Genomic DNA, 165,085 nt, shown 5'->3' with positions numbered 1-165,085 from the left:
CATTGAGTCGGTCAATATGTCGCTGCGAAAGGTGACGAAGAATCGGGGCTCGTTTCCAAACGACGAGTCGATGATTAAACTGATGTATTTGGCTCTGCAGAATATATCCAAGAAATGGACAATGCCGATCCGCAACTGGCGATCGGCACTGAATCAGTTTTCGATTATGTTTGAAGGGCGGATGCCGCTACTTTAACCGGCGGGCTATTTACACAATTTACTTTACAGGCCCCTACTTCCAGGGTATTAAAGGTGAAACAGTTTAGGGTTACAAATTCTCGTCTTTATAGACTAATGTGGAACGACACTTAGGGTAATTCACACATCCCCAAAATTTGTTTCCAGAATTACTCCCTTTTTTAGCCGACCTTAGCTTCATCTTAATTCCACACCTCGGGCAGGTTGGTGTTGTGTAGTCACCTTCCAAAGCAATATCTAAAAGTTGGGATTGTTTGTCTGCAGATAGTTTTTTAATTCCATTCAAAAGTTTATCACCATCAATCAAACGAAGTCGTTTGCCTTGGGCAAAATCAATGGCTTCAGAGGTAAAATCACCAGAGGTAATAAACATGCCGGTCGTCACACGCTCTGCGGCCATAAGTCCAAACAATTCCCGCACAGGTTTGACACCAACTTTATAAGTATTCCACGCTTTACATTGCACTATCGCAACGGGCTTTTCCTGTCCGTCTTTGTGAATGACAATATCAACACCCCCATCAGGGCCAATTTTTGTTTCAGTTGCATTATGTCCAAGCAGTTTTAGATATTCAGAACAAACTGTTTCGAAACGTTTCCACTCTAAACGGCTCAATACGACCAAACTCCATTCTGTGGGCCTGCTTTCCTCAACGCCAGCAAAAGTCCATTCTTCTGAAGGAACTCCCACATTTGGGCTGAAAAGAAAATCCTTAGATTGTTTCCTGGAAGAATTGTGAAAGGATTTATTTTTGTTCCCTTGATCAACAACCTGTGTTGCCCTGTTTTCTCTTAAGAAAGCCAAAAAACCAATGAAGCAGAAAAAAAGAAATGCAAGTGGTGCGATCCCTACTGAAAGTTGAGCCAAAGCAGAAAAAATAGGAGCCCCACTCATAATACCGGGCAAAATTGCAGCCAAAAAAAGATATGCTATCCCGCCAACAATAAGCGACATCCACCAGGGAGCATCTAATAAAGATTCAGTTATTTTTTCAAATTCAGACTTACGTGCCACGCTATCCCCTCCTGATATAATATTCGAACCAATATCTAAAATTTACTGGAATCTTGTGTTGTATAACCATGCTTCCGATTTTTTGCTGCATAACCTGATTGTTTGAGAGCATGTGCTTTCAGCTTGATATCGGTGTATGACAGGACGGGAGAAGGGAACATAGTCAGTAAAATTTCATCTCCCGTAGCTAGTTCCCATCGATATTTTTTTTCAAACTCAACAAAACACGGCCAGGTTGGCCATATTTCTCAGTCAGCATATTTAGCAATGCTGACTTGAATTCTCTACTACTGCTTTTCCCGGTAAACTGGATTCTTATTTCATAGACCCGACGGGGACGTTCAGGGTGAATTTTTAAAAGAACCTTGGCCCCTACCCCCAACAACTTTGTTACATATCCAACTTCTTTGGTTGACCAGAACTTTTCATCAATAAATCGCTTGTCGAAATTTTTGTTTGAGTTAATTATTCCCGAACGTCGGATTGGAACATTATACTGTCTGGCTGTTTCAACAACTTCACTTAAGGTCATTCCCGTATTCCACATATCGAACTGAGCTGAAAATGAAATACTCGGAATGAGCAGGATCAATAAAAAGACATATCTTTGAATCATTTTTTATTCCCCGTTGGTTCATTGTGAGGGTTTTAGCTATTCCAGTGTAAATGTCGGAACAATCTAACAACTCACACCTAATTGGCTGTCACTTCATCCTCTTCAAAATATGAATCATCGACTTGAATTAGCGTTTCTTTGTGCTCTTTGATACCGATCTTATTCTCAATCAATAGTTCAATCAGCTTTTCTCCGTCTATCAGGCTAATTGGAGCAGCACCTTGGTGGACGGCAACATCTTTACAGCCTTTACTGAACTTCCCCAAGGTGATCAGGGTGCCTCGAATCGCTCCATGAAGTGGCAAAACGCCCCGCAATTGATCAAGTACGGGCCGGCCAATACTTCCCCTTGATGCCGTTTGACTTGGACAACTTCTCTGACTGTCTTTGACAATTGTTTCTTTCTCTTCTGGTCAACTTTCGGCGATAAGCAAGGCGGCGGTGACACGTTTATTGCCACCATGATTTTTTTACCACAAAAGAGAGCAAGCTAGCAGACTTCTCTGCGAATCTGATGGCTACCTTCATTCTGAACGACCGAGGATTCCTCGGCATTTGCCTCCTGAGTCAACTAACCTTCTTTGTACAGATTACTAATATACAAACCAATGGTGTCGGTATCTTTATCAAACAACTCAGCCATCTGGCGCTGATTTAACCAGACGGCCTATTGATCGAGCTCGTTTATGAATGAAGCCGGATAAATTTAAGCACCGCTTTTCTTTTGCGACTACCCCAAAAAACTTTAGGCATTTCAGTCGTCACCATCTCCTAAATTGGATTTTGTAGCCAACCAACGATTTCATCTCTCCCAATCAGGCGCACGCCATGGGCTCGACTTAATGCAATAGCTCTATTAGTAAACCCGCGAGCATTTGTCACCACAAGGGGAATCAACTGCTCACTTATGTGACGATAAGCCGGAAGGCTGTTAAGAATTTCCTGAACTGCAGATTCAGAACAATAATTCTGAGTCTGCGTATGTTTGCATTGAATTACAAAAGAAGGCTCTCCTGCTTCCAGTAGCCCCTTCACCACAACATCCGCACCACAGTCGCCGCTGAGTGGCGTTCTCTGAGCCTGATAACCATTAAGATGAAGTTGATTAATAACAAGGTCTTCAAAAGCCAGAGGTTCCAAAAGATCAATTTCAGGTAAGCCAAACTTTAGACCGCCTGAGCTCACTGACTCTTCATTGATGGTCTCGTTAAAGAGATCTACAACGTCAGCACTTGAACCACCTGGCGGAGCAAGTACCTCACGGCTCAAAGACCTTTTTCTTTCGAGTAGACGGTTTAGGTTAGAGTCAAAGCTAACGTCCGAGATATCTGGATGAATGGCCATTGGATAATAAACCGAAACTTCCTTTTTTTGTCCAATTCTGAAAGCACGGTCCGTACATTGATCTTCGACAGCCGGGTTCCACCAGCGACTTAGATGGATAACATGATTAGCAGCAGTGAGAGTTAAGCCAACACCACCAGCCTTTGGCGAAAGAATCATGACATCAAAATTGTTTTGGTCTGAAGCCTGAAAAATTTTTACACGTTCCTGTCTTTTCGGTCCGCTGACGGTGCCATTGATGACCATTGGTGCATATTCCAACTCGTACCTCTGCTGGATATACGGTACGAGCCATTGCTGCATCTGCTTGGACTCTACAAAAATCAGCGCCTTTTCCTTTTTTCTCGCAATCTGGTCAAGAATTTCAAAAGCTCCTTCAAGCCTGGCCGAATCTTTTACATATTCATTGCCATCCATACTGACATCGTATGCATAGGGATGCAGGGAGATACTTCTGAACTTCTGTATCGCACTCAGCATTTTCCCTTTTTTCTTTCCTGCACTACGCGCTTCAAAAACTGCCTTCTGATAAGCCGCGGCCTGAACTTCAGGCATGGGTTTCTGAATTACTTGAGAATTTTTGGCGGGTAACCCTTCGAGGTGATCTTCTTTTAAGCGGCGCAACATGACTCTAGGCGGAGCATCCACTAACTTTTTTTTCAATTTAGCAGAGCTTTCAGGCAGAATAGCTCCATCTTCTGACTCATAGGTCCGACTAAAACTCTTAAGATCTTTCAAGAGGCCAGGTTGAACGGTATCAACAATACACCAAAGATCAGCAAGTCGATTTTCGACAGGGGTACCGGTCAGGGCGACCGTAAATTCGGATTGAAGTGATTTCGCCATATCCGTCATCATAGCGGAAGGGTTCTTTATTTTCTGAACCTCGTCGAAAAAGGTCACACCCCAATCAATCTTGATAAAGATTCTGATGTAATCACGTAGTGTCTCATAAGTCGTCAAGACCCAGTCATACTTACTTATTTCTTGAGCAGCTCGACCTACTAGCATTGCCTTGTAGGGTCTAAATTCAGCACCGTATGCCCTCAGCAAATTACCAAGGCCTGGTGAGACCAAATGCTTACTCTCTTCCTCTTCCCAGTTTTTTAAAAGCCCAGTAGGAGCAACAATGAGAAATGGTTGGCGCGACCACTTGCCGGTTTCCATCAATGCTTTAGTCCAGTTTAAAAAGGCCAAGGCCTGAAACGTCTTACCCAAGCCCATATCATCTGCAAGTAAAACCCCAGAATAGCCCTCTATCCAGTTTGTTTGAAGCCAAAACAGTCCTTGCCGCTGATGAGGCAACAATTCAGATCTTAACCCTTGAGGAAGTTCTTGGTTCGAACCATTCCTACGCCTTACTTGACGTGTAAACTCATCATCAACAATGTTGTCTTTGATAATGGGAACGATTTTAAGAGGTACAGTCTCCTTTTCTGGTTTATATTGCCCGTCCCCCTCTTCTGGCTTAACTGCAGGCTGACTTGCTGAAAGTGCTCTAATCGTTTCATCATTAGCTGGAATCTTTTGCCCTCGGTAGTCAACTTCCAGCTTGTTGGCCTCTTTTGCCTTCTGGATTGCTTCAATCAATTCTAGAATTTCATCAACAGGCACCCTAACAATACAATTGTTCCCAATTGGCAGCCCAAGCTCCTCAGGCCCTCCAAGCCAGTCTTGCTTGGTTGAGAACAAAAATGCCCCGACCTTGGGCTCCCAAACCCCAAGATATTTAATTCGATCACTAAGGAATTCAGGTGATTCATAGAACAGATTTTCAAGTAAGCTATCTTCTACTTCCCCCATGGCTTGCTTAAGAGCATGTCGAGGATTCGCAATAAAAGCTCTGCGTTCTTCTACTGGCCGAGACTGCATTTCTTTGACAACCGACAGTGCTTTTTTTAGAGCTGGCGGGATCGCAACATACCAACCACCGTCAAGGGCATACCTCCCCATCACTCTCCGTGCATCGGTAAATCGGCTAGTGAAACTTTCTTGGGTTACCTCAGGAAGGAGAGTCTCAAATGCTCGTGCCTTGCCTTCTGCAAATTCAGTGAGGTTGTCTTCCTCCCGCCCCTTCACAAGAATGGGATTGAAATTCGCTTCACCTTCATCGCTAATTTCCAATGTAAAAGCATCGGCAGGGGCCACATTTATTCCTCGAAGATAGTCATCAACAACAACATCTTCCGGAAGGAGTTCCTTCATCTTCCCCCAGAGCAGAAGCCGCTGTTCCATGTCTTCCGGCGAAAGGGCATTGAAAGATTCCATCATTTCCACGAGAGTGAAAATTGGATCAAGTAAACAGAAACGATTTCCACCGACCGTCAGAAAGGAACCGTTTCTTGTAGAGCCCATAACAGGCTGGCCATTCGGATGCAAGAATTGGAAATTAAAAACGAATCCCGGTCGGAGCAAAACGCCTGATCCTGTAATGTTGAGCCGAAACAGACTGGGTTGAGGAAAACCTAACTGCTTCAACTCATATGGTTCAAAAAGCGCCAGGCACTTCCACGGGACCAGAACACTGCAAGCATCCGGCTGAGTACCTTCCTCATTATCTAACGAAACAAGCAAAGAACCGACGCTCAAGGATTCCCCAGTCTCGCTCACTACGGGGGTTTTTCCCCACTTCTCGACAACAAGAGGCTTACCTTCCTCATGACAGGCAAACAAAATACCTTCATCAGTCGTAGTCCACTTTAAAACGGTCATATCAATCCCTCGGCATAAACTCACTGGACATCAAAGTGATATTGGTGTGTCGACGAATAAAACTACTAATCTTATTTTGCCAAGTTCCTCTTTCAGACCCATGATGGAAAAACGGTGGAGCATCCATATCAGACCAACTATAACTACAAGTCAAATCATCGCGGCCATACTCTTTAGAGTAAAAAATAGGGCGTGGTTTTTCGCTAGGATGCCAGACATGACACTTGCCACTATGGCTCCACTCTGCAACAAGTAATCCACCGATTTCCATCAAAAGAACTGAATGCAAACTTGAAACACTCGAACCTGAACTACCAACAAGTGAGCCATACTTATCTATTTTCCCTTTAAAATATTGGCGAGCAAACCTCCTTGCATCCCTACCCAAAACAACCCAAGCATTTGAGATGACATTTTTGTTCAAATATGCCGACCAAAATGCTTTTCGATAACGCCACATCCGGCTAGCTCCATCATCTTGATCTGCCACTTTCTCAAGTAAAACAAAAAAGTCTTCAAGGGTGCCTTTGACAAGCCATCGGTGGATCACGGCTAGCGCGTTTTGAGAAACATGCGACCATTTTCCATGATTTATTCTCGGGTCACCAAACTGCTCAATCAAGAAAGGTAATATTTGCTTCTTTGCCCCCATTGGATCATCCTTCGCACCAAAAGGTTCCAAGAGGCTGTTTATTAAAGCTGCTCTATGTTTTTCAAAGCGCAAACTCCCAGACTGACATATAGCAAATTCGAGGAATGAAGAAACAATCCCTTTCCTGATTGGCTTTGAATCGCTAAGACGAACCTTTACCGCCTCTAAAAACCACAGAAACACATGTTCAACAAAACCGCCATTTTCTCTACGACCAGACAGACCCGCAATCGTCAAAAAACCTGTAACATCATGTCGTTCTTGAAATATCTTTATTCCAAACTTCTTGGGTGCATCATCTTCAAGAAAATGATATTCCTTGCAGCGCGATGCCATCCTGCGAATTCTCGGAGAATCATCATGAACAGAGAGAATAACTGAAAGGCATTTCTGGATAGACTTAAACCATGGAGCAGCAGGATCGTATTGAAACAAAAACTCATCAAGCATTGCCGCAACTGCCTGTCGGATTACCGATCTTTTCAACCAGCCCAAATACGCATTCAGTAATTCTTGATTTTCAACTAATACAATCTTTGAATTATCATTCCAGAAAAGAGCATAGGGCAGCTTTAGTAAAGAGCGTTTCGGCAGGCCATCTAGACTCTTGTGTTTCTGCCAAGCCGTTAACACTTCAGTATATAATTGTTCTCTATCTTCTAGAGTAGGAGACATCGAATTAACATCCCCGAGCAGAGCCGACAATTTCTGATTTTCAAAATGCAAACGGGTATTTGCCCTATCAATTGTTGGACAATAAAACTGAAACTGATTTAATGCCGACCGAGTATAAGACATATTCCTACCGAGCTTGAAATTGTTGTTCGATTTCAGAAGACAGCTTGTCGGGAGGGCTCATAACGAGACGAAAATCTATACGACGATCCAACGCCCTTTCTTTAGGACTATCGCCGCTCGAAAGACTTCTTGTCCCAGCATAGCCGGCAACACTAAAGATCTTTTGACCTGACTGATTTGTCAGGTCTTCAAGAATCGAGTTTTTCTTCGTTAAAATTTGATACGTTTTGATCGCACGGTTTGCTGAAAGATCCCAGTTGTCCTCATATTTACACGCAGGGCCAACAGGGACAATATCCGTATGCCCTTCGATATAGACACTTTCCAGAGTACGTTCTTCCAAAGGAGGTAACATCTCCAATTGGCAAAGGTCAGCCTGAGAGGTATAACAAGGCAGTATTCCAGCAAAAATATCCGATAGAGATTCAATTGCCATGATTCCATTTTCCTCGGGCTGAGCCATCCCCGAACGAAAAAACATTTTATCCTTTTTATCCCTTAAGGTAATGATCCCATTTTTTGTATCGACATACACATCAAGATTTTTTTCAATGTTCATGTCCTGGATTTTTTCATCTACGGTATGAAGAATTTCTGTACGGATTTGATCCCTGCTTGCCAGTGACTTATTAATCGATTTATATTTAATGACGAAAAAAACCAGAGTGATGATAAAAATGAACAACAGCCCGGACATTAAGTCACTAACGGAAAGAATGTAGTTGCCTTCCTCGGATTCGTAAGTATAGGAAGATCTGCGACGCATATTCCCTCCCGTTACTCGTGGTTATAGACAGGCTCTTCAGCCTTAGCATTGGCAAACACCTTGGCAATATCATCCAACTGCTCAGATAGCCCCTCTACGGTGTCACGTATCTCACTGGTCGCACCACCAAGTTTGTCAATCGAATCAGCCATAAGTCTGTCAATATCCTGTAAAAACGAATTGACCTGCTCAGAATAGGCTTGTACGCCTTGCTGTAGATCTGTAAAAAACTTACTGAGGCTTTCATCGATATCGCCAAACCGATTAGAGTAAGACTCCCAAGACTTTGCAACTTGATTGTGGGTATCATAAAGGTTGTCGATACTCTCCTTTATAGAAACAACTGCTTCTGTTTGAGCACGGTTTGATTCTTTTAGTGCTTCACCGGTTTCTTCCAGTGTAAGAGACACATTTTCAAGTCTTCTAGAAATGGTTTCAAACTGCTCAAAGCTGCCAATTAGCTGTTTTGTAATCTCCATAAATTGTGTAGCAGTTTTCCCCATAGCAGTAGCCGCGCTATCTACGTTTATCAAAGTTTCTTTTAGGCCATCTACGGAGCTTTTGATAACATCACCAACCTGTTCTAATAGATCTTTGGTTCCTGCTGCCATCTTTTCGTGAGCTTCAGTCATTCCAGAGGTTTGCAAAAAAAGTTTATCGTTCAGATCCCCTAGAGTTTCTCCCAACTGAGCCATTTCCTTGCCAGCCGCACCCTGAATTGCCTCCTTGAATTCATCGACAACTCCTTTAAGCATCTCCTCGTTGGTTGCATCTCTGTTATCACGCATCTGCCTAGTCACTCCCAAGAGATCGGTCAAAATAGGCTGCAACTTGCCACCAATATTATCTTCAAGTGACTGAGTAATAGACCAAATGAGATCAGTATTAAATGCTTTGAGTTCTTGAGTTTGCTGCTGAACCTCGCGGTATGTATCAACAGCGAGACGCTCAGGTGTTAAACGCTCAAGACGCTCATCAAGTGAGAGATTCCAGGAACGAATGTAGCCATGTGCTTTATTGAGGAAGTGCTTTTCATACCAGGAAAAAACCATAGACATAAATAAGCCACTTATAGAGGTTGTAAAGGCAAGAGACGCTCCATGCAACAGAGCTTTCATAGCAACCTCAGGGGGAAGATGAGCATTTGCTTGCCCGGCAATATTCCGGGCAGCGTCCTCGACACCAAATACTAAGCCGATGAAGGTACCAAGAATACCTGCCCCAGTGATGATATTGGGTACGCTGTTATAAAATCGTATATTTACAGTTGGGCTTATGATGCTGGATTCGTTGAAATAAGTGACTGCATCATCAGTGTTTTTTATTTTTTGATCAGGTTCAAGAATGAGTGTTTCGGTGAACTCCTCCCATGGGAATTTCAGAAGAGGAGTGTTTTTGACCCAGCCGTTAAACTCTTCGTAATTCTCAGAAAATTGTCTTTCATCCTCATATTCAGCAATTTTTTGATTTGCTTCTTTAAGGACATTAATTATGGGGAAGATACGGTGAGAAAAACGTATTATCGCCCAGAAAGCAGATAAAATAATTATCGAACAGGCTAAAAAAACCCCCTTGCCTGAAAGAATAAATTCACCAACATAAGCCATCATAAAAGGCCCCACCTTTATACTGAGAATTCACAACGAACTCGGGTCTATTTCAACTCAAGATCTTCCAGCAATAGTAACGAACTTCTGACTAATTTTTCACGAAAATATACACCACCTGTTATCCAAAATTACATTAATGGCATTCTTCTCCTCCTCGTTTATGACAACTCTTCTTTTTCACTCAAATCAGCCGCAATTTCTCGGAACTGCTCCATCGCTGTCTGTAGATCTTCAACGATCTCAGCAGCCAATACTCCCGGTTCTGGCAAATTGTCGGAATCCTCCAGTGAATCGTCCTTGAGCCAGAAGATATCGAGGCTGGCTTTGTCGCGGGCGATCAGGTCTTCGTAGTCATAACAGCGCCAACGACCGCTTGGATTTTCTTCATTCCAGGTGGCGGTGCGCTGTTGACGGTTGCCTGGATTGTAAAGCTGGACAAATTCATCCAGGTCACTGCGCTTGAGTGGATTAGTTTTCAGAGTGAAATGGACATTGGTGCGCAGGTCGTAGATCCACAGTTTTTTCGTCCAAGGCGTTTCGCTGGCGGGTTTGCGGTCGAAGAAGATGACGTTCGCTTTTACCCCTTGTGCGTAGAAGAGTCCGGTCGGCAACCGCAGGATGGTGTGGACGTCACATTCGTGCAGCAGTTTGCGACGGATGGTCTCCCCTGCTCCGCCTTCGAACAGCACGTTGTCCGGCACAACCACGGCAGCGCGGCCATGTTGCTTGAGCAGGGTTTTGACGTGTTGGATAAAGTTAAGTTGCTTATTTGAGGTGGTCGCCCAGAAGTCGTCACGTTCAATGATTTCCTTCTCTTTGCCTACCTTGCCATCTTCGGCAACGATGGTGGTGCTGCTCTTTTTACCGAAGGGAGGATTGGTGAGGATGATGTCGAAGCGGTCGCCCGGATCGGCGGCGAGGGAATCGCTTACGGCCAAGGGCAAATTACTGTCTGGACCTACTTGCCCGTTGGGCGCAGGTGAACTCCCGATACCATGCAGTATCAGGTTCATAGCGCAGAGTCGTGCAGTTGACTGCACCAGTTCCCACCCCTTGAAGGTCCCATCCTTGAGCTTTTTCCGCTCATTTTTAGTCATGTGCGGATGGTTGTCGACGAGGCTGTCGTGAGCAGCAAGTAGGAAGCCACCTGTTCCGCAAGCAGGGTCACTGATGGTCTCACCCGGTTTGGGGGCGATGACGTCGACGATAGCCTGAATCAACGGGCGCGGAGTGAAATACTGCCCGGCACCGCTCTTGGTGTCCTGTGCATTTTTCTCCAACAACCCTTCGTAGGCATCGCCTTTGACATCGGCACTCATGACCGACCAATTTTCACTGCCGATCAAGTCGACAATCAGCCGACGCAGCTTGGCAGGATCTTGAAACTTGTTCTGCGACTTGTTGAAGATCAGCCCAAGCAGGCCTTTTTCATTGCCGAGATTTTCCAGAGTGTGGCGGTAATGGTCGAACAGTTCATCACCGTCCTGCTTCAGCAGCATCGGCCATGAGTAATCGGCGGGGACGTTGCTTGTCTGGTTGTAAGGCGGCTTGGTTCGCTCGTCTGCCATTTTTAAGAAGAGCAGATAGGTGAGCTGTTCAACATAGTCGCCGTAGCTCATGCCGTCGTCACGGAGAACATTACAGTAGTTCCATAGTTTGGATACGATTGCTGCTGGGGTCATTTAAAAGTCCGTTTATTCAGCTTAATTTGTAAGGTCACTGAGTATACTCTGTTTACTGAGTAAACATTTTTTGTTGCACGAAAACCCAACGTTGGGTAATATCTATTTAAGCCGTAAGGCTGTTGGCCCTTTGCTTAAGGCTCAGGACCGTGGCAGCGCCTCAGTCGCCGTTAAGACTGGGGCTTTTTTGTTTCTAGTAGAGTACTGTTTTTGCGAATCCTTCGGAGATAGTTCTCGTCTGCGGGAAATGCGGAGACAAAATCATATTCATCTCGCCCGTTCCGCTCCTCCAAAACCACCACATACCGCTCTTCTAACACAACCAAAGTCCGTCTTTTTTTCATCCTCCCGCGACCGTCTTTGCGGAACTCTTGTCGACGCTCTATTGTTCCAACCTCCCCCTTGAGGGTTTCCTTTATCCAAAGAAGTCGTCTCGCACGATTTTTACATATTTTTTTTGAATGTACACCATGGCTATGCCGGTAGTTTTTGTTCTCAGTAAAGGCATGGTCAAATGAATTAAAATGCGCATTGAAAAAAATCCGATTCCCCTGCCAATCAACAATTTCGATTTCCTGTCCATCAGAAGAACGCACATAAGTCTCAAGATATTTCTTGAAATAGACCTCTTTGGTTTCAGTATCTGATTCAGCCTTTAGCCTCAATAAGGGCCAGAGATGTTCAGACATTTCACTGACCGACAAAATGGAAGATATTGAATTTTTGCTCGCTTTTGCAGGTGCTCACCTTCAAAGAAGACATCTGCATGCTTGTCGCCAATGCACTGCAAAATTCAACCTTGGCTTTACTCCCCACCCGAGCATTCCAGGCATATCCCACTGCGCCGATAAACAGATCACACAACTGAACAAGAGGTTGTTCCTTGGAACTTACGGGCTCAAGACATTCAATTTTGGCCCGCCCCGAAAGTTTATGGCCGAGGATATGCCCCAAGTCCTTAAAACGCCCTTGCTCGCGATTCTGCTGCCAATCAAGATAAAGATGGTAAGCACACCGCGGCTGCAACCAGTGGATCAGCATCTGGTAGTAAAGTTTATAAAAACCCAACTCTGAATCACCGTCGCTGTATTGCTCATGATCCAGAATATTTCTATCGACAACAAGGCAGCGAAAACTCAAATCAGCAGACGTACGGAACAGCTCTAGCAGTTCCCAATAAAAATCCTTCCGGCTTGGGGACAAAGTTTTCCAGCCGAATTCTTTCCATACATTGTGCTTTTTTCTCAACAGGTTAACTGCATGATAAATCTCTTGTTTTTTTTGACGCGTACAAGCGATAGCACCGATAACCATATAGGGATCGTCACCGTTAGACGTGTGCCTGCTCTCGTCGCAATAGATATTGATATGGCACAGTTTTTCAGACTTCATAACAAAATCCTTTATTTCACAGCTTCAGTACATTGGACGAGTTGACTGGAGAAGGCCTTCTTGAGAATCGACTGGCGCAATCGGTCAGATCGTCTAAGGTTGGCCTCAACTTGCGCTTCTGCTGCAACGACAACAGAAAGAAGCCGCTCAACTTCAATTTCAATTTGTGCCTGCTCCTCAAAGGGCGGAAGAGGCACAGGAAATTCACTCAGCTTCGTCATGTTTATAGATGCCAAATTTGTTGTTTGTTTCCCAACACGCAGGAAGTAGTACTGGCCAAATGAATTTCCCCACCACGAAATCAGTTTAATATTCACCTCATTTAAGTATGGCCTTGCTCGAAAAACGTGATTCTGGTGGATGCAGTCTTCTATTTGCCCTTCCCAGACCCAACCACGACCCAACTTGTCGCGATCACCGCCTTCGTTAAACAAAATATCTCCAGGCAATAGCCTTAAATCTTCAATTGAAGTTAACGGAGCCTCAATTTCCTTCATTTCGGTCAGATCGAGATATCCCCTCTGAACGTTGGCAACACGCAAGTAAGGCACGAGTCGAGCAGTCGGATCTTTCCGCTTTTTATCAACGGTGATTCCGCCTTTGATTGCAGTAATTGCATCAAGGCGTACCCACACCCACCCCTCAGGCAACTCCGGAAGATCAGTGGTATCAGGCGCAGCAGGTTCTTTGTACTTTCCTCTCCCCTGCCACTTCTCACGCCGTTCGGCAAGAATCCGCTCCAGCAGCTTGTCGGCAGGTTCAACATTGGGATGTTGCTTGCGCCATTCTTCGGTGAGTTTGCCTTCGACGGCTGCTTTGAGAACGGCGGCTTTGTAGCGTTTGAGGTTGGCCTTGACGCGCTTGAGATTGGCGACGGCTTCGTCGAGGCGGGAGAATTGCTTTTCGATTTCCGCGACGATGCGTTTTTGTTGCTCCGGAGGAGCAATAGGCAAATAAAACTTCTTCAGAAACTGAAAATGGCGACTATAACCACGGCTAGGGATCTGTAGGGATCTCAGAAGATAGTAAAAAAACTTTGGATCAAAACATTCTGAGGGTTTCAGTAGCTTTACGCCGTCTGCCCCAACTGCAAACGGCTGCTTAACATACTTTACCGATCTTGTGTGGTCACCAAACACAATAATTGGCAGCTCACCATCAAAAGCCATATCCTCATTATCTATATAGCCACCGATAAAATCCTGCCCTTGATCAATGACCGGGATTCGACCTTCTGCTAAATAATCTCTCTGCTTTGTCCGTTTACCTTTATCGGAAACAACCTTAACAACATCCAGAAAAGGTGCCACAGACCAATCGTCTGGAACATTCGGCTTTTCTGGTTCAAATACCGATTTAGCTTCTTCAACACTCACGCCGCCAACGCCTCATTCAACTCATCAAGAATTTTGCTCAAATCATCCCCGAACAACTGCCACACCTTCCCAATCCCACCTTCTTGCGTAAAGGGCGCATAATCAAAATCATCGGTCTCAATCAGCAGATTGGCCGCGATGTGGTCACGAATCATCTCCAGCCACTTGCGCTGCTCAGCAGTAAAACTCTTGCCACTGGCCTGCTGTTGATCAACCCACGCTCGAAAGTTCACCTGCACCTTCTCGGGGAACGGCACCAGCTCATTCTCCTGCTGCATAGCAAAGCGCACCAGCGACACTAGATCGGTCAAAATATGATTGGCTGCCGCACCGCGCACCTTGCCTGCCTGTAACTTCTGATAGGCCGCCCACAGCTCATCCGGCACCCGCTTCTCCCACCCGAGTGGATGGGTCTGATAGATGTGCAACTCCTCAACCTGAGCCACCAGCTTTTCGGCCAGTTCACGCACATCCTCAAACCGCAACCGCTGCTTGTACGGCTTGCTGTAAAGCACCTGCAACGCGGTGATCTCATCCTTATTGTCAATAATAAACTGCTCAAACGACTCGACCACGCCCTTGGCCTTCTCTTCGGTAAATCCGGCAAAGATAACCGTATCGGGGCTGACCGTATCGATAATCTGTTCGTTCTTCTTTTTGATTGCCATCAGCAATTCACGCAAATCTGGATTACAGAGTGGCTTGACCGCCTCACCGACCAGCTTGACGGCTGACTGCTTAATCTGTTTGGCATCCGGCTCACTGGTGGCGAAATCCTTCTTCGCTTTGGTTATGTGATTGTCTGGATTGAGTGAGTCAACCAGATCACCGGTAAGCTGCTTGAGACTTTTTCCGTCGAGCAGCTTTTCCACCTGTTTGTGCTCCTCGGCGGTCAGCTTCTTTTCCATGCGCGCTAAACGCGCAGCGACAGAGGATATCACATCGGGCTCGGCATTACCGAAAGCAACGGCTTGCAATAGTTTTTCGAAGCCGACATTCTTCTTGCGCTCCATGGGGCGTGAATCGGTCTGATCCATCTCACAGACACCGACAGCATCGACAATAACAAAATGATCCTTGGTGACGGCATCTGGGGTAACCGATTGCAGGTCGTTATCGTTGATGATTCGCACCCCGCGCCCTTTCATCTGTTCAAAATAGGCGCGCGACTTAACACTGCGCATGAAGAAGACCACCTCGACCGCTTTGATATCGGTGCCGGTGGCGATCATGTCAACAGTAACCGCAATACGGGGCATCGGGCTTGTGCGGAACTCTGAGATCAAATCCTCAGGTTTTTTCCCTGTGGTTCGATAAGTTATCTTTTGGGCAAAGTCGTTGCCTTTGGCAAATTCCTCGCGAACGATCTTGACGATATCCTCCGCGTGGGAATCATCCTTGGCAAAGATCAACGTCTTCGGAACCCAATCACGACCGGGAAAAATATCGGTAAAGAGCTTGTCACGATAAGTTTGAATCACCTTGCGAATCTGATCGACGGCAACCACATCCCGATCAAGCTGTTTAGCATCGTAGGTGAAATCATCGTCCAATTGCTCCCAGCGCACTTCGCGGGTTTCCCGGTCGCGCTTATCGACGTAGTAACCGGCCTCGACTTCCCCACCTTGTTCGGTAATGGCGGTCTTGATGCGATAGACATCGTAATTGACGTTGACCCCGTCGGCAACAGCATGTTCATGGCCATACTCCATTACCAGGTTCTGATTGAAGAAACCAAAAGTCTGCTTGCTGGGGGTCGCAGTGAGACCGATGAGATGAGCATCGAAATATTCCAGAACCTGTCTCCACAGATTGTAGATGGAGCGGTGGCACTCGTCGGTGACGATGACATCGAAAGTGCCGATGGGAATATCAGGATTATACTCAATGGGATCAGGTTCTTTAAACAAAGTTCCAAACTCGACGGAATCTTCCAGTTCCTCTGGTAAATCTCGCCCCTTGAGCATTGAATAGAGTCTCTGGATGGTGCAGATGGTCACGCGAGCAGTGGTGTCGAGAACGTTCGAGTTGAGATGCTGGACGATGTACTCTTCGCTGAACTTGAAGTTGTTATAGGGCGAAACGTATTGCTGAAACTCCTTAAGGGTTTGCCGTCCTAGGTTGCCACGATCGACTAGGAACAGAACCCGCCGCGCACCGGCAAACTTGATCAGCCTGTAAATGAAGTTGATGGCAGTGAAGGTCTTACCGCTGCCGGTTGCCATCTGAATCAGCGAACGTGGATGGTTGTCACGCAAAGAGGCTTCAAGGTTGTTAATCGCTGTGATCTGCGCTGGCCATAAACCCTCTGTTACCAATGGCGGCATATGCAGCAAGCGAGACAGGAACGTTTGCGGCTGACCGTACCCTTGTTGATCTTCTGCTACTTGATCAGAAACAATTCCAGGGTCTGAATCGAGCCATTCAGCAAAAAGCTCAGGGCGATGAAAGGCAAATACATTACGTGAACGTGGAGAAGGATCAAAACCGTTGGTGAAGCGAGTCTCAACGCCAGTCGATTGGAAAGAAAATGGTAACGGATTGTGCCAGCAAGGTAAACCTTCAGGAAGTCCTTTGGTGTATTTGTCGGACTGAATTTCAACTCCGGTCAGAGTGGAGCCAACCTTCTTGGCTTCGATAACGCCAGCACCCTTGCCATCAACATAGAGGAGGTAATCAGCAAAGCCGTGCCCCGAAGCCAGAGGAAATTCACGAATAGCAACACCACGAGCCGCATGGATATTGACAGCTTTGGCATCTTGAACCTGCCAACCCGCGGCCTCCAGCAGTTCGTCTATCCTAATGCGCGCTTCCGCTTCCGGTGTTGGTGTCACGACATTCCCCCCAAACAAAAAGTCACATTAACGGAAAGATACCGCTTTTACAGCAAAACGGTATGAATACTCCTTCAATTTATATTGGCAACTAAAACAAAAATCTCTTTATAAGCTTCATCTTTATTCCTCGCTGATTAAAGATTAAAAACACATAATTGTCAATCATCCTGTAGTTTCATACAATATTCTGGCAATTGGTATTCAACTGCTCAATGGCTGACTTCAGATTTAATTTTGCTTTAAATATGGAGTCCCAATACAATATTCCTCCGTTTCATGACATGTGTCCTGTGGAAGAAATCAACGAAATACCCCTACTAAGATGGAGACTATTTAAACTAGTCAAAGAATAAACCCATCGACCATTTGAAGATCAAAACTTGCTGTGAAACAGTGGCTCAAAAGGGTGTCTTAAACAAAGCTTACCGATCTCAAAGGTGAATGATTCTTGCGACATGTCTTTATTTATAAGTGTTAAAGTTCAACAAGTTGCAACAGCAAATCTTATCAAAACAAAGAGATGTTGAGATTTTTTATTTTGTCAGACAATAGGAAGACTTCACCAGCAATTCATCCAGTTGGGTGATAAATTACTGTTCGATTGTCATAAATGAAACGAATTTAGTGGTAGACCCAAATCATCTTCAAAAACCTGTCAGTATTATACATTCAGACTATCTGACATGTTTTTTAAACCAATCAGAACAAAAGAACTTTCCCCTTGGAATTGACTATGAATTGTAAAATCTGCCCCACTTTGATTTTTTTCAAAAATCCAAAAGATAGGACTCCAAAATGTGTTAAAAACATAATTTGGAAAGGTGAAAAGAAGGCGATGTTAAAGCTGCAAATCACATCATCTTCTCGTAACCAATAACGGTCTAAAACCCACATAACTAGAAAATCTAAAACGGTCTAAAACCCAAATGAGTTTGGTCTAAAACCCAAATAGTAAAAAAAGGATTACCGTTTGGTCTACAGATTTTAAGAACACGGTCTAACAACTTTCCCTTCTTTTCGGTTCATATTGTGACTAAGGTTAAATGATAATATTGCCTTTCCAAGAAGCCATTCAGATAAATTCAGTTCAAACGAACTCATTTTGGACTCATAAACTTTATCGTCAACATAAATCATTTTTTATAGGGACTTTCACCCGAAATTCACAAATTTTTGTGCTCATCATCGTCTCTTTTTTGATAAAAAACTAAATGAGCTTGAAATTTTAGATTTAAGAGGCCCCAAATCATTAAACCATACCAATGTATAGGTTGGGGTCTAATTGTTTATTTAACAGGAAATTTACCCCACTGCTGAACGTTTTGGAATTAAACAGATAGCCTTATTTTTAATCACTCAATAACCTTGCAACAAACAACCGCAACAATTTTTCCGATCAAAGTTCCATCCCTAAAGGCTTTAGCGGGATATTCTGAGCTTTCATACACTGCGTAGGAATTCGAATCTTTTCGGCGTAACCAAAAACAGAAGAGATGATTAAAGTCATCTACTGCACAGACAAGACTCCCCTCTTCCAGACTCTCTGCCTTTTTAACCACAACAAGGTCACCATTATTGACCATCGGAACCATTGCCATGCCCTGCTGCCTGAAGCAAAAGTCTGCATCAGGTAAATCAGGATGGACAAGTTTCTCACATTCTGCATGATTCTCGACGTCATTATCGTTCCAGAACTTCAAAACAGGAAGCCCCTGCCCAGATACATTGGGGCTCTCTCTTGTCCCCTGGATCAACCACGCAAGGCTACATCCAAGCACATCGGCGATGCGAGCTACAACGTGAGCATCTGGGGTTCTATGTCCCCCTTCAAATCGATTGACCGTATTTTGCGAGACGCCAATTCTCTGTCCCAGTTCAGCTTGTGATAAACCATTTTTTTTGCGCTTTAAGCGGATTCGATCACCTAAATTCTCTTCATCCATCTCATTTCCTATTTTGTGTATCACCTGTTTGTGGTATTATTTACCCATTCGGCTAACTTAATTTATTTCAGGAGGTGTGTCATGCACAAAATGCATTTTAGAGCAAACAGAAGAAAAAACAGCAAAAAAATCCGCAGTCAAAGACGAATTCAACGTCTTATCAACAATGACCCAAATAACCTTACAAGAGGATCAAACGTCAAAATATCAGAAAACTTCTGGTACCAACGCAAAAAGCGAGCAGCTCAACGTGTTGACCAGATATCTAAAGGTCGACTGATTCTGTTGTCAAACAACTACCTGCACGACAAAGTTCGTTACTGGATGAGAGATAGTCACTGTCAACATGTCTTCAAAGTCAGCTTGGCTGAAATTATGATCCACGGGCCAGAATATATCTGTCCTTACTGTTCTACCCCCATTGATATGCTTAGCTTCGGTTCGGTAGAGGCAATACAGGAGCACGTATGGAATCTCTCCAACAACAATATTGAATTCGCAAAAACAAATACGCTTGGTTCTATCCATGATGCCTATATCTTCTACAACCACTTACACGAAAATCACCTAATTATGAGTTATGAGCACTTTGATGAGCTTGCAAGAAAAAGCATTCAAATACATCAAGACGATAAAATAAAAAAAGCAATATAAAAACCTCATCCCATTGAAACTGGCATAAACTTAGCAACAGATTGAGAAAGTTTTTTTCAAATAAACAAATAATAAAAAAATGAAAAGACCCTTTTTTTTGATATTTTTTTTTGTCATATTTATTTCAATATTAACTATGGAGATAAATATGAGAACTTCTAGAACCAATGATTATCAAAAACAAAACGCTTATTCAAATGGTATTTATAGTGAAGATTCAATAGGTCTACGACCGGAATGGATAACTATAAAGCAAGCAGCTAATTATGCATCTGTAAGCGAAAGAACTATAAGATCATGGTTAAAGGATGGACTTAGCTATAGCAAAGCAAGCAAAAAACTTATTCTTATAAGAATTGTCAATATAGATAATTATTTATTAAGTAAAGAAGTTAATAGTAGCCATTGTGAAGTTTTCAAAAAAGTAGATGATTTACTTTGCTTTTCATAATAATAAAAAAGGATATATAAATGGGAATTAAAGTAAGAGAAAAAACCCCTAATTCAAATATTTACTATCTATTTATCAACTACAAGAAGAAAAGAGTAGCACTACGAATTGGGTCAAAAGAAGACGCAGAAAAAGCAGCTATTTATTTACAGGAAAAAATTAATAGTGGGCGTTTAGACTTAAATAAACTCAAGTCATCTCGGAGGGCAATGCCTAAATTAGGTCCATATTCGGAATACGTCATCGACTCATTATATGATCCAGAAACGCAATCATCGACTAATGAGAGATATAAACTCGTAAGATCAAAAGACATTGTTAACACAGACCTGCATTCTCTTGATAAAAAATTCTTAGATGAAATTACTCCACACGAGATATGGACATTCCTTAACAAACTTGTAGACCTAGGAAGAGCCCCAAAATCTATAGAACTTACTAGGACGGTCCTGAGTTGCTGCTTTAAGCATGCAAAAATGGAAAAGTTTATCAGTGAAAATCCATTAAAAGAGATCCCAAGGCTTAAAAAAAGAAAGGCCATGACGGATGATGAAATAGCAACTGATAAAATCAACCCATTCTCCCGGGAACAAAGAGATAAGTTCATAGAGTTATCGATGAAAGAATCACCCGATATGTACGGTCCACTCATTATGACGTTATTCAAAACGGGTCTGAGGCTAGGAGAAATTCTAGCCTTACGCTGGGAAGACATCAATTGGGAAAAAGGAACAATTTATATAAATAAAACCTATAAGAGAGGTGAACAAAAACCGACTAAAATGAAGCGCTCTCGGCACGTTGATCTATCTTACCAACTTTTTTCTGAATTAAAAAAATTGTACGAAAAGCGTAAAGATGAATGCTCTTCTGTACCAATTATGGCACAGATAATCTTCGGTTACAAAGGACATTTCAGAGCCCAAAATACCGTAAGAAAAGCCTATAAAAAGCTACTGAAAAAAGCTGCATTACCGGACAAACGGATACATGACACTCGCCATACTTATGCAACCCTACTTTTATCCAATAATGCCTCAATAGCATATATTAAAGACCAACTCGGTCATAAAAAAATCCAAACAACATTGGATTATTATGGAAAATATATTCCGGGTGCAAATCGAGATATGGTCAGTAAGCTCGATTCTCCTGAAACTTGAAATACTTCAATAACACACCCGCTAGAACACAATCATGATTTTTTTTACATGTATACAAATGTAATTCTGTACATCTGTATACATGTAAAACAACTAAGGAGATTAGATGCACAAGAACAAAGAAGAAATAACATTGAGCAAAATCAGAAAACACATGGAAACAATTGCAGTAATGAAAAATACACCAATTCCATTAATTGATATAAATGCTGTTCGTGATTTATTAGGATACGGAAGTAACGGAACGATCGGAGCCTATGTAAAACAAGTTAAATTTGAACACCACAATAGTAACCTGTACGATCTTTACAACTTCTCAAACCAATTTAAATCTGCAATAGCAGATGAAATCAAACGTTTTGTTGAAAATGCAAAAGAGGTAGACTCTCAAAAACAAACAGTTCTTGAAGGGCTGAATACTGAGCTTACGAATGTAAATGAACAGCTAGAAGTAGAAAATCAGTCCTTAAAAAAAGAAATCAACGCAAATCTTCAGAAAGCAGATATATATAAAGACGAAACTAAAAAAGTAATTTATACAATTAAACAGGAATTAGTTTCAGCTAAAGAAATGATTAAAAAATTAGAAAACGAGAACAACGCAATCAAAATAGAGTCGAGAAAAGATAAAGATACGATAATTGAGCTTAAATTTGACACAAACTCAAAAGAAGTGAAACTTCAATCGGTCATTCAAGAATATAATGAATATAAATTGAAGGTAGAAGAACTCAACGACTGCTTAAAAGAAAAACAACATCAAATTGCTCTAAATAAACAAGAAATAGATCATCTAAAATCTTTTAATAATTCTATCCAAGTTCAAAACCAGAAATATCAGCAAGAAAACCAACGCCTAAGTGATACATTAAATAATCTGCTATTATCAAAAAATATTCTAAATGATGAACAGATAATTAACGTAAAGAAAAATTCTACTCAAAAAAAATCAAAAAAGACTTCTACAGTTGAAAATAATGAAAATCAGCAGAATGAAAACATGAAAAAATAATGGTCAAATTGGAAAATTGGACAATATGAACAAAGCAGAATCGAAACTATTTGCAACCAAACCGCAACCAAGAAATAGAAAAGGTCAATAACCCATTAAAGTTATTGACCTTTATATGTTTTTGGTGCCGAAGGGGAGACTCGAACTCCCACGTCCCTACGGACACTAGACCCTGAACCTAGCGTGTCTACCAATTCCACCACTTCGGCTTAAAGCGAGAGTTTTTATAGCAAATGGGATTTTCCTTTGCAACTAAAAACGTCGTGCCCCCAATAAAAGCTTCAATCAATGCGATAAGGCTTAACCACAAGAGTCTTAAACTGTAAAACATTCACAAGCCCTGGTTTACTCCCTTTCGGTTTATAAACAGACTTCGCCTCAGCCATCATCACTGTGACCTTGTCATCATCCCTTGACTTTGAATAACCGGCAGCAAGAGAAGCTGCAAACTCAAGATCTTCATCTTTTAATTCCAAGTGTCGTTGGCTCGACTTCAATACAACATGGGTTCCAGGAGAGATATGGACATGGAACCACAGGTCACCTTTTTTTAGAATTTTGCAAGAGATTTCTTCATTCTGGCGATTATTACGCCCCCAAAGAACCTTAAACCCTGATGGGCTTGTAGCGTCATGCGGTTTTGAGGGTTGTAAGGTCTTTTTACTATGCAGGTTATTTCTCTCTTTCAGCAGACCTGCCTGACGCAATTCCGACGCAATTTCTTCAATATCGGAATTCTTAGCATTATCCTTCAGTTGATACTCAAGCTGTTGCAACCATTCCAACTCTGACCGGGATTCTTCTAAACGTCTCTGACTATGCTCTTGCCCCCTCTTCCCTTTTTTATAACGCCAAAAGTATTTTTCGGCATTTTCATGGGGACTCAAAAGTGGGTCAAGGGCAACGATCTGGGCCTCTGGTGGTTGTAAATAATAATTCTGTAAAACAACTTCAGACATTCCACGTTGCAGATTGTGCAAGTTCGCCAGCAGTAATTCCCCTGTCAGTCTGTTAGCGTCAAAGTTTTTTTGCTTCGCGGATTCTCTTTTTATACTCAACAATCTTTTTTGTATTTTTATGATCTGCCGATGGACGGTTTGTTGTAACTGGCGTACGAAATCATTCTTATTTTCAGACTGCTGCACGCTACTGTAAAGTTTTTCGACAGCTTGGTTCCAACTTTGATTTTCATCAGCAAGGAGGGTTTGATTTTCAGTTTTTGTGACAGTAAAGTTAACCTTCTCAGGAAACAAGTATTCCTCACCAGCCAATAAGGTCCTGAAACCCGAGCCATCAGGAATCCGCTTAAGGACATCAATGATCACCTCTTGTTCATCAACAAGAATAAGATTACTGTGATTTCCAGTCAGTTCAATCAGCAAGGCACAATGTCCCTGCGCCCCCTGACACTGCAACTTGACAATACGATCATCATTGACGACGGCAATAGACTCTATTCGTGAAACCCTTGCCCTGAGAAGTTGACAGAAACGTGGCGGAATATGAGGATTGGGCCAGGTCTGTTCCGTGAGATGAAGACGACTCTTCTGCCCTTCTGCCGAGATAAGAAGGCGAAGCGTCTCCCTTCCTGTCCAGAGTTTAAAAAGCAAAATCTCGGGGCTGGGTTGATAAATCTTTGAAACTCTAGCTCCAGCCAAAGGTGCCGCTAATTCACCAACAACATGTTCTATGTGTGCAAATTTCATATGCTCTGGATTTAATCATTATGAACATATATTCTGCAAGATAAAAGCTCTGCGAGAAAAGCAGACACAATGAGTAAATATTTTGTTAGAATAATTTTCTTCTTAAAATTATTCATGAAAATAGAAACGAACTTATTGGAAAAGTGGAGAGAACATCATGCAAAATCAATGGAAAATTGAAACTCAAGCTGTTCAGGGAAACTATCATCCTGGCGCCGCAGAACCCCGCACGGCACCAATACATCAAAGTACGACTTTTAAATATGATAGTGCCGAACATATGGCTAAGCTTTTTGATCTGGATTGCGCTGATCCTATGTATACGCGCCTAGGAAATCCAACGTCAGGGGTATTTGAAGAGAAAATTGCCATGATGGAGGGTGGAATCGCGGCACTTGCGACATCATCCGGTCAAGCAGCAACGACCCTCTCAATTTTAAATATCTGCCAGACAGGACAACATGTCGTTTCTGCTGGAACCCTTTATGGGGGAACTTTTTCTCTGTTCTCAAATACGTTTCCAAAATTCGGGATTGAAGTCACCTTCGTTGATCCAGAAGCGTCTATCGATGAAATCAAAAAAGCATTTCGGCCAGAAACCCGCTGCCTGTTTGCAGAGACCATTGGCAATCCCGGCCTCAATATTCTCGATTTCGACAAATTCAGAGCAGTCAGTAAGGAAATGAACGTCCCCTTGATTGTCGATAATACCCTTGCCTCACCATACCTTTGCCGACCGATTGAACACGGAGCCGATATTGTTGTCCATTCTGCAACCAAATATATTGATGGCCATGGGACGAGTGTCGGTGGTGTTATTATCGATAGCGGAAATTTTGATTGGCCCGCAAATAAATACCCGGAAATGTGTACTCCAGATGATTCTTATCATGGACTTATCTATACCGAAAAGTTCGGTAAGTTAGCTTATATCGTCAAAGCTCGGGCTCAATTTATGCGTGATCTAGGGGCGACTCCTGCGCCACAAAACACCTTTCTGTTCAATCATGGACTGACAACTCTCCATTTGCGCATGGAACGTCACAGTGATAATGCTTTGGCTCTGGCAGAACATCTTGAGAACCATCCTGCCGTGTCATGGGTTAACTATCCGGGCTTAAAGAGTCATCAAAGTCACGCTCTTGCCCAAAAATACCTCCATTATGGTGCCAGCGGCGTTTTAACCTTTGGCATCAAAGGGGGTCGTGAAGCCGGAATAAAGTTCATGGAAGCCTGTCAACTGATTGCTATGGTTGTCCATGTCGGTGACGCACGATCATGCGTTCTGCACCCAGCCAGTACAACCCATCGCCAACTGACTGAAGAACAGCAAAAAGCATCGGGTGTCACCGCAGATTTAATCCGGTTATCTGTAGGAATTGAGAATGTTGCTGACCTGATTGCTGATGTGGATCAAGCTTTGGCTGCCAGTCAATTGGCATAATTCACCTGCAAGCAGAAACAAAGCATTTTTTACAACTTTTTACTTATCGGGGCAGAAGATCTGCCCCCATACCCCCTCTTCTCACCTCAAATAATGTGTAAAAAATTTCGACAAAAGCACAACCAGACGAATATAACCACACAATATCAGCTACTTAAGATACAGGCAGAGTTTTTGCATATATTTTGTTAGAATATTGGGGAGTAGATATCTTACCTTCGATTATTGTTATAACGAGGAGCAACTCATGCTTATACCGGTGGTATATCCAAATGGCAAACACGACCTAGTCAAAGATTTCCTCCTCTCTCGTTTGATTGATGACATGAGTATTATTAAGTTCAAGCGCAACTCTGGGTGGGTGAGCACCACAGCAAATGATATCCGCAGGAGTAACAAAGTCGCCTATGATGGCCCAAAGAGACGCCTACAGGACTCTGAATCAGCAGAAATGATTGATTTTTTTTAGAACAGGCAGGCTTCCTTCTTCAGTTTCTTTGTGCTATACCTTCGCCCCATGAAAATAAAAGATCCATTTCACATTGTTCTGATAGAGCCAGAGATCCCGCCAAACACCGGAAACATTGGTCGACTTTGTGCCGCAACAGGAGCACATCTTCATCTTGTTGGTAAACTGGGCTTTTCACTTGATGATAAACACATGAAGCGTGCGGGGTTAGATTACTGGCCAGCAGTTAAACTGCACCTATGGAATTCACTCCAGCATCTCCAGCAAGAATATCCTCAAGGTCGTTTCTGGTACACCTCAAAAAAAGCGCAGAAAACCTACATCGATGCTGATTTTAACTGTGGTGATTTTTTAGTCTTCGGAAAAGAGACTTTAGGTCTGCCAGAAGAATTACTCCAATCTGAAGTCGATCACGCTATATTGATCCCCATCCTTAAACCTGCTGTCCGCAGTTTAAATCTGGCAAATTCAGCCTCAATCATTCTCTACGAAGCATTACGGCAAACCGGTCAACTGGATATTTAAAAAAAGCCGGGAACATTGTCCCGGCTTTTTAAGTCGATCGCTAAATATTTCTTTAACTCTATATCATTCCAAGGAGTTTACCGCTGCGTTCTAAAAATGCAGGCATCCGTTCTTTGCTGATGGCCTGATGTGAAAGCATAGCTAAATCATAGATTTGCTCAATGAGCAGTGCCGCTGTCTCAGTGTCACCGTCGTCCTGAAGTTTAAGGACTTTATTCACCGCTGGACTTGCGGTGTTCACCATCAAAGTATGATCAGAGAACATATCCGGCATCTCAGCGCCTTGCCCCATCATCCGGGTCATCTCTTTAAAGCGGCGAGATTGTTCATTCAAAAGAATCATACCAGGAACGCTGTCGTCTTTGAGAGTTTCAATTCTGATCGTCAACCCTTTGATATCCAAGCTATCCTTAAACATCTGCTCAATCCGTTGGCCCTTGGTTTTATTGTCAGCACCTTCAACAATCTCCTGACTCGGGTCAGCTTCCAACAAATTTTCAGTAATATCTGAATCAACCCGCTCAAACTTAATATCGGTATTCTTTGATTCAAGAAATTGAATAAAATGGTTGTCAATCATCGCGTCAAGAATCAACGCTTCCATCCCTTGCGACTTAAAGAGTTTCAAGTAAGTCGCTTGAGCACCCTCATCGTTGGCATAATAAACCTTGTTTTCGTGCTTTTCTTTGGCACGTTCTAAATATTCCGGTAGTGTCGTATACGCATCATCACCGGTTGCACGATAAATCACATGATCCTTTACTTTTTCATAAAATTTATCTTCTCGCATCATTCCGTACTTAACAAAGGAATGAATATCTTCCCAGATCGGCTCGAATATCTCTCGATCTTTTTTCGCCAAATCAACAATCTTGGCAGCAACTCGACCGCTGATGACTTCGCGGATCTTCCGCACCTGAGGATCGTTCTGGAGGTAACTCCGGGAAACATTCAATGGCAGATCAGGGGCATCCAGACAACCTTGTAATGGGGTCAAGAATTCGGGGATCAATTCCGGAGTATTATCGGAGACAAACACTTGATTACAGAACAGGTTGATGTGGCTCTTAGTGACATCAAATTCATTGGTCAAGTGAGGAAAGTAAACGATCCCCTTAAGATTAAACGGAAAGTCGATATTCAGATGAATCCAGAACAACGGCTCGGCTGACATAGGATAAAGTTTCCGATAGAACTCTTTGTATTCTTCATCACTGACTTCAGAAGCACTCTTTGTCCAGAGAGGATTTTTATCGTTAATCTCCTCCCCTTCAAGATGGATTGATACCGGCAAAAAGTTACAAAATTTCTTTAAGATTTCACTGACAGATGCTGGATCTAGAAACTCTTTTTCATCTTCGTTTAGATGCAGTACGATCTCGGTACCGCGCTCTTTCTTGTCTGTTGGCTCCAAGCTATAAGTCGTTGTTCCTTCGCACTGCCAGTGGACAGCTTCAGCATCTTTTTGATACGAGAGTGAACGGATCTCAACATGATCAGCCACCATAAAACTGGAATAAAACCCCAGACCAAAGTGACCAATAATCTGGTTTTTATCTTCGAGATCTTTAAACTTTTCAATAAAATCTTCGGCAGATGAAAATGCAACTTGATTGATATACTTGCGCACCTCTTCTGCTGTCATCCCGATGCCATTGTCAGCAACAGTCAGAGTCCCGGCCTCTTTATCCAAATGGATGTCGACTTTATATTCATCAGCTATCTGCAAACCTTCCATCAAATTAACATTCTGCATTTTATGGATAGCATCAACTGCGTTAGATACTAACTCACGCAGAAAAATATCTTTGTCGCTGTACAACCACTTCTTGATAATTGGAAATATATTTTCCGTGTGAATGGAGATACTACCTTCTTCTTTTTCAATTTCTTCTGACATTCTTTCTGACTCCTTATATTTTGTGTTGATAGTGTTTCTATGAAAAAGATAAAAATCTCAAAAAATTTTGTCAAGCGCTACAAAAGAACATAACAGCTACGTGATAAACAACAAAAAAGCTCAAACCAAATTTTTATGGTATGAGCTCCCGGAATCCAAACCATCAAAAAAACTAAAGCGTGGACATCGTCACAAACCCACGGCAATAGAAAACCAACGCAAAGAGCATCGGTATTGCAATATTTGTCAAGAAATGAAGCATCAGTCCGTAACTTCGACCCCATATTTTCTTCATGGCTGTCAACCGAAGTGATTCTCTGTCGTCCAACAGCCGGATCAGCGCGACACCGACGACGTATGTTGCGAACACTGCTTTCACTAAATCAGCATTCATAAAGACTCCAAAGGAAACAAACTCAGCTTTAGAGCAATTATAGCAAGACATGGTGATAGTTCAACAAATCGGCCTGAAGGTTATAAAATTGCAGAAGAAAAAAATGACCCGAGCAATCGACCGGGCCAAAATCAAAACAAAGGAAAATTTAAAATAATTAATTTTCTGTTAAAAAATACTTTTCATAAAGATCTTCAAGGCTTCCGAGGTGTCGGGTTTCATCAGCTAACAAACGCTTGAACAACCCCCCCATAGGAGCACCTTCGCAACCACTCATCAACCTCTTATAGAAATCCACCGCACATTTCTCCAGATAGATGGCATGCGCCAGAGCTGTCCGTGCATCAGCATCAGCCGCTATTTCTTTTTGATCAAATACATAATTCAGATTCATAGAGGGCATCTCTTCTTGTAATCCTGCCGCATTTTTATCATGACCATCAAGCAGAGCCATCTCCAGCCGCTGCTTGTGATTTAATTCTTCAATAGCTGCTTCACGCAAAATTGCTTTTGCCTGGCGATCTTCAACAACATCAATGGCATAAAGATAATTTCTGAATCCTTGCTCTTCCATTTCGATCGCTTTTTCAAGGGCTGCTTCATAAGTATAACAAACACCATCTTCTAAGCTCATAGTCCTCTCCTTTTGGCAAAATATATAACAGTCATCGATAAAGATCTTAATAATAAAGGAAGACTTTCATCTCCCCGACTGCAAGACACTAAGATTATTCGCTAAATATTAGCATATAAAATTAGCAAGAGTCACTCTCCAATGATTTTAACCAGCACCTTTTTTTTGCGTCTGCCATCAAATTCGCCATAAAAAATCTGCTCCCAAGGACCAAAATCAAGTTGTCCATTCGTCACCGCAACCACAACTTCTCTGCCCATAATCATCCGTTTCAAGTGAGCATCGCCATTGTCTTCACCGGTATTATTATGTCGATATAGGCTTAATGGTTCGTGTGGAGCGAGAACCTCTAGCCAACGTTCATAATCTTGATGGAGGCCCGATTCATCATCATTAATGAAAACTGACGCGGTAATATGCATTGCATTGCATAACAAAAGCCCTTCTGCAATTCCGCTCTCACGCAGACAGTTTTCGACCTGAGAGGTAATATTAATAAATCCTCGTCGGGTTGAAAGATTAAAGAACAACTCTTGCCGATATGTTTTCAATATAACCTCCTCAGTATGATTAACTATTTCTATAATCTAAGTCACTAATAAACAAGGGATTTTAACCTGAAAGACGGTTGACTTTATATATAAACATAGATATAAAGGCCGCTGCTTTTCTGAAAATGAACTAAATAACCTATTCACAAGTGAGTTTATGCAGAAAATTAACGTAAAGAAAACTGGACTTTACCTATTGCTGGGCCTGTGCCTGCTGCTAGCAACAACAACTGTCAGCATTGCCCCTCTCTACCAAGGGCCTGACATCAAAATTATAGGTCAGCAATTTTACAAGGACCTGGAATCTGAATTCCAACTCTATCGTTATCAAATCGATGCTCTAGATACAGGCGTTCCACCATTAATCCTGCAAACCCTGCCGAAGGATTTACATACCATCACATCCAGCAAGCAAAAAAAGAGAATCTTTTTCAAATCGCTCCTCCCGATGGTGCTTCTTGCCAACGATGAGATACGTGCTGAAAGAGGGCAATTGCAGATGATAGATGATCATTTATCGGCATCTAAATCTCTTGACGCATCGCAACGAGAAACTCTTTCTATCCTGGCTAAACGCTATAAAGTCCAATTCAATCCACTCCACCCCAAGCAGGCCGTTCAGGCGCTATTGAATCGCGTTGACATTATCCCTGCAGATCTTGCCTTGGCTCAAGCCGCCAACGAATCGGCTTGGGGAACTTCACGGTTTTCTCAAGTTGCCAACAATCTCTTTGGAGAATGGACATTTGTTCAAGGTCAAGGAATTATCCCTGAAAGACGCCCTGAGGGAGAAACCTATGAGGTACAAAAGTTTTCTACGGTTTATGACTCCGTCCGTTCTTACCTCCATAATTTGAATACTCATCCGGCATATCAACAACTCAGAGAATTACGTTCTGTCAGCAGAAATTCAGGAACAGACCTTAAAGGGTCCCAGTTAGCAGAAGGGTTACTCCGCTATTCAACCCGTGGCGCAGATTATGTTAAAGAACTGCAAGTCATGATCAGGACAAACCATCTGAACCGATTTGCCAGCGCGAAACTGCGTACCAGCAGTTAATCCTGGGATCATCCTCTGGCAAAGCCGACTATTCTTTTTTTTGCGTATTCACCCAGAGGTGACTATACCAAAGCCATTCGCCTTGATTATTTTGCAAAGTCAGTGTGAATTTGTTTCTTCTCCCAGCCAGAGGGTGGTCAGCAACGACTTTATAGCCATTATCACCACGGCTATCATCTCTCTCGACCCAACAGTGATTCTCCCCTTGAACAAAGCAATTAAACTGTTGTGGATGAACCTTTCCCCCTGGCAACTGCAGGGATAAAACAGGGGGGTTTTCCTGCATAACGGGATCAAAGGGATCCTCTTCGGTCACCTGCAATGGCTTCATGGCAAGCTTGCTTTGAAAACCGGCAACGGTTGCATAAGGTCCTCCCATCGGAAAACGGGGCAGGATAAAGCGGTTGTGTTGCGAATAAATCACCCCCGACTGTTGGGCGTATGCGGCCTTAAATCCTAATGAATGGATAATCTCTACAACCGCTGACGAATACTCACCATACGGATAAGCAAAAAGGTCAGGCCGAAAACCAAGATGTTTTTCAAACTGTTGTTGGGCTCGCTCAATATCGCTTTTAATCCGTTCTTGCCACTGATTGAAGGTTTCACCTTGTTGCCTATCGACAAGATAGGCATGACTTGCCGTATGATTACCAATTTCAACTCCTTCAACAGAAAGTTCCTTAAGTTCACTCCAGCTCAAATATCCTGAGGTGCCAACAGCATCAGTATTGACAAATAATGTGACGGGAAATCCATAACGGCGAATAATTGGCATTCCAACATCATAAAAAGAGCGATAAGCATCATCAATAGAAAGGGAAACGGCATGTTCTGGCAGGGCTGTTTTTTGGATCAAATGGTTAGCAACATCACCAAGAGTAATAACCTCAATTTTGCTCTGGGTTAAAAAATCAAGCTGTTGACTAAAAATATCAGCAGAAATATTGGTGGAAGGATAGCGAGTTTCACCAAAGCGGTGATAAATAAAGGCATTCACCTGACCTGCAAAACTTTGGGATGAAACCAGAATCAGAACCGTTAAGCTGAATAAAAACAGTCGTTTCACAAAGAATCCTTCATTGGGTTGATTTGGAAGAGCGAACCTTATTACGCAAATAGCGACGAATACTATTCCGTGCCCGCGGGGTCACCGCCCATTCAAGCCACTTGGGTAGAACTTCAGGGGTCTCTGAAGTCTCGACAACGACTTGGTCGCCATCAAGCAACTTAGTTTTTAGCTGCCGGGTACGACCATTGATTTGCCCACGTCTGGCATGTAATCCGAGGGAATCATGGATCTCAAAAGCAAAATCAAGGACACTGCTTCCTTCCGGAAGCGTTTGAACATCTCCCTGTGGCGTGTAAACCTGAATTGTTGCCGAAGCCAAACGTAATGATTCGGTATCAAAAGCAGATTCACCATCCATGAGTGAACGGATGAGATGGCTGAAATTTTTATGCCGGAATTTGAACCCTGGAGCGAGCACTCCGGACTCGTTAAAACGGGTGAGTTTACGCGTTGTAATTTCGACCCGCATCCGGTGTTCGTCAGCTTGGACTGTGGTTTTTAATGCTTGGTAACCATGCTGCGAGGTTAAATTGAGATGATCACGTATTTTCCCAGGAATCGGGGGAAACAAGCCATGCAATATCCCCAGGAACAGATATGCATCCATAATACGATCAACCTGAACCTCAAGAGTGTACAACGATGAGAAACCTCGTTGCTGAGAGCGCCCGGAGACCACGGAAAAAGAGCGCCAGCGATCTTTCATACCGACATCTAATTTCTGCTGTTCACAAGCGTTCATGATACGGGCACGAACCTTGCGCAAGAAATCAATGTTGTCATGTTTTTGCGTGGCAATTGTTTCGTTATAATGGATGGCACGACGAGGATAAAGGAGAGAGTAGGAAAGAGATTCCAATTCAGTTGCAACATATCCCATCCCCAAGTGTTGAGCCAGTGGGACATAGACCATGCGCGTTTCTTCAGCAATCAATTTTTGCTTCTGTCGAGGCAACGCGTCTATGGTTCTGAGATTATCAATTCGATCCCAAAACTTGAGACACAAGACCCGAATATCATCGATAGCGACAAGCAAGGTCTTTTTATAGGTCTCTTTCTTTAAGTCCTCGCGCGTCATTATATTTGATGTGACTTTAGTTAAACCATCAACAAGCTGAGCAACCTCCTCCCCGTATTTGCCCCGCACATCCTCCAAAGTAACAGGTGTATCTTCGACAACATCATGAAGTAACGCGGCGATGACCGACGGAAAATCCATCCAGTGCCGTGCGGCTAAGTGGGTGACCCGTAACGGATGAAAAATATAGGGTTCCCCCGACTTTCGCATCTGCCCCCGATGTGAAAATCGAGCATCACTCAGGGCCTGTTCAACCCTGTCAATTTCGTGATCCAAATCATCCTCAGACAGCTCTGCACCATAATGAGTTACCAATAACTCCATGATATCATTCATCAATCGCTGTTCAGTATGAACGTCAAATTCCTGCATAAAACCTTCTTACATTGTGATTAACCTGGAGGCCAAGTCATGTTTCGGCCACCGAGGAGGTGAAAATGAATATGCCCAACGGTTTGTCCGCCGGCATCGTTACAATTATTGACAACCCGGAAACCATCTGCGGCAAAACCTGAATCGCGGGCAATCTTTCCGGCAATTTGATAAACATGACCAACCAACTCATTGTCTTCGGCGGTTAAATCAAGTGTCGTGGCAATATGTTTTTTAGGAACAATCAAAAAATGATGCGGGGCTTGAGGATTGATATCTCTGAATACCAACAATAGAGTATCTTCATAAATGACAGTTGCCGGGATCTCCCCGGCAATAATTTTACAAAACAGACAATCAGTACTCATCACGATCTCCTTTGATTGTTATGGATAATAATAACAAAAATTTAAACCGATATCTAATTGAAAAGCAGCGTATAAACTGCTCTTCGAATTATATTAGCTGTTTTTTTTCAGGTAGATAAGAAATTCACGATTTCCTTTAGGACCTAAAATTGGGCTTTCAGTGACTCCCAAGACAGTGCAGTTCAGGTCTTGAGTAAAGCGACAGATCTGCTCAACAACTTCTGTATGCTGCTGCTGGTCTTTTACCACACCACCTTTACCAACCCGCCCCCTACCAACTTCAAATTGAGGTTTAATCAGGGCCACAACTTCAGCATCCAGGGCAAGTAAGTTCAAAGTGTTAGGCAAAATTTTCTCAAGTGATATAAAAGATGCATCTATCACTGCCAGAGCAGGAACATCTTCCAATTGATCAGGCTGCAAATATCTGATATTACATCGTTCCAAATTGATAATACGGGGGTCTTCCCGTAGTTTCCACGCCAGCTGTCCATAGCCAACATCAACAGCATAAACCTTCTTGACTCCATGTTGAAGTAAACAATCGCTAAAACCACCTGTCGAGGCACCGACATCGAGCGCTATTTTAGCGGTCACATCAATGGAAAATTCACTAAGAGCTCTCGACAGCTTTAACCCACCACGAGAAACATAGGGGATATCGTCCCCCTTGATACGAACATCAGCGTCATTCTGTACCTGCGTACCAGCCTTATCAATCCGGTGGTCATCAACAATGACTTTACCTGCAAGAATTAAGGCACGGGCCCGTTCGCGTGAGATAGTCAATCCACGTTGCACCAATAATTTATCGAGACGTTCTTTCATAGCGCAGATCATAGCAGTGGTTTAAATAAAAAGGGAGGCAAAAAGCCTCCCCATAGTGCAAACAAACGGATTATATAAAGCTGATGAACAGGATCAGCCACAATTGAGTCAGCCAATAAAGTAATCGCGATTTTCTTTAAACACCTGTTCAACGTCAACCAGTGCCAGTTCAACCTCATCTGTGTTCAAACCCAGTGCTTTTGCGCCATGACAATTGGCCAAATTAAGTTCTTCATCAGGTTGTCGCTGACCGATTCCCAGCTTACGACAAATATGTCCAGCAAGATTGACCGTTGCTGTCAGACGTAAAAGCTCCTCACCCCGTTCTTCATCATCCAGAGAGATTTGTAAGTCTTCATGATGCAATGTTGACATCACCAGAAAGCGGGAAAAGTTCCACTTATCCAAAACCGCTGCACCAACAACGGCATGTGCATAAGGGAAGAATCGTCCTTCTAATTCGGTGGTACTGATATTCTCAGAATAGGCCGCTTCAGCCAGTGAACGGTAAGCATTCGGATCACTATAATTCATCACGGTTTTCCCGAGGTGGCGAAACAAACCAGCCAGAAAGGCCTCTTCTGGATCAGCTGACGCAAATTTACGAGCCAGAATACGGCAGCCAATAGCGCAACCGATAGAGTCTTCCCAAAGTAATTTTTCCAACAAACCATACGACTTATTCATACCTTCGAGGCTTGCGGCTAATACCAGACTCCGTAGGGTCCGCTCACCAACAATAGCAATGGCATGCTCCAACGTTTTTATCTGTCGCTTCATACTGTAGAAGGCTGAGTTCGCGACTTTTAACATCCGCGCTGAAACAGCGGGATCACTGGAAATAACAGCACCTAGTTTTTCATAGTTAACATTGGGGTCATTCAATAGTTCGATAACTTTAACTGCAACCGCGGGCATCGGTGGCAGATCTTTAATGGACTCAACTACGGTTTTAAAGTTAGTCGTCATGCAAAGCTCCTTGGAGATTAATTTTAAATAATTATTTTAGCACAACAAACATAGACAAAGGAAGTGCCTAAATAATTAGTCAAGAAACAAATCAGGGTAAAGTTGATTCCCATCAGCAACAGCATAAGGGCTAAAATCCGTCACCCCTTGTCCCCGCAGAACATCCTCGTCGATAAAAAAGTTACCAGAACAAGTACGGCTATCACGACACAGGATCGCACAAGCAGCATCTGCCATAATCTCAGGGGTGCGACATTTTTGTGGATCAACCAAACCACCGAGCATTGCCAAAGCTGCCGTATTGATGACAGTTTTTGGCCATAAGGCATTGACGGCAACCCCCTGTTCAGAAAATTCTGCTGACAGCCCCAAAACTGTCATACTCATCCCATATTTCGCCATCGTGTAGGCGGTGTGATTTTTAAACCAACGGGGATTTAAATTTAACGGTGGCGAGAATGTGAGGATATGCGGGTTATCTGACTTTAGAAGGTGGGGCAGACACACCTGACTCGCAAGAAAAGTCCCACGGACATTGACCTGATTCATCAGATCAAAACGCTTCATCGGAGTATTGAGAGTCCCTGACAGGAAAATGGCGCTGGCGTTATTGATCAAAATGTCTATACCACCAAAGGTTTCTGCTGCAGTGGTAGCTGCGGCAGACAATTGAGATTCTTCACGGATATCGACAACCAGCGGTAAAGCTTTCCCTCCTGCTTTTTCAACCTCCTCTGCTGCGGTAAATATAGTCCCTGGAAGCTTAGGGTGCGGAGACGATGTTTTCGCAGCGATAACAATATTAGCTCCTTGGGATGCGGCCTTCAAAGCAACGGCCAAACCAATCCCGCGACTTGCTCCAGTGATAAAGAGCGTTTTTCCAGCTAAATCATTCATCAGAGCCCCTCTTTCTTAGTTAATCACCATCCAGCATGCGGCCAATTCCACCTAACAAAGATCCTTCACCTTTTTGTGAACCACCAGCTTTGGGTGCATGGGCGATAATACGATCAGCCAAACGGCTAAATGGTAGACTTTGCAGCCAAACACGCCCGGTCCCTCGCAAAGTTGCCAAAAATAATCCTTCACCACCAAAAAACATACTCTTCAGATTTCCAGCCCGCTCAATACTGTATTCGACACTGGGCTCAAAAGCGACCAGACAACCGGTATCGACACGTAAAGTTTCATTATTCAATTGGCGCTCAATAATGGTCCCACAGGCATGCATAAAGGTCATTCCGTCGCCGTTCAACCGTTGCAGGATAAATCCTTCACCACCGAAAAAACCGGTTCCTAGACGACGTTGAAAAGCAATACCAACCTGAGTACCATATGCAGCACAGAGAAAGGAGTCTTTTTGACAGAGGATTTCACCACCGGGGATCAAGGCAAGGTCCAGAGGGATGATTTTTCCGGGATAAGGAGCTGCAAAGGCAACATGTTGCTTCCCTCTGCCCTGGTTAGTAAAATGAGTCATGAAGATGGATTCCCCCGTGAGGACACGCTTTCCTGCTCCAAGCAATTTTCCAAACAAACCTTGATCTGGTTCAGAGCCATCACCCATTCTGGCTTCAAAAGCAATACCCTCTTCCATATAGGTCATAGCTCCAGCCTCAGCAACTACGGTTTCGGCTGGATCAAGTTCTATTTGAACCATCTGCATATCATCACCATAGATTTCATAATCGACTTCATGACAGCGCATAGCAATCTCCTTCTAATATTCTTAAAACCAAGGATTATTTTTCTTCATAAGCGAAGGCTTGACAAAAATGCTTACTGAAGCGTTTCTTTGCTTCAGCCATATCAACGGGTCGTCCCAACTCGCGAGCTAAGGACGTGACCACTTCATCAGGACGGCCACATGGGACTATCATGGTAAATGTATCCAGAGAATTATTAATATTCAGAGCAATTCCATGGGAAGAAATCCATTTCTTCAGAGCAATCCCAAAGCTACAGATTTTACAACCATTAACCCAAACACCAGGTTCCCCATCTTTGAGATATCCGACAACACCATAATCAGCAAGGAGGCTGATAACAACCTGCAAAAAACGGTTCGCATACCAACGCAGGTCATGCTTTTTTAAAACGATGAGCGGATAGACCACCAGTTGACCGGGTTCATGAGCAGTGACTAAGCCCCCTCGATTAATTCTTTGCAACGTCACTCCACGCTCTGAAAATCCTTTTTCACTAAGATGCAGGTCATCTTCAGTTGCGCGCCGCCCGAGGGTGACAGTTGCTGGATGCTCAACAAACACTAGGGTGTCAGCCCCTCGACCAGACAACCTTGCAGTCACCATCTCTGTCTGTCTATCGAAAGCAAGCCGATAATCAGTCAAACCCCAATCATCAATCGTTAATGGTGTTATTTCTTTCTCAGGATCGTTCATCTATTATTTCCCGTCCAAACACAAAGAGGCTAACCACCGCTGGTTAACCTCTTATTTTCTATTGGTGGGCAGTGTCGGGATTGAACCGACGACCCTTCGCGTGTGAGGCGAATGCTCTCCCGCTGAGCTAACCGCCCGGATACCGATTTTTATAGCAATATCAGACCAGAGTGTCAATCAGAGTGTTCAGCAAAAACAGCCAGAGCAACAAATCAACAACCCTGAGACTGAATTCTCAGATAATCTTTAAATCCTTTTCTTATTAAAAAAACTGTTGATCGTTTCACGGACCTCTGGCGTTTCCATCCGTTCGTTGAACAGATCAAGTTCACGCGCAAGAGCTGTTGTGACGGCATCGTCCATCCCACGCTTAAGCAACGCTTTAGCAGCAAGAACGGCCTGCAAATTCTTACTCGCAAGTTTTTCTACAACATCAAGAGCGCGCCCCATTAAACCGTCGCTAGCAACAATTTCATTCACCAGCCCGATTCGCTCTGCCAATTCGGCTCCGAAAGGTTCACCAAGCAAGATGATTTCTGCTGCCTTCTGGTAACCGATCAAATGCGGCAAAATGTAGCTGGTTCCCCCCTCAGGAGAGAGGCCCAGATTAACAAAGGGCAAGGAGAAACGTGTTTGCGGACTCACGTAAACAAAATCACAGTGGAACAGCATGATCGTGCCAATCCCCAAACAAATCCCATCGACAACAGCAATGACAGGTTTTCGCGCATGGCGTAAAGCATCAATGTAAATATTATGGGGATAAATCCGATTCGCTGCGGGGCCATTTCGGAATCCTGACAGATCATTACCACTGGTAAAACACCCCTCAACGCCGTACAAAATAGTCGCACTGATACTGTCATCAGCATCTGCATGCTGAATTCCTTCAGCAATCGCTGTGTACATTTCAGCAGTTAGGGCATTTTTCTTCTCTGACCGATTTAATTGAATACAATAAGCAGAATTTATCTTTGATGTAATAATATGCCCAGTCATTTATTGGATTACTTTCCTTCTTTATCTACTGTTTTATTTGAAACTGGAGAGTGGTATGAAGATAGCGCATCCCTAAACATGAAGGGACAAATAAAATATCATAAATTGAGACGAAATGTCATAGGACAAATTATGACTTAGCAATAAAATTGGCGACCCCGGGAGGATTTGAACCTCCGACAATCACCTTAGGAGGGTGCCGCTCTATCCAGCTGAGCTACGGGGCCGTGCGGATGCTTATAGCGTAGAGAACTTATTTTGACAAGTTCTTTGCGCTCATAATTGGATAAATTAAAACTTTAACAGACTATAAACGATCCCCTCTGGCAACTTTCTTCGGCCTTGCAGAAACTCAAGCTCAGCCATAAAAGCACATTCGTGGATGACGCCCCCATTATTCCTGACCAACTCAACGACAGCAGCCATCGTCCCCCCCGTTGCCAGCAAATCGTCAGCAATGATGACCCGGTCTCCGGGGTTAAAGGCATCCTTATGGATCTCCAGGGTGTCACGACCGTATTCCAAATCATAGCTGACACTGCTAGTTTGGAAAGGGAGTTTACCGGGCTTACGGACCAAGGTGATACCAGTCCCCAACTTATAGGCCAGAGCAGAACCTAACAGAAAACCACGGGCTTCAATCCCGACGATCTGATCTATCTTTGCACCGATATAGCGATGAGCCATGAGATCGACCATCCGGTGAAAGCTCTTTGCATCCGCAAGTAGGGTAGTAATATCTTTAAAAATAATCCCTTTTTTAGGAAAATCAGGAATATCCCGGATAATTTGCTTTAGTTGATCCATTTTTACACTCCAAAAAAACGTTATTGTTAACTGTCATCTGGAAGATGACCTTCCATGAATTTTCTTAACTTTGCAATACTCTTAGCTTCGATCTGACGAATACGCTCACGCGTCACCCCAAATTTTTTACCGATAAAATCCAATGTCTGTGGATCGCGATCTCCAAGCCCGAAACGGAGGGACAATATTTCACGCTCATTTTCATTGAGATCATTCATCCACTCCTGAACATGACTATAACGGTCCAGGTCCTCAATTTTATTTTCAGGGTCGACCGCTTTTAAATCTTCAATGGTGTCGATCAGGCTATACCCTTCACCTTCTCCCATGGGATGCTCAATAGAATAAGTTTTTTTGACCAGAAGCCGCATTCTCCGCACATAACTGACTTCGACCCCCATGACAGCAGCAATTTCGTCAACCTCCGGTTCACGTTTCAGCTTTTGTACCAACTCTCTGCTGACCTTCACCAATTTGTTGATGTCGTCTGCAACATGAACTGGCAAACGGATCGTTCGACTCTGATTAACAATAGAACGCTCAATCGATTGACGAATCCACCAGGTCGCATAGGTTGAAAACCGGCACCCCTTGCTCACTTTGAATTTTTCAACCGCTTTGATCAGCCCCATGTTCCCCTCTTCAATCAAATCAAGAAAAGGGAGCCCACGATTCATATAACGTTTCGCAATTTTAACGACTAAGCGCAGATTAGATTCAATCATCCGCTCACGGGCGGCGTTATCCCCCTTAGCAATGCGTCCTGCAAGCTCTCTTTCATCTTCAGCGGTCAAGAGCTTGCTTTTTTGAATGTCCTTCAGATAAAGCTTGATGGCATCTGTTGCTCCCTGGTCCGTAGCAGAAGCGTAGGTTTTTTCAGAGTTTTTCTGCGGACTGGTTTGAGCAATCGGCTGTTCTTCAAGAAATTCATCAAATTCGTCATCACAACTCGTGCTCCCCTCTTTTACACTAAACTTATCCATGACCACCTCCATAACGAGCAAACCTGATATTGAATACTCATCCAATGTTGAAGAAACATCAAGGCAAATATTGAAGCGGATCTACAGCTATCTTCCCTTTGCGCACTTCAAAGTGGAGCCTCGCCTTCCCTCCCGAAGGCGGAGCACCACTTAAGGCAATACGTTCGCCCTTACTGACAAAATCACCCTGGTGTACAAGATTTTTTTGGTTGAATCCATAGACGGTAAACAAATCATTTTCGTGTTGTAAAATCACCAGAAATCCGTAACCATTTACGCCATCGCCACTATAAATGACCTTCCCTGCTTCACTGGCGCTGACATCACTACCACTGCGGACAGCTATCTCTATCCCTTTGCCACCGCCAGCTGTGGCTTGCTTGCTAAAAGTGCGGACAATTTTGCCTCGCAAAGGCCATTGGAGTCTCTTCAGTGAAGTCGCTTTTGATTTAGAAGATTTAGTTTGAGTGATCGAAGAAGTTGGTTTTTTCTTGATAGTCGTTTTTTTCTGCGTGACCACCACAGGCTTTTTATTTGTTTGAGCAGGTTTTTTAGTGACTTTTGTGGTTGTCTTTTGCTTGGGTTGACTGATGGTTTTGGTTTTCACAACCTGAACCGGCAATACCCGTTGCGCTCCGGGGACAAAGATCCGGGTGCCGATGGCAATTTGTGATGGGTCACCAATGCCATTAACCCGGGCAAGGTAGCCTTCATCAACATTGTAGGTACGACTGATACGATAAAGGGTTTGTCCTGGTCTTACAGTATGATATATCCCAGCTTCACATCCACTCAGGAGGAGAATAAGAGTCATGAACAAGGGCAAAGACATCACACCAACTTTCCTCACACAATTCACGGTCTGCAGCAAGACTGTCGAAGAAAATTTATGCATCCTTAACCACCAATGTTGACGCTAATAATAAAATTTAAACAGAAGAATGACCGCAATCATAACAAGGAGCGCTAAGATAGACAAAAGATTAAAGTATTTTTCAATGAATTCACGTGCAGGCTTGCCCAAATAATAGAACATCCCAGCCACCAGAAAAAATCGCAAACTTCGCCCCACCAAAGAGGCCAGCATAAAAACTGGGAAATTGACACTAAACACCCCAGCGCCAATCGTAAATATTTTATATGGAATAGGGGTAAATCCAGCTGCAAAAATAATCCAGAAGCCATAGAGGTTAAACAGGCTACCAATATGATCAAAACCCTCAACTGTTACACCGGGGACATAGCGATAAAAATAGGGACCGACGCTGTCCCATAATCCCCATCCAATAAGATAGCCAAGGGCTCCACCGACGATAGAGCCAATCGTAGCAATCAAAGCAAAGCGATAAGCTTTTTTCGGCATGGACAGAGCAAGGGCCATCAACAGCACATCTGGGGGTACGGGGAAAAAGCTGGCTTCAGCAAAGGCAAGGATAGCAAGTGCGAAAACGCCATAGGGAGTCTGCGCCCATGAAAGGACCCAATCATATAGTCGCCGCAGGATTGTCATGTTATTTATCCATTAAGTCACTGCATCAGACAGCCATCCCTGCTCACCAATGAGAGGGACAAAACGGCAATCCATCAATTGTTCCCGTTTGAAAGTACCGTCTTCCTGACGGATGATGCGGGTTAAAACCTGGTGTTGCTGATCACCAACAGGCAACACTAATTTACCACCGACATCCAACTGTTGAAGATAGTTTTTAGGAACATCAGGAGAACCAGCGGCCACGAGAATTCCTGCAAAAGGGGCCTGATCCTGCCAACCAACGGTGCCATCACTCACTTTGATATTAATATTACTCATCTGTAACTGATCAAGAACTTTACGAGCACGACTAGCAAGGATGGGAATCCTCTCAACAGAATAAACCCGCTTCACCAATCGGGACAAAACTGCGGTCTGATATCCTGAGCCCGTACCGACCTCAAGTATCCGTTCCTCCCCTTTTAATTCAAGAGCTGCGGTCATTACGGCGACCATATAGGGTTGAGAGATTGTCTGTTTTTCACCGATTGGCAGAGAGGCATCACTATAAGCATGACTCTGTAATCCCGTCCCAACAAACAGATGTCTGGGGACTGTTAACATTGCGGAAAGAACCCGTGGGTCAGTAATCCCGCGGGCAGCGATCTGTTGTTCAACCATGCGCCGCCGTGCAACTGTAAAATCCATCAAGCATTATCCTTCAGACAATCGAACAACTTTTGTTGCATAACAATATAAGATTTTTCATGGGTCATATTCGTCCGGACAGGGGTCACAGAAATGAAACCACGCTGAACAGCATTGCAATCGCTACCGGAAAGATCTACGAAACCGGCTTCGGTTCCACCAATCCAGTAATATTTACGTCCACGAGGATCTTCCTTAACGATCACTGTTTCGCTATATTTGCGTTTCCCTTGAGTAGTCAATTCGACCCCGGAACATCCACCACGAGGGATATTCACATTAAGAAAGGTCTCTTCTGGCAAGCCGTGGTTGATAATATCTAGCGCCAGTTTTTTCGCAAACTGTGCTGCGACACTGAGATCGGTCTTATTCCACCCTGAGGTATCAAGAGAAATTGCAAAGGCTGGCAAACCCATTAACGTTGCCTCTAATGCTGCACAAACGGTCCCAGAATAAGAAATATCATCCCCAACATTAAGCCCACCGTTAATACCAGAAACAACCAGATCGGGCCGTTGCGACAAGAGGCCATGAATGCCTAAATTAACGCAATCAGTGGGTGTCCCGTCGACAGCAAATACATCAGTCTTAATCTCTTCTGCACGTAAGGGTTGGTCCAAAGTTAGGGCATGACCAACCGCGCTTCGATTTCGATCTGGGGCAACAACGACAACATCACCAATTTCCCCAAGAGCCAAGGCAAGAGCACGCAGTCCCGGAGAGCGAACGCCATCATCGTTAGTGACTAGAATTAACACTGATACTCATAATTAAGGGGGAGGAGGATCTAATAAATAGTTACGTAACTGAACCAGATCGGCTTTGATTTCAGCTAAAATATCTTCATTTGATTGCCGTACGGTTAGCGGTAAGCCCAACTGTTTGTCAGCATTTAACTTCTTACGAGCGCCGGCAATAGTAAAACCCTGTTGATAAAGTAACTCTTTAATCAACAGGGCTGTTTCAACATCCTTACGCCTGTAGAGGCGTTGATTTGATCGACTTTTGACAGGCTGCAACAGAGTAAATTCTGTCTCCCAATAACGTAATACATGGGTTTTAAGTTGCAAAAGGGCCGCAACTTCGCCGATCTTAAAATAGAGCTTATCAGGTATCTGTGGCACCAGTTCCGCTCAGTAGGTCATTAAGAGTTTTCGTTAATAGCAACTTTAAGCACTTGGCTCGGCTTAAAAGTTAAAATTTTACGGGCTGAGATTTCGATTTCACTCCCTGTCTGAGGGTTTCGGCCTCGACGGGATGCTTTTTCTTTGACAACGAAATTACCAAATCCAGCAATTTTAATTTTTTCACCATTCTCCAAGGTCGACTTCATCAAGTCAAAAACCATCTCAACAATGGCAGCTGATTCTTTCTTCGAAAAACCGGTTGTCAGGTAAACACTTTCAATAAGATCTGCTTTGGTCATGATCCCTCCTACTTATGATTTTCATGGGCTTTATGGAGCCAACTATCTATCTGATTTTTCAGGATTTATACCATACTGCCCAAACTGCTGCAAGTTCATTTAGCGAATTTCTGCTTCTAACCGATGGCACAAGGAACGAATCAGCTTGTCATGAGACTTGGTGACTTCTGATTCCGTTAAGGTTTTTTCCAAATCACGATAACAAACGCGGATGGCTAGACTCTTCTTCCCGGCAGGAACCCCTTTCCCCGTGTAGAGATCAAAAATGGAGGCACTTTCTACAAATCGCACCTTACTCTGATTGATAACATCCATAACCTGTTCTGCTGATATGGATTCATCCAGAAGAAGTGCGCTGTCACGTTTGACGTCAGGAAACTTAGACAGGGGCTTGAACTGGGCGTGTTGGCCAGCCACCGAAATAGCTGTCTCAACATCAAGTTCAAATAAATAGACAGGCTGTTCAATCCCGAATTTATGTAATATTTCCGGATGAACTTCACCAACAAAACCAAGGGATTGATCCCCCAACCGTAACTGACACGATTTGCCCGGATGCAGATAAGGTTGCGAAACGAGCGGATCAAAAGCGACATTTTCGATATGAGCGTTAGACAGAACAGCTTCAACGACCCCTTTGATGTCATAAAAATCAACAGCCTGTGAATTTTGTGACCAACCTTCCGGTTCACGTTGACCAGACATCACAGCGGTTAATGACAGCTTTTCAACACTCTGATCAGAAGATTGAGTCAAAAAGACTGGTCTCAGCTCAAACAACCGTAAATCAGAACTACGGTAATTCAAATTTTTTGCGACTGTTTCCAGAAGACTCGGCACCAAACTGGTGCGCATAACCGCCTGATCTTCTGATAGAGGATTGAGTATTTTAACCTGGGTAGAACGACTATCCTGATCGCTGATACCAATCTTACTGATACTATCAGTCGCAACAAAAGAATAATTTATCGCTTCAGAAAAACCGGCAGCAACCATGGATTGGCGGAGGGTTTTCTGCAGCAGCTGACGTAATGACGGTAATTTAGCATCAACTGCCCCCACAGGCATCGTGACTGGGATCTGATCATAACCATAGAGTCTGGCGATTTCTTCAATGAGATCGACTTCACGTTCAATATCGGGTCGAAAACTTGGGACTTTGACCTGCAGGCAATCGGAACAACTGCCAGCCCCAGCCTTCAGGCCGATAGATTCTAACAATCTTTGAATCTCGTTGCGGTCAATGTCAATATCAAGAAGATTGCGGGTTTTATCTGCGCTTAATTCAATCTCAATGGGTTTAAGCGGTTGTGGATAGCAATCGATAACGCCTGAGACAACCTGACCGTCTGCCAATTCAGCAATTAAACTTGCGGCACGATCAAGGACAACAGGGATCATGTCAATATCAGCACCGCGCTCAAAGCGATGTGATGATTCAGTGTGCAAACCATTACGTTTACTGGAGCGTCTTATCATCGTCGGCTTGAAATAAGCCGCCTCAAGCAGAACGGTGTTGGTATCATCTTTGACTTCAGAATTGAGTCCACCCATAATTCCGGCCATAGCGACTGGACGCTGACCATCACAAATCATCAGGTCTTCAGCACTCAGGGTATGCTCATTTTCATCAAGGGTAATAAATTTATCACCCTGCTGGGCATTTTTGACAATAATTTTTCCACCATCCAGGTAGCGAAAGTCAAAAGCATGCAGAGGATGACCAAGCTCCATCATCACATAATTAGTCACATCAACGACATTATTGATTGACCGCATTCCCACCGCTTGCAGACGACGCACCATCCAGTCAGGAGATGGACCAATCTTGATATCCTTAATCATGCGCGCAGCGTAACGGGGACAACCCTCAGAATTCTCAACAATGACAGTAGCCTGGTCTTGAATCTGACCGTTACCTTCTTCAATTTCGGACGATGGCAACTTCAGTTTTTGTTGACTCAGAGCGGCAACTTCGCGGGCAATGCCAACAACACTCAGACAGTCTGGACGGTTGGGGGTAAGGCCGATTTCAATCTGATAATCTTTCAGCCCCAAGGCTGAAAAAACAGGTTCCCCCAAGGTTAGTTCAGGAGCAAGAATCATAATACCAGGAGATTCAGCTGCCATACCGAGCTCTTTTTCAGAGCAAAGCATCCCCTGCGAAACCTGACCGCGGATTTTCGATTTTTTAATTTTAAAATCACCCGGTAAAACTGAACCTGGCTGAGCCAGAGCAATAAGATCACCGGTTTTATGGTTTGTCGCACCACAGACAACCTGAACCACCTCTTGACCTGTATTCACCTGACAGACAGTGAGTCGATCTGCGTCTGGATGCGGCTCAACCGATTCTAACTTGGCAACGATGACTGAATCCAGGTTACCACCGATCTCTTCTAAGGCCTCAACTTCAAGGCCGACCATAGTGAGGCGGTCACAAAGTTGCTGCGGAGAATCTTGAAAATCTACAAACTCTTTTAACCAATTATAGGTGACTATCATCGATTGAGATCCTTACCCAATATCAAAACTGCTTTAGAAAACGCAGATCATTCTCAAAGAACAAGCGTAAATCATTGACACCATATTTTAGCATCGCCATACGTTCCAAACCCATACCAAAGGCAAAACCACTGAATTTATCAGGATCATAGTGGACAGACTCAAACACTGCTGGATCGATCATGCCACAGCCAAGAATTTCCAGCCATCCGGTCTTGCCGCAAACACGACATCCCTTACCACCACAGATGACACACTCAATATCGACTTCGGCACTCGGTTCGGTAAAAGGGAAAAAAGAAGGTCGAAAACGGACACTGCGTCCCTCACCAAAAAATTCATTGAGGAAGTGAGTGAGAACACCCTTTAAATCGCCGAATGTGACCTTTTCATCGACCAGAAACCCCTCGACCTGATGAAACATGGGACTATGGGTTAAATCTGAGTCTCGACGATAGACCGTTCCTGGTGCGATAATCCGGATCGGAGGCTCATTTTTCAACATGGTACGAATCTGTACCGGTGAAGTATGGGTGCGCAGAACGCGCTCATCACTGATATAGAAAGTATCTTGCATGTCTCTGGCGGGGTGATCTTTAGGGATGTTGAGGGCTTCAAAATTATAAAAATCCTCTTCAATCTCAGGCCCTTCAGCAACAGTGAACCCCAAACGGGAGAAGATTTCTCTAACCTCAGCAGTCACCATAGTTACCGGATGCAGGCTACCTGAAACGGTTCTCCGGCCAGGGAGTGTGACGTCAAGTTTTTCAGACGTCAGTTTTGCAGCAATATTCTCTTGCTGCAACTCTTGTTGCCGAAGATTAAATGCATTTTCAAAATCTGTTTTTAAGCGATTGACCAGATTGCCAATGACAGGACGCTCTTCAGCAGAAAGATTGCGCATCCCCTTCATGATCTCTGTCAATGACCCTTTTTTACCTAAAACTTGCACCCGTACATCTTGCAGAGATTTGAGATCACCTGCCTGATGCAAGTCTGATAAAGCCACTTTTTGTAATTTTTCTAAAGATTCTTGCATATGACAAATCCGTAGTCAGAGCTATCCTAAAAAACTGGATATATGAAAATCTTTCATAATTTCTTGTACAAAATCAGAAACAAAAAAGGGAGATGAAGTCGTTAACTCCACCTCCCTGGAACGGCTAAAAACTGTTTATTGCAATTTTGCCTTAGCAGCTTCAACAACAGCAGTAAAACCTGCTGGATCATTGACTGCAAGTTCAGCCATGATTTTACGATCCAAACCAACTTCAGCAAGCTTAAGACCATGGATCAGACGACTGTATGAAAGACCATTATCGCGTGCAGCAGCATTAATACGTGCAATCCAGAGAGCCCTGAAATCACGTTTTTTAACCCGGCGATCGCGATAGGCATAGTTCAGGGCCCGGTCAACAGCCTCTGTCGCTGAGCGGAACAGCTTGCTCCTGGCTCCACGGTAACCTTTAGCGAGTTTCAGTACTTTATTACGACGACGTCTAGCCTTAAATCCTCTTTTTACTCTTGCCATCTCACTTGCTCCTTCGAATTAGATTGTTTTTTCGGCATCTGCCGTGGCCGGATCTGCAGGGGGAGATTGTCCCCACAGTTCACAACCGCTCTGCCAGATGGCAGAAATGTACTCTACAAATAGGGTACGAGTTGAGCGATATTTCGTGCATCAGCCTTTGCAACAATAACTGACTGACGAAGATCACGTTTTCTTTTGGTCGTTTTTTTGGTCAAAATGTGGCTCGTATAAGCCTTATTCCGACGGATCTTTCCTGTGCCTGTCTTACGAAAACGCTTAGCGGCACCACGATTTGTTTTAATTTTAGGCATCTGTCTCTCCTGTAACTTTACGACTTGTTGTTTATTTAAGACTTATTTACTTATTTCTTTAGCGGCCCAACCATCATGGTCATAAAACGCCCCATTTTGCTGGGGTGTGATTCAACTTGTCCAATATCTTTAAGAGCGTCAACCGCTTTTGTTAATTGTTTCATCCCCTGATCCGGATGAGCATTTTCCCGACCACGGAACATAATTGTTAGCTTAACCTTGTTTCCCTCTTCAAGAAAGCGGCGGGCATGTTTGATTTTAAATTGGAAGTCATGGTCATCCGTCTTCGGACGCATTTTGACTTCCTTAATCTCAACCTTTACCTGCTTTTTCCTAGCGTCAGAAGCCCGTTTGGCCTGCTGGTACTTATATTTACCGTAGTCCATAATGCGGCAAACAGGTGGATCAGCCTGTGGTGAAACCTCGACCAGATCAAGACCCTTCTCGCCTGCAAGCGTTAATGCCTGCTCAGTGCCAAGAACTCCCAACTGACCGCCTTCATCATCAATAACCCGTACCTGACGAGCACTAATGGCCTCATTGATATTCGCTTCTTTAGCTATGACTACACTCCTCTACTCTGGTTAAAAAGGGATAAATCCTAACAACGAAAAGACCCACTTTGGGCCTTTCTTTTAAAGTTATTATTTATATTCCTTGCTTTCTATTTGAATCCGCTCAATAAACGCTGAGATACTCATAGGATCGAGATTTTCACCATCTCTAAACCTTGGAGCAACCGTCTGTGTTTCCATCTCACGATCACCAATAACCAGCATGTATGGAGTCTTGGCCATCTGCGCTTCACGAATTTTAAAACCAAGCTTTTCATTACGCAAGTCAAGCTCTACACGGACACCAGCATTTCGCAGTTGTTCGAAAACTTGTTGCGCATAAGCAGCTTGATTATCAGTCACATTCAAGACAATCGCCTGAACCGGCGAAAGCCAGAGCGGGAAACTTCCTGCATAGTGCTCAATCAATACTCCGATAAAACGCTCAATGGATCCAAGAATCACCCGGTGTAACATGACTGGACGGTGCTTCTCACCATCAGACCCGACGTAAGTCAGATCAAAGCGTTCAGGCAGAGTAAAATCGCACTGGATTGTAGCACACTGCCACTCTCTGTCAAGCGCGTCCTTTATTTTGACATCAATCTTAGGACCGTAAAAAGCCCCATCCCCCTCGTTAAGCTCAAAGTCCTGACCACTATCCTTGAGAGCACTGTGCAAGGCACTGGTGGCCTGCTCCCAATCCTCATCGCTCCCGATTGACTTCTCTGGCCGCGTCGATAACTCCATGACATATTCAAAACCAAAAATAGCGGTAACGTCCTGAACAAATTGCATAACCCCTTTGACTTCGGCATCAATCTGATCTGGTCGACAGATAATATGGGCATCATCTTGGGTAAAGCCGCGAACACGCAACAACCCATGCAGGACACCAGACTTCTCATGCCGATGAACAGTTCCAAGCTCAAAGTAGCGAACCGGAAGGTTACGGTAAGAACGTGGTCTTGATTTATAAATCAGCATATGTGCCAAACAGTTCATCGGCTTGATGCCATAACCCTGTTCGTCAACTTCAGTGAAATACATATTTTCGCGATAATTATCAAAATGGCCCGACATCTTCCAAAGCTCGGTTTTTAAAATTTGTGGGCCGACCACGAGCTCATAACCACGCTTCAAATGCTCTTTACGCTCAAAATCCTCAATAATGGACCTGAGCATAGCACCTTTAGGATGCCAAAGAACCAATCCGGCCCCTGACTCTTCACTAAAGGAAAAAAGATCCATTTCTTTGCCGAGTTTACGATGATCACGCTTTTTAGCCTCTTCCAAGCGATGTAGATGGGCTTTTAGCTCTTTCTTATTCTGAAAGGCGGTCGCATAAATCCGTTGTAACATGGCATTATGCTCATCGCCGCGCCAATAGGCACCAGCCAAGCTGGTCAATTTGAACACCTTGAGCATTCCGGTACGAGGGACATGCGGGCCTCGACACAGATCAACAAAATCACCCTGCCGGTAGAGCGAAACCGTCTCGGCATCAAGATCTTCAATCAACTCAACCTTATAATGTTCACCAATGCCTCGAAACAGAGAAATAGCATCGTCCCGCTTCATAACCTCACGGGTAACCTGCAGGTCAGCTTTTGCAAGTTCAGCCATCTTAGCTTCAATTATCGAGAAATCTTCAGGGACAAATTTCTTGGTTTCACTATAAAAATCGTAATAAAACCCATCCTTGATCGCCGGACCGATAGTCACTTGGATCTCATCACCATAAAGCTCCTTGACCGCCTGAGCCATCAAATGGGCAGAAGAATGACGGATGATCTCTAGTGCTTCGGGGGAATTTTGGGTTATTAAAGCTAACTTACCCGATGTTTGCAGCGGACTACTTATATCAATCAGATCACCATTAAAACGTGCTGCGAGTGATTGTCGGGCCAAGTTTTCCCCGATACTGGAAGCGATGTCATAGGGAGTTGAGCCAGATTCAATCTCTTTGATTGATCCATCAGGAAGTTCAATTTGCAATACAGCCATATGAGTTCTCCCTTAATCTCGTGGTTTGCAGAGATAATGATTGTAAACAAAAAGAGGCATCCTAAGATGCCCCAGAATACTACGTCATATTCAGTCGCGCTAGTTCATGGTAGGCACGGGCGGGATTGAACCGCCGACCCCTTCCGTGTCAGGGAAGTGCTCTCCCACTGAGCTACGTGCCTACATCGAACTGCGGCGTTTTATTTAGCAGACCAGCTTCAATACTGTCAAGCTATTTTATCAATTTCACTTTGTTTTTTCCAATCCACCATCTCCACCGCTGGAAGCTATTTTCACGCTTGCCTGAATCATTAAACAAAGGCTAGAGTAAACCTAATGCTAGGCGATGTAAACAGCTGTAAAGATAATACCAAGCAAGGAGAATCTTCAAGTGCAGACGATCGATCAATTAATCCAGTTAAGTTGTCAGAAAAATACAGATAAGATTGCATTACGTTATAAATATAAAGGCCAGTGGCAACCCCTGACTTACAACAAGTTATGGAGTACCGTTGAAAAACTTGCAGCAGGGCTACAGCAGCTTGGAATTGAAGAAAAAGCTCACGTTGCTCTCCTTGGGGTCTCCTCACCACGCTGGGTCATGTCTTACTTATCCGTATTGCGCAGAGGCTGCGTTGCCATTCCAATAGATAAAGAACTTAAAGCAACAGAACTCCGCCACATCCTCAATGATTCCGATGCCCAAGCAATTTTTGTAGGACAGCCACAGTTTGAAACCCTCCTGGATGTCATTGATGATCTACCACAACTCAAAAAAATTATCCTCATCGATGCGTCACTATCAGAAGTTATCGATCATAGTGATGTTTCTGATGTTATGGACAACCTCTCCAAACAATGGAAAGACCTGGTTCAAACGCTGAATATTGCTCCTGAACTCTGCAAACCGGTGGAAGAGGCTGCAATTGAAGCTCATTTAGTATTGACTGGTCAGAAAGAGCAACACGGCAAGCAACATAAATCCACCAATTTTCTGGCTGAAACAGAGATATCACGCAATCGGCTACTTAAAGAAGAGAGGCTCTACTCCTATAAAGATATCTTTCATGATGTCCCCCTTCCTCCAGCGACTCACATTCCAAAAGATCGCGCGGTAGTGCTCTACACATCAGGAACGACTGGTCGCTCCAAAGGGGCAATGCTCAGCCATCAAAATCTGGTCAGTAACATTCAGGCCGCTTGTCAGAGGTTCAACCTCGATAGTTCCATAAAAACCCTCTCCTTCCTACCGATCAACCATGTATTTGAACAGGTCTGTGGTGTCCTCGTCCCCCTTTCGCTCGGAGGTGAAGTCAACTTTGCCGAATCGATTAAGAAACTAGGTGATAATCTTAACGAGATTAAACCGACTTTTCTTCTTGGCGTTCCGGCGGTATATCGTTTGCTGTACGGAAGGATTATGAAAAACATTGAATCTAAATCAAGCTCCAGACTTCTGTACAAATTCCCCTTAACGCGCAAAATTGTCACCGCAAAAATCAAGCAGGCTGTGGGAATCAACACCACATTTGTGAGTGGCGGTGCAGCTCTTGACCCCGCCATTGCTGAAGGATTTCACAATCTAGGCCTCAACCTGCTCCAGGGTTATGGCATCACTGAGACCTCTCCGGTCATCAGCGCTGAAAGTCCAACAAAGAATAAGCCAGGGACTGTCGGCGAACCGCTTGAAGACATTGAGGTCAAAATTGACAACCCCAATGCAGAGGGGGAAGGAGAAATTCTGGTCAAGGGTCCAAACGTGATGCTAGGTTATTATAAAAATGCCAAAGCAACCGCTGAGATCCTCTCCAATGGTTGGTATCACACTGGAGATTTAGGGAAAATTGACGAAGACAACATGCTCTCGATTTGTGGCCGAGTGAAAAATCTTATCGTCACCCCTAATGGCAAAAATGTTTACCCTGAAGAAGTCGAAAATCACCTATTAAAAAGTCCATACATCGCTGAGATCATGGTTTACGGACACAAAATCAGTGCTACCGCAGAAGAGGTCTATGCCATTATCTTTCCCGAAGAGGAAGCTCTCTTTGCCTTGAATAAAGAATTGGAAAGCGGACCTATGGGTGCGGCTGAAATCGAAGCCTTAATTCGGAAAGAAGTATTGACGTATGGTAAGGATCTCGCCGACTACAAAAGAGTCAAAAAGTTTACCTTAAGAGAGGATGAGTTCCCAAAAACTACGACGCGGAAGATTAAACGCTATATTGTGGAACCGGAAATTTCTACAGGTGGGGGCATAAAACCAACAAGCCGCCCTTAATAGAGCGGCTTGTTAACCACAAATTCAAACCTCATAACCGTTATAGATCGGGTTCAACTCGAATCAAACAGGTTGGTTGTGAAATAATATTCAAGGTTTCAATTTCTGCCAAAGCAGAGGAGATATCGGCTTCTTTCGCCGCATGGGTCATCAGCACAATTGGCACCGTATCAACATTACGCGATTCGGGCTGAATCATCGATTGGATACTGATATTATACTTACCTAAGCTTCCAGCAATTTTTGCAAGCACGCCAGGCTGATCAACGGTTGTGAAACGCAAATAATAATGACTGATAATTTCACTCATCGCTTTAATCGGTAAAGCCTTAATCTGGTCTGCACAGTACCCCATAATCGGCACACGAGACTGAGCACCAGAGATCTTATCTCTTGTGATCGCCATGACATCCCCCATCACCGCGCTCGCAGTCGCATCCATTCCGGCACCACTACCATAAAGGAGTGTTGGTCCAACAAAATCACCAGTCAGGCGAACGGCATTAAAAACGCCATTGACCTCTGCGAGTTGATAAGAGTTAGGGATCATGGTTGGGTGCACACGCACTTCAATCTGATCACCATAGTTCTTGCCAATAGCCAATAACTTAATTTTGTACCCCATTTGCTCAGCAAAATTGATATCCATAGAGGTAATCTTGCTGATACCTTCAGTATAAACCTGGTCAAAATCTACGGTTGTGCCAAAACAAAGAGCCGACAACAGTGCAATTTTATGGGCGGTATCAACCCCTTCTACATCAAAGGTGGGATCGGCTTCGGCGTAACCCAACTTTTGAGCTTCATCAAGAACAGGAGCGAAATCACTGCCGTCTTCAGTCATCTTGGTGAGAATAAAATTGCATGTGCCATTGAGAATTCCGAGAATTGAGCTGAATTCATTGCTGCAGAGATTTTCCTTTATCGCCGATATAATGGGAATACCACCTGCGACAGCAGCCTCAAACATAACAGAAACACCTTGCTGGTTTGCTGCAGCAATAATTTCCTGACCATGAACGGCCATCAGCGCCTTATTGGCAGTAACAATGTGTTTGCCGTTAGCAATTGCTTTAAGGATAAAACTTTTAGCTGGCTCGTAACCGCCGAAAAGTTCAATCACAATATCTATCTCAGGATTACTGATGACCTCTTCCACATCGGTGGTGACCACACCGGGTTCAAGGGTGACACCCCGGTCAGCGGTGGCATCACGATCGACAATCTTAGCTAATTCAATTTTATGACCAAGACGTTTTTCAATCGTGACAGCATTACGTTGAAAGTTTCTGACAACTCCGGTACCAACTGTTCCAAATCCTAACAGACCAATTTTTATAGTGCTCATAAACATCCTCAATTCGGCCGCTGCTTACGACCTGTTTATTGTCCTTGCGTTCTTTGCAATTTTATCCAGCAAACCATTAATAAACGAAGGTGAATCCTTGGTGCCATAGCGCTTGGAAATTTCAATTGCCTCATCAATCACAACGGCAGCAGGGGTATCGGGCTGATAAAGAATTTCAAATGTCGCAATTCTTAAAATTGACAGATCGACAGGCGCCATTCGTTCCAACGACCAATTTTTAGCAACTTCAGCAATGTTTTTATCGATGACAGAGCGATACTCAACAACGCCATTGACAATCTGCTCTGTAAATAAACGCGCTGCCGTAGTTAACGAAACATCCCCTGCATCTAAAGGCTCCCCTAAAACGTCATCCGCAAAATGGAAATTATTCAAGAACGTGGCGAGCAATTGATCTGCTTGCACTTGTCCTTTATCAAGCTGTAACGCAAATAGGACCTTCAACGCATATTCACGGCCGACACGACGATTATTAGACATGCGGTTATACAGCTCCCAATAAATTGACCATTTCGATGGCACTCATCGCAGCTTCAACCCCCTTGTTTCCTGCTTTAGTCCCTGCGCGCTCAATCGCCTGCTCAATCGAGTCTGTAGTTAACACCCCAAAGGCAATGGGTAATCCAGACTGAAGCGATACAGATGCAATCCCTTTGGTCATTTCAGCACTGACATATTCAAAGTGCGGTGTTCCACCGCGGATAACAGCGCCAAGACAAATTAACGCGTCATATTGATCTGATTCCGCCATCTTCTTAGCAACCAAAGGGAGTTCGAAAGCTCCTGGCACTTTAACAACGGTCATCTGTTTCTCATCAGCGCCATGGCGTGTCAAAGTATCAATGGTCCCTTCTAACAAACGATCAGAAATAAAGCTGTTAAATCGACTCACAATGATACCAAAACGATGCTTCTTCGCATCCAGCGTTCCTTCAATTATTTTCGACATATTGACCTCCTGAACACCCTAGAGATTTTCTAGCAGATGCCCCATTCTTTTTTGTTTCGTGCGCAGATATCTGAGATTTTCCTTATGCGCAGCCATCTCAATTGAGACTCGCTCAACAACTTCAAGTCCATAGCCTTGAAGACCGATCATCTTTTTAGGGTTATTGGTCATTAAACGCAATTTTTTGATCCCTAGATCAGATAAAATTTGTGCACCAATGCCATAATCCCGCAAATCAGCGGCAAACCCCAAAGAGTGGTTAGCCTCGACAGTATCTTGTCCTTGATCTTGTAATGCATAAGCTTTGATTTTATTCACCAGCCCAATGCCGCGCCCTTCTTGCCGCATATATAGAACAACGCCACTCCCCTCTTTTTGAATCTGCGCCATGGCTGCATGAAGCTGTTCACCACAATCACAACGTTGAGAACCAAAGACATCACCTGTCAAGCATTCTGAATGGACGCGAACCAAAACCGGCGCATCGGTATCAACGTCGCCCTTAATCAAAGCGACGTGCTGGGCATTGTCGATATCGTTCTCATAGACAATCGTTCTGAATTCACCGCCAAACTCGGTTGGAATCATGGTTTCTGCAGCCCGACGTACCAGTGACTCTTTTCGCATCCGATAGGCAACAATTTCAGCGACCGAAATAATTTTAATGTCATGTGCCTGGGCAAACACTTCAAGCTGTGGCATGCGCGCCATGGTCCCATCATCATTCATTATTTCACAGATGACCCCGGCAGGTTTAAGCCCTGCTAAGCGCGCAAGATCAACAGAACCCTCTGTCTGTCCCGTACGCACCATAACTCCACCTTTTTTAGCCCGCAACGGAAAGACATGTCCAGGGTGGGCTAAATCTTGTGGCGTGGTCTCATCAGCAACAGCAACTTGAATGGTCCGGGCGCGATCAGCAACTGAAATCCCTGTCGTGACCCCCTGACGTGCCTCAATAGAAACGGTAAAAGCGGTGCCGAAAGAGGAGTTATTCTCCGTCACCATTAACGGTAATTCAAGTTCATCAGCACGCTCTTCTGTCAATGAAAGGCAGATCAATCCGCGCCCATGGGTTGCCATAAAATTGATAATTTCAGGTGTCACCAACTCAGCAGCAACGACCAGATCACCTTCGTTTTCACGATCCTCATCATCGACAAGAATCACCATCTTTCCAGCGCGAATATCGTCAAGCGCTGCGTCTATTTTTTCAATTTGCATAATTTAAATCCCTTTGTGTTATCTGCAAGCAGATTTTATCTCACAGAAAACCATTTTTAGCAAGAAAGTCAAAATCAACATTTGTCTCTTTAGGTTGATTCTTGTCACGATGGAGTAGCCGTTCGACATAGCGCCCGAGCAAATCAGTTTCGATATTCACTTGCGACCCTTCTCGACAATCTTTTAATGTTGTCATTTCCAGGGAATGGGGTATAACCGCGACAGAAAACATATCTGTACCGACTTTATTGACGGTCAGGCTGACGCCATCAATGGCAACTGACCCTTTTTCGACTAGATATCTGATCGCTTCCTGAGGGACTGAAAATTCAAATCTAATTGCATTCTGATCCTCATAACGGCGCTTTACGGTAGCAATACAATCTATATGCCCGCTGACCAGGTGCCCCCCCAAACGATCCGACAACCGCAAAGCCCGTTCAAGATTTACGAGCTGATCCCCTTTTAAATGACCCAACGTTGTACAATTTAAGGTTTCTGGTGAAACATCAACAGTGAAGCTACTATTATCCCAGGAGACGACAGTTAAGCACGCACCATTCACAGCGATACTCTCACCGAGCTGCAAATCCTCGTTGACCAAGCTACTGGAAATCTGCAATTGCGCGGAACGTGGTTGTTGCTTCAGGGCACGTACCTGACCGATAGACTGAATTAATCCGGTAAACATGACGCAATATCTCCTGTAATCAGCAGGTCTTCGCCAACCTGTTGATAATCTAAATTTTCCAGTTGGATCGCATCTCCCATTTTGTCGCAACCGGTCCCGGAAAATAGTCTAAACAAAGAGGAGCCACCAAGCAACTTAGGGGCAATAAACACCATCAGTTGATCAATTAACTCATGATGAAGAGCCTCAGTAGCCAAAGTTGCTCCCCCCTCTAAAAGCAATCGTTGGATATTTTGTTGTCCTAAGTAAGTCCATAAGGCAGGCAACGAGACACGTCCAGACACTGAAGGGAGGACAACAACATCTACCCCCATATCTCGCAATATCGAAATTTTTTTAGTATCAGTTGAAATGGTCGCAATCATCGATTGCGCTGTTGATTCCTGTGTCAACAACCGGCAACGGGGATCAATACGCAGCTGACTATCAACAACGATTCGCATCGGGTCACGACCATCGCCATCAGGTAGACGCGTATTTAGCAACGGGTCGTCGTTAAGCACGGTACCAATACCAACCATGATAGCATCAACTCGATCACGCAGTTGATGCACAGTCAAAAGGCTTGCTTCACCAGAGACCCAACGAGAATCTCCCGATTTTGTCGCTGTATTGCCATCCAGAGTCACGGCAGCTTTATAAATAGTAAACGGAAGACCCGTCACAATGTGTTTACGAAAAGGCTTGATCAATTGCAGGCATTCGGATTCGAGAACTCCTGTCTGCACCACGACACCAGCATTCTGAAGTTTCTTAACTCCCCTACCAGCAACCTGAGGATTGGGATCAACAACCCCGATATAAACAGCCTTGATCCCAGCAGCAATCAAAGCATCAGCACAAGGTGGTGTCTTCCCATAATGTGAGCAGGGCTCCAGAGTCACATAGATATCCGCCCCCCGGGCATTATCTCCGGCCTGCTCCAGAGCAAATATTTCAGCATGAGGTTGGCCCGCCTGAGGATGGAAGCCAACACCGACAATTTGATCTGATTTGACGATAACGGCACCGACTGGAGGGTTAGGAGCCGTCCGACCGACCCCTTTTAGAGCGGCATTCAATGCGACCTGCATATAATGTTGATGCTTTAACTCGGTCATTATTGATAAATCCCTGCGGATTAAATGCAAACGCCGGAATATCACCAATGGATATTCCGGCACTTACAGTTAACACAAAATCAGAACTGTCAGTGTGAATTTTTCAATAGATCGTTGAGTTCTGACATAAACTCGTTAATATCCTTAAACTGACGGTACACGGATGCAAAGCGAACGTAGGCGACCTCATCAACATCATGGAGGATGTCCATCACCGCTTCACCGATCCAACTTGCGGCAATTTCTTTATCACCACACTCCTGAAAGCGTCGTTCTAATTGATCTACTAAGGCTTCTATCTCTTCGACCGAAACCGGACGTTTTTCACAAGCTCGCTGCATTCCGGAAATAATCTTCGTGCGATCAAACGGTTCGCGACGACCATCTTTTTTTATCACCCATGGCAGAATTTCTTCAACTCGTTCGTAGGTCGTAAAACGACGCTCGCAAGATGGACACTCCCGTCTACGACGGACATTATTACCCTCTTTCCCAAGCCGGGAATCAACCACCTTGGTATCGGCATAACGGCAAAAAGGACAATTCATTCCTGAGCTTCTCCCACATGTTGATGAAAGCTGATTCCGGCCTCAGCTAACATCTCTAAAGATAACTTGTCTGGATAGCCCCGACCAAATACCACCTTGGTCACTCCGGCATTGATCAGCATCTTGCTACAAATAATACAGGGTGAATCTGTACAATAGAGGATTGAACCTGATATCCCAGCGCCATGCTTTGCGGCCTGAATGATGGCATTCTGCTCAGCGTGCAGGCCGCGACACAGTTCGTGCCGCTCCCCCGAAGGGACGTTTAATTGGTCGCGCAAACATCCGGTAACATCACAATGGGTGATACCACTCGGCACACCATTATAGCCCGTTGCCAGAATATTCTTATCTTTAACCAACAGCGCCCCAACTTTTCTCCGCATACAAGTTGAACGCGTAGCGACCAGTTGCGTTATCTGCATAAAATATTCATCCCAGCCTGGCCGCTTCATCAATATCTCCTACTGCAATCGATGCGCGTAGAGAGGAAACCGCAGACAAAGCTCTTTCACCTCAGCGCGAATCGTCGCTAACGCCGCAGCGTTATCAATATTTTGCAAAGCACGATCGATCCATTCGGCCACTTGCCGCATGTCAGCTTCTTTTAAGCCCCGTGTTGTTGTCGCTGGCGTTCCAACCCGTATTCCACTGGTAATAAATGGCGATCGGGAATCAAAAGGAACAGCATTTTTGTTGACTGTAATCCCCGCATCTTCCAGAGTTTTTTCGGCAACCTTACCGGTAATATCGGTACCAGTGAAATCAACCAACATCAAATGGTTATCAGTACCACCAGACACCAGATTATACCCTTTATCAACCAATGCGCCAGCCAAAGCTTGGGCATTTTTGACCACCTGTGCCGCATAATCCTTAAATTCAGGCCGCAGTGCTTCTTTAAAAGCGACTGCCTTTGCGGCAATAACATGCATCAGTGGTCCACCCTGAATGCCAGGGAAGATACTGCTATTGATTTTCTTACCCCATTCCTCCGTACACAGGATCATCCCACCACGAGGCCCGCGCAAGGTTTTATGGGTCGTCGTCGTGACAAATTCTGCATAGGGGACTGGATTGGAATGGATGCCCGCAGCAACCAACCCAGCAATGTGAGCCATATCCACCATTACGGCAGCACCGACTGAATCAGCAATCCGACGAAATGCAGGAAAATCAATCTCACGCGGATAAGCGCTGGCACCGACAACAATCAGCTTCGGTTGGTGCTCTTTGGCAAGGCGCTCAACCTCTTCATAGTCGATCGTTCCTGTTTCGGCACTTAGTCCATAAGGGACAATGTTGTAGAGTTTCCCGGAAAAATTGACCGAAGAGCCATGGGTCAAATGCCCTCCATGGGCCAGATTCATACCAAGGATCGTGTCGCCAGGCTTACAAACAGCCATATAGACAGCCATATTTGCCTGAGAACCTGAGTGCGGTTGCACGTTGACATGTTCAGCCCCAAATAACTCTTTGGCACGATCTATAGCTAATTGTTCCGCGACGTCGACAAACTCACAGCCGCCATAATAGCGCTTAGAGGGATAACCTTCTGCATATTTGTTGGTCAGAACCGAACCCTGAGCCTCCATAACCGCTTCACTGACAAAGTTTTCTGAAGCGATAAACTCAAGATTGTATTCTTGGCGTTGCGTTTCCTTGTTAATCACCTGAAAAATCTCTGGATCAAAATCTTTAAGATTGCTCATACCTGTTTGTATCCTCTCACATCGAATCAAAGAGCTTTAAATAAAAAACGAGGCATTCACTCAGCCCCGTCTAATTTATATCGAGTTAACCCGCTTTTCAATAGCGGTAATTTTGTCAAGCCGGTTCTGGTGTCGGCCCCCTTCAAATTGAGTATCTAACCAGATTTCAACAAATTTTTTTCCTTGCTCAAGAGACAGAACTCGCCCCCCCATGACGAGGATATTGGCATTGTTATGCTCCCGAGCCATCTGCGCCGTAAATTCATCATGAACCAGAGCGGCACGAACCCCAGCAAATTTATTGGCAGAGATCGACATACCAATACCTGTGCCGCAGATTAAAATACCTAAGTCGGCCTCACCTGTAGAAACGGCACCTGCAACTTTTTCAGCAAAGTCTGGATAGTCAACAGAGTCGCCACCATCCGTCCCTAAATCGGCAAACTCGACACCTCGCTCTTTTAACAATTCGATAATCGCAGTTTTTAATTCATATCCACCATGATCACTACCAATGACTAACATTGAACACCTCAGATTTTACGAAAGGCCAGGGTTGCATTCGTACCACCAAAGCCAAATGAGTTAGATATTACCGCCTGGCAATCGACTTGTCGGGCTTGATTAGGGACATAATCCAGATCACACTCAGGATCAGGTTCGTCATAGTTGATCGTTGGCGGAATCACGCCATGCTTCAGCACTAAAGCAGAAAAGGCAGCTTCGATACCTCCCGCAGATCCGAGTCCATGCCCCGTCATACTCTTGGTAGAACTGACCATAATTTTTTTAGAATGATCGCCAAAAACATTTTTTATCGCCATCGTCTCATAGAGATCATTGAAATATGTAGATGTTCCATGGGCATTGACATAGTCAATTTGCTCAGGATTTAAACCCGCATTATGGAGAGCCATCTTAATACACCGAGAGGCACCTTCACCGCCCGGAGCTGGTTGCGTCAAATGGTGAGCGTCACTGCTTAACCCGTATCCTGCCACCTCACAGTAGATATCCGCACCACGCTTCTTCGCACTTTCATACTCTTCAAGCATGAGAATGCCGGCACCTTCAGCCATAATAAAACCATCACGATTTTTTTCAAAAGGTCGGCTTGCGGTCTGCGGGCTGTCATTGCGGGTTGACAGCGCTTTCATAACATTAAAACCGCCAATCCCTAAGGGAGTAATTGTTGATTCCGTACCCCCGGCAAACATCGCATCGGCATCGCCTCTGGCGATCATATGATACGCATCACCAATGGAATGAGTTCCCGTTGCGCACGCAGAGACAGAAGAGAGATTTGGACCTTTAGCACCAAACTTTATCGAGATCTGTCCAGGAGCGAGGTTGATGATCAGCATAGGAATAAAGAAGGGGGTGATTTTTTTATAACCCCGCTCAAGCAACACCTGATGGTATTTCTCGATTGCAGGAAGGCCTCCCAACCCTGAACCCACTAACACCCCAACACGTTCAGCGTTAACATCATTGATTTCAAGACCAGAATCTTGCAGTGCCATTTCCGCAGCAGCAAGCCCATACTGAATGAAGAGATCCATCTTCTTGATCTCCTTCTTCGCAATATAGTCTTCAGCATTAAAATCTTTGACTTCACCGGCGATTTGGGTCGGTAGCTCAGAAGCATCAAAGCGGGTAATCGCACTGATGCCACTTTGACCACTGGTTACCGCTGCCCAGTTTTTTTCAACACCAGTTCCTAAGGGAGATACGACACCAAGTCCGGTTACTACGACTCTACGCATAAAAAATCTCTCTTTAAAAATGAGGAATATTTAGTCATCAAACAGAAACAAATAAAACGGTGGCGTCAGATTAGGACTCCGACACCACCGCAGTTAATCAGGAAGCTTTGTTGATATAGTCAATAGCATTTTTCACGGTTTGAATTTTTTCTGCATCTTCATCAGAAATCTCAACATCAAACTCTTCTTCCAAAGCCATGACCAATTCAACAGTGTCCAAAGAATCTGCGCCTAAATCATCCATAAAAGCGGCTGAATCAACAACCTGTTCTTCATCCACACCAAGTTGCTCAGCAACAATCTGTTTTACTCTTTCCTCAATAGAAGCCATCTACTTTCTCCTTTTTTTTAAGTTATGTAGGCTTTTCAATAAGCCTGTTACTTACATGTACATTCCGCCATTAACACCGATTACCTGCCCTGTTATATACCCTGCATGATCAGATGCAAGAAAAAGCACAGCATGAGAGATATCCTCAACCGACCCTAATCTTGCTAATGGTATCCTTGCTGCCAAATCCTGACGTTGCTCTTCAGGGAGAGAATCGGTCATATCGGTGGCAATAAATCCTGGAGCGACCGCATTGACTGTAATATTTCGCTTCGCCAACTCCTGAGCATTAGAACGGGTCAACCCCATCAGTCCCGCTTTGCTGGCACAGTAGTTTGCTTGTCCTGGATTTCCGGTCTGACCTACAACTGAAACGATATTAATAATCCGGCCACAGCGTTGTTTCGTCATGAGCTTAGACACTGCTCGAGTGCATAAAAAAGCACCCTTTAGGTTAATGTCAAGAACTGCATCCCAGTCCTCTTCTTTCATCCGCAACAGTAATCCGTCACGGGTAATTCCGGCATTATTGACCAGAATGTCTATCCGGCCAAAAGTCTCCTTGGCCGTCTTAACTAGTTGTTCAACTTCAGCAGCGACCGAGACGTCACATCGCACTGCTATAGCCTCCGTACCAGCTGCTTTAAGTTCGGCGACAAAATCTTCAGTCGCTTGCAAATTTGTTCCGGCAGCAACAATCTTTGCTCCGTTGGCAGCTAATGCCGTTGCGATACCACGACCGATACCACGAGACGTCCCTGTGATCAAAGCAACTTTATCCTGAACCATACGATTATCCTTCAGTAGCAGATATTAAAGCCATTATATATCAGATGACCCCTGAATTTTTTCTAAACTGGGAACGTCACCAATATTTTTCAATGTCGCTGCTCGATCAATCCTCTTTATCAAACCTGAAAGAACTTTTCCAGGGCCAATTTCAATATACCGGGTCACCCCTAGATCTTTCATCTTCAGAATTGACTCATCCCAACGAACCGGGGCACAAACCTGCTTCACTAGCAGCTCAATAACTTTCGATTCATCGTCATTAGGAAGCGCTTCCACATTTGTTATAACCGGGCAAGTCAATGGCGAAACGGTAATCAGGTTAAGCTCAGGCAATAATCGTTGTGCCGCCGGAGCCATTAAAATTGAATGAAACGGGGCACTCACGGGCAAGAGCATTGCTCGTTTGGCACCACGCTCTTTTGCCAGCTCAATGGCCCGCTTGACAGCGGCTGTATGTCCAGCAATTACAATCTGCCCAGGACTGTTAAAGTTAGCAGGGGCAACAACCTCATCAGCTGCGGCTTGCTCACAAAGCTCGACAATTGCATCCCCTTCAACCCCTAAAATCGCAGCCATTGCACCGACACCGAAAGGAACGGCTTCTTGCATGTAGGTGCCCCGCTTACGCACAATTCTTAGGGCATCAGCGAAGGTGAGCGCCCCAGCAGCAACCAGAGCTGAGTACTCACCAAGAGAATGACCGGCCACAAAAGATGGGGACAGGTTTGTCTCCGCCTGAAGAACTCGAAGAGCCGCAATACTGGTAGCCAAGATTGCTGGCTGGGTATTTGCTGTCAGCTTGAGGGCATCCTCAGGACCAGAAAAGCAGAGAGCCTTGATATCAAACCCCAAGGAATCATTGGCCTCTTCATAGACGAGTTGAGCAATTTTAAAGTTTTCCGAAAGATCCTTGCCCATCCCCTGATACTGGGAACCTTGACCTGGAAAAACAAATGCATCCATTTTATTTACGTTCCTGATGTATTAAGTTTACCAATTTCAACCAGTCTACAAAAAATCCGATTGGCCAAAAACAAAAGATGGTATCACTCAAAATACCATCTTTCAATTCTTTCAACATGAGAAAGCTACCAACGGATCAACGTAGAAGCCCAGGTAAATCCACCGCCAAAAGCAGCTGAAAGGATAAGATCGCCCTCTTTCAACAAACCTTGATGGTAAGCTTCGTCAATCGCTATCGGAATGGTGGCACCGGAAGTATTTCCATATTTATTAACATTGACAAAGCTTTGTTCTTTGGTCAAACCCAAACGCTTCGTTGTCGCTTCGAGAATCCTGAGATTCGCTTGATGTGGAATAAACTGAGCCACATCAGCACTGGTGTAATTATTGGCAGCCAGAGCTTCTTTTGAGACCTCAGTCAGAGATCGTACAGCCACCTTAAAGACTTCGTTCCCTTGCATTTTCAAGAAGCCAAGTTTTTGATTAAAACCCTCGATTGATGCGGGGTTTTTAGCGCCAAAGCCCGGTTGATACAGAAGTTCCAGATAATGGCCATCGGAATGGAGATGACAGGACAATATCCCCGAATCTCCCTCCTGCGCTTCAAGAAGAACTGCGCCTGCACCATCACCGAACAGGACACAGGTATTTCTATCCGTCCAATCAATTGAGCGACTTAAAGTTTCAGCGCCAATAACCAATGCTCTCTTGCCGCGTCCGGACATGAGGAAATCGTTTGCACTCGACAGTCCATAAAGAAAACCACTGCAAGCAGCTGAGACATCATAGGCATAAGCGTTTTTAGCCCCCAAGTTAGCCTGGACAATACAAGCGGTCGCGGGCCAGGGATAATCACCGGTGATTGTCCCCATAACGATCAAATCGACATCTTCAGCAGCGACCCCGGCCATATCCAAGGCCCGTTGTGCAGCGATAGTTGCCATGCTGGAGGTACATTCATCATCAGCGGCAATACGCCGCTCCTCAATGCCGGTTCTAGCTACGATCCAGTCGTGAGTAGTATCAACCATTTGTTCAAGGTCATAATTCGTGCGGATTTGCTCAGGAAGATAAGAACCGGTACCAATTATTTTCGATTTCATCAATGAAAGCTCCCTTGCCTCAAAAGACTAGATATCCTGAATTCATTATACTCAGAGTAAAGTTGCAAGTTTTTCTTCAAACCGAACTTTTGCATATTCGCCAGCTTGGCGGATCGCAATGCTTATAGCGACCGGATCTGAGCTGCCATGGCAAACAATCCCGACACCAGATATCCCTAACAAGGGGGCGCCACCATATTCCGCAGGATTAATTCTTTTTTTAAAAGCAGAAAAAGCTTGTCGACTAAAAAGGAAGCCAAGCTTTGCCAGGAAACGGCTTTCGATCTCCTGTTTTAACATTGTGCCGATAGCAACGGCCAAACCTTCTGACACCTTTAACAGAACATTGCCGACAAAACCGTCACAGACAACGACATCGACTGCACCATTATAAACGTCACCGCCCTCAACATAGCCGAGATAATTGAGTTGCGAAGCCTTCAACAGCTGGTGAGTTTCTCTGGTTAAATCGTTACCTTTTTTTTCTTCCTCACCATTAGAGAGAAGACCAACCCGTGGATGAGGTTTACCAAGAAGATTCTCAACATAGAGGCTGCCCATAATAGCAAATTGATAGAGGTGTGACGCCTTGCAGTCAACATTTGCCCCCATGTCAAGGACCATGGTTTGATCATTGAGATTAGGGAGAAATGTGCCAATAGCAGGACGCTCGATCCCCTTGACACGACCGAGAACAAACATCCCGCTCGCCATAATGGCACCAGAATTACCCGCACTGACAACCGCCGAGGCGACACCTTGTTGAACAAGATTAAACGCGACGCGAATCGACGAATCTTTTTTCTTGCGCAGCGCATCAGAGGGAGAATCATGCATACCAACAACTTCACTGGCATGATGGATTTCAATCTTCAGATCGCGGGTTTGATATTTTTCAAGCTCAGCCTGAATTTTCGCCGTATCGCCGACAAGAACAACTTCACACCCCCACTCTTTACAGGCGGCAACAGCTCCAGCGACCTCGACAGCAGGTGAGTTATCCCCACCCATAGCATCTACAGCGATTTTAACAATCATAGTCTAAATATAAGCCAGATCAGACTTCGTCACTGCTAATAATTTCTTTACCCTTATAGGTTCCACAATGTGGACACACGCGATGTGGCAATTTAGGTTCTTGACACTGAGAACACACTGAAAACCCTGGAGTACTGATTGCATCATGAGAGCGACGCATATTTTTTTTAGATTTAGAGGTCTTTTTCTTTGGAACTGCCATTTACTTTCTCCTTGCAAGTCAACAAATAATTTTGTTCACGTTATAATTAATTGCAAATCAATGCCTGATTCGCTAATGATCAGGTCTTCTTAAAATCTATTCCAGCTAATGCCGTAAATTTATTGTTAAAAGGCTTCTTGGTACAACTGCACTTTTCAATATTCAGGTTTTTACCACATTCCGGGCAAAGTCCCTGACATGTTTTTGCGCATAGAGGCTTAATAGGAACGGCCATCAACAGCTGCTCCTGTAAAGTGTCACGAAAGTCTAATGTCTCTTCAGCATAGACGACCAAGCCGAGATCATCAGCTTCAAGTTCAACCTCGTCATCGACCTCTTCGTCTTCAACCTGTGGAACAAAAGTAACGCTAAACGATTCCGACACTGTTTTTTCAAAGTCTTGCAAGCATCGCCCACAATTTAAACGGACAACAGCATCCAGATGACCGTCAACTTCAACAAATTTCCCTGTCCGCTGTAGACGCAACTTAAAGACCTGCGGATCCAGATATTTTGGACCATCAACCTGTGCAAGCATATTCAGATCAGGAAAATCAGTTAATGAACAGGAGTACTCTTGCTCAAGAACACCCCCTTTGATATCTTTCAGTTCAACTTGCACGAATCACCACCAAGGCAAAAGATACAGTATAGAGAGAGACAAAATCATGTCAAGTCAAAAGGATTGCAATTCAACCGCCAAGAATGGCGCATTTTCTAGCCCATCCACCATAGATTTGCAAGTTTTTTTTATATTCTCGCACAACTGTTAATGAATACCATCTGAAGGATAAATGGAAACACATCTCTAATGAGCAAAAGATCAATTACTTCAAAGCACACTTATCATCATAAGGAATGAACCGTGAAAACCAAATCGATCACCGATGAGATGACAAAACTCAGTGAAATAATGACGGCACTCCGTGCACCAGATGGTTGCCCATGGGACCGAAAACAGACGGCAGCAACATTAAAACCTTACATCCTTGAAGAAGCATACGAACTTATTGATGCAATAAGCAAAAATGACACCGCTGAGATTCGTGATGAACTTGGCGATCTCCTCTTTCAAGTGGTCTTTATAGCGCAAATCTATAACGAAAAACAGCAATTTGACCTGGCTGATGTTGCACTTTCAATCAGCAATAAAATGATCCGTAGACACCCACATGTGTTTGCTGGTGAAAATGTTAACGATCATGCAAAACGCTGGGATGAAATAAAACAACAAGAACGTGTTACAAAGGGTGGAAAAAACAAATTAATGGATCGTATTCCAGAGAACCTTCCGGCCCTAAAAGTTGCGACAAAAGTGGCCAGCAAAATTGAAAAACAAGATTTAAATGCCCAAATTGATAAAATCCAAAAGAAACTACTCAGGCTTAAAATTCCGACAGAGGAATTGACCATAAATCAAGATAAAATCAACCATATCCTCGCCGACATATTATTTGCTACAGTCCAGATCGCGAAGTCTTTAAATTGCGATGCTGAAGATATTTTACGCATGAAAACCATTCAAGTGATGACACAATCTGACACTTAATAGTGGTCATTTCTAGTCAACAATTGCAAAGTTCGTGAAAAACAATAGGTTTTAGGTTTCATCCACACAAACAGTGGAAAAGTTGTCAACAAGTCTGTTGAAAACATCAGTGGCGCTACAATACCAGCCCAAGACGACACCTTGCCTATTTTTTAACCAGTTTTATTTTGTAATATTTTCGGGTAGTTACAGACGATAAGAGGTTGTTGCTAGAAAATACCACATAACTCCTAAAAAAATATAATTTTTTCTTATGAAAGGATCAAGAGATGTTTATAAAACTCTTAATTGTCTTCACATTAGTGCCGGTCATTGAGTTATATGTACTGATAGAAGCGGGTCGTCAGATTGGCTTTGGACCCACAGTTGGAATGGTTTTTGTTACTGGCATTGCTGGTGCTTATCTCGCCCGAAGTCAAGGATTCGAATTAATTAATCGTATCCAGGTGAATTTAAATCAGCACCATCTTCCTGCCACTGAAATGATTGACGGAGCTATGATTTTAGCGGGAGGTTTGTTACTTTTAACCCCGGGTTTCTGCACCGATCTTTTTGGTTTCTGCCTGTTGACTCCGGCAACACGGAAATACTTTAAGGTTTGGATACAACGTTGGCTCGAATTGAAAATTCAACAAGGAAAGATTAACGTTCGCCATTTCTAAAAGCTTCAAACTATATACCTATCTAAAAGGTCAATATTCACCATGATGAATCAATATCCGTTTCGAAAAATACTTCCTCAAATCGGGTCTATGGGGCGCCCTTTTCTTAAGATGCACGGATTGCGTAACCACTTCATCATTGTCGATGGGCGTGAGCAGCCTTTCAAACCAACAATCGCTGCGATCAGTCGGATCTGTGACCCACATGAAGGAGTTGGAGCTGAACAACTCCTGATCATCGAAAATCCGACAACAGCGGGCAGGAACAAAGGCGCCGAAGCCTTGATGCGAATTATTAATATTGATGGTCGTGAGGCAGAAGCCTGTGGTAATGCTACGCGTTGTGTCGCATATCTCATTCTGGAGGAGAAAAACGCTGAGAAGATTATCCTTGAAACGATCACCGGAACTCTTGAATGTTGGCGGGCAGGAGAACAACGTGTCAGTGTTAACATGGGTCACATCAGCAAAGATTGGTGGAAAATCCCCCTCTCCGAAGCACAGGACACCTGTCATCTCGATATTAGCAATGGCCCCCTTAAAAACCCTGTCGCTTTAAATATTGGCAACCCTCACGTAGTTTTTTTTGTTAACGACCTGAAAACCATTGTCATGGAGGATCTCTGCCCGGCAATTCAGACCGATCCGCTTTTCCCGAATCAGATCAATGTAGGTGTCGCTCAAATGGTCACTGACTCACATATGTTATTAGCGGTCTATGAGCGTCCGGGGATATTGACTGAAGCCTGCGGAAGTGGCGCTTGTGTCGCATTTTACGCCGCTCGACTGCGTGGACTAACCGACCGGGACAAGATGACTGTAGAGCTTCCTGCAGGACCGATTGAAGTTGCGATTCAACCAGATGATTCAGTTGTCATGACGGGCCCCGTAGCCTTTTGCTTTGGAGGCTTTTTGTTGGAGAAATAAAAGAAGGTTAGATCTCGCTATGACTCTTGATCCTGAACACTCCCAATTGAACCAAATGCCCCTTCCGCCCACTTGGCAAAACGCAAAACCGGATAACAATAGATAAAATACATCGTCGCGATTAAACCATAAACAAACATGATATCCCCGGGCATCCGTAAGATCGCAACCTCCCCCTGACGGGTCAATTCTGAAATACCAATAATCGAGAGGATCGCAGTACTTTTAATGATGACAACATAAATACTGGCCATCGGTGGAATCATCATCTTTAAAGATTGTGGGAGAACCACGTAAATGAGGGCCTCCGCCTTTGACATGCCACATGAACGTGCCGCCTCTTCCTGTCCTCTTGGAATCGCATAAATAGCTGCTGTGGTAATTTCAGTGACATAACTTGATGTGTACAGCGACAAAGAAACGATCGCCGCAGTAAAACTGTCGAAATTCAGAAATCCGACCCCAAAAGAGGGAAACACAAAATAGATAATATAAAGCTGCACTAGATAAGGCGTACCTCGAAAAATATGCAAATAAATACCAATGATGGCTGTCAGAGGTCGATACCCCAGGGTCCGCACCACCCCGAGAACAAAACCTAACAAGGAACCAAAGAGAATGGCCAATATTGACACTTTGAAAGTCATCAGCAGACCCTGCATCAAAAAGGGCATCAGATTGATGGTTATCTGTATTTTTGCAAGGACAATATCCGCCATTTCCAACATCCCGCCCATCAATTTGACCGCCATGCTGTGCCGCCAAGCCGGTTTTGGGCATAACCAGACAAAATGAGAGTTAAGAGATAGATCAAGAGATAACAGATGCCAGTCGTCACATAACTTTCTGTCGCCACAACAGTTTCAGAAAACATTGTCAATCCTGCCCCCATCAGTTCCGGCACAGCGATAATACTGAAGAGGGCGGTGTCCTTAATCAAGATTGCTGTTTGACCGATCAGCGGCGGAGTGATATTGGCAATGGCCTGAGGTAAAATGATGTAATACATACTTTGGAATGAGTTTAGACCGACTGCCTGAGCACCTTCTTTTTGCCCCTTATCAACAGACTGTATTCCAGTCCGGATAATCTCCCCCATATAGGGGGTCGTATGAATTGTTAAAGCGATAATCGCTGTTTGTGTTTCATCAAAAATATTACCGAATGGCAACAAGGCTGGAAGCCCGTAATAGATCAAGTAGATTTGAATAAGTAGCGGGGTTGAACGAATGAGTTGAATGTAAGCTGCTGCAATGCGCCAGACAAAACCAAGTGTTGACATCCGCATCAACGCAATAAAAATACCAAAGAAAAAAGACATCACGAGACAGAGCAATGAAAGCCATATGGTCGTTAGCATCCCATCAATGAAAACATTGAGATACTGTCCCACTATACGAAAATTATAAAAACCATTGAGCCAAAGCATGCACTGACATCCTCATCATATAAGTCTGGACAAGAAAAGCCTGCGGTCAAAGCAGGCCTTTCTTGTCATAAATCATAATCAACCTTAAGGGTTATTTATGATCAGCTTCCCAAACGGTAGAATTCCACCAGTAATCAAGCAATCTGTCCAAACGGCCGTCATGACGGATCAGGCGCATGTAGTTGTTCAGCGCATGTAGCAGGTGGATTGAGTCTGGACGGACAGCAAAACCAAGAGGTTCTTTATTCACGGTTCCTTCCAGAACCTTGACATTCGGATTTTGACTGATGAGCCCGGAAACACTTGCTCTATCCGAAACCCCAGCATCCACACGGCCAGAGACTAAGGCTTGAAATGTTTGTGGATTACCACCCGAATATTCCTTTAATTTTGCTGCAGGTAAAAACTTTTTAGCAACTTCAGCGTATGAAGAAGCTTGTGTCGCACCAACGGTAAACTCTGGCTTATTAACATCTTTCCAAGAGACAAAGTCTCTATCCTTCAGCGAGTAGACAATGTTTTCAGCAAAGAAAACAGGCTCAGTAAAAATGACCTGCATGTGCCGTTTGGCCGTTGGAGTCATATCTGCAGCAATAACATCGGCCTTACCGGATGTCAAAGCGGGGATCAACCCTTTCCAATCATAATCTTGTAGAATCAGTTTAACCCCCATATCAGCAGCCATCATCTCCATAATATCGATAACCAGACCGGTTCTTTGTCCGGTCTTATCAATAAAACTGACTGGTGGTCCTTGCGTCTGGACAGCAACAATCAGCTCTCCCGACTTTACAATTTTTTCCATTGTTGATGCAGCAAAAGATGTCGATGCAAGGCTGAACATAGCAAGCATCATTAACACTAGCGTCCGTTTTAATGTGGTCATGTTATTTTCCTTTCAGGTGTGATTAAATTACAGAATTTGACTCAAAAAGGTAATCGTCCTGCTATTTTTAGGCCGATCGAAGAATTCATCAGGGGTCGCCTCTTCCAGGATTTGTCCGCCATCCATGAAGATAACTCGATCTGCGACTTCGCGCGCAAATCCCATTTCATGGGTAACGACAACCATCGTCATCCCTTCCGTGGCCAGATCTTTCATCAATTGCAACACCCCACCAACAGTTTCGGGGTCTAATGCAGATGTCGCTTCATCAAACAGCATAATCTTGGGGTGCATTGCCAGAGACCTGGCAATAGCTACACGTTGCTGCTGACCACCTGAGAGTTGGTCAGGATAATTCCCGGCTTTTTCGGGGATGCCAACTTTTTCTAACAACTTACGGGCGACATCTTCAGCTTCTTTCCGCTTGCGGTTAAGAACCACCGTTTGTGGCATGATGATATTATCGAGTGCGGTTTTATGTCGAAACAGGTTAAAATGTTGAAACACCATGCCAACCTTGGAGCGCAATTTATTGATATTGACACGAGTATCAACAATATTGACACCATCAATATAGACATTCCCCTCACTGACAGTTTCAAGACCGTTCAAGGTTCTCAGCAGGGTACTCTTACCAGAGCCACTGGGACCGATAATAACAACAACTTCACCACGCTGAATCTGGTTTGTCACGCCATCAAGGGCCTTGAGTGTTCCAAATTGCTTTGAAACATTCTCGATACGGATTATAGGGTCTTTCATTGATGATATTTTCCAGAGATGTAAAAAATGATTGTCTATCTTGAAGATCGACCTCTGAAAAATAGTACACTATCATCATACTTACAAGACAATATTCAATCTATTGAAGGGGTTGCGTTAAAATGATGAGTTCAAAGGTTCAATTTGATTCCCTGTGCCAACGGCAAACTGATGACAACATTCAGCCATCTGAACCCGATTCAGGTCCCCTTTTGCACCACCAAAGACTCACCAATCGCAGTAGCAGATGAACCAATATTAACGTTGGCAATACCGCAATCGGAACCAGTTAGGAATAAAAGAATCGCCATCTATTGGGTCATTATAAAATTTATAAATTTATTTTTCGGTATTGGTTGTTTCCTTTATATCGTGTTATTTATTCAAAACTGCTTATCAATTCACTTGCAAGTGGTCACAATATTTGCCGATAAAAGGCAATAGGCCGCTGAATGAATTTCAGAATTTTGACTGGGGTAACATGTCAACACGCTCTTCACACACCGACCACTGGCTATCCATCGCGGATAATGTTACAGCTCGTCTCGTAGGTATCAGTTAATATGCGCATCATCAGTGGAATTGCCCGTGGAAGGCAACTAGCGACGTTCTCAGGTTTGGATATTCGCCCCACGCCAGACCGTGTTCGTGAGGCCATCTTCAGCATCCTCACCAGCAAACTGGAGACATTTCATGGTACCAACGTCCTGGAACTTTTTGCTGGAAGTGGTGCTCAATCGCTCGAAGCATTAAGTCGCGGGGCAAAGTGTGCGACCCTGGTTGACTCGGGTAAAACGGCAGCCAAGGTCATGATTGAGAATATTAAACGCTGCCGCTTTGAAGCAGAGACAAGGGTAATTAATCAGGACGTTTTTGCAACACTGCCGCAACTCATCACCATGGCACCTTTTGACCTGATCCTACTTGACCCGCCCTATCATCAGAACCTTCTTGCAAACGCAATCGAACAAATAGAACACTTGAAGCTCCTCGGTAAAAAGGGAATAATCTGCGCCGAATCTTGCAAAGATGAATCATTATGTGACTTTAAAACTCTCAGATTAATGGATGAGAGAACCTACGGCTCCTCCAAAATCCATTTTCTTTGTTTAACTTAAGGACTCCTATGAACCGTCATATTGCCATCTATCCTGGATCATTTGATCCATTTACCAATGGTCATCTGGATATTGCTCAACGTGGGCTGGAAATTTTTGACACGGTCGTGATTGCCGTAGCAAGTAATTCCGACAAAAACAGTTTGTTCTCTGTCTCTGAAAGAATCGACATGTTGATGAGCCTGACTGCAGACAATCCACGTCTGAAGGTAGAAACATTTGACGGGCTATTGGTCAATTATGTCGTTGAAAAGAAGGCAAGGGTTATTCTGCGGGGATTGAGAGCAGTGACCGACTTTGAATTTGAATTTCAATTGGCACAAATGAACCACACAGTCTGTCAACAAGTAGAGACTCTGTTCATGATGACTTCGCCCAATTTTGCCTATCTGAGTTCGTCAATCGTCAAAGAAGTTGGTCGACTTGGTGGTGATATCAGTAAATTTGTTCCCCCACTGGTCAGGGAAAAACTAGTTAATAAGTTTGCAGATAATAAATAAGCAAGCAGCTTACTGATAGCTATAACAGTCCCATGAACCTATGTGTTTGCGGAATCACTCGCACACTTGGGATCTCTTCAGCAATAATTGCCTGCATCTGTAACAGCCGCCTGGTAGATACTTGAATCCTTCCATCCATGGTCACCGGTTGCAAAACAATTGGAATATATTTTGAGACAGTAGCGACTAGATCAGCGGCAAGTTGCATCTCCAGATCAGGAGTATTCTCACCAACTACCAGCTTTACATAGCAGTCAGTTTGATTGGCAATCTCCAGAAACTGACGATGAAGATCCCATTCGGTCCTTTCACCTGTCTGTGAGTGCAGCTTAATATCCATCGAGACCCAATCAAGATGTTGGATGACTTTTCCAAGTTGAGCAGGCAACGTACCATTGGTTTCAAGATGTATGGGTAAGGCTTTCCTTAATGTCGGCAACCAGGACAATAAAAGATCAGCCTGAAGCAATGGCTCTCCTCCGGTAATACTGATGGAGTGGTGAGCTGAAGGCAACTCCGAATTCCACGAATCCAGCAATGTTTCGACCTGAGCTAAACTTAAAGGATTGTTCAGGGTATCCAACTCGCCCGAACCAGGTATCGATTCGATCAGACATTTATCAGTTTTCTCAAAATTGGTATCACAATAGCGACAACTTAAATTACAACCACAAAAACGTAAGAAAATTTGTCGACAACCAACCAGGATCCCCTCCCCCTGAATGGAGGAAAAGATCTCGATGAGATCAGCTTTGGGTGTAAGTGGCATATGCATTATCCGATTCCCAGACCGTGATTTTTTCTAAATGAACAGCATAAGGGGACAAACTCTCAAGCAGTCGATCATAAATAAATTTCGCAATGTGCTCTGATGAGGGACTAATCCCTTTAAATGCCTCTAAATCATTAAGATATTTATGATCAAGATAGTTCATGACTTCTTTGGTATGTTTTTTCAGTATTTTAAAGTCAATGCCCAACCCTGCGTCATTCAGCTCTTCCGTATTGACAGTGACCTCAATTTTCCAGTTATGTCCATGTAAATTTTCACAGTCACCCTGATAATTCAACAGGTTATGTGCCGCAGCAAAATGGGTTAAAATCGTCAAGTGGTACATATTATCTCCTGATATTTAAGAATCTTGATCCACTTCTGGAGCCTTGTCACCGACGACCCGATACTCTTCAGTCGCCCAGCATCCAAGATCAATGATACGACATTGCTCAGAACAGAAGGGTCGCGCCGGATTTTCACTCCAAATGGTTTTCTTGCCACAACGGGGACATTTAACTTCTAAATTGTTCATAAACTCACTATAACGGCTACCGGAATAAAAAGAAACCGCCAGCACAGAGTAAAAAGCCCCGGATCTTAGATCCAGGGCATTTTTTAAATTGGAGCGGAAGACGAGGTTCGAACTCGCGACATTCAGCTTGGGAAGCTGACACTCTACCAACTGAGTTACTCCCGCATGGGTGCTGCGCAGTATAGTGATTAGGCCTCTTTTTTGTCAAATATTAATTTGCTTTTCAACCACTTTTCAGCCTCTAAAACACTTGATATTTCCCCTTTAATTTCAGCTAGTTTAATCTTGCCCAGCCACTCCCCTATTTTAACGCCTCGCTGAGGCGCCAAAAAAGCGGCAATCTGTCGACCATTCAACAAGGCTGGGACCACTCCTGAGACCTGTTCATGGTCGAAAGATCTCTGTATCTCAATCAAGCGATCAAGGGATATAAGCGCAGGATAGACTCCCCACAAAAGGACCCGTTCAAAATAAAAAGGACCGAGGCTTTCAGCCAGCAACGCTTCTCGTCTCTTTCCGGTGATTGTTTCCAGCAGAGATAGCGTCTCTAAATCCAGTGCTGCTTGAAGGGCAATGATCAAAGCCTTATCGCGCCGACTCAGGCGTAACCGTCCATGCAACAACTCCGGCAGATTTTCTGGTTGATAGAGCTTTATCAAGAGAGAAAATATTAACAGTCCGCGAAGAGAAAATGAGCCCTGTTTTGTTGTTACAGATAAAGATTCCACTTGCGCTGATCTACCAGCATCAATTTTATCACGCAGTTCATCGATCTTACTCAGCGCCGAATGAAAGTCCCAATCCTCACCTGCGGGTCCAAACAAGACAGCAAGTAAACCACTGGTAAAAAGGAGTTGCACTCCGCCAACGACATTTTCTGAGTTAAATATTTTGGCGAACTCATCCCTAATCCTTTCACCCGCGGAACATTTAAGAAGTTCCTGCGATGCAGCAATCAGACGCAGCGTCTCCACTGCAAGTTCAAAATTAAGGGTCACCGCATGCCGAACACCTTTTAACATCCGCAGCGGATCATCGATGAAACTTTGTTCCGAACAACAAAATAGTTGTCGATCATTAAGGTGATTTATCCCGTTCAGTGGGTCTAAGAGGGGGGAGTTCGGGTACAATTCATCGACAGGCAGGGCTAATGCATTGACGGTGAAATCGCGTAAACGTAAATCGTTACTGATTGAAGTTGACCGCAATGGGGCAAAGTCCAAAGCTAAACCGGATGTCAAAATGACACGACTCTGTCTCCGTTCAGAATCCAACCAGAACCAGTGTCCAGAAACTTGTGAACTCCAGTCACGTACAAGAGGAGTTGGATCGTAAGAGCAGGCAATATCAATATCAACTTGGGGCAAATTTAAAAGTGAATTACGCAGACATCCACCAACGAGCCAATAACTCGCTTCACTTTTCTGCATACTGTGAACAAGGATATTTAACTCAGCATGACCATGAATAAAATTGATCAGCGGGCGTAAACTTGGAGACACGTTGACAGACTCCGCAATTAAAATCTGTGGAACAGTTGCCTTGGATGGTGAATTTATTCGATCCAGGAGGTGTCACCGCTGCCTTGGCGGATAATCTCAATTTGATCATCAACCAGACTGATTACCGTTGAAGCCTCTTGCATAGATATTCCACCGTCAATGACAAAATCGACCAAATGACCCATGGTCTCTTCGATCTCAACTGGATCTTGAGGAGTGTTTTCTCCAGAGGTATTGGCACTGGTCGTCACCAAAGGATGGCCAAGTTCTTTGACAATCGCGCGACAGATTTCATTCTCAGGGATACGTACACCTACGGTTTTTTGTTTAGTGCTGAGGGAATCAGGAACAATTTTTGTCGCGTCAAGGACAAAAGTAAAAGCTCCGGGAAGATATCTCTTCATAATTTTAAAGGCAAAATTACTCACTTGAGCATAATTAGAGATTTCGGCAAGATCATTACAGATAAAAGAGAAAGGCTTACGTTGATCGCGCTGCTTGATCTGGAATATCTTTTTGACGCCCTTGCGATTAAAAATATCACAACCAAGTCCATAGGTCGTATCCGTCGGATAGATAATGACCCCCCCTTGTTGCAGACAGGCAACAACCTGTTTGATTAACCGTGGTTGAGGATTATCAGGATTAATTGATAAAAACATCGTCGTTTTCTCCTCTAAACAAATATTTTAACGATCGATAATAATCCTAAAATGGGATTAAAGCAACATCTTCAACCCGTTGACAAGACGCATATCCGCATAGATAGCGGTGAGTTGCTCATAGCTATGCAGGGTCACCAGGAGTGAAACCGATTGGTAGGTTCCTTGACCGCTGGGGCGACAGAGGACGGCATCGGTTGCGACAGGAACATGCTCAGCAACAGCAGCAACAATAGCTTCTCGAAAATCATCACCCGCAAGTCCCATGGCTTTAAACTGGTACTGACAGGGAAATTCGAATAAATCCGCAGGATTAGACTTTTTCATTGTGACTCCCCGTATGGCCAAAGCCACCTGCACCACGCAACGTCTCTGAGAGTTCGGAAACTTCAATGAGATCAGCTTGGCAGATAGGAGCGACGACAAGTTGGGCAATACGATCTCCTGAATTGACCGTAAAGGGCTCTTGACCATGATTAATCAAAATAATAGCAACTTCTCCGCGATAATCAGCATCGATCGTCCCCGGTGAATTGACCAAGGCGATTCCATGTTTAATGGCGAGTCCGGAGCGAGGTCGCACCTGAATTTCAAATCCCGCAGGGAGTGCAAATGATAACCCTGTGGGGATCAGTGCCCGTTGCCCCGGTTGAAGCTGAAGAGGTTCTTGCATGAAGGCACACACATCCATCCCAGCCGCTAATTCGGTCATATACTTGGGAATAACAGCCTGTGGATGAAGTTTTTTTATCATAACCTGAGGCTTCAACATAATACCGTCCAATCAAAAAGGGCCGATGAAGAAATAAGCACTCTTCACCGGCCATGATAATAATATTTTACTGAAAATTAAAAAGGGGATTAACCCTCTTCGGGTAATTCCAGTCCTAAAGCGGCCTTACGGGAAAGTTTTATTTTCCCTTGACGATCGACGCCGATACACTTCACCAATACTTCGTCCCCTTCATTAAGAACATCAGTGACATTGCGTACCCGCTCTTTTGCCAGTTCAGAGACGTGAACCAGACCGTCTGTCCCTGGGAAAATTTCTACAAAAGCACCAAATTCCATGATTTTTTTAACTTTTCCCATGTAAAGCTTGTCAACTTCAGCTTCCTGGGTCAAATCACGGATCATCTTAATCGCCTCTTTCGCTGCCAGGCCATCAGATGACGCAATCTTGATAGTACCATCATCCTCAATATCAATGGCACAACCTGTCGCATCAATAATGCCACGGATATTTTTACCACCAGAACCAATAACTGTTCTGACCTGATCAGATTTCACCTTAATACTGGTGATCTGTGGTGCATGTTCAGAAAGTTCAGCACGTGGAGCATCAATAGCTTTAGCCATTTCGCCAAGGATATGAATCCGCCCTTCGCGCGCCTGCTCCAGCGCTTGTTGCATAATTTCTCTGGTCACACCGGTAATTTTGATATCCATCTGCAAAGCAGTAATTCCCCTCGCAGAACCTGTGACTTTGAAGTCCATATCACCAAGATGATCTTCATCACCAAGGATATCCGACAAGACAGCAACATCATCCCCTTCTTTAATCAGCCCCATAGCAATCCCGGAGATCGCTTCAGAAACTGGCACCCCAGCGTCCATCAAAGATAGAGAGGCACCACAAACTGAGGCCATTGATGACGATCCATTTGATTCAAGAATGTCTGACACCACCCGGATAGTGTAAGGGAAATCCTCATGCTTGGGCAAAATTTGCGCGGCGCTGCGCTCTGCAAGCATGCCATGACCAATTTCCCGACGACCCGGAAAAAGACGCATACTGGTTTCACCAACACAAAATGGAGGGAAATTGTAATGCAGCATAAACTTCTTGAATTCCATCCCTTGGATATTATCCATCCGTTGCTCATCAGTACCGGTCCCTAAAGTAGCGGCAACCAGAGCTTGGGTTTCTCCACGGGTAAACAGGGCACTCCCATGAGAACGGGGCAGAACACCCACTTCACAACTGATAGGACGGATCGTTGTCATGTCACGACCATCAATACGGATCCGCTCTTTCGTCACCATCTGCCGGACGACTCTTTTTTCTACAGCACCAAGGGCAGCAGAAATTTCACCTTCACGGCCAGCAAACTCGTCTGCCAGCTGCTCTTGAACCTGAGCACGATTTTCAGCGAGAGCTGCATAACGATCCTGTTTACTGTGAATGCGAACTGCCTCGATGACTTTGGCCTCAGCTAATTCAGTGACCTTAGAAACAAGAGCTTCATCAGCAACAGCAACCTCAAAAGCCCGCTTATCTTTACCGACTAAGTTGGCCAACTCCTCTTGCAACTCAATCAGCGGTTGCAGCGCAGCATGACCAAAGAAAATAGCTTCAAGCATCTCAGCTTCAGTAAAAAACGCCGACTCACCTTCCACCATCATTACCGCATCTTTAGAGCCTGAAATAACAATCTCTAAATCACTTTCGGCAATCTGTTCATTGGTTGGGTTCGCCACGAGTTGACCATCAACGCGACCAACACGAACCGCAGCAATAGGTCCTTCAAAAGGGATATCTGAAACGGCAACAGAAGCTGAAGCAGCAACCATTGCTAATGTATCAGGATCATTAACCAGATCAGCAGAAATAACAGATGGCATAATCTGGGTTTCAAACATGTAACCCTTTGGAAAGAGAGGACGCATGGGGCGATCAATCAGCCGACAGATCAGGGTTTCACGCTCAGTGGAACCACGTTCACGACGGAAGAATGAACCAGGAATCTTCCCAGCGGCATAAAACTTTTCAGCGTAGTTGACGGTTAAAGGAAAGAAGTCCTGACCTTCACGCATTTTTTTGGCTGAAACCACAGTACAAAGCACCTTAGTTTCACCATAAGTTACAATAACTGCTCCGTCTGCCTGACGGGCAACTTTGCCTGTTTCAATCGTCAAGGGTTGTCCATTAAATTCTACTTCAACCTTATGATAGGCCATGTAGTTCTCCTTTTAAAATTGATTCCATCCATATGGAACCGTTGCTTGTGTAAAAGCTATAAGAGGATGGCCTGAGACAACCCCCGCCACAATTGCCAGGGGTTCTCTCCGGACAGCCTCTACAGCCGACATAAAAAAATAAAAGCAGCATGCCCAATCAGGCATGCTGCTCTTTTTAACGGCGAAGACCGAGAGCTTGAATAATCGTCTTGTATCGTTCGACGTCTTGCTTAAAGAGATAATCAAGCAATCGACGACGTTGGCCGACCATTTTCAGAAGACCTCGACGGGAATGATGATCTTTCTTATGGGTTTTAAAATGCTCTGTCAGGTAGGTAATTCGTTCACTTAGAAGGGCGATCTGCACTTCTGGTGAACCGGTGTCACCTTCATGACGCTTATAGGTATTGATAATTTCCTGTTTACAGTCTGTGCCAAGCACGATAGTTCTCCTTTTCAAGTCCAATAAAAGCCAGTGGCGTGGCTGTTTTTGACAAATGTCTATAGGTTGCGATTTCTACCACAATTCAAGATCGTCTGTAAAGATTAAACACACCACAACGATGCTCCTATAGGGCCATACTGACTCTATAAGACTAAGATCTCCACACAACCAACCAATAACCATTCAGTGACTACCAAAGACTCTGATCAGTTCAAAATCGCCGCGTTTTTCCTTATTGCGCAAAGGGGCATAGCGCGCGACGGCAGCTAATTTCGAGTCAACTTGTAAACGCAACAGATCGCCATCGACAATCTCGGCATCCACTTGGGTCTGACTTAACTGTGGAGGGATACCAAACTTTAACGCGGCGGCAGCGGGTTCATTTAATTGCACCGCTGGGCAACAAGCCAAAGCATCGTCAAGTGACAGGAGTGACGTCGAAAGGTCATCCAACTGTTGCAAACTTTCCAAAGTGTGACATTGATCGATAGCAAATTCACCGCTGCGGATACGGCGTAATCCTGTCAAACAGGCACCACACCCGAGTCGCTCACCGATATCGCTAACAAGAGAACGAATATAGGTCCCCTTCGAACAATCAACTTCAATAGTGACTTCATGGGCTTTGCAGTTGATAATTTCGAGCCGCTTGATCGTGACTTGTCGATGTTGACGTTCAACAGTCTTTCCTTGGCGTGCAAGCTTATAAAGCGGAACGCCATCTTTTTTAAGGGCAGAAAACATCGGTGGGAGCTGTTCAATATTGCCACGAAATTCGGCACAAATTTGTTCCAAATCAGTGAGGTCAAATTCAGGGACAAGCCGTTGTAAAAGAATTTGTCCATCAATATCAAGAGTGTCCGTAGTGAACCCAAATTTAAATGTCGCCCGGTAGGACTTATCTTCTGCAAGCAAGAATTGGAGAATCTTGGTTCCATCCCCAATCGCAACCGGTAAAACACCCGTTGCCAAGGGGTCAAGAGTTCCAGCATGCCCAACTTTACGGGTTTTGAAAATACGCCTGACTTTTCTGACGACATCGTGAGAGGTCATCCCCGCGCTTTTATCAATAAGAAGGAGTCCGTGCAAGATATTAACTGAGAAGTTGGTCAAGCAAGGTGAATACTGATGTTTTCACTTCATCCAGTGATCCACTGAGTTTGGCACCAGCAGCGTTATGATGTCCCCCACCACCCAACTTGTGGGCAAGACTGCCAACATCAATGTTACCACGAGACCGGAAGCTAATCTTATAGAGGTCACTGGAAATTTGGTTAAAAAATAGAGCGACTTCAACACCTGAGATTGAACGTGGATAGTTCACAAACCCGTCAGCATGTTCCTCCAAGGCACCAGATTTTTTAAGAGCGTCCAGAGTCAAGACAACGGAAGCATAACGCCCGGAAGCGGCAATATGTAAAGTGGGGAGGACCATGCCAAGCAATTTCATCCGCTCAGGAGCATGGCTTTCATAGAGGTTGCTAGAAACTTCCCAAGGATCTACTCCCAGCCCAACCAACTCTCCTGCAACCAGAAAGGCCTCCTGGTTGGCACTGGAGTAACGGAAAGAGCCGGTATCAGATAGGATTCCCAAATAGAGAGCTTTAGCAACAGGCAAACTCATGGGGTACTGACAAGCTGACAACAAGCGGTAAATTAAGACCGCTGTCGCACAGGCAGTGGTATCAAGATAACATGGATCACCAAATGTAGAATCAGGATGATGATCAATATTAATCAGGGTTTGACATAGATCCTTAACAGGTAATGTGGTCCTTTCCAGATCACCAGCATCCAAAACAAAAGCGACATCGAAACCAGCGTTTTCAGGCAGGCTGTTTGATATAAAGTCAGACTCGGGTAAAAAACGCATAACAGCTGGGACACTATTAACATTATAGGCAACGACCTCTTTACCCATGTCACGTAAAGCCAGTGCGAGACCAAGGGTTGAACCTATCGCGTCACCATCTGGATTTTCATGTGCGACAACCAAAAATGTCTGATTCGTATTTATAATTTCAATTATCTGTTGAATGATCATCTAAGTCTTCTCGTACCTGATACAACAAGGCATCAATCTTTTGTCCATAATTGACAGATTCGTCAAATTTAAAATAGAGATTAGGGACAAATCTGAGATTCATAATTTTCCCTAATTCTCTACGGATATATGGAGATGCGCTTTTAAGCCCTTTTTCTGCCTCTTTACGTTCAGCAGAATCACCTTGAACCGTATAATATATCTTAGCAGAACCAATATCACGTGACATCTGCACCCCAGTCAACGTTACTGGAGACACACGGGGATCTTTGATGTTGTACATCAACAATCGGGTCACCTCTTTGTGGATCTGCTCACCAACTCGTTCTGGACGATAACTACTCAACTTACTTCGGCTCCATAGGGTAAAGATTCATTGTCGGGGCTACAGTGAAGTCTTAACTTCTTCGATTTCAAAGACTTCAAGAACATCACCAATTTTTATATCGTTGTATTTTTCCAAACCAATACCGCACTCATAACCATTGCCGACTTCTTTAACATCATCCTTGAAGCGCTTCAATGAACTGAGTTTACCCTGCCAGACAACGACATTATCGCGGACCAGTCGAGTTTGAGCATTACGAATGATTTTCCCTTCAACAACAAAACAGCCAGCAATCGTACCAACACGCGACACGTGGAAAGTATCGCGAATCTCAACACGACCCAACTCTTTTTCCTTCAAGGTCGGTGCTAACAGACCTTCCATTGCGTCACGAATATCATTAACAGCGTCGTAAATCACTGAATACAACCTGATATCGACTTTTTCTACCTCAGCTAACACTTTGGCCTTGGTCTCAGGTCGAACATTAAAACCAAGGACGATTGCATTTGATGCCGTCGCCAAAGTAATGTCACTTTCAGAAATACCACCCACGCCAGTATGGATTATATTCAACCGACAAGCGTCCGTGGATAGTTTTTCCAGAGCATCGCGTACGGCTTCCAACGAACCTTGTACATCAGCTTTAACAATAACTGAAAGCTCCTCAACAACACCTTGTTGCATTTTTTCAAACAGTTGATCTAAAGAGACCTTACTGTTTCGAGACAGATCAATTTCACGTTGTTTGGACTGACGATGATGCGAAACATCTTTTGCGGCTTTTTCGTTTTCAACGGCATGGAAAGTATCACCGGCATTGGGGACACCACCCAGTCCAGTCACTTCAACCGGGAAGGATGGTCCAGCCTCTTTGACTTGAGAACCTGTCGCTGTGGTCATTGAACGAACCCGACCGTAATGCAGTCCAGCAACAATAGCGTCGCCAATTTTTAAGGTTCCATCCTGAACCAACACCGTCGCTATCGGCCCGCGCCCTTTATCAAGGCGTGCCTCAACAATTGATCCTTTGGCACGTTTATTCGGGTTAGCCTTTAACTCCAGAACTTCTGCTTGCAACAAAATCATTTCCAGCAAGGTATCAAGATTCGTCTGTTGCTTGGCAGAAACCTCAACAAAGATCGTATCGCCGCCCCACTCTTCTGGAACAAGTTCAAACTCTGTGAGTTCTTGTTTTACCTTCTCAGGGTTTGCGTCCGGTTTGTCGATTTTATTGACAGCAACAATCATCGGCACACCAGCAGCTTTCGAATGACTGATAGCCTCTTTTGTCTGAGGCATCACCCCATCATCAGCAGCGACAACCAAGATAACAATGTCGGTTACTCCAGCACCACGAGCCCGCATCGCGGTAAATGCCTCATGTCCCGGAGTATCAAGGAAAGTCACCTTTTTGCCATCCAGTTCAACATCATAAGCACCAATATGCTGGGTTATACCTCCAGCTTCACCTTCAGTGACGTTCGCTTCACGAATCGCATCCAGAAGGCTGGTTTTACCATGATCGACATGCCCCATAATGGTAACAACTGGAGGGCGAACTTCAAGATCTTCAACATTATCTTCGGCCTCTTTGGAAGGCTCAACTTCAAGAATTGTCTCTTCATCAAAAGCGACATTTTCAACTTCATGGTTGAATTCAGCCGCTAAGATTGCCGCAGATTCATAGTCTAGTGGATGATTGATCGTCACCATTGACCCCTGACGCATCAATTCAGCGATCAATTCATTCGCTTTGACCCCCATCCGCTTTGCCAGTTCACCAACAGTAATTGAATCACTGATTCTGACAATCCGCTTAATCGCTTTACTGACAGTTACCTCAGTATGTTTCGCCTGTTTGGAGTTCTTACCGCCACGCTTCTTTTTTTGACCCGCACGGCCTGGTTCGAAAACTTCGACCCGCCGTCCGCGACGCGATACCCGACCGTCCTGATTGTCGTTATTATCACCACGACGTCCTTTGTTACGCTTTTTATTACGCCCTTCCTTTTCAGGAAGCGGCTGTTCCAAAGGCGCCAAAGGGGCTGGATCAACCCTCTTATTTCCACGGCTTGGAGTCGATCCAGGACGCGCAGGAGTTCTTCCTGTTGGTGCAGTTCCAGGCCGAGCAGCCGGGCGACCACCAGGTCGTTCACCCGCTCTTGCTGGTCGTGCATCCTGCCGCGCAGGGCGTGCTGAATTTCTGGTTTTTCGCTGTCCGTGGGGTGGCGTTTGTGGCAATTCAACCCGTCCAAGAATTTTGGCACGATCACCGGTAGCTCTCTCAACAACGGGTGGCTTTTCTTTTTTACCTTTATCCGTTGCTACAGCTTCCGTCTCTGCAACTTTTTTCTCGGAGACTTTTGGTTTATCAGCATCAACCTTAACTTCAGTTTTCACTTCTTTCTTTGACGTTGTGACGGCTTCTGCTTTAATTTCAGGCTCAGATTCGGCTTGAGCTTCATTAGTAGTCGCTACAGGAGAAGCAACCTCTTCAACAGATTCAACCACAGGTGGTTCTATTGCAGGCGGTGTGACCTTCTGTTCCTCTGGTTGGGGAATCTCTTCAGGTTCAGGGGTGTCAACCTCGGCAGTAACTGAGGGTTCGGCCTTTTCATTCGCAGCCACTGTAACAGTGTCTTCAGCAGCGACAGGCGTCTGCTCAACAGGTTCACGTACAACAGTCCGTCGTCGCCGTATTATCCCTGGTTTTATGCGAGCTTCTTCAATTTTCTGTACCGGGGGATTGACGAAATCTTCAAATTTACGTAGATCTTCCTCAGCCAGAGAACTTGAATGTGACGCCACATCAATGCCTGCTTCTTCCAGTTTAGCCAGCAAATCTTTGTTTTCCAGACCCATGTTCTTCGCGAGTTCGTATACCCTTACCTTGCCCATCAATTCTCCCTTACCAGTCGCCTGTACACATGTAATTCAGTCAACAGCGAATCAGCTAACAAACCCGGCTGAACAGCCATAACACTCCGCTCTTCTTTACCTAACATCTGCCCTATTTTCTGTTTATCAGATAAATGCGCAGTATATATTTTTTTCTTTATTGCCAATGTTTCAATTTTCGTTTTTATCGAAGTCGATATATCTGTCGCCATAACAATAAGTGCCAATGATGTCCCTTTTTTAAGCGCATCAACTACGGCATTACTGCCAGCTATAAATTGTTTCGACTTGCGTGACATGCCAATCAGATTAAATATCTTTTGCTCCACAGCAGCGTTCAATTGCTCCAACAATGATGTTGCGTCAACGTCATGACACTGCCCCTTAAAACTACGCTGAAAACTATTCCTGGCAACCGCAGTCTGCAAACAGTCCCATGAGATACAAGTGTAAGCCCCACGGCCAGGTAATCGCTGCCGATAATCAACCAAAACTTCACCATCAGGAGCCACAACATAACGAACAAATTGTTTTTTGTCACCGGCCTTACGGCAAGCGATACAAGTGCGTTGCGGCCCTTTTTCAGCAGCAGTCATAAGTCAGCGAATCAATCCTTCTCTGTGTCTGCAGCAGCACCATCATCATCAACATCATCTTGTTGATCTATAGCCGTTGTTGCAGCATCATCGGCAACCGATACTTCAGAAGGAGTTTCTGTTTCTGCAGTTTCTGCACCTTCAGAAGCACTCTCTTCCTGTTCTTCTTCTTGAGCACGGGATTCGCTCTTGATATCGATTTTCCAACCAATCAGTTTCGCTGCAAGACGGACATTCTGCCCCTTCTTGCCAATAGCCAAAGATAATTGGTCATCAGGAACGATTATCTCCATGGACTTGCCGTCCTCATCAATATACACCCGCGATACATCTGCAGGTGCAAGGGCCGCACAAGCAAACCTTGCAGGGTCTGGAGTCCAAGGAATAATGTCGATTCTTTCACCACGCAACTCGGTTACGACATTTTGCACCCGCGACCCGCGCATACCGACACACGCGCCGACAGGATCAACATCAATATCATGCGAGGTCACAGCGATTTTAGCTCGACTTCCCGGCTCACGGACAGCATTTTTAATCTCAACGATACCTTCAGAAACTTCAGGCACTTCCGATTTAAATAAAGCGATCAACAACCCTGGATGCGTGCGCGAAAGGATAATTTGCGGTCCTTTGGCAGACATCTTAACTTCAGAGATATAAGCACGAACGCGATCTGATTGACGGTAATTTTCACGCGGGGCCTGCTCCCGATTGGGCAACAAAGCTTCTGCGCGACCAAGATCAATAATCAAATCACCACGTTCATAGCGACGCACGATCCCATTGACGATCTCACCAACACGGTCCTTAAATTCATTATAGACGCCTTCACGTTCAGCTTCACGGACCTTCTGAATAATAACCTGCTTTGCCGTTTGTGCGGCAATGCGGCTGAAGCTACCCGCCTCGAGCATCATCCCCAAAGAATCGTTGACTTCAACATCGGGATCAACTTCCCGTGCCTCTTCCAAATCAATCTCTCTGTATGAATCAACAACTTCATCAACGACAGTAACAAATTCAAAAACCTCAACCTCTCCAAGTTCTTCATTGAAGTGAGCTTCCAGATCACGCGTATTTCTGAATTTTTTATTGGCTGCAGACAGGACCGCAGACTCAAGTGCATCTACCAGCACGTCACGATCGATCCCTTTATCCTTAACCACCTGATCGATGATGTGATTGAGGTTACCCACCATCTTGCATACCCCTTATTAAAAGTTTTGGCTGACAGACCATGTCAACGAGTGATAATCAATGAACCCATGGCAGGATTCAAAACTCAAATTTTAAGTTTGCTTTATCTATCTGTGGTAGCGCAATACGCACTGCCACTGGTTTTTTTTTCAATAACAACAGGACTTCATCACCCTCAAAACCCGACAGGGTGCCAACAAAGGTCTTTCTGTTTCGACCTGAACCATCGGGATCAATGGCTTCGTGGGTTTTAATTTTAGCAAGTTGTCCAGTAAAGCGGATAAAATCCTCAGGTTTCTTTAAAGGCCGCTCAATCCCCGGGGACGAAACTTCCAGACTATACGCTGTGCTGATCACATTTTCAACGTCAAGCATTGAGCTAATCTCACGACTGGCAGTGGCACAGTCATCAAGATTGATTCCACCATCTTTGTCCAGAAAAAACCGCAAAACCCATCCACGATCCTCGCGTTGATACTCAATATCAACCAATTCGCAACCAAGGTCTTCTATGATGGGGAGAACCAGTTCTTCAATTTTTTCTAAAAGTTGTGCCACGGTCGCCTCTGGATAATAAAAAAAGTGAGCCGGGGCTCACTTCCAATAAACAACATCAAAACCGTTATTATTTAACACTCTGACGGGATTAAATCAAGAAGAATTTTAATTATTACCGGCTGAAACGGTTTCGATGTGCGCGCGTGGTCAATGTTTTTCGAAGTAAATGTTCCGCAAAACTCTTGTTTGCGAGATAACAACCAACCGTTTGCATGAAACCATCAATCATTGATTGTGTTGCGATATCGAGTTGATTGCTAGCAACTCCCATGCGTTCCAGGGTTTTTTCATATTTAATAGATCCTGAATACTTTTCTGCCACCTCGATTAAATCAGCAGGTAATGAACCTGAGTCTAGAGGGATCTTGGCAATGACATCTATCTGCAGCCGATGGTAATCGCCAAAATAGCGGTTCTCCTGAGGAACAAATTCAACGCTCACACCATTTTCAAGCTGAAAACTTTTACTTGTTTTACTCATGATCGCCATCTGTTGAACGTCGTGACAGCTTGCGTCCCGAATAAATATCGATCTGATTGAAAAGACCACGAAGAATTCGAACTTCACGGTCATTCAACCCGGAACGACTCAAGATACGGCGAAAGCTGCGCAATATATGGTCGGGATTTTGTGGATCGAGGTAACCAATATCAAGTAATGTCTGACGCATATGTTGATACATTGATTCTAAGGCGGCATTATTTGCCAATCCTTTGCGACCATAACTCAGACCTGCAGAGCGCCCTTTGGCTCTGCTCACTTCATACAGACAAATGGAGACAGCTTGCGCCAGATTCATCGACGGTAAATTCTCATTGGTCGGAATCGTGATAAAATGCTGACAGAGATCCAACTCTGAGGTAAACAACCCTCTGTCTTCACGACCAAAGACCAAGGCGACGGAATCTTTTTGTGCTACCGACAGTAAACGGTCTGCCGCCTCATCAGGATGCAGTAATCCTTCTCGATAACGTCCGAAACGACGCGTTGTTCCAAAACTCAAAACAGTATCAGACAGCGCATCTTCTAAGCTTTCAAAGACACGGGCGCTTTCGAGGACAGACGCAGCCTTGACCGCCATCAGTCGTGCATCACGGGAGAGATGATCCACTTGAGGGTTGACCAGGCGCAGGCTGGAACAACCAAAATTAAGCATCGCCCGACAAGCAGAACCGATATTTAGCGCACCTTGAGGCTCGACCAAGACAACACTCAGTTGTAACGGCGTCATATCTTTAGCTTCTAAAGCCTCATGCTGATTCACGGTCAGCCATCAACAGTGAGAGAAGTTGATGGCCGGGGATAATCCCACCACAACGCTTAGCTTCAGATTCCGAATATGCGGTTGCCTGCGAAGCCAACGACTGACGGGAGTCAAACAGGATATAAGGAACCGGGTCAGAAGTGTGCGTCCTTTTTTCTACGGGAGTCGGATGGTCAGGGGCAATCAGGATACGGCAATCACCAATGGCGTCGATGTTGTCAAGAACCGTCCCGACAACATCACGGTCAAAACTCTCTATCGCCTTGATTTTCTCCTGCAATAATCCACCGTGACCCGCTTCGTCAGGGGCCTCGACATGGACGTAAACAAAATCTTTGTCTTTAAGAGCCGCAACCGCGTATTCGCCTTTACCACGGTAGTTAGTATCGAGGTAACCTGTCGCGCCCGGAACCTCAATGATCTCCAACCCGGCATTGATACCAATCCCCTTGATCAGATCGACGGCCGAAATCACCGATCCAGTCAAACCGTAACGTTGCTGGTAAGTCTCCATCACCGGCTTACGTCCATGCCCCCAGAACCACACCGAATTTGCCGGGAGTTTATTTTCAGCAATCCGCTGGTTGTTCACCGGATGGATATTCAACAACATTTGCGCTGAATTGGTCAAATCCTGGAGAACATCAGCACCATCGCCCTGTGGCAGGTGATCTTCAATGCTGTACGTTGAAATATCATGGGGCGGGGTAAAACTAAGGGCGTCCTTGCCATTCTTCCAGACCATGAGGTGACGATAGGAAACCCCTGGATAAAAGTTGAACTGATCCCCGCCTAACTCATCCTGAAGCGTGGCTATCAACACGCTGGCTTCATCTGTAGAGATATGACCAGCAGAAAAATCCCCCATATAGAGCTTACCGTAATGGGCTTCCAGCCAGACAAAATTCAGACGAAAAGCAACGTCGTCAGGACCCAGATCAACTCCCATACTTGCGGCTTCCAGAGGTGATCGCCCAGTGTAACAATCAGCGGGGTCGTAACCAAAAACCGAAAGATTTGCGACATCACTTCCCGGGGGATAACCTTCCGGTACCGTTGCCGCCAAGCCGATTATTCCGGTTTGTGCCAAACGATCCATATTGGGTGTATGTGCAACTTCCAGCGGGGTTTTTCCTCCCAGTTCCGCAATGGGTTCATCCGCCATTCCGTCACCAAGCAAAATAATATATTTCATCTTTTCCTCTACCTTAGCAGTTAGCCACGCGGATGATATTGTTGATGAATTTTCTTTAACCGCGATTGAATAACGTGGGTGTAAATCTGGGTTGTAGAAATATCAACATGTCCCAGCATCGTTTGTACCGAACGCAGATCCGCACCATTTTCCAACAAATGGGTTGCAAATGAATGCCGTAACATATGCGGATAAACTTTCTGTTTGATTCCAGCTTTTATTGCATAAGCATGCAGGTTCTTCCAAACCCCCTGCCGACTGAGTTTTTTGCCACGCACATTGAGAAAAACCTCATCACTTAATCCTTTTTTTAACAACTTCTGGCGTCCATTCTGCAAGTATTCTTGAAGAACATCAAGGGCATCCTCTCCCAGGGGGATTAATCTCTGCTTGGAGCCTTTGCCAAACGCATTGAGACAGCCAATATCAAGTTTCAGATCGCCAAGACGCAATCCGATCAACTCCGAAACGCGCATCCCGGTGGCATACAACACTTCAAGCATTGCCCGGTCACGAACCGCAATCGGACTGTCACCAGTCGGTGCCAGCAACAGGCGTTCGACCTCTTTTTGCGAAAGCAGTCTTGGTAGCGATGACAAGGTACGCGGCGACTCGATCAGGATGGAAGGGTCGTGGTTTGCGTATTGTTCCCGGAGTAAAAACCGATGAAACCCGCGTAAAGAGCTGAGAACACGAGCCCGACTCCGCGGTGAATGACCATTACTTTTTAACGCCGTTAAATAACCAAGTAACATCGATTGCGTGATATTGTCAGGATCGGTCACCTGCTCCTTTTGACTCAGATACGCAGAGTAGGAGGTCAAATCCCGACTATAAGCACTTAAAGTATTATCCGAGAGGCCTTTTTCTACAGCTAAAAAGTTAAAATAATAATCAAGGTATTGATCCATTTTCCCCAACGTCTACTCAAGGCCGGCTAACATTGTCGAACGAATCTCTGCCAATTTTATCGGATCAGTGACCTTCTGCCCAAAAATATCACAGACATAAAAAACGTCAGCCGCTTGATCAACCTTGGTTGATATCTTGGAGACCGCGATATACAGCCCTAACTCATTTAGGGTCCGGGTAATGTCATAAAGAAGGCCAACCTTGTCATGAGCAAAGATGTCGACGACAGTATAGCGGTCAGAAACTTCATTATCAATTTCAACCTTGTTTGCACGCTGAGAGCGCCCAGTAGTTGAATTGAGATAAGCAGGTTGCTGACTTGTATCAAACAATTCTTCAACAAAAATTTGTCCGGAGATCACTTTACTTAAATCAGTCTCCACGCGAGCCCATTTTTGGGGCTTATCTACAACATCACCAATCGCACTATTGACTTGCAAAATATCTAACACGGTCCCGGTTTTTCTGGTGTGAATTTGTGCGCCAAGAATATTGATCGAATGGGCGGCCAAAACCCCGGCGATTTGTGAAAAAAGCCCTGGGCTGTCAATCGTAGCTAGAGTCAATTCGGTATAATTTAGCTCACGTTTATGATCAACCTGCATGACCAGCGTTTTTTTGCCACGGCTGAGGGCCAAACGCAAGTGAGGAATAATCTCTTCAGAACGATAACTCATCAAATAACGAGTGTTGAGACTTTTTAAGATTCTATTGACTTTGCTTTCCGTATAATCTTCCAATAACGCCTGGCGGATGTGGCGTTTTCTGTTGCGTACTTTTTGAGACCGTTTCTCTTGATAAAATTCATTTTTCTCTAAGGTATCATAAGCCTTTTCATAGAGTTCACGGAGCAGACTTCCCTTCCATTCAGTCCAGACATCGGGGCCAACAGCCTTAATATCGGCAAAAGTCAGAAGGTATAGCATGCGCAAGGTTTCGCTCATCCCCATGAGCTGAGAGAATTGAGCTATCATCTTGAAATCTTGCAAATCTCGTCGTTGTGAGATATGAGCCATCTTCAGGTGATGCAACACAAGGAACTGCAATCGTTGACTATCTTCACGGTTTAAACGCAGTCGGCGAGCTATCGTTGGAATCATTTCAGCACCGCGAATACTGTGATCTTTACCGCTCCCCTTACCGATATCATGGAATAAAATGGCCAGCAGTAATAACTCGCGCTTTTCAATATTATTGGCAACCTCGGTCAACAAAGGCTGCTCGTTGGCATAATCCCCGGCCCAGAGCTTTTCTATCTGTTCAATAGCAAACAAGGTGTGGGTATCAACCGTATAGATATGATACAGGTCGAACTGAACACGACAATAAATTTTTTTATATTCAGGGATAAATGCATTCAGAAATTGTAAATGATGCATTTTTCGCAAGATATGACTAATCCCTTTAGGGTGACGTAAAATATTCATAAAGGAACGGTTGATCCGGCTGGAACGACGAATTTTATCATGAATCAGATGAGCGTTATCTCTGATCAACTGTTTCAGCTCAAAACATATCGACACTTCATGCTTTTGTGCCAGTTCAAAAGCAACCATCATCAGCGCCGGATCATCAAGTAACTGTTGATCGACTTTGGCACGCAGTTCACCGCGGATAATATAAAAACCATCTTCGAGATTCCGCTTGGCAAGAAACTTAAATACCCCGCGCCGTGGAGTCGCTGGAGCTTGAGTCGCGTTGAGGATTAGCTGGGTCGACAGATGTTCTACTTTAATCGCATGAGCGTAATAGGCCTGCATAAACTGTTCGACTGCTGAAGCGCGGCGGTTATCTTTAAAGCCAAACGCTACTGCCAACTGTGGTTGTAAATCAAAGGTCAACTGATCACTTTTGCGCTGCCCCTTAAAGTGGAGAAAATTGCGGATTTTCCATAGATAATCAAGCGCCTGAGAGTACTCCTCAAGCTCTTTTTCGGTAATCACCCCTTTGGTAAGCAACTCTTTGATCCCGCTGGATTTAAACTTGACCCGCGCAATCCACAGTGCCTCCTGTAACTCTCTGAGACCGCCCTCCCCCTCTTTCAGGTTAGGTTCAAGCACATAGACCGATGAACCATATTTCTTCTTCCGCTCAATGCGTTCATCCAACTTCAGTTTAATATACTTTTGTGGTTCCCGACTCAACATCTGTCGACTCACTGTCGACCGAAAGGCCGCATATACTTTCGCGTTTCCAGAAATTAACCGCGCATCCAACAAAGCGGACCGGACGGTACTGTCATGCGACTCCTCTAAGCAGGATTCGCTCGAGCGAACACTGTATCCGACGTCCAAACGTAAATCCCAGAGCAGATAGAGCATCCGGTCAGAAATAATCCTCGCGGCTTCCTGCCCGGATGGTTCATAAAAAAACATCAGATCAAGGTCTGAACGGGGGTTCATTTCTGCCCGGCCATAACCGCCCAAGGCGATCAGGGCACAGCCCGCCAGGGCTTCCGCACTCAAATCAACAGTGACGGCCTTATATAGGCTGCTATTGAATTGATCAAAGACGAAGGTTAATTCACGGACAACGTCACGTCCTGAAGCGCCCTGATCATTTAGTTGGTGAATGCGTTGCAGATGCGCATCCAAAAACAGGCGCGCTGCATCCAGAAGAGACTCCCGGCAAGCGTCATAATCACGAGCGCCGTCAAGGATATGTGGCGGGAACACTTCTTGGATGGCCCCTTCTTTTGCAGTAATCATCGTTTTGCAACCTGATCTATCGTCGAGGAATAATTCTTGACACCTGCCGTTATTGCCGCAGCTACATGCTTCTGATAATTGCTAGAAATTAAACGCTTTTCATCACGTGAATTACTGATAAATCCCGCTTCAATTAGGACTGATGGCATGGTCGCTCCAAGCAAAACATGAAACGGGCCCTGCTTAACACCATGATCATTAACGCGGCTATAACGTGATCGTAGTCCGCTAATGAGGGATTGTTGCACCTCAGCAGCGAGCCGGCTTGATTCATTAATTTTTGCATTGGCCATCAAGTCAAACAGAATGGCTTCCAAATTTCCCACCTCTTGCAATGTGGTGCCGTTCTCGCGGGCGGCGACTTCTGCAGCCTGATTGTTTTTTGACAGGTTTAAAAAATAGGTTTCGACGCCTGAAGCCTTACCATTGGCTGTCGCGTTAGCATGCAAAGAGATAAACAAATCTGCCCCAACCTGATTTGCATATTCAGTTCTTTCACGTAACTTTAGATAGCGATCATCTGAACGGGTCAAAAGAACCTTAACCCCCAGTTCCTGTCGCAGTTTTTTGGCCAAAGCCTTCGCCATCGCCAGAGTGACATTTTTTTCATAAGTCTTATTGGGCCCAATAGCGCCCGGATCCCGGCCACCATGTCCGGCATCAATCACAACCAAACGGATCCCTTCATCATGCTCTTTATGCGGGATATGAACGGCAACCTGGCGGTCAGAGGAGCTATTTAGGATTGAGGCAATTGAATCGTCCGCCGCAGCAGATGCAACCTGCGCCCCCGGAGGCTGACGGCTCAATGCAACCCCAGTTGGTTGTCCCTTGATATCAATAACGAGACGATGTGGATTTTCAAGAGTCGTCAACTCATAATCAGCGACCCGGTTCAAATCCAGAACCACTCGGGTCCGCTGTCCATCAAACTGACTGGCACGAACCTGTCTGATCAGACCATTACCAATAGCGATAGTTGATGGTAAGCCACTGACAACCTTGGTATAAAGAAGGTCAAAATAGAGGCGCGGGTTCTCACCTTTGAGATAGTTTGGTTTTGCGACAACGGGAGCGCTGAGGTCAAGAACAATCCGGGTATATTGGGGGCCGCTCCAATAGCGGATTTTAACCAGTCTGGGAGCATCCCCGACCGACCGGTCATCAGCATAATCTTGCTCAGCGACGACGGGGCGTGGGACTTTTGGTGCTGGCAACACAGCAATCCGTTTTTTCGCCTCAGCGACCATATCACCTGCGGGCATCTGCGCAACCAGTTGTTGATAAAGGCCATAAGCAAAGGCTTGATCGTTCAGTTTATTCTCAGCAATCTGCCCGGCTAAGAACAAAGCATCATCGGCGAGGCGACTGCGGGGAAAACGCTTGGCCATGACCTGATATTGATCGATTGCTTCCCGCGCATCCCGACCGCTGCCTGATGCACTGGAAAGGCCATCCCAGAGCCTTGCCTTGAGAAACAGGGCTCTTTCAAGATCTTTATTCTGCGGCTGCTGAACCACGAAGCGATCGAATCTGGCAATAAGTTTATCCCAATTAGCCCGCTGCCGTTGCAACTGAGAAGACTTCATTAACTGCTGATACTCTTGTCGCAAGCCAGAGTAGCTTTCGGCAAAAGTATTACAGGGCAAGGTTGCCAACACCGAGAACAAGAGGATTAAAAGAAAACAGGTTTTAAATTTCATTATTTAAAGCATCTTTTTAAGTTCATCAAGCAAGGTCAACGCCTCAATCGGGGTGGTGCTACTCACATCGAGTGCTTCCAGACGCATGCGGATTTTGTCTTCTTGTTGTCCCTGAAACAGAGACATTTGTCTATTATCTTGTCTTTTAAGTTTATTTTTACCCTCGCCCAACCGCGGTTCGCCAGAACGGACGAACTCCCCAGCTTCAAGATTATGCAAAATCTCTTTGGCCCGGGTGATAACAGCGTCCGGCAAGCCAGCCAATCGACCTACCTGAATGCCATAAGAGCGGCTGGCGCTGCCAGGAATGATCTTCCGCAGAAAAATAATCTGGTCATTCCATTCCTTGACGGCAACATTGTAATTCTTGACCCGTTCCCGCGTCAGGGGCAAGTCAGTCAATTCATGATAGTGGGTTGCAAATAAAGTCTTTGCCGCAATTTTTGGATTATCATGGAGATACTCTGCAACCGCCCAGGCAATACTGACGCCATCAAAGGTCGAAGTTCCACGCCCGATCTCATCAAGGATGATCAGGCTCTTCTGCGTCGCATGGCGCAGGATATTTGCCGTCTCATTCATCTCCACCATGAATGTTGACTCACCCTTTGCAAGGTTATCATTTGCGCCAACTCGAGTAAAGATCCGGTCAACAACTCCAATGCGTGCCTTTTCAGCGGGGACAAAACTCCCTAATTGCGCCATCAGCGTTATCAATGCAACTTGACGCATAAAAGTTGATTTACCGGCCATATTGGGGCCAGTGACAATCAACAATTGATTGGTTTCGGTATCCAGTTCAACATCATTGGGGACGAAAGCCTCTTTAAGGGGCATCCCTTCGACAACTGGATGACGTCCCCCTTCAATGTAGATCGCCCCAGATTCATCGATCTGTGGACACACATAATTGCGCTCATGGGCAAGATCTGCCAGTGAAAGGAGCGCATCAAGAGTAGCCAAGATATCAGCACTCTGTTGAATTCTCCGCCCTTCTGCGGACGCCTTGAGACGGATTTGCTGAAACAAATTATATTCCAGCTCGACGATCCGATCTTCAGCGCCAAGAATCTTATCTTCATACTCTTTTAACTGAGGGGTGATAAAGCGTTCAGCATTGGTCAAGGTCTGCTTGCGATGATATTCGTCCGGGACTCGATCCAAATTTCTATGAGTCACTTCAATGAAATATCCAAACACCTTATTATATTTAACTTTTAAGGTTGGAATCCCAGTTCGCTCCCGCTCCTGTTGTTCCAGTGCAGCAATCCAGCTTTTACCATCACGACTAATGACCCTTAGCTCGTCAAGTTCTTCATTAAAGCCGTCTTTGATAATTCCACCATCACGCAGGACAAATGGCGGGTCATCAGTAATAGCCTGATCGAGCAGCGTGACCAATTCTGGGAGCAGATCAATATTTTCACGCAATTGGGTAAGGTATTCGCTCTGCAGCGGACTGAGAAGGTCTTCAAAGCGGGGCAGTTTTCCAAGCGAAGAGCGTAAAGCGACAAGATCTTTTGCATTTGCGCTCGCCATAGCGATCTTGCTGTTCAACCTCTCTAAGTCATACACCCCGTCAAGAGCTTCTATGAGATCCAGTCGTTGCAAACTATCATCAACCAACTCAGCAATGGCCCGTTGCCGTTGCAGAATCTGATACTGGTCTATCAACGGATAATGAATCCAGTGCCTCAGGGTCCGGCCTCCCATAGCCGTCATGGTGCGATCCAGAACTCCCAGCAGAGAACCACGCTTTTTACCATCCTGGAGCGTTGCTGTCAGCTCCAGATTTCTCCGCGTAGAATCATCCAACACCATATAGTTTTGGGGGTGATAAGTCTGTAACGCCTGAATATGGTGAAGTTCTTCTTTTTGGGTCTGGTGCAGATAATAAAGGACAACTGAAGCAGCCTGTTGTGCAGCCAACAACTCATGACAACCAAAAGCCTGGAGACCGGTGACACCAAAAAACGTACAGAGCTGTTCCTGGGCATAATCCTCTTCACAGACCCACTCGGGCAAAAAACTGCACATAACCCCGTCAAGAGGGGTACCTATCTGCTGTTTTAACTCGCGACTGGGTTGTGAATCACTGAAAAGAACCTCCCGTGGTCGCAAGGAACCCAACTCACTCTCGATTTGCTGCAGAGTCTCAACTTCGGTCACCCGAAACTCTCCAGTCGTAATATCGATATGGGCTAGCCCGTATGAATCTTTATTTTTAACAATAGCGAGGAGATAATTGTTCTCCTTGGGCTCTAAGGTTTCAGTATCGGTCACCAAGCCAGGAGTCACGACTCTGACGACTTCACGCTTGACGATCCCCTTGGCAGTTTTCGGGTTTTCCACCTGCTCGCAGATAGCAACCTTGTGACCCGCAGCAATCAACTTGGAGATATACCCCTGACTGCTATGGTAAGGGACTCCACATAATGGCACTGCGTCTGCCACCCCCTTGTTTCTGGAAGTCAACGTAATGCCTAAAACCCGGGAAGCCAGAACGGCGTCCTCCATAAACATTTCATAGAAATCTCCCAAGCGGAAAAACAGGATGGCATCCTGATAATCTGCTTTTATTTCTAAATACTGGCGCATTACTGGGGTTGTTGTTGACATGCTAACATCCTGATTTTACGTCTGGATAAATAAGATAATTACGAGTGATCACACAAGGCGCAGTATCCTAACAAAGGCACCCCGGTAAGTAAATAGAGCGTTGACTATAGCATATTGTACTGCTTGACCATGTCGCTAGTCTGATGTTAGAAAACTTTACCGATTATAGTCATAATAAGCAGGTGAATCTCTTCTTTCAGGAAAACCATGAATCACTCAAAGACAGCAGCAAGCCAGAAAGATCCGTTCAATCGGCAGAATTATGAGATCAGAACCCTTGAAGATGAAATAAGGGCCGACAACCATTGTAAAGCGCTGCTTCAACACTTCCATGCTTACTTACTGAATGATATGGCAATGCCCCCGTTAGAAGCAGGGAGTATGGCGAGTGGCGCAGATTATTATTTACGTGATTATATGATCGATCATCGGCGCTGCAATATTTTTGAAATATCCGCAGAACTGGTGCACAGTTTTGCGGGGAACTGGTATATCATCAACACAATCGAACCCAATATGGGAGAACTTGAGAGTGTCTTGATCGGCATCCGTCATTTCTACCGTTTTTGTGTTGAAAAAGAACTCGTTACCAAAACGGTCGCCGCAGAAATTTCTCAGTCTTGTGGCCAGACCGAGTACTATCAGCAACGAATTGAGAGTTTTAACGCGATCTCCGGCGACGGTTATATCGCTTGGAATAAAGCCTGTCCGTTACGCAACAGAGGTTGACCGTGACTAAAAAGTCGAACCCTAAAGTCAAGGCAGCGGCATTTTCAATCTGTGGAGCCTTTACCCTTGCTGCCATTAAATTGGTGGTGGCATTTTTCAGTGGCTCTATGGCCGTCATGGCATCAGCAATCGATTCATTACTGGATATCCTCATGTCCGGGGTGAACTTTATGGCTATCCGCCATGCGGAACAACCTCCTGACCAGTCCCACCCTTTTGGGCACGGAAAGTATGAAACTCTGGCGACGCTGTTTCAAGCATTGGTCATCAGTGGTTCTGGTGGCTGGATTATTTATGAGTCTATCGTCCGCTTATCCCAGAATAACGCCCTTGAAAATATTGATCAGGGTATTGGAGTTTTGGCGTTCAGTGCCATCGTCTCCTGGTTTATCGCCAGCTACTTAAGTAAAGTTGCCAAAGAGACAGACTCTTCAGCCCTGGAAGCGGATTCACTCCATTTCCGTATGGATATCTACAGCAATCTTGGCCTGATGGCCGGACTGCTGATGGTCCGCTGGTTTAATATCTCCTGGCTTGACCCTGCGTTATCAATTCTCGTGGCTTCTTACATTCTCCATGAAGCATTACAACTGATTAAACGGAGCTTGACAGATATCCTCGACCATGAACTCCCCGATGAAATCCAGCAACAGGTCCATCAGCTCATCAGTAACCACAGCGGCCCATTAGCAGGCTACCACGGCTTACGCACCAGACGCGCAGGATCTTTGAAAATCATGGATTTCCATTTGGAAGTTTGCAAAGACATGAGCGTCGCTGAAGCGCATGCACTCGCCGATAGTCTGGAGAAAAAGATAGAAAAAGAGATTCCCGGTGCCAATGTGATTATCCACATCGAGCCCTGCCCAGTTGAAGATTGTCCTGGTGTAGAGAATTGTGAAATTGGTAAAAGCAGAGTGCCCAGAAGGTTTCAGGAACACTGATTAAATGGAGACAACCACCGCACAGCTGAACTTCAGGTTCAAACAGAAAACCCCGCAGAATGAGTCTGCAGGGCGCTGTTAAAACCAACAAGTAGGGACGGAAATCTAAAGCAATTCCATACCGTTAAAGAAATATCCTAATTCAAAAGCTGCGGTCTCTGGAGCATCAGAGCCGTGAGTTGCATTCTCACCGATATTGCTACCAAACTCTTTCCGCAGAGTCCCTTCAGCCGCTTCAGCAGGATTTGTAGCACCCATCAAATCACGCCACTTGGAGATTGCATTCTCAGCCTCAAGAGCCATAACAATACAGGGACCACTACTCATAAAATCTGTCAATTCACCAAAGAATGGGCGCTCGCTGTGAACGGCATAAAAACCTTCAGCTTCAACTTTACTTAAATAGAGTTTTTTTAAGCCGACAACTTTAAACCCTTCAGCATAAATCCGTGCCAAAATTTTTCCGGCTGATCCTGCCGCAAAAGCATCCGGTTTTATGATTGCAAATGTTCTCTCCATAATATTTTCTCCTTATAGTGTTATATAAATCGAGGCGGTTTTTAACATCAGACTACCCAGCTGTCAAGATATTAACCATTAAGCCAGAGTTACTCGGTTGCCAACTGCTTTAGTGATGGGATGACTTTCCGCAATGCCATCCCCCGGTGACTGATTCGATTTTTTATGCTAGCAGGTAGCTCTGCCATAGTTTTCCCATATTCTGGAACCATAAACAGCGGATCATAGCCGAAACCACCTGATCCACGTTCGCCACGCATAATCAAACCTGAAACTTGCCCGCTGTATGTCTGACAACGACCATCTGGCCAAGCCAGAGCTATGACACAGTGAAACGCTGCTTGCCTTTGCTCATCTAAGATGGCATCCATTTCCCGCAGCAATTTCCGATTATTTTCTTTGTCATCACATTGTTCACCGGCATAGCGCGCAGAAAATACCCCTGGTTCTCCAGCCAGAGCATTGACGCTAAGACCGCTATCATCTGCCAGAGTGAGTAAGCCGCTGAATTGAGCCATTTCCACAGCTTTTTTACGGGCATTCTCCAAAAAAGTTGCGCCGTCCTCAATAACGTCTGGAGCCTCTTCATATTGATCAAGACCCACAATTTCAATGCCCGAATCGTCCAAAAGGGTGCGGATCTCCCTCAATTTTCCTTGATTTCCAGTTGCAATCAACAACTTCATGATTCCAAATCCAGTGATTGTCGTTGCAATGAGGTCAGCTCTCGACACCCTTGCAGCGCCAGATTGCGTAACTCATCCAGTTGTTCGAGGGAGAACGGCTCTTCTTCTGCTGTTCCCTGCACTTCAACAAATTTACCAGTTCCAGTGATGACAAAGTTCATATCGACATCAGCATTTGAATCTTCCTGATAATCAAGATCCAACAATGGGTTGGCAGCGACAATGCCGACACTGATAGCAGAGACACTATCTTTGAGCGGCAATTCATTCAAGACCCCCTTTGTCACCAAATGATTGAGAGCATCATAAAGAGCAATATAAGCACCCGTTATAGACGCTGTGCGAGTGCCACCATCGGCCTGCAGAACGTCACAATCAATCTGGACGGTTATTTCACCCATCGCTTCCAGATCGGTCACTGCCCGCAGTGATCGTCCAATCAGACGTTGAATTTCCTGTGTTCTGCCAGAAATCTTCCCCTTGGCCGCTTCACGCATGGAACGGGTATGGGTTGCACGCGGCAGCATACTGTACTCTGCCGTGACCCATCCACGTCCCTGCCCGCGCATAAACGGGGGAACACGTTCCTCAACTGAAGCGTTACAAAGAACTTTGGTTTCTCCACAGCAAACCAAAACCGAACCTTCTGCATATTTGGTAAATTGGCGCTGAAAACTGAACGGTCGCAACTGGTTCTCCAAGCGCCCATCACAGCGTTTCACATTAGTTGATGTCATTAGTTTTCTCCTTGGATTTCTTGGCATAACGGTGAATTCCAGTATATAGAGCTTGTATTATTTGATTTTGATAATCGGGATTTTGCAGTTGTTGCAGCTCTTCCGGATTGCTCAAATATCCAAGTTCAATCAGTACGGTCGGTAGATCCCCTCTGCCGAGAGATAAACGTGATGATGGATAGATACCGCGAACCTTGATCGAATTCTCACGCAAACTCAAGGCAAGATCATTGGCGAGAAGCATACTGTCACTTGTGACTGTTGCGGTCACAGCACCTTCGGTAACATCGGGGGCTTTTTCTTCTGGTCGGATAAACAAGTTCACACCACTTAATTCAGCAGAAAAAGAGGCTTGGGCATGCAACAACAACCAGATATCGACATCCTCTTTCGAAGCCGCCTGTAATCGCTGCTCCATTGTCACTTCATAATCGCCGTCACGACTGAGATAAATGGGGATGCCAAGCTTCATTTTCAACTGCTTGGCCAGCTTGTTTGCGACATCCATATTCAACTGCTTTTCTTTAAATCCTGAAGGAGCAATAATACCGGTATCCAAACCACCATGTCCGGGATCGATCGCTACAGACCGAAGTATTGAGGCGCTTTTACTGGCTTTTTTATTCAAAAAAAAGGCAAAGAGCTTTTCTATTCCTCTGGCTTGTTTTGCAGGAGTGTTATCAATATCGGGGTCAAGGTTGCGAAAATAGACTGATTGACCACTTAGTTGTGCCAGTTGGTTTAAGACAAAGCTATCAGTTACACGAAGGCGACCATCAATAAAACGGGGCTTATCCTTCAAGGGATAAAATTCATCGCCAAGTTTTAGATAGCCACTCGCCGGAGAAATTTCTCCCCACCCATACTTCGAACGGATTAAAAAACTATGTGAGATTGCGTTCCAATGCCCCGTCAAATTAACAGCGTCCAGAGCATCTTCAATCGCGACATAAGGAACACCATCCTGCTGATAGACATCTGCGAGGCGGACAGGATCTTTACCACGCAAACCGATATCAACGGCGGCAAACGCTGAGCTCAGGGGCAGAAAAAAACAAAGAAGCAGAACAAGGTAACGCATGAAAACTCCCTACAAATCCAGCTGGACCTCGTTTATCCAGCAAGACACTATCAATTTAATGTTTATCCAAAAAGGGTTCAAATAAGAGATTCACCGACCGAGGGTTCCACGTTGAAGACCTCAAACAAGCGCGCGATTAGCAGTTTCTCCAGTTGCAATTGCGAGTGCTGATCCTCACCAATGTCACGGACTTGTCCACCGGCGATCATCCCATGCCCGCCAGCAGTACCAATCCCGGCAATGACTTGCTGGATGACGAGTCCAAGCTTCGCTTCTGGATTTAAAGATCGCATCGATAAAATTTGTGTGCCGTTAAACCAGCCCATGCCAAAAACGTAGCGAATACCCTGTTCTCGCAAAAGAAAATCTGCAAGTTCTGCAACCAGATCAGGGTTATCAATCGTATGTAAATTAAACACCAGCATTTCACCAAAAACGCGTGAATTTTCAATCGCAGTGTGAAACGCTGAAAAATAATTTCGCGGCACAGGGGGATGGATAATATCATAAAGTATCTGATTATTGGAAATGGGTAACAGCTTTAAATACGCTTCACGGTCAGCCTTTGACCACTCGCGACCAAGGTCCTGAGTTTCTGACTTAATGGCATAAAAAAGGCTGGTTGCAAGTTTCGTATTAATCGAGACCTTTTGACTATTCAGATATTCGTAAAGGATAGTGGCTGAAGCGCCATAATTTTCACGCACATCAACCCAAAAAATATCCGTTGGATCTTTTTTTGAAGGGTGATGATCAATAACCAGATGGACTTGGTGTCCGGAGGGTAGAGAGTTATTCCCGGCATCAGGCTGAGTATCAACCATACAGATAACTGCAAACTGGCTAAGGTTAAGTTCACAGATTGGCACCAGAGAGATCTCCAGTAACTCCACCATTTTACGATTTTCACTGCGACCAATAACGCCACCGTAAGATAAAACTGCATCCTGTCCGGTTTTAATCAGGATCAGATGGCGCAGAGCAACAGCAGATGCAATTGAGTCTGGATCAGGATTATCGTGACAGATAATAAGAATTTTTCCTCGCCCCCGAATCCATTCAATCATGTTACCGACAGAGTTATCGTCAATCTGGGCGTTGATACAATTAGAATCTTCCGTCGAAGACTGCAGCTTATCCATTGATGAGTTCACCTTTCTGAAGCTCAGCAAAAACCATCTCTATCGCCTGTTCAGGTGTTTGTGCTTGAGGTGTTGTGGTCGAAATTTGGGGCCAGCTATTGAGTTGGACAACGGTTCTTCCAATTTTTAAAGCAATGGCAATTTCTGATAAGGTTCCATGTCCCCCTTCAATAGCAATCAAAGCTTGAGCTGTTTGCGCAATGATAACATTACGCGCGTGCCCCATCCCGGTAACGATGGGTAATGAAACATAGCGGTTCGCGGCACTGGAACTATCGCCAGGTAAAATACCAATGACGTCTCCTCCCGCTTCAGCACAACCGCGAGATGCCGCCTCCATCACTCCACCAAGGCCACCGCAAACCAGGACTCCACCGTTTCGTGCAATGAGTCGGCCAATCTGATACGCAGATTTAAGACCACAAGGTGACGCCTCAGACGCTCCGATTACACCTATGATTGTTTTCTTTTGCATGACATCAAACCAGAATATTACACATGGATAATTTCAATCGGACCATCTGCCAAGGCTTCCATTCCATCAAAGATCCCCCAGGGAGAATTTTCGACAGCCAACACTGGAACGGGCAAAGCGCTTCTGATATCTTCAATAGTTAAATCATCAAGCAGCAATTCACCACCATCTTTAAAGATGACATCTGGAAGCAGCAACCCCGCCCCCAAGTCCACACCTTTTAATTGATCTAACAAATCAGCACCAGTAATAAGGCCAGTTACGGTGACATCAAGGCCAAAAAAATTATTTCTGATCGCAATCACATCGACAATGACATCTGCTTTAGAACCAATTTGCTCAGCAAAATGAAGCAATTCGTCGTAAAAAAGACACCCGGTGACCAAGGTAATTCTGGACAATTCGAGGGGTTCAACTTCCAACAAGACCTCTTCTACCTGTTGTCGAAATTGGGCAATCATACCAACACCATCTTCAATCTGCGGGAATTCTTCATAATCTGCTGCCAAGGGAAGTTCTGCTTTGGCTAACAGATAAAATTCGTCTGCAGCAAACACAAAGCGATGCCCATGGCGCTGGAGAAAAAGCTGTTGCTGCTGATGGATTATTTGCAAACAGGACAGGGCATCAGGCTGCGTCATCTTCGTTAATTGCGGCAATTTTTCACGATGTTGCGTCAACCCGACGGGAACGACAGCCAAAGAAATAATCCGCGGATAAAGTTGTGAGAGCTCGGTTATTGTTTGTTGTAATGCTGCCCCGTCATTGATACCCGGACATAAGACAATTTGACAATGGAGCTCAATCCCTTCCTGGGTTAACCGTTGTAACAACGGTAAGATTTCTGGAACCTGAGCCCCAAGCAATCTTTGTCGCAAAGCATGTTCTGTCGCATGAACAGAAATATATAGAGGGGAAAGTTGATCACGAATAATTCTCTGCAGATCAGTTTCAGTCAGATTTGTCAGCGTGATATAAGAACCGTAGAGATAAGAAAAACGGTAATCTTCATCTTTGACGTACAGGGTCTGCCGCATCCCCTTAGGTAACTGATGGACAAAACAAAACATACACTGATTGCCACATTGGCGCGGTTGCGGATGCTCTAACTCTAACCCTAGGTCTTCATGGGAATCTTTTTCCAGTTCAAATTCCCACAGCTCATCGTCGTCTCGCAGAATCGCCAGCAGAAGATGATCCTGCTCTAGGCATTGATGATAGTCGACGATATCACTAATCTCATGTCCGTTAATACTAAGCAATCTATCACCAGCAAGCAACCCAAGTTCTGCAGCATAACTCCCTGATTCAACCGAATCTACCCTGACCATGCGATGTTCTCTTTCTTACACTGAACGACTTCTGTTACAAACAAAGCCAACCTAAAATAGCAAATTTATATGGAATATGAAAAACTGCGAAGAAAAGCATTGAGGGCGGCACCACCGGCACCGCCCTCAATGAAAACCCTCGTAGAAAATATAAATTTAATCACGCCCCCCATGAAGACGAAAATTTCCGTCAACAGACGTTATTGAACTTACAGCGTGTTTATAGACTAAAACATCTCCGCTGCTTTCGACTAAAATACAAAAGCTGTCGAAGGATTTTATATAACCTTCAAGTTTATTCCCGGTCATCATGACAAGAGAAACCTTTACCCGCTCTTTTCGAGCCTGATTCAAGTACTGATCCTGGATATTAAATGGTGACTTAGGCATGTCCTCTCCTTTACTCAAGTAAAAAATTTTCAATAGATTGTACTACAATATCAGACTTCGTTGAGGAATCAACCCAAATAATATCCTCTTCTTTCCTAAACCAGGTCAGCTGTCTTTTTGCATATTGGCGGGTGTATTTCTGAATATCAGCCAACATCTGCTCGGCACCGATTTCAGCTTTTAAAAATCGGACCACTTCTCTGTAACCGAGAGTTTGCAAGGCTTTCAGATCTAATGAATAACGTTCAACCAGCGCTCTGACTTCATCAACTAAACCATCTGATAGCATCTGTTCGGTGCGGTCGTTAATGCGTGCATAAAGTTGCGACCGAGTAAAGTCCGGAGCCAGTTTCAAAACACGATATGGTTGCTCTGCAAAACCGTGCTCGGCTTTTAGCGCAGACATTTTTTGACCACTCAGGTAAAAGACTTCGAGTGCTCTGACGATCCTGACAATGTTATTGGAGTGTATCAGAGTTGCCGACTCAGGGTCGACCGCCTTTAACTGAGAGAAAAGGGTCCCCCTCCCCCCCTTTTCCTCGGTTTCAAGCAACTGCTTGCGTAACTCACCGTTCGCGGAAGGCAGATCGGCCAACCCATTGAGCAATGCACGGATATAGAGCCCGGTACCGCCGACAACACAGGGAATTTTCTTGCGGGCCGAGATATCTGCCAACAAGGGTCGTGATTGATCAATAAACTCGGCAACTGAAAACTCCTGATCAGGATCAATCAGGTCGATCATGTGATGCGGGGCTACAGCCTGTTCCTGAAGGGTTGCTTTTGCCGTGCCGATATCCATAGACCGATAAACTTGCCGCGAATCTGCTGAAATAATTTCTAAAGGAAACCTGTCAACAAGAGAAAGAGCCAAACTCGTTTTACCTGTGCCAGTTGGACCACAAATAACCACGATGGATATTTTTTCAGATTCTGCTTCAACCATATTCAAACTCTCGCATCAGATGAAATATACCGTATTTTTGTTACCAGGAAATGCCCCAGAAATTACTTCTGAGCAGCATGACACAGGGGAAGTTGCCCAGACAAACCAACGGCCACTATTTTCTTCGGAAAAGACGCTCCACTTCAGACAATGTCATCCGCTGGACGACCGGCCTGCCATGAGGACAGTTCGCCTTAAAATCAATCTGATCGAGGGCGCGAAACAAGGCCTTTATTTCTACAGTTTCAAGGGCCTGGTTAGCGCGAATAACACTATGGCAAGCCATCATGATGAGGATATCATCGATAGATTCACGCAGTTGACCGGTACGCCCGATGCGGGCTAACTCTAAGGCTACATCGACAACCAGTCCGGCGACATTACTGTCCGCTAATAACAATGGGACAGCTTTAAGAGCAAAAGATTTACCACCAAAAGGTTCAACCTCAAAGCCGAGTTTCTCAAGTTCAGATTGATTATCGTTCAGCGCCGTCGCACTGTTAAAGTCGAGCTCTAAGACTTCGGGAAACAGAAGCGTCTGGCTTGGGATTTCGCCAGCGGCATACGCGTGGCGTAACTTTTCGAAACCAACGCGCTCGTGAGCGGCATGTTGATCGATTAAAACCAGATCAGCCCGGTCCTGACAGAGGATGTAACTCTGATGATATTGACCAAGGATCTGCAAACCGCTAAAGAAGCCCTGAGCCTCACTTCCCGGCAGTGAATATTGACCGGCTGCAGTGTCCATAGTTGACCGCACTGGTTCATCAAATGGAGAGTTAACCGCTGGGATGTCCGCTTCTGGTAACGGGTCGCCCATATTGGCGATGGGTGGTGCATAGTGACCATGCGTTTCTCTGACAGAATCATTTTTTACTGCTTCATCATCCCGGTGTACGGGTGCTTCAGTTTGCAATCCCATCCGTGGCACTTGATCCGGGGTCTCAGGGAGTTGCGTTAACCATGTTGCCGGGCTGAGCGCTTGTTGCAAACTCTTAGCGATAAAATCGTGAACCAAGGACTGCTCACGGAAACGAACCTCATGCTTCGTTGGGTGGACATTGACATCGACCTGTGCTGGATCGATTTTCAAGAACAGGATAACGACAGGATAACGCCCTTTCATTAGCAAGTGACGATAGCCGTCCATAACCGCATGCTGAACAATCCGATCACGTATATAACGACCATTAATAAAGGTGTAGATATGTGACGCAGCTGAGCGCGTCAACTGGGGTTGAGAAATTAACGCCGAGAGTTGCAGGTCATCTCCAGCCTGCTGTTCCACCGCAAGAAGATCATTCAACACCGACCGACCCAGCAAAGCCGCAACCCGTTCTCGAACCCCCTTTTCTCGACGCAAATCAAGCAGCGTACGATCATTGTGTTTTAAGCGAATACTGACCGTCGGATTTGCCATCGCTTGTTTGGTCACGACATCTGCGGCATGGCCCAGTTCAGTTTGCTCTTTACGCAGAAATTTTTTACGCGCGGGTAAATTAAAGAACAGGTTTCGAACCTCAACAACAGTGCCCTGGGGTAATCCAACCTCAGTCACACTTTTAATCTTCCCCCCTTCGACATAGATCTGCTGCCCCAGACCATCTTGGCTCGCACATGTTTTTAAACGGAGACGCGACACCGAGGCGATTGAAGCCATCGCTTCCCCGCGAAACCCCAGCGTATGTAGAGCAAATAAATCTGCATCGGTGCGGATTTTACTGGTTGCATGGCGTTCAAATGAAAGGAACGCATCCTGACGGCTCATCCCACAGCCATCATCTGTCACTCGGATGAGACGTTTCCCCCCTGCTTCGAGCTCAATCAGGATATTTGATGCACCTGAATCCAGGGAGTTTTCGAGCAATTCTTTCACTACAGAGGAGGGTCGCTCAACCACCTCACCCGCAGCGATTTTATTACATAAGTCTTCAGGGAGAACATGTATTTTTGTTTCCATAGCAGCTATTATGACTTTCCAACGGATAAAAAGATAGCGCTCGAGATAATTCCCGACCGCTATCGAAACAAAACAACCCTCTTGATCCTTGAATTATTTTTCTTCCAAACCTTCAAAGAACACTTCAATATCCTCAAACTCATCTTCTGGCTCTGGTTCAGATGATGACACCTCTTCTGGTGCCAAAGTTAAGCCAACGCTCACAAACCCGAGATCTTCAGCAACATTATTAACGATTTCAGCCGACACTTCTGAAGCGTGACGGAGATAGGTTTCAAACAGAGCATTATCACAAATCGTATTGATCAACCTGGGAACCCCTCCTGAAAATTGATGGATCAGAGCCAAAGCATCTTCATGAAAAGGAGAGACCTCGCACTTAGCAACCTGGAGTCGGTGATTGATGTACGCCAAAGTGGCCTGGGTAGAAAGGGGAGTCAACGTATATTTAAACGCAACACGTTGAGCCAGAGGAGCATCCAGCTTCATGACATTGTCGAGTTCGGGTAAACCAAAAAAGATAATGTTAAGTAATTTCTTATCAGGAATCTCAAGATTCAATAACCCCCGGAACTCCTCCATCAGCTCACGGGTTTGTAGCATCTGTGCTTCATCAATCAAGACAACAGCTTTACGCCCCTCTTTTTCAATTTCCAGCAGGCGCTCAAAGAGTTGTTTCAACATCTTCAGCGGGCTAATGTCAGGATTTTTGACCCCTAACTGTGTACAGATACGGGACATAATCCATTCTGGAGTGATTGCTGAATGAATCATCACAAGAAGCGACGACTCATATTTATCGTAAGGGAGGTTATCCAACATACGCCGAGCTAGTGTGGTCTTTCCTGTTCCCACTCCACCAACGAGGACAGCGAGTCCTTTATCTGTATCGACAGAATATTTCAGCCGCAACAAGGCCTGGTTATGTTGATCACTGTCGAAATAAAATTTTTCATTAGGTGCGTTTGAAAATGGTTCCCGGTCAAACTTAAAATGATCTGTATACCCCATAATCTCTCCAACTAAAAAATAAACGTGTTATTAAAGGAAAGAGATTCGCTCATTACCCCCGCTCGGCCCATCACTGGAATCATCATCGGTAATGCCAAGAGTTTTTTTCAAAATAGAAATTTTATCCCGGACATCACGATAGTTACTATCCTGTGAAAAAACATTCTTATAGCTGATTAAAGCATCATTCGACCGCTCTGCCCGCTCATAAAGCAAACCGAGCTCATATCCAAGGTTGAGCTTCTGAATCGCCTCAAGATGGGCGAAATCAAGCGCCTGTTGAAACATGAGTTCTGCGTTTTCATAGTCACCCTTATCCGAATAACTCAACCCCTTCAAGGTTTGACAGTCGACATAACGGGAAGGTTCGATCCCTGCCTTTTCAAACTCACTGATAGCATCATCAAGCAAACCCATTTCCCGATAAGCAATGCCAAGGTTATAATGGGATTCGAGATCGTCGGCAGCAATTTGCTCATCAACATCGGTCTTAAAGATCTTTTTCTCAGTCGCTTCATCCGGGATCAGACTATCCAACCCCGCGTTAAAGTCAATATCAGAAAAACTCTCCGCCCCGAGATCTGTCGCCGCTGCGACCGGCTCCCCACTTGACGGCTCTTGCTCACGGTGGAGCAATCCTTCAATCTCTTCAAGTTTCTGCCGACATTCAGCTGATTCAGGCTCATACTTGAGAATAGCCTGGCACAGTTTTTCTGCCTCAACATACAACCCCTGTTGGAGATAGAATTCTGCCTCCTCCAGGTCCGCTTGCAGATTATGCTCAACGACTGGTGTCGATGTTTCTGATTCTTCTTCGGCCATATCAAAAGAAAAGTCAACATCGTCATTCTGCGGTTGGTTGAGATCGATGTTGTCATCAATATTCAGCTCGATGACCGCATCAGAGTCAGCAACTTCTCCGGTGAAACTACTGTCCAGAGCAGATTCCAACTGCAGATCGACAGCTTCATCTTCGACAATATCAAAGGTTAGATCATCCGTCTCCGCAGAGAGCTCGAAGACATCATCAGTAAGGGAGATATCTTCCTCTGCTGATCCCAGCAAGGAATCAGAAAGGGTCTCTTCAATGATCATCTCTTCAGGCTCATCCGGTTGTTCAGATATAATATCTAAGAGCTTATCTCCCTCTCCGGTCAATTCGTAGATTGAATCCAAAGTCTGCAAGACAACTCTATTGTCAGCCAGTTCTCCTTTTAAAATTTCATAGAAGTCTTTGAGACGATCTAAGCGGTCAGCTTTGAAGAAGGTGTCCTTCCAATCTTCAAGTTCAGTCAGGGCAATATCAAAATGTTTGCGATCAATTTCACATTGAATCAGCGATTCTCTGGTGTCGAGATCGGTGGGATCCATACTCAAGAGTTGTTGATAAATCTCACAGGATTTAGCCCACTTTTTAAGGTCAGAATAACCACGCCCCAGCAAACGAAGTAAATCAGGATCGCTGGGTTTCTCCTTTAACAAATTCTCGAGAATCTGCACCCCGCGGCCATAATCGCCCTTTTCATAAAAAGCCAGGGCAAGCCCCATCTGGAGTTTGTTATTTTTTGGATAAAGGGGGAGGAACATCTTATAGAGTTTGAGGATCTTGTCGAAGTCACCTCTTTCACTCAAAATCTCCAGAACGGAGTCAAGCTCGGAATAACCTTCATCCTTGCGATCGTTATTGGCATAAACTTCTGCAAGCTTAACCCGAACGTTGAGGTTGTTCAGATCGAGATCACGCATCTTCTCCAGAGTTTTTATCTCATCCGCAATCATCCCATTGCGACCGTAATGGTCGACCAGGTTGCGATACTCGGTCATGGCATTACCAAGTAAACCCTGTTTTTCATTTAGCTCTGCAAGACGATTAAATAAAGCCACCTGACTTGGATCAAGCCGTTGCATCTGTTTATAGATTGCAATCGCTTTCAGATAAAAGCCATTACTGGAAAAATATTTAGCGATCGACTCATATTGTTCATAAGCTTCCGTATTTTTGTTCGTTCGTACGTACAATTCAGCAAGTTTTTGCCTTGAACGGACATCGGCAGGATCCAGCTCAACAATCTTGGCGTAATCCTTGATCGCCTTTGCTACCTGCTTTTTTTTCAAATTTTTCTGCGCCGACTCAAGCAGTTTGTCTTTGTTCGTTGCCAAAAAAGCCCCCTAAAGCTGACTAATTTACATAGATTTCGTATTGAAAGATACGCGAAATATCAATTAAGTGTCAAGTAATGACACTGACTTATGAATAAACAATAAGTTTATTAGAATTGTCTCAAGACAGAGTAACACACATTAAAAACAAAGAACAATAATGAATAATAGTTTATTTAAGTTTTCTCCAACTTTCGGACTTCATCAGCAGACAAGACCCTGTAACGTCCGGTCGAAACACCCACTAAATCAAGCGAATCCAAACGAATCCTCTTGAGCCTGACAACGGTTAATCCCAGCACTTCGCACATCCGTCTGACTTGTCGATTGCGACCCTCATGAATGGTCAGTTCAAACCAGCAACCAGAACCAACCGAGCGGATATTATCAACCTTTGCCGGCGCCGTCACCCCTTCATCAAGGTGAATCCCCTGCTCTAACCGCTGCACCATTTTTGCCGACAAGAGTCCACGAACTTTCACTAAATATGTCTTATCAACATTGTGACTGGGATGACTGATCCGGTAAGCAAGATCCCCATCGTTGGTCAATAACAATAAACCTTCCGTGTTGTAATCAAGCCGACCAACAGGAAAAAGACGGGTCGGGACATCAGTGAGAAGATCTGTGACCAACCGGCGCCCTTCAGGATCTTTAAGGGTAGAGACATAGCCACGGGGCTTATTAAGCAAGATCGTCAATTTCGCCTCCGCCTTGGCTAAATCTTTGCCATCAACTTGAACTTGATCATGACTCAAGTCTGCACGGTCACCTAATTTAGCCGGATGGCCATTGACGCTAACTCTGCCTTCCTCAATCCACTTCTCTGCCTGTCTGCGCGATGCCAGACCTGCCTTAGCTATTAATTTTTGTAATCTTTCAGCCATAAAATCAATCTACCGGGTCAGGGTTTAAAGGATATGCCTCAGCCAATTCTGGAGCTAAGGCAGAAAACTCTTTTAATGTCGGCAGATCATTTAAATCACGCAGACCAAAAAGTTCAAGGAATTGTCGACTGGTCCCGTAGATCAGTGGTCGTCCGGGGATATCTTTCTTACCGAGAATACGCAGCAGATTTTTATCCAGGAGGGTCTTCATCACACCGCCAGAATCAACCCCGCGCAGATATTCAATTTCAGCACGGGTTGCAGGTTGCCGATAAGCAACAATCGCCAATGTTTCAAGTGCCGCCCGGGAAAAACGGGAAGCACGCGATCGGTTCAATTTGCGCAGCGATGGCGCAAATTCAGCACAGGTTCGAAACTGATAGCCCCCTGCAACCTCGGCAAGATAAAAGCCATGAGCAGCAGAGGTGTAGTGTTGTTGCAGTTCGACGATAATCGGTCGTAAAACCGATTTTGGTTGTTCCAAAATGACGCTCAACCGGTCAACAGATAAGGGAGCATCAGCAGCAAAAATAAGGGCTTCAACCAGTCTTCGCAAATTATCCATAACTGAGCAAATCCTTTTGCGGGGTCAGTTTTGATAATTGTTCAGGTGAAACCACTAACACCAACCATATTTCGCTAAAATCTTCCACTTGCTCAATGTTCAAAACATGCATTTTCACCATCTCCAAGGTGGCAATGAAGGTGACGATCAATTCGCTCCGAGTGTGTTTTTTAGAAAAAATCTCCCTGAAGCTAAGCCGTTTATACTCCAACAATTTTTCAGCGATGCGCTCGATGTAATCAGCAACAGAAAGAGATTCACGAATAACTTCATGAAAGACTTCAGGTGGTTTCTCTTTTAACAACTGGTAAAAAGCTTCTGCCAGCTGATAAAGACCCACCACAACGTCATCTTCTTCACTTTCGTCAATGAGCACATCAGAAGAATGAAACTGTCCGGTAAAGATATCCCGATTTAACTGCGGGAGTTCTTGAAATACCTCTGCTGCATCTTTGTAGCGTTGATACTCTAAAAGCCGTTTAACCAATTCAGCACGGGGATCTTCTTCCTCTTCACCAACTTCATCGCTAACAGGCAACAACATTCTTGATTTTATATGAATCAGTGACGCCGCCATAAGGAGGAACTCCCCGGCGACGTCAAGATCGAGATATTGCATTTGTTCTATAACGGACAAATATTGTTCGGTGATTTCAACAATACGGATATCGTAAATATCCATCTCATGACTTTTAATCAAATGCAGTAAGAGATCAAGTGGACCAGAAAAATTTTCTAGCTGGATTTCTATCGCCATGATGATATCAACGACTAAACAGAAAATGCATGGCCTTCTCTACCATGCGGAATTCATCACCAGCCATAAACAAAACTAATGTGTTAATAACGGGACCGAGAATAAGCGACCAGATATCAGTAAAGAAAACCACGAGTAAAATCAACACAAACCCAAACGGCTCTAGCTTACCGATCAAGCTCGCATAGCGTTCCGGGAGGATTCCGGTAAGGATCCTTCCGCCGTCCAAAGGGGGTATAGGAATCAGATTAAACAACCCCAGAAGGACATTAATATAGAGACTGAACCCTGCCATCATTTTGACCGGGGCAACAAAGTGGGTGTAACTTGACCAGCCACCAAATGAGGTCTGGTCAATCAGACTGAGTCCACGCAGCAATAACGCAGAAAAAACGGCTAAGGACAGGTTTGTTGCCGGTCCCGCCAACGCAACCCAAATCATATCACGACGCGGTCGGCGGAAATTCCCCGGGTTGACGGGGACAGGTCGCGCCCAGCCAAATCCGAAGATAAAGATGGCAATGGAACCGATAGGATCAAGATGCTTAAACGGATTTAAGGTCAAACGTCCCAACAACCGGGCGGTTGGGTCACCAAACCGTTCGGCCATGTAACCATGCGCAACCTCATGCAGAATAATGGCTAACAGAGCAGGGACAAGCATGATTGCGATTTTGGAAATGATTACTTCCATTATGTGTGAGCTTCCAACATAGTAGCTGAACCGATTGAGATCCAAAACAACAGGATTCTCTCAACAAGTCCAGACACAAAAGAGAAAAACTAAAACAAACAAGACATCCTATTCGACATGTCTATAGGGGTCAACCAAAGGCACTATAATTATACTTGAAAGTTTGCTTTTACAAATCCAATCTCGTCGTCCCGCGTCTGTATTTCTTGATTTAAACGGGCCTTCAGCAAAGCAATGAAAATCTCCTGAAAAGAGCGTCCGGGCTTAAAACCCAGAGTGATAAGATCATCCCCATTCAATATTATTTTTTCTTTACGTAATTCGGTCGTATACAATGATAGCCAGCGGCGTAAATTTTCCTGATCACTACAGGCCATCAAATAAAGAATGATCTCGATTGCCAGGCCATCAAACCAAAAATAGATTTCACTGTTTTGCGGATGAGGCAACTTGCTCGACCGATGTCTGAGCCGCTTGAGTAACATTTTTGCTTTCGGTAACTGTTCCAGGACTAAAGTATGATCTGCTGGTGACATGCCAAGCCATCGACTGACCTTAGCCGCCCCCTTGTTAGACAGGTTATCAAAAAGACAAAAAAGATATAACAACCAGCGCCGATAGGCTTCACCAGTATATAACAGATCAAACCAACTGCTAGCGCGTTCGGCCGCAACAAACAAGCTGGCGGTACTCTGGTCGAAGTGCAATTTAGCATCGATAAACGTTAACAGATCAAACTGATCCAGACGCCCCAAGGCAGCAACAACCCGCGACTCATCAAGGATTTGTTTAAGCTCATGTAAAATTCTCAACCCGGAAATTTGCTTGACTGACCTTAGCTGCACCGCACTGCGCATCAGACGTTCGGTCTGCTTACCGATTTTAAAACCTAGCCGTTGTTCAAAACGGACAGCTCTGAATAAACGGGTCGGATCCTCAATAAAGCTGAGGTTGTGCAATACCCGGATAGCCTTATCCTTCAGATCACGTTGGCCACCAAAGAAATCAAGCATCTGTCCGAAATGGTCTGGGTTTAAAGAAATCGTCAACGTGTTAATGGTAAAATCTCGACGATAGAGATCGTGGCGAATTGATGCATGCTCGACCTGCGGCAAAGCTGCAGGCTTGTCATAATACTCAAGGCGGGCAGAAGCGATATCAATCTTGAATCCATCGGGGAAGACGATAACAGCGGTGCCAAATTTTTCGTGTGTCCGCACCCGGCACGTAGTGGTTTTTGCAAATGCCTCCGCAAAAGCAATCCCATCACCTTCAACCACAATATCAACATCAAGATTTTGCTGACGCAGCAATAGATCGCGGACAAATCCACCGACGAGGTAAGCCTGCATTCCAAGTTGATCGGCAACCGCTCCGAATTCGGCGAGAATTTCCTTAACCGACCCAGGCAGATGGGTGGAGATTAACTGTCGCAGATTTTTCCGTTTCAATTGCATCCCACTGCGCCCGGGTAAATCTTTAGTTGCTGCTGTAGAAAGCTGCCGATCTCCCAACATATAACGGAGCAAGTCGGTGCGAGTGATGACCCCGACGAGAGTTCCTGAATCAACAACAGGGACACAGCGTTGATTGTGTTCCATAATCCCCTGCTGTAACTCAAGCAACGAAGCAGTTGATGGTACCACCTGAAAATCGGTATTCATCATTTCACTGACGTTCATCTTCAAGAGTTTGTGGTGGGCTGCTTTTTCTACCACCTGACGGGTTATAATGCCGACCACATGTTGCAGGTCATCTACAATGGGAATCGCGTTAAAGCTGAACCGCGTCATCAACTCCCGAGCGGCCCCTACCGTAGAGTTGCTAGTGAGAACTTTGACCGGTGACGACATCAGATCGCTGGCCTGAAAATGGGAGCGCACATGTTGCCGGATCAATCGCTCCATCCGATCAAGTAACTGCGCCAGCGGCATATCGCGGACGGTGGCCGATGCGGCAAAAGCATGCCCCCCGCCGCCAAATTCCTGAAACAACTCGCCAACATGCATTTCAGGCACACGAGAACGTCCCACCATGAAAATCTGATCTTCCATACGCACGGCAACAATCAAGACGTTAAGGTTTTCAATATCTTGAAGCTTATGTACCAGACTGGAGATATCACCGACATAGTCATTGACCGTCGCCGTAGCTAGCGTAATTTCGACACCATTGACAACGATTTTTTCGCAGGACTTCAACAATTCACTGAGCAGATCGACCTGTTCAGACGTCATCTCCCGGACCAGAAAGTCAGCTACGGTATTCAGATTAGCACCATTGCGGAGCAAAAATGCGGCGGATTGAAAATCCTCGGGAGTGGTTCCAGAAAAAAGTAGATGACCGGTATCCTCATATAATCCAAGCATCATCATCGTTGCTTCATCGGCTGTTGGGACGATCCCCCGTTTTATGAAAAGCTGGGTTATGATCGTTGTTGTCGCGCCAACCTCCTGGATAAATTCCAACTGACCGCGGATGGTATGTTCATCAAGCGGATGGTGGTCGTAAATATGGATTTCAAGATTAGGATTATGGACAATATCCGCAAATTTGCCAATCCGCGCCGCGCTGCGCACATCAACCAGGATCAACCTGGTGACCTCCGAGAGTTCAATATCACTGATCTTTTTCATCCCGTAGGCATAGAGAGTACTGTGCAGCAAGAAATCGCGCAGCCCACGCTCCTGCCCTCCAGGAAAAACCAGAACGGCGTCCGGATAAAGTCTCTTGGCCGCGATCATGGATCCCAAGGCATCAAAATCAGCATTTACGTGGGTAGCAATTACATCCATATAAACAGAAACTCACAGAAAACAGGGTAAGGCGATTAAAGCCACAAAACTAGAGTTCCAGCGACCCAATCAAATCATTAATGTCGGCGACTCCCTCATCCCGGCAAAACTCTTCCAGCCCGCGAATTATCGTAGCCATGGCATTGGGATCAACAAAATTAGCCGTGCCAACCTGAACAGCTTTCGCCCCGACGATCAAAAATTCCAAGGCGTCCATTGCGCGAGAGATCCCGCCAATGCCGATCACCGGGATCTGAACGGCTTGAACCACCTGGTGCACCAAACGGACAGCAATCGGCCGGATAGCCGGACCGGATAGACCACCGATCACATTTGCCAGTCGTGGCTTGCGGGTTTTAACATCGACGGCCATCCCCGTGAGGGTATTAATCAGACTTAAGGCATCCGCCCCAGCATCTTCAGCCGCTCTTGCGGTCACTTGAATATCGGTCACGTTAGGGGTGAGTTTGACAATCAGTGGCTTTGACGTTCGTTTACGAACCAAAGAGATAGCAGCAAATGCGGCTTTGGGATCTGTTCCGAAGATAATCCCTCCATGTTTAACATTGGGGCAAGAGATATTCATCTCCAAGGCGGCGACACCCGGAACATCATCCAAGCGGGCCGCAACCTCACCATATTCATCTTGCGTATTACCAAAAAAATTAACAATAACCGGGCAATCATAGCGTTGCAAAAACGGCATCTTTTCTTCCAGAAAAGCGTCAACACCAACATTCTGCAAACCAATAGCATTGAGCATACCACTGACCGTCTCGCAGATACGGGGGACATTATTCCCCGCTTTCGGATGCAGCGACATCCCCTTGGTCACAACCGCCCCAAGCTGGTTCAAATCAAGATAACGGGAATACTCTTCACCATAGCCAAAAGTTCCAGATGCTGGCATCACCGGGTTTTTTAATTTCAGCCCTGCAATCTCTACCGCCAAACTCGGCTGTATAATTTTATCATCTGACATCATCGACAGCCTCCACTCGTTCTCACCGTCATCTCATCCTTGTCCCAATCAAGCTCTTCAGCCTTAAAAACAGGTCCGCGAGTACAAGTACACAAATAATGCGGATCCACATCGGTATGCCCGGCCCCCTTAACAACACATCCAAGGCACGCACCAACACCACAAGCCATCAGAGCTTCAAGAGAGACCTGCAATGGGGTGTCGTATTGCAGACAAATTTTTTGCACCGCTGCAATCATCGGCATGGGGCCACAAGCAAAAACAGTCGCATGTGGTGATTTTTCAAGCTTCCGCTCTAACACCCGCGTAACCAATCCCTCTTCACCCAGACTCCCATCCTCAGTTGAGACATAGGTTCCAACGCCCAAACGTTCAAATTCAGTCACGGTAATAATATCATCCCGGGTACGCCCTCCCATCAAGAGTGAGACATTGGAGTTATCGACCATTTTTTCTGCCAACATGTAAAGCGGAACAAGACCAATACCACCGCCAACAAGAATTTTTTCTTCGTCCGGTTCGCCGAGATCAAACCCCTGACCTAGAGGTCCCAGTAGTTCAACGGGATCACCCTGATGCAGTCCCTGCATAATTTCGGTACCGCTGCCCACAACTTTATAGATAAGCTCAATAAATTCTTTCGGGGGCATATTATCACAATCTGCAGGCATAAAACCCATCCTGAAAATCCCGAAAGGACGTCGCAACAATGGCGGTAACGACCTTTGAACCCGAAACATCACAAATTGCCCCGGAGAGGCCAGTTTATTGTATCCCGGAGCTAAAATTTTCATGCGGAAGTAACCGGGAGAGATCTCCTGATTCGATAAGACGATTGTCTTGATGTTGTTCATTGGCCCATCTCCTGATTTTTAAATTTAAAAAGTTTTAACCATAACGAGAGCATCTTCGCCGTCACGATAGTAGGATTTCCGCATGCTATTGAGCTCAAACCCACACCGCTGATAGAGCGCGATAGCGCTATCATTTCCGGACCTGACTTCCAACCAAGCAGAAGCCAATCCAACTTTCGCACAGCGGGCCAAGGCCTCTTGCAGTAACAGCAAAGCAAATCCCTGACGGCGATAATTTGAAGCAGTTGCCAGATTGAGTATCTGCATTTCATCAACCACGAGCCAGTAACAGATAAAACCGGCAATCTCCCCAGCAACCTCATAGACGAGGATCGAGGCAACGGGGTTTTCCAACTCCTGCTCAAACTGTCGCTGCGACCAGGGGTGTGAATAACAGTCCTTCTCTACCAGCAAAACCGCATCAAGGTCCGCCGCTGATATTAACCTGATAACATGACTTTTAATTGCCATTTTTTGTTCAGCCAGCCTAGAATTGTGATAAAATTAAGCACTTTGGTTGTTTGCTGCTGAAATTAGCATATTCAAGCCAACCAATACAGTGAAAGATCAGATATTGAGTCGAATCGAGGGAACAATCCCCTCCGACATTGACAAGCCATGACCTGAGTGCTTTAATGCCGCTCTTTTACCAACCAAGGAGTCTATAATTGGACGAGAACAAACCCATCACCTATAAAGAAGCTGGTGTTGATATTGACGCTGGAAACCATTTTGTTAACCTGATCAAACCCTTGGTAAAGCAGACATCGCGTCCCGAAGTCCTTGCTGACATTGGTGGCTTTGGCGGACTGTTTTCCCTCAATAGCAACAAATATAAGCGTCCAACCTTAGTTGCTGCGACTGATGGCGTGGGGACCAAGTTAAAATTAGCTTTCATGCTGGATCAACATGATTCCATCGGGATTGATCTGGTTGCCATGTGCGTCAATGATATTATTGTGCAGGGCGCTGAGCCATTGTTCTTCCTTGACTACCTGGCGACAGCAAAATTATCACCAGAAAAAGCCGTTGAAGTTGTCAAAGGGATTGTCGAGGGTTGCAAACAGGCAAACTGTGCGCTTCTCGGTGGGGAGACCGCCGAAATGCCAGGGATGTACTCAGGTGGTGAATATGACTTGGCGGGTTTTTCGGTTGGTATTGTTGACAACGACAAGATCATTGATGGGTCGTCCATCACCAAGGGTGATCTCATCATCGGCATTTCATCGAGTGGACTCCATTCCAACGGATTTTCTCTGGCTCGCAGAATTCTCATCGAAAAAATGCAACTGGATATGGCCTCTCAACCAGACGGACTGGATCAAACTCTGGGACAAGCGTTGCTAACGCCAACCAAAATTTATGTAAAAAGCATCCTCAACCTGATTCGTGATTTTAACATTAAAGGGATCGCTCATATTACTGGTGGTGGACTGCTCGAAAACATCCCTCGGGTTCTACCTCAACAGTGCAAGGCCATCATCAAAAGAGACAGCTGGGAAAAACCGGCCGTTTTCGAACTCATACGTGAAGGTGGTCATATCCCCGAAGAGGAGATGTACCGAACCTTCAACTATGGGATTGGCATGGCATTGATTGTCTCTCCTGCTGAAGCTGATGATGTTATTGGTCGACTTGCTGGCTTGGGTGAGGAAGCTTGCCTAATTGGAGAAATTGCCCCAGCAGACGCTCCGGTTGTTGAGCTTGTTTAGTTAACCCCGTACAAGTGTAGAAACCAATGACATTAAAGAAAAAACTCCGTATAGCTATTCTTGCATCAGGCGGTGGAACGAACCTGCAATCCATCATTGACCTGAGCCAAAAAGGGCTTTTGGACGCGCATATTTGTCTGGTTCTCAGCAACAATCCAGAGGCAGGAGCACTTCAACGTGCCCAACGGGCCGGTATCAACACGGCTTGTATCGATCACAGAGTCTTTGCCAGCCGGGAAGAGTTTGACCAGACGGTCGTGACCACGTTAAAAGATGCCGGAGCTGAATTGATTGTCTTGGCCGGTTTTATGCGGATCATCTCAGAAATATTTCTGGATGCATTTCCACAAAGAATTATCAATATTCATCCAGCTTTGCTCCCTTCATTTCCAGGGCTTCATGTGCAGCGCAAGGCAATTGAATATGGGGCTAAATTTACCGGGTGCACGGTTCACTTTGTTGATTCCGGAGTTGACACAGGCCCGATCATTGCTCAAGCCGTCGTGCCTATCTGTCCTGATGATAGTGAAGAGACGCTTGCCGCCAGAATTCTGCAACAGGAGCATCAAATCTATCCGCAAGCCATTCAATGGATTGCGGAAGGTCGTGTCAGGATCGAAGGGAGACGAGTCTACATTGACAAGAGTCGCTGTGCCACCTCCGCTCTCATCAACCCTGCGCTAAACAAGTGACAGGAGCTATATTCATGCGCCCAATCCTCGTCAGCAGTTGTCTGCTGGGGTTAAACACACGCTACGATGCGACTGACAACTATTGCCAAGCCGTGGTTGATTTTATCGAGAGCCATCACTACACCCCGATCCCGATTTGCCCGGAACAATTGGCGGGTCTTCCAACGCCACGGCCCAAATGCTGGTTCAGTTGCGGTGATGGTGCCTCTGTCCTGGCTGGTAACGGTAAGCTCATTAATGAACATAACGATGATCTCACAGCCACCTTTCTGCATGGTGCCCGTGAATCTCTGAAGATTGCGGAGATGACAAATTGCAAACTTGCAATTTTACAACAGCGTAGTCCTTCTTGCGGGTCTGAGAGCATTTATTTACATGAAAAACAGGTCGAGGGGATCGGTATCACGACAGCGATACTCAAAAAAAACGGGATAAAGGTTTTTAGCAACGACAATTTACCTGCTAAATAACCTGAAAAGATTTGCATCTATAAATAATATGTGCTAGTAATGCGCGTTCGAAACTTTCAGGAGGAATGACGAAATGTCTAAACAATGTGAAATCTGCGGCAAAAAGCCCGTGACTGGAAACAACGTCAGTCATGCACACAATAAAACCCGTACTGTGTGGAATCCAAACCTGCAAAAAGTACGTGCCATGCAAAATGGCTCGGTAAAAACGATCAAGGTTTGTACTCGCTGTATCCGTTCAGGGAAAGTACAGAAAGTCGTTTGAGTTAAGGGTTAACCCAAAATTTAAAACAAAAAGGGATGGTCACAAAGACCATCCCTTTTTGTCGTTTCAATTGTACCCAATTGCAAAGGTGTTAAGCACAGGCGATAGCATCTATTTCAATCAAAGCTCCTTTGGGAAGGGCCGCGACCTGAACAGTGACTCTTGCCGGTGCAACCTCACCACAATAATCAGCATAGATTTCATTGACTGTAGCAAAATCGCTGAGGTCTGTTAAATAAATCGTCGTCTTTACGACGGCATTAAAGTCAACTCCAGCCTCTATCAAAACATTCTGTAAGTTATTCAGTGACTGCTTTGTCTGCTCCTCAATGCCTCCAGAGATCAAATCACCTGTTGACGGGATAAGAGGAATCTGCCCCGAACAATACAGAAACCCTCCAGCCTTGATTGCTTGAGAATAAGGCCCGATTGCTGCTGGAGCTTTTGCTGTATCAATTTTCACTAAGTTCATAATGCTCTCCACAATTAAATTATTTGCTATTGTTTAAAGGGTTAATTCCTGACTCTCTCAACTCGAAGAACCCCCTTTACTTTCTTTATTTCACGAATGACGCGGTTTAGATGCTCAAGATTTTCAACATCAATTTCAAACAAATTGGACCCTTTTTTATCACCACGCGAATGGACGCTGGCGCTAATAATATTTGCATCGGCATCGGCGATAGCACCGGAAATCCCAACAAGCATCCCTTTTTGATCGGAGCAAATGATTCGGATTTTGACCGGTCGTGTAGTTTTGCGATGCATATCCCATTCAACATCAATCCTACGCTCTGGATCACTTGCGAGAACCTGAGGACAATTCTTTGCATGCACAGCCAACCCTCGTCCCCGAGTGATGAAGCCAATAACAGGTTCTCCCGGAAGGGGGTTACAACAATTTGCAAACCTGACCATCACATTATCAATTCCACCAATTAAAATGGCACTTTGCGATTTGTGACGTCCAAACTTTTCTAAAACCTTCCCGAGAGCACCAGCTTTTACAGGTTGTTTGATCTGCTCTTCTTTCGGCAGGACATGAGAGACAATCTGACCAGGGGACAGCTTACCGTAGCCAATTGAGGCAAAAATATCCTCAGCTGCCTTAAAGCCTAATTCGTTCACCGCTTGAGCAAAGCCATCCAGCGACAAAGCTCTCTTCAAGCTGTACTTATGCTTACGCAGCTCTTTTTCAAGTAGCTCACGCCCGATCTCAATACTCTTCTCCCGTTGTTCTGCTTTAATCCAATGACGGATTTTATTACGTGCTTTCGAGGTTTTAACAAAAGCCAACCAATCTTTACTTGGTGTCTGGTGTGCCGATGTCAGGACATCAACGATATCGCCATTCTGGAGCTGAGTTTTCAGCGGACACAGCTTACCATTGATGCGGGCACCAACACATTGCATCCCGACATCTGTATGCACAGCATAGGCGAAATCGATCGGACAGGAGCCTTGGGGCAATTCCTTAACTTCACCGTTCGGCGTAAAAACATAAACCTCTTCGGGGAAAAGATCGATAAAAGTGGTATCTGAGGCATTCCACTCGGTACTCACGTCTCGCTGCCATTCAAGGACTTGACGGAGCCAATTAAACCGTTGGTCATCTCGTCCGGTAACCGGGATAGCGCCACCTTCCTTATACTTCCAGTGCGCGGCGACACCCTCCTCAGCAATTCGATGCATTTCGCGAGTACGGATCTGCACCTCCATCCGCTCAGCATAAGGGCCAATAACGGTTGTGTGCAATGATTGATACATATTCGCTTTAGGCATAGCGATATAGTCTTTGAAGCGTCCTGGTATCGGTTTCCATGTCGCGTGAATCATCCCTAAAACTTCATAACACTCCCGGACGGAATCAACCAACACCCGAAACGCAGTCAGGTCATAGATCTGATCCAAGCCAACACCAGTCCGTTGCATCTTGCGATAGACGGAATAAAAATGTTTGAATCTGCCAGTCACCTCACCCTGTAAATCATTTTGATGTAACAGATCACAAATTTGCTCCCGAACCTTGGCGACATATTCGCCCCGTTCCTTCCTGTGGGCAGTGATCCGCCGAGAAAGAGCGTCATATTCTTCGGGTTCAAGGATCTGCAACGATAAATCCTCAAGTTCACTTTTAATCCAACTGATCCCCAATCGATTAGCCAAAGGGGCATAGATTTCCAGAGTTTCCCGAGAACGGCTCAACTGTTCCGACCCCTTGAAGTGCCTGATATTACGCATATCATTCAAGCGAACAGCCAAATAAACAAGAATAACGCGCAGATCACGAGCCATGGAAACAAACATTTTACGAAAGTTCTCAACGTGCTGTTGATTACTTTGACGATATGGAATACTGCTGATTTTAGTGCCGGTTTCAATCAAAGAAACAACCGCTTGTCCAAAGGTGGACAACAATTCCTCTTTCGTCACCAGGCCAGAAGACAGAGAATCGTATAAAATCCCAACAATGATGGTGGTTTCATCGACTTTTAAGCGGATAAGGATAGAAGCAATTTCAAGGGAGTGTTGTAGGGAGTCACGACCATCATCAGAGACCTGACCATGGTGAGCACGTTGACAAAATTCACAAGCGCTGACCAGGAGCCCCTGATCCGCTTGCGGATAATAGCTTTTTAGTTGTTCATAGATATCATTAATTGTGATCATAAAGGAGTCCGTAAGAAACAGGATGTTTGATCCTACACTCTGACGGGCAGATCAAGCAAACGCCCTTCCGCCACCGAATCAGCAGCGGAGAGGGCCTGTTAGTTAACGTCTTTTTGTGGGAATTTTAAACTCAATCTTATGCGCAGCAATTTCACGTAGAGCGACAACGATCTTTTTATTACCAGACTTATTTTCGATCAAAGGTTCGGCCCCCTTATAGAGTTGCTTTGCCCTCTTTGCGGCCACCATTGCCAGAAGAAACCGGTTTGGAATCACATCAAGACAATCTTCTACAGTTACACGTGCCATCTATTTATCTCCTTTTACGGTAAAATTATTCAAGAGGTATGTTGTTCGACTCATACGGCATCGCTCAGCGGTAATAATAGCCATCAACTTCTTTTTAGCTGACTGGAAATCATCATTTATCACCAGGTAGTCGTACCATGGGGCCTGCAATAGTTCTTGTTCAGCATTTTCTAAACGGCGCTGAATAACATCCTCATGATCTGTTCCACGATTATACAGCCGTTTCTTCAGTTCAGCAAAGTCAGGTGGTAATATAAATATAAAAACCCCTCTGCGATAGTTTTTCTTAAGCTGGGCTGCTCCCTGACAATCAATATCTAGCAGGAGGTCAACGCCTTCTGCTTCAGCAGTATTCAGAGTTTCCAACGATGTCCCATAATAATTACCGTGGACTTCAGCATATTCTGCCAGAAGTTGCTCTGCAATCATTCGCTGAAAAGAGTCGGTTTGGGTGAAGAAGTAATCCACACCATCCTGCTCGCCATCGCGGATGTTCCGAGTTGTAAACGATATAGATTGACGTAAATCAGGGATACTGTCAATCAATTCCCGACATAAAGAGGTTTTTCCTGCTCCAGAAGGGGCTGACACGACAAACAACACCCCTTCCTTGCTATTTTTATTATTCAATGTTCTGCACCTGTTCACGTATTTTTTCCAGCTCAGCCTTGACTGCGACAACATGGCGGGTCAGGTTAGCATCATTAGACTTTGAACCCATGGTGTTGGTTTCACGGTTTAATTCCTGAACCAGAAAATCCAGCTGTCTTCCGACAGGGTCCTGCTGCTTCAACAGATCATGAAACTGACTCAGATGACTATTGAAACGGGTAATTTCTTCGCTGATATCACAACGATCCGCAAAAATCGCAATTTCTTGAGCAACGCGTTGCGGGTCACCGCTATTTTCCTCAAGCCGAGCAAGCCGTTCCTGTAGTTTCTTCTGCCATTCAACGGGAACCAGTGCCGCTATCTTCTCGATCGCAACAATTGATTCTGCCAAAAGAGATAATCGCTCCTCCATATCAACCTGCGTGGCAAGACCCTCTTTTTGGCGCGTTTCCTGAATCGCGGTTAAAGCACTCTGGAGTGCCTGCGACAGACAGCTCCACAGAGTATCCTGATCAAACTCCAAATCTTTTAAAACCAAAACATCCTTTTGAGCCGCCAAAAATTCAAGGCTGATATCACCAGCCAAACCGCTATATTCCTTCAGGCTCTTAAAAGCTTCCATATATGCGCTTGCAACCTGCTTATCAACGACAGGATTGATAGCAAGCTGGTCGGCATGCTCTTGGCTGATAAAAACATCAATCTTGCCCCGTTTCAAAACCGCCAGAACCTGTTTTTTAATTTCAGTTTCCAAGGGTGAAAGCAAACGGGGAGATTTAATATTAACGTCACCATAACGGTGATTAACTGCTTTAATTTCTACAGAAAATGATAAACCATCAATTTGAGCGTGGCCACGGCCATAACCGGTCATGCTTTTAATCATAGACAATATGCTCCTGTTTTTAACTGTCAGCGCTCTGATTACAGATGCAATCCAGAGCGGTTAGTCAAGAAAGTTTAGTTCCGGTTGTCCTTCTAAAAGTTGATATTTTTCACATAATTGAAAGAAAAGCTGCAGCCCACGCAAATGCTCTTTTTCAAGACGATAATCAATTGTATTCCAATAATCAACGATAGTCTCTGTATTCAGGCCAACTTTTTTTGCAATAACAGTGGCATGTAAGTAGGGATTGCCGATGAGTTGCTGACGTGACTGAAGTAGTTGCTCGCCGAGTTCAGCCAATGCTGATGAATGCAGATCAAGTGCGTTTCGATCGATCATCCAGAGAGCAAAAACAAATGGCAAACCCGTGTGCCGATACCAGATGTCACCGAGATCAAAAACCTGGACCCCTGGAGGTAGGTTACAGGCTAAATGCAGCGCTCTATCGCCAATAAGCAATGCGGGTTGACCTGCTTCGATTAATAACTCTATCGACTCTTCGGGAACCCTGTCATCGACATCATGAAGTTGGTAGAACTCACGCAGAATAACCCTCAAAAGATTGATTGATGTGGCAGATTCACCGGTGATTGCAATCGTATGACCCGACAATTGCCTCAAACCAACAGAGGAAAAGAGGAGGACGCTTTCGACTTTCCCCACAGAAGAAATGGAATGACCGGGGAGAAGCAGATATTTCTCCCAGTTTCTTGCATACTCAAATGAAGATGAAGGACTGACATCGAGTTGCCCCTGTTGCAACATCTGATTCAAAGCCGAGGGCACCCCAGTTATAAAGCGCCCATGAAAACCATTATCTTTAAGGTGGTGAAAGAAAGGGACACAATTCAAGTAAGCAATATAGCCCAATGTAAGCTCAGGAGCTTGGTCCATAAATAGAGTCTCTTAAAAAAACAACAGACGAGAAATATCTCGTCTGTTGTGAATGAGTCATGTTGCGGAATGCTAGGCTAAACCTTGACCCGCTCTAAGAAGTTTGTGTCAAAATTGCCATCATTAAACTGTTTATTGGCCATCATCTTCTGGTGGAATGGGATCGTTGTCTTGATTCCTTGAATAATATATTCATCCAGAGCGCACGCCATTTTCTGTATTGCTTGTTCGCGGGTTTCCGCATGGACAATCAGTTTGCCGATCATGGAATCATAATTGGGCAATACGGTGTATTGATCATACATTGCACTTTCAATACGGATCCCCATCCCTCCGGGAGTATGATAGCCCGTAATTTTACCAGGAAACGGGGTAAATTTTTCAGGATCTTCGGCATTAATCCGACACTCAATCGCATGTCCAGTGATCTTGATATCTTCCTGTTTGTAACGCAGTGGTAATCCAGCCGCAGAATTGATCTGCTCTTTAACAATATCAACTCCAGTGACCATTTCAGTCACAGGATGTTCAACTTGAATTCTGGTATTCATCTCCATGAAATAAAAACTGCCATCACTATCCAGTAAATATTCAACGGTTCCTGCGCTCGCATAATTAACCGCCTTGGCGGCAGCAACAGCACAGGCTCCCATTTTTTCCCGCAGTTCAGGTGTTAGAACCGGACAAGGAGCCTCTTCAATCAATTTTTGATGACGCCTTTGAATAGAACAGTCACGCTCACCTAAATGGATAACGTTGCCATGTTTGTCGCCAAGAATCTGAATTTCAACGTGGCGAGGATGTTGACAGAATTTCTCAATATAAACATCGGCCTTACCAAAACCAGCCTGTGCTTCGGTGCGAGCAGTTGCAAGGGAATTGGCCAAAGAAGCGGGTGAATGGACAATCTTCATTCCACGCCCACCACCACCGGCAGAAGCTTTAATAATGATGGGATAACCTATATCATTTGCAATCTTCTGCGCTTCTTCAATCGTCTCAATACTCTGATTTGTTCCAGGTAAAATTGGCACACCAGCAGCAGTCACTGTTTGCCGGGCGCTGATTTTATCGCCCATGCGCCGCATATTATCAGCAGTAGGACCAATAAAAGTGATGCCGCATTGCTCACATATTTCTGCAAATTCTGCGTTTTCCGAAAGAAAACCATAACCGGGATGAATAGCATCCGCATCAGCAATTTCAGCAGCGCTAATGATCGCTTTCATGTTGAGATAGCTATCAGCACTAGCTGCGGGACCGATACAGATACTCTCATCTGCAAGGCTTACATGCAGGGCATCATGATCAACATCTGAATGGACTGCGACTGACTTTATACCCATCTCTTTGCAAGCACGGATAATCCGCAAGGCAATTTCACCGCGGTTAGCTATGAGGATTTTATGAAACATTTTTAACTCCTGAAAAGAGCAATTCTAAATTGTGGAACAATCTCTGTCATCACGCACATCGATCTATGTCCCAGCTTAAAAAATACCTACAACCGCTCAACAAGGAAAAGAGTTTCACCAAATTCAACCGGGGTCGCATCATCCTTAACGATTTCGATAATCTTACATTTAAACTCAGCTTCGATTTCATTAAAGAGTTTCATTGCTTCAACGAGGCACAAGGTTTGTCCAGCGTCGACGATATCTCCAACTTCTACAAAAGGAGCTGCATCGGGTGAAGGTTTGCGATAAACGGTCCCGACCATTGGAGAAGAAACAGAATCATACCGATCATCAACGGCAGGAGAATCAGTACTTGTAGCAGCAGCAACGGTTTGCACTGCTGGAGTTGCGGCAGTAACAGGGGCAACCGGAGCGGTGACCTGAATATACTCCTTATCAGCACCCCGTTTTATATGAATTTTATCTTCCTGATTCTCCATATTGAATTCAGTAATATCGGTATCAGTCACTAATTTGATTAAACTCTTTAGATCCTTCAGTTCCATGATTGTCCTCCAGAAAAACTTTTATACATTTATTTGTTTAAATTGCTTAGGAATTAAGGTCAATTTTTCAAAACCACAGTCAGTGACGACAACAGTATCCTCAATTCTAACACCACCAGTCCCTGAAATATAGATACCTGGTTCAATTGTAATCACCATTCCAGCAAGCAGACGTTGGTCCGAACGGGATGAAACTGCAGGAAACTCATGAATTTCCAACCCCACCCCGTGTCCCAAAGCGTGCCCAAAATAATCACCATATCCTTGACTTGCAATATAATTTCGAGCGACAGCATCTAATTCACTGATTAGCATGCCTGGGCGGATCGCTTCGAGAGCTGAATCATGTGCTTCTAACACAATATCAAAAATTTGTCGAAGATTTCTATCGACCTCGCCAATGGCAAGAGTCACCGTCTCATCAGAGTGATAGCCATTAACTCTGGTTCCAAAGTCAATAGTAACAAGTTCCCCGGCCTGCAGCCTTTTGTCGCTCGCAACACCGTGAGGCAATGCACCTCGAATCCCCGAAGCAACAATAAAATCAAAAGCGTTAGCCTCGCCTCCAAGGCGTTTTAAGGAAAATTCAAGCTCTTGTGAAATCTCCAGTTCTGTAACCCCGGGCCGAAACAGAGGGAGAACTGATGCAAAAGCCTGAGAGTTTAAATATGCAGCCTTTTTAAGGGAAACAATCTCAGCATCGGTTTTAACTCCACGCAGTGGTTGTAGCTGGGATCCAAGTAGACACCATTGGACAGAATCCCCCACATACCTCTTTAGCTCCTCGAACAGAGCAACACTGACGACTTCAGCATCAATCCCTACCCTCTTACAACCACTTGAGAGAAGCTGATCGGCAACAGTTTTGAGTTTATTCCGATAACACTTAATTTGGTCAGCTTTGACCTGTTTTTCAGCCTGAGAGATGTAGCGAGAATCGGTAAAAAAAACGGACCTGTTGGCGGCAAGAAAAAAAACGCCATCGGTCCCGGTAAATCCAGAGAGATAGCGAATATTAGGTAAACCAAAAATTATGATGGCATCGAGCTTTTCTAAAGCAAAAATATCTCGAATACAGCGATTATCAAAACCAGACACATTAGATCCTGTTATCGAGATATGCAGTTAACGCGCGTAACGCAAGGCTATAGCCCATAGCACCAAAACCAGTAATCTGACCCAGAGCTACAGGGGCAATATAGGAAAAATGACGAAATTCTTCCCGCGCATGGATGTTTGACAGATGAACCTCAACAGTTGGGAGATCTACTGCGCTGATAGCGTCCCGTAAAGCGACGCTTGTATGAGTATACCCCCCGGGGTTGATGATAATACCAGAGTATTTTTCATGTTTGGCTAATTGAACCTTATCAACCAAATCACCTTCGTGATTGGATTGATAAGGGACGATAGTGTAACCAAGCGGAGCAGCCTCATCAATTAAAGCCTGCATGATTTGCGCAAGGGTTGTATGTCCATATACTTGGGGCTCACGGCTCCCCAATAAGTTCAAATTGGGTCCATTCAGCACCATAAGCTGCATATCGCTACTCCAACCCAGCTCGCAAAGCGTGAGATTCCCGCATAAGAAGATAGCGTCCTTGACCATAATTTCCACAACGGTCGACCAGCAAAGCGACAAAATAATCATCGGTTAACGCATGAATAATCACATAATAATGATCTGTCTTGATCGAAAGTTCCTGTAAGTCGCCAATGTTCAAAATTTCAGCTGCACTCGCTACCTCTTTGATAACATTAGAATATTCTATGCCCACCAGATTCAAATCGAGGGGATTCTCTGCAATAACATATTGATCAATGCTGATCCCGTCATATCCCATCAAAACGGCACCAACCCCGCCAGAACAATTATCAACTATCGTTTCCAGAATCTTTTTAAACATGCCCTCTTCTCCGTTCGATATTGGCTAGCCATTGATCAAATGTTTTTATCGCTTGCTGAAGCACGTCTTCTTTAATTTCAGGTTCAGCAACCTGTTCTTCGGCACCATCGTGCACCTCTGGCGTGTCGATCGCGGAACTTGGTGCGAGCGGCTGAACATCCTCCTGGATCGCAAGAAAGCTGCGGTCTTCTTCAATTTTTTTCTCTAACTCTTTAATTTTTCGACGGACTGACAGGTCATCAGGATGACGAACAGATAACCGTTGGTATAGATCAAGAGCCTTTTCGGTGAGACCTTGAGCTAAATATAAATCAGCCAGGGTTGAAGAGACAAGAGTGGAGGAATCACTAACTGAATCATCTTGACTCTCTACTGCGTCAACATTATCTTCCTCATCAGTCACAGTGACGTCGGGAAGAGAGAGCAATAATTTATTGATAATTGGGTCAGCCGGAGTTAAGTTTCGCGCCCTGAGAAGCAATTCCCGTGCAGCATCTTCTTCACCTAGTAAAATTCGGACCCGTGCATACCCGACTAAAGCTGCCAAACTTTCAGCGTCAAGATCAAGAGCCTGCTCAAAAGCCTGGACAGAGCCACTGTAATCTTCAAGTTGACAAAGAGTTCGAGCCAACACGATATATGCAGGACTAAATTCCGGATGCAGGGTTAACCCTTTAGCGATGATCTGGCGAGCATCATCAAACATCCCCATCTTTCGGTAGGTTTCGGCCAAAGAGACAAAAATTGTCGAATTTGAATCTTTCACAAGTATTTCTGTGTAAGCAGCAATTTTACCAAGAAGCAAACTCTGCTTATTTTGATCTGTCATATGTCCTCCGTACAAACTTAAAGGATAGACGAAAAAACCGACGCGATATCATCGACCTTATGTAAGACAACTTCACCAATACCACGATTCAAAACCAAAGTAAGATGCCCCTGCTTAACCTTTTTATCCCTTTGCATTGACACGATATATTCATCCAATGAAAATTCTGGGGGATCCGTTGGAAGACCAAGAGACTGCAAGAGAGAGCGAATACGATCAACATGCTCTTGAGAGCAAAGACCTTGTTTAACAGAAATCTTGGCGGCGACAACCATCCCAGCAGCAACAGCTTCACCATGTTTCCATTGTCCATATCCGGATAAATTTTCAATCGCATGACCGAAGGTATGACCAAAGTTCAAAAAAGCCCTAATAGACCCTTCTCTTTCATCCACAGCAACGATATCAGATTTAATCTGACATGATTTCTTAATGGCATAGATAAGAGCTTCTGGATCACGTCCAGTTAGCTTATCAACATTATCTTCCATCCATTTAAAGAAATCAGCATCATGAATAACACCATACTTGACAACTTCAGCTAGACCGGCAGAAACCTCTCTTGGATCCAATGTCTTTAAAACGTCAATATCAATCAACACCAGCTCAGGCTGATAAAAAGCCCCTATCAAATTCTTCCCTAAGGGGTGGTTAACAGCAGTTTTGCCACCGACAGAGCTATCTACTTGTGATAGTAACGTTGTCGGGATTTGGACATAAGGGATACCACGCAGAAATGTAGCCGCAGCAAAGCCAGCCATATCACCAACAACACCACCGCCGAGTGCAATCAGACCACAACCACGATCAAAATGATTTTCAAGAAGAAAATTATAGATCAATTCTAAAGTTGGTAGAGATTTATATTCTTCACCATCAGCAACATTAAACCGCACAGGATGATAACCAGAGGAGACAAGTGAATCGAAAACAGCTTGACCATATAGCACATCAACGGTCGGATTTGAAATAATCGCAATATTTGGGGGAAAGTTTATTTTCTTAAGCTCTGATCCCAGACTAGATAAATGATTAGAACCTATAAATAATGGATAACTTCGATCTGCGAGCGATACTTTTATTTCATGCAACATTGATTACCCATAGAAAAAAAGGGGCAGGTTTCCCTGCCCCTTCAGGATGTTGACTCATAGCCTTAGTTATTTTGCATAATTCTGGGTGTGACAAAAATCAAGAGTTCATTTTTTGTTGATGTTTTTGAAGTACTTTTAAAGATCGAGCCAAGAACAGGAATATTCTTTAAAAAAGGAACTCCTGAATCTGCGTCACCTATACTCTCAATAAATATTCCGCCTAATACTGTAGTTTCACCATCTTGTACCAAAACCTTAGTATTGGCAGTCTTCTTATAAAGAGCACCTTCACCATCAGGAACTAAAGAATCATTTTTTGCATCAATGGTTAAAATAACGCTACCATCAGGGTTTATAACTGGAGTAACAGCCAGCTCTAAAACAACCTCTTTAAACTCTATATTCACTTCACCATCTTCAACTGTCTGATACGGAACTTCTGTCCCTTGACTTATTGTTGCTTCTTGACCATTTAGTGTCGTGACACGTGGCGTTGAAATAACCTTAGCCTTACTTGCACCTTCCAGCGCTGAAAGTCTTAAATCTAGAACAGTACTATCGAGACCAAAATCACCGAAAGTGAAACCAGCACCAACACCACCAACAGAAGCTAAAGTGGTACCAACAATAAAATCACCGCCTGCAGATAATGCCATACTATTGAGGTTAGAATCTTCAAAGTCCGATGAAAACCCCCAATTGACACCTAATGATCTAGAATATTCAGAGTTCACTTCAACAATGCGAGCCTCTATCATAACTTGCCGTTCTGGTGTATCCAAAATTTTTATCAATTCTTTTGCTTTTTTAATTCGCTGAGGGACATCGGTAATAATTAAAAGCTTGTTGCGACTATCATCTGTAATCGTTCCACGGTCACTTAATAACTCTCTGACGGGTCCAGAAACACTCTTTAAATCAGCATAGCTGACCGTGACAACCTCTGTCACAACAGGCTCAAGTTTTTCTTGAGACCGAACAGCTGTTAACTCTGCTTCACGCATTGAACGAATTTTTTCTATCGGCAGAACACGGACAACATTACCTTCTTGAACCATACCGAGACCGGTAACATCAAGGATTAGCTCGAGTGATTGGTCCCAGGGGACGTCAATCAAACGAAGAGTCACATTCCCTTTAACTTCATCGGAAGCAATAATATTCAGATCGCTGATTTCAGCAATAAGCCTCAGAATGTCACGAACTTCTGCATTATCAAAAACAAGTGAAGTTTTTTCTCCTGAATACCTCTTCCCTTGAGAACCGACTTGCTCGATAACCGGGACAGCTAAAGGCGCAGGAGATGGTCCAGATGAAACATCAGTCATTGCCGGTAGAACAGCTGATTGTTGTTGTGAGGTAACAACATTACCTGCAGCAGAAACAGGCAGAGTCCCCGTGACGACCATCGCTGCTTGAGCATAACGTTGATCATCAACCGAGAAGGTATACCCTGAAGCACTTTTGTCGAGACGATAAGGGACATCACCTTTCAAGAAGACAACAAAACGAGTCTCAGGTTGGCCGCTCTCATCAACTAAATATGGAGTGACCGAATGAATTGCACTGGGGAAAGCCAAGGTATCAAAGACACGTCGTAAAGAACGTGGCAATGTCGTCTTTTTGAATGCGAAAACGATTTTATTGCCATCTTGAACCAGGTCAGAGACATCTGAAGTTCCCTGAAGGTGAATATACACCCGCGATTGACCCTCTTCAGAAGCGAAGTCAATTGCAGTGATCTTGGCACTTCCTACAGTTGCAGGTTCTGCAAGTGCATCTGCAACCGCAGCCTGAGAATGTTCCCAAGTGACTGTGACCTGATTACTGTCTGTCATCACGTTATAAGTTGGGAAAACTGCACCCGTCACATCAAATACAAAGCGGGTTTTGTTATCCAGAAGACCGACACGGAGCAACTTAAAACCATTATTCAGTTCAAGATTCTCATCATGCTGTCCTGGCAAAACGCCATAGAGATCGACAACAAGTCTTTTAGGAGAATCTAAAGTAAAATACCGAATTTGCTCAATTCCGGCCGTTGCTGTTAATTGCACCTTTTTCTCGGCAACCGAAACCTTAGAAAATGAATCGGCGGCACAGAGTGGAGACACTAAAGCAACTGATAAAAACATTAGTAACATACTGAGGAGCACAACGCTTCTTCTCATATCATTCCCCTAAAAGTCATTCGAACACAACTACGCTTCACAATTTGATAGAAATTTAACCTACATGACGATGTATCGGTGTTCTCTTGTTTCTTTTCCGGTGTCACTGTCAACACTCACCTCTTCAACGACGATACGGTCAGGACTCTTTTCAATCCGCATCCCATTTTCATCAATATCAATATTTTTTGTTTCAATATTTTTCACAATACCGTCGTTCATACCGATATATTCGCCAACCTTGACCGTGTAGCTTTTACCGTCAGGGGCTTTGACCATTGCCCGCGGCGTACCACTCACAACCATCATCGCGATAAGTCGATACTGACTGAGTTCATACTTTTCCAGTGGTCCCTTGATTTTCTCAGGACGAGTACTAACTTTACCTGCAATTTTCTGCTTCTCTTGAATTAACGGTTTGAAAGGATCCCTACGCCCTTTAGGGCTATAAGTAAATTGAGACTCTTGGGCAGAAGTTGCTGAAAGCTCTGAAATCTTTGCCATCTCGGCTTGAGCGGGGTTTTCTTGAGCGACCGCTGGGATTGAGCACCAGCAGAACAACAAAAAAACCGACAGGAGAGGAATTGATTTAAGGAATGTTGTTCTCATTTCCTTTTACCACCTTTCTTGCCCTTCGGCTCAACATAGTTCTCAACAAAGCGGAACGTTAAAGCATTACAATCAACAGATAATGAGGTCTTACCATCAATATCTTTTGCTCCACCGAGAGTTAAATTCTGAACATTAACTATTCGTTCCATCTTGCTGACGGCATCAAAAAAAGCCGCCGCTTGATGAAAAGACCCTGTGAGTTTCAAAGCCACCGGAACATCAGCATAAAAACCCTGACTCTTTTCTCCCGAGGGTTTGAAACGCAAGATATCCAGACCCTTTTCTTTTGCCAACTCGCCAATATTTGTTAGTAAACTAGGTATCTCTTTTTGCAATGGCAACTCACCTAACGCCTTATTAAGCTTTATTTGCATCTTCTCATATTCAGCACGATAGACATCGAGATTATTGGCAATTTTTTGGTTCTTCTGCAATTTAGTCTGGGCAGAATCACGCTTACTTATCAAGCTTGAATACTGATCGAGTTGCGGTTTATACATGACAAAATAGAAAGCTGCTGCCAAGACCGCCATGATCAACAGAACGATCAGCGTTCGTTGATACGAAGGGAGATTTAAGACTTTTTCGACTTGTGCATTCATCGTTTAAAAATCCTATTTATTCAGAGGGTGGTGTTTCAACGCTACAATTCAAGGTGAATTTTTGCATCTTTCTTTCACCAGCCTTAGTCTGTTCAGTCACTGACAGTTCTATATTCTTATAATACGGTGACGCATCAAGGTTGCGCATAAACTCGGCAACAGTATTCTCATTGTCAGCAACACCAGACAAATTAATTTGACCACTTTTTTCAGAGAATTTTGTCAACCAAAGTTTTTCGGGTAACGCAGCACTCAGTTCATCCAAAAGGTGGACAGGCCCCGACTTTCCATCTTTTAATTTTTTCAAGATCTCAAGCTTGTTCTCAAGCTCGGCCTGCTTCTTTTCAAAATCACGAACCTGGCCAATCTTCTTCGTCAAAGCCTTGTTCTGCTTATCAATTAACGCAATTTCATCCCTAACATCACGGACAGCTAACATCTTCTGTACGTACAATGCTCCACAGGCAATACAAACCAGAATCATGCAAAGCACAAAAATAGAAACCTGTGAGCGCAACTTCTCTTTTTTCTGCGCAGCTCTGACTGGCAGCAGGTTAATTCGAATCATTTGTCACCCACCTTCCTCATCGCCAACCCTGCAGCTACAGAAAACATCGGACCAATTGCTTCGAGGTATTCTGAATCAAATTCCTTCTCATTGATTTTAACGTTCCGGAAAGGATCAACCCTGTCAATCGGTATACCTAGACGTTCTTCCAAAGCGTCCTTAACCTTAACTGAATTTGAGACGCCACCTGTTAAATAAATTTTAGAGACTTGGTCATCGCTTGAAGTCGCAGAAAAGAAATCCAGAGAGCGCTGTACCTCCTGGACTAAATTTTCAACCGCATCTACCAGAATTTCATCAACGGAATCAGGATCAACGTCAGCGATATTCCGATCCCCAAGCTTTGCACGTTCAGCCTCTTCGGCGCTGACTCCAAGACGCTTCTGCAATTCTTCACTGATAAGATTGCCGCCTGTCTGAATATCTCTCGTAAAAATAGAAGTATCGCCTCGCAACACACTAACGCTGGTAGCACTTGCACCTAAATCAATCAGGGCAACAACCTCGTTATCAACAAAGCCATAATTGTAGTCAAACATGTTCTCAACGGCAAAACAATCGATATCCATGACAATTGGCTCGAGCCCCGCCTCAACAAAAATTGACGTGTAGTCATCAACAAAATCTTTCTTTGCCGCGACCAGCATAACGTTCATCTGCGAAGGATCCCTGGCATCAGGACCTAAGATCTGAAAATCGATATTGACTTCAGAGATATCAAAAGGGATGTATTGCTCCGCTTCCCATTGTATTGAAGCCTCAAGTTCTGCTTCAGACATAAGAGGTAAGCTGATCTTACGGATAATAACCGAATGGCCAGAAACAGATGTTGCCACCCGCTTGGTTTTGACTTTCATTGCTTTCAGAAGATTGCTGACAGAATCAACGATTGCTGTTGAGTCCATTATTGTATTATCGACAATCGTCTCTGAAGCCAGCGGCATAATGCCGATATTTTCCAGATGATAAGTACCACGAGACTCTCGCAGGCGAACAATTTTCACTGCACTTGAGCCAACATCAATACCAACAATATCTTTTTTCGAGGCGAACATGTCTTATCCAGTCCGAATAGAGTGCAAAAAAACAGTCGTACGCATCAACCGAGAAGTGTCTATTCCGGGAATACCTTGGATTTATCAGCCAGTTTATAGCCGAGAGCCAAGATAATTTTACGCATAGTTTCCATACGACAGGGATGGCCTCGCTCGATGCGTGTGATCGTCAGAGGTGAAACATCGGCTTTACGAGCCAACTCAGCCTTACTCATCAACAATGATTCCCGAATATCCCTGACGTGATTAACCATCCACCTAGCCTCATAACAGCAAATACAATCAAATTGTGCGTAATTATAGGTCAATGAGCATCATTGTCAAGGAGTTTTAGATTAAACCAATAAATAAATTCAAAAAAACTTAATTTAATGGAACAAATTCAGATACCAGAAAATCAGCTCTTGCCCCCAAAACAAGTAGACAATTGCGGCAAAAGCCAGGAAGGGTCCAAACGGGATTGCCAGTTTCGTATCCCCCTTTTGCAACAACATTAGCGGGACGCCAACTAAAGAACCAAACAGTGATGCGATAAAAACCACAGGGAGGATAGCTTTCCAACCCAGAAAAGCCCCAAGCATTGCCAGTAGCTTGATATCTCCGCCTCCCATCCCTTCCCTTTTAGCGACTCTCTCGTAAATCCATGCAATCGCCAACAAAATCCCACCGCCAAGAACAATACCTAAAAGGGAATCCAACCAGGGGAGCCAAGGGATAAAAAAAGAGCAGACAAAGCCAACAATAATTCCAGGGAGGCTGATGACATCCGGAATAATTTGGTGATCCAGATCAATAAAAGAGATAGTCACTAAAGCGGCGAGAAAAACCCAGTAAATCAAAGTCGCCAGACTAAAACCAAAATAATATAAATTAAGAACAAACAGCAAACCCGTCAAGGCTTCAATCGCGGGATAACGGAATGAAATAGCGGTCTTACAAGAGGCACACTTGCCCCCCAAAAACAGATAACTGACGATGGGGATATTCTGAAACCATTTAATTCGGTGGCCACAATGAGGACAGGCTGAAGGTGGAGAGACGATCGACTTGCCAGCAGGGATACGGTAAATGCAGACATTGAGAAAAGAGCCAATTACGGCACCGAGAATAAAAGCAGAGCTGAGAAAAAAGTAAAATTCAAATGGCATCGTATTTATCCATAAATATCAATCATGGTTATATGCTGTTAAAATTTAAAACATAATCGGCCACTTGTTCTAAATTTTCAAATACAGCTTCACAAGAGTCCGGAAAATTGAGACTCTCTTTATTGGCAGTCTTATCAATAAGCAAAAGGGGACAACAACCTGCTCGATGTCCTGCTTCCAAATCAGATATTTTATCTCCGACCATGAACGATTGAGGCAAATTGATGTTCAAATCTTGAGCGGCATTCAGTAGCATCCCAGGCTTTCCCTTGCGACAATCACAATCACAGGAAAAACGCTCCACGACTCCTTCAGGATGATGTGGACAAACATAAACACCAGCAAGCATCACGCCAAAACCCAGCAATTGTTCCTGCATATACCGGTGCAAAGTTTCGACATCGGACATTTGGTAATAGCCTCTGGCAACTCCGGACTGATTGGTGACAACGACCAGAAGGTAGCCAGCATCCTGCAAACGTTTCAGGGCTTGTGGCACACCAGGCAAAAAGCTAAATTCGTCACAGCGATACAGATAACCTTTATCAACATTAATAGTTCCATCTCGGTCAAGAAAAATCGCCTTATATTTTTTAGTCACGATAGCGTGTTAACACCTCTTCAATAATGTTGGTTGTCGATTTCCCCTTTTGAAACTCCACCAACACCAACGTCCCCCCATAACTTTCTACATATTCCCGACCAACCACTTGCTCAGGGGAATAGTCCCCCCCTTTTGCAAGGACGTCCGGTTTAACAAGACGAATTAATTCCAAAGGAGTATCTTCCGCAAAAACAGTGACATAATCGACGCAATCCAGCGCTGCGAGTATCTGCGCTCTTTCTGTCTGGCATAAAAGGGGGCGGGTCTCTCCTTTCAGACGACGAATGGATGCATCAGAATTCAAACCCAGAACGAGAAGATCTCCCAGCTCTCTGGCCCGCTGTAAATATTTGATATGTCCTGCATGCAATAAATCAAAACAACCATTGGTAAAAACGATTGTTTTTCCCGCCTGTCGATGACCAGCGATAACAATATCCAACTGCTCCGGAAAAAGAACCTTCCCGCTACCAGATTGATCTCGATCTATGGCCGCCATCAGGACTTCGGCAGCACTTACGGTTGATGTCCCCACTTTACCGACGACAATGCCCGCAGCGATATTAGCGAGCATTGCAGATTTAAGGACAGAAAAACCATTTGCCAGCCCTACTGCACAAAAGGCCAGAACCGTATCCCCAGCCCCAGTGACATCATAGATATCCCTTGCCTCTGTCGGTAAATGGTCTGGCGGCTGGTCAGATACAAACAAACTCATTCCATCCTTACCCCGGGTAACTAACAACGCCCCCAGGTTCAGTTTTTGTTGTAGTGATTGGCCGACGGATATCAACACTTCAGGGCTATTAATTTTTGTCGCTGAAGCCAGTTCGACCTCTTTATGATTTGGTGTCAGCAGAGACACCCCCTGATAACGAGAGAAATCATCTCCTTTAGGGTCAGCGATCACCGGACAATCGGCAGAAGCACAACATTCAATCAGTCTTCCCAGAAGATGATCAGTGAGTACACCTTTCTGATAGTCAGAGATGACAACAACATCGACGTTGGGGACAACCTGACGAACAAAGTCGAGCAATTGAGTTTCTTGGGACGGCGCGATGGCAAAGCACTCCTCCCGGTCCAACCTTAACATTTGTTGGTTACTCGCCAGAATACGTGTCTTACATGGGGTAACTCTCGCAGAAACACAAAGGACACCATCACCTCGTATCCCCTGTCGCTGCAACAACCCTTTCAGTTGCATCCCCTCAGGATCGGTTCCAACAACTGATACAACTTCAACGCCACAACCAAGAACAGCAAGATTATTGGCGACATTTCCAGCACCACCTAAACGAACCTCTTCTCTTAGGATATCCACAACAGGAATCGGAGCTTCAGGTGAAATCCGTTGAGAATCCCCAAACAAGTACTTATCTAAAAGAAGATCACCAATAACCAGAAATTTCAAATCGGAAAGGTTATGAACCAGTTGTTCGACATCGAGAAGGTTCATACGTTTGCACCTGAGGGGTATAATTTTTTTTCAATGAGTTCACACAAAATATGAATTATGGTGATATGTGCTTCCTGAATGCGTGCCGTGTCGTCATCTGCCACAATCAAAGGATGATCCACAAACAAGCCGATCGCCCCTCCATCACGGCCCAACAAACCAAAGGTTATGCAGCCTTTTTTCGACGCTAGCTTCAGAGCTGACAAAACATTTTCAGAGGAACCACTCGTGGAAATTCCAAAAACAACATCACCCGGCCTTGCCAAGGCTTCAATCTGCCGACTAAAAACCTTATCAAAGCCATAATCATTACTGATAGCGGTTAGAGTCGCAATATTATCAACCAATGAAATAGCCGGTAAAGGTCGCCGTTCAACTTTGAAGCGTCCTATCAATTCCGCGACGAAGTGCTGAGCATCAGCCGCAGAGCCCCCGTTTCCCATGACAAAAATTTTCTTTTCAGTTTGAATGGCATTGACAATAACGTCAACACTCTCCGCTATTGCAGAAGAAAGCTGCTCAGAAACAAGATCTACAACTTGACGATGTCGAACAAAACTTTGATGAATCCGACCTAGCATGAAAGACCTCGTAGATGAAAAAACTTAACAAACAACAATCGGTACCCACAGACATTGGATACATTTAACATTTTTCAAATAGAGAGTCATTAACAATTTATGCATGGCTATGCAGCAAAGTTTCAGCGGCAGTGAAAACTTCATCAACAGTCATATCTTGAAGACATTTAGCCCCTATCGGACATGGAGGTGTGGTACCAAATCGAGTGCAGGGGGAACAGGGTAAATGATGATTTATAACTGTGTGTCGATGCCCAGATGGAGCCCATTTCTTTGCGATTCCCGGTCCAAACAATGAAACCGTCCGGATTCCCAAGCCGACAGCCATATGTAAAACGCCAGAATCACCGCTGATCAAAAGAGTGGCGCCTCTCAGGATTGATGCCGTTTCCAATAAAGAAGTTTTCCCTGCCATATTCTTTGCCGACACAACGTTTTTCTCAACAGCTTCACCAACAGTCAAATCATCATCACCCCCGACAATAACAAGTGGGAAGCCGAGCGCTGCAATCTTCTCAGCTAATGCCACAAATTTTCGCTCTCCCCAGCGACGCTCCTGAATACTTGCTCCCGGAAAAAGAACAACATACCCCTCGGACACAGAATCAAGCAGTTCAGTTGCAGATTTCACTGCTTCAGGAACAGTTAAAAAAGGGGAATTCAACTCACGACTACAAACTGTCCCCAACGGATGAAGCAGGTGATAAAAGCTGAACACTTCATAGTCATCATGTGAATAAGAAACGGGATGGGTAAACAACTTAGATCGGGCATTGGTCGCAAAACCAAGCCGAACGGGTGCGCGAAGAAGACGGGCAATCACAGCAGATAAATAGTGCCATTGTTCAGTATCGATAATCAGATCGTAACTGCTACAAAACAAACGTTTCCAGTCACGCCAGCGATCATAACAAAAAATCTTATCAACCTGAGGACACAACTCAAATATCACAGCATTACGTTTTTCGGCGAGTACCTCAATTTTGGCGTGCGGATAACGCAAACGGAGCACTTGTATTGCCGGAATTAGCAACACCGCATCACCTATTCCACCGGGGCGAATAAACAGAATCTGCTGGATATCAGTTAAGCTATTCGCAGGCATTGGGCACTGAGGAAACAGGCGCGCCAGAAGCGGCCCGACAGCTGAATCTATTTTTTTCAAAAAAGAGATTTTATTCAAAGGGAACTTTCAAAAACGGTACAATTGGAACTTCATAACAGCGACACAACGTCCTTATAACAATTCTGCTTTAAGCTGATTTTCAAAAAAAGACCTGATCTCTTTTTTATCAACAATTTCTTCAGGTTCAAGGTGTGCAATCGTATCGTCATCAATATCATCAATATACAGTAATGCAACACTGAACAACTTAAAGGTTAAACCATCAACAATTGGCAGGGTACAATCAAACATAGCCCTCAACCCCATCCCGCGTTTCGCCAGACAATACAGATCATAATAATCACGATATTTTGCGCGGACAAACAATACATTAATTTTCATGACCGCAATCGCCGACAAACTCGCGACATTCAATGGTTGTAATTATTCTGGGCGCAGAAATGACCATTTAGCATTAAAAAAAGTCACCTTAACCCCGTTGATCAAAAGATCCAACCGCTCAGGACTTTTGTTAATTACTTCATAAGTGGAAAACTGTCGCATATATTGCATAATCTGTGCAGCATCAAAAGATTCAGCAAAAGTAAACAGTAAACACCTGCCCCCAGCTTATTCTTTTAGCGTAAGTAGTTTGCGGGCTAGAGCTGGATAATCAATTAATAGAATGTCCATATATATCTTGATGATTTTATTAAATGATTACCATACGCCGCACAACTATCACAAAAATTTTACGGGAACTGTTTTACCGATGTATGCAACGACACAAAAGTTGATAAAACCGTGTATAACACCACAACCAACAGTAGCCAGAAACCAATAATCAACCCAAGCGCAGGAAGTCCCAACAATGGAAACAACACAAATACCAATGCGGTATAATCGGAAAAAGAGAGAAAAGATTTAAGATTACGCCTGAACCACCACTGACGATAAAGGTTAAACCAACGAAACAAAACAAAGTTTCCCATTTCACCATGATGCTGTTTTAAAGCAAAACCAGTCATATAGCTGATATAGCATTCCACTACATGCATAAACACCATTGCCCATATCCACGGCATAGAAATAAGATTCTGCGCCGAAGCGAGAACCAACAGGATCAGGATATCGCCCAAAAGGTCGGCAACATGATCGAGATAACGACCAAATTCAGAAGTTTTCCCTGTCAAACGCGCCACTGTACCATCAGTACAATCACACACATAAGCTGCAATATAAGTAAGCGCACCAATAATCAAAGACAGTGGCGTCGCCCATAAAAACAAAGCCGCTGTAGACAAACGCAGTCCTATCCCAACAACAGTAATTGTATTTGGTGACCACGAAGTGCGATTGACGATAAATCTGGTGAGTTTAACACTCAGAGGCAGCACCAACAGCAATCCCCACCAAGTTCTTAATGACAGTTTTGATACAACATCAGTACTAGAAATATAACCTCTGGAAAACTCCATCGTTAAATCGAACTCCAAATGCTTGAACAACTTGATTGCAAGGCCGTAAACTTTTGAAAATACTGTAATTGTAGGAAACTAGCTGAGGCCAATAATTTACTGCAATTTGCCAGTCGATTCTTTTTTAAATTAACCACCACACAATAATATAGTTGCATCATAAACTTACCAAACTATTACTTGCTCTTTGATTGTTTTCTAGTAACAACTTTATTTTACAAAGTTCGTCATCGTCAATTTTGTAATCTGAAAATTTTGTTGAAATATTTAATGACGATAACAAATTTCTCATTTTCTGAGATGAAAGCTCTCCAAAAATTTCTTCCAAGGCATTATCTATAAATTCATAGCGACCTATTACGTTATCAATCAACAATGGCAATGTAAAACTGCAAGCGATCCCATGATCTACCCCCTTGTTCGCAGTAACATGGTAACTGATAGCATGTGCCAGTGCTGTTTGGGTGTTGGAAAAAGCAAGACCTGAATACATACATGCTTGCATTAACTTATCCCGATAGTGAATCTCATCCAAATCATTAACCAGTTTCGGAAGATATTCTAAAACCAGTCTGGCTGCCTTTATGGCATAATCAACAGTAATTGGGCTTGCGTTCTTGTTCCAGATTGATTCAAGGGCATGGGAGATGGTATCCAAACCTGTCTGAATGGTAATATTTTCAGGAGATGTCAATGTCAACGCGGGATCATAAATAGCCATTTCGCTAAAAAGTTCCGGCAAATGTAAAGAATACTTCTTCCTTTCATCCATATCCCAAATTGTAGCCCATGGAGTTATTTCACTTCCGGTTCCAGCCGTTGTTGGAACTGAAATGATTGGTTTAAGATGGTACTCTTGATGAGGAATCACCCCTTTTGTTAATTTAGTTACAAAAGTTGAGTTTTTTTCGCTACTATATACGGATATGAACTTTGCTGCATCGAGGACACTACCACCACCGACGGCCAAAATTAATTCAAAGTCTACATTATTTAAACTATTGTAATTTTTTTCAAGGTCTACAAACTCAGGATGAGAATTTATATCTGAGACAACGTGAATAACAGCACATGTCAATGAAAGTATCTGCGCTACAAGACCACGAGACAAAGCCCCTCTTGAAGTAACCAACAAAGTTTTTCTGCCATTAATATATTGATCAATATCGCAAATAGAATTTATTCCGTATACGATCTTAGTTGGCATATGATAAGCAAAGCTATCTTTCACGGATGAACTCCATCAACCGTTCTTTAACTTCATATGGTTTAATTTTCGGACGACCAAGGTTTTCTTTGGTTCCATTTCTTACCTTGATATAGATAAAAGTCAAAACAGGGTTCCGGTACCAACCGATAATTGTTTTCTTTAATTCGTCCAACGAATGGACATAAATACTGTTTTCATAACCAGTACTTGCTGCTATCTGCACAAAGTCGACATTGCTAGAAACAGTAAATTGCCCCCCGGTAGAATCGTGCATATTGTTATCGATTAAAACATGGAGCAGGTTAGCGGGCGAGTAATATGCATTCGTAGCCAGATTTCCCATTCTCATCAGGAGAGCGCCATCACCATCAACTGCGATTGTTTTCATATTGCTGTTCAGAGCAATTCCAAGCCCAATTGAACTGATACTTCCCATACTGCCAACCATATATAGATTATTCTGGGAATCCTCTACTTCATAAAGCTCTCTACCAGTCTTCCCCGTTGTTGCCAATATTACAGTATCATCTGCTTTAGTCGCAGTTATAGTTTCAATGACATTTAAGCGCATTGCTAATTCATCATCTTCTGATTTAACTTTTAAAAATTTATTGGTATTTTTATTTAATTGTTGCGGTTTTAGTTCAACTGCTCCCAGTACCCCTTTCTTTACAATAAAGAAAAAAGATTCTTTGTTTTCAATGGACTCATTCGCCCTTGCTATTTGGCATTTAACCTCAGCTATATCATTTGACAGGTATTCCCATTTAACCTGCATCAACTCGAGCATTTTCTCAGTGATGGTTCCCATCAACTCATGCTGCGGTTCATCATTTAATCTGGGTTCACCTCGCAAGCTAACAAAACCAAGTACAGGTAATTTAAAAGAATAATTTAAAGAGGTCAGTGGCGATGTGGCGTTTGTTAACCCGCTATTTTGCATTAAAACAACAGATTTCTTACCAGCCAGATAGGCTCCTGCGCAGATAGCAACAGCATCACCCTCATTATTGCTCATAACGTAATCACACTCATTGATGGCGTAATTAATAAGGTTATTCAAAAAACTGCAGGGAACACCACAGTAAAATTCAAAGCCTAAGCTCTTTAGTTCATTGCCCAAATCCGCTGCACTGATTTTCATCACTTTGTCCCCGGTATAAGTTCAAGAATTTCCTTTATTGACAACAAAGATTGCTCAGCCTCTAAACTTCTATCATTTTCAAGAATTGATTTGGCTACATTCAGCATACCGGGATAAGCGGCCCTCAACATGTGATTGGCATAAATAATAACGTTAACCCCAGCACGACAAAGCTCATTTGCGGTTACTTGATTGTAACTTGTTGGCACAACTACTATTGGCACAGTATCGTGATAGGATCTGAACAATCTGCAGAATTCCAGGATTTCATCTGGTGACTTCAGGCGTGAATGTATCATTATCCCATCGGCTCCTGCTTCTACATAGGCTTTCGCCCTGGCAATAGCATCATCCATCCCCTGTTCAAGAATCAAACTTTCAATTCTAGCTATAACCATAAAATCTTCGGTTATCTGTGATTTTTTGCCCGCTTGAATTTTTTGACAGAAATTCTCTATGGAGTCTTGGGTTTGAGTAACGTCATTACCAAATAGTGAATTCTTTTTTAAACCTGTTTTATCTTCAATAATTACAGCACTGATCCCTGTTCGTTCCAGAGTTCTAACGGTAAAAGCAAAATGCTCTGGAATGCCTCCAGTATCAGCATCGTAGATCATCGGTTTGGTTGTTACTTCGAAAATTTCATTTATTGTAGTTACCCTTGTGCTCACATCTACGGCCTCGATGTCTGGCTTCCCTTTCGAGGTAGAGTCAGTTAAAGAACTACTCCACATACCATCATATTCCACACCACTTTCGCACATTACATTTTCTACAATTAAGCCACTTAAAGCATTATGAGCTTCCATTATTCGAACAATAGACTTTGTATCTATCAACCGTTTCAACCGAGATCTTCTAATGTCCGGGGTAGTACCTATCTCCCTTAATGATTTATTCAGATAGGTCGATGAAATACCCTCGGTATACGCTACCTCAACGAGTTCCCCTCCCCACGTTGCTAGTGCATCAATAACCTGCTGCCTTGTCTTTGCCTGAGTACCGCTTTTCCAGTCATCACCATGGACGACAACATCTGGTTTTATACGCTCAAGATTTGGCCTGTAATCCAGAGTCTCTTGAGGAATCACCTCCGAAACACCTTTTATGTTCTCAATCACAACTTTCCGCTGATCATAGGTCATGTAAGGCAATCTTTTATAGCTTGCTATTGCCTTATCGGTAAGAAGTCCAACCACAACATCACCAAGCGATGATGCTGCCTTTAAAATATTCATGTGCCCTGGATGAACCAAGTCGGCACTCATTCCCACATAAACTTTCTTCATTGCAGTCTTTATCCTTTAAAAAAATAACCAATAATTGGCAAAAGCAGTGTTTGAAACCTAAAATTTAACTTAATGGATAGCCTCAAACCTCTTCATCCACCGGTATGAACGAAGAGGAAGAACTATCAACCTAAACAATCCAGATAAAATCAAAAACAATAAACGGAAATCAAACTGATACCCCAATAATGATTGAACACCAAATATAGCATCTAAAATGCAAACTAACATTATCGCTGACAAAACACCTGGATAACCCAATATCTCCGATATTATTTTAAAAAATTTAATTTTAGAAAAAAACGGAGCATTCACTGCGACGATCTGGTTTTTCTTCTTTTCAATCAACCACAGGCCTGATTGTATCTGTTCGTCATTTAATAAATTTTTATTGTTGATAATTTTTGCACACAGGAGTTTTGCTGCTACTGCTTCTGGGAAACCGCTTGAACCAACCATCGCAATTACTCCCAAAAAAAGAATATAAGCATGACCAAATTGAAGATATAGAGCAAATGACAGACATAAAAACATCAAATTATCTGAAAATGAGTGACACAAAACATCAAAATATTGCCCTTTCATATTTGGGATCATTTGGCCACTATGAATGTAGTAACGTGCCAATTCCCCATCAACATGATCGAGGTAGTGATACAAAAACACCAACAGAGCGCCCGTCAATAATGCACCAGGGATATTCTGCACTATAAAAAAAAGGCTTCCGAGGGCAGCAAGCAAGCTCAATGATGTTACCGTGTTCGGAGAAACCTTAAACTTTATAGCTAACATCGTCCCATAAATTGATATTTTTCGATAAATGTATTTGTCGATAAGATAATTTTCACCACTATTTTTTTGACATATTTCCTTGTATAGATTAATTGTCATGCTCCACCCTTCCAATATCATTGAAATAACAAAAGCACCCCCAAAAACAACCTGATTTTTTACAAACAGGAACTAAACAAGAGAAAAAGGGGACAGATTTATTTAAAAACTTCGTATGTCACCCACATCTTGCCCTGTATTTGTTGCGCATAATGCAGATTTGATCACAGGTATAGCCACCTGGGTGGCATTGTTGATTTTATTCACTGCCAGCAACAAACAAGAAGGACAGGAACATTTTAAAGTGAGTAACGTCATAGACGATCTACCCAATATCGTGGTTTTTGCTTATTATGCATAATTGCGACAACAATAATTTCTTTTTTAAAAACTTGATAGAGTATCGAAAAAGGAAAACGACGCACCACCAGCTTTCGAATCCCATTTTCAATTACCGGGGACGTTTCATGATGATCCATTATTCCATCAATAGCGCTTTCAATGATATCAAGGAAATTTTCGCCAAGTGTTGAAACTTGCAATTCGTACTATGCCGCAGCTTCGAACATCTCTATTTCTGCTGGTGCAACCTGCATTAAATTGTCTTTATTTTTTTACGAACTTCACGAAACACATCACGACTTGATCTCGCGGTTATCTTACCATCCTTGAATTCCTGAAATCGCCTTGAAGCTTCCTGCATCCATAAATGTTGCAGGTTTTGTTCATCAAGATCATCTAACCCTTCAATAAGATGTCTGATCAATAATGCTCTTTCCTGCAATGGCATTTTTTTTGCCTGCTGTTCGCATTTCATCAATTCCGTTAGCATAAGACAATCTCCTTGCGTAATCCTCTATGTAAAAACAGTGAAATGCGGGGCACTATTAAATAACTAAGCCCTTCACCTATTGCTCATTCAACAATGTCTGCACCTGCACAGCCATGCTCTGCTGAGAATGAAAAGCTACAATTGACGTCAGGTTCATATTATCAATAATCTCATCAATGGTTTCAAGATAAGTATTGGCTGATCTGGAACAAAAAAGATGGATCTTCAGCAAGTGCCTTGAAAGAAAGAGAGCTATCTGCTTCATACTCTTCCCGCATACGGAGCAGCAACGTCAGATTGACCACCCAGAACAGAACTGACATATTTTTGAACCATCATCATATTTCGTCCATCCTGTTGGTCGTTTTCCCCTTGGCTCATAGACGACACCTCTTTTAGACAAGCACCTAGACACAATACACATCAGATACGTTGGTGTTTAAGGACACTCAGCCGGACCAATTTTATTCCCGGCAAAGAATCATCAAATATTGACTGAACTTGCTAGGGAGAAGAATCGTTACTGCCCACGCAACTGTTACATATAAAACTAACCTTGACCTAATTTCAGCAGCATATCGCAATCAGCCACGGTAGATGGCCGATGGGAAACAACAATTAACGTCTGCTTTCCCTTTAAACTCAAGAGCAACTGTCGAATTTCAGCATCTGTATCTTCATCTAGAGCGCTGGTTGCTTCATCAAAAATAAGCAACTGCGGTTGACGATACAGAGCACGGGCTATCGCCACCCGCTGGCGCTGTCCGCCGGATAAACGGATGCCCCGTTCTCCAATTTGGGTAGCAAACTTCTGTGGTAACTGATCGAGGAAATCTATTCTGGCCATTGCGCAGGCTGAAGCCACTCTTTCCAGGTCAATCTCCTGTGCTTCAAGACCAAAGGCGACATTTTCCGCCAAGGTGCCGTCAAAAATATATGGTGTTTGTGGAACATAACCGATGTTTTGCCGCCACGACGGCAGATTATCCTCTGTCAAGACAACCCCATCGACACTAATCGTACCACTTTGCGGTTGCAGTAACCCACACATCAAATCAACCATGGTGCTTTTACCGCAACCTGAAGGCCCCATAATACCAAGTGACTGCCCTTTTTTAAGAGTCAGGTTGAAATTTTCCAACACTGGTTGCTGCGGAGTATAAGCAAAACTGACCTGATCAAAAACAACGTGTCGATTAAAAGGCATTGCCAGTACAGGCACACCCGCACTCCGATGTGACTGGGCACGAGAATTCAGTTCCTCTAGTAAGGAGATGACATAAGGACGCGCGGTGCGGATACCCGCCAGTGAGGCAACCACCCGATTAAACGCTGGCAAAGTGCGCCACGCCGTCACCGCCAGCAGAGCCGTCGTCCCCGTGGTCTGGAGCGGCGAATAACCGAGGCCAAACAACATCAGCAATATTGCCCCAGCTATTAGGACAAAGCCAATTGATTCTAAAACCAGCAGCGGTGATTCGCGCCAAAATTGCTGCGAACCGAACATCTGGGCAAAACGTTGTGCCGACAGGACAAATTTGCGCACAAAAAACGGTGCGCTCGCCGTGATTTTGACATCCTTGACCCCGTGAATTGAACGCGTGATCTGACGATTCATGTCGATATCGCACGAACGGCAACCAGTGGCACTGCGATCTAACCCACGGCGCAATCCACGGTAGACCAAGAAGCCCGCCCCACCCTGAGCACCAATAAACAACAATGAAACCAACGGTTGCACCAACAATAACCCGGCTAGCAACACCATTAGCATGCTCAATTCACAGATCACTTTTAAGTAAGGATTAACAAAAAAGCGCCCCAAGTGATGACGCCAGTTCGCCAGATTCACCAAATCGGCACTATTTTGTTGCACGTGCCAGCGATAATCACGCGCTAAAATACCGGACAATATCTGTTGCCCAAAATATGCTTCCAATACCGCACCATAGCGAGCCGAACGGTAGGTTATAAAACCACGAAAAGCATTTTTTAAGGGCACAGCGATAATAACAAGAACACTCAGACAACCAATCATCTGTTTAGGAGAAGAGAGAATTGGTGCCAACACAGAAAATGAGCGCAATGTTTCTAATGTTGCAAGGTTAAAGGTTGCCTGTGGATCTGACACCGCCGCCGCATAAAAAGCAATGAGCCCCACTACCGCTGTTTCTCCAACAGCTAGCAGCAACATCGCCACACATAAGAGGTGAAATCGCTTCCGCAACGCTGGAGAACACAGGCGATAGACCTGTAAAAATAAAATATTGTCCCAATATGTTTTTATCGAGCTAGCTGACTTCAAATTGCCGCCTTAAGTAATGGATCAAAAATAGATATCAACACCAACCATTAACACCCAGCACAGGCCCACAATCAGCAAACGGGGATCTTTCAATAACGCTGCTGTCGGGTCACCGTCTCCACCGTGTTGAACGCGGTAAATATAGCGGAACAATCCATAGGCACATAGCGGTATCGTGTAAAACAGACTGTCGTGGGTATAACAGTAAATGCTGTAAGTCAGTAAAACCGTAACTGAGGTCACATATAATACAAGACTAAGAAATCGCGGCGTATAAGCGGCTAAAGAACTACGGTGGTGGTGCGCGTTGGCTCCCAACATCTTGATTTCACCAAGGCGCTTACCGGCACTTAAATAAAATGCTAGCAAAAGCACCGACAAAAACAACCACACACTAACGTTAACGTGACTGGCAGCACCACCTGCTTGTAGACGGAGCAAAAAAAATGCCGCGATAGTCAGGAGATCTAGCAGCAGAATATTTTTTAGCACCAAGGTATATAGTAATGACAACAGGATATAGGCTAGCAGCCAGACCAACACAGATTGCGCCCAGATTAAACCTAAAGAAATCGCAATAACGGTTAAAAACAGCGCTAATGAATAGGCTTGAGCGACAGTGATTGTACCTGCAGGTAACGGCCTTAAACACTTTTTCGGATGGAGTTTATCGGCGTGGCGATCAATAATATCGTTAAATACATAGGTCGCACTGGCAGCCAAAGAAAATGCGACAAAAGAAAAGAGAATTTGCTGCCAGATAGCAACGCTGAATATCTTACCCGCTAAAAACGGCGGGAACAATAGCATCAGGTTTTTCAGCCATTGATGGGGTCGGAGCAGTTTTAAATATGCATGGTAATCCATCAAATCCTGTCCCGTTTTAAGATAGCAAATCCCGACCAATCAAACATAAGTCTGACAGTTAAAAGCCTTCAGTCAATTCCTTATCTGCCTTGTTACGGATAGGGTCCGATTCAGCGGCAAGATGATAAGCCTGGGTAAAATAACGCTGCGAAAGCTCCTTGTTGTGTTCATTTTTTTCTAAACGACCAAGTTGGTAATAGTAAGCGGCAGTCGTCGTATCGGTCGCTAATTGCAACAAAAAGGTTCGTAGTTCTTGGATAATGGTTGTGCGATCAAGCGATTCCTCTTCCGATAATTCCAAAAACACATTGACAGCCCGGTTCGAATTCCCTTTTGACTGCTTGATCACATCCAACAGTTTGAGTCTAGCGTAATCATAATCTTGTCGTTCCATCATCGCCACGGCCATATTGATATCGTACTTGTCGTGATAACCAAACCTATATTTTGATGCGGCGACACTAAAACATTTTTCAGCTTCATCAATTCGGCCTTGTTCCACCAAGGCGACACCATAATTGTTCCACGCCTTTTCACTTAAAGGACTTTTTTTGACCGTATCGGCCCAAAGTGATTCGTTCGTCGACCATTGCCAACTGCGGTGCAAAGAAATAGCAAACGAGGTCCCCAGCAATAGCAGGCAAATAGCGAATATAAATCGTGGCGCTAACTTTGCGGTTGATAAACACACCACAACCACAGGCAACACAAAACCCAAGGAAATATACACATAACGCTCAGCGTACGGGGTCCATGCAATCTGATTAAAAGCTATGACAAAAGCGGGTGAAACTAAAGCCGCAGCCGTAAGTAGATAGCCCGAGACGATGGAACGCTTTATGAACAAATAGACCAGCAAAAGCAACAAGGAAATCGCAAGCAATTCATAAAGAGGATCAACTTCGATAATGGCAAAATTTAATGGTAGCGGGAGAAAAATCTTCTTAAAATAGAAACCCAAAGCACGTAGACAAACAAAGAATGAATAGAACCAATCACTATCAATAATCCGCAGAGTGAGACCAATACGTGAAGAATCTCCCTTCAAAATCAATTCACGCATTTGAACCATTAGAAACCAAGCCGTACCGCCAGCAACGCTCAGTAAACCCAGCAGAATAAAAAGACGTTGGATAACTTTTTTATAGTTCAATCCCGTTGGGTTCTGTTGCGCCCATAACAAAAAGCCAAAACCGGCTAAAAAGGCAACAGAGGTTTCTTTTGCTAAAACCCCCATCCCAGCAAAAAAGATGGCAGGCAACAACCAGCGGAAACGTCTATTGATACGAAACTGCATTAAACACAAGGCACTACTGAACACAAACGTTGCCGCCAGGATATCGGTACGACCAGAGAGCCAATTAACCGATTCTGCGGTGAGCGGGTGACAAAGAAAAAGCAACCCACCCAGGACCGAAAAGTGCCAGCGGTATCGATGCGCAATAAGCAGAGACTGGGTTAGCAATAAAACCAGCAGGGCGTTTAAGGTATGAAAACCAATATTCTCCAGATGCATCACACGCGTATCAGCATCCCATAATAGCTTATCGGCAGTAAATGAAAGGGTATTCAAAGGACGATAGTAAAGACCTGTGGTGTTTTTTCTGATAAACGTTTTTTCCAGGTTCCAACTCGTACGTTTTTCAATCCGTTGCATTTGATCGGGGTCATCGACCGTAATCAGCTCACCATCAATAACAACGCCAAACGTCATAAGCGCTAAAGCGCAAAACAACAACGCTATCAAAATCCCCCGGAAAATCACTTTTCGACCGTAATAAAATTTGAGCTACTATCGACACGTCCATTCGGGTGTAAACGCCACTGCCCACCATAAGGCTCTGTTGGGATACTTTCAACGAAGCCATTCTGAACCAACTCGTCGATACTTGTCGCTTTTCTTCCCTGTTGCTGCATAAACAAAAATGCAGCATCTTCAAGCTGTGCCGCCCCCTGTAACGCCACTAATCGCTTTTCCAGTTCTGAACTCATTTTGATTTGTTTATTTTGTACCAACATTTCTTCTAAAAAGAGTAATGCCGTTTTTGAGCGCGAACCATAAAAAGCTAGCCGAGAAGCCAAATTAGGAAAATAAGGGGGGCTGCCATCAATAGCGGCGGCTTGCTTGATGTAATTAGCACCTTGGACAAAATCTTTTTTAAAAAAGAAATGATTAAAGCCAATATAATAGGGCAACCGCCAATCATCAGGACGCGCCTTGATCCCTTTTTCCAGCAGCATATTCGCTTCATCATACATTTGAGCCTGCCACGCCAGCATCATCTCGGCAAAAACATAGGGATCCAAAAAGCTGCCGTCTAATGTGGTGATACGATCAAGTAACAAGTAAAACTGATGCCATTCTTCCGGTAGCGTTTTCGATTGTTCCATCAGCTTACGGCCAATAAAGTTTGACGCATTCAGGAACATCATGTTGGCCATCGCCCCTTTAAATTCGAGGCTGGAAGCGACTAAAACCGATGCAGGAACCCGACCTATATCACTCATTTCTGCCGATATCTGCTTGCTGCGCACATCGTGTACAGCAGCGTTTAACCAAACAACGATACTGAAACAACCAACAAGAATAACAATTGACAATCCTGTTTTTTTCACGCCAAGTCTCGTCGATTGAAAAAGAGGGTCGAAAGAACTAAAAGAACCACAATATAAGCAGTGGCATAAGTGGTCAAAATCAGAACATCAGTAAAAGGGATAGACAGGCCATGTGCAGCTGCCGATTTAAGATCGAAAGCGGCCAAATTGGGAAATAGATATTTAACCACATCAACGGTCATACGAATTGAATCGGAGATCTTGATCATTGTCACTTCAACCTGTAAAAAGCGCACCACATCGTCGATAGAGTGACCAATCACATAACTGAACAACGTCAATAATGTTGCCAAAAATGAACTTGTTGTCACTGTTGACCACAAAACCACAAACGCATTAAGAATTAATACAGACAGCCATGACAAAAAAAGTGCGGCGACAATGCTAACCCAGGAAACCGTCACAAAAAAACGGCTCCCAAATAGAAATTCCCCACCCCACAAGCATAACCAGACACCACCGGTAAGCAACAACATAATCAGGCCGGTTATGAGGAATAATCCAAAAAACTTACCAATCAGATACTGACCACGAGATATGGGCCGGGTGAGCAGAGTAAAAATGGTTCGCCGTTCAATATCTTTCGCTAAAAGATGGATAGCTAAAAAAAACGGAATCGTTAACCCGCCGAGAGTGACCGTTGCCATACAAAAATCGAGAATAACTTTGGAGATATCGCGCAAGAAAAAACCGCTGACTAAAACAGTACAGCCCATCAACAGTAAAGCAGCAAGTAAGACACCGTACAGAACCCGGTGGCGTAAGCCTTCTTTAAAACTTAATAATGCTACGGCATATACACCTCTCATTGCTGCCCTCCCGCTCCGACAGTGCGAACAAATAATGTTTCTAGCGGGGACTCGCCTCTAACGTCAGGGGTGATATCAAGCAACTCCTGTGGAGTGATCGTCAATGCAAGTTGACCTCTATCCATAATAGCAATTCGGTCACAAATACGTTCGACATCGGTGAGAACATGGGAGCAAAAGAGCACTGTATTCCCCTGATCGTTATAAGCACGGATAATATCCGTCACCATCTTACGTCCTAGAGGATCCAAACCAGACATCGGCTCATCAAGAATCAGGATTTCGGGTTGAGTGAATAAGGCGCATGCCAGTGCGGCACGTTGCACCATCCCTTTTGAAAAAGTACGGATTTGTTTGTGCCTGACATGATCAAGGCCGACCATCGCCAAAACCTCTGGTATCCGCTGTTGCGCCAACGGGTTTTTAAGGTTTGCGGTACGGGCAATAAAAATAAGGTGATCATTGACACTCAGATTATCATAAAGGCAGGGGTTTTCCGGTAAGTACCCCAGAGACTGGCGGCAACGTAGATCGCTGGGAAAAAAACCATTCAATTTGATAGTGCCAGAATTTGGACGAACTAAACTGAGTAAACTTTTCAGTAAAGTACTTTTCCCTGCACCGTTGGGGCCAATGATACCAAATATTTCACCACACTCAACATGCAAAGACACATGAACTAAAGCGTTGGTCGGTTTTCTTCTAACACCACTCATGTAAGTTTTTTGAAGTTGAGACACCTGTATCATATTATGTCATCCAGAATCAAAAAAACCCCCTCAAAAGAGGAGGCTTTTAATAAGCTTTAAAGAACTAACAAATAGCTCTAACCGCCAACTTGTGTCCAGTCATCATCGTCAGGATAGTCAACAGAATCATCGGCCTCAATGATATTAGTATCTGAAATATCCGACGAATCAGCAACTTCTATACTTTGCTGATAAACTCCTTGATCGCCAGACATCACTGCATAGCACATACTTCCCTTATTATTAGCACCAGTTAAGGCATAAGAATCATCACCATCACTATCATAACTTAGAAAGACACCTGGTGATAAAGAAAGTTCATTAGTTGGATTATCACCATTATCAGAAATTGAAGTTCCACTACCCAAAGTTACAGCTGCCATGCCAATACTTGGAATGATCATGCATACTGCGATTAAAATAATTATTTTTTTCATGTTTTAAACTCCTTTTATAAAATTTAACTGCTTTATTCTTCAGGGTAGCTAAACCATGTTGCATAATATCCTTCAAGATCTGTTCTTTCATTCCGAACATCACTCATAGCCTGTGCGTTAAAACCACGCTCACGGTATGAGGCAAACTGAGGGATAGCAATGGCGGCCAGAATACCGATGATCGCAACAACGATCAAAAGCTCGATCAGGGTGAAACCTTTTTGATTCCCTTTACGGAACATTTTTAACATTCTAAATCTCCTTTTCTGTGAGGATCCATCAGCCAACATATTCGACTGATGCTATATGTGGACATTGTTTCAAATCTAACTGAGTACAATACAATCAGCATGCCAAAGTCGCTGACAAAAAGATGAAATCAATCATTTATTGTTGTTTTAGCATATATCCAATCCTTATTAACACCAATCAATAAATCATAACCTCTTGATAAAAGATCATTTTAGCTCGAATGCAACGAGCAGCAATATGCACAGCAAAAGTAAATTTTCATTATTAATGTTATTCTAATACTGCGCCAAGGGCTGCAAACCCGATAAAAATAAATAGTTATTCATGATCAACTGTCAATTTTTGACAACTTAGGTGACATTTTTTGTCACCTAAGTCATTATGCGGCAGTTTTACTTTGTCGATTTGAAGCAATTTGAAGGGAGGTAGGGATCATAATCCATCTCCTTGTGAATCTGCTGACAATGCTCAACACCGGTACCACGGCCACCAACGGTGTCACTTTGCCGGTCGCGCGGATTTGAACCCACTTCAGGAAAGAACAGGTTGGCTCCCGCCATTAAAGAGGCGGTATGGGGTTCATGGGTGCAGTGGGCTTTAGGGATGTTCCCCATAATCAGACGACTGACAGCAACCAGCCGCGCCATCTCCAGTTCGCTGATCATGCCAAATTTTGCCATAGGTGAACCGGGGAAGTTGATCCTGCGCATGACACCGCTATAGGTCGCGCCATAATCACGGGCAAGAAACATCAAATCAATGATCTCTTCATCGCTATGTTCAGGACCTACGGGTTCAACACAATTCATCCACAGCAGACCGACATCACGCAGCACTTTGACGGTTTCAATCCGTTTGTTCCGGTTCAACGGCGTATCCCGCCCTTCCCCCAGACGGACAGCGTGATAAAAGCCGGTAAACCCCGATTTGAGCAGCTCTTCACCTTCGGCGTGATTGATGTCGCGGGTATTGGCAATCAACGGCACCGAGACTTCCTGACTGAGGACTTTGCCGACCCGCAGCAGCTTGGAAAAGGGATAGGTCCCGGTGGTCATCAGATTAATGGCGTCACTCCCCTTTGCAGATGCATCTTTCGCCCAGGCGATGATCTGTTCATCGGAGTAATCAATCTTCTCGGTAAAAATTCCCGCCTTATGGGTCAGGCTACAGAACAGACAGTCAAGGGGGCATGGTTCAACATTAAGACCGATATGCAGATGGTTCTCCCCTTTATTGCCAAACTGTTCCCGTGACATGCGGTTGGCAATCTCCATCAGCCGGTAACAGTCGGTGCTGTGCAGGGGAAGCTGCATCAGCTGCATCCCCTCTTCGCGGGTTAAAGGGACAAACTCTGCCGCCTTTTGAAAAATATCATCCATACGGGGGATTGATGATGGGCTCATGGGTTCTGCGCTCATATTGTTAGGCATGGGTGTCCTTTCCTTTCGATTTCACCGTAGCTGAATTTTCAACTGACGACATCATGACGATTATTAACTATGGATTTGCGAGGGTACGGGTTCTCGCTGCGAACGGGTTCAGAGGACGCAGCAGATCAATTTAAAACTGCGCGCTAAATTCTAAAAGCTCAACGCTCTCACCCGCTTGCCGTTGGTCGATCTCGTCTCCGAGCAACACCAGTCCATCACATGAGCCGAAGTTGAGATAATGAGACGTCATCTGACTGGCGAGTTTATGCACTGTCTCCGGACCGGAATAGTTATCCAACTGCACGCGAATAACATCCCAGCGCCCTTTTCGCCCTTTAAGCGGAGTTGCAAGGACGGCAGGACGAACTTTAGGCATGACATCATCCACCCCCATCAACCGTTTCACCGTCGGCAGCAGATAATAGAAGAAGTTGACCAAGAAGGCAGCCGGATAGCCGGGCATGCCGAAAAACAGGGTGGCGTCTCGCTGAGCAACGATCAGCGGTCGTCCTGGTTTGATCCCCGTGCGGTTCACCAACACCTCAAAACCATTGGAATGGAGGAGCGGCCGGATGAAGTCGTATTTGCCCATGGAGACACCGCCGGAAGAGATCACCAGATCGCACTCTTTCGCCAATTGTTCGAGACTTTGACGAATCGTGTCAGCATCATCGTTGACAGGACCAAGGACTTTATACGGGACACCTAACTGTGCCAGACAACCGCTAAGAAAATGGCGGTTACTGTCATAAACGCTGCCAACGCGGTGAGGTTGCCCCACCTGTAAAACTTCATCACCGGTGATCAGGATGCCAACGACCGGCAATCGATAAACTTTCACCTGTGCAATCCCGGAGCAACAGAGGACACTATGTTGAACCGGGGTCAACCGGGTTCCAGCGGAGAGAATACGGGTTTCTGCCGCCATCTCTTCGCCAATCCGATTAATATTTTCACCGACTGCGACATCGGCTTTAAGCTCAAGAAGATTATCGGTGACACCGGTGTCCTCAACCCGGATAACGGCGACACCACCTTCGGGCACAGTGGCTCCCGTCATCACCGCAGCGGCTTGTCCAGCGGTCAAATCCAGTTGCGGTAACTCTCCAGCGCCCAGAGTTTCAACTATTTGGTAGTGGCTAAGCCCCGGTTGGTTGACAGCAAATCCGTCAACAGCACTTCTGCGAGTATCGGGAAACGGATGTGGCGTGAAAATATCTTCAGCCAAAACCCGCCCAAGGGCGGCAACGCTGTTGATCATCTCAGTTCCGACAGGGATCACGGCATCAATCAAGACCTGTTGGGCGTCTGGCAATGGCAGCGGTCGTTTTTCAGGCATCATGAAGCCCCCCATCCGAAGGGGCAAATGGGATAATGACACTTGGGACAAAAGTGACACAATCCACCGTGACCCGACTTAGCGATCTCTTCTTTACTAATGGTTTCACCGGCGAGAATGCGCGGTAAGAAAATATCGAGGGCGGTTTTCTCAAACACCAGTGCCGCAGCTGGGACAGCGCAAACCGGAATCGCATTAATATATCCAATGGTCAGGTTATTCCCCGGTTGAATGGGATTGCCCTGCTCGTCAAACTGGACTCCAGCCTCGTGCAACGCTGTCACAGTGACATCATCTGGATCCACCGAACTGCCCCCTGTCACCAAAACCAGATCGCTCTTTTCTGCAGCTTTTTTTACAGCTTGACTGATTTCAGCCTTGACGTCAGGAAGGATAGTCGTATAGGTCACAGTCACTCCGTATTGCTGTAACTTTGCGGTCAGCAGCGGGGTAAAACCATCGGTAATCCGTCCGCTATGGACTTCGTTACCGGTCACAAGAATAGCAGCGGTCTTAATCTTATAAGGTTTGACGCAAATGAGTGGTTGCTCGACTTGTTCCAGCATTTGCTCCAGCATTTGGCGGGTACAGGTCAACGGGATAATTCTGAAAGCCGCGACCTGCTTCCCTTTCACGACGGGAAAATTATTATGGATCGTTGGCAATGAAGGGATGGCTAAGCGATTAAGCTGCGCCAAGCGCTCATAATCGACTTTAAAAATTCCTCTGATTTGTGCGTAAAAGTTGATCTTACCTTCACGCGGCTGATCCTCAAAAGAGATATTTTCGCCAGCAATTTTAGGAGCAAGGGTGGTCGCAGCTGTGTCTTCATGGACATCAGTTTCAAATTCTTCGCACACATAAATATGATTTTTCCCAAGCCCTTGCAGGACGCTGATATCCTCTTCCTGAATCACATGTCCACGCTTAAAAGCGACCCCCTTGTAATTCATGCTGCGTTTCACCTCGGTAATATCGTAACCAAGTGTTTCCCCTACAGCTTCTGCCAGTGATAATTTCTTCATGATCAAACCTCAGTCTCAACGGGAGGAGCAACCCCCATGTTAAACTCCGAACAGGGTGACATTCTATTCAGCCACATTATCTAGATTGAAAATCAAGCCAATTAAAAACGTTGGCATAATACTCATTCACCATGGTGTTGTCGAGGCTCAGCTCATACTCAAAGAACGGAAGAACCCTTAATCGGCTCTACCTCAAAGAAGGGGGATAAAAAGATCCTGACCTGAAAAAAGGCATACCAAAGAATTATGGTATGCCCCATAAATTGATCAAATTTCCAACCAAAGAAAGGAGATCAATCTATGGAAAGATTATTAACAGGATTAGTCGATTTTTCAATCAAAAAGGTCATCAGCGTCAGGCCTGCTCGATTGGAAGTTGTTTACAACAGAGAAACCTGTTGTCCCCAATGCGGGAGTTTGAGAAAAAGAATCAAGGCGAGTTTCTGGCGAAAGATTAACAGCACCCCACAGCAGGGGCACCCTGTTACCTTGCTTGTTTATTGCCATAAATATCAC

171 protein-coding genes, 5 tRNA genes and 1 pseudogene are annotated in these 165,085 nt (G+C 44.5%); 22 read left to right on the top strand and 155 right to left on the bottom strand.

The features are described from left to right. Positions 1-196, top strand: a 196-nt coding sequence (locus tag BLU87_RS14350) for a transposase (protein WP_139167582.1), incomplete at its 5' end; no start/stop codon positions are given. A 72-nt stretch (positions 197-268) separates the two neighbouring features. Here the strand turns inward: BLU87_RS14350 and BLU87_RS17700 are convergent. The 13 genes from BLU87_RS17700 to BLU87_RS14280 form a co-directional block, all read right to left on the bottom strand. Continuing rightward, a complete protein-coding gene (locus BLU87_RS17700; protein ID WP_175498408.1) occupies positions 269-1,213 on the bottom strand; it encodes a restriction endonuclease in 945 nt (314 codons plus the stop codon). Positions 1,214-1,400: 187 nt separating this feature from the next. Continuing rightward, positions 1,401-1,829, bottom strand: coding sequence for a hypothetical protein (locus tag BLU87_RS14340; protein ID WP_092350025.1), 429 nt, complete (start codon positions 1,827-1,829; stop codon positions 1,401-1,403). A gap of 77 nt (positions 1,830-1,906) precedes the next feature. After that, entirely contained in the window at positions 1,907-2,134 is a 228-nt protein-coding gene (locus tag BLU87_RS17475; protein ID WP_245706579.1) for a restriction endonuclease, read from the bottom strand. Positions 2,135-2,600: 466 nt separating this feature from the next. Further along, positions 2,601-5,885 carry an SNF2-related protein gene (locus BLU87_RS14330; protein WP_092350023.1) on the bottom strand — a complete coding sequence of 1,095 codons (3,285 nt, stop codon included), beginning with the start codon at positions 5,883-5,885 and terminating at the stop codon, positions 2,601-2,603. 1 nt (position 5,886) lies between these two features. Next, the gene (locus tag BLU87_RS14325) at positions 5,887-7,212 is read right to left on the bottom strand and encodes an EH signature domain-containing protein (RefSeq protein ID WP_175498407.1); all 1,326 of its coding nucleotides are present in this window, start codon (positions 7,210-7,212) and stop codon (positions 5,887-5,889) included. A 127-nt stretch (positions 7,213-7,339) separates the two neighbouring features. Then, positions 7,340-8,101, bottom strand: a complete 762-nt coding sequence (locus tag BLU87_RS14320; RefSeq protein ID WP_092350019.1) for an OmpA/MotB family protein — start codon at positions 8,099-8,101, stop codon at positions 7,340-7,342. 11 nt (positions 8,102-8,112) lie between these two features. Further along, entirely contained in the window at positions 8,113-9,711 is a 1,599-nt protein-coding gene (locus BLU87_RS14315) for a hypothetical protein (RefSeq protein WP_092350016.1), read from the bottom strand. A 158-nt stretch (positions 9,712-9,869) separates the two neighbouring features. After that, positions 9,870-11,393, bottom strand: a complete 1,524-nt coding sequence (locus tag BLU87_RS14310; RefSeq protein ID WP_092350014.1) for a type I restriction-modification system subunit M — start codon at positions 11,391-11,393, stop codon at positions 9,870-9,872. 170 nt (positions 11,394-11,563) lie between these two features. After that, positions 11,564-12,082 (bottom strand): hypothetical protein, encoded by a 519-nt coding sequence (locus BLU87_RS14305; protein WP_092350012.1) that lies wholly within the window; start codon positions 12,080-12,082, stop codon positions 11,564-11,566. Between the two features lies 1 nt (position 12,083). After that, on the bottom strand, positions 12,084-12,785 hold the full coding sequence (locus BLU87_RS14300) for a DUF3800 domain-containing protein (protein WP_092350010.1): 702 nt from the start codon (positions 12,783-12,785) through the stop codon (positions 12,084-12,086). Positions 12,786-12,796: 11 nt separating this feature from the next. Beyond that, complete coding sequence (locus BLU87_RS14295; protein WP_092350008.1) at positions 12,797-14,161, bottom strand: restriction endonuclease subunit S; 1,365 nt, start codon at positions 14,159-14,161, stop codon at positions 12,797-12,799. Beyond that, positions 14,158-16,995: a type I restriction endonuclease subunit R gene (locus BLU87_RS14290; RefSeq protein WP_092350006.1), complete on the bottom strand. Its 2,838-nt coding sequence runs from the start codon at positions 16,993-16,995 to the stop codon at positions 14,158-14,160. Before BLU87_RS14290 ends, BLU87_RS14295 begins: the two co-directional genes overlap by 4 nt. 1,355 nt (positions 16,996-18,350) lie before the next feature. Beyond that, positions 18,351-18,941 carry a helix-turn-helix domain-containing protein gene (locus BLU87_RS14280; RefSeq protein WP_092350002.1) on the bottom strand — a complete coding sequence of 197 codons (591 nt, stop codon included), beginning with the start codon at positions 18,939-18,941 and terminating at the stop codon, positions 18,351-18,353. A gap of 81 nt (positions 18,942-19,022) precedes the next feature. Here BLU87_RS14280 and BLU87_RS14275 point away from each other — a divergent pair, with 81 nt between their 5' ends. The 4 genes from BLU87_RS14275 to BLU87_RS14260 all read left to right on the top strand — a co-directional run bounded on the left by BLU87_RS14275 (position 19,023) and on the right by BLU87_RS14260 (position 22,221). Beyond that, entirely contained in the window at positions 19,023-19,595 is a 573-nt protein-coding gene (locus BLU87_RS14275; protein ID WP_092350000.1) for a hypothetical protein, read from the top strand. Positions 19,596-19,743: 148 nt separating this feature from the next. Beyond that, the gene (locus BLU87_RS14270; protein WP_092349998.1) at positions 19,744-20,046 is read left to right on the top strand and encodes a MerR family transcriptional regulator; all 303 of its coding nucleotides are present in this window, start codon (positions 19,744-19,746) and stop codon (positions 20,044-20,046) included. A gap of 20 nt (positions 20,047-20,066) precedes the next feature. Then, positions 20,067-21,209 carry a tyrosine-type recombinase/integrase gene (locus tag BLU87_RS14265; protein WP_092349996.1) on the top strand — a complete coding sequence of 381 codons (1,143 nt, stop codon included), beginning with the start codon at positions 20,067-20,069 and terminating at the stop codon, positions 21,207-21,209. A gap of 106 nt (positions 21,210-21,315) precedes the next feature. Then, positions 21,316-22,221, top strand: coding sequence for a hypothetical protein (locus tag BLU87_RS14260; protein ID WP_092349994.1), 906 nt, complete (start codon positions 21,316-21,318; stop codon positions 22,219-22,221). A gap of 122 nt (positions 22,222-22,343) precedes the next feature. On the opposite strand, the gene BLU87_RS14255 is transcribed toward BLU87_RS14260, so the two are convergent. Both BLU87_RS14255 and BLU87_RS14250 read right to left on the bottom strand, forming a co-directional pair. Further along, positions 22,344-22,430, bottom strand: a tRNA-Leu gene (locus BLU87_RS14255). A gap of 72 nt (positions 22,431-22,502) precedes the next feature. Next, positions 22,503-23,927, bottom strand: a complete 1,425-nt coding sequence (locus BLU87_RS14250; RefSeq protein ID WP_092349992.1) for an Rqc2 family fibronectin-binding protein — start codon at positions 23,925-23,927, stop codon at positions 22,503-22,505. Positions 23,928-24,084: 157 nt separating this feature from the next. On the opposite strand from BLU87_RS14250, the gene BLU87_RS14245 reads away from it, so the two are divergent. The 3 genes from BLU87_RS14245 (at position 24,085) to BLU87_RS14235 (ending at position 26,365) form a co-directional block, all read left to right on the top strand. Then, the gene (locus BLU87_RS14245; RefSeq protein ID WP_092349991.1) at positions 24,085-25,371 is read left to right on the top strand and encodes an O-acetylhomoserine aminocarboxypropyltransferase/cysteine synthase family protein; all 1,287 of its coding nucleotides are present in this window, start codon (positions 24,085-24,087) and stop codon (positions 25,369-25,371) included. 247 nt (positions 25,372-25,618) lie between these two features. Further along, positions 25,619-25,840 carry a GSU3473 family protein gene (locus BLU87_RS14240; protein WP_092349989.1) on the top strand — a complete coding sequence of 74 codons (222 nt, stop codon included), beginning with the start codon at positions 25,619-25,621 and terminating at the stop codon, positions 25,838-25,840. 48 nt (positions 25,841-25,888) lie between these two features. Then, positions 25,889-26,365 carry a tRNA (cytidine(34)-2'-O)-methyltransferase gene (locus BLU87_RS14235; protein WP_092349987.1) on the top strand — a complete coding sequence of 159 codons (477 nt, stop codon included), beginning with the start codon at positions 25,889-25,891 and terminating at the stop codon, positions 26,363-26,365. A gap of 58 nt (positions 26,366-26,423) precedes the next feature. Here BLU87_RS14235 and htpG read toward each other — a convergent pair whose 3' ends face one another. The 4 genes from htpG to BLU87_RS14215 form a co-directional block, all read right to left on the bottom strand. Continuing rightward, a complete protein-coding gene (gene htpG / locus BLU87_RS14230) occupies positions 26,424-28,265 on the bottom strand; it encodes a molecular chaperone HtpG (protein WP_092349985.1) in 1,842 nt (613 codons plus the stop codon). Positions 28,266-28,437: 172 nt separating this feature from the next. Then, positions 28,438-28,659 (bottom strand): hypothetical protein, encoded by a 222-nt coding sequence (locus BLU87_RS14225; RefSeq protein WP_092349983.1) that lies wholly within the window; start codon positions 28,657-28,659, stop codon positions 28,438-28,440. Between the two features lie 157 nt (positions 28,660-28,816). Then, a complete protein-coding gene (locus BLU87_RS14220; protein ID WP_092349981.1) occupies positions 28,817-29,293 on the bottom strand; it encodes a ferritin family protein in 477 nt (158 codons plus the stop codon). Positions 29,294-29,424: 131 nt separating this feature from the next. Beyond that, a complete protein-coding gene (locus BLU87_RS14215) occupies positions 29,425-29,844 on the bottom strand; it encodes a secondary thiamine-phosphate synthase enzyme YjbQ (RefSeq protein WP_092349979.1) in 420 nt (139 codons plus the stop codon). Positions 29,845-30,001: 157 nt separating this feature from the next. On the opposite strand from BLU87_RS14215, the gene BLU87_RS14210 reads away from it, so the two are divergent. Next, on the top strand, positions 30,002-30,904 hold the full coding sequence (locus tag BLU87_RS14210; protein WP_092349977.1) for a glucosaminidase domain-containing protein: 903 nt from the start codon (positions 30,002-30,004) through the stop codon (positions 30,902-30,904). Between the two features lie 28 nt (positions 30,905-30,932). On the opposite strand, the gene BLU87_RS14205 is transcribed toward BLU87_RS14210, so the two are convergent. The 26 genes from BLU87_RS14205 to BLU87_RS14080 form a co-directional block, all read right to left on the bottom strand. After that, entirely contained in the window at positions 30,933-31,973 is a 1,041-nt protein-coding gene (locus BLU87_RS14205; RefSeq protein ID WP_175498406.1) for a polysaccharide deacetylase family protein, read from the bottom strand. A 10-nt stretch (positions 31,974-31,983) separates the two neighbouring features. Then, positions 31,984-33,426 carry an HD domain-containing protein gene (locus BLU87_RS14200; RefSeq protein ID WP_092349973.1) on the bottom strand — a complete coding sequence of 481 codons (1,443 nt, stop codon included), beginning with the start codon at positions 33,424-33,426 and terminating at the stop codon, positions 31,984-31,986. Positions 33,427-33,446: 20 nt separating this feature from the next. After that, positions 33,447-33,794 carry a histidine triad nucleotide-binding protein gene (locus tag BLU87_RS14195; RefSeq protein WP_092349971.1) on the bottom strand — a complete coding sequence of 116 codons (348 nt, stop codon included), beginning with the start codon at positions 33,792-33,794 and terminating at the stop codon, positions 33,447-33,449. Positions 33,795-33,887: 93 nt separating this feature from the next. Next, entirely contained in the window at positions 33,888-34,622 is a 735-nt protein-coding gene (locus tag BLU87_RS14190; RefSeq protein ID WP_245706577.1) for a TlyA family RNA methyltransferase, read from the bottom strand. A gap of 108 nt (positions 34,623-34,730) precedes the next feature. Beyond that, complete coding sequence (locus tag BLU87_RS14185; RefSeq protein ID WP_092349966.1) at positions 34,731-35,591, bottom strand: HDOD domain-containing protein; 861 nt, start codon at positions 35,589-35,591, stop codon at positions 34,731-34,733. Between the two features lie 75 nt (positions 35,592-35,666). Beyond that, the gene (locus BLU87_RS14180; protein WP_092349964.1) at positions 35,667-36,488 is read right to left on the bottom strand and encodes an SDR family oxidoreductase; all 822 of its coding nucleotides are present in this window, start codon (positions 36,486-36,488) and stop codon (positions 35,667-35,669) included. Positions 36,489-36,507: 19 nt separating this feature from the next. Then, on the bottom strand, positions 36,508-37,305 hold the full coding sequence (locus BLU87_RS14175; RefSeq protein ID WP_175498409.1) for a TIGR00266 family protein: 798 nt from the start codon (positions 37,303-37,305) through the stop codon (positions 36,508-36,510). A 28-nt stretch (positions 37,306-37,333) separates the two neighbouring features. Next, a complete protein-coding gene (gene lipB, locus BLU87_RS14170) occupies positions 37,334-37,993 on the bottom strand; it encodes a lipoyl(octanoyl) transferase LipB (protein WP_092349960.1) in 660 nt (219 codons plus the stop codon). Positions 37,994-38,055: 62 nt separating this feature from the next. After that, a tRNA-Val gene (locus BLU87_RS14165) sits at positions 38,056-38,130 on the bottom strand. Positions 38,131-38,239: 109 nt separating this feature from the next. Next, positions 38,240-38,992, bottom strand: a complete 753-nt coding sequence (locus tag BLU87_RS14160) for an enoyl-CoA hydratase/isomerase family protein (protein ID WP_092349958.1) — start codon at positions 38,990-38,992, stop codon at positions 38,240-38,242. Between the two features lie 150 nt (positions 38,993-39,142). Then, positions 39,143-39,219: transfer RNA gene (locus BLU87_RS14155), tRNA-Arg, on the bottom strand. A 64-nt stretch (positions 39,220-39,283) separates the two neighbouring features. Next, positions 39,284-39,799, bottom strand: coding sequence for an adenine phosphoribosyltransferase (locus BLU87_RS14150; protein WP_092349956.1), 516 nt, complete (start codon positions 39,797-39,799; stop codon positions 39,284-39,286). 26 nt (positions 39,800-39,825) lie between these two features. Next, a complete protein-coding gene (locus tag BLU87_RS14145) occupies positions 39,826-40,782 on the bottom strand; it encodes a sigma-70 family RNA polymerase sigma factor (protein WP_245706575.1) in 957 nt (318 codons plus the stop codon). Positions 40,783-40,840: 58 nt separating this feature from the next. Further along, positions 40,841-41,614, bottom strand: coding sequence for a M23 family metallopeptidase (locus BLU87_RS14140; RefSeq protein ID WP_245706586.1), 774 nt, complete (start codon positions 41,612-41,614; stop codon positions 40,841-40,843). Positions 41,615-41,698: 84 nt separating this feature from the next. After that, positions 41,699-42,292 (bottom strand): YqaA family protein, encoded by a 594-nt coding sequence (locus BLU87_RS14135; RefSeq protein WP_092349950.1) that lies wholly within the window; start codon positions 42,290-42,292, stop codon positions 41,699-41,701. A 12-nt stretch (positions 42,293-42,304) separates the two neighbouring features. Beyond that, the gene (locus tag BLU87_RS14130; RefSeq protein WP_092349948.1) at positions 42,305-42,961 is read right to left on the bottom strand and encodes a protein-L-isoaspartate(D-aspartate) O-methyltransferase; all 657 of its coding nucleotides are present in this window, start codon (positions 42,959-42,961) and stop codon (positions 42,305-42,307) included. Then, entirely contained in the window at positions 42,961-43,719 is a 759-nt protein-coding gene (surE, locus tag BLU87_RS14125) for a 5'/3'-nucleotidase SurE (RefSeq protein ID WP_092349946.1), read from the bottom strand. The genes BLU87_RS14130 and surE overlap by 1 nt, the downstream gene beginning before the upstream one ends. Before the next feature lie 12 nt (positions 43,720-43,731). Further along, a complete protein-coding gene (locus BLU87_RS14120) occupies positions 43,732-44,088 on the bottom strand; it encodes a MerR family transcriptional regulator (protein ID WP_092349944.1) in 357 nt (118 codons plus the stop codon). Between the two features lie 17 nt (positions 44,089-44,105). Further along, a complete protein-coding gene (locus tag BLU87_RS14115) occupies positions 44,106-44,387 on the bottom strand; it encodes an integration host factor subunit alpha (protein WP_092349942.1) in 282 nt (93 codons plus the stop codon). Between the two features lie 99 nt (positions 44,388-44,486). Then, a complete protein-coding gene (pheT, locus tag BLU87_RS14110; protein ID WP_092349940.1) occupies positions 44,487-46,892 on the bottom strand; it encodes a phenylalanine--tRNA ligase subunit beta in 2,406 nt (801 codons plus the stop codon). A 22-nt stretch (positions 46,893-46,914) separates the two neighbouring features. After that, on the bottom strand, positions 46,915-47,931 hold the full coding sequence (gene pheS, locus BLU87_RS14105) for a phenylalanine--tRNA ligase subunit alpha (RefSeq protein ID WP_092349938.1): 1,017 nt from the start codon (positions 47,929-47,931) through the stop codon (positions 46,915-46,917). A 135-nt stretch (positions 47,932-48,066) separates the two neighbouring features. Beyond that, the gene (gene rplT, locus BLU87_RS14100; RefSeq protein WP_092349936.1) at positions 48,067-48,423 is read right to left on the bottom strand and encodes a 50S ribosomal protein L20; all 357 of its coding nucleotides are present in this window, start codon (positions 48,421-48,423) and stop codon (positions 48,067-48,069) included. Between the two features lie 113 nt (positions 48,424-48,536). Further along, positions 48,537-48,734: a 50S ribosomal protein L35 gene (rpmI, locus tag BLU87_RS14095; RefSeq protein ID WP_092349934.1), complete on the bottom strand. Its 198-nt coding sequence runs from the start codon at positions 48,732-48,734 to the stop codon at positions 48,537-48,539. 50 nt (positions 48,735-48,784) lie between these two features. Then, complete coding sequence (gene infC, locus BLU87_RS14090) at positions 48,785-49,279, bottom strand: translation initiation factor IF-3 (protein WP_281242568.1); 495 nt, start codon at positions 49,277-49,279, stop codon at positions 48,785-48,787. Positions 49,280-49,378: 99 nt separating this feature from the next. Beyond that, complete coding sequence (gene thrS, locus BLU87_RS14085; RefSeq protein WP_092349930.1) at positions 49,379-51,295, bottom strand: threonine--tRNA ligase; 1,917 nt, start codon at positions 51,293-51,295, stop codon at positions 49,379-49,381. 107 nt (positions 51,296-51,402) lie between these two features. Continuing rightward, positions 51,403-51,477 (bottom strand) — tRNA-Val (locus BLU87_RS14080). 209 nt (positions 51,478-51,686) lie between these two features. Here BLU87_RS14080 and BLU87_RS14075 point away from each other — a divergent pair. Next, a complete protein-coding gene (locus BLU87_RS14075; RefSeq protein WP_092349928.1) occupies positions 51,687-53,576 on the top strand; it encodes an AMP-dependent synthetase/ligase in 1,890 nt (629 codons plus the stop codon). Positions 53,577-53,616: 40 nt separating this feature from the next. Here BLU87_RS14075 and BLU87_RS14070 read toward each other — a convergent pair whose 3' ends face one another. The 18 genes from BLU87_RS14070 to BLU87_RS13985 form a co-directional block, all read right to left on the bottom strand. Beyond that, positions 53,617-54,924, bottom strand: coding sequence for a homoserine dehydrogenase (locus BLU87_RS14070; protein WP_092349926.1), 1,308 nt, complete (start codon positions 54,922-54,924; stop codon positions 53,617-53,619). Positions 54,925-54,948: 24 nt separating this feature from the next. Continuing rightward, positions 54,949-55,425 carry a transcription antitermination factor NusB gene (gene nusB, locus BLU87_RS14065; protein ID WP_092349924.1) on the bottom strand — a complete coding sequence of 159 codons (477 nt, stop codon included), beginning with the start codon at positions 55,423-55,425 and terminating at the stop codon, positions 54,949-54,951. A gap of 4 nt (positions 55,426-55,429) precedes the next feature. Then, entirely contained in the window at positions 55,430-55,894 is a 465-nt protein-coding gene (gene ribH / locus BLU87_RS14060) for a 6,7-dimethyl-8-ribityllumazine synthase (RefSeq protein ID WP_092349922.1), read from the bottom strand. A gap of 18 nt (positions 55,895-55,912) precedes the next feature. Beyond that, positions 55,913-57,118, bottom strand: a complete 1,206-nt coding sequence (locus BLU87_RS14055; protein WP_092349920.1) for a bifunctional 3,4-dihydroxy-2-butanone-4-phosphate synthase/GTP cyclohydrolase II — start codon at positions 57,116-57,118, stop codon at positions 55,913-55,915. A gap of 40 nt (positions 57,119-57,158) precedes the next feature. Further along, positions 57,159-57,809 carry a riboflavin synthase gene (locus BLU87_RS14050; RefSeq protein WP_092349918.1) on the bottom strand — a complete coding sequence of 217 codons (651 nt, stop codon included), beginning with the start codon at positions 57,807-57,809 and terminating at the stop codon, positions 57,159-57,161. Further along, entirely contained in the window at positions 57,794-58,909 is a 1,116-nt protein-coding gene (gene ribD / locus BLU87_RS14045; RefSeq protein WP_092349915.1) for a bifunctional diaminohydroxyphosphoribosylaminopyrimidine deaminase/5-amino-6-(5-phosphoribosylamino)uracil reductase RibD, read from the bottom strand. Before ribD ends, BLU87_RS14050 begins: the two co-directional genes overlap by 16 nt. Before the next feature lie 89 nt (positions 58,910-58,998). Next, entirely contained in the window at positions 58,999-59,457 is a 459-nt protein-coding gene (nrdR, locus tag BLU87_RS14040) for a transcriptional regulator NrdR (protein WP_092349913.1), read from the bottom strand. Beyond that, positions 59,454-59,912, bottom strand: a complete 459-nt coding sequence (locus tag BLU87_RS14035) for a deoxycytidylate deaminase (RefSeq protein ID WP_092349911.1) — start codon at positions 59,910-59,912, stop codon at positions 59,454-59,456. Before BLU87_RS14035 ends, nrdR begins: the two co-directional genes overlap by 4 nt. A 9-nt stretch (positions 59,913-59,921) precedes the next feature. Further along, positions 59,922-61,169 carry a serine hydroxymethyltransferase gene (gene glyA / locus BLU87_RS14030; protein ID WP_092349909.1) on the bottom strand — a complete coding sequence of 416 codons (1,248 nt, stop codon included), beginning with the start codon at positions 61,167-61,169 and terminating at the stop codon, positions 59,922-59,924. 75 nt (positions 61,170-61,244) lie between these two features. After that, positions 61,245-61,694 carry a ribose 5-phosphate isomerase B gene (gene rpiB, locus BLU87_RS14025; protein ID WP_092349907.1) on the bottom strand — a complete coding sequence of 150 codons (450 nt, stop codon included), beginning with the start codon at positions 61,692-61,694 and terminating at the stop codon, positions 61,245-61,247. An 8-nt stretch (positions 61,695-61,702) separates the two neighbouring features. Then, the gene (fabF, locus tag BLU87_RS14020) at positions 61,703-62,935 is read right to left on the bottom strand and encodes a beta-ketoacyl-ACP synthase II (protein WP_092349905.1); all 1,233 of its coding nucleotides are present in this window, start codon (positions 62,933-62,935) and stop codon (positions 61,703-61,705) included. Between the two features lie 97 nt (positions 62,936-63,032). Then, on the bottom strand, positions 63,033-63,266 hold the full coding sequence (acpP, locus tag BLU87_RS14015; protein ID WP_092349903.1) for an acyl carrier protein: 234 nt from the start codon (positions 63,264-63,266) through the stop codon (positions 63,033-63,035). Between the two features lie 51 nt (positions 63,267-63,317). Further along, the gene (fabG, locus tag BLU87_RS14010) at positions 63,318-64,055 is read right to left on the bottom strand and encodes a 3-oxoacyl-[acyl-carrier-protein] reductase (RefSeq protein ID WP_092349901.1); all 738 of its coding nucleotides are present in this window, start codon (positions 64,053-64,055) and stop codon (positions 63,318-63,320) included. Between the two features lie 33 nt (positions 64,056-64,088). After that, the gene (fabD, locus tag BLU87_RS14005; RefSeq protein WP_092349899.1) at positions 64,089-65,021 is read right to left on the bottom strand and encodes an ACP S-malonyltransferase; all 933 of its coding nucleotides are present in this window, start codon (positions 65,019-65,021) and stop codon (positions 64,089-64,091) included. 125 nt (positions 65,022-65,146) lie between these two features. Then, entirely contained in the window at positions 65,147-66,127 is a 981-nt protein-coding gene (locus tag BLU87_RS14000) for a beta-ketoacyl-ACP synthase 3 (RefSeq protein ID WP_092349897.1), read from the bottom strand. Between the two features lie 48 nt (positions 66,128-66,175). Next, entirely contained in the window at positions 66,176-67,162 is a 987-nt protein-coding gene (plsX, locus tag BLU87_RS13995; protein WP_092349895.1) for a phosphate acyltransferase PlsX, read from the bottom strand. Positions 67,163-67,181: 19 nt separating this feature from the next. Further along, complete coding sequence (gene rpmF / locus BLU87_RS13990) at positions 67,182-67,364, bottom strand: 50S ribosomal protein L32 (RefSeq protein WP_092349893.1); 183 nt, start codon at positions 67,362-67,364, stop codon at positions 67,182-67,184. A gap of 79 nt (positions 67,365-67,443) precedes the next feature. After that, the gene (locus BLU87_RS13985) at positions 67,444-67,986 is read right to left on the bottom strand and encodes a YceD family protein (protein ID WP_092349891.1); all 543 of its coding nucleotides are present in this window, start codon (positions 67,984-67,986) and stop codon (positions 67,444-67,446) included. 243 nt (positions 67,987-68,229) lie between these two features. On the opposite strand from BLU87_RS13985, the gene mazG reads away from it, so the two are divergent. The 3 genes from mazG to dapF all read left to right on the top strand — a co-directional run bounded on the left by mazG (position 68,230) and on the right by dapF (position 70,502). Next, positions 68,230-68,913, top strand: coding sequence for a nucleoside triphosphate pyrophosphohydrolase (gene mazG, locus BLU87_RS13980; protein ID WP_092349889.1), 684 nt, complete (start codon positions 68,230-68,232; stop codon positions 68,911-68,913). A 269-nt stretch (positions 68,914-69,182) separates the two neighbouring features. After that, positions 69,183-69,575 (top strand): FxsA family protein, encoded by a 393-nt coding sequence (locus tag BLU87_RS13975; RefSeq protein WP_092349887.1) that lies wholly within the window; start codon positions 69,183-69,185, stop codon positions 69,573-69,575. Between the two features lie 42 nt (positions 69,576-69,617). Then, positions 69,618-70,502: a diaminopimelate epimerase gene (gene dapF, locus BLU87_RS13970; protein ID WP_217637522.1), complete on the top strand. Its 885-nt coding sequence runs from the start codon at positions 69,618-69,620 to the stop codon at positions 70,500-70,502. Positions 70,503-70,519: 17 nt separating this feature from the next. On the opposite strand, the gene BLU87_RS13965 is transcribed toward dapF, so the two are convergent. The 4 genes from BLU87_RS13965 to BLU87_RS13950 all read right to left on the bottom strand — a co-directional run bounded on the left by BLU87_RS13965 (position 70,520) and on the right by BLU87_RS13950 (position 73,579). Continuing rightward, positions 70,520-71,254: an amino acid ABC transporter permease gene (locus BLU87_RS13965; protein ID WP_245706569.1), complete on the bottom strand. Its 735-nt coding sequence runs from the start codon at positions 71,252-71,254 to the stop codon at positions 70,520-70,522. After that, entirely contained in the window at positions 71,239-71,931 is a 693-nt protein-coding gene (locus BLU87_RS13960; RefSeq protein WP_092349885.1) for an amino acid ABC transporter permease, read from the bottom strand. The genes BLU87_RS13965 and BLU87_RS13960 overlap by 16 nt, the downstream gene beginning before the upstream one ends. Before the next feature lie 91 nt (positions 71,932-72,022). After that, positions 72,023-72,817 (bottom strand): ABC transporter substrate-binding protein, encoded by a 795-nt coding sequence (locus tag BLU87_RS13955; protein WP_092349883.1) that lies wholly within the window; start codon positions 72,815-72,817, stop codon positions 72,023-72,025. Positions 72,818-72,844: 27 nt separating this feature from the next. Further along, on the bottom strand, positions 72,845-73,579 hold the full coding sequence (locus tag BLU87_RS13950; protein WP_092349881.1) for an amino acid ABC transporter ATP-binding protein: 735 nt from the start codon (positions 73,577-73,579) through the stop codon (positions 72,845-72,847). Positions 73,580-74,142: 563 nt separating this feature from the next. Here BLU87_RS13950 and rsmD point away from each other — a divergent pair. Then, a complete protein-coding gene (gene rsmD, locus BLU87_RS13945; RefSeq protein ID WP_092349879.1) occupies positions 74,143-74,697 on the top strand; it encodes a 16S rRNA (guanine(966)-N(2))-methyltransferase RsmD in 555 nt (184 codons plus the stop codon). Positions 74,698-74,705: 8 nt separating this feature from the next. Then, positions 74,706-75,197 (top strand): pantetheine-phosphate adenylyltransferase, encoded by a 492-nt coding sequence (coaD, locus tag BLU87_RS13940; protein WP_092349877.1) that lies wholly within the window; start codon positions 74,706-74,708, stop codon positions 75,195-75,197. A gap of 19 nt (positions 75,198-75,216) precedes the next feature. On the opposite strand, the gene BLU87_RS13935 is transcribed toward coaD, so the two are convergent. The 24 genes from BLU87_RS13935 to mutS form a co-directional block, all read right to left on the bottom strand. After that, the gene (locus BLU87_RS13935; protein ID WP_245706568.1) at positions 75,217-75,966 is read right to left on the bottom strand and encodes a 7-carboxy-7-deazaguanine synthase QueE; all 750 of its coding nucleotides are present in this window, start codon (positions 75,964-75,966) and stop codon (positions 75,217-75,219) included. Further along, entirely contained in the window at positions 75,944-76,315 is a 372-nt protein-coding gene (gene queD, locus BLU87_RS13930; protein WP_092349873.1) for a 6-carboxytetrahydropterin synthase QueD, read from the bottom strand. Before queD ends, BLU87_RS13935 begins: the two co-directional genes overlap by 23 nt. 15 nt (positions 76,316-76,330) lie before the next feature. Beyond that, positions 76,331-76,504, bottom strand: a complete 174-nt coding sequence (locus BLU87_RS13925; protein WP_092350043.1) for a DNA gyrase inhibitor YacG — start codon at positions 76,502-76,504, stop codon at positions 76,331-76,333. An 89-nt stretch (positions 76,505-76,593) separates the two neighbouring features. After that, positions 76,594-76,669, bottom strand: a tRNA-Gly gene (locus BLU87_RS13920). 23 nt (positions 76,670-76,692) lie between these two features. Continuing rightward, complete coding sequence (locus tag BLU87_RS13915) at positions 76,693-78,006, bottom strand: tRNA nucleotidyltransferase/poly(A) polymerase-related protein (RefSeq protein WP_092349871.1); 1,314 nt, start codon at positions 78,004-78,006, stop codon at positions 76,693-76,695. Between the two features lie 53 nt (positions 78,007-78,059). After that, positions 78,060-78,668 carry an L-threonylcarbamoyladenylate synthase gene (locus BLU87_RS13910; RefSeq protein WP_092349869.1) on the bottom strand — a complete coding sequence of 203 codons (609 nt, stop codon included), beginning with the start codon at positions 78,666-78,668 and terminating at the stop codon, positions 78,060-78,062. Between the two features lie 57 nt (positions 78,669-78,725). Next, positions 78,726-78,995 carry a YbeD family protein gene (locus BLU87_RS13905; protein ID WP_092349867.1) on the bottom strand — a complete coding sequence of 90 codons (270 nt, stop codon included), beginning with the start codon at positions 78,993-78,995 and terminating at the stop codon, positions 78,726-78,728. Continuing rightward, on the bottom strand, positions 78,982-79,440 hold the full coding sequence (gene dut / locus BLU87_RS13900) for a dUTP diphosphatase (protein ID WP_092349865.1): 459 nt from the start codon (positions 79,438-79,440) through the stop codon (positions 78,982-78,984). The genes BLU87_RS13905 and dut overlap by 14 nt, the downstream gene beginning before the upstream one ends. 89 nt (positions 79,441-79,529) lie before the next feature. Continuing rightward, entirely contained in the window at positions 79,530-81,629 is a 2,100-nt protein-coding gene (gene pnp, locus BLU87_RS13895) for a polyribonucleotide nucleotidyltransferase (RefSeq protein WP_092349863.1), read from the bottom strand. A 175-nt stretch (positions 81,630-81,804) separates the two neighbouring features. Next, the gene (gene rpsO, locus BLU87_RS13890) at positions 81,805-82,071 is read right to left on the bottom strand and encodes a 30S ribosomal protein S15 (RefSeq protein WP_092349861.1); all 267 of its coding nucleotides are present in this window, start codon (positions 82,069-82,071) and stop codon (positions 81,805-81,807) included. A 186-nt stretch (positions 82,072-82,257) separates the two neighbouring features. Then, entirely contained in the window at positions 82,258-83,163 is a 906-nt protein-coding gene (gene truB / locus BLU87_RS13885; protein WP_281242562.1) for a tRNA pseudouridine(55) synthase TruB, read from the bottom strand. Between the two features lie 4 nt (positions 83,164-83,167). After that, a complete protein-coding gene (locus BLU87_RS13880; protein WP_245706567.1) occupies positions 83,168-84,118 on the bottom strand; it encodes a DHH family phosphoesterase in 951 nt (316 codons plus the stop codon). After that, positions 84,096-84,464: a 30S ribosome-binding factor RbfA gene (gene rbfA / locus BLU87_RS13875; RefSeq protein WP_092349857.1), complete on the bottom strand. Its 369-nt coding sequence runs from the start codon at positions 84,462-84,464 to the stop codon at positions 84,096-84,098. Before rbfA ends, BLU87_RS13880 begins: the two co-directional genes overlap by 23 nt. A gap of 39 nt (positions 84,465-84,503) precedes the next feature. Then, entirely contained in the window at positions 84,504-87,347 is a 2,844-nt protein-coding gene (infB, locus tag BLU87_RS13870; RefSeq protein WP_092349856.1) for a translation initiation factor IF-2, read from the bottom strand. Continuing rightward, positions 87,347-87,943 carry a DUF448 domain-containing protein gene (locus BLU87_RS13865; RefSeq protein WP_092349854.1) on the bottom strand — a complete coding sequence of 199 codons (597 nt, stop codon included), beginning with the start codon at positions 87,941-87,943 and terminating at the stop codon, positions 87,347-87,349. Before BLU87_RS13865 ends, infB begins: the two co-directional genes overlap by 1 nt. An 11-nt stretch (positions 87,944-87,954) precedes the next feature. Further along, the gene (gene nusA / locus BLU87_RS13860; protein ID WP_092349852.1) at positions 87,955-89,145 is read right to left on the bottom strand and encodes a transcription termination factor NusA; all 1,191 of its coding nucleotides are present in this window, start codon (positions 89,143-89,145) and stop codon (positions 87,955-87,957) included. 76 nt (positions 89,146-89,221) lie between these two features. Further along, positions 89,222-89,701, bottom strand: coding sequence for a ribosome maturation factor RimP (locus tag BLU87_RS13855; protein ID WP_092349850.1), 480 nt, complete (start codon positions 89,699-89,701; stop codon positions 89,222-89,224). Between the two features lie 112 nt (positions 89,702-89,813). Beyond that, a complete protein-coding gene (locus BLU87_RS13850; protein WP_092349848.1) occupies positions 89,814-90,182 on the bottom strand; it encodes a hypothetical protein in 369 nt (122 codons plus the stop codon). Beyond that, complete coding sequence (locus BLU87_RS13845; protein ID WP_092350039.1) at positions 90,175-90,933, bottom strand: RNA methyltransferase; 759 nt, start codon at positions 90,931-90,933, stop codon at positions 90,175-90,177. The genes BLU87_RS13850 and BLU87_RS13845 overlap by 8 nt, the downstream gene beginning before the upstream one ends. A gap of 19 nt (positions 90,934-90,952) precedes the next feature. Further along, complete coding sequence (locus BLU87_RS13840; protein WP_092349847.1) at positions 90,953-92,161, bottom strand: cofactor-independent phosphoglycerate mutase; 1,209 nt, start codon at positions 92,159-92,161, stop codon at positions 90,953-90,955. A gap of 20 nt (positions 92,162-92,181) precedes the next feature. After that, positions 92,182-93,072, bottom strand: coding sequence for a site-specific tyrosine recombinase XerD (xerD, locus tag BLU87_RS13835; protein WP_092349845.1), 891 nt, complete (start codon positions 93,070-93,072; stop codon positions 92,182-92,184). 12 nt (positions 93,073-93,084) lie between these two features. Further along, positions 93,085-95,781: a [protein-PII] uridylyltransferase gene (gene glnD, locus BLU87_RS13830; protein WP_092349843.1), complete on the bottom strand. Its 2,697-nt coding sequence runs from the start codon at positions 95,779-95,781 to the stop codon at positions 93,085-93,087. After that, the gene (locus BLU87_RS13825) at positions 95,778-97,484 is read right to left on the bottom strand and encodes an N-acetylmuramoyl-L-alanine amidase (RefSeq protein WP_092349841.1); all 1,707 of its coding nucleotides are present in this window, start codon (positions 97,482-97,484) and stop codon (positions 95,778-95,780) included. The genes glnD and BLU87_RS13825 overlap by 4 nt, the downstream gene beginning before the upstream one ends. 3 nt (positions 97,485-97,487) lie before the next feature. Then, positions 97,488-100,103 carry a DNA mismatch repair protein MutS gene (mutS, locus tag BLU87_RS13820; protein WP_092349839.1) on the bottom strand — a complete coding sequence of 872 codons (2,616 nt, stop codon included), beginning with the start codon at positions 100,101-100,103 and terminating at the stop codon, positions 97,488-97,490. 207 nt (positions 100,104-100,310) lie between these two features. Here mutS and BLU87_RS13815 point away from each other — a divergent pair, with 207 nt between their 5' ends. Together BLU87_RS13815 and BLU87_RS13810 are read left to right on the top strand one after the other, a co-directional pair. Next, the gene (locus BLU87_RS13815; protein WP_092349837.1) at positions 100,311-100,832 is read left to right on the top strand and encodes a hypothetical protein; all 522 of its coding nucleotides are present in this window, start codon (positions 100,311-100,313) and stop codon (positions 100,830-100,832) included. Between the two features lie 2 nt (positions 100,833-100,834). Next, positions 100,835-101,776, top strand: coding sequence for a cation diffusion facilitator family transporter (locus tag BLU87_RS13810; RefSeq protein WP_092349835.1), 942 nt, complete (start codon positions 100,835-100,837; stop codon positions 101,774-101,776). A 105-nt stretch (positions 101,777-101,881) separates the two neighbouring features. Here the strand turns inward: BLU87_RS13810 and ndk are convergent, their stop codons facing one another. From ndk to rimI, 20 genes are all read right to left on the bottom strand, one after another. After that, positions 101,882-102,295: a nucleoside-diphosphate kinase gene (ndk, locus tag BLU87_RS13805; RefSeq protein ID WP_092349833.1), complete on the bottom strand. Its 414-nt coding sequence runs from the start codon at positions 102,293-102,295 to the stop codon at positions 101,882-101,884. An 89-nt stretch (positions 102,296-102,384) separates the two neighbouring features. Beyond that, on the bottom strand, positions 102,385-102,981 hold the full coding sequence (locus tag BLU87_RS13800; protein ID WP_092349829.1) for an XTP/dITP diphosphatase: 597 nt from the start codon (positions 102,979-102,981) through the stop codon (positions 102,385-102,387). Further along, positions 102,978-103,718 carry a ribonuclease PH gene (gene rph, locus BLU87_RS13795; RefSeq protein ID WP_092349827.1) on the bottom strand — a complete coding sequence of 247 codons (741 nt, stop codon included), beginning with the start codon at positions 103,716-103,718 and terminating at the stop codon, positions 102,978-102,980. The genes BLU87_RS13800 and rph overlap by 4 nt, the downstream gene beginning before the upstream one ends. After that, positions 103,705-104,799, bottom strand: a complete 1,095-nt coding sequence (locus BLU87_RS13790; protein ID WP_092349825.1) for an N-acetylmuramoyl-L-alanine amidase family protein — start codon at positions 104,797-104,799, stop codon at positions 103,705-103,707. The genes rph and BLU87_RS13790 overlap by 14 nt, the downstream gene beginning before the upstream one ends. Positions 104,800-104,876: 77 nt before the next feature. Then, positions 104,877-105,941 carry a DHH family phosphoesterase gene (locus BLU87_RS13785; RefSeq protein WP_092349823.1) on the bottom strand — a complete coding sequence of 355 codons (1,065 nt, stop codon included), beginning with the start codon at positions 105,939-105,941 and terminating at the stop codon, positions 104,877-104,879. Further along, complete coding sequence (locus BLU87_RS13780; protein ID WP_092349821.1) at positions 105,934-106,416, bottom strand: TIGR00725 family protein; 483 nt, start codon at positions 106,414-106,416, stop codon at positions 105,934-105,936. The genes BLU87_RS13785 and BLU87_RS13780 overlap by 8 nt, the downstream gene beginning before the upstream one ends. A 17-nt stretch (positions 106,417-106,433) precedes the next feature. Further along, complete coding sequence (locus tag BLU87_RS13775; RefSeq protein ID WP_092349819.1) at positions 106,434-107,747, bottom strand: DUF512 domain-containing protein; 1,314 nt, start codon at positions 107,745-107,747, stop codon at positions 106,434-106,436. Between the two features lie 156 nt (positions 107,748-107,903). After that, entirely contained in the window at positions 107,904-108,137 is a 234-nt protein-coding gene (hfq, locus tag BLU87_RS13770; protein WP_092349817.1) for an RNA chaperone Hfq, read from the bottom strand. Positions 108,138-108,147: 10 nt separating this feature from the next. Continuing rightward, positions 108,148-109,083, bottom strand: a complete 936-nt coding sequence (miaA, locus tag BLU87_RS13765; RefSeq protein WP_092349815.1) for a tRNA (adenosine(37)-N6)-dimethylallyltransferase MiaA — start codon at positions 109,081-109,083, stop codon at positions 108,148-108,150. Between the two features lie 115 nt (positions 109,084-109,198). Further along, complete coding sequence (gene mutL / locus BLU87_RS13760) at positions 109,199-111,043, bottom strand: DNA mismatch repair endonuclease MutL (protein WP_092349813.1); 1,845 nt, start codon at positions 111,041-111,043, stop codon at positions 109,199-109,201. A gap of 93 nt (positions 111,044-111,136) precedes the next feature. Further along, a complete protein-coding gene (locus tag BLU87_RS13755) occupies positions 111,137-112,054 on the bottom strand; it encodes an ExeA family protein (RefSeq protein WP_092349811.1) in 918 nt (305 codons plus the stop codon). 30 nt (positions 112,055-112,084) lie between these two features. Beyond that, a complete protein-coding gene (locus tag BLU87_RS13750; protein ID WP_092349808.1) occupies positions 112,085-114,214 on the bottom strand; it encodes a tetratricopeptide repeat protein in 2,130 nt (709 codons plus the stop codon). Between the two features lie 176 nt (positions 114,215-114,390). Further along, the gene (locus BLU87_RS13745; protein WP_092349805.1) at positions 114,391-115,101 is read right to left on the bottom strand and encodes a pseudouridine synthase; all 711 of its coding nucleotides are present in this window, start codon (positions 115,099-115,101) and stop codon (positions 114,391-114,393) included. Between the two features lie 4 nt (positions 115,102-115,105). Next, positions 115,106-115,666, bottom strand: coding sequence for an SMC-Scp complex subunit ScpB (scpB, locus tag BLU87_RS13740; RefSeq protein WP_092349802.1), 561 nt, complete (start codon positions 115,664-115,666; stop codon positions 115,106-115,108). Further along, the gene (locus tag BLU87_RS13735) at positions 115,659-116,423 is read right to left on the bottom strand and encodes a segregation and condensation protein A (RefSeq protein WP_092349799.1); all 765 of its coding nucleotides are present in this window, start codon (positions 116,421-116,423) and stop codon (positions 115,659-115,661) included. The genes scpB and BLU87_RS13735 overlap by 8 nt, the downstream gene beginning before the upstream one ends. A gap of 7 nt (positions 116,424-116,430) precedes the next feature. After that, positions 116,431-117,117 carry a site-2 protease family protein gene (locus BLU87_RS13730; RefSeq protein WP_092349796.1) on the bottom strand — a complete coding sequence of 229 codons (687 nt, stop codon included), beginning with the start codon at positions 117,115-117,117 and terminating at the stop codon, positions 116,431-116,433. A gap of 149 nt (positions 117,118-117,266) precedes the next feature. Then, a complete protein-coding gene (locus BLU87_RS13725; protein ID WP_092349793.1) occupies positions 117,267-119,912 on the bottom strand; it encodes a CBS domain-containing protein in 2,646 nt (881 codons plus the stop codon). A gap of 49 nt (positions 119,913-119,961) precedes the next feature. Beyond that, entirely contained in the window at positions 119,962-120,879 is a 918-nt protein-coding gene (locus tag BLU87_RS13720; RefSeq protein ID WP_092350037.1) for a dihydroorotate dehydrogenase, read from the bottom strand. Positions 120,880-120,893: 14 nt separating this feature from the next. After that, a complete protein-coding gene (locus tag BLU87_RS13715; protein ID WP_092349790.1) occupies positions 120,894-121,748 on the bottom strand; it encodes a dihydroorotate dehydrogenase electron transfer subunit in 855 nt (284 codons plus the stop codon). Between the two features lie 24 nt (positions 121,749-121,772). Then, entirely contained in the window at positions 121,773-122,219 is a 447-nt protein-coding gene (rimI, locus tag BLU87_RS13710; RefSeq protein ID WP_092349788.1) for a ribosomal protein S18-alanine N-acetyltransferase, read from the bottom strand. Between the two features lie 197 nt (positions 122,220-122,416). Between rimI and purM the strand changes: the two genes are divergently transcribed. From purM to rpmB, 4 genes are all read left to right on the top strand, one after another. Then, the gene (gene purM / locus BLU87_RS13705) at positions 122,417-123,460 is read left to right on the top strand and encodes a phosphoribosylformylglycinamidine cyclo-ligase (RefSeq protein ID WP_092349785.1); all 1,044 of its coding nucleotides are present in this window, start codon (positions 122,417-122,419) and stop codon (positions 123,458-123,460) included. Positions 123,461-123,486: 26 nt separating this feature from the next. Further along, a complete protein-coding gene (gene purN / locus BLU87_RS13700; RefSeq protein WP_092349782.1) occupies positions 123,487-124,152 on the top strand; it encodes a phosphoribosylglycinamide formyltransferase in 666 nt (221 codons plus the stop codon). A gap of 14 nt (positions 124,153-124,166) precedes the next feature. Beyond that, positions 124,167-124,622 carry a 2-thiouracil desulfurase family protein gene (locus tag BLU87_RS13695; protein ID WP_092349778.1) on the top strand — a complete coding sequence of 152 codons (456 nt, stop codon included), beginning with the start codon at positions 124,167-124,169 and terminating at the stop codon, positions 124,620-124,622. Positions 124,623-124,695: 73 nt separating this feature from the next. After that, positions 124,696-124,887: a 50S ribosomal protein L28 gene (gene rpmB, locus BLU87_RS13690; RefSeq protein ID WP_092349775.1), complete on the top strand. Its 192-nt coding sequence runs from the start codon at positions 124,696-124,698 to the stop codon at positions 124,885-124,887. 91 nt (positions 124,888-124,978) lie between these two features. Here rpmB and BLU87_RS13685 read toward each other — a convergent pair whose 3' ends face one another. From BLU87_RS13685 to BLU87_RS13470, 44 genes are all read right to left on the bottom strand, one after another. Further along, positions 124,979-125,359, bottom strand: coding sequence for a RidA family protein (locus tag BLU87_RS13685; protein WP_175498403.1), 381 nt, complete (start codon positions 125,357-125,359; stop codon positions 124,979-124,981). 41 nt (positions 125,360-125,400) lie between these two features. Next, on the bottom strand, positions 125,401-127,557 hold the full coding sequence (locus BLU87_RS13680) for a RelA/SpoT family protein (protein WP_092349772.1): 2,157 nt from the start codon (positions 127,555-127,557) through the stop codon (positions 125,401-125,403). A gap of 102 nt (positions 127,558-127,659) precedes the next feature. Then, on the bottom strand, positions 127,660-127,866 hold the full coding sequence (gene rpoZ, locus BLU87_RS13675; protein WP_092349769.1) for a DNA-directed RNA polymerase subunit omega: 207 nt from the start codon (positions 127,864-127,866) through the stop codon (positions 127,660-127,662). Next, complete coding sequence (gene gmk / locus BLU87_RS13670) at positions 127,867-128,496, bottom strand: guanylate kinase (RefSeq protein ID WP_245706560.1); 630 nt, start codon at positions 128,494-128,496, stop codon at positions 127,867-127,869. It lies immediately after the preceding gene. After that, positions 128,489-129,364 carry a YicC/YloC family endoribonuclease gene (locus BLU87_RS13665; protein ID WP_092349763.1) on the bottom strand — a complete coding sequence of 292 codons (876 nt, stop codon included), beginning with the start codon at positions 129,362-129,364 and terminating at the stop codon, positions 128,489-128,491. Before BLU87_RS13665 ends, gmk begins: the two co-directional genes overlap by 8 nt. A 60-nt stretch (positions 129,365-129,424) precedes the next feature. Further along, positions 129,425-130,258: a menaquinone biosynthetic enzyme MqnA/MqnD family protein gene (locus tag BLU87_RS13660; protein WP_092349760.1), complete on the bottom strand. Its 834-nt coding sequence runs from the start codon at positions 130,256-130,258 to the stop codon at positions 129,425-129,427. Positions 130,259-130,335: 77 nt separating this feature from the next. Then, positions 130,336-131,673 (bottom strand): acetyl-CoA carboxylase biotin carboxylase subunit, encoded by a 1,338-nt coding sequence (gene accC, locus BLU87_RS13655; RefSeq protein WP_092349757.1) that lies wholly within the window; start codon positions 131,671-131,673, stop codon positions 130,336-130,338. An 86-nt stretch (positions 131,674-131,759) separates the two neighbouring features. Further along, complete coding sequence (gene accB, locus BLU87_RS13650) at positions 131,760-132,221, bottom strand: acetyl-CoA carboxylase biotin carboxyl carrier protein (protein WP_092349754.1); 462 nt, start codon at positions 132,219-132,221, stop codon at positions 131,760-131,762. A gap of 21 nt (positions 132,222-132,242) precedes the next feature. Further along, a complete protein-coding gene (locus tag BLU87_RS13645) occupies positions 132,243-133,319 on the bottom strand; it encodes a M24 family metallopeptidase (RefSeq protein ID WP_245706551.1) in 1,077 nt (358 codons plus the stop codon). A gap of 1 nt (position 133,320) precedes the next feature. Then, a complete protein-coding gene (gene aroQ / locus BLU87_RS13640) occupies positions 133,321-133,764 on the bottom strand; it encodes a type II 3-dehydroquinate dehydratase (RefSeq protein ID WP_092349751.1) in 444 nt (147 codons plus the stop codon). 4 nt (positions 133,765-133,768) lie between these two features. Then, complete coding sequence (locus BLU87_RS13635; RefSeq protein WP_092349747.1) at positions 133,769-134,128, bottom strand: roadblock/LC7 domain-containing protein; 360 nt, start codon at positions 134,126-134,128, stop codon at positions 133,769-133,771. Continuing rightward, entirely contained in the window at positions 134,121-134,957 is an 837-nt protein-coding gene (locus BLU87_RS13630) for a tetratricopeptide repeat protein (protein ID WP_092349744.1), read from the bottom strand. The genes BLU87_RS13635 and BLU87_RS13630 overlap by 8 nt, the downstream gene beginning before the upstream one ends. 17 nt (positions 134,958-134,974) lie before the next feature. Continuing rightward, positions 134,975-136,051: a 3-dehydroquinate synthase gene (aroB, locus tag BLU87_RS13625; protein ID WP_217637521.1), complete on the bottom strand. Its 1,077-nt coding sequence runs from the start codon at positions 136,049-136,051 to the stop codon at positions 134,975-134,977. A gap of 62 nt (positions 136,052-136,113) precedes the next feature. Continuing rightward, positions 136,114-138,222: a type IV pilus secretin PilQ gene (locus BLU87_RS13620; protein WP_092349741.1), complete on the bottom strand. Its 2,109-nt coding sequence runs from the start codon at positions 138,220-138,222 to the stop codon at positions 136,114-136,116. 60 nt (positions 138,223-138,282) lie between these two features. Further along, a complete protein-coding gene (locus BLU87_RS13615) occupies positions 138,283-138,831 on the bottom strand; it encodes a pilus assembly protein PilP (RefSeq protein ID WP_092349738.1) in 549 nt (182 codons plus the stop codon). Beyond that, positions 138,828-139,436 (bottom strand): type IV pilus inner membrane component PilO, encoded by a 609-nt coding sequence (locus BLU87_RS13610; protein ID WP_092349735.1) that lies wholly within the window; start codon positions 139,434-139,436, stop codon positions 138,828-138,830. The genes BLU87_RS13615 and BLU87_RS13610 overlap by 4 nt, the downstream gene beginning before the upstream one ends. Before the next feature lie 16 nt (positions 139,437-139,452). Next, positions 139,453-140,004 (bottom strand): PilN domain-containing protein, encoded by a 552-nt coding sequence (locus tag BLU87_RS13605; protein WP_092349732.1) that lies wholly within the window; start codon positions 140,002-140,004, stop codon positions 139,453-139,455. After that, positions 140,001-141,059, bottom strand: a complete 1,059-nt coding sequence (pilM, locus tag BLU87_RS13600; protein ID WP_092349729.1) for a type IV pilus biogenesis protein PilM — start codon at positions 141,057-141,059, stop codon at positions 140,001-140,003. Before pilM ends, BLU87_RS13605 begins: the two co-directional genes overlap by 4 nt. Positions 141,060-141,118: 59 nt before the next feature. After that, positions 141,119-141,313, bottom strand: coding sequence for a helix-turn-helix transcriptional regulator (locus BLU87_RS13595; protein ID WP_092349726.1), 195 nt, complete (start codon positions 141,311-141,313; stop codon positions 141,119-141,121). 114 nt (positions 141,314-141,427) lie between these two features. Further along, the gene (locus tag BLU87_RS13590; RefSeq protein WP_092349723.1) at positions 141,428-142,207 is read right to left on the bottom strand and encodes a prepilin peptidase; all 780 of its coding nucleotides are present in this window, start codon (positions 142,205-142,207) and stop codon (positions 141,428-141,430) included. Between the two features lie 28 nt (positions 142,208-142,235). Beyond that, positions 142,236-142,808: a D-glycero-beta-D-manno-heptose 1,7-bisphosphate 7-phosphatase gene (gene gmhB / locus BLU87_RS13585; RefSeq protein ID WP_245706549.1), complete on the bottom strand. Its 573-nt coding sequence runs from the start codon at positions 142,806-142,808 to the stop codon at positions 142,236-142,238. Further along, entirely contained in the window at positions 142,801-144,270 is a 1,470-nt protein-coding gene (gene hldE / locus BLU87_RS13580; protein WP_092349717.1) for a bifunctional D-glycero-beta-D-manno-heptose-7-phosphate kinase/D-glycero-beta-D-manno-heptose 1-phosphate adenylyltransferase HldE, read from the bottom strand. Before hldE ends, gmhB begins: the two co-directional genes overlap by 8 nt. Further along, positions 144,267-144,851: a D-sedoheptulose-7-phosphate isomerase gene (locus BLU87_RS13575; protein WP_092349714.1), complete on the bottom strand. Its 585-nt coding sequence runs from the start codon at positions 144,849-144,851 to the stop codon at positions 144,267-144,269. Before BLU87_RS13575 ends, hldE begins: the two co-directional genes overlap by 4 nt. 97 nt (positions 144,852-144,948) lie before the next feature. Then, a complete protein-coding gene (locus BLU87_RS13570; RefSeq protein WP_245706540.1) occupies positions 144,949-146,016 on the bottom strand; it encodes a glycosyltransferase family 9 protein in 1,068 nt (355 codons plus the stop codon). Positions 146,017-146,088: 72 nt separating this feature from the next. After that, entirely contained in the window at positions 146,089-146,391 is a 303-nt protein-coding gene (locus BLU87_RS13565; RefSeq protein WP_281242560.1) for a nucleotidyl transferase AbiEii/AbiGii toxin family protein, read from the bottom strand. A gap of 317 nt (positions 146,392-146,708) precedes the next feature. After that, a complete protein-coding gene (locus BLU87_RS13560; protein ID WP_092349708.1) occupies positions 146,709-147,434 on the bottom strand; it encodes a CDP-alcohol phosphatidyltransferase family protein in 726 nt (241 codons plus the stop codon). 157 nt (positions 147,435-147,591) lie between these two features. Then, complete coding sequence (locus tag BLU87_RS13555; RefSeq protein WP_092349705.1) at positions 147,592-148,665, bottom strand: phosphonoacetaldehyde reductase; 1,074 nt, start codon at positions 148,663-148,665, stop codon at positions 147,592-147,594. Next, positions 148,655-149,788, bottom strand: coding sequence for a phosphonopyruvate decarboxylase (gene aepY, locus BLU87_RS13550; protein WP_092349702.1), 1,134 nt, complete (start codon positions 149,786-149,788; stop codon positions 148,655-148,657). The genes BLU87_RS13555 and aepY overlap by 11 nt, the downstream gene beginning before the upstream one ends. Then, on the bottom strand, positions 149,788-151,077 hold the full coding sequence (aepX, locus tag BLU87_RS13545; RefSeq protein ID WP_092349699.1) for a phosphoenolpyruvate mutase: 1,290 nt from the start codon (positions 151,075-151,077) through the stop codon (positions 149,788-149,790). Before aepX ends, aepY begins: the two co-directional genes overlap by 1 nt. A 69-nt stretch (positions 151,078-151,146) precedes the next feature. Then, positions 151,147-151,968, bottom strand: a complete 822-nt coding sequence (locus BLU87_RS13540; protein WP_092349696.1) for a CDP-alcohol phosphatidyltransferase family protein — start codon at positions 151,966-151,968, stop codon at positions 151,147-151,149. Between the two features lie 254 nt (positions 151,969-152,222). Then, a complete protein-coding gene (locus BLU87_RS13535) occupies positions 152,223-152,450 on the bottom strand; it encodes a hypothetical protein (protein WP_092349692.1) in 228 nt (75 codons plus the stop codon). 53 nt (positions 152,451-152,503) lie between these two features. Further along, positions 152,504-152,740 carry an addiction module protein gene (locus tag BLU87_RS13530; RefSeq protein WP_092349689.1) on the bottom strand — a complete coding sequence of 79 codons (237 nt, stop codon included), beginning with the start codon at positions 152,738-152,740 and terminating at the stop codon, positions 152,504-152,506. A 76-nt stretch (positions 152,741-152,816) separates the two neighbouring features. Next, positions 152,817-153,005: a hypothetical protein gene (locus BLU87_RS17470; protein ID WP_092349686.1), complete on the bottom strand. Its 189-nt coding sequence runs from the start codon at positions 153,003-153,005 to the stop codon at positions 152,817-152,819. Positions 153,006-153,290: 285 nt separating this feature from the next. Next, positions 153,291-154,934, bottom strand: a complete 1,644-nt coding sequence (locus BLU87_RS13520; RefSeq protein ID WP_092349683.1) for an ABC transporter ATP-binding protein — start codon at positions 154,932-154,934, stop codon at positions 153,291-153,293. Positions 154,935-155,066: 132 nt separating this feature from the next. Continuing rightward, positions 155,067-155,912 carry a decaprenyl-phosphate phosphoribosyltransferase gene (locus BLU87_RS13515; RefSeq protein WP_092349680.1) on the bottom strand — a complete coding sequence of 282 codons (846 nt, stop codon included), beginning with the start codon at positions 155,910-155,912 and terminating at the stop codon, positions 155,067-155,069. A 58-nt stretch (positions 155,913-155,970) separates the two neighbouring features. Next, positions 155,971-157,659 carry a hypothetical protein gene (locus BLU87_RS13510; protein WP_139167573.1) on the bottom strand — a complete coding sequence of 563 codons (1,689 nt, stop codon included), beginning with the start codon at positions 157,657-157,659 and terminating at the stop codon, positions 155,971-155,973. Positions 157,660-157,673: 14 nt separating this feature from the next. Then, complete coding sequence (locus BLU87_RS13505) at positions 157,674-158,528, bottom strand: hypothetical protein (RefSeq protein ID WP_092349674.1); 855 nt, start codon at positions 158,526-158,528, stop codon at positions 157,674-157,676. After that, entirely contained in the window at positions 158,525-159,337 is an 813-nt protein-coding gene (locus BLU87_RS13500; protein WP_092349671.1) for an ABC transporter permease, read from the bottom strand. Before BLU87_RS13500 ends, BLU87_RS13505 begins: the two co-directional genes overlap by 4 nt. Beyond that, entirely contained in the window at positions 159,334-160,086 is a 753-nt protein-coding gene (locus BLU87_RS13495; RefSeq protein WP_092349669.1) for an ABC transporter ATP-binding protein, read from the bottom strand. Before BLU87_RS13495 ends, BLU87_RS13500 begins: the two co-directional genes overlap by 4 nt. Positions 160,087-160,163: 77 nt before the next feature. Further along, complete coding sequence (locus BLU87_RS13490) at positions 160,164-160,523, bottom strand: hypothetical protein (protein WP_092349666.1); 360 nt, start codon at positions 160,521-160,523, stop codon at positions 160,164-160,166. A 32-nt stretch (positions 160,524-160,555) separates the two neighbouring features. Then, a complete protein-coding gene (locus BLU87_RS17885) occupies positions 160,556-160,774 on the bottom strand; it encodes a type IV pilin protein (protein WP_092349663.1) in 219 nt (72 codons plus the stop codon). 393 nt (positions 160,775-161,167) lie between these two features. Further along, positions 161,168-162,205, bottom strand: a complete 1,038-nt coding sequence (locus BLU87_RS13480; RefSeq protein WP_217637520.1) for a biotin synthase BioB — start codon at positions 162,203-162,205, stop codon at positions 161,168-161,170. A gap of 130 nt (positions 162,206-162,335) precedes the next feature. After that, positions 162,336-163,547 (bottom strand): molybdopterin molybdotransferase MoeA, encoded by a 1,212-nt coding sequence (locus tag BLU87_RS13475; protein WP_175498401.1) that lies wholly within the window; start codon positions 163,545-163,547, stop codon positions 162,336-162,338. Next, the gene (locus tag BLU87_RS13470; protein WP_092349657.1) at positions 163,544-164,569 is read right to left on the bottom strand and encodes a molybdopterin-binding protein; all 1,026 of its coding nucleotides are present in this window, start codon (positions 164,567-164,569) and stop codon (positions 163,544-163,546) included. The genes BLU87_RS13475 and BLU87_RS13470 overlap by 4 nt, the downstream gene beginning before the upstream one ends. Positions 164,570-164,869: 300 nt before the next feature. Here BLU87_RS13470 and BLU87_RS17465 point away from each other — a divergent pair. Further along, a pseudogene (locus tag BLU87_RS17465) lies at positions 164,870-165,085 on the top strand (hypothetical protein); the annotation flags it as partial.

The sequence above is a fragment of the Desulfuromusa kysingii genome (assembly GCF_900107645.1).
GTDB lineage: Bacteria > Desulfobacterota > Desulfuromonadia > Desulfuromonadales > Geopsychrobacteraceae > Desulfuromusa > Desulfuromusa kysingii.
The sequence above is the reverse complement of the archived record's forward strand: the minus strand, read 5'-3'. Positions and strand labels throughout refer to the sequence as shown.

What these genes read in the sequence shown, in the direction of transcription:
- BLU87_RS14340 (WP_092350025.1), bottom strand. Translation starts at nt 1,829, where the DNA reads ATGATTCAAAGATATGTCTTTTTATTGATCCTGCTCATTCCGAGTATT.
- BLU87_RS14330 (WP_092350023.1), bottom strand. Translation starts at nt 5,885, where the DNA reads ATGACCGTTTTAAAGTGGACTACGACTGATGAAGGTATTTTGTTTGCC.
- BLU87_RS14325 (WP_175498407.1), bottom strand. Translation starts at nt 7,212, where the DNA reads ATGTCTCCTACTCTAGAAGATAGAGAACAATTATATACTGAAGTGTTA.
- BLU87_RS14320 (WP_092350019.1), bottom strand. Translation starts at nt 8,101, where the DNA reads ATGCGTCGCAGATCTTCCTATACTTACGAATCCGAGGAAGGCAACTAC.
- BLU87_RS14315 (WP_092350016.1), bottom strand. Translation starts at nt 9,711, where the DNA reads ATGATGGCTTATGTTGGTGAATTTATTCTTTCAGGCAAGGGGGTTTTT.
- BLU87_RS14310 (WP_092350014.1), bottom strand. Translation starts at nt 11,393, where the DNA reads ATGACCCCAGCAGCAATCGTATCCAAACTATGGAACTACTGTAATGTT.
- BLU87_RS14305 (WP_092350012.1), bottom strand. Translation starts at nt 12,082, where the DNA reads ATGTCTGAACATCTCTGGCCCTTATTGAGGCTAAAGGCTGAATCAGAT.
- BLU87_RS14300 (WP_092350010.1), bottom strand. Translation starts at nt 12,785, where the DNA reads ATGAAGTCTGAAAAACTGTGCCATATCAATATCTATTGCGACGAGAGC.
- BLU87_RS14280 (WP_092350002.1), bottom strand. Translation starts at nt 18,941, where the DNA reads ATGGATGAAGAGAATTTAGGTGATCGAATCCGCTTAAAGCGCAAAAAA.
- BLU87_RS14275 (WP_092350000.1), top strand. Translation starts at nt 19,023, where the DNA reads ATGCACAAAATGCATTTTAGAGCAAACAGAAGAAAAAACAGCAAAAAA.
- BLU87_RS14270 (WP_092349998.1), top strand. Translation starts at nt 19,744, where the DNA reads ATGAGAACTTCTAGAACCAATGATTATCAAAAACAAAACGCTTATTCA.
- BLU87_RS14265 (WP_092349996.1), top strand. Translation starts at nt 20,067, where the DNA reads ATGGGAATTAAAGTAAGAGAAAAAACCCCTAATTCAAATATTTACTAT.
- BLU87_RS14260 (WP_092349994.1), top strand. Translation starts at nt 21,316, where the DNA reads ATGCACAAGAACAAAGAAGAAATAACATTGAGCAAAATCAGAAAACAC.
- BLU87_RS14250 (WP_092349992.1), bottom strand. Translation starts at nt 23,927, where the DNA reads ATGAAATTTGCACACATAGAACATGTTGTTGGTGAATTAGCGGCACCT.
- BLU87_RS14245 (WP_092349991.1), top strand. Translation starts at nt 24,085, where the DNA reads ATGCAAAATCAATGGAAAATTGAAACTCAAGCTGTTCAGGGAAACTAT.
- BLU87_RS14240 (WP_092349989.1), top strand. Translation starts at nt 25,619, where the DNA reads ATGCTTATACCGGTGGTATATCCAAATGGCAAACACGACCTAGTCAAA.
- BLU87_RS14235 (WP_092349987.1), top strand. Translation starts at nt 25,889, where the DNA reads ATGAAAATAAAAGATCCATTTCACATTGTTCTGATAGAGCCAGAGATC.
- htpG (WP_092349985.1), bottom strand. Translation starts at nt 28,265, where the DNA reads ATGTCAGAAGAAATTGAAAAAGAAGAAGGTAGTATCTCCATTCACACG.
- BLU87_RS14225 (WP_092349983.1), bottom strand. Translation starts at nt 28,659, where the DNA reads ATGAATGCTGATTTAGTGAAAGCAGTGTTCGCAACATACGTCGTCGGT.
- BLU87_RS14220 (WP_092349981.1), bottom strand. Translation starts at nt 29,293, where the DNA reads ATGAGCTTAGAAGATGGTGTTTGTTATACTTATGAAGCAGCCCTTGAA.
- BLU87_RS14210 (WP_092349977.1), top strand. Translation starts at nt 30,002, where the DNA reads ATGCAGAAAATTAACGTAAAGAAAACTGGACTTTACCTATTGCTGGGC.
- BLU87_RS14200 (WP_092349973.1), bottom strand. Translation starts at nt 33,426, where the DNA reads ATGCAGGAATTTGACGTTCATACTGAACAGCGATTGATGAATGATATC.
- BLU87_RS14195 (WP_092349971.1), bottom strand. Translation starts at nt 33,794, where the DNA reads ATGAGTACTGATTGTCTGTTTTGTAAAATTATTGCCGGGGAGATCCCG.
- BLU87_RS14190 (WP_245706577.1), bottom strand. Translation starts at nt 34,622, where the DNA reads ATGAAAGAACGTCTCGATAAATTATTGGTGCAACGTGGATTGACTATC.
- BLU87_RS14185 (WP_092349966.1), bottom strand. Translation starts at nt 35,591, where the DNA reads ATGACGACTAACTTTAAAACCGTAGTTGAGTCCATTAAAGATCTGCCA.
- BLU87_RS14180 (WP_092349964.1), bottom strand. Translation starts at nt 36,488, where the DNA reads ATGAATGATTTAGCTGGAAAAACGCTCTTTATCACTGGAGCAAGTCGC.
- lipB (WP_092349960.1), bottom strand. Translation starts at nt 37,993, where the DNA reads ATGAACGATCCTGAGAAAGAAATAACACCATTAACGATTGATGATTGG.
- BLU87_RS14160 (WP_092349958.1), bottom strand. Translation starts at nt 38,992, where the DNA reads ATGACTGGGCATATTATTACATCAAAGATAAATTCTGCTTATTGTATT.
- BLU87_RS14150 (WP_092349956.1), bottom strand. Translation starts at nt 39,799, where the DNA reads ATGGATCAACTAAAGCAAATTATCCGGGATATTCCTGATTTTCCTAAA.
- BLU87_RS14145 (WP_245706575.1), bottom strand. Translation starts at nt 40,782, where the DNA reads ATGGATAAGTTTAGTGTAAAAGAGGGGAGCACGAGTTGTGATGACGAA.
- BLU87_RS14140 (WP_245706586.1), bottom strand. Translation starts at nt 41,614, where the DNA reads ATGTCTTTGCCCTTGTTCATGACTCTTATTCTCCTCCTGAGTGGATGT.
- BLU87_RS14135 (WP_092349950.1), bottom strand. Translation starts at nt 42,292, where the DNA reads ATGACAATCCTGCGGCGACTATATGATTGGGTCCTTTCATGGGCGCAG.
- BLU87_RS14130 (WP_092349948.1), bottom strand. Translation starts at nt 42,961, where the DNA reads ATGGATTTTACAGTTGCACGGCGGCGCATGGTTGAACAACAGATCGCT.
- BLU87_RS14115 (WP_092349942.1), bottom strand. Translation starts at nt 44,387, where the DNA reads ATGACCAAAGCAGATCTTATTGAAAGTGTTTACCTGACAACCGGTTTT.
- pheT (WP_092349940.1), bottom strand. Translation starts at nt 46,892, where the DNA reads ATGATAGTCACCTATAATTGGTTAAAAGAGTTTGTAGATTTTCAAGAT.
- pheS (WP_092349938.1), bottom strand. Translation starts at nt 47,931, where the DNA reads ATGCAAGAATCTTTAGAAAAATTACAAAAAGTGGCTTTATCAGACTTG.
- rplT (WP_092349936.1), bottom strand. Translation starts at nt 48,423, where the DNA reads ATGGCAAGAGTAAAAAGAGGATTTAAGGCTAGACGTCGTCGTAATAAA.
- rpmI (WP_092349934.1), bottom strand. Translation starts at nt 48,734, where the DNA reads ATGCCTAAAATTAAAACAAATCGTGGTGCCGCTAAGCGTTTTCGTAAG.
- thrS (WP_092349930.1), bottom strand. Translation starts at nt 51,295, where the DNA reads ATGGCTGTATTGCAAATTGAACTTCCTGATGGATCAATCAAAGAGATT.
- BLU87_RS14070 (WP_092349926.1), bottom strand. Translation starts at nt 54,924, where the DNA reads ATGAGCACTATAAAAATTGGTCTGTTAGGATTTGGAACAGTTGGTACC.
- nusB (WP_092349924.1), bottom strand. Translation starts at nt 55,425, where the DNA reads ATGTCTAATAATCGTCGTGTCGGCCGTGAATATGCGTTGAAGGTCCTA.
- ribH (WP_092349922.1), bottom strand. Translation starts at nt 55,894, where the DNA reads ATGTCGAAAATAATTGAAGGAACGCTGGATGCGAAGAAGCATCGTTTT.
- BLU87_RS14055 (WP_092349920.1), bottom strand. Translation starts at nt 57,118, where the DNA reads ATGCAAATTGAAAAAATAGACGCAGCGCTTGACGATATTCGCGCTGGA.
- BLU87_RS14050 (WP_092349918.1), bottom strand. Translation starts at nt 57,809, where the DNA reads ATGTTTACCGGATTAATTCAGTCTATCGGTCAGGTACGTGCCCTGAAG.
- ribD (WP_092349915.1), bottom strand. Translation starts at nt 58,909, where the DNA reads ATGACCGAGTTAAAGCATCAACATTATATGCAGGTCGCATTGAATGCC.
- nrdR (WP_092349913.1), bottom strand. Translation starts at nt 59,457, where the DNA reads ATGAATTGTCCTTTTTGCCGTTATGCCGATACCAAGGTGGTTGATTCC.
- BLU87_RS14035 (WP_092349911.1), bottom strand. Translation starts at nt 59,912, where the DNA reads ATGAAGCGGCCAGGCTGGGATGAATATTTTATGCAGATAACGCAACTG.
- glyA (WP_092349909.1), bottom strand. Translation starts at nt 61,169, where the DNA reads ATGAGCAATCTTAAAGATTTTGATCCAGAGATTTTTCAGGTGATTAAC.
- rpiB (WP_092349907.1), bottom strand. Translation starts at nt 61,694, where the DNA reads ATGTTAGTCATTGGTAGTGATCATGGTGGATATGAATTAAAAACTGCG.
- fabF (WP_092349905.1), bottom strand. Translation starts at nt 62,935, where the DNA reads ATGCGTAGAGTCGTAGTAACCGGACTTGGTGTCGTATCTCCCTTAGGA.
- acpP (WP_092349903.1), bottom strand. Translation starts at nt 63,266, where the DNA reads ATGGCTTCTATTGAGGAAAGAGTAAAACAGATTGTTGCTGAGCAACTT.
- fabG (WP_092349901.1), bottom strand. Translation starts at nt 64,055, where the DNA reads ATGGTTCAGGATAAAGTTGCTTTGATCACAGGGACGTCTCGTGGTATC.
- fabD (WP_092349899.1), bottom strand. Translation starts at nt 65,021, where the DNA reads ATGGATGCATTTGTTTTTCCAGGTCAAGGTTCCCAGTATCAGGGGATG.
- plsX (WP_092349895.1), bottom strand. Translation starts at nt 67,162, where the DNA reads ATGATTGTTAAAATCGCTGTAGATGCTATGGGTGGGGATAACTCACCT.
- rpmF (WP_092349893.1), bottom strand. Translation starts at nt 67,364, where the DNA reads ATGGCAGTTCCAAAGAAAAAGACCTCTAAATCTAAAAAAAATATGCGT.
- BLU87_RS13975 (WP_092349887.1), top strand. Translation starts at nt 69,183, where the DNA reads ATGTTTATAAAACTCTTAATTGTCTTCACATTAGTGCCGGTCATTGAG.
- dapF (WP_217637522.1), top strand. Translation starts at nt 69,618, where the DNA reads ATGATGAATCAATATCCGTTTCGAAAAATACTTCCTCAAATCGGGTCT.
- BLU87_RS13965 (WP_245706569.1), bottom strand. Translation starts at nt 71,254, where the DNA reads ATGGCGGTCAAATTGATGGGCGGGATGTTGGAAATGGCGGATATTGTC.
- BLU87_RS13960 (WP_092349885.1), bottom strand. Translation starts at nt 71,931, where the DNA reads ATGCTTTGGCTCAATGGTTTTTATAATTTTCGTATAGTGGGACAGTAT.
- BLU87_RS13955 (WP_092349883.1), bottom strand. Translation starts at nt 72,817, where the DNA reads ATGACCACATTAAAACGGACGCTAGTGTTAATGATGCTTGCTATGTTC.
- BLU87_RS13950 (WP_092349881.1), bottom strand. Translation starts at nt 73,579, where the DNA reads ATGAAAGACCCTATAATCCGTATCGAGAATGTTTCAAAGCAATTTGGA.
- rsmD (WP_092349879.1), top strand. Translation starts at nt 74,143, where the DNA reads ATGCGCATCATCAGTGGAATTGCCCGTGGAAGGCAACTAGCGACGTTC.
- coaD (WP_092349877.1), top strand. Translation starts at nt 74,706, where the DNA reads ATGAACCGTCATATTGCCATCTATCCTGGATCATTTGATCCATTTACC.
- BLU87_RS13935 (WP_245706568.1), bottom strand. Translation starts at nt 75,966, where the DNA reads ATGCCACTTACACCCAAAGCTGATCTCATCGAGATCTTTTCCTCCATT.
- queD (WP_092349873.1), bottom strand. Translation starts at nt 76,315, where the DNA reads ATGTACCACTTGACGATTTTAACCCATTTTGCTGCGGCACATAACCTG.
- BLU87_RS13925 (WP_092350043.1), bottom strand. Translation starts at nt 76,504, where the DNA reads ATGAACAATTTAGAAGTTAAATGTCCCCGTTGTGGCAAGAAAACCATT.
- BLU87_RS13910 (WP_092349869.1), bottom strand. Translation starts at nt 78,668, where the DNA reads ATGTTTTTATCAATTAATCCTGATAATCCTCAACCACGGTTAATCAAA.
- BLU87_RS13905 (WP_092349867.1), bottom strand. Translation starts at nt 78,995, where the DNA reads ATGAAAAAGTCTAATCCTGCGGATTTATTCGAATTTCCCTGTCAGTAC.
- dut (WP_092349865.1), bottom strand. Translation starts at nt 79,440, where the DNA reads ATGTTGAAGCCTCAGGTTATGATAAAAAAACTTCATCCACAGGCTGTT.
- pnp (WP_092349863.1), bottom strand. Translation starts at nt 81,629, where the DNA reads ATGGCCTATCATAAGGTTGAAGTAGAATTTAATGGACAACCCTTGACG.
- BLU87_RS13880 (WP_245706567.1), bottom strand. Translation starts at nt 84,118, where the DNA reads ATGATCATTCAACAGATAATTGAAATTATAAATACGAATCAGACATTT.
- infB (WP_092349856.1), bottom strand. Translation starts at nt 87,347, where the DNA reads ATGGGCAAGGTAAGGGTATACGAACTCGCGAAGAACATGGGTCTGGAA.
- BLU87_RS13865 (WP_092349854.1), bottom strand. Translation starts at nt 87,943, where the DNA reads ATGACTGCTGCTGAAAAAGGGCCGCAACGCACTTGTATCGCTTGCCGT.
- nusA (WP_092349852.1), bottom strand. Translation starts at nt 89,145, where the DNA reads ATGGTGGGTAACCTCAATCACATCATCGATCAGGTGGTTAAGGATAAA.
- BLU87_RS13850 (WP_092349848.1), bottom strand. Translation starts at nt 90,182, where the DNA reads ATGAGTAAAACAAGTAAAAGTTTTCAGCTTGAAAATGGTGTGAGCGTT.
- BLU87_RS13845 (WP_092350039.1), bottom strand. Translation starts at nt 90,933, where the DNA reads ATGACGCCGTTACAACTGAGTGTTGTCTTGGTCGAGCCTCAAGGTGCG.
- BLU87_RS13840 (WP_092349847.1), bottom strand. Translation starts at nt 92,161, where the DNA reads ATGAAATATATTATTTTGCTTGGTGACGGAATGGCGGATGAACCCATT.
- xerD (WP_092349845.1), bottom strand. Translation starts at nt 93,072, where the DNA reads ATGGATCAATACCTTGATTATTATTTTAACTTTTTAGCTGTAGAAAAA.
- glnD (WP_092349843.1), bottom strand. Translation starts at nt 95,781, where the DNA reads ATGATTACTGCAAAAGAAGGGGCCATCCAAGAAGTGTTCCCGCCACAT.
- BLU87_RS13825 (WP_092349841.1), bottom strand. Translation starts at nt 97,484, where the DNA reads ATGAAATTTAAAACCTGTTTTCTTTTAATCCTCTTGTTCTCGGTGTTG.
- mutS (WP_092349839.1), bottom strand. Translation starts at nt 100,103, where the DNA reads ATGTCAACAACAACCCCAGTAATGCGCCAGTATTTAGAAATAAAAGCA.
- BLU87_RS13815 (WP_092349837.1), top strand. Translation starts at nt 100,311, where the DNA reads ATGAATCACTCAAAGACAGCAGCAAGCCAGAAAGATCCGTTCAATCGG.
- ndk (WP_092349833.1), bottom strand. Translation starts at nt 102,295, where the DNA reads ATGGAGAGAACATTTGCAATCATAAAACCGGATGCTTTTGCGGCAGGA.
- BLU87_RS13800 (WP_092349829.1), bottom strand. Translation starts at nt 102,981, where the DNA reads ATGAAGTTGTTGATTGCAACTGGAAATCAAGGAAAATTGAGGGAGATC.
- rph (WP_092349827.1), bottom strand. Translation starts at nt 103,718, where the DNA reads ATGACATCAACTAATGTGAAACGCTGTGATGGGCGCTTGGAGAACCAG.
- BLU87_RS13790 (WP_092349825.1), bottom strand. Translation starts at nt 104,799, where the DNA reads ATGCGTTACCTTGTTCTGCTTCTTTGTTTTTTTCTGCCCCTGAGCTCA.
- BLU87_RS13785 (WP_092349823.1), bottom strand. Translation starts at nt 105,941, where the DNA reads ATGGATAAGCTGCAGTCTTCGACGGAAGATTCTAATTGTATCAACGCC.
- BLU87_RS13780 (WP_092349821.1), bottom strand. Translation starts at nt 106,416, where the DNA reads ATGCAAAAGAAAACAATCATAGGTGTAATCGGAGCGTCTGAGGCGTCA.
- BLU87_RS13775 (WP_092349819.1), bottom strand. Translation starts at nt 107,747, where the DNA reads ATGGTCAGGGTAGATTCGGTTGAATCAGGGAGTTATGCTGCAGAACTT.
- hfq (WP_092349817.1), bottom strand. Translation starts at nt 108,137, where the DNA reads ATGCCTAAGTCACCATTTAATATCCAGGATCAGTACTTGAATCAGGCT.
- miaA (WP_092349815.1), bottom strand. Translation starts at nt 109,083, where the DNA reads ATGGTTGAAGCAGAATCTGAAAAAATATCCATCGTGGTTATTTGTGGT.
- mutL (WP_092349813.1), bottom strand. Translation starts at nt 111,043, where the DNA reads ATGGAAACAAAAATACATGTTCTCCCTGAAGACTTATGTAATAAAATC.
- BLU87_RS13755 (WP_092349811.1), bottom strand. Translation starts at nt 112,054, where the DNA reads ATGGGGTATACAGATCATTTTAAGTTTGACCGGGAACCATTTTCAAAC.
- BLU87_RS13745 (WP_092349805.1), bottom strand. Translation starts at nt 115,101, where the DNA reads ATGGCTGAAAGATTACAAAAATTAATAGCTAAGGCAGGTCTGGCATCG.
- scpB (WP_092349802.1), bottom strand. Translation starts at nt 115,666, where the DNA reads ATGGATAATTTGCGAAGACTGGTTGAAGCCCTTATTTTTGCTGCTGAT.
- BLU87_RS13735 (WP_092349799.1), bottom strand. Translation starts at nt 116,423, where the DNA reads ATGGCGATAGAAATCCAGCTAGAAAATTTTTCTGGTCCACTTGATCTC.
- BLU87_RS13730 (WP_092349796.1), bottom strand. Translation starts at nt 117,117, where the DNA reads ATGGAAGTAATCATTTCCAAAATCGCAATCATGCTTGTCCCTGCTCTG.
- BLU87_RS13725 (WP_092349793.1), bottom strand. Translation starts at nt 119,912, where the DNA reads ATGGATGTAATTGCTACCCACGTAAATGCTGATTTTGATGCCTTGGGA.
- BLU87_RS13715 (WP_092349790.1), bottom strand. Translation starts at nt 121,748, where the DNA reads ATGAACAACATCAAGACAATCGTCTTATCGAATCAGGAGATCTCTCCC.
- rimI (WP_092349788.1), bottom strand. Translation starts at nt 122,219, where the DNA reads ATGGCAATTAAAAGTCATGTTATCAGGTTAATATCAGCGGCGGACCTT.
- purN (WP_092349782.1), top strand. Translation starts at nt 123,487, where the DNA reads ATGACATTAAAGAAAAAACTCCGTATAGCTATTCTTGCATCAGGCGGT.
- BLU87_RS13695 (WP_092349778.1), top strand. Translation starts at nt 124,167, where the DNA reads ATGCGCCCAATCCTCGTCAGCAGTTGTCTGCTGGGGTTAAACACACGC.
- rpmB (WP_092349775.1), top strand. Translation starts at nt 124,696, where the DNA reads ATGTCTAAACAATGTGAAATCTGCGGCAAAAAGCCCGTGACTGGAAAC.
- BLU87_RS13685 (WP_175498403.1), bottom strand. Translation starts at nt 125,359, where the DNA reads ATGAACTTAGTGAAAATTGATACAGCAAAAGCTCCAGCAGCAATCGGG.
- BLU87_RS13680 (WP_092349772.1), bottom strand. Translation starts at nt 127,557, where the DNA reads ATGATCACAATTAATGATATCTATGAACAACTAAAAAGCTATTATCCG.
- rpoZ (WP_092349769.1), bottom strand. Translation starts at nt 127,866, where the DNA reads ATGGCACGTGTAACTGTAGAAGATTGTCTTGATGTGATTCCAAACCGG.
- BLU87_RS13665 (WP_092349763.1), bottom strand. Translation starts at nt 129,364, where the DNA reads ATGATTAAAAGCATGACCGGTTATGGCCGTGGCCACGCTCAAATTGAT.
- BLU87_RS13660 (WP_092349760.1), bottom strand. Translation starts at nt 130,258, where the DNA reads ATGGACCAAGCTCCTGAGCTTACATTGGGCTATATTGCTTACTTGAAT.
- accC (WP_092349757.1), bottom strand. Translation starts at nt 131,673, where the DNA reads ATGTTTCATAAAATCCTCATAGCTAACCGCGGTGAAATTGCCTTGCGG.
- accB (WP_092349754.1), bottom strand. Translation starts at nt 132,221, where the DNA reads ATGGAACTGAAGGATCTAAAGAGTTTAATCAAATTAGTGACTGATACC.
- aroQ (WP_092349751.1), bottom strand. Translation starts at nt 133,764, where the DNA reads ATGCAGCTTATGGTGCTGAATGGACCCAATTTGAACTTATTGGGGAGC.
- BLU87_RS13635 (WP_092349747.1), bottom strand. Translation starts at nt 134,128, where the DNA reads ATGTTTAAAAAGATTCTGGAAACGATAGTTGATAATTGTTCTGGCGGG.
- BLU87_RS13630 (WP_092349744.1), bottom strand. Translation starts at nt 134,957, where the DNA reads ATGACAGATCAAAATAAGCAGAGTTTGCTTCTTGGTAAAATTGCTGCT.
- aroB (WP_217637521.1), bottom strand. Translation starts at nt 136,051, where the DNA reads ATGTTGCATGAAATAAAAGTATCGCTCGCAGATCGAAGTTATCCATTA.
- BLU87_RS13620 (WP_092349741.1), bottom strand. Translation starts at nt 138,222, where the DNA reads ATGAGAAGAAGCGTTGTGCTCCTCAGTATGTTACTAATGTTTTTATCA.
- BLU87_RS13615 (WP_092349738.1), bottom strand. Translation starts at nt 138,831, where the DNA reads ATGAGAACAACATTCCTTAAATCAATTCCTCTCCTGTCGGTTTTTTTG.
- BLU87_RS13610 (WP_092349735.1), bottom strand. Translation starts at nt 139,436, where the DNA reads ATGAATGCACAAGTCGAAAAAGTCTTAAATCTCCCTTCGTATCAACGA.
- BLU87_RS13605 (WP_092349732.1), bottom strand. Translation starts at nt 140,004, where the DNA reads ATGATTCGAATTAACCTGCTGCCAGTCAGAGCTGCGCAGAAAAAAGAG.
- pilM (WP_092349729.1), bottom strand. Translation starts at nt 141,059, where the DNA reads ATGTTCGCCTCGAAAAAAGATATTGTTGGTATTGATGTTGGCTCAAGT.
- BLU87_RS13595 (WP_092349726.1), bottom strand. Translation starts at nt 141,313, where the DNA reads ATGGTTAATCACGTCAGGGATATTCGGGAATCATTGTTGATGAGTAAG.
- BLU87_RS13590 (WP_092349723.1), bottom strand. Translation starts at nt 142,207, where the DNA reads ATGCCATTTGAATTTTACTTTTTTCTCAGCTCTGCTTTTATTCTCGGT.
- hldE (WP_092349717.1), bottom strand. Translation starts at nt 144,270, where the DNA reads ATGAACCTTCTCGATGTCGAACAACTGGTTCATAACCTTTCCGATTTG.
- BLU87_RS13575 (WP_092349714.1), bottom strand. Translation starts at nt 144,851, where the DNA reads ATGCTAGGTCGGATTCATCAAAGTTTTGTTCGACATCGTCAAGTTGTA.
- BLU87_RS13560 (WP_092349708.1), bottom strand. Translation starts at nt 147,434, where the DNA reads ATGGAGTTTTCCAGAGGTTATATTTCTAGTACTGATGTTGTATCAAAA.
- aepY (WP_092349702.1), bottom strand. Translation starts at nt 149,788, where the DNA reads ATGAAAATCAGTGCAGCGGATTTGGGCAATGAACTAAAGAGCTTAGGC.
- aepX (WP_092349699.1), bottom strand. Translation starts at nt 151,077, where the DNA reads ATGAAGAAAGTTTATGTGGGAATGAGTGCCGACTTGGTTCATCCAGGG.
- BLU87_RS13540 (WP_092349696.1), bottom strand. Translation starts at nt 151,968, where the DNA reads ATGACAATTAATCTATACAAGGAAATATGTCAAAAAAATAGTGGTGAA.
- BLU87_RS13530 (WP_092349689.1), bottom strand. Translation starts at nt 152,740, where the DNA reads ATGCTAACGGAATTGATGAAATGCGAACAGCAGGCAAAAAAAATGCCA.
- BLU87_RS17470 (WP_092349686.1), bottom strand. Translation starts at nt 153,005, where the DNA reads ATGAAGCAGATAGCTCTCTTTCTTTCAAGGCACTTGCTGAAGATCCAT.
- BLU87_RS13520 (WP_092349683.1), bottom strand. Translation starts at nt 154,934, where the DNA reads ATGTTGCTGCTAGCTGTTGGAGAAACAGCGGTAGTGGGGCTCATTGCT.
- BLU87_RS13515 (WP_092349680.1), bottom strand. Translation starts at nt 155,912, where the DNA reads ATGGATTACCATGCATATTTAAAACTGCTCCGACCCCATCAATGGCTG.
- BLU87_RS13500 (WP_092349671.1), bottom strand. Translation starts at nt 159,337, where the DNA reads ATGAGAGGTGTATATGCCGTAGCATTATTAAGTTTTAAAGAAGGCTTA.
- BLU87_RS13495 (WP_092349669.1), bottom strand. Translation starts at nt 160,086, where the DNA reads ATGATACAGGTGTCTCAACTTCAAAAAACTTACATGAGTGGTGTTAGA.
- BLU87_RS13490 (WP_092349666.1), bottom strand. Translation starts at nt 160,523, where the DNA reads ATGAAAAAAATAATTATTTTAATCGCAGTATGCATGATCATTCCAAGT.
- BLU87_RS17885 (WP_092349663.1), bottom strand. Translation starts at nt 160,774, where the DNA reads ATGTTAAAAATGTTCCGTAAAGGGAATCAAAAAGGTTTCACCCTGATC.
- BLU87_RS13480 (WP_217637520.1), bottom strand. Translation starts at nt 162,205, where the DNA reads ATGCCTAACAATATGAGCGCAGAACCCATGAGCCCATCATCAATCCCC.
- BLU87_RS13475 (WP_175498401.1), bottom strand. Translation starts at nt 163,547, where the DNA reads ATGATGCCTGAAAAACGACCGCTGCCATTGCCAGACGCCCAACAGGTC.
- BLU87_RS13470 (WP_092349657.1), bottom strand. Translation starts at nt 164,569, where the DNA reads ATGAAGAAATTATCACTGGCAGAAGCTGTAGGGGAAACACTTGGTTAC.